The 230,686-nt window shown below is 60.1% G+C and carries 222 protein-coding genes and 2 tRNA genes (2 of these 224 only partly in view); 111 read left to right on the top strand and 113 right to left on the bottom strand.

Features of this window, described 5'->3' with window-relative positions; translation table 11 throughout:
- From JJ917_07600 to JJ917_07530, 15 genes are all read left to right on the top strand, one after another.
- Positions 1–193, top strand: partial view of a hypothetical protein gene (locus JJ917_07600; GenBank protein MBO6698676.1) — the 3' portion only. The gene continues 143 nt to the left of window position 1, outside the view; the window shows 193 of its 336 coding nt (coding positions 144–336); its start codon lies off the left edge, out of view; its stop codon occupies positions 191–193.
- Positions 194–210: 17 nt separating this feature from the next.
- Entirely contained in the window at positions 211–903 is a 693-nt protein-coding gene (locus JJ917_07595; protein ID MBO6698675.1) for a response regulator transcription factor, read from the top strand.
- A gap of 11 nt (positions 904–914) precedes the next feature.
- Positions 915–2,303, top strand: a complete 1,389-nt coding sequence (locus tag JJ917_07590) for a HAMP domain-containing histidine kinase (GenBank protein ID MBO6698674.1) — start codon at positions 915–917, stop codon at positions 2,301–2,303.
- Between the two features lie 68 nt (positions 2,304–2,371).
- Positions 2,372–2,905, top strand: coding sequence for a glycine zipper 2TM domain-containing protein (locus tag JJ917_07585; protein ID MBO6698673.1), 534 nt, complete (start codon positions 2,372–2,374; stop codon positions 2,903–2,905).
- 81 nt (positions 2,906–2,986) lie between these two features.
- Positions 2,987–4,420, top strand: coding sequence for a hypothetical protein (locus tag JJ917_07580; protein ID MBO6698672.1), 1,434 nt, complete (start codon positions 2,987–2,989; stop codon positions 4,418–4,420).
- Between the two features lie 150 nt (positions 4,421–4,570).
- Positions 4,571–5,713: a c-type cytochrome biogenesis protein CcmI gene (gene ccmI / locus JJ917_07575; GenBank protein MBO6698671.1), complete on the top strand. Its 1,143-nt coding sequence runs from the start codon at positions 4,571–4,573 to the stop codon at positions 5,711–5,713.
- Positions 5,714–5,839: 126 nt separating this feature from the next.
- On the top strand, positions 5,840–6,328 hold the full coding sequence (gene ccmE / locus JJ917_07570) for a cytochrome c maturation protein CcmE (GenBank protein ID MBO6698670.1): 489 nt from the start codon (positions 5,840–5,842) through the stop codon (positions 6,326–6,328).
- 24 nt (positions 6,329–6,352) lie between these two features.
- Entirely contained in the window at positions 6,353–8,356 is a 2,004-nt protein-coding gene (locus JJ917_07565; protein ID MBO6698669.1) for a heme lyase CcmF/NrfE family subunit, read from the top strand.
- Positions 8,353–8,823, top strand: a complete 471-nt coding sequence (locus tag JJ917_07560; protein ID MBO6698668.1) for a cytochrome c-type biogenesis protein CcmH — start codon at positions 8,353–8,355, stop codon at positions 8,821–8,823. Before JJ917_07565 ends, JJ917_07560 begins: the two co-directional genes overlap by 4 nt.
- 124 nt (positions 8,824–8,947) lie before the next feature.
- Complete coding sequence (locus tag JJ917_07555) at positions 8,948–10,201, top strand: OsmC family protein (GenBank protein MBO6698667.1); 1,254 nt, start codon at positions 8,948–8,950, stop codon at positions 10,199–10,201.
- 157 nt (positions 10,202–10,358) lie between these two features.
- Positions 10,359–11,960 carry a trypsin-like peptidase domain-containing protein gene (locus tag JJ917_07550; protein ID MBO6698666.1) on the top strand — a complete coding sequence of 534 codons (1,602 nt, stop codon included), beginning with the start codon at positions 10,359–10,361 and terminating at the stop codon, positions 11,958–11,960.
- Positions 11,961–12,160: 200 nt separating this feature from the next.
- On the top strand, positions 12,161–12,838 hold the full coding sequence (locus JJ917_07545) for a response regulator transcription factor (protein MBO6698665.1): 678 nt from the start codon (positions 12,161–12,163) through the stop codon (positions 12,836–12,838).
- Positions 12,816–14,219 (top strand): HAMP domain-containing histidine kinase, encoded by a 1,404-nt coding sequence (locus tag JJ917_07540; protein ID MBO6698664.1) that lies wholly within the window; start codon positions 12,816–12,818, stop codon positions 14,217–14,219. Before JJ917_07545 ends, JJ917_07540 begins: the two co-directional genes overlap by 23 nt.
- Complete coding sequence (locus tag JJ917_07535) at positions 14,216–17,044, top strand: bifunctional [glutamine synthetase] adenylyltransferase/[glutamine synthetase]-adenylyl-L-tyrosine phosphorylase (protein MBO6698663.1); 2,829 nt, start codon at positions 14,216–14,218, stop codon at positions 17,042–17,044. Before JJ917_07540 ends, JJ917_07535 begins: the two co-directional genes overlap by 4 nt.
- On the top strand, positions 17,041–17,577 hold the full coding sequence (locus JJ917_07530; GenBank protein MBO6698662.1) for a hypothetical protein: 537 nt from the start codon (positions 17,041–17,043) through the stop codon (positions 17,575–17,577). The genes JJ917_07535 and JJ917_07530 overlap by 4 nt, the downstream gene beginning before the upstream one ends.
- Here the strand turns inward: JJ917_07530 and JJ917_07525 are convergent.
- Together JJ917_07525 and pepN are read right to left on the bottom strand one after the other, a co-directional pair.
- Positions 17,574–20,042, bottom strand: coding sequence for a PAS domain-containing protein (locus JJ917_07525; GenBank protein MBO6698661.1), 2,469 nt, complete (start codon positions 20,040–20,042; stop codon positions 17,574–17,576). The genes JJ917_07530 and JJ917_07525 overlap by 4 nt on opposite strands.
- A 229-nt stretch (positions 20,043–20,271) precedes the next feature.
- Complete coding sequence (pepN, locus tag JJ917_07520) at positions 20,272–22,944, bottom strand: aminopeptidase N (protein ID MBO6698660.1); 2,673 nt, start codon at positions 22,942–22,944, stop codon at positions 20,272–20,274.
- Between the two features lie 188 nt (positions 22,945–23,132).
- On the opposite strand from pepN, the gene JJ917_07515 reads away from it, so the two are divergent.
- Positions 23,133–23,975 carry a sulfite exporter TauE/SafE family protein gene (locus JJ917_07515; GenBank protein MBO6698659.1) on the top strand — a complete coding sequence of 281 codons (843 nt, stop codon included), beginning with the start codon at positions 23,133–23,135 and terminating at the stop codon, positions 23,973–23,975.
- On the opposite strand, the gene JJ917_07510 is transcribed toward JJ917_07515, so the two are convergent.
- Genes JJ917_07510 through JJ917_07500 form a run of 3 tightly spaced genes read right to left on the bottom strand, consistent with a single transcriptional unit; the run spans position 23,972 to position 25,334 of the window.
- On the bottom strand, positions 23,972–24,241 hold the full coding sequence (locus JJ917_07510; GenBank protein MBO6698658.1) for a hypothetical protein: 270 nt from the start codon (positions 24,239–24,241) through the stop codon (positions 23,972–23,974). The two genes, JJ917_07515 and JJ917_07510, sit on opposite strands and share 4 nt — an antisense overlap.
- On the bottom strand, positions 24,241–24,480 hold the full coding sequence (locus tag JJ917_07505) for a DUF1289 domain-containing protein (GenBank protein MBO6698657.1): 240 nt from the start codon (positions 24,478–24,480) through the stop codon (positions 24,241–24,243). The genes JJ917_07510 and JJ917_07505 overlap by 1 nt, the downstream gene beginning before the upstream one ends.
- A 41-nt stretch (positions 24,481–24,521) precedes the next feature.
- On the bottom strand, positions 24,522–25,334 hold the full coding sequence (locus JJ917_07500; protein MBO6698656.1) for an adenosylcobinamide-GDP ribazoletransferase: 813 nt from the start codon (positions 25,332–25,334) through the stop codon (positions 24,522–24,524).
- Positions 25,335–25,439: 105 nt separating this feature from the next.
- On the opposite strand from JJ917_07500, the gene cobT reads away from it, so the two are divergent.
- Positions 25,440–26,486, top strand: coding sequence for a nicotinate-nucleotide--dimethylbenzimidazole phosphoribosyltransferase (gene cobT, locus JJ917_07495; protein ID MBO6698655.1), 1,047 nt, complete (start codon positions 25,440–25,442; stop codon positions 26,484–26,486).
- Here the strand turns inward: cobT and JJ917_07490 are convergent.
- A complete protein-coding gene (locus tag JJ917_07490; protein MBO6698654.1) occupies positions 26,483–28,006 on the bottom strand; it encodes a HAMP domain-containing histidine kinase in 1,524 nt (507 codons plus the stop codon). The genes cobT and JJ917_07490 overlap by 4 nt on opposite strands.
- Before the next feature lie 96 nt (positions 28,007–28,102).
- Between JJ917_07490 and JJ917_07485 the strand changes: the two genes are divergently transcribed.
- On the top strand, positions 28,103–28,741 hold the full coding sequence (locus tag JJ917_07485; GenBank protein MBO6698653.1) for a uracil-DNA glycosylase family protein: 639 nt from the start codon (positions 28,103–28,105) through the stop codon (positions 28,739–28,741).
- 69 nt (positions 28,742–28,810) lie between these two features.
- Positions 28,811–29,320, top strand: coding sequence for an Lrp/AsnC family transcriptional regulator (locus JJ917_07480; protein MBO6698652.1), 510 nt, complete (start codon positions 28,811–28,813; stop codon positions 29,318–29,320).
- 32 nt (positions 29,321–29,352) lie between these two features.
- Here JJ917_07480 and JJ917_07475 read toward each other — a convergent pair whose 3' ends face one another.
- From JJ917_07475 to JJ917_07460, 4 genes are all read right to left on the bottom strand, one after another.
- A complete protein-coding gene (locus tag JJ917_07475) occupies positions 29,353–30,219 on the bottom strand; it encodes an NAD(P)-dependent oxidoreductase (GenBank protein MBO6698651.1) in 867 nt (288 codons plus the stop codon).
- 159 nt (positions 30,220–30,378) lie between these two features.
- Positions 30,379–31,248 (bottom strand): ABC transporter permease, encoded by an 870-nt coding sequence (locus tag JJ917_07470; protein MBO6698650.1) that lies wholly within the window; start codon positions 31,246–31,248, stop codon positions 30,379–30,381.
- Positions 31,249–31,258: 10 nt separating this feature from the next.
- Positions 31,259–31,972, bottom strand: coding sequence for an ABC transporter permease (locus JJ917_07465; protein ID MBO6698649.1), 714 nt, complete (start codon positions 31,970–31,972; stop codon positions 31,259–31,261).
- A 96-nt stretch (positions 31,973–32,068) separates the two neighbouring features.
- Positions 32,069–32,845, bottom strand: coding sequence for an ABC transporter substrate-binding protein (locus JJ917_07460; protein MBO6698648.1), 777 nt, complete (start codon positions 32,843–32,845; stop codon positions 32,069–32,071).
- 405 nt (positions 32,846–33,250) lie between these two features.
- Here JJ917_07460 and JJ917_07455 point away from each other — a divergent pair, with 405 nt between their 5' ends.
- A complete protein-coding gene (locus JJ917_07455) occupies positions 33,251–34,426 on the top strand; it encodes an Mrp/NBP35 family ATP-binding protein (GenBank protein ID MBO6698647.1) in 1,176 nt (391 codons plus the stop codon).
- Here the strand turns inward: JJ917_07455 and JJ917_07450 are convergent.
- Entirely contained in the window at positions 34,423–35,631 is a 1,209-nt protein-coding gene (locus JJ917_07450; protein ID MBO6698646.1) for a multidrug effflux MFS transporter, read from the bottom strand. The two genes, JJ917_07455 and JJ917_07450, sit on opposite strands and share 4 nt — an antisense overlap.
- A 165-nt stretch (positions 35,632–35,796) precedes the next feature.
- Entirely contained in the window at positions 35,797–35,970 is a 174-nt protein-coding gene (locus tag JJ917_07445; GenBank protein MBO6698645.1) for a hypothetical protein, read from the bottom strand.
- 307 nt (positions 35,971–36,277) lie between these two features.
- Here JJ917_07445 and gcvA point away from each other — a divergent pair, with 307 nt between their 5' ends.
- Positions 36,278–37,192 carry a transcriptional regulator GcvA gene (gcvA, locus tag JJ917_07440; protein ID MBO6698644.1) on the top strand — a complete coding sequence of 305 codons (915 nt, stop codon included), beginning with the start codon at positions 36,278–36,280 and terminating at the stop codon, positions 37,190–37,192.
- On the opposite strand, the gene JJ917_07435 is transcribed toward gcvA, so the two are convergent.
- On the bottom strand, positions 37,177–38,070 hold the full coding sequence (locus tag JJ917_07435; protein MBO6698643.1) for a DMT family transporter: 894 nt from the start codon (positions 38,068–38,070) through the stop codon (positions 37,177–37,179). The genes gcvA and JJ917_07435 overlap by 16 nt on opposite strands.
- Before the next feature lie 110 nt (positions 38,071–38,180).
- Complete coding sequence (gene moaA, locus JJ917_07430) at positions 38,181–39,200, bottom strand: GTP 3',8-cyclase MoaA (GenBank protein ID MBO6698642.1); 1,020 nt, start codon at positions 39,198–39,200, stop codon at positions 38,181–38,183.
- Positions 39,201–39,278: 78 nt separating this feature from the next.
- Between moaA and JJ917_07425 the strand changes: the two genes are divergently transcribed.
- Genes JJ917_07425 through JJ917_07410 form a run of 4 tightly spaced genes read left to right on the top strand, consistent with a single transcriptional unit; the run spans position 39,279 to position 42,355 of the window.
- Positions 39,279–39,632 carry a DUF971 domain-containing protein gene (locus tag JJ917_07425; protein ID MBO6698641.1) on the top strand — a complete coding sequence of 118 codons (354 nt, stop codon included), beginning with the start codon at positions 39,279–39,281 and terminating at the stop codon, positions 39,630–39,632.
- 32 nt (positions 39,633–39,664) lie between these two features.
- On the top strand, positions 39,665–40,156 hold the full coding sequence (locus tag JJ917_07420) for a hypothetical protein (protein ID MBO6698640.1): 492 nt from the start codon (positions 39,665–39,667) through the stop codon (positions 40,154–40,156).
- Entirely contained in the window at positions 40,153–40,917 is a 765-nt protein-coding gene (otsB, locus tag JJ917_07415) for a trehalose-phosphatase (protein MBO6698639.1), read from the top strand. Before JJ917_07420 ends, otsB begins: the two co-directional genes overlap by 4 nt.
- A 49-nt stretch (positions 40,918–40,966) precedes the next feature.
- The gene (locus JJ917_07410) at positions 40,967–42,355 is read left to right on the top strand and encodes a trehalose-6-phosphate synthase (protein MBO6698638.1); all 1,389 of its coding nucleotides are present in this window, start codon (positions 40,967–40,969) and stop codon (positions 42,353–42,355) included.
- Positions 42,356–42,462: 107 nt separating this feature from the next.
- On the opposite strand, the gene JJ917_07405 is transcribed toward JJ917_07410, so the two are convergent.
- Positions 42,463–42,537: transfer RNA gene (locus JJ917_07405), tRNA-Val, on the bottom strand.
- Positions 42,538–42,577: 40 nt separating this feature from the next.
- A complete protein-coding gene (gene gph / locus JJ917_07400; protein ID MBO6698637.1) occupies positions 42,578–43,267 on the bottom strand; it encodes a phosphoglycolate phosphatase in 690 nt (229 codons plus the stop codon).
- Between the two features lie 134 nt (positions 43,268–43,401).
- Between gph and rpiA the strand changes: the two genes are divergently transcribed.
- The 3 genes from rpiA (at position 43,402) to gor (ending at position 46,328) form a co-directional block, all read left to right on the top strand.
- Positions 43,402–44,115, top strand: coding sequence for a ribose-5-phosphate isomerase RpiA (gene rpiA, locus JJ917_07395; protein MBO6698636.1), 714 nt, complete (start codon positions 43,402–43,404; stop codon positions 44,113–44,115).
- Positions 44,116–44,303: 188 nt separating this feature from the next.
- Positions 44,304–44,858 (top strand): DUF2059 domain-containing protein, encoded by a 555-nt coding sequence (locus JJ917_07390; protein MBO6698635.1) that lies wholly within the window; start codon positions 44,304–44,306, stop codon positions 44,856–44,858.
- Positions 44,859–44,897: 39 nt separating this feature from the next.
- Positions 44,898–46,328 (top strand): glutathione-disulfide reductase, encoded by a 1,431-nt coding sequence (gene gor / locus JJ917_07385; GenBank protein MBO6698634.1) that lies wholly within the window; start codon positions 44,898–44,900, stop codon positions 46,326–46,328.
- Between the two features lie 55 nt (positions 46,329–46,383).
- On the opposite strand, the gene JJ917_07380 is transcribed toward gor, so the two are convergent.
- The 3 genes from JJ917_07380 to JJ917_07370 form a co-directional block, all read right to left on the bottom strand.
- On the bottom strand, positions 46,384–48,576 hold the full coding sequence (locus tag JJ917_07380) for an efflux RND transporter permease subunit (protein MBO6698633.1): 2,193 nt from the start codon (positions 48,574–48,576) through the stop codon (positions 46,384–46,386).
- Between the two features lie 1,364 nt (positions 48,577–49,940).
- On the bottom strand, positions 49,941–51,092 hold the full coding sequence (locus JJ917_07375; GenBank protein ID MBO6698632.1) for an efflux RND transporter periplasmic adaptor subunit: 1,152 nt from the start codon (positions 51,090–51,092) through the stop codon (positions 49,941–49,943).
- Positions 51,093–51,151: 59 nt separating this feature from the next.
- Complete coding sequence (locus tag JJ917_07370; protein MBO6698631.1) at positions 51,152–51,727, bottom strand: PadR family transcriptional regulator; 576 nt, start codon at positions 51,725–51,727, stop codon at positions 51,152–51,154.
- Between the two features lie 281 nt (positions 51,728–52,008).
- Here JJ917_07370 and JJ917_07365 point away from each other — a divergent pair, with 281 nt between their 5' ends.
- Together JJ917_07365 and JJ917_07360 are read left to right on the top strand one after the other, a co-directional pair.
- Positions 52,009–53,160 carry a hypothetical protein gene (locus JJ917_07365; protein ID MBO6698630.1) on the top strand — a complete coding sequence of 384 codons (1,152 nt, stop codon included), beginning with the start codon at positions 52,009–52,011 and terminating at the stop codon, positions 53,158–53,160.
- 78 nt (positions 53,161–53,238) lie between these two features.
- Positions 53,239–53,312 (top strand) — tRNA-Gln (locus JJ917_07360).
- Between the two features lie 22 nt (positions 53,313–53,334).
- Here the strand turns inward: JJ917_07360 and JJ917_07355 are convergent.
- From JJ917_07355 to JJ917_07340, 4 genes are all read right to left on the bottom strand, one after another.
- Positions 53,335–54,786, bottom strand: a complete 1,452-nt coding sequence (locus JJ917_07355) for a 50S ribosome-binding GTPase (protein ID MBO6698629.1) — start codon at positions 54,784–54,786, stop codon at positions 53,335–53,337.
- Positions 54,786–55,736, bottom strand: coding sequence for a sulfate adenylyltransferase subunit CysD (gene cysD / locus JJ917_07350; GenBank protein ID MBO6698628.1), 951 nt, complete (start codon positions 55,734–55,736; stop codon positions 54,786–54,788). The genes JJ917_07355 and cysD overlap by 1 nt, the downstream gene beginning before the upstream one ends.
- Positions 55,729–56,484, bottom strand: a complete 756-nt coding sequence (locus tag JJ917_07345) for a phosphoadenylyl-sulfate reductase (protein MBO6698627.1) — start codon at positions 56,482–56,484, stop codon at positions 55,729–55,731. Before JJ917_07345 ends, cysD begins: the two co-directional genes overlap by 8 nt.
- 189 nt (positions 56,485–56,673) lie before the next feature.
- Complete coding sequence (locus JJ917_07340; GenBank protein ID MBO6698626.1) at positions 56,674–57,123, bottom strand: Lrp/AsnC family transcriptional regulator; 450 nt, start codon at positions 57,121–57,123, stop codon at positions 56,674–56,676.
- A 162-nt stretch (positions 57,124–57,285) separates the two neighbouring features.
- Here JJ917_07340 and cobA point away from each other — a divergent pair, with 162 nt between their 5' ends.
- The 6 genes from cobA to JJ917_07310 all read left to right on the top strand — a co-directional run bounded on the left by cobA (position 57,286) and on the right by JJ917_07310 (position 62,296).
- Positions 57,286–58,689, top strand: a complete 1,404-nt coding sequence (gene cobA / locus JJ917_07335; GenBank protein MBO6698625.1) for a uroporphyrinogen-III C-methyltransferase — start codon at positions 57,286–57,288, stop codon at positions 58,687–58,689.
- The gene (locus tag JJ917_07330) at positions 58,689–58,994 is read left to right on the top strand and encodes a DUF2849 domain-containing protein (protein ID MBO6698624.1); all 306 of its coding nucleotides are present in this window, start codon (positions 58,689–58,691) and stop codon (positions 58,992–58,994) included. Before cobA ends, JJ917_07330 begins: the two co-directional genes overlap by 1 nt.
- An 11-nt stretch (positions 58,995–59,005) precedes the next feature.
- On the top strand, positions 59,006–60,658 hold the full coding sequence (locus JJ917_07325; protein MBO6698623.1) for a nitrite/sulfite reductase: 1,653 nt from the start codon (positions 59,006–59,008) through the stop codon (positions 60,656–60,658).
- Positions 60,659–60,681: 23 nt separating this feature from the next.
- Positions 60,682–61,119, top strand: coding sequence for a DUF934 domain-containing protein (locus JJ917_07320; protein MBO6698622.1), 438 nt, complete (start codon positions 60,682–60,684; stop codon positions 61,117–61,119).
- Positions 61,119–61,880 carry a ferredoxin--NADP reductase gene (locus JJ917_07315; protein ID MBO6698621.1) on the top strand — a complete coding sequence of 254 codons (762 nt, stop codon included), beginning with the start codon at positions 61,119–61,121 and terminating at the stop codon, positions 61,878–61,880. The genes JJ917_07320 and JJ917_07315 overlap by 1 nt, the downstream gene beginning before the upstream one ends.
- Before the next feature lie 131 nt (positions 61,881–62,011).
- The gene (locus JJ917_07310) at positions 62,012–62,296 is read left to right on the top strand and encodes a hypothetical protein (GenBank protein MBO6698620.1); all 285 of its coding nucleotides are present in this window, start codon (positions 62,012–62,014) and stop codon (positions 62,294–62,296) included.
- 26 nt (positions 62,297–62,322) lie between these two features.
- Here JJ917_07310 and JJ917_07305 read toward each other — a convergent pair whose 3' ends face one another.
- From JJ917_07305 to JJ917_07265, 9 genes are all read right to left on the bottom strand, one after another.
- Complete coding sequence (locus tag JJ917_07305) at positions 62,323–63,333, bottom strand: DNA topoisomerase IB (GenBank protein ID MBO6698619.1); 1,011 nt, start codon at positions 63,331–63,333, stop codon at positions 62,323–62,325.
- A gap of 8 nt (positions 63,334–63,341) precedes the next feature.
- Positions 63,342–64,973: an acetolactate synthase large subunit gene (locus JJ917_07300; protein MBO6698618.1), complete on the bottom strand. Its 1,632-nt coding sequence runs from the start codon at positions 64,971–64,973 to the stop codon at positions 63,342–63,344.
- Positions 64,973–66,316 (bottom strand): NADP-specific glutamate dehydrogenase, encoded by a 1,344-nt coding sequence (gene gdhA / locus JJ917_07295; protein MBO6698617.1) that lies wholly within the window; start codon positions 66,314–66,316, stop codon positions 64,973–64,975. The genes JJ917_07300 and gdhA overlap by 1 nt, the downstream gene beginning before the upstream one ends.
- Before the next feature lie 53 nt (positions 66,317–66,369).
- Entirely contained in the window at positions 66,370–66,633 is a 264-nt protein-coding gene (locus JJ917_07290; GenBank protein MBO6698616.1) for a Rho termination factor, read from the bottom strand.
- Between the two features lie 52 nt (positions 66,634–66,685).
- Entirely contained in the window at positions 66,686–67,690 is a 1,005-nt protein-coding gene (locus tag JJ917_07285; protein MBO6698615.1) for a YihY/virulence factor BrkB family protein, read from the bottom strand.
- 59 nt (positions 67,691–67,749) lie between these two features.
- Positions 67,750–68,136 (bottom strand): response regulator, encoded by a 387-nt coding sequence (locus JJ917_07280; GenBank protein ID MBO6698614.1) that lies wholly within the window; start codon positions 68,134–68,136, stop codon positions 67,750–67,752.
- Between the two features lie 165 nt (positions 68,137–68,301).
- The gene (locus tag JJ917_07275) at positions 68,302–68,523 is read right to left on the bottom strand and encodes a DUF2945 domain-containing protein (protein MBO6698613.1); all 222 of its coding nucleotides are present in this window, start codon (positions 68,521–68,523) and stop codon (positions 68,302–68,304) included.
- A 28-nt stretch (positions 68,524–68,551) separates the two neighbouring features.
- The gene (locus JJ917_07270) at positions 68,552–69,289 is read right to left on the bottom strand and encodes a Crp/Fnr family transcriptional regulator (protein ID MBO6698612.1); all 738 of its coding nucleotides are present in this window, start codon (positions 69,287–69,289) and stop codon (positions 68,552–68,554) included.
- 42 nt (positions 69,290–69,331) lie between these two features.
- The gene (locus JJ917_07265; GenBank protein MBO6698611.1) at positions 69,332–70,051 is read right to left on the bottom strand and encodes an HAD-IA family hydrolase; all 720 of its coding nucleotides are present in this window, start codon (positions 70,049–70,051) and stop codon (positions 69,332–69,334) included.
- Between the two features lie 166 nt (positions 70,052–70,217).
- Between JJ917_07265 and JJ917_07260 the strand changes: the two genes are divergently transcribed.
- Positions 70,218–71,525 carry a DUF2254 domain-containing protein gene (locus JJ917_07260; GenBank protein ID MBO6698610.1) on the top strand — a complete coding sequence of 436 codons (1,308 nt, stop codon included), beginning with the start codon at positions 70,218–70,220 and terminating at the stop codon, positions 71,523–71,525.
- 5 nt (positions 71,526–71,530) lie between these two features.
- Here the strand turns inward: JJ917_07260 and JJ917_07255 are convergent, their stop codons facing one another.
- Entirely contained in the window at positions 71,531–72,010 is a 480-nt protein-coding gene (locus JJ917_07255) for a hypothetical protein (GenBank protein ID MBO6698609.1), read from the bottom strand.
- 171 nt (positions 72,011–72,181) lie between these two features.
- On the opposite strand from JJ917_07255, the gene JJ917_07250 reads away from it, so the two are divergent.
- From JJ917_07250 to JJ917_07225, 6 genes are all read left to right on the top strand, one after another.
- Positions 72,182–72,514, top strand: a complete 333-nt coding sequence (locus JJ917_07250; protein ID MBO6698608.1) for a hypothetical protein — start codon at positions 72,182–72,184, stop codon at positions 72,512–72,514.
- Between the two features lie 38 nt (positions 72,515–72,552).
- Complete coding sequence (locus JJ917_07245; GenBank protein MBO6698607.1) at positions 72,553–73,062, top strand: DNA starvation/stationary phase protection protein; 510 nt, start codon at positions 72,553–72,555, stop codon at positions 73,060–73,062.
- A 23-nt stretch (positions 73,063–73,085) separates the two neighbouring features.
- Positions 73,086–73,277: a PLDc N-terminal domain-containing protein gene (locus tag JJ917_07240; GenBank protein MBO6698606.1), complete on the top strand. Its 192-nt coding sequence runs from the start codon at positions 73,086–73,088 to the stop codon at positions 73,275–73,277.
- Between the two features lie 9 nt (positions 73,278–73,286).
- Complete coding sequence (locus tag JJ917_07235; GenBank protein ID MBO6698605.1) at positions 73,287–73,532, top strand: hypothetical protein; 246 nt, start codon at positions 73,287–73,289, stop codon at positions 73,530–73,532.
- A gap of 171 nt (positions 73,533–73,703) precedes the next feature.
- Positions 73,704–74,105 carry a DUF883 family protein gene (locus JJ917_07230; protein ID MBO6698604.1) on the top strand — a complete coding sequence of 134 codons (402 nt, stop codon included), beginning with the start codon at positions 73,704–73,706 and terminating at the stop codon, positions 74,103–74,105.
- Positions 74,105–74,557, top strand: a complete 453-nt coding sequence (locus JJ917_07225) for a hypothetical protein (GenBank protein ID MBO6698603.1) — start codon at positions 74,105–74,107, stop codon at positions 74,555–74,557. The genes JJ917_07230 and JJ917_07225 overlap by 1 nt, the downstream gene beginning before the upstream one ends.
- A 24-nt stretch (positions 74,558–74,581) precedes the next feature.
- Here the strand turns inward: JJ917_07225 and JJ917_07220 are convergent, their stop codons facing one another.
- On the bottom strand, positions 74,582–75,982 hold the full coding sequence (locus tag JJ917_07220; protein MBO6698602.1) for a hypothetical protein: 1,401 nt from the start codon (positions 75,980–75,982) through the stop codon (positions 74,582–74,584).
- A 188-nt stretch (positions 75,983–76,170) separates the two neighbouring features.
- Between JJ917_07220 and JJ917_07215 the strand changes: the two genes are divergently transcribed.
- Positions 76,171–76,371 carry a CsbD family protein gene (locus tag JJ917_07215; GenBank protein MBO6698601.1) on the top strand — a complete coding sequence of 67 codons (201 nt, stop codon included), beginning with the start codon at positions 76,171–76,173 and terminating at the stop codon, positions 76,369–76,371.
- A 234-nt stretch (positions 76,372–76,605) separates the two neighbouring features.
- Positions 76,606–77,481 (top strand): mechanosensitive ion channel family protein, encoded by an 876-nt coding sequence (locus JJ917_07210; protein MBO6698600.1) that lies wholly within the window; start codon positions 76,606–76,608, stop codon positions 77,479–77,481.
- 42 nt (positions 77,482–77,523) lie between these two features.
- On the opposite strand, the gene JJ917_07205 is transcribed toward JJ917_07210, so the two are convergent.
- The 3 genes from JJ917_07205 to JJ917_07195 all read right to left on the bottom strand — a co-directional run bounded on the left by JJ917_07205 (position 77,524) and on the right by JJ917_07195 (position 80,107).
- Positions 77,524–78,558 carry an AI-2E family transporter gene (locus tag JJ917_07205; GenBank protein ID MBO6698599.1) on the bottom strand — a complete coding sequence of 345 codons (1,035 nt, stop codon included), beginning with the start codon at positions 78,556–78,558 and terminating at the stop codon, positions 77,524–77,526.
- Positions 78,559–78,633: 75 nt separating this feature from the next.
- Positions 78,634–79,203 carry a pyridoxamine 5'-phosphate oxidase family protein gene (locus JJ917_07200; protein MBO6698598.1) on the bottom strand — a complete coding sequence of 190 codons (570 nt, stop codon included), beginning with the start codon at positions 79,201–79,203 and terminating at the stop codon, positions 78,634–78,636.
- 100 nt (positions 79,204–79,303) lie between these two features.
- A complete protein-coding gene (locus tag JJ917_07195) occupies positions 79,304–80,107 on the bottom strand; it encodes a response regulator (protein MBO6698597.1) in 804 nt (267 codons plus the stop codon).
- A 163-nt stretch (positions 80,108–80,270) separates the two neighbouring features.
- Between JJ917_07195 and JJ917_07190 the strand changes: the two genes are divergently transcribed.
- From JJ917_07190 to JJ917_07170, 5 genes are all read left to right on the top strand, one after another.
- Positions 80,271–80,528 carry a hypothetical protein gene (locus tag JJ917_07190; protein ID MBO6698596.1) on the top strand — a complete coding sequence of 86 codons (258 nt, stop codon included), beginning with the start codon at positions 80,271–80,273 and terminating at the stop codon, positions 80,526–80,528.
- Entirely contained in the window at positions 80,525–81,088 is a 564-nt protein-coding gene (locus JJ917_07185; protein ID MBO6698595.1) for a sigma-70 family RNA polymerase sigma factor, read from the top strand. The genes JJ917_07190 and JJ917_07185 overlap by 4 nt, the downstream gene beginning before the upstream one ends.
- Positions 81,089–81,102: 14 nt before the next feature.
- On the top strand, positions 81,103–81,405 hold the full coding sequence (locus JJ917_07180; GenBank protein ID MBO6698594.1) for a hypothetical protein: 303 nt from the start codon (positions 81,103–81,105) through the stop codon (positions 81,403–81,405).
- A gap of 50 nt (positions 81,406–81,455) precedes the next feature.
- A complete protein-coding gene (locus tag JJ917_07175; protein ID MBO6698593.1) occupies positions 81,456–83,045 on the top strand; it encodes a hypothetical protein in 1,590 nt (529 codons plus the stop codon).
- An 81-nt stretch (positions 83,046–83,126) separates the two neighbouring features.
- Positions 83,127–83,297 carry a DUF1328 domain-containing protein gene (locus tag JJ917_07170; GenBank protein ID MBO6698592.1) on the top strand — a complete coding sequence of 57 codons (171 nt, stop codon included), beginning with the start codon at positions 83,127–83,129 and terminating at the stop codon, positions 83,295–83,297.
- A gap of 75 nt (positions 83,298–83,372) precedes the next feature.
- On the opposite strand, the gene JJ917_07165 is transcribed toward JJ917_07170, so the two are convergent.
- From JJ917_07165 to JJ917_07125, 9 genes are all read right to left on the bottom strand, one after another.
- Positions 83,373–84,413 carry a dihydrodipicolinate synthase family protein gene (locus JJ917_07165; protein ID MBO6698591.1) on the bottom strand — a complete coding sequence of 347 codons (1,041 nt, stop codon included), beginning with the start codon at positions 84,411–84,413 and terminating at the stop codon, positions 83,373–83,375.
- 11 nt (positions 84,414–84,424) lie between these two features.
- Positions 84,425–85,078, bottom strand: a complete 654-nt coding sequence (locus tag JJ917_07160) for a TetR family transcriptional regulator (protein ID MBO6698590.1) — start codon at positions 85,076–85,078, stop codon at positions 84,425–84,427.
- A complete protein-coding gene (locus JJ917_07155) occupies positions 85,065–86,090 on the bottom strand; it encodes an NAD(P)-dependent oxidoreductase (GenBank protein MBO6698589.1) in 1,026 nt (341 codons plus the stop codon). Before JJ917_07155 ends, JJ917_07160 begins: the two co-directional genes overlap by 14 nt.
- A gap of 28 nt (positions 86,091–86,118) precedes the next feature.
- Entirely contained in the window at positions 86,119–87,588 is a 1,470-nt protein-coding gene (locus JJ917_07150) for a hypothetical protein (GenBank protein ID MBO6698588.1), read from the bottom strand.
- Positions 87,585–88,427: a sugar phosphate isomerase/epimerase gene (locus tag JJ917_07145; GenBank protein MBO6698587.1), complete on the bottom strand. Its 843-nt coding sequence runs from the start codon at positions 88,425–88,427 to the stop codon at positions 87,585–87,587. The genes JJ917_07150 and JJ917_07145 overlap by 4 nt, the downstream gene beginning before the upstream one ends.
- A gap of 3 nt (positions 88,428–88,430) precedes the next feature.
- The gene (locus tag JJ917_07140; protein MBO6698586.1) at positions 88,431–88,961 is read right to left on the bottom strand and encodes a tripartite tricarboxylate transporter TctB family protein; all 531 of its coding nucleotides are present in this window, start codon (positions 88,959–88,961) and stop codon (positions 88,431–88,433) included.
- A complete protein-coding gene (locus JJ917_07135; GenBank protein ID MBO6698585.1) occupies positions 88,958–90,010 on the bottom strand; it encodes a Gfo/Idh/MocA family oxidoreductase in 1,053 nt (350 codons plus the stop codon). The genes JJ917_07140 and JJ917_07135 overlap by 4 nt, the downstream gene beginning before the upstream one ends.
- Positions 90,007–91,533 carry a tripartite tricarboxylate transporter permease gene (locus JJ917_07130; protein ID MBO6698584.1) on the bottom strand — a complete coding sequence of 509 codons (1,527 nt, stop codon included), beginning with the start codon at positions 91,531–91,533 and terminating at the stop codon, positions 90,007–90,009. The genes JJ917_07135 and JJ917_07130 overlap by 4 nt, the downstream gene beginning before the upstream one ends.
- A 123-nt stretch (positions 91,534–91,656) precedes the next feature.
- A complete protein-coding gene (locus JJ917_07125; GenBank protein MBO6698583.1) occupies positions 91,657–92,667 on the bottom strand; it encodes a tripartite tricarboxylate transporter substrate binding protein in 1,011 nt (336 codons plus the stop codon).
- Positions 92,668–93,081: 414 nt separating this feature from the next.
- On the opposite strand from JJ917_07125, the gene JJ917_07120 reads away from it, so the two are divergent.
- The 7 genes from JJ917_07120 to urtE all read left to right on the top strand — a co-directional run bounded on the left by JJ917_07120 (position 93,082) and on the right by urtE (position 105,346).
- Complete coding sequence (locus JJ917_07120; protein ID MBO6698582.1) at positions 93,082–94,980, top strand: outer membrane protein assembly factor; 1,899 nt, start codon at positions 93,082–93,084, stop codon at positions 94,978–94,980.
- A complete protein-coding gene (locus tag JJ917_07115) occupies positions 94,980–98,903 on the top strand; it encodes a translocation/assembly module TamB domain-containing protein (GenBank protein ID MBO6698581.1) in 3,924 nt (1,307 codons plus the stop codon). The genes JJ917_07120 and JJ917_07115 overlap by 1 nt, the downstream gene beginning before the upstream one ends.
- A gap of 331 nt (positions 98,904–99,234) precedes the next feature.
- A complete protein-coding gene (gene urtA / locus JJ917_07110; GenBank protein MBO6698580.1) occupies positions 99,235–100,521 on the top strand; it encodes an urea ABC transporter substrate-binding protein in 1,287 nt (428 codons plus the stop codon).
- A gap of 77 nt (positions 100,522–100,598) precedes the next feature.
- Positions 100,599–102,599: an urea ABC transporter permease subunit UrtB gene (gene urtB, locus JJ917_07105; GenBank protein ID MBO6698579.1), complete on the top strand. Its 2,001-nt coding sequence runs from the start codon at positions 100,599–100,601 to the stop codon at positions 102,597–102,599.
- 76 nt (positions 102,600–102,675) lie between these two features.
- Positions 102,676–103,908 carry an urea ABC transporter permease subunit UrtC gene (gene urtC / locus JJ917_07100; GenBank protein ID MBO6698578.1) on the top strand — a complete coding sequence of 411 codons (1,233 nt, stop codon included), beginning with the start codon at positions 102,676–102,678 and terminating at the stop codon, positions 103,906–103,908.
- Entirely contained in the window at positions 103,905–104,645 is a 741-nt protein-coding gene (gene urtD, locus JJ917_07095) for an urea ABC transporter ATP-binding protein UrtD (protein ID MBO6698577.1), read from the top strand. Before urtC ends, urtD begins: the two co-directional genes overlap by 4 nt.
- 5 nt (positions 104,646–104,650) lie before the next feature.
- Complete coding sequence (gene urtE / locus JJ917_07090) at positions 104,651–105,346, top strand: urea ABC transporter ATP-binding subunit UrtE (protein MBO6698576.1); 696 nt, start codon at positions 104,651–104,653, stop codon at positions 105,344–105,346.
- 176 nt (positions 105,347–105,522) lie between these two features.
- Here the strand turns inward: urtE and JJ917_07085 are convergent, their stop codons facing one another.
- Both JJ917_07085 and katG read right to left on the bottom strand, forming a co-directional pair.
- Entirely contained in the window at positions 105,523–106,434 is a 912-nt protein-coding gene (locus tag JJ917_07085; protein MBO6698575.1) for a hypothetical protein, read from the bottom strand.
- 209 nt (positions 106,435–106,643) lie between these two features.
- Positions 106,644–108,821 (bottom strand): catalase/peroxidase HPI, encoded by a 2,178-nt coding sequence (gene katG, locus JJ917_07080; GenBank protein MBO6698574.1) that lies wholly within the window; start codon positions 108,819–108,821, stop codon positions 106,644–106,646.
- Between the two features lie 215 nt (positions 108,822–109,036).
- On the opposite strand from katG, the gene JJ917_07075 reads away from it, so the two are divergent.
- On the top strand, positions 109,037–109,942 hold the full coding sequence (locus JJ917_07075; GenBank protein ID MBO6698573.1) for a LysR family transcriptional regulator: 906 nt from the start codon (positions 109,037–109,039) through the stop codon (positions 109,940–109,942).
- Here the strand turns inward: JJ917_07075 and JJ917_07070 are convergent.
- Positions 109,939–111,192, bottom strand: coding sequence for an FAD-dependent oxidoreductase (locus JJ917_07070; protein ID MBO6698572.1), 1,254 nt, complete (start codon positions 111,190–111,192; stop codon positions 109,939–109,941). The genes JJ917_07075 and JJ917_07070 overlap by 4 nt on opposite strands.
- A 289-nt stretch (positions 111,193–111,481) precedes the next feature.
- Here JJ917_07070 and JJ917_07065 point away from each other — a divergent pair, with 289 nt between their 5' ends.
- The 5 genes from JJ917_07065 to JJ917_07045 all read left to right on the top strand — a co-directional run bounded on the left by JJ917_07065 (position 111,482) and on the right by JJ917_07045 (position 117,107).
- On the top strand, positions 111,482–112,717 hold the full coding sequence (locus JJ917_07065; protein ID MBO6698571.1) for a Ppx/GppA family phosphatase: 1,236 nt from the start codon (positions 111,482–111,484) through the stop codon (positions 112,715–112,717).
- Positions 112,718–112,725: 8 nt separating this feature from the next.
- Positions 112,726–113,418, top strand: coding sequence for an RlmE family RNA methyltransferase (locus JJ917_07060; GenBank protein MBO6698570.1), 693 nt, complete (start codon positions 112,726–112,728; stop codon positions 113,416–113,418).
- Positions 113,419–113,584: 166 nt separating this feature from the next.
- Positions 113,585–115,087 (top strand): IMP dehydrogenase, encoded by a 1,503-nt coding sequence (gene guaB / locus JJ917_07055; protein ID MBO6698569.1) that lies wholly within the window; start codon positions 113,585–113,587, stop codon positions 115,085–115,087.
- Positions 115,088–115,089: 2 nt separating this feature from the next.
- On the top strand, positions 115,090–116,469 hold the full coding sequence (locus JJ917_07050; protein MBO6698568.1) for an RsmB/NOP family class I SAM-dependent RNA methyltransferase: 1,380 nt from the start codon (positions 115,090–115,092) through the stop codon (positions 116,467–116,469).
- Entirely contained in the window at positions 116,466–117,107 is a 642-nt protein-coding gene (locus JJ917_07045) for a 5'-methylthioadenosine/S-adenosylhomocysteine nucleosidase (GenBank protein MBO6698567.1), read from the top strand. Before JJ917_07050 ends, JJ917_07045 begins: the two co-directional genes overlap by 4 nt.
- Here JJ917_07045 and JJ917_07040 read toward each other — a convergent pair.
- The gene (locus tag JJ917_07040; GenBank protein ID MBO6698566.1) at positions 117,104–117,427 is read right to left on the bottom strand and encodes a hypothetical protein; all 324 of its coding nucleotides are present in this window, start codon (positions 117,425–117,427) and stop codon (positions 117,104–117,106) included. The genes JJ917_07045 and JJ917_07040 overlap by 4 nt on opposite strands.
- 158 nt (positions 117,428–117,585) lie before the next feature.
- Between JJ917_07040 and JJ917_07035 the strand changes: the two genes are divergently transcribed.
- Positions 117,586–117,945 carry a winged helix-turn-helix transcriptional regulator gene (locus tag JJ917_07035; GenBank protein MBO6698565.1) on the top strand — a complete coding sequence of 120 codons (360 nt, stop codon included), beginning with the start codon at positions 117,586–117,588 and terminating at the stop codon, positions 117,943–117,945.
- 55 nt (positions 117,946–118,000) lie between these two features.
- Here the strand turns inward: JJ917_07035 and JJ917_07030 are convergent, their stop codons facing one another.
- Complete coding sequence (locus tag JJ917_07030; GenBank protein ID MBO6698564.1) at positions 118,001–119,149, bottom strand: lytic murein transglycosylase; 1,149 nt, start codon at positions 119,147–119,149, stop codon at positions 118,001–118,003.
- Positions 119,150–119,338: 189 nt separating this feature from the next.
- Here JJ917_07030 and JJ917_07025 point away from each other — a divergent pair, with 189 nt between their 5' ends.
- The 3 genes from JJ917_07025 (at position 119,339) to JJ917_07015 (ending at position 122,047) form a co-directional block, all read left to right on the top strand.
- Positions 119,339–119,797 (top strand): YaiI/YqxD family protein, encoded by a 459-nt coding sequence (locus tag JJ917_07025; GenBank protein MBO6698563.1) that lies wholly within the window; start codon positions 119,339–119,341, stop codon positions 119,795–119,797.
- Positions 119,798–119,902: 105 nt separating this feature from the next.
- Entirely contained in the window at positions 119,903–121,489 is a 1,587-nt protein-coding gene (guaA, locus tag JJ917_07020; GenBank protein MBO6698562.1) for a glutamine-hydrolyzing GMP synthase, read from the top strand.
- A 297-nt stretch (positions 121,490–121,786) separates the two neighbouring features.
- Positions 121,787–122,047 carry a hypothetical protein gene (locus JJ917_07015; GenBank protein ID MBO6698561.1) on the top strand — a complete coding sequence of 87 codons (261 nt, stop codon included), beginning with the start codon at positions 121,787–121,789 and terminating at the stop codon, positions 122,045–122,047.
- A 90-nt stretch (positions 122,048–122,137) separates the two neighbouring features.
- On the opposite strand, the gene JJ917_07010 is transcribed toward JJ917_07015, so the two are convergent.
- The 7 genes from JJ917_07010 to JJ917_06980 form a co-directional block, all read right to left on the bottom strand.
- The gene (locus tag JJ917_07010) at positions 122,138–123,604 is read right to left on the bottom strand and encodes a M81 family metallopeptidase (protein ID MBO6698560.1); all 1,467 of its coding nucleotides are present in this window, start codon (positions 123,602–123,604) and stop codon (positions 122,138–122,140) included.
- A 12-nt stretch (positions 123,605–123,616) separates the two neighbouring features.
- Positions 123,617–124,570 (bottom strand): ATP-binding cassette domain-containing protein, encoded by a 954-nt coding sequence (locus JJ917_07005; GenBank protein MBO6698559.1) that lies wholly within the window; start codon positions 124,568–124,570, stop codon positions 123,617–123,619.
- Positions 124,570–125,517, bottom strand: coding sequence for an ABC transporter ATP-binding protein (locus JJ917_07000; protein ID MBO6698558.1), 948 nt, complete (start codon positions 125,515–125,517; stop codon positions 124,570–124,572). The genes JJ917_07005 and JJ917_07000 overlap by 1 nt, the downstream gene beginning before the upstream one ends.
- Positions 125,518–125,519: 2 nt before the next feature.
- Positions 125,520–126,353 carry an ABC transporter permease gene (locus JJ917_06995; GenBank protein ID MBO6698557.1) on the bottom strand — a complete coding sequence of 278 codons (834 nt, stop codon included), beginning with the start codon at positions 126,351–126,353 and terminating at the stop codon, positions 125,520–125,522.
- Between the two features lie 68 nt (positions 126,354–126,421).
- Positions 126,422–127,348 carry an ABC transporter permease gene (locus JJ917_06990; protein ID MBO6698556.1) on the bottom strand — a complete coding sequence of 309 codons (927 nt, stop codon included), beginning with the start codon at positions 127,346–127,348 and terminating at the stop codon, positions 126,422–126,424.
- A gap of 75 nt (positions 127,349–127,423) precedes the next feature.
- Entirely contained in the window at positions 127,424–129,004 is a 1,581-nt protein-coding gene (locus JJ917_06985; GenBank protein ID MBO6698555.1) for an ABC transporter substrate-binding protein, read from the bottom strand.
- 31 nt (positions 129,005–129,035) lie between these two features.
- A complete protein-coding gene (locus JJ917_06980; protein ID MBO6698554.1) occupies positions 129,036–129,944 on the bottom strand; it encodes a MurR/RpiR family transcriptional regulator in 909 nt (302 codons plus the stop codon).
- A 151-nt stretch (positions 129,945–130,095) separates the two neighbouring features.
- On the opposite strand from JJ917_06980, the gene JJ917_06975 reads away from it, so the two are divergent.
- On the top strand, positions 130,096–131,211 hold the full coding sequence (locus JJ917_06975) for an FAD-binding oxidoreductase (GenBank protein MBO6698553.1): 1,116 nt from the start codon (positions 130,096–130,098) through the stop codon (positions 131,209–131,211).
- An 84-nt stretch (positions 131,212–131,295) separates the two neighbouring features.
- Here the strand turns inward: JJ917_06975 and JJ917_06970 are convergent, their stop codons facing one another.
- On the bottom strand, positions 131,296–132,219 hold the full coding sequence (locus JJ917_06970) for an ornithine cyclodeaminase (GenBank protein ID MBO6698552.1): 924 nt from the start codon (positions 132,217–132,219) through the stop codon (positions 131,296–131,298).
- Between the two features lie 538 nt (positions 132,220–132,757).
- Positions 132,758–133,633, bottom strand: coding sequence for a PAS domain-containing protein (locus tag JJ917_06965; protein MBO6698551.1), 876 nt, complete (start codon positions 133,631–133,633; stop codon positions 132,758–132,760).
- Between the two features lie 131 nt (positions 133,634–133,764).
- Here JJ917_06965 and JJ917_06960 point away from each other — a divergent pair, with 131 nt between their 5' ends.
- The 7 genes from JJ917_06960 to JJ917_06930 all read left to right on the top strand — a co-directional run bounded on the left by JJ917_06960 (position 133,765) and on the right by JJ917_06930 (position 140,905).
- Positions 133,765–134,664, top strand: coding sequence for a 3-keto-5-aminohexanoate cleavage protein (locus JJ917_06960; GenBank protein MBO6698550.1), 900 nt, complete (start codon positions 133,765–133,767; stop codon positions 134,662–134,664).
- Positions 134,665–134,701: 37 nt separating this feature from the next.
- A complete protein-coding gene (dctP, locus tag JJ917_06955; protein MBO6698549.1) occupies positions 134,702–135,706 on the top strand; it encodes a TRAP transporter substrate-binding protein DctP in 1,005 nt (334 codons plus the stop codon).
- A 63-nt stretch (positions 135,707–135,769) separates the two neighbouring features.
- Positions 135,770–136,267: a TRAP transporter small permease subunit gene (locus tag JJ917_06950; protein MBO6698548.1), complete on the top strand. Its 498-nt coding sequence runs from the start codon at positions 135,770–135,772 to the stop codon at positions 136,265–136,267.
- A complete protein-coding gene (locus tag JJ917_06945) occupies positions 136,267–137,589 on the top strand; it encodes a TRAP transporter large permease subunit (GenBank protein ID MBO6698547.1) in 1,323 nt (440 codons plus the stop codon). Before JJ917_06950 ends, JJ917_06945 begins: the two co-directional genes overlap by 1 nt.
- A gap of 89 nt (positions 137,590–137,678) precedes the next feature.
- Positions 137,679–139,619: a dehydrogenase E1 component subunit alpha/beta gene (locus JJ917_06940; GenBank protein MBO6698546.1), complete on the top strand. Its 1,941-nt coding sequence runs from the start codon at positions 137,679–137,681 to the stop codon at positions 139,617–139,619.
- Between the two features lie 3 nt (positions 139,620–139,622).
- Complete coding sequence (locus tag JJ917_06935; protein MBO6698545.1) at positions 139,623–140,027, top strand: RidA family protein; 405 nt, start codon at positions 139,623–139,625, stop codon at positions 140,025–140,027.
- Entirely contained in the window at positions 140,024–140,905 is an 882-nt protein-coding gene (locus tag JJ917_06930; GenBank protein MBO6698544.1) for a hypothetical protein, read from the top strand. Before JJ917_06935 ends, JJ917_06930 begins: the two co-directional genes overlap by 4 nt.
- 433 nt (positions 140,906–141,338) lie before the next feature.
- Here JJ917_06930 and leuD read toward each other — a convergent pair whose 3' ends face one another.
- The 5 genes from leuD to JJ917_06905 form a co-directional block, all read right to left on the bottom strand.
- A complete protein-coding gene (gene leuD / locus JJ917_06925; GenBank protein ID MBO6698543.1) occupies positions 141,339–141,950 on the bottom strand; it encodes a 3-isopropylmalate dehydratase small subunit in 612 nt (203 codons plus the stop codon).
- Complete coding sequence (gene leuC / locus JJ917_06920; GenBank protein MBO6698542.1) at positions 141,947–143,365, bottom strand: 3-isopropylmalate dehydratase large subunit; 1,419 nt, start codon at positions 143,363–143,365, stop codon at positions 141,947–141,949. Before leuC ends, leuD begins: the two co-directional genes overlap by 4 nt.
- Positions 143,362–143,832, bottom strand: coding sequence for a tripartite tricarboxylate transporter TctB family protein (locus JJ917_06915; GenBank protein MBO6698541.1), 471 nt, complete (start codon positions 143,830–143,832; stop codon positions 143,362–143,364). The genes leuC and JJ917_06915 overlap by 4 nt, the downstream gene beginning before the upstream one ends.
- Complete coding sequence (locus JJ917_06910; protein MBO6698540.1) at positions 143,825–145,324, bottom strand: tripartite tricarboxylate transporter permease; 1,500 nt, start codon at positions 145,322–145,324, stop codon at positions 143,825–143,827. The genes JJ917_06915 and JJ917_06910 overlap by 8 nt, the downstream gene beginning before the upstream one ends.
- A 63-nt stretch (positions 145,325–145,387) precedes the next feature.
- Complete coding sequence (locus tag JJ917_06905) at positions 145,388–146,353, bottom strand: tripartite tricarboxylate transporter substrate binding protein (GenBank protein ID MBO6698539.1); 966 nt, start codon at positions 146,351–146,353, stop codon at positions 145,388–145,390.
- A gap of 121 nt (positions 146,354–146,474) precedes the next feature.
- Here JJ917_06905 and JJ917_06900 point away from each other — a divergent pair, with 121 nt between their 5' ends.
- A complete protein-coding gene (locus JJ917_06900) occupies positions 146,475–147,470 on the top strand; it encodes an alpha/beta hydrolase (protein MBO6698538.1) in 996 nt (331 codons plus the stop codon).
- On the opposite strand, the gene JJ917_06895 is transcribed toward JJ917_06900, so the two are convergent.
- The 15 genes from JJ917_06895 to JJ917_06825 all read right to left on the bottom strand — a co-directional run bounded on the left by JJ917_06895 (position 147,443) and on the right by JJ917_06825 (position 161,324).
- Positions 147,443–148,384 (bottom strand): LysR family transcriptional regulator, encoded by a 942-nt coding sequence (locus JJ917_06895; protein ID MBO6698537.1) that lies wholly within the window; start codon positions 148,382–148,384, stop codon positions 147,443–147,445. The genes JJ917_06900 and JJ917_06895 overlap by 28 nt on opposite strands.
- Positions 148,385–148,726: 342 nt before the next feature.
- Entirely contained in the window at positions 148,727–149,575 is an 849-nt protein-coding gene (locus tag JJ917_06890; protein ID MBO6698536.1) for an amidohydrolase, read from the bottom strand.
- A gap of 30 nt (positions 149,576–149,605) precedes the next feature.
- The gene (locus JJ917_06885) at positions 149,606–150,343 is read right to left on the bottom strand and encodes an SDR family oxidoreductase (GenBank protein ID MBO6698535.1); all 738 of its coding nucleotides are present in this window, start codon (positions 150,341–150,343) and stop codon (positions 149,606–149,608) included.
- 27 nt (positions 150,344–150,370) lie between these two features.
- On the bottom strand, positions 150,371–151,564 hold the full coding sequence (locus tag JJ917_06880; GenBank protein MBO6698534.1) for a UxaA family hydrolase: 1,194 nt from the start codon (positions 151,562–151,564) through the stop codon (positions 150,371–150,373).
- Positions 151,561–151,887, bottom strand: coding sequence for a UxaA family hydrolase (locus JJ917_06875; GenBank protein MBO6698533.1), 327 nt, complete (start codon positions 151,885–151,887; stop codon positions 151,561–151,563). Before JJ917_06875 ends, JJ917_06880 begins: the two co-directional genes overlap by 4 nt.
- A gap of 10 nt (positions 151,888–151,897) precedes the next feature.
- Positions 151,898–153,010 carry a mandelate racemase gene (locus JJ917_06870; protein MBO6698532.1) on the bottom strand — a complete coding sequence of 371 codons (1,113 nt, stop codon included), beginning with the start codon at positions 153,008–153,010 and terminating at the stop codon, positions 151,898–151,900.
- A 3-nt stretch (positions 153,011–153,013) separates the two neighbouring features.
- On the bottom strand, positions 153,014–153,679 hold the full coding sequence (locus tag JJ917_06865; protein MBO6698531.1) for an RraA family protein: 666 nt from the start codon (positions 153,677–153,679) through the stop codon (positions 153,014–153,016).
- Positions 153,672–154,001, bottom strand: a complete 330-nt coding sequence (locus tag JJ917_06860) for an L-rhamnose mutarotase (GenBank protein ID MBO6698530.1) — start codon at positions 153,999–154,001, stop codon at positions 153,672–153,674. The genes JJ917_06865 and JJ917_06860 overlap by 8 nt, the downstream gene beginning before the upstream one ends.
- A gap of 47 nt (positions 154,002–154,048) precedes the next feature.
- Entirely contained in the window at positions 154,049–155,143 is a 1,095-nt protein-coding gene (ugpC, locus tag JJ917_06855) for a sn-glycerol-3-phosphate ABC transporter ATP-binding protein UgpC (protein ID MBO6698529.1), read from the bottom strand.
- Between the two features lie 4 nt (positions 155,144–155,147).
- Entirely contained in the window at positions 155,148–156,005 is an 858-nt protein-coding gene (locus tag JJ917_06850; protein MBO6698528.1) for a carbohydrate ABC transporter permease, read from the bottom strand.
- Entirely contained in the window at positions 156,002–156,841 is an 840-nt protein-coding gene (locus JJ917_06845; GenBank protein MBO6698527.1) for a sugar ABC transporter permease, read from the bottom strand. The genes JJ917_06850 and JJ917_06845 overlap by 4 nt, the downstream gene beginning before the upstream one ends.
- Positions 156,842–156,998: 157 nt before the next feature.
- Positions 156,999–158,273 carry an extracellular solute-binding protein gene (locus JJ917_06840; protein ID MBO6698526.1) on the bottom strand — a complete coding sequence of 425 codons (1,275 nt, stop codon included), beginning with the start codon at positions 158,271–158,273 and terminating at the stop codon, positions 156,999–157,001.
- A 123-nt stretch (positions 158,274–158,396) separates the two neighbouring features.
- Complete coding sequence (locus tag JJ917_06835; GenBank protein ID MBO6698525.1) at positions 158,397–159,608, bottom strand: CoA transferase; 1,212 nt, start codon at positions 159,606–159,608, stop codon at positions 158,397–158,399.
- Complete coding sequence (locus tag JJ917_06830; protein MBO6698524.1) at positions 159,605–160,741, bottom strand: extracellular solute-binding protein; 1,137 nt, start codon at positions 160,739–160,741, stop codon at positions 159,605–159,607. The genes JJ917_06835 and JJ917_06830 overlap by 4 nt, the downstream gene beginning before the upstream one ends.
- On the bottom strand, positions 160,734–161,324 hold the full coding sequence (locus JJ917_06825; GenBank protein MBO6698523.1) for a MaoC family dehydratase: 591 nt from the start codon (positions 161,322–161,324) through the stop codon (positions 160,734–160,736). Before JJ917_06825 ends, JJ917_06830 begins: the two co-directional genes overlap by 8 nt.
- Positions 161,325–161,468: 144 nt before the next feature.
- On the opposite strand from JJ917_06825, the gene JJ917_06820 reads away from it, so the two are divergent.
- Positions 161,469–161,921, top strand: coding sequence for a MaoC family dehydratase N-terminal domain-containing protein (locus tag JJ917_06820; protein MBO6698522.1), 453 nt, complete (start codon positions 161,469–161,471; stop codon positions 161,919–161,921).
- Positions 161,918–162,982 carry a Gfo/Idh/MocA family oxidoreductase gene (locus JJ917_06815; protein ID MBO6698521.1) on the top strand — a complete coding sequence of 355 codons (1,065 nt, stop codon included), beginning with the start codon at positions 161,918–161,920 and terminating at the stop codon, positions 162,980–162,982. The genes JJ917_06820 and JJ917_06815 overlap by 4 nt, the downstream gene beginning before the upstream one ends.
- On the opposite strand, the gene JJ917_06810 is transcribed toward JJ917_06815, so the two are convergent.
- A complete protein-coding gene (locus tag JJ917_06810) occupies positions 162,979–163,779 on the bottom strand; it encodes an IclR family transcriptional regulator (protein MBO6698520.1) in 801 nt (266 codons plus the stop codon). The genes JJ917_06815 and JJ917_06810 overlap by 4 nt on opposite strands.
- 140 nt (positions 163,780–163,919) lie before the next feature.
- Positions 163,920–165,377 carry an aldo/keto reductase gene (locus JJ917_06805; GenBank protein ID MBO6698519.1) on the bottom strand — a complete coding sequence of 486 codons (1,458 nt, stop codon included), beginning with the start codon at positions 165,375–165,377 and terminating at the stop codon, positions 163,920–163,922.
- A gap of 262 nt (positions 165,378–165,639) precedes the next feature.
- On the opposite strand from JJ917_06805, the gene JJ917_06800 reads away from it, so the two are divergent.
- Genes JJ917_06800 through JJ917_06765 form a run of 8 tightly spaced genes read left to right on the top strand, consistent with a single transcriptional unit; the run spans position 165,640 to position 172,458 of the window.
- Positions 165,640–166,014, top strand: a complete 375-nt coding sequence (locus JJ917_06800) for a TIGR04076 family protein (GenBank protein ID MBO6698518.1) — start codon at positions 165,640–165,642, stop codon at positions 166,012–166,014.
- A complete protein-coding gene (locus JJ917_06795) occupies positions 166,011–167,084 on the top strand; it encodes an aldo/keto reductase (GenBank protein MBO6698517.1) in 1,074 nt (357 codons plus the stop codon). The genes JJ917_06800 and JJ917_06795 overlap by 4 nt, the downstream gene beginning before the upstream one ends.
- 8 nt (positions 167,085–167,092) lie before the next feature.
- The gene (locus JJ917_06790; protein MBO6698516.1) at positions 167,093–167,848 is read left to right on the top strand and encodes an ABC transporter ATP-binding protein; all 756 of its coding nucleotides are present in this window, start codon (positions 167,093–167,095) and stop codon (positions 167,846–167,848) included.
- On the top strand, positions 167,845–168,564 hold the full coding sequence (locus JJ917_06785) for an ABC transporter ATP-binding protein (GenBank protein ID MBO6698515.1): 720 nt from the start codon (positions 167,845–167,847) through the stop codon (positions 168,562–168,564). The genes JJ917_06790 and JJ917_06785 overlap by 4 nt, the downstream gene beginning before the upstream one ends.
- Complete coding sequence (locus JJ917_06780; GenBank protein MBO6698514.1) at positions 168,564–169,478, top strand: branched-chain amino acid ABC transporter permease; 915 nt, start codon at positions 168,564–168,566, stop codon at positions 169,476–169,478. Before JJ917_06785 ends, JJ917_06780 begins: the two co-directional genes overlap by 1 nt.
- Complete coding sequence (locus tag JJ917_06775; GenBank protein MBO6698513.1) at positions 169,475–170,458, top strand: branched-chain amino acid ABC transporter permease; 984 nt, start codon at positions 169,475–169,477, stop codon at positions 170,456–170,458. Before JJ917_06780 ends, JJ917_06775 begins: the two co-directional genes overlap by 4 nt.
- 2 nt (positions 170,459–170,460) lie before the next feature.
- The gene (locus JJ917_06770) at positions 170,461–171,720 is read left to right on the top strand and encodes an ABC transporter substrate-binding protein (protein ID MBO6698512.1); all 1,260 of its coding nucleotides are present in this window, start codon (positions 170,461–170,463) and stop codon (positions 171,718–171,720) included.
- Positions 171,721–171,771: 51 nt separating this feature from the next.
- On the top strand, positions 171,772–172,458 hold the full coding sequence (locus JJ917_06765) for a DUF108 domain-containing protein (protein ID MBO6698511.1): 687 nt from the start codon (positions 171,772–171,774) through the stop codon (positions 172,456–172,458).
- 8 nt (positions 172,459–172,466) lie between these two features.
- Here the strand turns inward: JJ917_06765 and JJ917_06760 are convergent, their stop codons facing one another.
- The 9 genes from JJ917_06760 to JJ917_06720 form a co-directional block, all read right to left on the bottom strand.
- Positions 172,467–173,063 (bottom strand): ferric reductase, encoded by a 597-nt coding sequence (locus JJ917_06760; GenBank protein ID MBO6698510.1) that lies wholly within the window; start codon positions 173,061–173,063, stop codon positions 172,467–172,469.
- Positions 173,064–173,082: 19 nt separating this feature from the next.
- Complete coding sequence (locus JJ917_06755) at positions 173,083–173,571, bottom strand: twin-arginine translocation pathway signal (protein ID MBO6698509.1); 489 nt, start codon at positions 173,569–173,571, stop codon at positions 173,083–173,085.
- A gap of 140 nt (positions 173,572–173,711) precedes the next feature.
- A complete protein-coding gene (locus JJ917_06750; GenBank protein MBO6698508.1) occupies positions 173,712–174,293 on the bottom strand; it encodes a hypothetical protein in 582 nt (193 codons plus the stop codon).
- Positions 174,294–174,570: 277 nt separating this feature from the next.
- Positions 174,571–175,794 carry a YeeE/YedE family protein gene (locus JJ917_06745; protein ID MBO6698507.1) on the bottom strand — a complete coding sequence of 408 codons (1,224 nt, stop codon included), beginning with the start codon at positions 175,792–175,794 and terminating at the stop codon, positions 174,571–174,573.
- A 97-nt stretch (positions 175,795–175,891) separates the two neighbouring features.
- Positions 175,892–176,794: a sulfurtransferase gene (locus JJ917_06740; GenBank protein ID MBO6698506.1), complete on the bottom strand. Its 903-nt coding sequence runs from the start codon at positions 176,792–176,794 to the stop codon at positions 175,892–175,894.
- Positions 176,795–177,140: 346 nt separating this feature from the next.
- The gene (locus tag JJ917_06735) at positions 177,141–177,368 is read right to left on the bottom strand and encodes a hypothetical protein (GenBank protein MBO6698505.1); all 228 of its coding nucleotides are present in this window, start codon (positions 177,366–177,368) and stop codon (positions 177,141–177,143) included.
- Between the two features lie 77 nt (positions 177,369–177,445).
- Complete coding sequence (locus JJ917_06730) at positions 177,446–178,708, bottom strand: HAMP domain-containing histidine kinase (protein ID MBO6698504.1); 1,263 nt, start codon at positions 178,706–178,708, stop codon at positions 177,446–177,448.
- Between the two features lies 1 nt (position 178,709).
- On the bottom strand, positions 178,710–179,393 hold the full coding sequence (locus JJ917_06725; GenBank protein ID MBO6698503.1) for a response regulator transcription factor: 684 nt from the start codon (positions 179,391–179,393) through the stop codon (positions 178,710–178,712).
- A gap of 79 nt (positions 179,394–179,472) precedes the next feature.
- The gene (locus JJ917_06720; protein ID MBO6698502.1) at positions 179,473–179,808 is read right to left on the bottom strand and encodes a PepSY domain-containing protein; all 336 of its coding nucleotides are present in this window, start codon (positions 179,806–179,808) and stop codon (positions 179,473–179,475) included.
- A 419-nt stretch (positions 179,809–180,227) separates the two neighbouring features.
- On the opposite strand from JJ917_06720, the gene JJ917_06715 reads away from it, so the two are divergent.
- The 3 genes from JJ917_06715 (at position 180,228) to JJ917_06705 (ending at position 184,783) form a co-directional block, all read left to right on the top strand.
- Positions 180,228–182,228, top strand: coding sequence for a methyl-accepting chemotaxis protein (locus JJ917_06715; protein ID MBO6698501.1), 2,001 nt, complete (start codon positions 180,228–180,230; stop codon positions 182,226–182,228).
- Between the two features lie 186 nt (positions 182,229–182,414).
- Entirely contained in the window at positions 182,415–183,899 is a 1,485-nt protein-coding gene (locus JJ917_06710) for a SulP family inorganic anion transporter (GenBank protein ID MBO6698500.1), read from the top strand.
- 11 nt (positions 183,900–183,910) lie between these two features.
- Positions 183,911–184,783, top strand: a complete 873-nt coding sequence (locus tag JJ917_06705) for a universal stress protein (protein MBO6698499.1) — start codon at positions 183,911–183,913, stop codon at positions 184,781–184,783.
- On the opposite strand, the gene JJ917_06700 is transcribed toward JJ917_06705, so the two are convergent.
- Both JJ917_06700 and JJ917_06695 read right to left on the bottom strand, forming a co-directional pair.
- Entirely contained in the window at positions 184,780–185,109 is a 330-nt protein-coding gene (locus tag JJ917_06700; GenBank protein MBO6698498.1) for a TraR/DksA C4-type zinc finger protein, read from the bottom strand. The two genes, JJ917_06705 and JJ917_06700, sit on opposite strands and share 4 nt — an antisense overlap.
- A 2-nt stretch (positions 185,110–185,111) precedes the next feature.
- Positions 185,112–185,552, bottom strand: coding sequence for a L,D-transpeptidase (locus JJ917_06695; protein ID MBO6698497.1), 441 nt, complete (start codon positions 185,550–185,552; stop codon positions 185,112–185,114).
- A 163-nt stretch (positions 185,553–185,715) separates the two neighbouring features.
- Between JJ917_06695 and JJ917_06690 the strand changes: the two genes are divergently transcribed.
- The 5 genes from JJ917_06690 to der all read left to right on the top strand — a co-directional run bounded on the left by JJ917_06690 (position 185,716) and on the right by der (position 190,771).
- Positions 185,716–186,285 carry an NnrU family protein gene (locus JJ917_06690; GenBank protein ID MBO6698496.1) on the top strand — a complete coding sequence of 190 codons (570 nt, stop codon included), beginning with the start codon at positions 185,716–185,718 and terminating at the stop codon, positions 186,283–186,285.
- 36 nt (positions 186,286–186,321) lie between these two features.
- Positions 186,322–187,143 (top strand): 3-methyl-2-oxobutanoate hydroxymethyltransferase, encoded by an 822-nt coding sequence (panB, locus tag JJ917_06685; protein MBO6698495.1) that lies wholly within the window; start codon positions 186,322–186,324, stop codon positions 187,141–187,143.
- Positions 187,144–187,300: 157 nt separating this feature from the next.
- Positions 187,301–187,966 carry a tetratricopeptide repeat protein gene (locus JJ917_06680; protein ID MBO6698494.1) on the top strand — a complete coding sequence of 222 codons (666 nt, stop codon included), beginning with the start codon at positions 187,301–187,303 and terminating at the stop codon, positions 187,964–187,966.
- Between the two features lie 15 nt (positions 187,967–187,981).
- A complete protein-coding gene (locus tag JJ917_06675; protein ID MBO6698493.1) occupies positions 187,982–189,310 on the top strand; it encodes a PQQ-binding-like beta-propeller repeat protein in 1,329 nt (442 codons plus the stop codon).
- A 6-nt stretch (positions 189,311–189,316) separates the two neighbouring features.
- Complete coding sequence (gene der / locus JJ917_06670) at positions 189,317–190,771, top strand: ribosome biogenesis GTPase Der (GenBank protein MBO6698492.1); 1,455 nt, start codon at positions 189,317–189,319, stop codon at positions 190,769–190,771.
- Between the two features lie 3 nt (positions 190,772–190,774).
- On the opposite strand, the gene JJ917_06665 is transcribed toward der, so the two are convergent.
- The 9 genes from JJ917_06665 to rpsF all read right to left on the bottom strand — a co-directional run bounded on the left by JJ917_06665 (position 190,775) and on the right by rpsF (position 199,613).
- Positions 190,775–191,554, bottom strand: a complete 780-nt coding sequence (locus JJ917_06665) for an SDR family NAD(P)-dependent oxidoreductase (protein MBO6698491.1) — start codon at positions 191,552–191,554, stop codon at positions 190,775–190,777.
- A gap of 15 nt (positions 191,555–191,569) precedes the next feature.
- Positions 191,570–193,015 carry an amidophosphoribosyltransferase gene (locus JJ917_06660; GenBank protein MBO6698490.1) on the bottom strand — a complete coding sequence of 482 codons (1,446 nt, stop codon included), beginning with the start codon at positions 193,013–193,015 and terminating at the stop codon, positions 191,570–191,572.
- A gap of 86 nt (positions 193,016–193,101) precedes the next feature.
- Positions 193,102–193,653, bottom strand: a complete 552-nt coding sequence (locus JJ917_06655) for a CvpA family protein (GenBank protein ID MBO6698489.1) — start codon at positions 193,651–193,653, stop codon at positions 193,102–193,104.
- Positions 193,654–193,880: 227 nt separating this feature from the next.
- On the bottom strand, positions 193,881–195,299 hold the full coding sequence (gene radA, locus JJ917_06650) for a DNA repair protein RadA (GenBank protein MBO6698488.1): 1,419 nt from the start codon (positions 195,297–195,299) through the stop codon (positions 193,881–193,883).
- Between the two features lie 79 nt (positions 195,300–195,378).
- Entirely contained in the window at positions 195,379–196,494 is a 1,116-nt protein-coding gene (gene alr / locus JJ917_06645; protein MBO6698487.1) for an alanine racemase, read from the bottom strand.
- Complete coding sequence (locus tag JJ917_06640) at positions 196,475–197,959, bottom strand: replicative DNA helicase (protein MBO6698486.1); 1,485 nt, start codon at positions 197,957–197,959, stop codon at positions 196,475–196,477. The genes alr and JJ917_06640 overlap by 20 nt, the downstream gene beginning before the upstream one ends.
- Positions 197,960–198,093: 134 nt before the next feature.
- The gene (gene rplI, locus JJ917_06635) at positions 198,094–198,756 is read right to left on the bottom strand and encodes a 50S ribosomal protein L9 (protein ID MBO6698485.1); all 663 of its coding nucleotides are present in this window, start codon (positions 198,754–198,756) and stop codon (positions 198,094–198,096) included.
- A gap of 168 nt (positions 198,757–198,924) precedes the next feature.
- The gene (locus tag JJ917_06630) at positions 198,925–199,167 is read right to left on the bottom strand and encodes a 30S ribosomal protein S18 (GenBank protein MBO6698484.1); all 243 of its coding nucleotides are present in this window, start codon (positions 199,165–199,167) and stop codon (positions 198,925–198,927) included.
- On the bottom strand, positions 199,167–199,613 hold the full coding sequence (gene rpsF, locus JJ917_06625; protein MBO6698483.1) for a 30S ribosomal protein S6: 447 nt from the start codon (positions 199,611–199,613) through the stop codon (positions 199,167–199,169). Before rpsF ends, JJ917_06630 begins: the two co-directional genes overlap by 1 nt.
- A gap of 376 nt (positions 199,614–199,989) precedes the next feature.
- Between rpsF and fabD the strand changes: the two genes are divergently transcribed.
- The 7 genes from fabD to gmk all read left to right on the top strand — a co-directional run bounded on the left by fabD (position 199,990) and on the right by gmk (position 206,546).
- A complete protein-coding gene (gene fabD, locus JJ917_06620; protein ID MBO6698482.1) occupies positions 199,990–200,934 on the top strand; it encodes an ACP S-malonyltransferase in 945 nt (314 codons plus the stop codon).
- 23 nt (positions 200,935–200,957) lie between these two features.
- Positions 200,958–201,695, top strand: a complete 738-nt coding sequence (gene fabG / locus JJ917_06615; protein ID MBO6698481.1) for a 3-oxoacyl-[acyl-carrier-protein] reductase — start codon at positions 200,958–200,960, stop codon at positions 201,693–201,695.
- A gap of 223 nt (positions 201,696–201,918) precedes the next feature.
- On the top strand, positions 201,919–202,155 hold the full coding sequence (locus tag JJ917_06610; GenBank protein MBO6698480.1) for an acyl carrier protein: 237 nt from the start codon (positions 201,919–201,921) through the stop codon (positions 202,153–202,155).
- Between the two features lie 78 nt (positions 202,156–202,233).
- On the top strand, positions 202,234–203,505 hold the full coding sequence (gene fabF / locus JJ917_06605) for a beta-ketoacyl-ACP synthase II (GenBank protein ID MBO6698479.1): 1,272 nt from the start codon (positions 202,234–202,236) through the stop codon (positions 203,503–203,505).
- A gap of 250 nt (positions 203,506–203,755) precedes the next feature.
- Entirely contained in the window at positions 203,756–204,967 is a 1,212-nt protein-coding gene (gene mltG / locus JJ917_06600; GenBank protein MBO6698478.1) for an endolytic transglycosylase MltG, read from the top strand.
- Between the two features lie 8 nt (positions 204,968–204,975).
- Entirely contained in the window at positions 204,976–205,860 is an 885-nt protein-coding gene (locus JJ917_06595; GenBank protein MBO6698477.1) for a YicC family protein, read from the top strand.
- Between the two features lie 53 nt (positions 205,861–205,913).
- Positions 205,914–206,546, top strand: a complete 633-nt coding sequence (gene gmk, locus JJ917_06590) for a guanylate kinase (GenBank protein ID MBO6698476.1) — start codon at positions 205,914–205,916, stop codon at positions 206,544–206,546.
- On the opposite strand, the gene rsmA is transcribed toward gmk, so the two are convergent.
- The 6 genes from rsmA to lptF form a co-directional block, all read right to left on the bottom strand.
- Positions 206,535–207,410, bottom strand: a complete 876-nt coding sequence (gene rsmA, locus JJ917_06585) for a 16S rRNA (adenine(1518)-N(6)/adenine(1519)-N(6))-dimethyltransferase RsmA (protein ID MBO6698475.1) — start codon at positions 207,408–207,410, stop codon at positions 206,535–206,537. The two genes, gmk and rsmA, sit on opposite strands and share 12 nt — an antisense overlap.
- Entirely contained in the window at positions 207,407–208,444 is a 1,038-nt protein-coding gene (gene pdxA / locus JJ917_06580; protein ID MBO6698474.1) for a 4-hydroxythreonine-4-phosphate dehydrogenase PdxA, read from the bottom strand. Before pdxA ends, rsmA begins: the two co-directional genes overlap by 4 nt.
- A 12-nt stretch (positions 208,445–208,456) precedes the next feature.
- Positions 208,457–209,341 (bottom strand): peptidylprolyl isomerase, encoded by an 885-nt coding sequence (locus tag JJ917_06575; GenBank protein ID MBO6698473.1) that lies wholly within the window; start codon positions 209,339–209,341, stop codon positions 208,457–208,459.
- Positions 209,342–209,558: 217 nt separating this feature from the next.
- Complete coding sequence (locus JJ917_06570; protein MBO6698472.1) at positions 209,559–211,928, bottom strand: LPS-assembly protein LptD; 2,370 nt, start codon at positions 211,926–211,928, stop codon at positions 209,559–209,561.
- A 2-nt stretch (positions 211,929–211,930) separates the two neighbouring features.
- On the bottom strand, positions 211,931–213,019 hold the full coding sequence (gene lptG / locus JJ917_06565; protein ID MBO6698471.1) for an LPS export ABC transporter permease LptG: 1,089 nt from the start codon (positions 213,017–213,019) through the stop codon (positions 211,931–211,933).
- Between the two features lie 3 nt (positions 213,020–213,022).
- Positions 213,023–214,198 carry an LPS export ABC transporter permease LptF gene (gene lptF / locus JJ917_06560; protein MBO6698470.1) on the bottom strand — a complete coding sequence of 392 codons (1,176 nt, stop codon included), beginning with the start codon at positions 214,196–214,198 and terminating at the stop codon, positions 213,023–213,025.
- A 327-nt stretch (positions 214,199–214,525) separates the two neighbouring features.
- Between lptF and JJ917_06555 the strand changes: the two genes are divergently transcribed.
- The 3 genes from JJ917_06555 to JJ917_06545 all read left to right on the top strand — a co-directional run bounded on the left by JJ917_06555 (position 214,526) and on the right by JJ917_06545 (position 217,162).
- Positions 214,526–216,040, top strand: coding sequence for a leucyl aminopeptidase (locus tag JJ917_06555; protein ID MBO6698469.1), 1,515 nt, complete (start codon positions 214,526–214,528; stop codon positions 216,038–216,040).
- 9 nt (positions 216,041–216,049) lie between these two features.
- Complete coding sequence (locus JJ917_06550) at positions 216,050–216,511, top strand: DNA polymerase III subunit chi (protein ID MBO6698468.1); 462 nt, start codon at positions 216,050–216,052, stop codon at positions 216,509–216,511.
- A 114-nt stretch (positions 216,512–216,625) separates the two neighbouring features.
- Positions 216,626–217,162: a YbjN domain-containing protein gene (locus tag JJ917_06545; GenBank protein ID MBO6698467.1), complete on the top strand. Its 537-nt coding sequence runs from the start codon at positions 216,626–216,628 to the stop codon at positions 217,160–217,162.
- Positions 217,163–217,216: 54 nt separating this feature from the next.
- Here JJ917_06545 and JJ917_06540 read toward each other — a convergent pair whose 3' ends face one another.
- A complete protein-coding gene (locus tag JJ917_06540; GenBank protein MBO6698466.1) occupies positions 217,217–219,124 on the bottom strand; it encodes an ABC-F family ATP-binding cassette domain-containing protein in 1,908 nt (635 codons plus the stop codon).
- 74 nt (positions 219,125–219,198) lie between these two features.
- Here JJ917_06540 and JJ917_06535 point away from each other — a divergent pair, with 74 nt between their 5' ends.
- Together JJ917_06535 and ndk are read left to right on the top strand one after the other, a co-directional pair.
- Complete coding sequence (locus JJ917_06535; GenBank protein ID MBO6698465.1) at positions 219,199–219,885, top strand: glutathione S-transferase N-terminal domain-containing protein; 687 nt, start codon at positions 219,199–219,201, stop codon at positions 219,883–219,885.
- Positions 219,886–219,991: 106 nt separating this feature from the next.
- The gene (gene ndk, locus JJ917_06530) at positions 219,992–220,414 is read left to right on the top strand and encodes a nucleoside-diphosphate kinase (protein MBO6698464.1); all 423 of its coding nucleotides are present in this window, start codon (positions 219,992–219,994) and stop codon (positions 220,412–220,414) included.
- Positions 220,415–220,448: 34 nt separating this feature from the next.
- Here the strand turns inward: ndk and JJ917_06525 are convergent, their stop codons facing one another.
- On the bottom strand, positions 220,449–221,045 hold the full coding sequence (locus tag JJ917_06525; GenBank protein ID MBO6698463.1) for a hypothetical protein: 597 nt from the start codon (positions 221,043–221,045) through the stop codon (positions 220,449–220,451).
- A 276-nt stretch (positions 221,046–221,321) separates the two neighbouring features.
- On the opposite strand from JJ917_06525, the gene JJ917_06520 reads away from it, so the two are divergent.
- Positions 221,322–222,374: a YHYH protein gene (locus JJ917_06520; protein ID MBO6698462.1), complete on the top strand. Its 1,053-nt coding sequence runs from the start codon at positions 221,322–221,324 to the stop codon at positions 222,372–222,374.
- Here the strand turns inward: JJ917_06520 and JJ917_06515 are convergent.
- Positions 222,364–222,993, bottom strand: a complete 630-nt coding sequence (locus JJ917_06515; protein ID MBO6698461.1) for a phosphoribosylglycinamide formyltransferase — start codon at positions 222,991–222,993, stop codon at positions 222,364–222,366. The genes JJ917_06520 and JJ917_06515 overlap by 11 nt on opposite strands.
- Positions 222,990–224,045 (bottom strand): phosphoribosylformylglycinamidine cyclo-ligase, encoded by a 1,056-nt coding sequence (locus tag JJ917_06510; GenBank protein MBO6698460.1) that lies wholly within the window; start codon positions 224,043–224,045, stop codon positions 222,990–222,992. The genes JJ917_06515 and JJ917_06510 overlap by 4 nt, the downstream gene beginning before the upstream one ends.
- 144 nt (positions 224,046–224,189) lie before the next feature.
- Here JJ917_06510 and JJ917_06505 point away from each other — a divergent pair, with 144 nt between their 5' ends.
- Genes JJ917_06505 through JJ917_06490 form a run of 4 tightly spaced genes read left to right on the top strand, consistent with a single transcriptional unit; the run spans position 224,190 to position 229,863 of the window.
- The gene (locus tag JJ917_06505; protein MBO6698459.1) at positions 224,190–225,374 is read left to right on the top strand and encodes an AI-2E family transporter; all 1,185 of its coding nucleotides are present in this window, start codon (positions 224,190–224,192) and stop codon (positions 225,372–225,374) included.
- A 2-nt stretch (positions 225,375–225,376) separates the two neighbouring features.
- Positions 225,377–226,063, top strand: coding sequence for a hypothetical protein (locus tag JJ917_06500; GenBank protein ID MBO6698458.1), 687 nt, complete (start codon positions 225,377–225,379; stop codon positions 226,061–226,063).
- A 40-nt stretch (positions 226,064–226,103) separates the two neighbouring features.
- Complete coding sequence (locus JJ917_06495; GenBank protein MBO6698457.1) at positions 226,104–228,350, top strand: RNA degradosome polyphosphate kinase; 2,247 nt, start codon at positions 226,104–226,106, stop codon at positions 228,348–228,350.
- Positions 228,295–229,863, top strand: a complete 1,569-nt coding sequence (locus JJ917_06490) for a Ppx/GppA family phosphatase (GenBank protein MBO6698456.1) — start codon at positions 228,295–228,297, stop codon at positions 229,861–229,863. Before JJ917_06495 ends, JJ917_06490 begins: the two co-directional genes overlap by 56 nt.
- Before the next feature lie 6 nt (positions 229,864–229,869).
- Here JJ917_06490 and rnd read toward each other — a convergent pair whose 3' ends face one another.
- A protein-coding gene (gene rnd, locus JJ917_06485) for a ribonuclease D (GenBank protein MBO6698455.1) crosses the window boundary here: on the bottom strand, positions 229,870–230,686 show its 3' portion. The gene runs 344 nt beyond the window's last position; 817 of the gene's 1,161 nt are visible here — the last part of the coding sequence; its start codon lies off the right edge, out of view; the stop codon is at positions 229,870–229,872.

Here is a 230,686-nt window from a genome sequence, read left to right as displayed (position 1 = left end):
CTCCGGTGAAGTCGTGCGGCTGTCGGTGATTACGGCTGCTGCCCGTTCGGCGGGCTTTAACCAGATCGGGTCAGCAGCTGTCTGCGGATCGCCTGGCAATTATGTGTACAGCGTGGTCGCAAGCAACGCCTCTGGCAGTTCGGCTCGCCTGACCTTTGACGCGCGCAGCGGCGCGCTCTTGTCGCGACAATAAGAAATCAGGGGGGCGGCATGAGACTTCTGGTTGTTGAAGATGAACCCACGCTCAACGCGCAGCTGAAACAAGCGCTGGAAGAGGAAGGCTATGTCATCGACGTCGCGTTCGATGGCGAAGAAGCCTCCTTCCTCGGCGAAACCGAACCCTATGATCTGATTGTTCTCGACATCGGTCTGCCCCAAAAAGATGGCCTGACGGTCTTGGAAGACTGGCGCACCGACGGCGTTGCAACACCTGTCTTGATCCTGACGGCCCGCGACCGGTGGAGCGACAAGGTGAAGGGCATGGACGCCGGCGCCGATGACTATGTCGCCAAGCCCTTCCAGATGGAAGAAGTGCTGGCGCGTGTGCGGGCCATTCTGCGCCGCGCCGCGGGCCTGTCCTCCAATCAGCTATCCTGCGGCCCGATCACTTTGGATCTGAAAACCAACCGCGTCACCGACAATGGCATGCCCGTTCGCCTGACGGCTCAGGAATACCGCGTGCTTGCCTATATGCTCACCCAAGCTGGCAAGGTAATCTCGCGCACTGAACTTACCGAGCACATTTACGACCAGGATTTTGACCGCGATTCCAACACCATCGAGGTGTTTGTCGGCCGTCTGCGCAAAAAACTTTCGGTGAATATCATCGAGACCGTGCGCGGCATGGGCTATCGCATCCAGGATCCGTCTGCCGGTGCCGCCGAAGCGTCGGCCAAAGGCTAGGTTCAGCTTCCGTGGTCGCCTCATCTTCTCCTCCCACGCAGTCTTTGGCCGTCCGGCTTGGCGTCCTCGCTGCCGGTGGGTCGCTGGTCGCGCTCGTGCTCGCTGGCGCCGTCATGGCAACGTTGCAGCGCGCCGGAGCCGAGCGCGCGTTCGATGAACGCCTGTCCGTGTTTGTGACCCAGCTTTTTGCCGACTATGCCAACCGCGATGTCTTTGACGCGACCGCTCATTTTGCCAATCCGGCCTTCGGCCTGCCAGGGTCCGGCTGGTATTGGGTTGTGGGCGATCCGCAAACCGGCGAGCCGCGTTTTGCCTCCGCTTCGCTCTTTGATCCATTGCCGGCACCAGAGGCGCCGCCAGCGGGAGATGCCCGACCGGACGGGCCGATTAGCCGCCCGCTGGAGCTTAGCGGGCAACGCCTGCGCCTTGTTGATCGCCTTTATGAGTTTGAGGGCGAGGAAGTGCTGGTGCGCGTCACAGCGCCGGCCGACGGGCTTGATGCCGAGATTCGCAGCTTTCGCGTGGCCTTGGCGCTGACATTAAGTGCCATGTGGGTGGCGCTTTTGGGCCTGGCCTATTTGCAGGTGCGCATTGGCCTTCGCCCCTTGCAAACCTTGCAGAGCGCCGTTGCCGATGTGCGCGTTGCCAAAACCCGCGACGTGTCAGGAACCTTTCCGCGCGAGGTGAGCCCACTGGTCGATGAGCTGAACGCTTTGCTCAGCGCCAATGAGGCGATTGTTGAACGCGCGCGTCACCATGTCGGCAATCTCGCCCATGCGCTGAAAACGCCTCTGGCAGTCATTTTAAACAGTGCGCGCAGCAACCCTGACGCGGCCTCGATGGCGCGCATCAGCGCCGAAGCCCAGGCGATCGAAGATCGTGTGCGGCTTTATCTCGATCGTGCGCAACGCGCGGCAACGCAGGCAACGTCCGGCAAAGCGGTGCCGGTGCGGACTGTCGTCGAACCGTTGGTGCGCACGATGGCTAAGCTCAACCTCGATCAGGGCCTTTCCTTTGCGATCGACATTGACGCCTCGGTCCGCGTCCGTGCCGACCAGGGTGACTTGGAAGAAATGCTCGGCAATCTTTTGGAAAACGCCTGCCGCCATGCACAAAGCGCGGTGAAAGTCTCGGCTGAGCCCGTCACCGATCAACACCCAGCCTTGATGATTGCCGTCGATGATGATGGCACCGGACTTGATGTCGATGCGCGCGAGCGGGTGCTCAAACGCGGTGAACGGCTGGACGAGGCAAGCCCGGGATCAGGTCTTGGATTGTCCATCGTTAAAGAAATGGCGGAACTTTATGGCGGCGCGTTCGTTCTGTCAGATGGACCGCTCGGCGGCCTACGCGCTGCCATCATCCTACCGGCGGCTGCCCCAGTTCCGCCGGATTCGTAACGCTAGTCGCCGCGTGGCGCACGCGTATCTCTTACCCTGCACTAAAACCTAATCGGGAGAAGTCTCACATGACGAACATTTCAACCCACGGCGAGCAGGCCGTTACGGCGGGCGCCAACAAGCCTGCGCTGTCTCGCTCTTTGCGCAATGGCGCCTTTGCCTTGATGGCCTTGACCGCGCTTGCCGGTTGCCAGTCCTATGGCGGCCCACGCGAAGGCGTTGGCGCGCTTGGCGGCGCCGTTGCCGGTGGCGTTCTCGGCAGCCAGATCGGATCAGGTTCCGGTCAGGTTCTGGCCACGGTTGGTGGCGCCGTTCTTGGTGGCCTTTTGGGCGCTGAAATCGGTCGTCAGCTCGACGCCCAGGCGCAGCAGCGCTATTATCAGGCGCAATATCAAGCGCTGGAAACCGGTCGCCCCGGTGCACCTGTCGCCTGGCAATCGCCGACCGGACCGCGCGGTCAGGTCGTGCCTGGCCAGGCTTATCAGATCAACTCGCTGGTCTGCCGCGACTACACCCACACGGTCTACATTCAGGGCCAGCCAGAAGTGCTCACCGGCACCGCTTGCCGTCAGCCGGACGGCACTTGGCGTAACGTCGGCTAAGCCGGCAAAACAAGCGGGGCGCCAACCCGGCGTTAACCCTCTTTTGGCAGACTGGGATCGACTTGACGTTGTAAGGGTCCCATGTCTGCCACCACACGCATCGGCAGGCAGGAGTTAATCTCCCGCCTGCGCGAATACCTCGGTGAATTGAGCCCTGACTCGCACAGCACGCTGCTGCGATCCATTGATCGCTCACGCGCGCGTGGCGAGCATTCGCCCGTGCATGAAATCATCATGGATGCCTTGCGCGAGGTGATGGACGTCGAACCGGGCGTTGAACGCGCCCTTTCGGCCGAGCGCGCTTTCTTTATGCCTTTAGAGCCGGTGATGGGCTCCATCTCTCTCCCGGAAAAGCAAATCGGCGTCATTGATCGCGATTCGCTGCGCCCGATATGGATTTGGGTCACGCGTGATCTGGCACCCGGCCGCTGCGATGAGTCGCTTGCCGCTCTTCGCGCTGCCATCGTCGACGAAGACCCCAAAGCAATCGCCGATTACGCCGATCACTTTCAGCGCGAAGTCTGCAAACACGCCGAGGCGGTGATCGCCGAGAACGACAAGGCGCATGGATCGCTGAAGCGGCTCGAGGGTCAGCTTGGCAGCTCGCGTGTCTTGGCCGACCTTCATGATATCATTGCGTTTTTCACACAGCGCGAGGCGCTGGAAGCTTTCCTTGAAAAGCTGCCGCCCAAGTTGCCCGTTGGGCGCAGCGGCTTGTCGGCGCTCAACGATGCTTTGACGGTCTATAAGGACCGCCCGGCGTCCGACACGATCTATGCCTTTGCCGCCGTCATCGATCGGCTTGGATCGCCCAGCGATTTGGTGCGGTTCGCCGTCTTTTCTGCCGGCTCGAGCGACCCGGCCGTCATCCGCAGCACCATGGCGGGTGGCGCGGTTCAAATTGCACTGAGCGAAGCTATGCGAGAAATCGAACGCTTGCGCTTGGTGCTGGCGGGCGACCGAAACCTGGAAAAGGTAACCCGCAGCCTGCGACTTTATCACGAGCTGGTGTCGGTTATCGAACGCACACTGGACGAAGCGCCGACCGATCCTTGGCTGAAGCGCTTGGCCTCCGTGCGGGCACGCGCAAGTGAATTGTTGATCAAAGAGTTGGATCCGCTGCTTCACATGATCAAGCGCAGTGTCGGCGTGATGGAAGCCCGAGGCAAGGAAATCGTGCCGGACAAATCGAGCCTCGATGAAGCGGTCTTCGGGCTGACCCTCTTCATGGTCGCCCGCGAAAGCAGTGGGTCGCTGGCGATCAATTCGCTCATCAAGCGGATGGAAAAGAACATCGAAGATGCTCTCGAAAGCCAGGGCAAACAGGCCATCGATAGGTTGAGCAACGCCACCGACGAGAATTGGGACGCAGCCGAGGCGCGCTCAGCCGGCGCTGCCCGCCTGTTCGGCATTTACTTTGGCGGCGCCTATGGCGCGACGATGGTGCGCCGTCACGATGCGACGGTCGAAGCCCGCGCTCGCGACATCGAGATCAAGGCCCGTTTGGCCAGCTAACGCCGCCACCCCAGCGTGTGCGACATAGTGGCTTACGTAGCCCACCCACTGGACAAGTCGGCCGCCCAATCCTAGCCATGATCGACGGCCACGAGCGGCGTGAAAGCGGTTCGATTGGGCTGTCTTGGTCTGGGTGGTAAGGGTGCGTTCGTGCTGGTTTGGGTTGTCTTTGCCGTTCTGACGGCTGTTGCCGCCATTGCGGTTCTGCTGCCCTACGCCCGTGCTCGCAGCCATGCTGACGATCTGGTCGATGATCTCGGTGGCTCGGATGCCGAAGTCTACAAGGACCAGCTTGCTGAAATCGACAAGGACGTCGAACGTGGGGCCTTGAGCCCGGCTGAGGCCGATGCGGCGCGCCTGGAAATCTCGCGCCGACTGTTGAAGGCCAGCGATCTGCCCGATCAGCAGGAAACACAAGCCAGTCAGCCCTCGCGCTGGCGGCCTCGGCTTGTCTTGGCGACGGCATTCGCGATTGTCCCAGTCTCGGCGCTAGCCCTCTATTTCTGGTTTGGCGCACCGGGCGTTCCGGACAATCCGCTCGCCGAGCGCCTATCGGCCAATGTGGAAAACCAGGACGTGGCGATCCTCATCGCCCGCGTTGAAGGCGCGGTTCAAGACAACCCCGATGATGCCCGCGGCTGGGCGATTTTGGCGCCGATCTATGCGCGCCAAGGCCGGTTCTTTGATGCCCGTGGCGCCTACCAGCAACTGCTGCGCATCGAAGGTGAGGACCCGGTGCTGCTCACCGATCTGGGCGAGGTCATCGTTGTTGAAAACCAAGGACTGGTCACCGAAGAGGCGATGCAGCAGTTTTTGGCCGCGCTCGACTTGGAGCCGAGCTTCCCCAAAGCCCGCTACTACCGTGCGCTTGGTCTGGTCCAGGAAGGGCGTGTTGATCAAGCCCGCGGGATCCTGACGGCGCTGCGCAATGATGGCGGACCCGATGCCCCTTGGACGGCGAGCGTCGATGCTCTGCTGGCGGACATGGAAAGCGCGGTGCGTGTGCCTGCGCCAAATGCCGACGCTGCCGAGGCGATCCGTTCACTGCCGGAACAGGAGCGCCGTGCCGCTATTGAAGGCATGGTCGACGGTTTGGCGGCGCGCCTCTCCGATCAGCCCGATGATCTGGCCGGATGGAGCCAGTTAGTCCGCTCTTACGTAGCACTTGGCGAGCGCGCCGATGCCGAGCGCAGCCTTTGGACGGCGCTAGCCTTTTTCGAGGCCGACAATCCGGCGCGCCTGCGCTTGCTGACCATCGCCGAAGAGCTGCAACTTGAGACCACGCCACCCTGATGGTCGGCCGATCCGTGGCCATACTATGGGCATTTTGCCGCGCTTGATGCGCGTCTAAGCGGCCCCTTATAAACCGTGATAACGCTGGTCGAGACCTGACAAACTCGACACGACAAGGACTGTTCAATGACCCGCAAGGGCCAACGCTTTCTTCTTATTGGTGTTGCACTGAGCGTGCTGGCCGTCGCGACCGGCCTGGTGCTGTTCGCGATGCGCGACAGCATCGCATTTTTCTCCTCGCCCACCGATCTTTACTCCCAGCCGACCAGCGAAAGTCAGCGCATTCGCCTGGGCGGATTGGTCGCCGAAGGCACAGTCATTCGTGGCGTTGGCGACACGGTGCGCTTCGGCGTCACCGACACCAATGCGACCATCGAGGTGGCTTACACGGGCATCTTGCCTGACCTCTTTCGCGAGGGCCAAGGCGTCGTGACGGAGGGTTATTTGGCGCCCGATGGCATCTTCCGCGCGGACACGGTGCTCGCCCGTCATGACGAGAATTACATGCCCACCGAAGTCGCCGAAAGCCTGCGTGCCCAAGGCGTGTGGCAAGGTGACGGATCAGGTGATGCGCAGCATCCACCCGCCAATCCCCCGGCATTGAACGAATACTAGACGCATCAAGGAGCGCTCAGGCAGATGATCGTTGAGATAGGCCATTATGCCCTGGTGCTGGCGCTCGTGCTGGCGCTCGTTCAAAGCCTGATGCCGTTTTGGGGCGCACGCATCGGCGATGTTGGCTTGATGCGGATCGCCGATGTCACCGCACCGGCGCAATGCGGGTTTCTGGCGCTAAGCTTTGCCGCGCTTACCTACGCCTATGTCGTGTCCGACTTTTCGGTCGTGAACGTGGTGATGAACTCGCATTCGGAAAAGCCGTTGCTTTTCAAGATCACCGGCGTTTGGGGCAACCATGAAGGCTCGATGTTGCTCTGGGTGCTGATCCTGGCGATCTTCGGCGCCGGCATCGCTTTTTTCGGCGGCAATCTGCCCCGCACCTTGAAGGCCAATGTGCTGTCGGTTCAGGCCTGGGTGACGGTGGCGTTTCTACTGTTCATCGTGCTCACCTCGAACCCCTTTGAGCGCGTGTTGTCAGCGCCGGCCGAAGGCGAAGACCTCAACCCGATCCTGCAAGACATCGGCTTGGCGATCCATCCACCGTTGCTTTACCTCGGCTATGTCGGCCTCTCGATTTCCTTCTCCTTTGCTATCGCCGCCCTCATTGAAGGACGCCTGGATGCGGCGTGGGCTCGCTGGGTGCGCCCTTGGACCTTGGCCGCCTGGGTGTTCCTGACGCTTGGCATCTCCATGGGATCCTACTGGGCCTACTACGAGCTTGGCTGGGGCGGCTGGTGGTTCTGGGACCCGGTCGAAAACGCCTCCTTCATGCCCTGGCTTGCCGCCACCGCGCTGCTCCACTCGGCCATCGTGATGGAAAAGCGAGAGGCCCTGAAAGTCTGGACGGTGCTGCTCGCGATCATTGCGTTTTCGCTGTCGCTTCTTGGCACATTTTTGGTGCGCTCCGGCGTTCTGACCTCGGTGCACGCCTTTGCCACCGACCCCGAGCGCGGGCTTTTCATTCTCGCCATCCTGCTGGTCTTCATCGGCGGGGCTTTTGCCCTGTTTGCGCTGCGCGCCAGTGAACTACGCCAGGGCGGCATGTTCGCGCCGATCAGCCGAGAAGGCGCGTTGGTCGTCAACAACCTCTTCCTGTCGGTGGCCACGGCAACCGTGCTCCTCGGCACGCTCTACCCGCTGCTCTTAGAAGCGCTGACCGGCGACAAGATTTCTGTCGGCCCGCCCTTCTTCAACCTGACCTTCGGCCCGTTGATGATCCCGCTGCTGCTCGCGGTGCCGTTCGGCCCGGTCCTTGCGTGGAAGCGCGGCAATCTTGCCATGGCGTTGGAACGGCTCTGGTGGGCGGGGGCTGCTTCGTTGGTGGTTGTTGCCTCTATTTTCGCGTTGTTCGGCGTTGATGCCTGGATCAAGGCCATCGCAATCGGTGTCGCCGTCTGGCTGATGCTCGGCGCCATCGCCGATCCGCTGGGCCGTGTAAGGGCGTTCTCCTCGCCCATCGGCGACACCTTCCGCCGCCTGATCAATCTGCCGCGTTCAGCTTGGGGTACGACGGTCGCGCATTTCGGCGTTGGCGTCATGCTGCTTGGTATTGTTGGCGTTTCGGCGTTTGAAAGCGAAGAGATCACCACGCTGAACCCCGGCGAGAGCGCCTCGGTTGCAGGCTACGAGTTCACCTTTGAGGGTCTGCGCCCTAACACCGGTGAGAACTACACCGAAGTGATCGCGAGTTTCACAGCCCGTGAAGGCGGCACTGTCGTCGCCGTCATGGAGCCCTCACGCCGCGTCTATCCGGCGCGCAACTTCCCGACCACCGAAGCCGCGTTCCACACCGTCGATATGTTCTCGCAGCTTTACATCTCTCCTGGCGACCCGACGCAGGATGGCGGCATTGTCGTGCGCTTCTATCACAAGCCTCTGGTGACGCTGATCTGGATCGGCACGCTGATCATGTCGGCCGGTGGCGTTCTGTCGCTAATGGATCGCCGCTTGCGCGTTGGCGCACCGACACGCGCCAAAAAAGCCAAGCAACCAGCTATTCCTCAGGGCATGGAGCCGGCCGAATGATCCGGCTGGCGCTCGCCGCCCTGATGAGCCTGATACTGGCGCTGCCTGTGCAGGCCGTGCAGCCCGACGAGGTGCTAGACGACCCTGTGCTTGAAGCGCGGGCGCGTGACCTGTCGGCGGAAATCCGCTGTCTGGTTTGCCAAAACGAAAGCATCGATGCGAGCAACGCCCAATTGGCGCGCGACTTGCGGATCCTTGTGCGTGAACGCCTGGTAGCCGGTGACTCGGACCGAGAGGTGCTCGATTTTCTGGTCGCCCGCTACGGCGACTTCGTTCTGCTGCGCCCGCCGGTGAACCAGGCCACGGTTCTGCTCTGGTTCGGCCCGGCCTTGGTGCTCTTGATTGCTGGCACGGTGATTTTTCTGCGCACGCGAGGCCGCAAAACAACTGTTGCCGCCGCGCCCGCGGCCTTGAGCGCGGAGGAAAAAGCGCGCCTGGACGCGCTACTGAAGTCCGACCAGGACTAACGCACCCCCATTTTCCCCACACAGAGTGTTCACCCACCCGTGGCTTGCGCGTGAGCAAGGCTGCATGCGAGCGTGCGCCATCTTCTTGTTGCCTGTTCGGGCCGCTTTTCCAGGACGTTTGATTATGCCAGCCACCACCAGCCGCATCACCTTCACCGGTGCATCGGGCGCAGAACTTGCCGCCCGTTTCGACAAGCCCGCCGGCAAGCCGCGCGCGTGCGCGCTCTTCGCCCATTGCTTCACCTGCTCCAAGGACGTCTTCGCGGCCAAGCGCATTGCTTCAGAGCTTGCCGCGCACGGCATTGCGACCCTGCGGTTCGACTTCACCGGTCTTGGGCACTCCGATGGCGATTTCGCCTCCACCAACTTCTCTTCCAATGTCGGTGATCTGCTCAGCGCCGTGGAATGGATGCGCCAGAACGACCAGGCGCCATCGATCCTGATCGGCCATTCATTGGGCGGCGCGGCTGTGCTGTCGGCGGCGCCGGACATCCCCGAGGTCAAGGCCGTCGCCACCATCGGCGCCCCGGCCGACACCGCTCATGTGGTGCACAATTTCGAGGCCGATATTGAGGCCATTGAGCGTGACGGCAAGGCCGAAGTGAAACTGGCCGGTCGTACCTTCACCATCGAGAAACAGTTTCTGGAGGATGTCGCGAGCCAGAACATCTCCCAGCGCATCGGCGCTATGAAAAAGGCTTTGATGGTGTTCCACTCACCCGTCGATCAGACCGTCGGCATTGAGAACGCGGCCACCATCTACAATGCCGCCAAGCATCCCAAGAGCTTTGTTACGCTCGACGGCGCCGACCATCTGCTCACCAGCCACACCGACGCCGCCTATGTCGCGCAAATGATAGCCTCCTGGTCAGAGCGTTACATTCCAGCCGCCGAGCCGCAGGAATCGGTGTTTTCTGGAGAGGTTGCGACAGCCAAAATCTCCGTTGCCGAAACCGGTGCCGGCAAGTTTCAGGCCTCGGTACGCATGGGTGTCCACGGTATCTTGGCCGATGAGCCGGAAAGCTATGGCGGCATGGACACAGGGCCGGCGCCCTACGACATGTTGGGCGCTGCGCTGGGCGCTTGCACGACGATGACGCTGCGCATGTACGCCGACTTCAAGAACCTTGAGCTGCCGTTGGTCGCGGTCACCGTGGAGCATGACAAGGTGCACGCCAAAGACTGTGCCGATTGCGGCGAAGAGATTGAAGGCAAAGCCGGCAAGATCGACCGTTTCGAGCGCACCATCCATCTGGCCGGTGATGTTGCGCCTGATGTCAAAGCCAAACTCATTGAAATCGCTGATAAATGTCCGGTGCACAAAACGCTGACAAAAGGCGCAGCGGTCGTCACCAAATGCGCGAACGAGTTGGCCTGATCAGCAAGACTTTTTCGAACATTACAAAGGTTTAACCCGACCGACATGGTGCGGTAAGGCGCGCGACACCATTTTGCCAGTCATCGCTGGGGGCCATATCGGCCCACGCACCGGTCAGACGGTGCGACAATGACTGGCAAAAAGGAACATTGGCGACATGACCGATCCAAATCATCACTCGAACGGCGTTTTCCAGACCGAAGGCGAGGCGAAGCCGACAAGCGCAGCACCGCGCCGCGCCCGGTTGCTGAACCGCAAAACCACGCTGGCACTCTCCACCATTCTCGGCCTTGGCCTTTTGGTCCCGCTCGCTGGCACGGCCGTCGTGAGCACCGTGCAACAGGCCCGCGCCGCTGAAGCTGTCGTGCCTGACACTTTCGTTGCCCCGACCGGCTTTGAAGATCTGGTCGAAGCCGTCATGCCCGCGGTGGTGGCTGTACGCGTGGAAGCCCCGCAGCCGGTGGAAACCTCCAACCGGGACATTGACCGTCTGCCGGATGGCACGCCGTTCGACCGTTTTTTCCGTCGCTTCGGGCCGGAAGCTGAGGAGTTTTTCCGCCGCGGTCCAGGTGGTGGAGAAGGTCCGCGCAACCCACGCCGTGGCGGCGGTCAGGGCTCCGGCTTCTTCATTTCTGAGGACGGCTATCTGGTCACCAACAACCATGTGATCGAGGGGGCGGGCACCGTCCAGATCGTCATGGACAATGGCGACATTCTCGACGCGGAAGTGCTCGGCACCGACAGCCGCACCGATCTGGCGCTGCTGAAAGTCGAGGGCAATGACTTCACCTATGTGCGCCTGGCCGAAGAGCAGCCGCGCATCGGCGAAATCGTGCTCGCCATCGGTAACCCGTTTGGCCTTGGTGGGTCGGTTACGTCGGGCATCGTCTCGCAGCAAGGCCGCGATATCCAGCCTGGCCCGTATGATGAGTTCCTGCAGATCGATGCGGCCATCAACCGGGGTAACTCCGGCGGTCCAACCTTCAACATGCGCGGCGAAGTGGTCGGGGTGAACACCGCCATCTTCTCACCATCGGGCGGCAATGTCGGCATTGCCTTTGCTGTGCCGTCGACGGTGACCGCCGATGTGATCGGTGATCTCATCGAAAACGGCGCCGTGGCCCGTGGTTGGCTGGGTGTGAACATCCAATCGCTCACACCGGAACTCGCCGAAGGCATTGGCCGCGAGTCCACCGAAGGTGCGATCATCGTATCGGCCGCGTCGGGATCCCCAGCTGAAGATGCAGGCTTGCGGTCCGGCGACACCATCCTGTCGGTCAACGACGTGACCGTAGAGGGCCCGACGGAGCTTGCCCGCATCATCGGTGCGTTCGATCCGAATGAAACGGTGGAAATCCTGGTTTGGCGCGATGGCCGCGAGCAAACCGTCGATGTGCGCCTTGGCACGCTGCCGTCCGAACGTGAATTGGCCAGCCAGTTCCGCCAGCCGGACCTTGATCGCTCGCAGCCAAGCATTGTCGATCAGCTCGGCATGACGGTGGCGCCTGCCTCCTCGCTTGGGCTTGATGTCGATGGCCTCGCCGTCACCGACCTGGATCCCAACGGTGTGGCTGCCGAGCGCGATCTGCGCGAAGGCGACGTCATCGTTGAGGTTGCCGGCCAGCCGGTGAGCAGCATGCGCGATCTCACCTCCGGACTACGCGAAGCCGCCCGCAACGGCCAGGCGTCCGCCCTGGTGCGTGTGGAAGGCGAGAACGGAGCCTCGCGCTTCGTGGCCCTGCCAACCGACCGCGGCTAACGCCCTAACACCCATGCTGGCACCCCGGCTTCAGCCTGTCGCCCCCGCCGGGGTACCAGTCGCGCATGGCGGACACTTAGAGGAACCCTCTAGCTCCGCCGAGTGAACCGTCATGCGCACCCTTCTTCTCATGCGCTTGAGTCTGGCGCCAGGCCAGAATCGCGCTACCCTCCCATCCTCAAAACGCGAAAGGCTCGATCATGAAGGTTCTCATTATCGAAGACGATGTCGAGGCCGCCGCCTTCATCGTCAAAGGCTTTCGCGAAGCGGGCCACGCACCGAGCTACGCCGCTGACGGCGACACTGGCCTTGAGTATGCGCTGTCCGATGATTTCGATGTGATGGTCGTGGACCGCATGCTGCCCAAGCGCGACGGCTTATCGATCATTGCCGCCTTGCGCGAACAGGGCCGCCAAACGCCAGCGCTCATCCTTTCCGCCCTCGGCGAGGTGGACGACCGCGTGGCCGGTCTGCGCGCCGGTGGCGATGATTATCTGCCCAAACCCTATGCTTTTTCCGAGCTTTTGGCGCGCGCCGAAGTTCTCGCACGCCGGACCACGCCCGGCGAGGCCCAGACCACCTATCAGGTCGGCGATCTGGAGCTGGACCGTCTGTCGCACACCGTCAAACGCGGTGGCGAGGACATCCCGCTTCAGCCGCGCGAGTTTCGTCTGCTTGAGTTCTTGATGAAAAACGCCGGTCAGGTCGTAACCCGCACCATGCTTCTGGAAAAGGTCTGGGATTATCATTTCGACCCGCAGACCAACGTCATCGACGTGCACATATCCCGCCTGCGCTCAAAGATCGATAAGGGCCAGGATAAACCGCTGATCCAGACCGTGAGAGGGGCGGGCTATGTCCTCCGCGACACGGCTTAGGCCTTTCCGCACCACCGCCTTCAAGCTGGCTGCCGGCTATCTGGTTGTCTTCGGCCTCTTCGCCGGCGGATTGATTGGCTATCTGGTGTTCGAGACATCCTCGGTGCTGATCCGCGACGTCGACCAGCGCCTGACGGGCGACGCCCGCCGTCTGGGTCAGCATTACCAGCGCGCCGGGATCAATGGCTTGTTTGCTGCCATGCAGGATAGCGCCCAGCGCCCCGGCAACCGGCTCTATGCGTTGCTGACGCCTGATGGGCTCGAGGTCGTGAATTCGGTTGGCAGCCTGCCCGATGGCGTTTGGGATCAGACGGGCCTGGCGCGGTTTGCTTACAAACAGATCGGCCCCGATGGGCAGGAGCGCGACAGCCGCGCCATCGTGCGCATCATTGAACTACCGGATGGGTTTCGCGCTCTGATCGGCCTTGATATCGGCCAGTCCGACGTGATCCGCCAAGCCATTGGCCGCGCGGCCATCGTCTCGCTTGTGCTGCTCGCCGTGCTGGCTGCGCTCGGCTGGTTCTACGTCAACAAGCGTGTGCTGAAGCGCCTGGACGGCATCTCCCAATCCACCGCGCGGATCATGGATGGCCATCTATCGGAACGCATCGCGGTCACGGGCACCGGCGATGAGTTTGATCGTTTGGCCGAACAGCTCAACGTGATGCTCGCTCGTCTGGAACGCCTGATGAATGGGCTGAAAGAAGTCTCCGATAACATCGCCCACGACCTGCGCACACCGCTGACCCGCATGCGCAACCAGATGGAAGATGCCCTGCGTCAACCGCCCGACAACGCCACCGATCGTGCGGCGCTGGAAAATGCGCTGAGCGAGGCCGAACGGCTTATGGCGACGTTCCAGGCACTGCTCACCATCGCACGAGTCGAGGCCGGTGGGCGGCGTCACACGCTGGGCCAGGTCGATCTTGGTCAGGTCCTGACCGACGTCATGGAGCTGTATGAACCTGTGGCCGAGGATCAGGGCGTCACATTGACATTCAAACCTGCGCCGCTGGCCGTCATGGCAAACGTCAACCGCGAGCTGGTGGGTCTGGCCGCAGCGAACCTGGTCGACAACGCCTTGAAATATGGTGCGGGCGAGGGCGGGCGCATCGAACTTACGCTGGCCAAGGTTGGCGCCAACGCGCAACTGACCGTCACCGACAATGGACCGGGCATCCCAAATGGGGACCGTGACCGGGTGAAAGACCGATTTGTCCGCCTCGACAAGAGCCGTACCGCCGACGGCTCGGGCCTCGGCCTCGCGCTGGTTGAGGCAGTGGCGGCCTTTCACGACGGCACCCTCGAACTCGGCGATGCCGAGCCTGGCCTGAAAGCGACGCTGACCTTGCCACTTGGGGCGTCGGAGGTCCCGTCATGACCGCCACACTCAACGCTATCTTCAATGCCTCGCCCCATCTGCAAGAGCTGGCGGAAAAGGTGTACGGCACGACAGAGCTCGAAGCTTCGTCCTTGCCCGCGATGGGTGATGCGGTCGCTGGTGCTATTGCGACGCTTCAGGCTGAGCCACTGGAGGACGAAGCGGCAATCATGACGGCGCTGCGTCTGGCCAAACAACGCGCATCGCTCGCCATCGCGCTCGCCGACCGATTGGGCCAGTCCTCTGTGGATCAGACAACCCAAGCGCTTTCCGATTTTGCCGACGCCGCCATCGAACAAGCCGTGCGCGCATCCTTTGTCCTGGAGGGCAGGGGGGATCGCTGGCTCGGCACGCCTGACAAAATGGAAGGCTATTGCGTTCTCGGCATGGGTAAACTGGGCGGTGGTGAGCTGAACTATTCCAGCGATATCGATCTGATCATCTTGTTCGATCCTGCGGTTCTTGAGGCTCAAACCTCTGATCGCATTGAAGCCGGACCGTTTGCAGTCCGCGTCACGCGCAGGCTCGTCAGATTGCTCCAGGAACGCACCGGTGATGGCTATGTGTTCCGCACCGATCTGCGCCTGCGGCCCGACCCGTCTTCGACGCCGCTGGCCCTCTCGATTGATGGCGCGCTCAACTATTACGAAGCGCAAGGCCGCACCTGGGAACGCGCGGCCATGATCAAGGCGCGCTGCGTCGCTGGCGACCAGGCCTTGGGCGCTCGGTTCATGAAGGCCATCAAGCCGTTCATTTGGCGCCGCCATCTTGATTACGCCGCCATCGACGCCATCCGCTCGATCAAACGCCGCATCAACACCCATAAAGGTTTTGGCGCGATCACCGTGCCTGGTCATGACGTAAAACTTGGCCGTGGCGGCATCCGCGAAATCGAGTTTTTTGCTCAGACACAGCAGCTGATTGCCGGTGGTCGCAATCCCGCCCTGCGCATGATCCGCACCAAAGAGGCGCTCCAAGGCCTGGCTGATCTGCAATGGATTGAGCAACACGCTGCCGACACCTTGTGTACGGCCTACGACCAACTGCGTGACGTCGAGCACTGCATTCAGATGCTGCGCGACGAGCAGACCCATCGTTTGCCGCAGGACGACGATGACCGGGCCCATGTCGCCGCACTGATGGGCCAGGAGTTAAAGACGTTTGACGAGGACGTCCGCGCAACCTTTGAAGAGGTCCACGGGCAGTTTCAGGCTCTCTTCCCCGATGAACCCGACGAGGCCACGAGCTTCGACCCGTTCGAGGCTGAACTCACCGAAAAGCTCGCGCGCCACTTTGTTGCGCTAGGCTATGAGCAGCCCGACAATGTTCACCGGCTTCTGCAAGGATGGATGCGTGGCCGCATGAACGCAACGGCGACCAGCGCTGCGCGCGAACGTTTGCGCGCCCTCGGCCCCGATCTCCTGCGCACCTTTGGCCAGACCGACCGACCCGAAGCGGCGCTGCGTTCGCTTGACGGTTTCTTGCACGGCTTGCCGGCGGGTTTGCAGTTTTTTTCTATGCTGGAAAGCAATCCGGCGATCATGGGCCTGCTCGCGCGCATTATGGGCACCGCGCCGAAGCTCGCCGACGCTCTGGCGCACCGTCCAAGGCTGTTCGATGCCCTGCTTGATCCACGCTTTTTCGGCTCCTTGCCAAGCCGCGATTCCATCCGCGCCGACCTGGAACGGGCGATGGGCGAGGCGCCCTCCTACGAGGCCAAACTCAACGCCAGCCGCATCGTCGGTCAGGAGCAGCACTTCTTGATCGGCGTACGTTTGCTGTCGCAGACGCTGACCGCCGCCGAAGCCTCCGCCGCCTACACGGACTTGGCCGAAGAGACGGTGCTCGCACTGCTCGATTTGGCAGTGGAGGATGTGCGCGAAAAGCATGGAGTTTTCGAAGGTGCCTGCCTCAGCGTGCTTGGCATGGGTAAGCTTGGCAGCCGCGAACTGACGGCATCCTCCGACCTTGATCTGCTGCTGATCTACGATCTGCCTAATGGGCAGGCCGAAAGCGACGGGCCGCGCCCGGTGGCACCGTCGCAATATTACACCCGCGTGACCCAAAGGCTGATCGCCGCGCTCAGCGCGCCGACGGCCGAGGGTGTGCTGTATGAGCTTGATATGCGCTTGCGCCCTTCCGGCAAAGCCGGTCCGTTGGCCACCAACCTGACGGCGTTTGAGCGCTACCAGACCAGTTCGGCGCGCACCTGGGAACATATGGCGCTGACGCGCGCCCGCGCTTTTGGCCGCGATGAACAAGGCTGCGCCGCCATCCATGATGCCATCAAGCGTGTGCTCACTGCACCGTTCGACACCGACAAGGTGCGCGTCGACGTTGCCGATATGCGCGCCTTGCTCGACCGGGAAAAGCCGCCGAAGAGCGTCTTCGATCTGAAAACCGCGCCGGGTGGCATCATCGATGTGGAGTTCATTGCCCAGGGGATGCAGCTCTGCCACGCCAAGGACCATCCGGATATCTTGCGAACCTCGACGGCTGAGGCGCTTCAAGCCTTGCAAGATGCCAATCTTCTCAACGCTGATGATGGCGCGGCCTTGTCCGAAGCACACCGGCTTTACAGCACCCTTTCCCAAATTCTGCGGCTTTGTCTGGACGGCGTGTTCGATCCAGAGTCTGCCGCACCCAGTTTGCGTCGACTGGTCACCCAAGCTTGCGATTTGCCAAGCGTGGAGACCGTCAAGACGCATCTTGAGCACACACAGGCCGACATCCGATCTCGGTTCAACCGCCTGTTTGCTGCCACGGACGAAGAGCGTTCGTGTTCATCCCTCGGGGGCGACATTCTCGAAGGAAAAGACCAATGACCAATTTCAAAAAACTCTCCGTGCTCGCGCTCGCCGGCACGATGCTCGCCACCGGCCTGACGGTGAGCGCGATGGCCGATGACAACCGCTCCGGCGCGCATGAGCGTGAGCGTGGCGCTGCCAGCTTCCGCGCCGGCGAACGGTTCGCCCGCGCCGACACCAATGGTGATCGGATGATCTCACTGGAGGAGTTCCAGGCCGGTGCCACCGAGCGATTCACGGCGATGGACGCTGACGGCGATGGCCTGGTGACGCCAGCCGAGATGGTCGCCCAGCGCCAACAGCGCGCCGAAGACCGCGCAGCCGAACGCCTGGCGCGTATCGACACCAATGAAGACGGGGCTCTGTCTTTGGAAGAGATGACGGCTGCCAGCGAAGCGCGATTTGCTCGCATGGACCGCGATGATGATGGCAGCTTGGAGCCGCGCGAACTGCGCCGCGGTTTCCGCGGTGGCGATCGCGATGACCGTGACGGACGTCGTGGTCGCGTCGCTCCCGATGCCGATGGTGGCGTGATTGAGCAGTCGCTCTAAGCGGACTTTCGCTGCAAATTTGGTTCCACGGCGCCTTGTGCGCCGTGGATTGGCGCTGGGCGGTTACCGCGCCGGCCAAGCGAAGCCAGGCTCACCGGCTGCGCCGCGTCAAAGGCTTGGTCCAGCCGGCTCTCTTCCACGTCCAAATCGATCGTTTTGCCGTCTGGCGATCCGCTCGTTGGGTTCACCGGCAGCGAAATCCCCACCAACGTCCCCACATGCTCGCGCGAATTGATTCGCAGCGACCCATTGTGCAGATCGATCAGCTTGCGAGAGATCGCAAGACCGAGACCCGATCCCTCGCGCGGTCGGGTCATAGCGCTGTGCACCTGTTCGAAAGGCTCGGTAACCTTGTCCAGCTTGTCGCGGGGAATACCGATGCCGGTGTCGCGCACGCTGAGAAAAAGCTTGTCGCCCTTGCAGCGGGTCCGCACGACGATCTTGCCACCGCTGGGCGTAAACTTGACCGCATTGTTGAGCAGGTTGAGCAACACCTGTCGGATGGCGTTTGGATCGCAAACGGCCATCAGGTTCTCACCTAGATCGGTGGTGATGGTTACATTGGCCGTGTCCGCGTCCAGTTGCACCATGCGGATGCACTCATGGACGGCTGTCGCGAGATTTTCCCGGCGTGGCGAGATGGTAACCCGATCGGTATCGAGTTTGGCCATGTCGAGCACGTCGGAAATCACACCGAGCAGGAACTGGCCGCTGGTGTGGATGTCCTTGGCGTAGCCGGAATAGGTTCGGCTGCCCAGCGGACCGAGCATTTCAGACCGCATGAGTTCTGAAAAGCCGATGATGGCATTGAGCGGCGTGCGTAGCTCGTGGCTCATATTGGCCAAGAACTCCGATTTGGCCCGGCTGGCCGCTTCAGCACGCTTCTTCTCTTCATTGTAGCGTTCGGCAAGCGCAGCCATATCGCGGCGTGATCGGGTGAGGTCACCGATGGCGCCGATGAGCCGGGTTTCGGAATCAACCAGCGCCTGCTCTTTTTCTTTCAGCGCCGTGATGTCACTTCCAAGGAAAGCGAACCCGCCGTCATACGTGCTGCGCACCGTGACTTGGAACCAGCGATCATCCGGCAACCCGCAGATCAGTGGTTTTTCGATCGGCAGACCGTCTTCGTTGGTTTCATTGCTGAGGAGATGCGCCGCACAAAGCTCAAGATCAAAGGGGCAAAGCGTGTTGCCGTCATTGTCGCGCAGATCGCCGCTGCGCGACAGGGCATTGAAACGGTTGAAGCCGTCGTTGCTGGCGACCAGTGTGCCTTTACTGTCCCACAGCGCGAACGCATCGGAGACGGCCTCGATGGATTCGCGTAGATGGCGGTTGGCCTCGGTCGTCTTGCGTTCGAAACGTCGACGCTCGGTGATGTCGTTAGCGGCACCGATGAGGCGGAGTTTGGCGCCAGGTAGACGGATGACTTCGGCATGCAGATGGATCCAGCGCCACTGCCCGTTGGCATGCAGCAGGCGCACGGTTGCTTCCAGTTGGCCTTTGCGGGCTTTGCGTAGCGCGCGGGCTTTCAACGCCAGATCGGTATTGCTCGGGTGCAGGATGGCATCCAGATCGTCGATCGACAGGACATCACCGCTCGGCGCGTAGCCAAGCATGTTGAACATGGAATTCGACCAATCGATCTGGCCGGTCTCCAGGTCCCAATCCCAAAGACCGCTGCGCCCGCGATTGAGTGCGGTTTCCAGACGCAAATGCGCCGTCGTGAAGCGCTCAGTGGCGGTGACGGTCCGGTCGCTCTGCCAGATGAAGGAGTAGCCAAGAATGAGGATGACGAGGCTGATCCCGCCAAGCAGGGCCATCTCATCGACGAGTTCACGCAGCCAAGCTGCCTGGATGGGTTCGGGGTCGAGGAGGATGGAGGCTTGTGCGCTGCCTTGCGCGCCTTGGGCCTCGGCCCGCGCGTAGAGCAGCTTTTGCACGTTATCATCGTTGAGCGACGCCGAGGCGAAGTCAACGCCTGCTGGGAACGGCATCGACAGCGTTTCTTCGCCGAGTTGAAGGCGCGCTTCCAACGGCGTGCCAGTGCCATTGTGGATCGCTTGAACGGCGAGGTTGGTTGCGCTTTGGACCGTTGCCTCTTCAAGATTGCCAACATTGGCCGCGACCTGCGCGATCACCAGTGCCTGGGTGTCGAGCATGTTCTGCAACTGCGTGAAACGCTCGGTTCGCTCGGTCCAAAGCGCACTGATGCGCACAAGGAAAAGAACGATCAAAAAGGTGATGATGAGAAGCGACGTTAGATGCCGCAAACGCAGAGTAAGAGGCGAGGCTTCGGCGTTCGCGGGCAGGGTGGTTGCAAGGGACGCTGGCGTTGTTTCCAAAGGGCGAAAAGCGGAGCGTCTGGCGATGGGTGATTGAAGTGCGCTGGAAGGATCCGCCCCTGGGGGTTCTCCGGCAAAGGGCAAAGAACTGCCGTTTGCCGCGAGTGTTGTCGCTCGCGCCATGCTTATTCGCCTTCAAAGAAAATTTTTTACGCCGGAACGCGACTGACTTCCGAATCACTTCGATTTGAATCGTTGCGAATCAGCTTGTCTAGAGTCCGTGGCGCGCTGACCGGAAAAAATTACCGAAGTTTTAACGCCCGGCCGACGAACTGGCGCCAAACCTTTGTTTCCAGTTGCGAATCGTGACCGACTCTTCTCTCTGGATGAAGAATCCTGGGGTGGTGGCACGTTATCCGTCGAGGGTACGCTGCACGATGTCGGAAAGGTCGGGTGAGATGTTCGCCCTTTCTTGCAGGCTGGCTAGGGCTGCGCGGGCGTGACCCTGGCGGCTGTCTTCAATGGTGCGCCAGGTGCGAAACGCTGCGGCAAGGCGCGCGGCAAGTTGCGGGTTGAGGGCGTCCAACGCGCCAATACGATCTGCCATCAACCGGTAGCCGGACCCATCAGCGGCATGGAAGGCGGCCAGATTGGCGCTTGCGAAGGCACCGAGCAGGCTACGTACGCGATTGGGGTTCTCGCGATCATAAGAACGATGGTCTTCTAATGCGACAAGCGAGTCGGCCGTTCCCGTCATCGCCTGAACCGCGAACCATTTGTCCATGGTGAGCGGGTCGTCGTGAAACTCGTTGTCAAAGGCGGCAAGAGCCGGCCCAGCCAGAGCGCTGCTCCGCTGCAGCATCATACCTAGAATTCTGATGCGCATGGTCATCCCGCGAGCCGCAGCAAGCACATCAGTGAGAAGCCCATCAACGTCCGGACGATCACATTGCGCGATGTGATGAAGAATCGCGATCTTCAAGGCGCGCCGGGCGGCAGCCTCCGGTGCGATATCGCCATCATCCTCCAGACCCGCATCCTGCAAAGCGGTCAGCAATGAGGCGCCGTACGCGGCGCAAAAGTCACGCGAAAACCCTTTGCGCGCGGCCACCACACGATCCGGATCAATGGATTTTCCGATCGTGCGGGCAAGGTCTTGCGCGGAGGGCAGGGTGATGGCCGCCGCGCGTGTTGCTTGCCCGGAACCCTCGCGGATGGGCACGCTCAACGCCTTGGTGACCATGGCCTCGAACAGGGCCGCGTCGTCGCCGACGGGTTCACCAACGCCAAGTCGGTGGTAACGGCGCTGCAGGGCATCGCTGTAGAGCGACTGAAGGTGCGCCCAACTGCTGAAGGCATTGCTGTCCTTGCCAGCGAGGAACAGCCGGTCGCTCTCGTCTAGCCCTTCAACGGTGTGCAGCACCGGCGCCGAATAATCGCGGAAAAGCGATGGCCGGACGGTGCCTGATGGCAGACCACCCATCCGCACGTGACCTTCGGTCTCTTCGAGCAGGAACTGATCGCCGACCAAGCGCCCACCGGTTACGGCGACCTGATCGGGGTCCAGCGCAAGGTCCTCGCCGGCGTCATTGACAAGGGCCAGCCGGCAGGGGATGGGAAGCGGGATTTTGGTGGCCTGACCGGGCGTCGGCGCTGTTGCTTGGGTGAAGCGCAGTTCGGCAGTGGCCGAGCTTGGGTCAATCTCCCAGGACACATCGACCTTCGGAGTACCGGCCTGCGTGTACCAGTTTAAAAAGTCCGGCCACGCGCCGAGGTCACCGGCTTCGGCCTCCATGGCAACCAGAAAGTCTTCTAGCCGTACCGCTTGGCCGTCATAGGTCGCAAAATACCGATCCATGGCGGCACGAAAACGGTCTGGCCCGAGCCATGACGCGACCATGCGAACGATCTCCGCGCCCTTTTCGTAGACCGTTGCCGTGTAGAAATTGTTGATCTCGCGATAGGTGTCGGGCCGCACGGCATGGGCCAGCGGCCCACCATCCTCGGGAAACTGATGTGCCCATAGATCGCGCACATCGCGGATGCGCTTGATGGTGCGATCGTAGATGTCGCTGGTGTATTCCTGATCGCGGAACACCGTCAGCCCTTCTTTCAGGCAGAGCTGAAACCAGTCGCGACAGGTGACTCGATTGCCCGACCAATTGTGGAAATATTCATGGGCGATTATCGCGTCGATGCGCTCGTAATCCTCGTCCGTCGCCGTTTCAGGTGAGGCAAGAATGTACTTGTCGTTGAATATATTGAGACCTTTGTTCTCCATCGCGCCGAGATTGAAATCGGAGACGGCAACAATGTTGAAGACGTCGAGATCGTAAAGCCTGCCGAAACGTTCCTCATCCCACGTCATCGATCGTTTCAGGGCTTGCATAGCGAACGCGGCCCGGTCGGCCTTGCCAGGTTCCACATATATCGCAAGCGCGACATCGCGCCCGTCTCGCGTCGTGAACTGATCGCGCACGGCGTCTAGCTTTCCGCCAACGAGGGCGAAGAGGTAAGACGGCTTGGGGTGCGGGTCGTGCCAAGTGATGCTGTGCCACCCGTCCGCCAGATCCTTCGCTTCGCCAGGATTGCCATTCGAAAGCAGCACCGGGCAGGCTTCTTTGTCGGCCTCAAGGGTCACGGTATAGGTGGCCAACACATCGGGGCGGTCGAGAAACGGCACGATACGGCGGAAGCCCTCCGCCTCGCACTGGGTGCAGTAGACATTGTTGGTGAGGTAAAGGCCGCTCAGCGCGGTGTTGGTGGCCGGGTCCAAGGTGGTTGCGATCTCGACGCGGCTTCCCTCGCGAGCCGACAGCACGAAGGCCACCTCAGTTGCCGTCTGATCCGGTTCGATCTGGGCGCTGTTGACCTTGACCTCCACCGGACCCAGCGCATCGGCATGGAGCACCAGCCGGGCATGGGCCATCTGGTGATCAACCGCTGGGTTGGGGCGAACGTGATACGTCGCCTCGGCGCGAGTAGCCGGGCCGTCAAGGCGAACTGTCAGGTCCACATGGTCAATCAGAAAGGGTGGCGGGGTGTAGTCTGCCAACCGGATGGCAGGAGGGGTGTCGCTCTGCATTGCTCAGCACAAAGCATGGCGATGGTGGTGGCCACAAGCCGTAGTAACCCTGCCAATCAGGACGGGCCCAATGCTTGCCTCAGGCGCAGTCGCGGCGTAGGGAGGCGTCCTGTCCTCCCCGGATGACGGATTGTTACGGTCCGTCCCATCCTGCCCAACATGCTCTTTGAGAAAGGCTTGCCAAGCCGATGGATGCCTTTGCCGCCATTCCCATGGATCAAGCGCTCTTTCTTGCCGCTGCGCTTCTGATCGCTGGCGCCGTGACCGGCGTGCTGTCTGGCCTTTTTGGCGTTGGTGGCGGCGCGGTCATGGTACCGGTCTTGTTCGAAGTGTTTGGCTTTGCCGGCGTTGACGAGGCCGTTCGCGCCCCGCTGGCCATCGGCACCTCACTTGCGGTGATCATTCCGACTTCGATCCGGTCTTTCCGTGGCCACAAAGCGCGTGGCGCAGTCGACATGGACGTCTTGAAGGTGTGGGCAATACCCATTCTGCTCGGCGTAATCGTTGGCGCTTTGATCGCCCGCGTCGCTGAGCCATGGGTGTTTCTCTTGGTCTTTGCGGTCGTCTCCACGCTCAATGCCATCAAACTGCTGTTCGGCAAAGAAAGCTGGAAGCTTGGCAATGACCTGCCGGGACCTTGGCCAATGCGCGTCATCGGCTGGGTGATTGGGCTTCTGTCCTCGCTCATGGGCATTGGTGGCGGCGTCATGGCGAATATGGTCCAGACGCTTTATGCGCGGCCGATCCTCAACTCGATCGCGACTTCGTCCGGCGTCGGCGTCTTGATCTCTATCCCGGCAACCTTCGGCTACATCTATGCCGGTTGGCCACAAATGGATGTTGTGCCGCCATTCTCGCTCGGCTTCGTCTCGCTGATCGGCGTGGCCCTGTTGCTGCCGCTAACGGTGCTGACAGCGCCGATAGGCGTGAAGATTGCCCACGCGCTGCCCAAGCGCACGCTGGAGATATCGTTTGGCATCTTCCTGGTGGTGGTCGCCGCGCGCTTTATCGCAGCACTGCTAGGGTACTAGCCAGTGAAGCCCTGAAAGAGCCAGTAGCCGACCAGCAGCAAAACCAACAACCCGCCCCAAAGCAGGAGGGCGCGCAAGAGCGGCGCGACCGGTTGGCCGCGGGTGAAGACGCCGCCACCAAGGTAGACCAACAAGGCCAGCATTGCGGTCACCGCGGCAAGCTGTCCTGGCTCCACACCAAGCAACGTGCCGCTGTTGCCGCCAATGAGCAAAACAACAAGACCGGTGATCAGGATTCCAGCCGCGACCCAACCATAAACGGGCATCATTGGCCTCCGTCGTGATCGTCGATGCCGGCGGCGCGGCGCTGCGTTTTCAAATGCTTCATACGATCAGGCAGTAGCGCCATGACCTGCAGGCGCTGCGGATCGGTCAGCTTCGACCAACGGCCGATCTCATCCATGGTGCGTCCGCATCCAAGGCACAGGTCCAAGAGCGGGTCGATCCGGCAGATCTGGACACAGGGTGAAAGCGTTGAGCTTTGCTGAGCGGGGGGCGTCGCCATGGGAACTCGATAATCAACTGCGGTGGGCGGATTAGCATCCGCTAAACTATCACCGGAAGTGATATAGAAAAGATTAGGAGTGCCGCAAGGTCAGAAAGCTGTTGGTTCGCCCCCAAAACGTCGCCCGTCTGACCACCGATATGGCGTTTGGTGGCGCGCATAACGAGCGCCGTGACCAGGCCGACGCCAAGGATCGCGGTAAGGAGCATCCAAACGCCCGCTCGCGGACCTGCGGCAACCGTCAGCGCCATCAGCGATACCGCCAGTCCCAAGCCGAGCGAGAGCCCAGCCGCCTGACCGGACGGCCTGCCAAGCCGTGCCGCCGCCCCGTCGGGGCGCGCATGGGGCAACCGGCTTGCGACCCACATGCTCGCGGACCGGCTAGTGGTTTGGCTGGCAATGAGTGCTGCCAATCCCAGCGCTGGACTTGCCGCCACAATCGCCGCAAGGGCCGCCACGCGCGCGCCAACACTCAAGATCAGCGCAAGCACCCCATAAGTGCCGATCGCGGAGTCGCGCATGATTTCCAGCTTGCGGTCCCGGTCGCGGCCGCCACCAAACCCGTCCGCGCAATCGGCCAAACCATCCTCGTGCAATGCGCCTGTCACCAGGACCATAGCCGTCGTTGCGATTAGGGCGGCAAGCAGGGGCGTTACGCCAACGGTCACAGCCAGAATCGCGATCAGACCGCCCAGGCCGCCGACGACTACACCGCTTGTCGCAAAGGCCGGCGCAAAACGGTCCGCACTGACAATCGGGTCTTCGACCTCGCGCGCCAGTTCGGGCAGCGGAAGTCGCGTCGCAAAGCGCAGCGTGCGATAAAAATCGAAGACAAAATCGGCCAAAAAAGTCATGGCGAACCGGTACGCATCTGCGCCCGTGGCGACAAGGCCAATTGCGCGTTCTTGCTGCCCACGGTATGGCGCCGAGCAAACCCATTCCTGCGAGGACCCACCACCGTGCCCACCGCGACCGGCCTGCCTTTTGACGACATTCGCGCCTTGTTTGAACGCCTCACCCAACCTGATTTGGAAGCGCGTGGCCGCGCAGCCCTGCGCAATGCCAACCTTCTCAAACCGACCGGATCGCTCGGCGAGCTTGAGGAAATCGCGCTCTTCCTGGCCGGCTGGCAGGGCGTGGAAAAACCGCAGATCACCCGCCCAATCGTGGCGCTTTTTGCCGGCAATCACGGTGTCCACGCCCAGGGCGTATCGCGTTGGCCGATGGAAATCACGCAGACCATGGTCGACACGTTCATGCAGGGTGGCGCGGCGATCAATCAGCTTTGCGCGTTGCACGGTCTTGGTTTGAAGGTCTTCGATCTGGCACTCGACATGCCGGTCGCCGATTTTACCGAGGAACCGGCGATGGATGAAAAAGGCTGCGCTGCCACCATCGCTTTCGGGATGGAGGCCATCGCCGGCGGTGTCGATCTGGTGTGTCTCGGCGAAATGGGCATCGGCAACACGACCTCAGCCTCAGCGATCTACGCCGCTTTGTTCGGCGGCGATGTTGAAGACTGGGTGGGCGACGGCGCTGGGGCGGATGACGAGCAACGCGCGCGCAAGGTGGCGGCGATCGGCAAGGGCCTGGAGCTACATGCATCCCACCTCAATGATCCGCTGGAAGTTCTGCGCTGTATTAGTGGCCGCGAGATCGCCGCGATGACCGGGACCATAATCTCCGCCCGCGCCGAACGCATTCCCGTTGTCGTTGACGGCTTCGTCGCCAGCGCATCTGCCGCTGTGCTGCATGCCATCGATCCGGCGCTGCTCGACCATTGCCTGTTCGCCCACGTGTCAGCGGAAAAGGCTCACGCGAAGGCGCTCGACGCAATGGGGAAAAAACCGCTGCTTAATCTTGGCATGCGGCTAGGCGAGGGGACCGGCGCGGCACTTGCCGCCATGGTGGTGAAATCGGCCGCGGCCACCCATTCGGGCATGGCGACCTTCGCCGACATCGGGTTGCCAGAGGTGACGACGCTGCCCAAAGACTCCGAGAGTTAAGCCGCGCGCTCGTTGGACATGGCAGGGATCGCCTGCATGACGCGTTCGGCAGGGAAGATCGCGCGCACAAGCGTGCCTTCGCGCAGTTTCGAATGAAGCTCGAAGCGCCCGCCATGGGTCTTCATCAACGCCTGCACGATGGGAAGGCCAAGGCCGGTTCCTTGTTCGGCGTTTTTGATGGCAATCGAGCCCTGACCGAAGGATGAGAGCACGACTGGGATTTCATCCTCTGGAATGCCGGGGCCAGTATCGCGCACCTCGATCATCTGTCCGCCATCCTGGGTGGAGAGGACCCGCACCGTCACCTCGCCATTCAGCGGGGTAAATTTGATCGCATTGGACAGAAGGTTCAGCGTGATCTGACGAACCGCGCGCTCATCGGCCCACAGCTTCGGCATCCCTTCTTCATAGTTTTCATGAACGATGATGCTCTTGCTCTTGGCCTTCATCGCCAGCAGATGGGCTGCCTCCTCAACGGTGAACGCGATCTGCACGGCTTCTTCGTTCAATTCATGACGGCCGGCCTCAATGCGCGAGAGATCGAGAATCTCGTTGATCAGGTTGAGCAGATGCGCGCCGGATTCATGGATGTCGTTGGAGTATTCGCGGTACTGGTCATTTGGCAGCGGTCCAAGAACCTCGCCCTTCAGAACCTCGGAAAATCCAAGAATGGCATTGAGCGGCGTGCGCAACTCGTGACTCATCGTCGCCAAGAACCGCGATTTGGCCAGGTTCGCATCATCGGCGCGGCGCCGTGCTTCTTCGGCGATGCCGCGCTGCTGTTCCAACTCGGCGATCATGTCATCAGTCTGCGCGCGCGCCTCCAGGAGTGCGAGCGTCGTGCGGTGCATTTTCTGGGCGATGATCAAGAAGAACAACTGCACTCCCAGCGCGCCGATCGCCATGATGATGTTGATCGCGTCGCCGCGCACACCCAGCGAAATCGCGTAGCAAACAGCAATTGGCGTCGTCGCACAGGCGGCGGTGATCGGCAGATGGTGGTTCAACATCGCCGATGTCGCGATCACGACGATCAGGATGGAGAACATGAGCGGGTCCATCGACTCAAGGCCGGTCGGCAGCCCAACCAGATAGAGGCTGATGGGCAGCAGGCCCCAAACCACACCGCGTACCGTTTCGGCGATGGAGAAGTGACGGACCCAGCGCACGGGATCGATGCTGTCAGGGTCTTCGCGCCAGACTTTGCGCGCCAGCAGCGCTATGACCAATTGCACCAAAACGATCGACGCCGACCAGGTCGCCGCAATGGCAGTCGGCAGCACGAAGAAGGCGGCCGCACAAACGGCAAGTGCAAAGACAAGTTGGAAGGCAAATCCGCCCAAATGATTGCCGGCGAACAGCCGCACAATCTGTTGTTCGAAGGTCAGCGTTTGCCCGGTCGCCGAGTTCAGCCGCTCGCGCACACCACGCACAGCTGAGCGTGTATCGCGACGTCGATCAGCCCGCGCTCGGCTCTGCGCGAGGCTGGAAACACTGGTAGCTTGCAAGCGAGTCGACATCGGGCCTTGAATGCTGAGAGAAAGCTGGCGCGCAGCGTACAGCCCAAAGTCTGCCAAAAGAGTGAACAGAGCCTTGCCGATCAGAGTTAACCGGATATGAAAACCGCTGATTTGGATGGCCTGCTGGCAGAGGTCCGCGCCTGCCAACTGTGTCGTTTGGCGCCGCAAAAGCTGCCCGCTTTGCCGCACGATCCACGCCCGGTTCTTCAGCTCTCGCGCACCGCCCGCGTCCTTTTGGCTGGCCAAGCCCCTGGCGCACGTGTCCATGCCTCCGGGCGCCCCTTTACAGATCCGTCCGGCGACCGTTTGCGAGGTTGGCTCGGACTTGATGAGTTGACCTTCTACGACGCGAACCAGCTTGCCATTGTGCCGATGGGCTTTTGTTTTCCCGGTTATGATGCCAAGGGCAGCGATCTTCCGCCGCGACGTGAATGTCGACAGACGTGGCACGATCAGCTTTTTGCCAGCCGCCCGCCATTCGGTCTGACGTTGGTTATCGGTCGCTATGCGCGTGACTACCACTTGCCGGACCGCCGCCGGGAGAACCTGACGGCCACCATTCAAGCGCAGGCAGACGATTTAAACGCCGTAGAGCAGGCGCCAGTCATCGTCCTGCCTCACCCCTCCTGGCGCAACACAGGTTGGCTGAAGCGCAATCCCTGGTTTGAGGCCGAGTTGGTGCCGATCCTCAGGACGCGGATCGGCGAGGCGCTGGAAACACCCCCAGACGCATAGTCATTGCGCGATTGGTGTGCTAATGCCTCAACCAACGCAAATCAGTTCTCTCTGAATGGATTTCCTAAAATGAGTTCGCAAGACTTGGCGTTCGATGTGATCGACCGGCGCATCCTCGCGGCGCTTCAGGACGATACGACCTTATCGATGAATGAGATTGCCGCGCGGGTTGGGCTGTCGGCCACGCCGTGCTGGCGCCGCATCCAGAAACTGGAAGAGGCCGGCATCATCCGCAAGCGCGTCGCATTGCTCAACGGCCCGGCGATTGCGGCCGGCGTGTCGGTCTTCGTTTCGGTGCGCACCAACCAGCATACCGATGAATGGCTGAAGCGCTTTGCCGAAGTGGTAAGTGCCATGCCCGAGGTGGTCGAGTTCTATCGCTTATCGGGCGACATCGATTACCTGTTGAAGGTGGTTGTGCCGGACATTGGTGCCTATGACGCGTTTTACAAAAAGCTCGTCGCAAAGATCGACCTGTCTGACGTCTCCTCGTCTTTCGCGATGGAGGAGATCAAGTACACAACGGCCCTGCCGCTGGATTATATGAAGGTCGACAAACGTACGGCGACGAGTGTCTAGCGCTTCCTTAGGCCGGGATGACGCTCCAGCGGCTACGTCAACCGCTTGATCAAACTGGACGTATCCCAACGATTGCCGCCCATGCCTTGCACATCGGCGTAAAACTGATCGACCAGCGCGGTCACCGGTAGGGACGCACCATTGCGCTTGGCTTCATCAAGAAGGATGCCAAGGTCCTTGCGCATCCAATCCACCGCAAAGCCGTGGTCGAACGCATCCTCGTTCATAGTCTTCCAGCGGTTTTCCATCTGCCAGCTTTGCGCCGCGCCCTTGGAGATGACGCCAATGACCGCCTCCACATCAAGACCTGCCTTTTGCGCAAAGGCGATGGCTTCTGATAGGCCCTGCACTAGGCCGGCAATGCAGATCTGATTGACCATTTTGGTCAGTTGGCCTGAACCTATCGGCCCCATCAAACCCACCTGCTTGGAGTAGCAATCAATGGCCGGTTTGGCGCGGTCAAACACCGCTTGGTCACCGCCGCACATCACCGTCAGAGCGCCATTTTCCGCGCCGGCCTGACCGCCTGAAATCGGCGCATCGATAAACCTGAAGCCGTCCGCATCGGCCGCCGCACCAAGCTCACGGGCCACCTCAGCGGACGCGGTGGTGTGGTCGACAAAGATCGTATCGGCGCGCATCGATTGGAACGCGCCATCCGGGCCGGTCGTCACTGCGCGCAAATCATCATCATTGCCGACACAGGCGAACACCATGTCGCAGCCTTTGGCTGCTTCGGCCGGCGTGGGCGCCATTTGCCCGCCATACTGATCGACCCAGTTTTGCGCCTTGATGTCGGTGCGGTTGTAGACGGTGACGTCGTGGCCACCCTTGGCCGCCAGATGCCCGGCCATCGGGTAACCCATGACTCCCAATCCGATGAATGCAACATTTGCCATGATAGGCCCTCCGCCAAGTGTTTCGTTGGCTGTGGGCATAGGACGCTGCGCGCTATCTGACTAGAGCGCTTTGCGTTTGACAGTCATCGCAAGTTGCTGCCTCGACCCTTGGTCGAACGCGATTTGCGATAGATGGTCTCAGATGAAACGCAAAACGCCTTAGTGCGCGAGCGCCAAATGGCGGGTCAGGCGGCGCTCCAACCGATCCCACAACCGGCGCACGGCCTCAACCGCGATCAGATAAAGCAGCGCCGCCCAGAAAAAGGCCTGGAAGTTGAACGAGCGCGCATAGGCAAGGCTCGTTATGCCCATCAGATCGAGGACGGTGACGATCGAGGCGATAGCCGAGCCCTTGATCATCAGGATCAGTTCGTTGCCGAGCGGGCGCAGGGCGACGATGTAAGCTTGAGGCAACGTCACTTTGAAGAAGATAGGCCAGCGGCTCATGCCAAGCGCTTGCGCTGCCTCGGCCTGGCCAGCCGGTAGCGATTGAATGGCGCCACGCATGATCTCGGCCTGATACGCAGCCGTGTTGAGCGTAAAGGTCAGCACCGCCACATAGAAGGGCTCACGGAAAAACCACCAGATACCCGCCGCCTCGAAGGCTTCGTTGAATTGGCCTGCTCCATAGTAAAGCAGGAAAAGCTGCGCCAGAAGCGGCGTTCCGCGGAAGAACGTGATGTAGGCGCGCGCCGGTAGCGTCAGCCATTTGCGCTTTGAAAGCCTGGCGAGTGCAATCGGTAGCGACAGCAGCGCGCCAATGCCTACTGACAGAAGGACCAGTTGGAAGGTGACCAGGATGCCTTCCAGATAGCGGTCCCAATAGCGGTCAACGAGCCGCCAATTGATGCCGGGAATGATCCAGGCGGCCAACCCGATGATGATCGCCGCTAACACCAGCCTGTCGAAGGTTGCTTTCTTCAATCCAAACGGCCCGCTTGCCGGGGGTGCGCGGTGCGGCCGGGTGCGGGTGGTCGTTGGCGACACAGGCGTGGAAACCGTCTGGCTGGTGACCGTTTGATCCGTCATCGCGCGCCACTCATCGTGCCGCAAACCCCCGATTGGCGCGCCGCTCAAGCGCATTGGTGCCAACCGTGGAGATGAGGGTGAAGGCCAGATAAATCAGGCAGGCGATCAGATAGAAAAAGAACGGCTCCTTGGTCACGCCCACCGCCACCTGTGTTTGGCGCAGCAGATCGTTGAGTGCGATCACCGAGACCAGCGACGTGTCCTTGATGAGGACCAGCCACAGATTGCCAAGACCCGGCAGGGCAAGCCGCCAAAGCTGCGGCAGGGTGATCAGACGAAACGATTGGAAGGCGGTGAGGCCGAGCGAGCGTCCGGCTTCGCCCTGGCCTTTGGGAATGGCGCGGATCGCGCCAAGAAACACTTCAGAGGAAAATGCGCCAAACACGACGCCGAGTGCCACGACGCCAGCCGCAAAGCCGCTGATTTCGAACGATGATCCTGGCGCGATCATCTGCACGACCCGGTTCGCCAGCAGCTGGATCATGTTGTAGATGACGAACAGCGTCAGCAGCTCTGGCAGACCGCGAAACACCGTCGTGTAGGTGTTGCCGATTGCGCGAAGATAGGTGTTGCTGGATTCTTTGGCGAGCGCGATGGAAAGGCCAAGCAGTAGGCCGAAGGGCAGCGTTACGAGCGCCAGACGAATGGTCAGCCACGCTCCGGCGGCAAGCTCATCACCCCACCCGTCGGCCCCGAAGGCCAAAAGCCCAAACAGCTCACTCATGCACGCTCCTCTGCCCGGTCGCGCTTCGTTGGAAGCCAGCCTGGCAGATGGGCGCCGCGCGCCGGAGCGCGCAGCGCGTGGTTCCTATCGATCTGCTTAGTAGATCGAGAACGGGAAATACTGGTCGTTGATGTCCTGCCAGGTGCCGTTTTCGATGATGGCGGCCAGCGCGGCGTTCAAGCGCTCGCGCAGTTCATCATCTTCCTGGCGCAGAGCGATTCCGGCCCCAAAGCCGAAATACTCTGGATTGGAATAGGCATCGCCAACAAAAGTGCAGCATGTGCCGTCGTCGGTTTCCAGCCATTCGTAAAGCACGATGGAATCGGCAAGGATCAGATCGATGCGGCCTGCAGCCAGATCAAGATTGGCCTCATCCTGCGTTGGATAAAGGCGGATGTCTGACTCCGAGTAGACGTCTTCCAGGAAGTTGGCGTGGATCGTTGCCGACTGCGCACCGATGGTCATGCCGGCCAGAGCCTCGGGCGACGTGTCGGAGATATCCGATCCCTCGCGCATGATGAAGCGTGCCGGCGTTTGGTAATATTTATCGGTGAAATCAACGACTTCCATGCGCTCTTCGGTGATCGACATGGAGGCGATGATGGCGTCGTAACGATTGGCCAGGAGCGCTGGAATGATGCCATCCCAGTCCTGGGCAACGAACTCGCAGGTCACTTCCATCTCATCGCACAAAGCCTGCGCGATATCGATGTCGAAGCCTTTCAACTCGCCATTGGAATCCGTGAAGTTGAACGGTGGGTAGGCACCTTCGGTGCCGATGCGCACAACATCTTGCGCGTTCGCGGTGGCTGCGCCACCGGCGATTCCTAGCGTAGCGATCGCGGCGATGGCGATGCGATTGAATCCAGTCATATGAACTTTCCTAAAACTGTTCCCTGTCGGCTCTTACGGTCCCAGCGTCATGAAAATGCGCCGGGTTTTTGCAAGGCGGGCCTGAGAACACACCATTTGGGACGCGCGTGCAACGGGACAGCGCCTTGAAAGTGCCTCTTTTTCTGCGCCTGCACGTAAAAGCGGCATTTTGGTCGGGTGCTTGCCCGCCACGTGGCCAGCGTTGCGATACGGTGTCGTAACGGCAGTTCAGAAACCGTTTTAAACCGCTATGCAGACGTGTAATCTGATGATTGCGAGTTGGGGCAGTGTGGGAGCACGCATTCGGTGTGGAACAAGGTCAAATCGGTGTTTGGGGGCGGGACCCATAAGGACAGCGCGTCGAAAGGCTCGCGGTCTGATGCGCTCGCCCGTGCCATCGATCAGATCATCGATCCAAAATCCGGCATCGAGCTGTCCAAGACCGGCCTGCTGTCACCGCCCACCCTTAAGGATGGCCGCCTGTTCCTAACGCTTTCGGTTCCGCCCGATGACGTGGCGATCTACCAGCCCGTGCGCGATGCGTTGGAGGTCACGCTGACGTCCGTGCCCGAGGTGGAGCAGGCCTTTGTGGTGCTCAGCACCGAGGCGCCAGCGGAGCGTGTTGTGCCGCAATCCAGCGTCAAACCGACCGCGGCGCCAGCGCCAAGCAAAGCGCCAGACCCATCGGCCAAGTCGAGCGTGCCGCCGCCCAACCAGCGGCGCATTGGCGGCATCGATTTTTCCGGCATTGGCGCGATCATCGCCGTCGCCTCCGGCAAGGGTGGCGTCGGCAAATCGACCACCACTGCCAATCTCGCCATCGCGCTTTCGTCGCAGGGGCTGAACGTTGGCGTGCTTGACGCCGATGTTTATGGCCCATCGATCCCGAGACTGTTCGGCGTTTCCACGCCACCCAAGTTCGATGAAAGTAAACAGGCGACACCACCGGTTGGCCATGGCGTAAAAGTCATGTCGATGGGCTTTTTGATCGCCGAGGGCACGCCGATGGTGTGGCGCGCACCGATGGTCGTGTCAGCTCTGACACAGATGCTCTCCGATGTGGCCTGGGCGCCCAAAGATGAGCCGTTGGATGTGATGCTCATCGACATGCCGCCGGGTACGGGCGATACCCAGCTCACCATCTCCCAGCAGGTGCCGCTTGATGGTGCGGTGATCGTTTCCACGCCTCAGGATCTGGCGCTGATCGATGCCCGCAAGGGTGTTGCCATGTTTCAGAAGGTTGAGGTGCCGATCCTCGGGATCGTGGAAAACATGTCCACCTATATCTGCCCCAAATGCGGGCATGAGGCGCACATTTTTGGCCATGGCGGCGCGCGCGATGATGCGGCCAAGTTCGGTGTGCCATTCTTGGGCGAAATCCCGCTGCACATCGCGATTCGCGAAACGTCCGATGCCGGTACGCCCATTGGTGTGGCCGAACCCGACGGCACCCATGCAGCGGCCTACAACACGATCGCTGCCACGATCTGGCAGGATGTTGCCGCCCGAAAAGCGGGCAAACGCAAGCCGCCTGAGATTGTCATTGAGGATGAGCTGCGCCCGCTGCCAGCCACAGCCTAGATCGCCCGCCGCTCCAGCGCATTGGCCCACATTCCGGCCAGCAACGCCGCGATGGCAAAGGCGAGCATGATCAGAACAAACGGCCAGCCTCCCAGATGGATCACAGTGCCAACAATGACGGTCGCCATGGCGCCAACGAAGACCATCAATGACCCATTGATGCCCGATGCCGTGCCCGCCAACTCGGGGCGGACGGAAAGCGCGCCGGAAATGGTGTTTGGCATGACGAAACCGTTGGAAAACGAGGATAGGAACATGGGGCCGAACAAGGCGAGCGGGTGAATCACGCCGATAAAAAGCAGGCCCGCCATGATCACGATGGCAAGCAGCCCAAGAATATTGCCCACAGCGATCATGCGCGGCGGCCCGATCTGAGCTGCATAGCGTCCGGAAAGATAGTTCCCAGCAGCATAACCTGCCGCGATGATTGCGAAATAGAACCCGTAATCAACCGGATCTAAGCCATACTCACGCTGGGTGATCAGCGGCCCCCCGCCGATGAAGGTGAAGAACACGCCAGCGGCCAAAGCGCCAGTAAGCGAAAACGCCCAAAAGCCAGGTTCCTTCAGCAAGGTCATATGGCTGCGCGCCAACGCGCCAAACGATAGTGAGCGTTGGCGGTTGTGATGTGTTTCACGCAACGTCACCAACACGATCACAAGCAGACAGGCGCCGAGCAGTAGCAAAAGATCAAAGGATGCGCGCCAGCCATAAAGCCCATCCAACAGTCCGCCGATCGCAGGGCCACTCATTTGGGCGATTGCCATGCCCATCGTTACATAGCCGAGCAGGCTGGCCGCCTCGCTGCGGTCCGCCACGTCGCGCACGATCGCTCGACCGACAACCATGCCAACGCAGCCACCGATCGCTTGGAAACCGCGTGCGATGATCAATGCTTCAATGCTGGTCGCGAAGCGACAAAACAGGGTCGCGATCAAGAACAACACCAGTCCCCAAATCATCGTTGGCCGTCGCCCGAAACGGTCTGAGACAGGGCCGACGATGAGTTGGATAACCGCGACGGCAAAAAGGTAGACCGACAAGGTAAGCTGCACTTGCGCGTCGCTCGCCTGCAGATCGGCAGCCAAGCCTGGAAGAGACGGCAGATAGATGTGCATCGTCAGCGGGCTGATCGACACGATCAGCACCAACAAAAACGTGCTTGGCCGTTGCGCAAACGGAGTATCGGCGGTGGCGTTGGCCATGCCCGGATGTTGCTTTCAGAGTGTGATTTTCAAACAGCAAAATGGCGCCGCAGGGAGAGGTCTCCTGCGACGCCATGCGATGTTTCGATTGTAGAGCGACAAAGCCGTCGCGCCAAGGGGGGGATAGGACAGGAGCTAAGTCTGGGAGGGCCCTGGCTCGGGAGGTTAGGCGGGAAGGGCGCTCGGCGGCGGCCTGTCGGCCGGTTGATGGCGCTTGGCGTGAAGTCGCTTGAACGTCTTGGCCAAGGCACGGAAAAGGCCAATCCAGGCTTGCGAGCGCAGAGCGCGCCCTTCGGATAGTTTTTTCTGGATGTCGGGGAGGGAGGAGTAGACCAGCATCGGTTTCGCCTTTGGGTCGAGGGGTCTAGCCCTGCATCGAGAGGGCGTGGTGCTTAATCTCGGTGCAGCAGGGCGTGGAAGAAGTGTGCCCAAGCCTGCGAACGCGCTGTGTGAGCAGCGTCGATGTGCGAGCGGAGCGTTTTGCGCGATGTGATGTCCAACATGGGATGATCCTTTCGTGAGAAGAATTTGATGTGCTCGATTGCGTTGAACGATGTATGCGCCTTGTCAGCAGCGATCACAAACGGGTAGATTGCGACATCACATCAAAAAATTTGATCTGAATAGATCGAAGAAAAGGGCTTCCATGTCACGTCTTCCCACGCTCAACGGCTTGCAAGCCTTCGAGGCCACCGCCCGCCATATGAGTTTTGCCCTGGCGGCTGAGGAGCTGAATCTGACGCCGTCGGCTGTCTCCTATCAGGTGCGATCCTTGGAAGACCGATTAGGCATGGAGCTCTTTGCGCGCTTGAACCGCGCCATCGCGCTGACCGAGGCCGGCGAACTGCTTTATCCTGACATTCGCGAAGCGTTTGCCCGCATGCGGATCGCAGTGGATCGCCTGTCCGCCGATACGCCGGAAAACGTGCTCGTTGTCTCGACCGGTCCGTCCTTCGCAGCCAAATGGTTGTCGCCCCGGCTGTTCAGCTTCATGGACGAGCATCCGGAGATCGAAGTGCGCATTTCGGCCAGCCTGAAGCTTGTCGATTTCAACCGCGATGGCGTTGATGTCGGTGTTCGTTTTGGACCGGGAAACTATGCCGGCTTGGAGCAGTTCTTGCTGATGGGCGATGAGGTGACGGTGCTCGCCTCTCCAACCTTTTTAGAAACCCACCAGCTCAAGACGCCACAGGACATCGCCTCCCAACCGCTGATCATCGATGAATCGATGGCCTTCACCAAAGAGGCGCCGAACTGGCCTGAATGGTTCAAGCACGCTGGCGTGACCTATGAGGGTGAGGTGAGGGGGTTGCGCTTCAACCATGCCGATCACGCCATCGATGCGGCAGCGCGCGGCGTCGGCATTGCCTTGGCGCGAACCTCCCTGGCGCAAAGCGATATCGATAAGGGGCTTCTTGTCGAACCGTTCCCCAATCTGCGCCTGCAAACGCCTCTGGCATTCTACCTTGTGATGCCGCCAACAGCGCGGTTGAAGCCGAAGGTCGCCGCCTTTACGCAGTGGGTCCACCGCGAGCTTGATCTGCCTTACGAGGAAGAGTGAGTGGCGTCTTTGGATTGATTGATCTGCCGCTCACGCACGATCATGTAGATGCCGCTGGCCACCACGATTGTGAGGCCCACAATCATCGTGAGGTCGGGCCTGTTGCCGAACACGATGGCGTCGATGCCAAGCGCCCAAAGCACGATGGAATAGCGGAACGGTGAGGTCACCGAAACGTCACCGCTGCGCATCGCGACAGTGACGGCGAGATACCCCATGGTGAGAAAACAGGCCGACAAGCCGAGGAGCGCAAGGGCTTGCGGCGTCAGGATCACCCAGTCCTGGAAAAACGCTAGAATAAAGCCCATCACCATCACCGACGCGCTGGTGACAAGGTTGATCGACACCGCCGGCAGGCGTGGATCGATATAGCGCGTCGCCATATCGCGGATGACGAAAAAGATCACCGCCGCAACGGCCCAGAGGCTGGCAGGCATAAACCCATCGCCGCCCGGCTGAATGATCAAGAGCACGCCGGAAAAGCCAACCAGGATCATGAGCCACCGCCGCCAACCAACCTTTTCACCGAAGAACAACGCCGCGACGGCGACGATGACCAAAGGGATCGTCTGCAACACCGCATTGGCATTGGCGATAGGGATCGCGATGATTGCGTTGTAATAGAGTAAGGTGGCCATACACTCGCCGAACGCGCGCAGGCCAACCGCCTTGTCTTTAAACGTCGGCAAGGCCTTGTGGGCGCCGGTCGCGAACGCCATGGCGACCAAGATCGCGAGGATCGCAATCCCGCGTAGCGCAATCATTTGGCTGATCGGCAGGTCCTGCGAGGCGAGTTTGATGCAGCTGTCCGTGCCGATGAACCCGACCATTGCCAGGCAGGTCGCGATGATGCCGCGCGTGTTGGGGGTAAGGGTCATGGGATGGGTCGAAGCGAACGAAAGGCAACAGCTTCACGCTCGCCTCGTGGCTCAGTGGTGCGCCAATCGCGGCGCAAGTGCAAGGGCGCAGGCGACCGAGCGTGCCTCGATTATCCGCCTGTCATGCTCATATGGCGAGCAACCGCCGGGGCAGCGCCTGTGCGATCGATGATGAAATCATGGCCCTTGGGTTTGCGTCCGATGGCCTCATCAATGGCTGCGTGAAGCAAATCGTCGCCTTCTGAGGCCCGCAGAGGCGCGCGCAAATCGGCGGCATCGTCTTGGCCCAAACACATGTAGAGCGTGCCGGTGCAGGTGACGCGCACCCGGTTACAGCTTTCGCAGAAATTGTGCGTGAGCGGCGTGATGAACCCAAGCCGTCCGCCGGTTTCTTCAACGCGAACATAGCGTGCTGGCCCACCGGTCTGATCGGGCAGGTCGGTCAGCGTGAAGGCGCTCTCAAGGCTTAGGCGCACTTCGGACAGCGGCAGATATTGGTCGGTGCGGTCGCCATCGATATCGCCGAGCGGCATGGTTTCAATGAGAGTGAGATCCATGTCCCGTTGATGCGCGAACGCCAGCATGGCGGTGATTTCGTCCTCGTTGAACCCGCGCAAGGCAACCGCGTTGAGCTTGACCTTCAGGCCCGCGTCCTGCGCTGCCGCGATGCCATCCATGACCTTGGCGTAATCGCCCCAGCGCGTGATGGCCTTGAACTTGTCGGCGTCCAGCGTGTCCAGCGACACATTCACGCGCCGCACACCGTGGCGGTACAGCGCCTGCGCGTGCTGGCGAAGCTGCGAGCCATTGGTGGTGAGCGTGAGTTCTTCCAACGCACCAGTTTTCAAGTGACGCGACAGGCTTTCAATCAGGCTCATCAAGTTCTTGCGCACCAGCGGTTCGCCGCCCGTCAGGCGCAGCTTTTTGACGCCTCGGTCGACAAACGCTGAACACAGCCGGTCCAGCTCTTCCAGCGTCAAAAGGTCCCGCTTGGGCAAGAACGTCATGTCCTCTGCCATGCAGTAAACGCAGCGGAAATCGCAGCGATCGGTGACTGAAACGCGCAGATAGCTGATCGTGCGACCAAATGGGTCAATGAGAGGGGGCTGTGCTGTGGTAAGACTGTCCATGGATCCAATCCTAAGCCGCGCTGCCGCTCTGTAAAGCGGATTTGGCGTTCACGATGTCACAGACAGTTGCGGGGAGCCATGACCGAGCGCAAGCCAAACCGCTGGCCGACGGAATTACGGCTAAAAGCTGGAAAGAAAACTCTACAAGTCAGCTTTGACGACGGGTTGCAGGCCGATCTGCCGGCCGAGCTCTTGCGGGTCTATTCGCCCTCCGCCGAGGTGCAAGGCCATGGGTCCGGGCCAAAGATGCTGGTGCTTGGCAAGGAGAATGTGACCATTCGGTCCATTGAGCGCGTCGGCAGCTATGCGGTGCGGCTGGTTTTTGACGATGGCCATGACACGGGCTTTTACACGTGGGCGTATCTTGAAGAGTTCGCGCAAACGGTGGATCAGAAGCGCGCTGAGTACGACAAAGACAAGGCCGCCGCCTAAGAAAACCGGCCAAACGCACTGCGGAAACCCCTATGCGCATCACGACTCACGGAAATGACTTGCTTGTTACCGATCAGGCGCTCGGCTTCGGGGCTTTCCTGCTGACATTCGGCGTGATTTTTCTCGCAGCAGCGGTGGGCCGCGTCGTCGATGGTAATCTGGTGTCCGGCGCGACCGCGTTTTATGCGCTCGCCGGGCTTTGGTTAGTCAAGCTAGGGTTCGACCGGCTGGTCGCCACGCAATTGATCATCGACATGGATCGAAAGCTCGTTATCGCCAAACGCTGGAGCGTTGTCGGTACCAACGTTCAGCGAATCCCGTTCGATGCCGTGCAGGGCTTCTCCATCGAGCCGACTGGGCAGGACACACGCACCGAGCTGATGATTGAAACGAGCCGGGGGCCGGTTCCAGCATCCGGGGGTGCCAAGGGCGTGCGCCAAGCTTGGGAAGAGGTGGTTGCCGCCGTCGAGACCCATATGGGACGTCGCGGCTCGACCACACAGACGGCGGACAATGCCGAATGAGCCAAGATGCAGTCGAAAGAGTCGCCGACGCCATTCAGTCCCTTGGCAAGCCCGCCCTTTGCCTCGATTTCGACGGCACGCTGGTTGAGATCGCGCCAAGGCCCGAAGCGATCAGCGTCGCCGAGGAACTTCCAGGACTACTCGCAGAGTTGCACAGCAAGCTTGATAGGCGCCTCGCGATCATAACCGGCCGCGCCCATGCCGACCTCTCGACATACCTGGATGTCACCGCCTTTCCAGTCGCCTCAAGCCACGGGGCCGAGTTCTCACCGGCGGGCAGCAGCAAGGTTCAGTCCTTGATCGATGGCGCCGACCTTGATCCGCTTCGCCCGCCTTTGGCCGATGCAATCAAGGCGCTGGATGGCGTCTATCTGGAAGACAAGGGAACCGCCATTGCCGTTCACACTCGGCCCAATCCCGAGACCCATGACGGTCTGATCGAGACGTTGAGCCGCGTGGCCGATGATCATGAGGGCGTCCATGTCGCGGGCGGCAAAGGCATTGTCGAGGTTCGCCTGGCAACCGAGAACAAGGGCACCGCGGTTGCGCGCCTAGCCGAGTTGGACGAATGGGCCGGTGCGAAACCTGTCATGATCGGCGATGATACCACCGACAATGACGGCATGGAGGTGGCCAAACGCCTTGGCGGGTTGGGTGTGCAAGTCGGCGACGGCCCGGATGGAACCAAGCTCAGTCATGCGACGTTGACCCTAGGTTCCGTCCAACAAGCCCACTCCCTGTTGCGCCGCCTCATCGATTGATGGGCGGCTGCGAGAACTAGCCATTTTAAATCCGAAGGATTTGCGTTGCATGCCAGATACCAGCCGCCGCCTCGTCGTTGTCTCCAACCGGGTTGGCCCGTTGGTGAGCGGTGGCAAAGCCGGCGGCTTGGCGGTCGCCATGGCCGATGCTCTGAAAGAACGCGGCGGGCTTTGGTTTGGCTGGTCGGGAAACCTCTCAGCCTCAGGAACCTGGGGGCCGATCAACCGAGATGTGCACGACCAAGGCGCGTCGGCGATCACGCTCGCAACCCTTGACATGACCGAGGAAGACTTCGCCCAGTTTTATGAGGGCTATGCCAACCGCGTCCTCTGGCCGCTGCTGCACTATCGCACTGACCTTATCGACTATGATCCCAAGGACGAGGATGGCTACAAGCGCGTCAATCAGCGCTTTGCAACGCGCCTTGCCGCGATGGTCGAGCCGGACGATCTGATCTGGGTGCAGGATTATCATTATCTGACCTTCGCCCAGCAATTACGCATGGCCGAAGTGCCCAACCGGATCGGCTTTTTCCTTCACATTCCGTTTCCTCCGCCCGATGTTTTCAACGTGTTGCCCGGTGCGCCGGACATGCTGCGCGCGCTGCTCGCCTATGACGTGCTTGGCTTTCAGACCCAGGGCGATGCGGAGAACATGATCGCACTGATGGTCGCCGAAGGGGGCAAGCGCATCGGGCCGACGACCGTCGACGTCATGGGTCGCGAGCTCACGGTCAAAGCCTTCCCGATTGCTATCGATGCGGAAAGCTTCGCCGACCTGGCCTCCTCGCAAGAGGCGGAGATCGCGCAAGCGCGCACCGAACATCTTCTCAATGGGCGTCAGCAGATTATCGGCGTTGACCGGATCGACTATTCCAAAGGGCTGCCGGAGCGATTCAAGGGCTTCAAGAAACTACTGGAGGACTATCCGGAAAACTCTGGCCGGGTGTCATTTCTGCAGATTGCGCCTCCGTCCCGTGGCACGCTCGATGCCTATGCCCGCATCCGTGAGGAGTTGGAGCAGATTTCCGGCCATGTGAATGGGCGCTTTGGAGACATTGATTGGGTGCCGATCCGTTTCACGACCCGTGGCCAAACTCGCAGCGCGCTTGCGGGGCTTTATCGCGCCAGCCGTGTTGGGTTGGTGACGCCATTACGCGATGGCATGAATTTGGTGGCCAAGGAATACATCGCCGCGCAGGACCCTGTTGATCCAGGCGTTCTGGTGCTCTCGCAGTTCGCCGGGGCAGCGGAGCAAATGACGCAGGCTGTGACCGTCAATCCCTATTCCGATGGCGATGTCGCTGAGGGCATCCAGACCGCGCTGCGGATGGAAAAGTCCGAACGGCTGGACCGCTATCAAGCCTTGATGGACATGTTGGTTGAGCACGATGTGAACGCCTGGCGCCGGACCTACCTGGAGGCCTTGGAAGGCTGATACGGCGTTACGAAGCTGATGGTCAGCATTGCGCGGTCGAAACCGGCCGTGCCGGTTTCAGAGCCAAAGAAAATCCGGCATGCCCGGCATTCGAGTGTAACGAAGAATGGTGGGCATGACTGGGATTGAACCAGTGACCCCTCGCGTGTGAAGCGAGTGCTCTCCCGCTGAGCTACACGCCCGTCAACGGAGCGCGGGATATAGCCAGCGCCCCGATCACCGTCAAGCAGCTTTCGCGGGCACCAGCTGCTCAGCCAGGCCGGGTAGTTCATCAAAGCCGGAAATGATCGCCGTTGGGTTCAGCGTGGCGATCGGCTCATTGCTGTAGCCAAAAGAAACCGCGACCACAGGCACGCCAGCATCTTGCGCGGCCCGAACATCTGGCGCGGAGTCGCCGATCATCAGGATGCGCGCCTCGCCGGCGCCAGCAGCGTCAGCGGTTTTCAGGATATGCTGGCCCGACGGCTTGCGTTCAGCAAAGGTGTCGCCGCCACAGATGGCCTTGAACCGGTGCGTCAGGCTCATTTCCGCAAGGAGCTGCCGTGCGAGGCTCTCGCGTTTGTTGGTGCAGATCGAAAACTGCCACCCATCGGCCTCCATGGTGTCCATGGCGGCCAAAACATGGGGAAAAAGAACGGTGCATTCAGCGATATGGTCGGCATAGTGGGAGACAAAGCGCTCGGTGAGGTCGACGGCTTTTTGGTCGTCTAGCTCAATCCCGTGCGCCCGATGCGCGCGCTCGATCAACACCCGAGCGCCATGGCCAACAAAGGCCCGGGCGGTAGTGAAATCAGCGCTTGGCAAACCCTCTTCTTCCAACACGCGGTTGAGCGCGGCCACCAAATCTGGAGCGGTGTCTGCCAGCGTCCCATCAAGATCGAAGATGCACAGGCGTGCGGGAGCATTCATCATTTTTCCTCATCGGATTGCGAAGGTCTTGGGTGACGGGCCGACGAACGGCGTGATAAGCGAGGTCGCCCAAAAACCAGACGGTCGGGACCTCCGCCTCAAACCATAAGGATGCTCGCCGCGCAATGGACCACGCCATGGAACAGGATACTCTCAAACGCGAAGTCGGTCGGGCTGCAGCTACACAGGTGGATGAAGGCATGGTGCTCGGTCTTGGCACCGGGTCAACCGCCGAGGCGTTTTTGCATGCCTTGGCCGATCGGGTTACGGACGGCTTGACCGTTCGCGGAGTGCCGACGTCGCAGCGCACAGCCTCATTATGTGAATCGTTGGGCATCGCACTCACCGACTTGGACCGCGATCCCGTGCTCGATCTGGCGATTGATGGCGCCGACGAGATCGATCCAGAGCTGAACCTCATCAAAGGCGGCGGGGGCGCGCTTTTGCGCGAGAAGATCGTCGCGGCGGCCGCCAACGACATGTTGGTGATCGCCGATGGCACCAAGCTCGTTGATACGCTCGGACAGTTCCCTTTGCCGATCGAGATCATACCCTTTGGCGCCACGGCTACGCTGCGCGCGATCAGTGCGGTATACGCGTCCTTCGGCCTGCCACAAGACGGTGAGATCCGCCGTAATCTTGCCACATCGCAGGCCGACAGCGCGCCCTTCGAAACCGATGGCGGCCATTGGATCGTCGACTGTCGCCTGCAGGCGATTGATGATGTCCCGGGGCTTGATTCAGCGCTTCGCGCGATACCGGGCGTGGTCGAAACCGGCCTGTTCATTGGTATGGCGAGTCAGGCCCTGATCGCCCGGAATGGCCAAGTGGACCTCATCAAACGCCAGTAATGTAGGACAGATGTTGATCGCTTGAGCCCTGCGTCATGGGCTTGCCCGCCACGTCTGAACGTCCTATCGCGTGACTCGTGGTGGGTATTGTCCGATCCGTGCCGACTGAAATCAGGCACGCGGATGTTGATGGAAACCTTCGGCGCGCCTGGCCGCGCCACAGATGCAAAGCCTAAGGAAGGCCTCGAATGAAACACGTTTTCTCAAGCACCCAAGCCCAGCTGCGCAGCGTCGCTAAAGCCGGATTGGTTGTTCTCGCTTTGGCAGGCGTCAGTTCCTCGGCCATGCTGACCGCGACACCCGTTCTGGCGCAGGATGAGCAACCGAGCGAAGAGCACATTCGCCTCGGCGCTCGCTACGCTGAACTTTCTGGCGCCAACCAGCTCTACATCAACGCCCTCAACGCTCAGCGTCGCGATATCATCCGCGCGCTGGCAAGCACCAACCCCGACATTGGCCCGACGATCACCGAAGTGACAGACATGGCCTATCTGGAGATGGCGGAGTCGACCGGTCCTCTGTTTGAGAACATTGCGGAAATCTATGCCCGCCAATATCCAATGGAAGATCTCCAAGTGATCGTCGACTTCTTCCAAAGCGATGTCGGCCAGCGTTTCCTAGAAACGCGTCGCGTCGCTGACCAGGAAGCCTTTGAGGCCACAATCGCCTGGGGCGATACGATCAGTGTCGATTTCCTCGCCCGCGTTCGCGCCCTGTTGGCCGAGCGCGGCATCGAGATGTAGGCTCAACGCCAACCGACTCAATAAAAAGAAAACTTTGCCATGACAGACCCCGCCTTCGACTACGACCTCTTCGTGATAGGCGGGGGGTCCGGCGGCGTGCGCGCTGCACGCATTGCCTCGCTGCATGGCGCCCGCGTCGCGCTGGCCGAGGAGTACCGCTACGGCGGCACCTGTGTCATTCGCGGCTGCGTGCCCAAAAAAATTCTAGTCTACGCGTCACATTTCCCGGAGGTCTTTGAAGACGCCCGTGGTTTTGGCTGGTCGGTCGGCGAGTCGGGCTTCGATTGGGCGGCGTTGATCGCCCACAAAGACACCGAGATTGATCGTCTGGACGACATCTACAAGACCAATCTGGAAAAGGCCGGCGTGACGCTCTTCAAGTCACGCGCCGTCATCGACGGGCCTCAGGCCGTGCGCTTGATTCCAGATGACAAAGTGATCACCGCTAAGAGGATATTGATCGCCACTGGCGCGACGCCGTTCATCGACACCGATCTTCCCGGCCATGAACATGTGATCACCTCCAACGAGGCCTTCCATCTGGAAAAACTGCCGGAGAGCATTGTCATTGCGGGGGCAGGCTACATCGCGGTGGAGTTCGCGGGCATTTTCAATGGGCTCGGTGTCGATACAACCGTGATCTATCGGCGCGGCAATATCCTGCGCGGGTTCGATGAGGATTTGCGCTGCCACCTGCGTGATGAGATGGAGAAAAAAGGCATCAAGTTTGTCTTTGATGATGTCTTCACGCGCATCACCAAGACCGAAGACGGCAAACTCTGCGGTCACACCTCGGTGGGCGAGGATCTGATTGCCGATCAGATCATGTTCGCGATTGGCCGCTCGGCCAATACAACGGGCCTTGGCCTGGAAAACGCGGGCATCGAGGTGCGCCGCAACGGTTCAATTCCGGTTTCGGCCGACAGTCAGACATCGTGCCCGAGCATCTATGCGGTGGGCGATGTGACCAATCGGGCCAATCTAACGCCGGTGGCCATCCGCGAGGGCCACGCTTTTGCTGACAGCGTGTTTGGCAACAACCCACGCACTGTCGATCATTCGCTCATCCCGACGGCCGTTTTCTCCCAACCGGAGCTGGGCACCATCGGCATGACCGAAGAGCAGGCTAAGGACGCCTGCAACAACATCGACATCTACAAGACCGAGTTTCGCGCCATGAAGCACGCCTTTCCGGGCCGCGATGAACGTATGCTGATGAAGATTATCGTCGATGCCGACAACGACAAGGTGCTTGGCGTGCACATCTGTGGCGACGGGTCGGGCGAACTGATCCAGGCCATTGGCATCGCGGTGACTATGGGTGCGACCAAGGCCGATTTTGACAACACGATTGCTGTCCACCCGACGGCCGCCGAGGAACTGGTCACCATGCGTACACCAGCCGTGCGTATCCGCGCGCCGGATCATCCTGACAACATGCTGGATGTGGGTCTGACCCCGCGCGGCTGACGCGAAACGCCATCACCAATGCAAAGGGCCGCCCGATTGGGGCGGCCCTTTTCGTTTATTCTGCAGCCTGAGGCAACGGCACCATGCCGGGCCGTCGATCATCATTGGCCGGGCCATCACTGTCCGGTTTGGATGGTTTGGCAGCCGGTGCCTGCACGTCCCGGCCATAGGCGCGCGCAACAGCACGGTAGGGCGCAACATTGCCAACGAGCCAACGGTCCCAAGCCGCGAAGCTCGACGCCCAGACGGTCGGCAGGCACAGCATCACCGGCACAATCACCAGGGTCAGTACGGTGGAGAAGGCAAGGCCGGAAATGACGGCCGTCGCCAATTGCACCCACCAGATCGAGGTTATCGACCCAACCTGAATGACGCGATCAAAGAAGTTCAAATTGATCTGTAGCGCCATCGGAATGAGACCAGCGATGGTCGTGATCGTCGTCAACAAGATCGGGCGCACGCGTTGCGCAGCAGCCTTCAACGCGGCCTCAATCGTTTCCAAGCCATCGTGCCGGAAGCGGTTGAACGTATCCATCAACACGATGGCGTTGTTCACCACGATCCCCGCCAGCGCCAGAATACCGGTCCCGGTCATGATGATCGAGAAGGCCTGCCCCGTCACCGCCATGCCAAGCAGCACACCGAACACCGCCAGAACCACCGTCGCAAGCGTCAGGATGGTTTGGTAGAACGAGTTGAACTGCGTCAGCAGGATGATGAACATCAGGAACAGCGAGCCACCCATGGCCTGCATGAGGAAGGCCCCCGATTCCTGTTGCTCCTCATCGGCGCCGCGGAAACGGTAAGACACCGTGTCCGGTAAGGGATCGGCTGCATCGATCCAAGCTTGGATCTCCGCCACCTTCTCATTGTAGTCCACGCCCTCGGCAGCATTGGCCTTGACGTTCATCGCATAGGCACCGTCGATTCGAGTGATCGAGGCCACGCGTGGCGCAGCTTCCCTGCGGACAAAGTTCGACAGAGGAACCTGACCGTGCGCGGTTTCCAAGCGCAGATCGTCGAGCTGTTCCAGTGTGCGCTGACCTTCCGGCAAACGAACGCGAATTTCGACCTCTTCGTCGGTGTCGTCAGGACGGTAGGTGTCGATCAGAACGCCCGTGGTGACGAGTTGCACCATCGGACCGACTTGCGCGATGGACGCACCGAAGCGACCCGCCTCTTCGCGATCGATGGCGATCTGCCATTCGATGCCGGGCAGCGGCGTGTCGTCTTCCAGATCGATAAGGCCGTCGACAGTGTCGACATAGGCGCGCACCGCACGAGTGGTCGCGAGCAGCGTGTCATAGTCGGAGCTACGCAGCTCCAACGTGACATCCTTACCCGTCGGTGGACCGCCCTCGATCTCGCGGATCTCGGTGCGAATGCCGGCAAGGTCAGCGGTCAGCGTGTTGATCTCCTCAAAGATTTCAGCAGCTGACCGGCGGTTGGAATAGTCCGCCAGTTCGATCTGGATTTGACCGATCATGTCCGGGGGCACATCGGTGAGACCCAAGGCGTCACCGCCGCCGCCACCGCCGCCGCCGACAGGCTGGGTCGTGGTCATCAGTGTTTGAATGCCGTTAACGCCCAAAACGCGGTCTTCGACCTCGATCACCAGGTCACGTGTCTCATCGGCGGAAAGGTTGCCGCGTGCTGAGATCAAGAGAATCGCGATGTCGGGTTCCTCATCCACGAAGAACTCAACGCCATTGTTGGCCGCCAGAAACGCTTGAAAGCTGAAGAACGCCATCGCGATCACGCAGCCAATGGCAACCATGTTGCCGACCTTGTTGGTCGCAAAGCTGGCCAAGGTGCGAACGTAAACGCCGGTGGGCCCCTTGATCTTGTCCATGTCGAAATGTTCGGCAGCCGAAAGCTTGGCAGCTTCCAACCGACGCGTTTCACCGGCCACCGCGGCGCGGCGCTGTTGCCAACGCACGACCGGCGCAAGAAGGCTGCGCAAGGGAACAAACACGACGAGCGCGACAACGACGGCAAGCGCCATCAGCGCCGGCGGCATTCCGGCGCTCATGTCGAGCCCAAGAAGCCCGCCAATCACGCCCTGTCCGACCGCCATGGCGCCAAAACCGATACCCAGCGCCAATGCGCTGGAGACAATCCCAAGCGCATGGCGACCCATCCAATGAGACGCCTCGCCGACCAGACCGCCGGTCACCGGCAAGAACACCATCGCGGTCAGCAACGCCGCCGACAAAACGATGATCACCATAATCGGCAGATAGCTCATGAACTCGCCAGGAACGCCCGGCCAGAGCAGCATGGGCAGGAAGGCGGCAAGTGTCGTGGCGGTCGATGAAACGATCGGCCAGAACATCAGTTTGGCAGCGCGGATGTAAGCCTCACGCGGCTCGAGCCCTTCAGCAACCTTGCGGTCGGCATACTCCACCACAACGATCGCCCCATCGACCAGCAGGCCGACCGTGAGCACGAGGCCGAACATGACCATCATGTTCACCGTCAGGCCGGTAGTAGAAAGAATGAGAAAGCCAAGCATGAATGAGGTCGGGATCGCCAAACCCACAAGCAGCGCCGATTTCAGGCCGAGCGCAAACAACACCACGATCATCACCAGCAGAATGGCGGTCATGATCGAGGATTGCAGAGAGCCCTGAACCTCGTCGATGAAGCTCGACTGGTCGACGAGAAAGTCGACATGCACCTGTTCCGGCCAATCGGTTGTCACGCGGTCAACGACCTCGCGCACAGCGACATTGTTCTCGATGATGTTGGTGCCAAGCCGCTTGATCACTTCCACCGCGATCGCCGGTTCACCATTGACGCGGGTGTAGGACACTGGGTCCTGGAACGTGCGGCGGATCTCCGCCACATCGCCCAGCAGAACCTGGCCGTCATTGTTTTCACGCAGCGAAATGGAGAACAGATCGTCGGCGTTCTCGATCAGGCCTGGGACCTTGACGTTGAAGCGGCCGCCACCGGTATCAAACACACCAGCGGGGACCAGCGCATTGTTGAGCTGAAGGGCATTGATCAATTGCGTCTGCGTGATGCCATAGGCCTCTAGACGCGCCAGATCGATTGTTACCTCAAGCAGTTCCTCGCGGTGACCGACAAGGTTCACCTCAAGAATGGTGTCGATGTTTTCGAGCTCATCGCGCAACGAGCGCGCCAGCCCGTATAGCGTGCGCTCCGGTACGTCGCCGGACAGGGCAACAACGATTGTCGGCACCAGCGAAAAGTTGGTTTCAAAAATCTGCGCTTCGTCCGCCTCGGCGGGCATCTCGGCCTGTGCGCGGCTCACGCGGTCACGGACATCGGCCATCGCCTCGTCCTTGTCGAAGGCGATGTCGAACTCAAGCACGACGCCGGCATGGCCTTCGGACGCAATGGCGGTGATTTCTTCAAGACCATCAAGGCCCTGCAATTGGGTTTCCAGTGGACGCACGAGCAGTCGTTCGGCGTCCTCTGGCGACACGCCGTTCTGGTTCACCGAGACGTAGAACACCGGCACATCAATGTCCGGGTTCGCCTCTTTCGGGATGGCGATGTAGCTGAGCACGCCGGCGGCGATGATGACCAGCATCAGCGTGACCACGGTGCGCGGTCGACGCAGCGCCATTTCAAGCATGGCGATCATTGGGCAACTCCCTGAGCGCTAGAACTGGGCGCTTGCGAGGTTTGAAGAATGCCGTCTTCGACCATCGTCACGGCGACTTCTTGGCCGGGCTCGACAAAATCCTGACCGACAACGATCACACGCACATCACCATCCAGGCCGGAGACCCAGACGCCATCGCGCTCATCACCGAGGATGATCACCGGATTGAAGGCAACGATGTTGTTATCATCAAGCGTGTGCACGCCGACCGTTCCGGTATCATCCAGACCAAGCACCGAGAGCGGCACCTTGTGGCCGCGCACAGGCGGCAGATCGACAGCGGCTTCAGCGGTCACACCACCGCGAAGGGACCCATCCGGATTGGGAATATCGATGTCGACGCGAAAAGTCCGCGTTTCGGTGTCGGCGACGGCCGCAATGAAGCTGACTTCACCATCGGCCTCTTCGCCGGTGACCAGTTCAACGCTGGCCGGCATGCCCACCGACAGAGCGCCAATGTCGCGCTCCGAAACCTGGCCGGTGATCACCAGCGGATCAACATCCAAAAGCGTCGCGCAAAGCGCGCCTGGCGCCAGCTGGGTGCCGACATCGGCGAGCGGCAACTGCACCAAGCCATCGACTGGCGCGGTCACAATCGTGCGCTCAAGATCAAGTTCGGCCTGTTCCAATGCCGCCTGCGCTCCATCAAACGCGGCCTGCAGCGTAGGCACGCGGTTCTGCGCGCCAAACCCATTGCTTGCCAGCTCTTGGGCGGCGTTCAGATCAACTTCGGTCTGTGCGACGGCGGCACGTGCCTGCGTCACAGCGGCCCGGCGCGCGGCTTCATCCAGGCGGCAAAGCAGGTCTCCAGCGGCAACCTGATCGCCTTCGTTGACCGCAACTTCAACAACCCGCCCGCCAGTTTCAGCTGACACCATCACGCTGGCATCGGCCTGCGTACGGCCGCGCATGATCAAGGAATTGGGGCGATCCTGAATGGAAAACGCGCGCGCCCGAACCGAAAACATATCCGGGTCGTCAGCGGCGGTGGCCGTGGCGCGCACCGGTGCCTCGGGGTCGATTGGTCCCTGACCGGACAGCATCGTTGTGCCGCCCAGCATGTAAAATCCGACACCGGCCGTCAGGCCGATGGCAAGCACGTGGGAAAACTTGATTGGAAAAGCCATGGTTGTTTGCTTCGTCAGTTCGTCATCAAATAGGTGCCGCTAGCGGCGCTCGGGGGGAGTCATTCAGCCGCAGTCGGCAAATCGTCGGTTGCGGCTTGTTTGTGGGGTGCATTGCGCGCCGCTTCCGCGCTGTCAGCTAGGATGCGTTCACGATTAGCGTGCAGCCAATCCAATTGGGTTTTCATGCAGGCCGTGCCGTAATCCGCCAGCCAATTGTTTTCGGGCAGATCGCTCTTCATGTCGTCCAGCTTTCGAAGCTCGTCCTCAACCTGGCTGATGTGCACGGTCAACGCGCGCTCCATATCGCCGACGTCGAGAAGATCAGCGCACATTCCGATCAGCAGAAACTCCGAGCGAAACACGTCCGGCGTGGGGCTTTCGCGCAGATTTTCGCGCAGCTCCGCCCGCCCATGCTCGTTGATCGCATAGACCTTCCGGGCCGGCTTTCCGTCTTGCTGTTCCAGGCGACAGGTCACCAGGCCTTCATCTTCAAGCTTAGCCAGCGCCGGGTAGATCGAGCCGAAGCTCGCATCCACGAAATAGGCGTATTTGCCTTCCGTAGAGAGCTTTCGGATTTCGTAACCGGTGGCTTCCTGGTGATGCAGAATAGCGAGACAGAGAGTGCGGACGTTCATCATGGGTTCCTTATGCCGAACGGGCATATATCAATTATGAATATGCTCGTCCAGTATGAACTCGCTCGATACGTCTCACCTCACGTTACGGATCATCACGGTTCCGTGAATAAGGCGCGCTCGGAGCCTTGTCTGGCCAGGCATCCCTTCCCTTAGGTAGGTCCTCAGGCTTGAAACCTCAGGCTGTGAAGCCTTGAGTAAGGAAAAGCGGCGATAGTGCCCGCCGTGTTAATCCACGCGTGGACGCATCCCATGGGGTAGGGATGCCGATGGAGTGAGGGATGGTGGTGCGAACCTTAGGCAACAGGCAGCGCTTTGCTCTGCCGATGATACTGGCCTTAAGTTTGGTGATGGTGCCGGTTGCGGCAATGGCGAACGAAGCCGACGCAGACGGCGGCGAAGAATCGGCCAACCAACAGGACCCGCAAGCGCTCTATGAACTCGGCATGCAGGCCGAGTGGAGCGGCGATTATGAGCGTGCGCGCCAATTGCATGCCGAGGCTGCAGAAGGCGGCATTGCCCGCGCGCATTACCAGCTTGGCTTTTTGCTGCTCGACGGCCTGGGCGGCGAACGCGACGTCGATGCGGCCCGCTTCCATCTGCGCGCCGCCGCCGATGATGGCATCACGCTGGCGCTGGTGCCGTACATGTATTCCTATGATGATCAGGATGATCCGCTGCTCAATCCCGACGCGGTGATCGCTGCCCATGCGCTATTGGAGCTTGCCCTGCGTGACCTCGGCATGGCCGGAGACACGATCGCGTTCTGGAGCCCGCCCATGCGCCGCCAGGTGCAGGTGTTTTTGCAGGAAGCCGGTTACTATCGCGGCGCGATCGACGGTCTGATCGGTCAAGGTTCGCTGAATGCGTTACGCCGTTTCTCCCGCCAGCGGGCACCTTTGCCGGAGTTACCGGCCCAAGGGTTTGCGCGCATGACAATGACCGAGAACGGCGTCACCGTGGATGATCGCCGCCCGTTCGCCTGGTCGGATGTGGACGATCTGGTCGACGCCCGCTCGGCCTTTTCCGGTGCATTGGTGGAAGAAACCCAGGAAGGCCATTGGCGCATTGGTGTTGATGACGCCTCGATGATCGACTGGCCGCAGACCGACGACGAAACCCTGTTCTTCCAACTTCCGGGCAAGCCGCAAAACACCGATTTGCGTTTCGGTATGCAGGCCGATGCTGTGCATGAAGACGATCTCGGCCAATGCGCGCTGCGTTCGAGCGAAGATACCCCAATGCCGCGCTATATTCGCCGCTGCGAAACGCGCGTCACCGGAGTTCATTTGGTCTTTCAGGCCGACAATGGCCCATTCGATGATCTGGAAACGGCGCTTACCGGCCCGGCGGTGCCCTATGGTGAGCGATTGGTCGCGATCGAACTCTCGCCACCGCCAACGCTGCGCCTTGCCGAAAGTCAGAGCGAGTAGGCAAGCCGATAAGCAAGGCGCATGAAAAGCGCCTTGAACTTGCCCGGTGGGGGTGCTATCCGCCCGGCTCCTGTGCTTTGGGGAATAGGTTAACGGTAGACCCACGGACTCTGACTCCGTTAGTCCTGGTTCGAATCCAGGTTCCCCAGCCAGTTTTTTCGACACTTCGGCCCTTTACACCCTCTCGACCAGCTCGACCAGCTCGACCTCGTGCAACCGGTCAGCCAAGAGCTCGTGGCCCATGACAAGGCTGGCCAGGTCACGCGGCAGATTGAGCGTCACGCGATCGTTCTCCGGGATTGATTGCTGCTTGGACGCTGGCGCCAGATCGGTCACCATACCACCGGCGACGGTGTTCAACGTATCCGGGTCGATTAGGACAAACGATCCGGTCGCCCTGTTGTCGGCGTAGCGATCAAAAAACGTGTCTTCCTCAAAGCTAAGCTGCACAGTGGCAATCGCGTTTTGACGCAATGGCCCAGCCTGGTTCCACGTCAGATCGTGCAAGTTGAGCTCCTTCTGCGGTAGGAGCCGCGCGCGTTGACGGCGACTGCCGGATTTCAGCCAATAGCGTTTGGCCGGATCAAGGCTCTGCGCGGTAAGCACCACCAATTTCGCCGACACCGATCGCAAGCCAGACGGCGCGGCTTGGCCCCCGGCGATCATGTCGCCGCGCGCAATATCAATCTGACGATCAAGCACCAGTGTCACCGCATCACCGGTTCGCGCCACCGCTTTGTCGCCGTCAAATGTCACGATGCGGGATATTGTGGCCGGTAGTCCTTGCGGCGCGACGGTCACCGGGTCGCCGACGGCGATGATGCCGCCAGTGACCGTGCCTTGATAGCCACGAAAGCTTTCATCGGGCCGGCTGACGCGCTGCACCGACAGCCGAAAATCACCGGCCTCATCATTGCGAGTCTCGGCGGTTTCCAGTGCATCGAGCAGCGTTGGACCGCTGTACCAGGGCATGCGCGCGGTGCCGGGAATCGTAACATTCTCGCCTTGCGGCGCAGATGTCGGGATCACCGTGATCGTGTTCAGAGGCAGATCGGCAACAAACGCGCGAAACGCCTCGTCAATCGCCTGGAAAGCGGCGCGGTCATAGTCCACCAAGTCCATTTTGTTGACCACCAGAACAACCTGTCGGATGCCCATCAGCGAGACGATCATGGTGTGGCGGCGTGTCTGTTCCTGCAGGCCGGCGCGGGCGTCCACCAGAATGATGGCAAGGTCTGCCGTCGAGGCGCCGGTGGCCATATTGCCCGTGTACTGCTCATGGCCCGGCGTGTCGGCCACGATGTAGGATCGGTTGGCGGTGGAGAAATAGCTATAGGCGACATCGATGGTGATGCCCTGCTCACGCTCTGCCTGAAGGCCGTCGAGCAGCAGCGAAAAATCCGGCAGGTTCAGCCCGTCATTGTCGTTGGAACTCGCCTGCGTACCTTTTCTGTAAAGCCCGGCCACATGGTCGGACATCACCATCTTGGTGTCCCAGAGCAAGCGGCCAATGAGCGTGGATTTGCCATCATCGACATTGCCGCAAGTGATGAAGCGCAGCGGCCGCGCCTTGGCTGAGCTCACCGAAGAGGCGGCGTGCGGCGCCTGTTGGACAGCAGCGGTCATCAGAAATAGCCCTCGCGTTTTTTCTTTTCCATGGATGCGGCCTGATCCTTGTCGATCGCCCGGCCATTGCGCTCCGACACCGTGGCGCTTTGGACCTCTTCGATGATGGCATCGAGCGTGGTGGCGTCGGACCGGATGGCGGCGGTCAGGGGAAAACAGCCGAGAGTGCGAAACCGTACATTCAGCGTCTGAACCTGTTCACCCGGCAGCAGCTCCAGCCGTTCATCCTCAGCCAGCATCAGCATGCCGTCACGCTGCACCACAGGGCGCGGCTTGGCGAAATAGAGCGGCACAATTGGGATAGCTTCGGCTTGGATGTAGCGCCAGATGTCGAGTTCCGTCCAATTGGACAGCGGAAACACGCGGATGCTTTCGCCTTGGCGGATCATGCCATTGTAGATCGACCAAAGCTCTGGGCGCTGGCTGCGCGGATCCCAGGTGTGGTTGGGCGTGCGGAAGGAATAGACCCGCTCTTTGGCGCGCGAGGCTTCCTCATCACGCCGAGCGCCGCCGAAGGCTGCATCAAACTTGCCAGCATCCAGCGCAATGCGCAGCGCCTCGGTCTTCATGATGTCGGTGTAGCGCGAGGAGCCGTAGGTGAAGGGTGTGATGTTCTCAGCGGTGCCACGTGGGTTGGTGTAAACCATCAGGTCCAGATTGTGCTCCTGCGCAACCTGATCGCGGAAGGCGAGCATCTGGGTGAACTTCCAGCCGGTATCGATGTGGAGCAGCGGGAAGGGCACCTTGCCCGGATAGAAAGCTTTGCGCGCGAGGTGCAGCAAGACGGAGGAATCCTTGCCCACTGAATAGAGCATCACGGGCCGTTCGAACTCGGCGGCAACTTCGCGAAAGATATGGATCGCCTCATTTTCCAGCGCCTCTAGCGTGGGGTCGAGGCGTCTTTCGGCTGGCCGGGGCGAGGGGTCAGGCCGGGAGGATGGGTCAGGCATTGGCAGTGTCCAACTGTGAGGGGGATTGATGGGCCGAATTGGGCTTTTCCAGGTGCAGGCCACACTCCTGGCGACTGTCCTTCTCCCACCACCAGCGGCCAGCGCGCTCCGGCTCGCCGGGTTTGATCGCCCGTGTGCAGGGCTCGCAGCCAATGGACGGATAGCCGCGCGCGTGCAGCGGGTTGGTGGGAATGGCGTGCGCGGCGATTAGCGCGTTGAGACGCTCGCTCGTGACATCAGCCAGTGGATTGAGCTTGATAAGACCGCGCGCATCGTCCCACGCGGCAAACGGGATGGCACTGCGACTATCCGACTGATCTCGCCTCAGGCCAGTGATCCAAGCATCGGCCCCAGCCAGCGCCTGGCCAAGCGGCACCACCTTGCGGACATGGCAGCAGGCCTTGCGCGCTTCGATGCTGTCATAGAACCCGTTGAGGCCGTAGCGTTCGACATAGGCTTTGACGTCGGATGGCTTGGGCTCGAACCGTTTGATGCTCAGGCGGTAGCGCTGTTCCGTTGTAGCCAGAAGCTCCAGGGTCTCTGGAAACAGCCGCCCAGTCTGCAGTGTCACGACTTCGACGCCTCGCCCAGCGTCGGCGATGAGCGAAGTGATCAGTTGGTCTTCCAACCCCAGGCTTGTCGTGAACACCGGCCGATCAAAACGCACGGCGATCATGGCGATGCGCGCCGAAAGTGGTGCCTTGGCAAGCGCCACGTTCAATTCATTGGCTAAGTGGGGGAGCGACATCGACGGGTCCTTTTGATGGTCCCGAAACGATGCGTGAGGGCGGCGTCAGAGGAAAGAAACAGGCTTGCGATGTAAGCCGTTGCAGGGAAACGCTTGTCGGTGTAGGTAGATTTTCACGCCACATTTTGAAGAATCGTGAAACCAGATTGCTTAGCCAGTTGCTCAAACGGTATGAAACGCAATATCACTCTATACCTGCATCTGGGTGGTCGACTTCAGCGTTTCCATTGAGAGGCTTGAGGTCACTGCGAAAAGCCGCACGCGCGCGACCAGCCTCTTATAAAAAGCGTCGAACGCGCGCGTATCCGGGACCCGCACTTTCAAAAGGTAGTCGATCTCACCGGCAAGCCGATGGGCCTCCTGAATTTCCGGCATATCCTGGACGGCGTCGCTGAAGCGCTCCAGCCACCCTTCTTCGTGCTGATCAGTCTTCACCGCGATGAAGAACACTTCCGTCTGCCCCACCTTTTCCGGGTCGAGCAGCGCCACCTCCTTGGCGATCACCCCGGCGTCTTTCAGCTTCTTGATCCGCGCCCATACCGGCGACTTAGATGACCCCACAGTATCCGCGATTTTTTCCACCGAAAGCGAGGCGTCGTTCTGCACAACCCGCAAAATCCTGCGATCAAGTTCATCCATTGAAAGAATTTCCTGTATCTTTGCGCAAGCGTCGAACAGATTCCATTGATACGATTATTGTCGACGAAAAACGTCTTATTTTCTCCCGCATATTGGCAATAACGCGGGAAAAAGTCCATTCTGACGACTGGATTTGTTACCGACCACGCCAGGACGACCCGCATGCGCGCGTTCCCGATTTTTCTTCAGGCTGAGGGCCGCACTATCATCGTCTTTGGCGGGGGTGCCGAAGCGGCCGCCAAGCTGCGCTTGGTCGTCAAGACCGAGGCGCATGTCCTCGTGGTGGCGCCGGAGCTCGTCACCGGCGAGATCGATTTGGGCGATGCTGAATGGGTGCAGACTGACCCGCTGGACTTTGCTTTCCCCGACAACACCGCGCTTGCCTATGCCGCGACGGGCGACGAAGCGTTGGACGCGCAGATTGCGGACCATGCCCGCGCCAACCATGTTCTCGTCTGCGCCGCTGACCAGCCGGACGTTTCCGATTTCATCACGCCCGCCATTGTCGACCGCGATCCTGTCGTGATCGCCATCGGCACCGAGGGTACGGCGCCGGTGCTGGCCCGCATGATCAAAGCGCAGATTGAAGCAGCACTGCCCCAGGGCCTGGGCGCCCTAGCCAAGCTCGCCAATGGCTTTCGCGACCGAGTCGCTGACGCCATCGCGCCGGGCAGCGGTCGCCGGCAGTTCTGGCGCACTTTCTTCAAGGGTGCGCTGCAGGGTCGCCTGGATGTTGAAACTGCAAGCAAGCGCGCTGAGGCGCTTCTCTCCGGGCAAAACGATGTGCAGACCCGTGAGGGGTTCGTCAGCTTCGTCGGAGCCGGACCAGGCGGTCAGGATCTGATGACCTTGCGCGCCCGGAAACTGCTCGATGAAGCTGACGTTGTCCTTTTCGACGCGTTGGTCGCCCCGGAGATCTTAGAACTTGCCCGCCGCGAAGCGCTGATGGTCAATGTAGGCAAGCGTTGCGGCAAGCATTCTCTGAAACAGCATGAGATTTGCGATCTCATCACACAACACGCCGGCGAGGGCCACCATGTGGTCCGCCTGAAAGGTGGCGATCCGGCGATCTTTGGCCGTCTTGCCGAAGAATTGGATGCCGTGAGCCGCGCCGGGCTTGCCTTCGAGGTCGTGCCCGGCGTTACCGCCGCCGCCGCCGCCAGCGCATCTGCCGCCGCACCGCTCACTGAGCGCGGTCATGCCCAGGAATTGCGGGTGATCACCGCGCACGGCGCTGATGGTGATGCCGACGTCGATTGGGCATCGCTTGCCCGCAGCGACAGCGCGATCGCCGTCTATATGGGCAAGCGCGCAGCTGCCGATGTGCAGCGCCAGCTTATCCTCAACGGCCGCGCTCCATCGACGCCGGTTGTGTTGGTGGAAAATGCCGGGCGCAGTGACGAACGCATCCATTCAACGAGCCTCGGAGCGCTCGCGAACACCGCCAAAACCACCGGCAAAGGTGCGCCGCTGATGATGTTGATCGGTGTCGTCTCTCGCCGAGCCGCCGCGCAGCGAACTTACTTGCAAGACCAGCCCACCAGTTCAGACCGAAAGGCCGCATGATGGCATCGCCCAAAACCAAGGACGCCCCCCGCATCCTCACCGCCAACGCGCTGCTGTCCGGCCGCACCGTCTATTGGAATGGAACAGCCTGGTGCCGCTCGGCCGACGAGGCACTTCGCGCGACCACGTCGCAAGAGATCGCTGAGCTGGAAGCGCGCGGCGCAGCCGAAGAGATGGTCAACATGGTGGTCGGTGCTTACCTCGTGCCGGTTTCCGAAGGCGGCACCATCGAACCCTTGGAACTGCGTGAACGCCGCCGCATCAGCGGCCCAAGCATTGGCTTGCCCGGCGCGGCTACGGCCTGAGGACTTCTATAATGTACACTTATGATGCCCATGATCAGGCGCTTGTTGACGCGCGTGCGCACGAATTTCGTGACCAGGTGGCGCGCCGCCTAGCTGGCCAGCTAACCGAGGACGAATTTAAGCCGCTGCGCCTGCAAAACGGCCTCTATCTGCAGCTGCACGCCTATATGCTGCGGGTCGCGATCCCCTATGGCGTTTTGTCGTCCGACCAGTTGCGCATGCTCGGGCATCTGGCCGACCGCTACGACCGCGGTTATGGCCATTTCACGACGCGTCATAACATCCAATACAACTGGACGAAGCTGGAAGATGTCGCCGACATGCTCGACCTTCTGGCCTCGGTCCAGATGCATGCCGTTCAGACCTCTGGCAATTGCATCCGTAATGTCACCACCGATGCCTATGCCGGTGTCGCCGCAGATGAGTATGTCGACCCCCGCCCGGTCTCGGAATTGCTGCGCCAATGGTCGACGCTGCATCCCGAGTTCGCGTTTTTGCCGCGCAAGTTCAAAATCGCCGTAACCGGCGCTGCCGAAGACCGCGCGGCGATGAAATTCCACGATATCGGTATCGCCGTGAAAGCAGGTGAGGGCGGCGACCCGCTGTTTGATATCTGGGTCGGCGGAGGGCAGGGCCGCACGCCGCGCGTTGCGGTGCTGTTTGAAGAGAATGTGTCGCTCGACGATCTGCTCCCAACGCTCGACGCGATGCTGCGAGTCTACAATCTGCACGGCCGCCGCGACAACAAGTACAAAGCCCGCATCAAGATCCTGGTCGCCGAGATGGGACTGGACGCCTACCGCGCCGAGGTTATCGCCGACATGGCAGCCCGTGACCGCGCCACCTTCGCTGATGCGCCGGCTGAATATGCGCGCATCGCCGCGCAGTTTGCTGAGGCGAGGCAACCGGCGCTCACGCCTGTCTTGGTGACCCGAGACGATCCAGGTTTTTCCGCGTGGCTCGATGAAAACGTCATGGCCCATCGGGTTGATGGCTACGCCGCCGTCACGATCTCGCTGAAAGCTGAAGGTGCCATTCCTGGCGATGCCACTGGCGAGCAGATGAAAGCGATCGCTGATTTGGCCGAGCGCCATTCCGCCTCAGAAATCCGCGTCACCCATCGCCAGAACCTGGTGCTGCCATGGGTGCCACAATCGGAGCTGCGCGCCGTCTACGAGGCTCTGGTGAAACTCGGCCTCGCCGAAGCGAATATTGGTCTGGCAAGCGACATCATCTCCTGTCCGGGCCTTGATTATTGTGCACTGGCGACCGCGCGCTCGATCCCAGTTGCACAACGTCTGTCGCAGGAGTTGCGGGCCCGTGAGAAGCGCGAAGATTTGCGCGGTATCACGGTGAACATTTCCGGCTGCATTAACGCTTGTGGTCACCATCACGCTGCCACCATCGGCATTTTGGGGCTGAACCGCGCCGAGCAGGAGAACTACCAGATCACGCTCGCCGGCCGCGCTGATGAGGGCGCGCAGGTCGGCACGATCCTTGGGCCAGGCTTCGATGCCGAAGCCCTGCCGGGCGCGATCCATCGCATTCTCGATACGTTCCAGGCCTTGCGTCAGAACGGCGAAAGTCTGGCCGATGTCTATGCCCGCGTTGGCAAAGACCCTTTCAAAGCCGCTGCCTACGAGCAGCTCGACCGCGCCGCTTAAAGCTTCAGAGATTGGATGGCCCCATGTGGATTTTCCACGCCAACGGAACCTTGGCGCAGATCGCCGATGCCCCCGCCGCGATCACGCTCGACCCGGAGGTCGCCGACAATGACGCGGTGCCCGCTGGCACGAACCAGCCGATAGCCATTAGCTTCAAAAGCTTCGCCGATGGGCGAGGGTTTTCGCTGGCGCGGCGCCTACGCGAAGCTCATGGTCCGTCCGTAACTCTCATCGCCACAGGCCATGTTTTGCCAGATCAGGCCCGACACGCCTTTCAGAGCGGATTCGATCAGATTTTGATCTCGGACAAGGAAATGGAGCGGTTTGGACGCCAAGCATGGGATGCTGCATTGCAAAATGCAGTCGGAACACTCTATCTCGGCGAAGCGTCCGGTGGTGGCATCTGGGCGCGACGTCACGCAGAAGCACCAAACGGCACGACACAGGCAGGCGCACGCTAATGCATCACGAAAAAGTCCTGGAAACGCACCACTACACCGACCGGCTGTTCTCGTTCAAAACAACGCGTCCGGCGTCCTTCCGCTTTCGCTCCGGCGAGTTCGCGATGCTGGGCCTCGAAGTCGACGGCAAGCCGCTGCTGCGCGCTTACTCCGTTGCCAGCCCAAGCTGGGACGACACGCTGGAGTTTTTCTCCATCAAGGTGCCCGGTGGCCCTCTGACTTCGCGTCTGCAGAACGTCAAAGAGGGTGATGAGATCATCCTCAACAAAAAGCCAACCGGCACGCTGGTGCTCGATGCTCTACGCCCGGGCAAAAATCTCTACCTGGTCTCCACCGGCACGGGCATCGCGCCTTTTGCCAGCCTGATCCGCGACCCGGAGACCTATGAGAAATTTGATCGCGTGATCCTCACCCATTCCTGCCGCACGGTGGCCGAGTTGGCCTATGGCTTCGATCTCATGAAGGCCATCGAAGAGGATGAGATGCTCAGCGAGATCGTCGATGGCAAGCTGACCCATTTCACCTCGGTGACCCGCGAAGACCACACGCATGTGGGTCGCATCACCAAGCTGATCGACGATGGCACACTGTTCGACACCGTTGGCGAGAAGCCTTGGGACCCGGAGACGGATCGCGTCATGATTTGCGGTTCCACCGCCATGACCAACGACGTGCGCGGTGCCAGTGAGCGCCATGGCTTGGCCGAGGGCTCCAACGCCCGCCCCGGTGACTATGTCATCGAAAAGGCCTTCGTCGGCTAAATCGCCTTTCTGAATTTTATTCGCCTACGCTGGGAACCATCTCAGTCGCTCTTCGTTTGCTGTTCGATAGACAATGGTTCGGGTGCCTCTTCTTCAATTGGGGCCTCGAACACAGCATAAGGAGAGATGATATGAGCAATGGTAAATTAATCGGTGCTGTTTTGGGCGTTGCAGCGCTTGCAGTTGTTGCCTACGGCGCGTTCTATTTTGTCGACGTTGAACAGACCCAGGAAGCGCGCATGCCGACCGTGGATGTTGAAGTCGAAGGTGGCCAGGCCCCTGAATTCGACGTTGAAACCGGCAGCGTTGACATCGGAACAAACACCCAGACGGTTGAAGTCCCTGATATCGAGGTGACAACCTCTGAGACGGAAGTGACGCTTCCGACCCTGGAAGTCGAGCCGGCACAGAACTAAGACTTCCCCGCTGACAAAATAAGCCGCTAGCCTTTGGGCTGGCGGCTTTTTTCAGGTTTGAGCAAGGCCAGCAGAGCGGCGTCCGCACGTGAGACAAAGGGTGCGGCTCGCGAAACCTGCCAGGTCGATCGCCGATCGGCTGCCAGTTCGGAGTCAAACAAGGCCGGATGGATGTAGCTGTTGCGCGCCACGGTCGGCGTGTTGCCAAGGCGGTCGGCGGCAGCTTGGCTCATCGCCTTGATGGTGGCGCCGCCGTTCTGTTGCTCGATATTGAGAGCCGCGGCGCTCGCATGCCAAAGCCGAAAACTCTTCGCCGTGAACGGATTAAGCCGCAGGCTTGCATCATCTGGATCGAGTGCGTGATCAGCGAGCCATTGACTGACATGACGCGGGCGCACCTTACGCCGGCCCTGGGGTGTGGAAACGGCAAACACATCCTCGTGGCCACGTGCGTTGCGTGCCTTCAAATGGTTGAGCAAATCAGGCTGGCGCAGGCGGACGAAACGCTCTTTTCCGCCCTTGGCGGTGAAGTGCAGGCTTGCGTGGGTCTCTGCCAGATCGACATGCTTGCCCTGCAGGCTGACCGCGCCGACCGTGCCATTGGCCTGTCGATTAGCACGTGATCCGACGCGCAGCGCCCCTTCATCGATGGCGAGGATACAGGCCGCCACCGAGCGTTCAAAGGCGTCGGTTTCAGGATTGCGTAAGGCGGCCACCGCGCTACGGCGGACGACTGGAAGTATGGCGCCAAAGGCCCAAAGCCCGTCGAACTTGTCGGTTTCGCGTTTTTCGCGGAACCAGGCCGCGTAAATCATCTGCTCTTTGCCTGACCCATCGACCGCCATTGCCTGAACCTTGCAGCGGCCGGAGACAGCGAAGAAAACCGGATTCCAGGCTGGCGGCACGGCAAGCGCATCAAGGCGCGCGACCAGTTTCTGTTCGGCCACCACGTCGCCGCGCTCGCTCCAGACATAGAGCACGGTCTTGTTTTTGATCTGCCGACGGATTGGAAAGCGCGTTGGATCGACGACAAGCATGGCGATGATCAGGCGTTGGGGCTGACGCTCGCCGAATAATCGATCGGCAGTGTGATCAGTTGTGGCGTGATGTCTCGTCGCGTGCGGGCAAGGGCTGATTGCAGGTCGGCCAGGGTTTCCACCCCGCGATGGCCCCAGCCGAAAGCCTTCGCCAGCGACGGCCAATCGGGCGACCCGAAGGACAAATCCGTGTGCTCGCCGCGGTCTGCATCCTGCTTCTTTTCGATCAACCCATAGCCGCCATCGACCCAAACCAGCACTGTCATGGCGACACCGAGCCGCGCTGCCGTTTCCATCTCCTGCACATTCATCAGAAAATCGCCATCGCCGCAGATCGCCAAGGTGCGGCCACCGCTCCGAAGCTCTGCCGCCGCGATGGCGCCGGGCAATGCCAGGCCCATGCCGGCAAGCCCGTTGGGGATGATCACCTGTCCGGGCGATTTGGCGGCCAACAACCGGGCGATGAACATTTTGTGCGTGCCGACGCCGGAAAGCACGACATCATCGGGCCGCAGATCGTCTTCAATCGCGCGCAAAACATGGGCTGGCAGGAGCGGTGCGGTCTCACCACCTTCGATCGTGGATCCGCGATCATCGCGCATCGCCTCGCGTGCGCGGACCATTGGTTTGGAAAGCGCCCATTTTTTGCCGTCCAACGCTTCGCTGAGCGCCTCCAATGTCTCGCCAAGCCTTCCTCGCAGAACGCCCTGGTTGGGCCAGCCGGCATCAGGATCGGGCGTTTGTTCGGCGATCGCCAGAACGGTGCGCTCCTTTTCGCCCGATAGCGTCTTGGGGCCGATTTCAACTGGATCGAGGCCCAGCGCGAGAACACAATCGCTGGCCGCCAGGGCCTGATCGACATGATCCTCAAAAGGCTGGCCCATGCTGAAGAGCATCAGCTCATCGCGCGGCTCCAGCAGTCCCTTGCCCATGAAGCTTGTGGCGAGCGGCAGATGATGCGCTTTGCAAAATGCTGCGACATCGCGCGCTGCACCGGCGCGAATTACCTCGGCACCTGCAACAACCAGCGGGATTTCCGCCGCGCGCAACGTCTTGGCCAGTTGCTGAACCGCGTCGTCGGTGGCTGGATCAACCTGGATGGATTTCAGCGCGATTGGGCTACCGTCGACAGGTTGTGCCGCAACATCCTCCGGCAGGCTGATGTGGACAGCGCCCGGCTTGGCAGAGTGCGCGATATGCACAGCATCCGCCACGGTTTGAGGGATATCGCTGCCCGCCGCGACAGTGCGGGTGAATAGCGTGACGGGTGCCATCAGTGCATCAAGATCGACCACCTGATGACTTTCGGAAAGGTTCAGGCGGTCGCGACTTGCTTGCCCGGTGATCGCCACCAGCGGGACATGGTCGAGCGTTGCATCGGCGAGCCCTGTGACCAGGTTGGTGGCGCCCGGGCCAAGCGTCGCTAGACAGCCGGCGGCACGTCCGGTCAACCGGCCATAGACCGACGCCATAAAGGCCGCGCCTTGCTCGTGGCGGGTTAGCACGAAGCGGATCGATGAGGCGTCAAGCGCCATCATCAGATCGGTGTTTTCTTCGCCGGGTATGCCGTAGATCACCTCGATGCCAGCGGCTTCCAGGCATTCGACAAGCAGGTCCGCGCCGTTTTGCTCGCCGGTCATCAGACGACACCATAGGCGGTGAGGGCACGGGCGACGCGGCGATAGCCGGCAACATTAGCGCCACGGCGATAGTTGATTTTGCCGTCCGAGCGTCCCTCATCGGCGATGGTGTCATGGATGCGCCGCATGATCATTTTCAGATCCTCATCGACCTCTTCGGCTGTGGAAAAGCGGCGATGAGCATCCTGGCTCATCTCAAGGCCGGAAATCGCAACGCCACCGGCATTGGCCGCTTTGCCCGGCGCATAAAGGACATCGGCGGCATCAACTTTGGCGGCGGCACCGGCCGTAAGCGGCATGTTTGCGCCTTCAGCGATGACCTTGGCGCCGGCATCAAGCGCAGCCTCAGCACCTTGCGCATCCATTTCGTTTTGGGTTGCGCAGGGCAGCACAATATCCGCCTCTTCGCCCCAGGGCAGGGCGCCTTCTTTGAATGTGAGGCCGAGAGGCTTCGGTGGATCGGAAACATCGCCCCCGGCAGCCTTCTGCGCGCGCACCCAATCAACAGCCTCCTGCGACAGGCCGTTTTCGGCGAGCAGCGTACCGGAGGTATCCGACAGGGTGATCACCTTGGCGCCGACCTCAATGGCTTTTTGCGCGGCATGGGTCGCCACATTGCCTTTGCCGGAGATCGCAACGCGCTTGCCGTCAATACTGTCGTCATGGGCGTGGAGCATGGTCTGCACGAAATAGATCAGGCCAAATCCGGTTGCCTGCACGCGCATCGCGCTGCCGCCAAAGGACTGGCCTTTACCGGTGAGCGCGCCGTGGAACTGACCGAAATGACGTTTGTAGGCGCCGAACAGATAGCCGATTTCGCGCGTGCCGACATTGATGTCGCCAGCCGGAACATCCCGGTCCGGACCGATATGGTGTGCCAACTCGGCCATGAAGGCTTGGCAAAACCGCATGATTTCGCGCTCGCTTCGCCCGCGCGGGTCGAGATCGGCGCCACCTTTCCCGCCACCAAGCGGCAGGCCGGTGAGCGCGTTTTTGAAAACCTGCTCAAAGCCGAGAAATTTCAGGATCGACGGACTAACGGTTGGGTGAAAGCGGATGCCGCCCTTGTAAGGACCGATGGCATTGCTGGTTTGCACGCGCCAGCCACGATTGATCTGCACCTCGCCTTCATCATCCTCCCAGACGACCCGGAAGGCGATGATCCTGTCCGGTTCGCTTAGCCGCTCCAAGACGCGAGCCTTGGCGAAATCGCTATGGGCTTTCTCGACCGTCAGGACATCGCCAGCGACCTCTTCGACCGCTTGCAAAAAGGCGTTTTGACCTTCATTGCGCGCGGTCACGCGTTCCATGAAGTCGTCAACAAGGGCTTGGCGCGCTGTCATCAGCCGCTCCTTTGGACTGTCTTGGGTAGATAGAATTCAGGGGCGTGGGCGCTCTAGTAGTCGCGCAAGGCGTCGATCAGTTCATCTTTGGACATGTCCCAACGACCCTCAATGTCGAGTTCCGTCGCACGTTCCACCAGTTCGTCCGTCGTCCACTGCTCATAGGGTGGCGCCTTGCCTCCCTTTTTCGATGGTGACTGATTGTCGCTGGCCTGCGCATTGGCGATGCGGGCCGCCTTCTCCTTGGATGCACCATCTTTGCGCAGCGCTTCATAGGTTTCATCATCTTTGATCGATGGTCCGTGATCTTTGGTCATGGGATGTCCTGTCAAAATGAAAAGTGGGAACGATGGTTCGATCGGCGTTCGGTTAGCCAAACGACTCGCCAAGTTCGTCGGCTTTGGTCGCCCCGCGCTCACCCATGGGCCGCGGCTCGCCGATGGTCGAATCGATGCGCGTTTGCGCCTCGATCTCGGCGTTGACTGCGGCACCGAGCAACACGACAAAGGCCGAGATCCAGAGCCAGAGCAGAAGGATGACCACGCCGGTCAGTGAGCCAAAACTTTGGTTGAAGTTGCCGAAATTGGCGACGAAGACGGCAAAGCCGATTGAGCTAACAAGCCAAACCAATGCGCCCGCCACCGATCCTATGGACAGCCATTGCCAGCGCGCTTGGCGGCGCGAGGGCCCGAAGCGGAAGAGCACGGCGAGCGCGATCAGAACGAACAGGATGAGCAGCGACCAGCCGGCGATCGAAACGCCTATTTCAACCAGGCTGTCCAATTGCAACAAGGAGAGTGTGACCGGCAGCAAAGCCGCCATGACGAAGCCGATCAACACGCCGACGATCAAAAGAACGGTGAGCCCGATCTTGAGCGCTGTCAGGTGCAAGAAACCGCGCTTCTCACGCTCATCATACACAATGTTCAGGCCGCCTATCATGCTGCCAACGCCCTTGGTCGCCGACCAAATGGCGAAACCCAAACCAAAAATCGCGAGCAGCCCCAAATCGTCTGAACTCGCGTTGGCGACCGATTGCGCTTGATCGGTGAGGATCGTGCGCGCGTCTTCGGGCATCAGTTGCACAACGTCGGCCAACTGGTCGGCGATGCGTTCAGGATCAAGGAACATGATGCCGCCCAACGCCACCAGCGCGGTGATGCCGGGTAAGAGGGCCAGCAGCACAAAAAAGGCTATGCCCGCGGCGATCAACGTCAGGTTTTCATCCCCGATCTTCGTCCATACCCGATAGCCAACGTCCTGCCATCCGCGAAGGGGAATGCCGGTCGGCATACGCGCATCGCGGCCGCGCGCCGGAGCATGCGGATCAGAGTTCGGATGATCGCCTGGGGCTTCAGCCGACACGGGCATCATGGGCACCTAAGGTTGTTACGATGAGCCCTTAACGCGCAAGTGGTTGCCTGGTTCCAGCATCATGTTTCACGAAGTTGAAACAACAGCGCGTTGATGGCTGCCATCAAGTCCTCTGGCTGGAAGGGCTTGACCACAATGGGCGTTTCTTTCAGCGCCTGCTGCAGGCTTAACTTCTCGGCAAAGCCGCTCACGAACAAAAAAGGGATGCCAAGCTCCTGCATGCGCAAGGCCAGATTTTCGGTGGTATCCGACCCCAGCGTGAAGTCGAGAACCGCCAAATCGATCGTTTCTGTCAAATGATGATCGGCGTCTTCAAGGGTCGTCGCCAGCCGAACCTTTTCGATCCCGTGCGCGAGCAGGATATCCTCGATATCCATTGCGATCATGGGGTTGTCTTCGACCAACAAAGCCGTGATTGATCGTGTCGTCTCGCCCTGGTGTTCCAATGCACATCCTCTTTCGAACCACAGGCCCTCCATACCGGTTTCCTCGGTAATTCCGCGGATGCTTGGAAGCACGATGAACACCGCCTCGCGATAACCTATGTTATGCGAGGCGGCGGAAAGATCAGAAATGAGTGATGGATCTACGGGTGGGCGGCAGGCTCGCAGTTAGGATGGTGCGCTGAGCTCACTATGGCTCTTAAGAACTTGGTCGCCGTCCTCCTGCTCAATCAGATAAGCCGGATCGTCGGAAGAAGCATTGCGGGTTACCTCGGTGCCTTTGATCGTCTTGGTCACATCGGATGTGTAGATCTCGACGACCTTGCCCGTGCCGGTACCTTGGCCCCAGTTCCATTCAACGCTGGTGCCTTCGCTGTACGATTTGGCCATTGGTTATGCCCTTTTCTGTTCTGCGGACCTAGATAAACCGGCGCTTTTCCTGGAGCGGAGGAACTTCGCGCGCTGCATATTCCAGCCCCTCCTTGTCGAGGATGCGCAGGATCGGTCGATTCCAGGCCAGGAGTTGTTCTTTTTCCATCTGTTTGAGCGTTCGACTGACATGCACGCTGGTCAGCCCAAGCGCGTCGGCCAGGTGCACCTGATTGAACGGCGTTTCCATCGATTGGTTGCCGGCAAGACCCACCTGCTGAGCGCGCGCGTAAAGCTGCAGCACCATGTAGGCGATCCGCTCCTTGGCGGACCGCTGGCCAAGGGAAACCAGATTGCCGTCGAGCAACTGCTCTTCGCGCGCCGCCATCCAGGTCATCGAAAAGGAGAGGTCGGGATAGTTGGAAAACACTTCCCAGAGCCGCTCACGGTCGAAGACACACAGCGTTGTCTCGGTCATCGAGGTGACCGTATGCTCCATTTCGCCAAGCACTGACATTTGCAGGCCGATGAAGTCGCCGGGCAGCGCGAAGTTCAGCACCTGACGGCGGCCATCATCTAAGCTTTTATGGCGAAACGCCCAGCCGCGCAGCACGGTATAAAGGTGCGGACTGCGCGCCCCTTCCAGCAAGATGTTGGTACCGGCGTCCAAACGCAGTTCGCCGATCTTGAACCGCTCGATGAACCGCAGCTCATCGGCCTTGAAATCCTGAAAGTTCGAATTGGCGCGAAACGGGCAATTGGCGCATGCGGTGCGCGCCGGACTGATGGGCCGCGAGGTGTTGTAGTCGGGAACGGTGGCTTCCAAGGTTCATGCCGCCTTCTGGTTAAGTTGATCGGCATGCCAGATTTGCAACGCAGTGATGGCGTTCGGGCCGATGCCGAGCGTTTCAAGGCTGGCGATTTGCCCCTCGACAGATGACCAATCATCGCCTTCGGTGAGGGCGCCCGGCGTGAAGAGCACCGGAATGCCGGCTGCCATCGCCGCGCGACCGCTGGCGACCGTGTCTTCGATGGCAACGCATTCGGTTGGCTCTAAATCCAATTGGGATAGGGCAAACCGATAGATCTCAGGATCCGGCTTGGCGTTCTTGGCGTCCGTGCCGCTTAAAATGAGATCGAACTGGGCTGCGTTGACGCCGACCGCCCCTTCGATCACTGCATCGACCACGCGCCGGTCGGTGCCTGAAGCAAAGCCAACCGCCAACCCCGCCTGGCCGGCCTGCTCCAGCAAATTGACCACGCCGGGGCGGGCTTCGACTCCGGCCCGCAAGGTCGATAAAAACAGCGACGTCTTTTTATTGTAGATCGCATCGACAAGCCCATCGTCGGCATCGACATTGGCATTGGCCAAAGCCTCGGCGATGCGGCGGCGGCCGCCTGGTTGCTGCAACAATCGTTGATAGGTGTCTTGATCCCAGAACAGGTCCACATCGAACTGGCGAAAAGCGGTGTTGAACGCCTCGCGTTGGCGCTCTGATGTTTCGACAACGGCGCCGATCGAACCAAACAATAGGGCACGTAAGGTCATGAAGGCCTCCTTGGTCATGTGAGTATCTAAGGGGCTGAACGCGCGCGTCCATGTTTCGTTCAATTGCGATCAAAAAGCTTGCAACGGCCGGCGGTTCTGCACGTAAGGTTGCCAAGGGTGGCTGCGTGCGTTTTCAGTTGGCCCGATTGCCAAGGAACTGAAAATTATGCCGCTGCACCTCTTCAAAACCTTGATCCGAGGGTATCTTTTTTGGCCGCTGGTGATGGTCGCGCTGGCGATGGTGCTGGCTGCAATTGCGGCCAACGGTGATGATCATCTGGCCGGTCAGGATGAGATCGCTGATGCCCTCAACGTCTTGCGGCTGAGCAATGATGATGCGCGCGCTGTTCTCTCGACCGTCGCGTCCGCGGCGATCACGGTCCTCAGCCTTGTCTACTCCATGACCCTGGTCGTGTTCACGCTGGCCGCCAGCGCGCTCGGCAACCGCATCATTCGTACTTTCGGTGACAACCGGCTTGGCCAAATCACGGCAGGTCTTCTGGCTGGCACTTTCATCTTTGCGCTGGCCACGCTTTATCTCGCCCCACCCGACCGGCCGCCGCTGATCTCGACCGCCGTGGCTGTCGTTTTGGCGATCGTGTCGGTCATCCTGTTGATCGCCTTCGTCAACAATGTTTCCCACCGCATCCAGATCGACAATGAACTGGCCCGTATCCAGCGCCTGCTCAGCCAATCAATCATCGATATGGCCGAGCGTCTCAATCGCAGCGCTTCAGCTGAAGGCCACCGCGCCGCAGAGGATGCCGTTCCGCATGCACTGAAATGGCGTGCGCCGAAAACCGGCTACATCACAGCGCTGGAATTCGAAAAGCTGACCGTTGCGATGAAACGGACCGACGCAATCTTGATCTTGCACGCCAAGGCCGGCGACTTCGTGCTCGAGGGGGATCAGTTGGCGACAGTGCGCGCGGCCGAAGATGCAAGCATGGCGGCAACCCTTCTCGGCACCAAGGCCCATCGGTTCGTTGACATCCGCGATGCGCGCGCGCCTGAAGGCGACGTCAAGTTCAATGTGCATCTGATTGTCGAGATCGCACTCCGCGCCCTGTCGCCCGGGATCAACGACGCCTACACGGCGGTTGCGGCCATCGATCAACTGTCGGCGTCCATCGTCACGCTCATGCAAACGACCACGGCGCAGGCCCGTCTGCGCGATGAAGACGGTTACGTTCGCGTCGTTGCCGACCTTTTGTCGGTGCGTGACATCATTGGGTCGGCAATCCATCCGATCCGACGTGCTGCTGCAGACAATGTGCTGGTGATGATCGCTCTGGCGCGGGCGTTGAAACGTCTGGCCGACCATTCCAATGTCGCTCATGGCCCACTGCTGCGCAAGCATATCCGGCTTTGCGTCAACTCCGCGCAGGATTGTCTCAGCGAGCGAGCGGACCGCGACGAAGTTGCCGAACTATTATGGGCAGCGTGGCGGGCAACCAAGCGGCTGCCCGCCTAACCGGTCTATTCGACACGAACAACGCCGAAATCGTTCAGGCCTTCAACCAGCTCCCGCCCTTCGCCGGCCACCGGGCTACGGCACGCCGTCTCGAAGCTACCAGATTCCAGCGTCGCGATGGTCAGCGTGCGCTCTTGGCCTGGGCCAAGCAGGAACCCATCCTGCATCTCGGCGACTGCGCCGGGCGCCATATCATTGCCCTCCAACACCATCTGCTCGATCAGCAATGGGTCAAGATTGATGACTGTCGAATTGATGCTGTTGTTGATCAGATGGAGCTCGACCACCGAGTTGCTTGGCAGGATCAGCGGGTCGGGCTCGCAGGTCACGGGGCTATGGTCGACGACTGCCAGCTCGACCGGCGCGATGCCTTCGATTGGCGTGCTGGACTGTGCAAGGGCCGGCGCGGCGAGGGCAGTCGATGCCAATGCAAGTGTCGCGGTCAATCGCGTTGCAATGGATGCCGAAGTCGCAAGCGTGGACATGTAAGTCTCCTTCAGAAGCGGTGTGAGGTGACCGCTTAACGTCAGATCTCTGCGATGGTTCCGACGAGACTGTCCACGCTCCCGCCGGCCGCTTTTTGTCCAACCAACTTTTTTGGAACGATCCGATGAAGCCCGCGTTTGCCGCTCGACCTACCAACATAGGAGGACGAGATGACTGGTTCATCGACGACAACAATGCCCATGAGCTCAACGAACATGGCCCGCCGCAACAACCCCCAACCGCAAAATGGTGGGACCCGGACCTCAGTGAGAGCCAGCGGCACTGTCACCAAAGACGGTGAGGACGCGCGCCAGGGCGAACGTAGCAGCCGCATGATCTATGTGCTGACCGCCAGCGTCTTGTTGCTTCTGATTGTCTACGCCCTGATCGGAGTATTCTCCGACACCGTTCTGGTCACTGACTTGAGCGCGCCAACTGCTGGCGATGCCGCCGTGCCTGGCCCGTCTGAAGCCCAGGAAACAATCATCACCGATCGCCAGTAGGTGAGCACCAATTCATTCTTCTCTGAAAGGAGACACCCATGACACTGTCTGTTTTGAAACCAGCACCTGAAACGTCGACGGCCAAGAACGGCATTGCCGACGACGCACGCCAGCAGATCGCCGAAAAACTGTCGTCAATTTTGGTCGACAATTATGTGCTGACGCTGAAATCGCATCTATATCATTGGAACATTGTGGGACCGACCTTCAAATCGATCCATGACCTGACCGAAGAGCATTACGAGGACCTGTTCCAGGCTTCGGACGACCTAGCCGAACGAGTTCGTGCCCTGGGTCACGTCGTTCCAGTCGGCGAGCACAGCCTTGAACTGTCGCTGACCGCTGCCTCACCTGGCACAGACTTGCCATCGGCAGAGACCATGATTTCCGATCTTGTCGATCAGCACGATTTGATCGCTGCTTCGATGCGCGACGTCGCTGAATTTGCCGGAGAGCACAAAGATCTGGTGACCGAGGACCTACTGACCGGCCGGATCGCCTTTCACGAAAAAGCCGCGTGGATGCTCCGCGCCATGCTTGGCCAATAAGCCAAGAGCCATAGGAGAGAAACATGATTGAAGTTGGCGGCCTGTTCGGCCTTTTCCTGCTCATCGGCGTGGTCTACGCCATCGTCAAAACCATCGGCTCGAGCGCCTCGACCGGGTCGAAGGTGCTTTGGATCCTGGCGCTGCTCCTGCTGCCGCTGATCGGCCTTCTTCTTTGGTTCTTCCTGGGGCCAAAGGCGAGCCGCAGCCTGGCCTAGGGGATCCTCATGGGACAATCCAAACCTATTGATCCGGCGGTCTCGATGGACGATCCGAGGTCAGTGTTCGAGACGCCAGACGCCGTCCTGGAAAGCGCACTGAGCGCCGATGAAAAATACGCCATCTTGACCAAGTGGAAAGAGGACGAGGAAGCCTTAGCCCGCGCTGCGTCCGAAGGCATGGCCGGCGGCGAGAACAGCATGGTTCGCCGCGTTGAAAAGGCTATCGATCAGATCGAACGCGAACGCCGCTAGCCTCTCATAGCTCCTAAGCAAACGCGCCTCTCACTGGAGGGGCGCGTTTTTGTTCGCGCGTTGCTGGAACCCTTCGCGCTGACATGCGTTGGGCACCCGAATGGCCGATCGCCATCCACCCGCGTGCTTCCAAATGCACCGGACACGAAATCACCAACGAGGAGGATTAGTATGGCTACCGCTACGCAAACCAAATCCACCACCAAATCGACCAACGGCCGCACCGCGGCCAAAGACCTTGTGGACCCAAAACTCATGTCAGACTTCGACGATCAATTAACCTCGCTGCGCGCGGACATCTCCGACCTGACCAAAACGGTCAAAGCGCTCGCCGACGATAGCAGTCGCCGCGCGCAAGACCGCGCAACCGAGATTGCCAGGGATGGCGCCGACAAGCTTCGCGAAACCGCTGAAACCGCGCGCGAACAGGCGCAGATTGCTGGCGATGATGCCTATGCCGCCGGCCGTGCTGCCGCGGCCCAAGTGCAGTCCAACGTTTCTCAGAATCCGTTTGCCGCCCTGGCCATCGCCGCGGGCATCGGATTCCTGGCCGGTGCACTGGCGAAACGCTGATGCTTGGGCTGATCCAAATGCTGATTGACCGCGAGGCGAAGCCCTTTGCCTACGCGGCCGCCGAGGCTGTCACCAAGCCGACGAAAAAAGCATTCGGTCGCGCGCTTTGGGCGGCTGGATTCACGCTCGGCGCGCTCGTTCTGGCCATTGCTGCCATTGGCGTTGGCACGGTGGCTCTGACCGCTCTGGCGCTCGATCTACTGCCAAGTGCGCAGATCGTATTGGGATGGTCATCGGGCGCACTGATTGTCGTGGCGGCGGTTTTGGCCCTTGTCGGTGTGGCAATCGCGAAAGCCATCTCGCCAAAGACGCTGGCGCGCGAAGGCCATCATGCCTTTCTGAATGAACGTCATCGCCAGGAGCGAGCCGCTGGCCCGGGTGCAACCGCACGCGATCCGGTTTCCAGCAGTTATGCGTTTGCGCGTGGCTTTTCCGACGGTCTCAAATACTGATCACATGAGCCGGGCGGCTGCTTCTCAATAGAAGCATTCGCCCGGCATTGTTATGGAGCATTTCAAACCGGCCGGGTCGAAATCCAGGTCGGTTTTTGCGTTCAGTGCCATCGCGATGGCCCGCTGCAAATAGCTGGTGCCAAAGCCAGTCTCATCCGGCGGCGAAACGTCCGGCCCGCCGGTTTCCGTCCACCGAAACACCACGTCCTCGCCCGCTTGCTCCCACACCGCCTCTACCGTTCCGCCATCGACGGAGAGCGCGCCGTATTTCAGCGCGTTGGAGACGAGCTCGTGCAGCGCCATGCCGAAATGCTGCGCGGCATCGCTGGTGAGCGTCAGTGGTGGTCCCTCGATCCGGAACGAGCCTTCGCGCGTCGAACCCGCCTGGCGTGCGTTGCGCTCAACGAGCTCGGCCATATCCGCGCCGCGCCAGTTTGAGCGCACAAGCAGATCGTGGCTTTGCGACATGGCCGACAGACGGGCGGCGAAGCTGTTCACGAAGGCTTCCTTGGTCGGCGCCTTGGCAGCGGTGCGCCGCGCCGTTGCCTGAATGACGGCGAGCAAGTTCTTCGTGCGATGGGTGATCTCGCGCATGGCGAGCCGCATCGCATCCTCGTGCTTTTTCAGATCCGACAAATCGATCGCTGTGCCGATAAGGCCGATAACCTCGCCGCGCGCCGAATAGCGCGGTTCCAGCTCCACATCGTAGCTCACCGTCCCACCGTTTTGGTCCGGAACATCGATACGGCCTGACCATTCATTGCCGGCAAGTGCGGTGTTGCGTTTGAGATCAACCAGGTCGCCGCCGGTTTCGCCAAACAGCTCCAGATCGCTTTTTCCAAGCGGCGTTTCCTCGAAGAAATCCGGCGGATTGGCCATGAAGGTGTAGCGCAGGTCGAGATCCTGTTCGAAGACCGTCACTTTTGATCCGTGAAGCGCCCGCCGAAGCCGTGTGTTCGCTTCGGTTAGATTGCGCCCATAGGCTTCGATTTGGATGGCCTGCATTCGGCTCGCGGTGATGTCAGCGACCGACAAATGAAAGCGCTTGTCTGGGCCATCGCCCGAGACGCCGGCGCGCAGTTTCAGATGGATGGGATTGCGGTTCGTATCGGCCAGCGTGTGTTCCAGGCTAGCCTCGCGGCCTTCACTGCTCTGCGCCCGGTGGGTGACGATCTGGGTGATAGGCAACAGTCCTTCCGGCCACACCTCTTTGATCGATCGGCCGATCGCTTCGCGATCGCTGACAACGGCATCGGGCATGTCCGGCAAAAGCGCGAAACGTTCGGCTGCAAAGCCAATGTTGCGCGCTTCTGAGATCGTGCCGGCCTCATCGAATGTCAGCAGGCATGTCGCGCTGTCGATCAGGGACTGCAGCAGGACGCGATCGTGCGTATCGTTTTCCATTGCGTAGGGATCGCTGTCCATCATCGCGCCTAAGTCTATTGCATCGGTATTCCCTTACGCTGAACCGGCGCCCTCGTTCCATATCCTTCAGAAAACAAAAGGACGTCTTTGACTGGCTTTGCGGAACGCAATGCGCCGTCCCGCGTTGGTCCACCAGATGCGCAACTCTGCGTATCGCAAGTTCAACACGAGTCGAGGAGGTTCAGAAAATGAACTGGGACCAGATCAAAGGTAAGTGGACGGAGTTTCAGGGCGCGGCCAAAGAAAAATGGGGCGAACTGACAGATGATGATTGGGCCGAGATCGACGGCCAGCGCGAGAAACTCGCAGGCAAGCTGCAAGCCAAATACGGCAAGACCAAAGAGCAGGCCGAGCGCGAAATCGATGAGATGGCGCACCGCTTCAATTAAAGCGTTCGCGACGATCCGATCGACCGGCTGATGTTCCAATCGGACACGCCCAAACCAGAAAAGCCCCGCTACGGCGCGTCCGTAGCGGGGCTGGCTTGCGTTGTGGTCAGTTTTATCGCCTTCGCTTTTTGAAGCGCGAGCACTGACGCCGGCGCCTCTAGCCATTTCGAGTTCAGCGCTCTCTGGCCCATTCTCGGCCACCTTCGGCGCCACTTTTCCCAACAGGATTGACCCATGGAAGACCTTGATCTTGAGGCCGTTGACGCAGACGTGTCGACGGCGGTTGAAACCGTCACGAATATGCTCAACGGCCTGATCGGCCTGCTGCCTTTGATCGTCATCGCCCTTCTGGTGTTGACGGTCTTTTACGTTGTAGCGCGGTTTGTGCGCTTTGGCGTGCAGCGTGTTGTGGGCCGCAAAGCAAACAAACATTCACTCGGCGTGGCGCTTGGCCGTCTGGCCTTTATCGCGATGGTTTTCGCTGGCGGGCTTGTCGCCATTTCGATCATCGCTCCGAGCATTGGCGCGGCGGAGCTTTTTCAATTGCTTGGCGTCGGCTCCGTTGCCATTGGCTTCGCCTTTCGCGACATCTTGCAGAATTTTCTTGCCGGCATTCTCATCCTCATCCGACAACCGTTCACCGAAGGCGACTGGATCCGCTACGAGGATTTTGAGGGGATCGTGGAAGAGATTTCCACCCGGTCGACCAAGATCAGCACCTTTGACAAACGCATGATCATCATCCCGAACGGCGAGATCTTCACAAACGCGGTGATGGTCATGACTGCCCAGCCCTATCTGCGCCGGGAGTATGATTTTGGCGTCGGCTATGACACCGATATCGATGAGGCGATCTCAACTATTCTCGATGCGGTCAAGGGTACTGAAAACGTGCTTGCCGACCCTGCGCCCGACGCCGGCCTTGTCGATCTGGCAGGTTCGTCGATCAATATTCGGGCACGGTGGTGGACCGATACAATGAAGTCCTATTCAACCAACTACGCGGTGATGAAAAACGTCAAAGAGGCACTTGACGCCAAGGGGATCGATATCCCGTTTCCCATTCGCACCCTGCAGTTTGACGAACCGCTACCGCTTGAAAGAGCCTAGTCAAACAAACCCCGGACGGCGCACCGTCCGGGGTTTTTTGTTCTAGACCGGTCTCAGACGGGGCGCCGGCTCTGTCAGCACGGTGTGCTTTAAAACTGATTGCGCGATGAGAAGCAGAGGCACAGCGAGCACCGCGCCGGCGATGCCCCAAAGGCCGAACAACAACACCAGCGCTATGATCAGCACCGCTGGTTCCAGTTTGACCTGGCTACCAACGATGGCAGGCGTGAGGAAGTTCGCTTCCATCGCGTTGAGGCTGAAGAAGGCGAGAGCAGGCAACAAAGCCTGGCCCGGTTCATCAAAGGTTACCAGACCGGCCCCAATTAACAGGATGATGAGCACACTTGGCCCGAGATAGGGTGCATAGTTGAGTGCGAACGCCAGTACGCCCCAGAGCAACGGGTTGGGCAGGCCTAATGCCCACATCGCCAGAGCCGTCCCGATGCCAAGCACCGCGTTGATGGCCGTCACTGTGATCAGATAGGTGCTGACCTGCTGCTCGGCGTCACGAAAGACATGGGCCGCTCGCAACCGCGTTCCCCGCGCCATGCAAAGGCGCAAAATCCCTGCGCGCAGGCGCATCCGGCTTTCCAAGAAAAAGAACAAGAGCGCGACGAAGACCACCAATTGGCCGAAAAAAACCGGCGTTTGCATGGCTACCAGACCGACGCCATTGCTGAAAATCGCGCTCAGCTGACCGCTCGACTCAACGGGATCGACGCCCATGGCTTCTTCCATCGCCTCGCCCGCCGATTGCAAGCGCCAGGTTAAGTCGCGGATCTCATCCAGCAGCGATTGCAATGCATTTCCGATACGCGGCAAATCGTTAGCCCAACTGGCGAACGATCCAGCGGTTAGCGCGACAAGACTGACAACGATAGCGATCAAGCTGACGACTTGCATGCCCGCGGCGACCCCACCCGGCAATCCCTTGGCCACCAAACGACCTTGAATCGGACCCATGATTAGGGCTGCGACCAGGGCGGCAACAACCGGCACGATATAGCCGGCGCCAAAATAAAGAACAGGAAGCAGTGCGCACCCAGCGACGATCGCTAGCAGCGTCCGAGAACCCATCAGGCCAGGTCGTTGACGGCCAGACGGTGCAACCTGTGACGGGCGAAGGGGAGCAAGGGAGCGCACAGTCTTGACCTAGTAGCCGCCAGTGAAAGCCATCGGTTCGGGCTTCGACTGGCTGTCACGTGCGAAGGAAACCTTCGCATTGTCGCCAACATTAACCTTGCGGCCTTCAGCAGCGGCACGGGCCATTTTGAAGCCGACAACGATGGGGTTGGGATCGCCGTCCCAAAACTCCGCCTCGTTCACCTCGACGCACAGAAGAATGATGCTGGGGTCTTCCGGGCCGTCGGGAAACCAAGCTTGGGCCGCCACCGACCAGAGATCGCGCTTGCGCGCCAGATCGTGCTCGACGCTTGCCTTGCCGCTGATCGAAACAAAATGCTGCTTGGACGGATCGGAAAAGGTGACGCAGACCCTTGGGTTCGCCTTGATCTCATCATCCTTCAGCCCGTTCTTGTGGGCGAGAAACCAAATGCGTTGCTCGTCGCGGCGCGGGTAGCCGGCCATTGGGCGCGCCCGCAACGGAGTAGGCCGCTCAGTCGCTATCTTGGTCACAAGCATAAAAGTATTGTGGTCGCCGAGCAGGTTCCACAGACGATCCTGCGCGTTTTCCCGAGGCGACCATCGATCGAACAATGACATATTGAACCTCATTTTAACGGTTATCCAACTGTCACAACGGGATCGCACGCCGATCGTTCCAAACGGCGTCGAAACCGGTTCGATCATGCTTAGCGAATCCTTAAAACGCCAACTCTAGTGGCGCCGTCGAGCGGAAGAACAGCGCCTGTGACACAGCCGCGCGGACCATGTCCGGATCATAGGGTTTGGTGATCAGGAAGGTCGGCTCCGGGCGCTCACCGGTCAGCAGGCGCTCGGGGAAAGAGGTGATGAAAATTACAGGCACATCGACATCGGCGAGGATCGATTTCACCGCATCGATGCCCGAAGACCCGTCCGCAAGTTGAATGTCGGCAAGCACCAGATCAGGCGTGTTGGCCCCTGCCGCCGCGATGGCCTGGCTTGCCGTGGTGGCCTGACCGCTGACCGCATGGCCAAGGTCTTCGACGATCTCGGCTAGGTCCATGGAAATGAGTGGCTCGTCTTCGATGATCAAAACATCGGCTTTGACGCTGTCAGTGATCTCGCTTATCGCCCGCTCGACCAGCAAGGCCACATCCATCGGCGTGCGGTCCATGATGACAGCCACATGGTCTTCGGAAAACTGCTCCAAGGATTTCAGAAGCAATGCCTGACGGTTTTCCGGTGCCATCCGCTCCAGCCGTTCCTGGGCGGTACGCTCAAACAGCGAGGCATCATCACCCTCTGCGGTTGGTGTGGACGAGGACGACCAGAGCGCATGGAACACGCGATAAAGTGCAACGCGGGGCGGCAGGTCGCCGTCAAACAAAGAACGGTCGGCGATCAAGGCCTCCAAGCAAGCGCGCACATAAGCATCGCCGGACTTTTGCGACCCAGTCAATGCTCGGGCGTACCGGCGCAGAAAGGGCAGGTGAGGGCGAATGGCTTCGCTGATCTTCGACATTGGGAGCTCCTGGCTTAAGGCAAGGCGTTTCGCTGCGACGGCGAAAGCGACATTATGTACCCAAATATGCCTGGTTACGGATATGGTTCCATTGTTTCCAAATTTTTTTGGAACTTTTTGTTTTTACCTGCGTTGAGCGTCCACCAAGGAAGGATAATTGAGCATGTCTGGAGACCAGCCGCGCCCTGAGTCCAAACCAAGTGAAACACACGAAAGCGATGATGAGGCCGACGTGAAAATTGATGGACAAAACGACGATTGGGTCGCGACAAGCTTAAAGCAGCTGTATCGGTCGACCGTGGAAGAAGGCATTCCTGACGACATGCTGGCGTTGCTCGACGCGCTGGACGACGAGGAAGACAATGCCGACCAGGATGGGCCACGCGATGGCGAAGCTTCCGACGAGGGGGTTTCCCGATGAGCGCTGCGGTCAAAAAGCAATTCATCGATGCCATCCCGGCTTTGCGGGCGTTCGCGCGCTCGCTTTGCGGCAATGCGGTGCGCGCCGACGATCTGGTCCAGGAAGCCTTGGCCAAGGCGCTGACCAAGATCGATTCCTTCCAAGAGGGGTCCAACGCGCAAGCTTGGCTGATCACTATCCTGCGCAACCAATATTTCTCTGAAGGCCGCAAGCGTCGCCGTGAGGTTGAAGATGGCGATGGCCATTTTGCCGCCACGCTTGTCACGCCTGGCCGCCAGCAGGACAATCTGGAAGTCAAAGACCTCATGTCCGCGTTGCAAATGATCGCCGATGAAAAGCGCGAGGCGCTGCTCCTGGTTACCGCCAGCGGTTACTCCTATGAAGAGGCCGCCGAGATCATGGATACCAAACCCGGCACTGTGAAAAGCCGGGTGTCGCGTGCGCGCGCTGAACTTGAAGAGCTAATGAATGGCTCGCACGAGCTCTCCGGTTCACCAAGCGTCCAGGCCCAATCGGCGCGCGAAATCTCCGACGCTTTCGATCGCGGAGCGGCTGCTTGAAAGGGTGAGGGCCAGTGAGCACCAAACCTCCGAAAAAAGTTGCCGAGGCCGCTGAAAAAGGTCTTGAGTTGCGTGCGAAGTTCGACCGTGGCGGCACCGATGTGGGTGTGGCCCGGGCGCGCGATTTGAAAAACCGGCGGCCCTGCTCGGATGAAACCATCGACCGAATGGTCAGCTATTTTGCCCGCCACGAGGTGGACAAACAGGCGGACGATTTCGGCAATGATGAAAACCCAAGTGCGGGGTACATCGCCTGGCTGTTGTGGGGCGGCGATGAGGGTCGCGCTTGGGCTGAAGACATCCAGTCGCAGCGCTAGGCAACAATAGGAGTGGTCGGACTGCCGAAAAAGGTGTCACAACGCCTGTCATGACAGTTCAACCGCTCATCGAAGCCGCGCGCGCTTACCCCGCCATGGAACGCCTGGTGCTTGGCGCCAAAGACTGCGTCTGGCTGGCATTTCGCATCTTTGATCCACAGACCCGGTTGCACAGCGAGGAAGCGCGCTCTCTGGGTCTGGAATGCTGGGCTGACATGGCCAGGTGGTCGTGCGCGCAAGGCGTGGAGTGGCGCATCCGGATCACCGATTTTGACGCCATTGGTGCGACCGATCTGCACGGACTTAGTCACCGCTCAGTCCAAGAGTTCCGTGAGGCCGCGCCGAAGAACTTGCAGGCGGTGGCCGCCCTGCATCCCCATGAATTGGGAAGCCTGCCGCGACTTGGCTTTTGGTGGCCGGCGCGCCATCGCGTGGCCTCCAAAATACACGCCATGAAGGCCGACGGCATGAGCCGTGAGGCGATCGCAGCGCGCTATCCTGGTCTGACCGACCGGTTGGTGGACAAAGGACCGGGCGATCCAGAAATCCGCCGTTGGCCCCCCTTCAGCCTGCACCCGATCGTCCACCACGAAAAGCTTATGATCGTCGATCGCGATCGCATGATCCTTGGCGGTTTGGACGTCAACGAACGACGGTTTGACGATTTGGACCATGACCAGCCGGCCGACCAGACCTGGCATGATGTGTCAGTCTTGATCGAAGACGAGCCCAACACGGTGCATGAGGCGACCCGTCATTTTGCCAATCTGTGGAACGATGTGCTCGGCACCCAGGATCACGACCAGGACCTGACCCCCGTCGAGAACCCAGTCGATCGCGAGGCGCATTCCGATACCGGGGAGGGAAAGCTAACTTTCATCCGCACCCTGTCCGCCAAGCGCGCCGGACCGATTGCGATCAGCCCGGAAGAGACAATCAAAGAGATCGAAGATGCTCATCTGGCGCTCATCGCTAACGCGCAAAGTCTGATCTATCTGGAAACCCAATATCTGCGCTCGCTCATCATAGCCGACGCGCTGCGCGCTAGGGCGCGTGAGAACCCTGATTTACGTTTGATCGCGCTCTTGCCGGCGGCGCCCGATGACGTCGCGTTTGAGAACAACACCGGGCCGGATGCGAAACACGGTACCTGGCTTCAGGCACGCGCCGTGGACAAGATTCTGGAGGGCTTTGGTGATCGCGCGCTGTTTCTAAGCCTTGTTGGCGCCAAGGCACCCGCCGACCCACCGGACAAGCCTGAGGATGGCGGACCCGATTTTGCCCATGTGGCACGGCAACCCATCATTTATGTCCATGCAAAGGTGATGATCGTTGATGGCCATTCAGCGATCGTTTCGTCCGCCAATCTCAACGGTCGTAGCATGCGCTGGGACACCGAAAGCGGCGTCGTGTGGCGTGACGCCGAACCCGTTTGCGCCTTTCAAGATGCGCTCTGGAAAGACCATTTCAAAACTCTGGAGCCGCCGCGTTTCCAGGCCGATTACGTCGCTGATGAGGTTTTTCGGCGTTTTCAAGCTGCCGCCGCGCCCGAGGCCGACACGTTTCTGATCGCGTATCCGCACCATCGTGCGAAACGCTTCGCCGCCTCGAAGTTTTATGTGCCGAACAATATGGTTTGATCGAATTTTCGCATCCTGACTGCAACCATCTATTGCGGAGAACGTTCTCCAGATACCCAAACGGATGAAAAGGAGAACGTCATGCTTGGTTGGGCACTCGCATTTCTGGTTATCGCAATTATTGCTGCTGTTCTTGGCTTTGGCGGCATCGCCGGCGCCGCAGCGTCGATTGCGCAGATCATTTTTGTCGTCGCGCTGGTTCTGCTGGCCGTCTCGGCCATCATGCACTTCGTCCGTGGGCGAAGCGTCTAGCTGCTTACAGCTTTACCGCGTGAAGATATCGAAGGAGGGTTCGCTCGCGAGCCCTCCTTTTTTGTGCCTTTGCCATCAAGGCGTTAGCCACTTCTCCAGATTTTCAGTCACGAATGCATCATCATTGAGCTCCGGGTAGTCCCGGTAAATGCGCTCGATCTCGTCCATCTGACCCGGCCCGAGCGTTTCGTCCGGGTTGAGACACCAGATTCCAGGCAGCAGGCCTTGGCGACGCAGCACTTCGTGGATGGCCGCGATGCAACCGGCAAAATCGTTGCGCACGTCGAAGAGCACACCGTTGGAGTCCGTCACACGGGCATCGAGGCCAAGCCATTCGCTGGTACTGCGACCCGCTTGATTGGTGTGGATTTCGTCTAGCAGTTCCACGGCGCGTTTGGTCCACACCGCCCAGTGGCCAAGCAGCCCGCCCTTGATGCGCACTTTCACCGCCTGCCCGTCGCGAGGGATGGCGAACTCGGTCAGCAGATCAGCGACGATGTGATCATCATTGCCGGTGTAAAGCGTGATCCGCTCCTCGGCGCGCGCATCCACCACTGCCCGAACCACATCGAGCGTCTTGTAGCGGTTGAACGGCGCAATCTTGATCGCGACAACATTTTCGATCTCGGCAAACCGCCGCCAGAACTCATAACGCAGCGTTTGGCCGCCGACGGCGGGTTGGAGATAAAACCCGACCAGCGGCATCACCCGAGCTACCGCTTCGCAATGGGCGATGAGTTCATCTTCGCTGGCCTCTTTCAGTGCTGCGAGGCTCAAAAGCACCGCATGATAGCCGAGGTCGCGCGCAAGTTCTGCCTCCTCCACCGCCTGGTCCGTTTTGCCGATGGCCCCGGCAACCATAAACGGCTCGTTTGGATGGGCATTTGCCTCCTCGGCGGCCAGTTCCAGCACCGGGCGCAGCAGGCCATGGTCGCGAATTTCGAACTGGGTCGTGTGCACACCCACTGCAAGCCCTATAGAACCGGCATCCAAATAATAGCGCGACAACGCGCGTTGATGGCATTCGCTGAGTTGCCGATTGGCGTCCAGCGCCAGTGGATGAGCCGGAATGACGCCACCACGTCGAAGTTTGTCCCAAGCTGTGCTGTTGATCATGGCTGGCTCCGTCAAGTCACACGCGAAGTGCGCAGATAGCCAAGCACGACCTCGACGATGTGCGCGCGCCGCAGGGCAAAACACGCCTTGGCGTCAGGCAGGTCGAAGATCACCGACAGCGTGGCGCGGTTGGAGGTGAAGAAATAGGCCAAGCTTGCGATCGTGATGTAAAGCTGTACCGGATCGACCCCATTGCGGAAATCGCCGCTCGCCACTCCAGCCTGCAAGATGGTTGCAATGGTATCGACCAGCGGTGTGTTGAGTTGCCGAGCTTCATCCGACGCCTTCAGATGTTCCGCGCCGTGCATGTTTTCGTCATTGATCAGTTTGATGAAGCTTGGATTGTCGCGCACATAATCGAACGAAAACTCAACCAGCTTTTGCATTGCGGCCATAGGTTGAAGATCATCAAGCTCAAGCTTCTGTTCGGCAGCACGGATCTTGGCGTAGGTCTGTTCCAAGACGGCGGTAAACAGATCGTCCTTGCTGGCAAAATAGTGATAGAGCAGCGCCTGGTTGCAGCCGGCCAGATCAGCGATTGCCGCCATCCGCGTGCCCTCCAGCCCTCTGGTCGCGAAGACCGTCTCGGCGGCATCCAAGATGCGCTGGCGGCTCTTGGCCGCGTTGCGCGTTGCGGGAGCGTCTCGAACCTCAGTAAGCGCCATCGCGCACCTCAAAATGGGTTGGTTTGCCAAGCGTTTTGCCGCCGCGCTGCAGCCAGTCGGCCACCCAGCCGATCATGGTTTCGGTCGAAACACCGGGTTCGCCGTAAAGCTCTTGCTGCTTGGTCGTGTCGACGATCCAGGCTTGCGACTGTTCCTCGCCGGCAAAGATCGGTTCCTTGCCAAAATGTTTGCCGAACGCATGCGCCATCGCGCGCACGCTTTCCACTTTCGGCCCGGAAAGATTGAGTGGAACGGCCGGATTGTCGGCCAAAGCCAAGGTGCGCAAGGCGATATCATTGGCATCGCGCTGCCAGATGATGTTGCAGTGTCCGCTATCGACCTGAACCGGCTCGCCTGCCAGCACGGAGCGACCGATATCGTGCAGCACGCCATAACGCAGATCGATGGCGTAGGAGAGGCGCAGCAGCGAGACCTTGGTGCCGTATACATTGGCGAAGTGTTCAAACAAGCGCTCGCGGCCGATGCAGGAATTGGCATATTCGCCAGGCGGCGTTAGCGGATCGCCCTCTTTTGCGCCGGGGTCGGTCACATCGGCGAATGCGTAGACGCAGGCTGTTGAAAAGACCGCAATTCGCGAGTCTTTGAAAGCTTGCGCGACGATTGCAGGAACATGAACATTCATCGCCCAGGTCAGCGGTTGGTTGCCCTCAGATCCGAATTTGCGCCCGGCCATGAAGACGACATTGGTGGTTTTTTCCAACCCGTTGACAGCCGTCTCGTTGAGCAGGTCGCAGGCCACCGTTTCAATGCCCTGAGACTCAAGCTCCGATCGCACTTTGGGGTCGGAAAACCGTGCAACGCCGATAACCCGTTTGCTCGGCGCGGCGCGCTTCGCCATCCGCGCCAAGGTAGGCCCCATTTTGCCGCCAACACCCAAAATGGTGATGTCGCCATCAAGCCCGGCCAGCGTTTCGGCAAGCGCATCGCTCGGCGTGGACAGCATGTTATCGAGCATGGCCTCATCGGCAATGGCGGTTGGGTGGGGAGTCATGATCGTCTCCTTGATTGAGCATCGCGCCTCATGAGCCGGCCTCCGAAAGGCCAAGACTGTTGAAGTCCCACGCATCGGCCGGCGTCATGGCGTTGATGTCTGGCACACACATCGTTCCAAACCCTGGCCCGTTCGCCGTGTGGGCCGACAACGCGCCCGATTGCGTGCGCAGCCGCACCGCTTCGCCGTCGCGTTGATAAAGATCTGGGTGTGCCTCCAAAGCGGTGTCAGCTTCGCGCTCGGTCAGATGGCTAAGGCCGGCGAAGTAATGGTGGGCGTTGCGCTCACCATGGGCGATGCCAAGGGCTGCAATCAGCGCAAGATCGGCATTGATGGAAAGAACGGGCATGCAGGTCAGATCTTCGGCGGACTGGAAATAGGTGCCGGGACCTGCCGCTTGGTTGTGGTGTTCGGCGAGCATAGCATTGAGCAGCGAGCGGAAAACGCCCTTGCAGTTTTTGTGGCTAACGCCGCGATAACCAAGCGTGATGGCCTCGTGGAAAGCCGTCGTCTTGCCATCGGCTTCATCGATCAAAAGCGGCACCCCAATGGCATCGAACGCTGCCTGATCAGGCGGGTTTTCAAAGGTCGTGCGGCGGTCGAGCGGCTGCTCGATGAACAACGCATCATCGAGCATCTTAGAGACTACAGATGAGGATCGCAGGCGGCTTGTGAAGTCGGCGAAGTCAGCAAGGCTTTGAAACTGCTCATTGCCATCGAGCGTGAAGGCGATGCGCCGCCCCGTGTTGGCCATGACGGCGCCGATCTGTTCCAGGCGCGCGCAATCGGCGTCCACGTCGCCGCCGAGTTTGATCTTCAAATAAGAAAGCTGGTCGTGCGCCAGATAGTCTTCCAGCGTTTCCGGCAAACCGTCACTGGGGCGATTGTCCGGGTCAAGGTCGGCTGCCGTGATTGGATCGACCATGCCGACCGTGTGTCGTAGCGCTACCTCGTCAAGCGGTGCCGTCGGCATTGCATCAGCGACGGTCATGCTGCCCAGTTCAGGAAAAATCGCGGCCGGCTGAAACCCCAGTGACGATCCCCGCAGCAGGTCGAATGTGGTTAGCCCGTGCGCCCGCGCCACCCCATCCATCATCGCTCGTTCAACCATCGCCACACCGAACGAGGCGCCGAGATCGTTGAAGCCTACGCTGAGGGCGTGGGCGTGCACGGCCTTATCCAGGGCCCGCCAATGATCGAAAATGGTGCCGTTACCGAGTTGCGTGGCGGCATCCACCGCGGCGTTCAGCGTATCGAGCAGGTCATGGATGTTGTCGCGCGGCGTTTTCTCCGGCCGCTTGTCGAACCATTTGTAGGCGAGCAGCTCCGAGGCGTAGCCGGTGACCACTTGCCCATCCACCAGCATCTCAAGCGCCAGCGTCGAGCTGGCGATCGCTTCGATGGTCACAGCGCCAAAGCGAAACGGCATGCGCGCTTTGGCATTGGTGATGCCGATGCGCCCTTTCAGCGCTTTGACGTTGGCCGCTGATCCGCTCATGGCGTGCACTCGTGCAGCGCTTCGCAGAGGCCTTCGACATAGCCGGCGGCAAGCGCCGCAGCGGCGGGGCCATCGGGGTGGTAGTCGAAGGGCTCGATACCGATCAGGCCGTCGTAACCATGGTTGGCGAGCACCCGAACGATCGGCATGAAGCAATGCTCGCCTTGGCCGGGGCCACGCCGATTGGACTCATTGAAATGCACATGCCGGATCATGCCGCTTGGCAGCTCTCGATCGAGGATTTTGGCCGGTGACTTGCTTTCTCCGCCCCAGGCCGCCGACGTATCGAGCATGGTCGCCAAGCCCTTGGACCCGGATCGAGTTACCAGGTCCTTTGCCTGCGCCACCGTGTTGACGAAATCGGTCAGCGCAGGTGCCAGCGGTTCCAGACAATAGGTGATGCCTGCTGCGTGCGCCGCATCGCCAGCTGCCGTCAGATGACCAAGGGCCACCTCCTCAGCGGCTTCCAGGCTTCCGGCGTGATGGATCGGTCGTTGGTCAGGCGATCCGTGAACCAGGACTTTGCCACCGAGATCGTGACACAGCTCGACAAGGCCGAGCATGTGATCGCGTGTCTTCGACTGAACCGCTTTGTCTGTGCTGGTCAAAGAGATGCCATCGGGCACGTTCATGAGCCAGTGCAGTCCGGTGATGATGATGCCGTGATCGGCGGCGTGGCCTCGCAGGCGTTGCCGCTCGCTCTTTGGCAGCTTGCAGGGATCATCAGACAGCGTGAACGGTGCAACCTCCAGACCGACATAACCGAGACCAGCCGCAAGCCGGCATTGCTCGGCGAAGTCGAGCTCCCGGATCACTTCGTTACAGAGCGTCAGTTGCATGGGCTATCCCGGCAGTTGAATGAGGAAGATTTCGGAAAACACCGCCCAGATCACCAGGCTCGCGACCAAGGCGAGAACGGCGGCGCCGATGATTGTTTTGGCAAGCGATGAGCGGCGATCTTCGCGCATCAGTTCAACGCCAACCGTGAAGGCGAAAATGAAGGCGGCGGTCGCCGGCACAAAGGGCAGTTTGCCAAACAGCGCGAAGCCGTAAACGAGCAGCGCACCCAGCGTGAACAGCGTGCGCCGAATGGCCTGTGGCGACCAGCTGGTGATCGAGAGCCGTCCGTCACTGCTTTGGCGGCGGGCGCCGCGCACCGTCAGAATGAGCCCCAGGACCAGAATGATCGCGCCGAGCAGGCCTGGCGCGATGCCCGGCACCGTCAACGGATCAGCGGAGCGATGTTCAAAACGCGGCATGGCGAGCGCGCCGATCAGAATGGCTGACCCAAGGGCTGTCACGACCAGGCCGAGGACCATGTCGGTGCGGTGCGACGGGGCGTCTGCAGTTGGAGTCGGGTTTGGCTCGCTCATACCGCAATCCTATCAATCGGGACGAAACGGGTGGCGGCAATCTCGCGGGCTGTCGGGATCGCGGCGAGCACCCGCGCGATCTCCAGGGCGCCGTCATGCAGGGACACGAGAGGCGGTTCTTTGCCATCAATGGCGGCGAGAAAGCGTTGGGCACTGGCGGCAAGCAGATGGTCCGGCGTCGCACCGGGAAACACCTCGCTCCAAGAACGCGAGGGCACGACCTCAATCGTCGTTTCAGTTTGGTCGAACCGGACGGCCTGGAAGGTCAACCGGTTGGCGTTGAAATCTAGCGTCAGGCACCCGCGATCGCCGACCAGTTTCAGCACCTTGTCGGTCATGGCGCCGGGAACGAAGGCGTCGATGCCATCGCCGGGCATCAGCATGCCAAGCGACAGCCGTCCGCAAATGCCATTGGCGTGCTGAGTGCAAAGCATCATATCATCGGCGCATTGAGGCGAGGGCAGTGTGACCGCATGGGCCCCCACCCGCGTGATGCTGGCGCCTGCGAACAGCTGCATCAGATCCAAAAAATGCACGCCGTCATTTTCTTCCAGGCCGACGGCGAGATGCCGCCGTTTCCAGCCGCAGAACCGACCTTCCATCAGCGCAAGATGGCCAATTTCTCCGGCCTCCAGCACCTCAAGGGCTCGCATCGTCATGGGGTGGGCCCGCAGCACCAGATTGACTTGCACCACGCATCCGCTGCGCGAGCGCGCTTCGACCAAAGCGTGCGCTTCCTCAAGCGTCGCAACGGCAGGCTTTTCCAATAGGACCGGTTTGCCGGCGGCAAGTGCCTGTTCGGCGAGCGCAAGATGGGTGTCCGGCGGTGTGACGATGGCGACGCAATCGGCACGCGCCAACAGGTCGTCCATGCCGGCGGCAATATCGGCGGCGTCGACTCCGGCTTCCTTGGCCCGTCCACGCGCGTCCTCACTCGGGTCGCACACAATCACGCGGGCCCCGAGCCGCGACCAGGCGGCGTGGTGGCGGGCCCCAAAGGCGCCATACCCGCACAGAAGAACCGTTGTCATGGCCGCTGGCGCACTCATTCACTCACTCTCTTTGATCGGTTGAACAGCTGTTGATGGGCGCTGGCGATCGCGCGTCGAACCCCGGGCAAAGCAAGCAGGATGGAGAGCAGGACCAGCCCTGCGATCACCGCGCTGATGGGCCGGGTGACGAAGTCGAGCGGATCGCCTTGGCTGAGCGCAAGGCTGCGGCGCAGGTTGGAATCCAGGATTGGTCCGAGCACGACGCCCAGGATCATCGGCGCGACAGGAAAGCCCGTCTCGCGCATCAGGAAGCCCAGAATGCCGAAGCAGATCATCACGCCCACATCAAAGGGACGCGAGGCGATGGCAAACGCGCCGACCACGCAGAGCACGAAGATGACGCCCATCAGCCATTCACGCCGCACTTTGAGGATCATCAGCAAAGGCCGCGTCATCAAAAGACCGAGAACCAGCATTGCAAGGCTGGCCCAGAAAACCATGGCGACGATGGAGTAGAAAAAATCGGGTTGCGTGATCATGATCAGCGGGCCTGGGCGAAGCCCATGGATCACCATCGCGGCCAGCAGCACGGCAGCGGGCGCTGAGCCCGGAATGGCCAAGGTCAGAACTGGCACAAACGCGCCTGGCACGGCGGCATTGTTGCCGGTTTCGGCCGCCAGCAACCCTTCCACCGAGCCTTTGCCGATCTTTTCAGGGGTCTTCGAGGCGCGCCGCGCGGCGGCCAATGACACCCAGGCGCCCATATCTTCGCCGACACCGGGAACGACTCCCATAAACGTGCCGATCAGGCCGGAGCGCATCCAGGTCTTGGTGTATTTGGTGAACGCAAAGAAGGACGCACGCGAGGTGCGCGCCACATGCTCCACCATCTCGCTGGCCCGGTTGCGCATCACCGAAAGCACTTCAGCGCAACCAAACGCGCCGACCAGCACCGGCAGCAGGCCAAGCCCGCCTTCCAAATCCTGCCAGCCATAGGTGTAGCGCGAATAGGCGTGGATGCTTTCCTGGCCAACCATCGCGACCGCCAGGCCAAAGAACCCAGCGATCCAGCCTTTCAGCGGGTCGCCCATGGCGGTCAGCTGGCCGCAGATCACGATGCCGAAAATGGCGAGCCAGAAGAACTCAAAGCTGGTGAACTCCAGCGCGAACTCAGCAAGCAGCGGCGCAATCATCGCCAAGCCAATCATGCCAACCACGGTGCCCAGAAACGAGCCGATGGTGGCGATCACCATTGCATCGCCCGCCTTGCCCTGAACGGCCAATTGGTGGCCGTCGAGTGCCGTGGCTGCGTTGGCGGGTGTTCCAGGAATGTTGAGCAGAATGGCCGAGCGGCTGCCGCCATAAATCGCGCCGATATAGACGCAAACGAGCACCAGGATCGCCACATCCTGCGCCATGGTGAAGGTGAGGGTGGCCACCAGCGCGACGCCGAGCGTCGCCGTCAGCCCCGGGATCATGCCGACTACGATGCCCAGGAACGTTGCACCGAAGACGTAAAGCATTTGGGGCGATGCCCCGATTGCCAGGGCAGCCGACAAGAACTGGCTGACACCGTCCATGGCGCGCGCATTACTCCGTCAAAAAAATAGGGGCGGTTGGTCGAGCCCACGCAACACGTCGCCGCTCGAAAGAGCGGCCCGGCATCGCGCGAAACGAGCCGGGCCGCCAAGTTTGGTCAGGGATTAGGGGCGCGGAATGCCGAAGTCTTCCGGGCTGTTTTCAGCGGTGCCGCCATCATATTGCTGCCAGGCATTGATGCTGAGCATCGGCATCGCCGCTTCCTGGGCTGCGTCACCGTAGGACGGGTCAAACAGCGCGCCGCGTTCTGCCGCGAATGCCTGCATCGCCTCAGAACTCATGATGGTGTTTTCCCAAACGGCATCCATCGTATCGAGCACATCCTGCGGAGCGTCGGCGGGGATCCAAATGCCAAAATAATTGTTGGCGCTTTGAACATCGGGAAGCCATTCAGTGACTGGCGGCACGGTGCCGTAGCCATCAAGTTCCAGCGGCGAGGACGCGATCACCGCCAGTGGGCGCAGTCGTTCGGCGCGGATCATGTCCACCTGTTCTGTGGCGGTTTGCGAGGTGAAGTCGGTCTCGCCTGCCACCGTCGCGATCACCGCTGGATTGCCGCCTTCATAGACAATCTGGCGGTAGTTGATCTCAGCGGCTCCTTCGATCGCGCCCATGGCGATGGCACCGGCCGACGTCAGGCCGGCGGTGGCAACCGTGAGTGGCTCGTCAGAGGTTTGCAGCGCTTCCAGCAACTGGCCAAAGTCTTCGATGTCGCTGTCAGCTGGGACCGAGATCAAGCCAGGGTTGGCCACATGCAGGTAAAGCCGCCAGTCGGGCAGCGTTGCGTCGAGCATGCCAAGAACCGGATAGGCGCCAAGGTCTGCCGCCGCGCCAGCGGCCCACATCATACCGTCATGGGGCGCATCCCAAACCGAACGCGTACCGACGGAACCGGACGCACCAGGCTGGTTGATGATCACCACGTTTTGCCCAAGCGCTTCGGTGAGTTCACCGGCCAGCACGCGGGTCACCGTGTCGGTGGAACCGCCAGCCGACCAGGGCACGACGATGGAAACAGGTCCATCCGGTTGCCATTCAGCTTGGGCGACAGGCGCGCTGACAACCATGGCGGACACGGCCGCGACGGCACCTAAAAAACGGTATGTTGTGTTCATGACGTTCCCCTTTTTCTAACTAAGTGGTTAGTTAATTAGCGAGGATGTTCGAGGTGTAGGTTCCTGTCAATGGACAGAAAGCGCGAAGCATCGAACAGCCTCTGCTGCCTGCCCGAATGGCAGGAAGGTCACAGCGGCGTTCTTCTTGCCGTTTCGTGACGCCAAGTGATTGGGAACGATGCGTAAAGGTTGTAAGTTGATACTGGTGCGATAAAGCCAGGAGCGCGCTTTCGGCTTGTGCTTTCACCTGCGCAAAAGCTGATTCAGATGGGCATATGCGCAGGGATTGGCGCCAGATCGGCGTGTTTAGGGACGAGAAGTCATTCAGTTGGGTCAGACACCTTTATCGTGAACGCGTATAGGCGGCTTGTTCGCACCCCTTTCTCTAAGATCGGCCTCGTCTGGTCGCTTGCAATGCTCCTAGGCGCGATCCCGCTGGTCTCGGCCGGGCAGGCCCAGGCGTTTGAGCTGTTTGGCGTGCAGCTGTTCGGTGCTGCCGATGACGAGGATGCCGCCGAGTTCAGCATTGGTGTGCCGCTGCCCTATGAGGTCGAAGTCACAATCGCTGCTGATGTATCCGGCGAGGCTGACCTCGATGAGAATGCATTGCGCTCGGCCTCAGCCCTTTGGCGTGGCCGCGACGACCCAGCCCTCGGGTCTTCAGGTCTGCTCGCCGACGCCCGTGGCGATTATCGCCGCATTTTGGGTGCGCTCTACGCGCAAGGCCATTATGGCGGCACCATCTCGATCCGTGTGAACGGCCAGGAAGCGGCGACCATCGAGCCCGATGCTGATTTGAGCGCCCCGGCCATGGTGGCGATCCGTGTCGATCCCGGTCCGCTCTACCGATTTGGCAATCTGCAGATCGTCAACGCTGCACCGGCGACCTCCGATCCGCGCGATGAAGTGCCGACTCTCTTGGAAATCGGGTTCGTTCCGGGCGCGCCCGCCCGATCCGGCGTGATCCGCCAGGCCGAGCAAGCCGCGATTCAAGCCTGGCGTGAGCAGGGACATGCTCTGGCCGAACGCGGCGATCGCTCCGTTGAAGCCGATCACCGCACGCGCACCGTCGATGTCGTGCTCACCTTGGCGCCCGATGGCCGCGCGACCTATGGCGCGCTGACGGTAGAAGGCGCGGAGCGGATGGACCCTGAGTTCATCGCTTACATGGCCGATCTGCCGCCAGGCCAAGAGTATGACCCCGATGACATCGACGAAGCCAATGCCCGGCTCACGGCGCTTGAAGTATTCCGCTCTGTGCGCATCGAGCAGGCCGCAGCTTTAGCGACCGATGGCAGCCTGCCGCAGACCATCTTCGTGCAGGAAATGCCGCTGCGCCGCATCGGTGCCGGCGGCAGCGTTTCCTCCGTCGATGGCCTCGGCCTGGAAGCCTATTGGCTGCATCGCAACCTGTTTGGCCGGGCCGAAAGATTGCGGCTCGATGGGCGCATCTCGGGCATCAACAGCGCCGACCCGGAAGACTTCACCTATCGCTTGGGCGCGGCTTTCACCAAGCCTGGCGTCATCACGCCCGATACGCGCCTGATCGCCGCCTTGGAGGCCGAGCGCGAAGTTCTGGAAGCCTACGACCGAACGTCGATCTCTGGCGAACTGGGGCTGGAACACCCATTCACGCCAGAACTCACCGGACGTTTCGCCATCGAAGGCCGCCACGCCCACTTCGACGATGCGGTTTTTGGCCAGCGCGAGTTCACCAGTGCGGGCTTCGAAGCGCGCTTGACCTATGACAGTCGCGACATGCCGACGGACGCCACGTCCGGCTTCTTCATGGAAGGGGCGGTTGAGCCGTTCTACGAGTTTTCGCGCGGCAATCCTGGCGTGGTGGTGTCGGCCGAAGGTCGCGCCTATCAATCCTTGGGCTTCGATGACCGTTTGGTCTTGGCGGGCCGATTGAAAGTTGCTTCGCTTGTCGGCCCGTCGATTGCCGATACGGCACCGGATCGGCTGTTCCTGGCGGGCGGTGGTGGATCGGTGCGTGGCTATGAGTACCGCAATATCGGCGTCACCCAGCCAGGCGGGCAGATCACCGCCGGGCGGTTCCTGATGGAAGGATCGGCCGAGTTGCGCGCCCGGGTCACCGACACACTTGGCGTGGTGGCCTTTGCTGATTTCGGTCACGTTGCCGACGACAGCCTGTCGGACTTCGATGAAGACATTCGCGTCGGCGTTGGCGGCGGCATCCGCTATCTGACGCCGCTTGGCCCCATCCGCCTCGACGTCGCAACCCCGCTCGATCCTCGCGCCGGTGATCCGGATGTCGCCGTCTATCTCGGCATAGGGCAGGCGTTCTGATGGCCCGCCGCCTCTCCCTTTTCGCGGTTCTTGCGGTGCTGGCGCTCAGCGCTGCTTTCCTCGCTTTGCCGGTGCGCGGGCAGAACGATGAGGCGCAGGAGCGCTCGCGCTTTCTGACCTTTGTCGAGGAGCAACTCTCTGCGCCCGGTCGCGAGATCCGCATCACCGGCATCGATGGCGCGCTGTCCTCCAATGCCTCTATTGCTGAGATCACCATCGCCGACGAGGAGGGCGTTTGGCTGCGGCTCACCGATGCGCAAATCGTTTGGGATCGCTCGGCGCTTTTCCGCGCCCGCCTCGATATTGAAAGCCTGTCGGCGGAAACCATCGACTGGCCGCGCATGCCGCTTCCGCAGGATCGCCCGCCATCGCCGGAAGCCACGGCCCTTGAACTGCCCGACCTGCCGGTTGCGGTGAACATTGATCGCTTGGCCATCGGTGAAGCATCGCTCGGCGAACCCCTGTTTGGCCTGGCCGCGACCCTGACAGGCGAGGGTAGCATCGCGCTGGCCGATGGATCGCTCGACACCAGCTTTGATGTCACCCGCCTGGATGGCCCGGGCGGTTCGCTCACCCTGGCGGCGGCGTATGAGGAGCGATCGACCGAACTGACGCTTGATTTTCAACTGCAAGAGCCGGCCGATGGGGTTGTTGCCAACCTGCTCAATCTGGAAGGCCGCCCACCGGTGGACCTGTCGCTGACCGGCAATGGTCCGCTGGATGATCTCACCGTTGATCTGGCACTCAACACAGATGCCGGTCGCGTGCTTGGCGGTGGGCTGCGGTTGCAAGAGGTTGACGGTGGCCGGTCGTTCAACGCCGATCTGAGTGGCCCGATTTCGGCACTCATTGCGCCTGCTTATCGCGGCTTCTTCGGGGCTGATTCTACCCTTGTGGCAAGCGGCACACTGCCAAGCGAGGGCGGCTTCCAGCTGGATCGGTTGGACCTGGAAAGCGGCACACTCAGCCTCCAAGCGTCGGCGGCAACCGCACCGGATGGGTTTCTGACGGCCCTCGACCTGAATGCCAGCTTCGCCGCTGAAACTGGCGCCAGCGTTCTGTTGCCTGTGCCCGGCGAAGCGACCCGCGCCCGCGCCGGTGCGCTGGAGGTGGCTTATGGCGGAAACAATGGCGACTGGCAGGCGGCGTTCGGGCTTGATGACCTAAGCACCGACGCGTTGGGCATCGAAACGGTGCGGTTTGATCTCAACGGCCAGAGCGCCAACCTCGCCGATGCCGCGCGTCGTGCGCTCTCGTTCCAAGGCTCCGGCGAGGCCACTGGCTTTTCGGCCGCTGACACGGCGCTGGTTGAGGCATTGGGCCGCCAGATCGCCCTCCGCCTTGCTGGTGATTGGCAGGCGGGCAACCCTGTCGCGCTTGATGGGCTGCGCGTCGATGGCGATGCGTTCACTCTGGCCGCCAATGGTGCAATCGATACGGGCGTCTTTGACGGACAGATAGTTTTGGATGCCCGCACGCTTGCGCCGTTCAGTGGGTTGGCGGCGCGCGATCTCGGCGGCGCGATGCAATTGGTCGCACAAGGCACGCTGAATGCCCTGACCGGCGGCTTCGATCTTGATCTGGATGGCACCGGCAACGCGTTGCAGGTCGGCGATGATGTGGCTGACCGCCTGCTGGCTGGGCAAACACGGATCACAGGCGGGCTGAAACGCGATGCCGACGGTACCGAGGCCCGCGAGCTTCGCATCCGTAACAACCAGCTCGCATTGCGCCTCGACGGCATGCTTTCTTCGACCGCCGCTGATCTGGTTCTTCAGGCAGAGCTGGATGATCTGCGCCAAATCAATCCTGGCGCATCCGGTGCTGCCAATTTGAATGCCACGGTGGAAGGCGAGAGCGGTCCCTATGCGCTTAGCGCTACGCTCGCTGTACCAGCTGGCCGTGTCTATGAGCAGGCCCTGCGGGAAGCCACCATCACGCTGTCCGGTCTGCTGGACGAGGAAATTTTCTCAGGATCGCTCACGGGCACCGGCCAGTTCGGCAGCGCCCCTATCGATCTGAGTGCCGAGCTTGTCGCTGGGCCGGAGGAGCGCCAGGTCACCGGCCTGCGCCTCGATACCCAGGGCGCAACGCTCACGGGAGACGTGCGCCAGACGGTCGAAACCGGCTTGCTCAACGGCGCGCTGGCGCTCAACGCCACCAACATCCGCACGCTTGCGTTGCTGGCCCTGCAGGATGCCAGTGGCGCGGTGAACGCCGATGTCACATTGCAACCGGCCGCCGACGGGCAAGCCGTCGCGCTGACCGGTTCTGCCAGCGACGCCGCGTTTGGCGACGCGCGCCTTGGCGCTGCCCGCTTTGACGTTGCTGTGCGCGATGCGTTCGGAACGCCCGAGATCACCGGCACACTGAATGGGCAACGCTTGCGCGCAGGAGAGATTGCTGTCGCCAGTTTGCAAGCCACCAGTCAGGCGTCCGGCGCCTTCACGGTAGCGGCTGACGGTATCTCCGCGCCGCAACTGCGCGCTGCTGGCCTGTCGTCAGCCCAGCTTCGCGCCAACGGACGCTACGCCAGCAATGTCATCGAGCTTGCCAGCGCAACCTTGAACGCAGGCCAAGGCATCGAAGCCACCGCCAGCGGGCGCATCCCGCTATCGGGCAGCGGGCTCAATGTCGATGTCCGTGGCTCCCTTCCGCTGGGCTTTGCCGAACGCTTTGCCACCGACCGAGGTACGCAGCTTTCCGGTGTCGGCACGGTCAACGCCACCGCGCGCGGATCGCTCGCCGATCCGCAGATCACCGGCTCCATCGCCGTGTCCGGCGGTCAGGTGGTGGACCCATCGACGGGCATCCGCCTGACAGACGTCACCCTTGCCGCGCGCCTCGATGGCCAGCGAGCGGTGATTGAACGCGCCTCAGCGCAGGTGCGGGGCGGCGGCGCGATCAACGCGTCAGGCACCGTTGGCTTGGGCGACGGTCTGCCCGCCGATCTGCGCATTGGCCTCAACGGCGTGCGTTATGCCGATGGCACGCTGATCGTCACCACCTTCGATGGCGACCTCACCATCTCTGGGCCCTTGGCGCGTGCACCGCAGCTGGCGGGCACCATCAATGTGCGAGAAACCGAGATCCAGATTCCGAGCAGCTTCGATTCAACGGCTGGCCTGATCGACGTGGAGCACATCGCACCATCCGATCGCGTGCGCGCCACCTTCGAGCGTGCCAGAGGGGCCGATAGTGGCGGCGCCAATCGCCAAAGCAGCGTCGCTCTTGGCCTCAATGTTTTGGTCAGCGCCCCCAACCAGATCTATGTTCGCGGGCGCGGCGTCAACGCCGAGCTGGGCGGCCAGGTGCGCCTCACCGGCACCACCAACAACGTCCAGCCAGTCGGAGCCTTTGAGCTTTTGCGCGGACGGTTCGACATTCTCGGCCAGCGCATCGCGCTGGGCGAAGGCTCGATCACCCTGGTGGGTGATATGGACGCTTTCCTCAACATTGTTGCGCGCACCACTGGCGATGCCATCTCCGTGGTTATCGCCGTGCGCGGGCGCATCTCCGACCCGACGCTGACGCTGTCCTCCGAACCGGAACTACCGCAGGATGAGGTGTTGGCGCGCTTGATCTTTGACCGCGGCCTCAACGAGCTGTCCCCGCTGCAAATCGCGCAGCTGGCTCTGGCGGCCAACGAGCTGGCCGGCAACGCGCAAGGGTCAGTGCTCGGCAGCTTGCGCGACGGACTGGGTCTGTCCGACCTCGACGTGGTCACCGACGATGAGGGCAATCCAGCGGTCCGGGCCACCCAATATGTCCAGGAAAACGTCTATGTCGGCGTTGAGGCGAGCACGGCAGGTCAGGCCCGCACGACCATCAATCTGGACATCACCGAGGATCTGACGGCCCGTGGCTCGGTCGGCTCGGACGGAGAATCCTCGCTCGGTATCTTCTTCGAGCGCGACTACTAGCGTCCGGGTTAGGCCGCCGAACTGCCGTTACGGCGCATTCCAGACGTTTTTCAACCGCTGCACACAATTTCCTCGTTTGCATCTTTTCGTGCCATCGGGCGCGTGATGGATGGCGTTCGGCCTGTTTATTGTGCAGCGCCGCAAACTGGACGCGCGTCAAAATGATGAAAAATTCATCACTGGTCAAAACCTAGCCAAACTACGTATTTGCAACCAGAGGGACCCCTTTGCTTAGCTCCACGCGTTCGCTCGTCTGGCGCCTCTTTTTGGCGGTGCAGCAGGCAGTCGCAAGAGCTTTAGGAGTCTCCCCTCGATGTCTAAGAAATCTTTCATGATGACGCGCCGTGGCGCGCTTGGCCTGATGGCCACAACGGCGCTGCCCTTCACGCCCTTGCGTGCCTTGGCGCAGGGCGAGCCGATCAAGATCGGCATTCTGCACTCGCTATCCGGCACGATGGCGATCTCCGAAACAACACTGAAAGACACCATGTTGATGCTCATCGAGCAGCAGAATGCCGCTGGTGGCGTGCTTGGCCGTCCGCTGGAAGCGGTGGTCGTCGATCCGGCGTCCGATTGGCCGCTCTTCGCTGAAAAAGCCCGCGAGCTGATCTCTGTCGAAGGCTGCGATGTGATGTTCGGCTGCTGGACCTCGGTTAGCCGTAAATCGGTGCTGCCAGTGATCGAAGAGCTGAACGGCCTTCTCTTTTATCCGGTGCAATATGAGGGCGAGGAAAGCTCCAAAAACGTCTTCTACACCGGCGCCGCGCCGAACCAGCAGGCGATCCCCGCGACCGACTACTTCCTGGAAGAGTTGGGCGTTGAGAAGTTTGCGCTGCTCGGCACGGACTATGTTTATCCGCGCACGACCAACAACATCCTTGAATCCTACTTGCAGTCGAAGGGCATCGCGGCCGAAGACATCTTCGTCAACTACACGCCGTTTGGTCACTCCGACTGGTCGTCGATCGTTGCAGACGTTGTGGCGCTCGGCGCTGACGGTCAGAAGGTTGGCGTCATCTCCACCATTAATGGCGATGCCAATATCGGCTTCTACCGCGAGCTGGCCGCCGCCGGCATTTCCGCCGACGACATTCCGGTCGTTGCCTTCTCGGTGGGTGAGGAAGAGCTTTCCGGTCTCGACACCTCCAACCTTGTTGGCCACCTGGCCGCTTGGAACTATTTCCAGTCTGCCGATGCACCGATCAATGAAGAGTTCGTTGCCGCCTGGAAGGCCTTTGCTGGCGAAGACCGCGTGACCAACGATCCGATGGAAGCCCATTACATCGGCTTCAACATGTGGGTGCAGGCGGTTGAGCAGGCCGGTACCACCGACGTCGATGCCGTGCGCGATGCCATGTATGGCCAGACGGTGCCGAACCTCACCGGCGGGACCGCAGAAATGCTGCCCAACCATCACCTCACCAAGCCGGTGCTGATCGGAGAAATTCGTGACGATGGTCAGTTCGACATCATCTCGCAGACCGAAGAAGTGCCCGGCGATGCCTGGACCGACTTCCTTCCGGAATCAGCTGTGCTAACCGCTGATTGGCCGGGTCTCGGCTGCGGCATGTACAATACTGAGACCGCCACCTGCGTGCAGATTGAATCGAACTACTAACCACTTGGTTCTCTTCTAATCCTGTGGGCGGGGAGGGCACAGCTCTCCCCGCTCATCGCGTGAGGCACCCCATTTCAATGCTCCATTCTGCCCGCTTCCGCGCGTTGTTGATCATCGCCACACTGATCTCCGCGACCCTTCTGATCGCAAGCCCGGTCCTTTCGCAGGACACGCGCGCTCCGGACCTGGGGCCGGTCCAAACGATCCTGCAAGACAACCGCGAACTGATCGAGGAAAGCTCCCGCCGCACCATCGGTCCCGCGATTGATGCGCTTGGCGGCAGCGGATTGGATCGCGCGCCCGATTTTCTTTCCGCTTGGCAAGCACGCTCGGTCTATCAGCGGGACGCCGATGGCCTGTTTTTCATTGGCCAAGAGATCGACGGCACCGACCAGGCTGTCGACCCTGATACTGGCGAGACTGTCGAAGAGATCACGCGCGACACCTTTTCCCAACTGCGCCCCAATGGCGGCGTGCGCTCCATGATCGGCGCGGCTTTGGTGCAGTTCCAGCTGTCCGACCCCAATCCAGCAACCCGTCGCGAAGCACTGGCCGCCATCGCGCGCGACGCCGAGGAATCCCATTTGGGTGCACTTCGTGCGTCGCTTGATGGCGAAGAGGATGCGGACATCCTGGCCGCTAAGCAGCGGTTGGAGCGCATCCTCGCCATCGCTTACGAAGAGAGCGAAGCGCTGCGCATTGCCGCCATTGAAAGCTTTGCCGGTGATATCGGCCTTGATGTGCGCGCCGCCTTGAACCCGCTGATTTCCACGCGCACTGAAGTCACCGCTGCGCATGAGCCACCCGCCACGCGCAATGTGGCGCGCGTGTTGGAGCCAGGTTCAGAGGACCTGTCGCGCGAACACGCCTATGCCCAGCTTGTTGCCGCGCGTCTGGCCCCAGCCATGGTTTCCCAAGACGACATACGCGCGGCGCTAATCGACAACATCACGGATGGCGAGGTCGCGGGCGTCCCAGTCGAAACCTTGGATACGCAGGAGGCACGGCTTGCCGCCTACCTGACGCTGGCTGCTGCGGGCACGGTGCCCACCACACCGACAGAGGCTGAAATCGACGCGGCGCTCGATGCCCACACCTTCTTTGAAAGCTACGCCGAGCGCTCGTCTGCCGTCACTGATGCGGCCAACGCCACGCTGCAATCCATCGAGATCAATCTGATGGCGAACCAGGCGCTTGATTTCTCGCTCGATGCGCTGTCGCTCGGCTCGATCTACTTTTTGGCCGCCATCGGCCTTGCCATCACCTTCGGCGTTATGGGCGTCATCAACATGGCCCATGGTGAGTTCATCATGATGGGCGCCTACACCGGCTATGTGGTGCAGCTTTTCGTGCCGGACCTGACGCTCTCTATCCTCATCGCGCTGCCTTTGGCCTTCGCCGTCACGTTCGGGGCAGGGGTGGCGATGGAACGGCTGATTATCCGTTGGCTCTACCACCGTCCGCTGGAAACGCTGCTGGCCACGTTCGGCATATCGATCGCGCTTCAGCAGCTCGCAAAGAACATCTTCGGCACCCAGGCCCGCCCGTTCACCGCGCCGGACTGGTTGGATGGCGCGCTGGTCATCAACGATGTGGTGGCGATCAGCTACATCCGCATCGCGATCTTCGTGCTGGCGCTGGTCTTTCTCGCCATCTTCCTCTTCGTCATGAACAAGACCCGTCTGGGCCTGGAGGTGCGCGCGGTCACCCAGAACCCGAAAATGGCAGCCTCCATGGGCATCAACCCCGACAAGATCAACATGCTGACCTTCGGCTTTGGCTCGGGCATCGCCGGCATTGCCGGTGTCGCCATCGGACTGTTCGGCCAGGTCACCACCGAGATGGGCCAGCAATACATCGTGCAGAGCTTCATGACCGTGGTGGTCGGCGGTGTCGGCAGTGTCTGGGGCACGCTGGCGGGAGCGGGCATGATCGGTGGCTTGCAGAAGTTCATCGAGTTCCTCAACCCCTCCAACACGCTTGCCGCGCAGACCTACATGATCCTCTTCATCATCCTGTTCATCCAGTTCCGGCCCCGCGGCATCGTCGCGCTCAAAGGCCGCGCGGCGGAGATGTGATCATGCGGTTGTTCGGGACGAACAGAGCGGGGAGAGAATGCATGCGGTCGTTCCGCAGGAACGGAGCCAAGTGAAAATGCAACGCACCTTCCTCGTCAAAAACCCATCGGTGATGATCTTCATCGCCCTGTTGGCGCTCTTCACCATTGCCGTGACTCTGCTTTCTGAAGGTCTCGGCACGGGTTTCGTTTCCACCGCGATGGTGAAGACGCTCGGCATGACGCTTTGCTTCTGCCTGATCGCCATCGCCATGGATCTGGTCTGGGGCTATTGTGGCATCCTCTCGCTCGGCCACTTCGCCTTCTTCGGCCTTGGCGGCTACATGATCGGCATGTGGCTGATGTACGCCCGCACCGAGGATATCGTGATCGCCTCGCTTGCTGGTGCCGAGCTTCCGCCCACAGACCAGGAGATTGTCGACGCCATCGGCACACAGATTTTCGGGGTGGTGGGTAGCTCCGAGTTTCCCTGGGTCTGGGCGTTTGCCGACAGCCTGCTCATCCAGCTGATCCTGGTGGTCGCCGTGCCCGGACTGTTGGCGCTGGTGTTCGGTTGGCTGGCCTTTCGCTCCCGCGTGACCGGCGTCTACCTCTCCATCCTCACCCAGGCGATGACGCTGGCGCTGGCGCTCTACCTCTTCCAGAACGATTCCGGTCTGCGCGGCAACAACGGTCTGTCAGGCCTGCAAAACATTCCGGGCATGGCCGACACGCCGCAATCGATCCTATCTGTCTGGTTCCTCTGGGCGTCGGCCGTGGCGCTTGGGCTCGCCTACATGTTCGCCGCTTGGGTGGTGTCGGGCAAATTCGGCTCGGTCATTCGCGGCATCCGCGATGATGAGGCGCGGGTGCGGTTCCTGGGTTATCCGGTGGAGGCTTACAAGCTCTTCGTGTTCACCGTGACCGCCGTGATGGCGGGCATTGCCGGCGCGCTTTATTATCCGCAAGCTGGCATCATCAACCCGGCGGAAGTCGCGCCGATCGCGTCGATTTATCTGGCGGTTTGGGTGGCGATTGGCGGACGCGGCCGGCTCTATGGCGCGGTCATCGGCGCGGCCTTTGTTTCGCTTTTGAGCACCTGGTTCACCGGTGGGCGCGTGCCGAATGTCGATCTCGGCTTCTACACCATTGAGTGGGTGAGCTGGTGGCAGGTGGCGCTCGGCCTCTCCTTCGTGCTGGTGACGCTCTTTGCGCCCAAAGGCGTTGGCGGGCTGTTTGACCTCTTCATCAACCGCAAAACACCCGACCGCCATGGCGCGGACCTTGGCCCGGATACCGGCTCGCTGCGCGAGAAGGAGGCGGAGGTTTGAGCACTTTGCTGGAGGTTTCGGGCGTCTCCGTTTCCTTTGATGGTTTCAAGGCCATCAACAATCTGTCGTTCAACATTGGGGCGGCAGAGCTACGCGCGATCATCGGGCCGAACGGCGCGGGCAAGACCACCTTTATGGACATCGTCACCGGCAAGACGCGGCCCGATGAGGGCCAGGTGCTTTGGGGCGAGACCAGCACCTCGCTTCTGCGCTTATCGGAAAGCCAGATCGCCCGTGCCGGTGTCGGCAGGAAGTTTCAACGCCCCACGGTGTTTGAAGACCAATCGGTGGAAGACAATTTGCTGCTGGCGCTGAAGAAAAACCGCTCGCCCTTTGGCGTTCTGGCTTTCAAGAAAAGCGCTGAGGATGCAGATGCCATTACAAAACTGGCCGAGGAAATCGGCCTGGGTGACCAGCTCACCCGCAAGGCTGGGGAACTGTCGCACGGGCAGAAGCAGTGGCTGGAAATCGGCATGCTGCTGGCGCAAGACCCACAACTGCTCTTGGTCGATGAACCGGCCGCCGGCATGACACTGGCTGAGCGCGAGCACACCACCGATATCCTGAAGAAGGCTGCTGAGACGCGCGCTGTGGTGGTCGTCGAGCACGATATGGAGTTTGTCCGGCGCTTGAATTGCAAGGTGACGGTACTGCACGAAGGCTCGGTGCTCGCCGAAGGCTCACTCGATCACGTCACCCAAAACCAAGACGTCATCGACGTCTATCTGGGGAGATAAACGCTATGCTGAAGGTTGAAGGTCTAACCTTGCATTATGGCGGTTCGCAGATCCTCTACGGTGTCGATCTTGAAGCGCAGGCCGGTCAGGTCACCTGCGTCATGGGCACCAACGGCGTCGGTAAAACGAGCCTGCTCAAAGCCATGGCGGGGGTGCATCCGGCCTCCGGTGGCACGATCACACTCGACGGCAAGGTGCTCGGTAAAATGAGCGCGCATGGGCGCGCGCAGCATGGCATTGGCTATGTGCCGCAGGGGCGGATGATCTTTCCGCTGCTCACTGTGCGCGAAAACCTTGAAACCGGCTATGCCTGCCTGCCCAAATCCGAGCACATGGTGCCGGACGAAATCTATGAGCTCTTCCCGGTGCTGCAGGAGATGCGCGGTAGGCGCGGCGGCGATCTCTCTGGCGGCCAGCAGCAGCAATTGGCCATCGCCCGTGCGATGATCCTCAAGCCCAAAGTGCTGCTGCTCGACGAGCCGACCGAGGGCATCCAACCCAACATCATTCAGCAGATCGGACGCGTGATCGACTATCTGCGCGACCAGGGCACCATGGCGATTGTGCTGGTGGAACAGTATTTCGACTTCGCCTACGCCCGCGCGGATCGGTTCACGGTTTTGCAGCGCGGGTCCGTCATCGCGGCGGGGAATAAGGCGGAGCTTGCCGAGAGCCAGTTGAGAGACGCGGTTAGTGTTTAGACAGTGGTATATCGGAGCATAGTTGTCTGGCCAATACGTTGTCTTATTTAGAAGAAGTTCTGTCAGCAAAAAACCTCATTTCTACCATTTAGAAAGTTCATCGTAATGTACATGAACAGAGGTTCGTTTTCAAAAATTCGCCATAGAGGGTGTTGAAAATAGTCTTACTCTACAACTTAACTGATTATAGACGCATCTCGTGCGCAACCCTGCTCGACGGCTTCTGAGAATAGTTCAGATAACTGGGATAGACCGATGTTCATTATGAACTCACTATGATCATTCGATCCAAAGCCCATACTTTTTGCTTGGATCAATAAGTAGTCTTCTGCCGCTCGAGCTGCGACGGTGGTATCGAAATCCCATACCTGATGCATCGACCACAGCATCTCTCCCTGCGAAGGCCTTCTGTATCTATTTAGGTCGGCCAATCGATCATCGGATTTCCCGGATCCCACCTTGAAGGTCATGCCCTTGTCATCGGCAATGACAGCAACATAAAGCTGGTTCCCGGGTTGAATATGCGAGCCCGCCCGAGGTCCTTCTTTCTGACGCCATGGTCGGCGCAATGAAGTCAAAAAGGGTTGTGGGTTAGAATCCTCGCCTTCGACTTGCTGGTTCACACGTAGACGAAGAAAGCGCCGTATCTCATCGGATCGCATCGGATGGATTGTGGCGGCTCCCTGGATCCCGATCGAAGCATGATCTGGAACCAGAGCATCGTTTGCTTCCTGATCTATAACTGTCCAAGTGCGAGACACAGTAATTCCAAACGGCCAACGGAAACGTCCGTCTTTTCGGAAATGCTCGGGCCGAGTTCTATTGACGCGCAGCGGTTGAACAAGCACTGGCTCTGGAGGATCGGCAATTTCAACGGCTCCAGCTACTCGACCGCGTATCATTGAGTCGGCCTCGGTCGCATCGCTCGTCAGATAGACAACTATGTCGCCTGGTAGAATATCAGCCAAAACACTATCGCGGGTGCTCTCATGATTGAAGGCGAGGGCATCATGGGCGGGAACATCGGGTGCGCCCCATACCTTGGTCCAGAAAAAGCGTCGATCCATCACGGGCTGTTGTATCGCCATCAAATTCTCCTAGGAGAAAGGCCTACGAACATTCTTGGCGTTGTTCAGTTCAACGATCTATTGCGAACAATACATACCCGAAATGTTTTGAAAAGTATGGAAGTAAACAGTAACGCTTTTTGACCCTGAACACGGTGCGGTTGACGCCCAACAAAAAAACGCCGCGGTTTCCCGCGGCGCTCTTCTATTCACTTAACTAATCCAACCGATTACGCAGCAAGATCAAACCGGTCGGCGTTCATCACCTTGGTCCATGCGGCGACGAAGTCGTGCACGAACTTCTCGGCATTGTCGTCCTGCGCGTAGACCTCGGCATAGGATCGCAGGATGGAGTTCGACCCGAACACCAGGTCCGCGCTTGTGGCAGTCCATTTGACAACGCCAGAGGCGCGATTGCGGATTTCGTAGGTGCCGTCCTCAAGCGGGTGCCAGCAGTTGTCCATGTCCGTCAAATTGACGAAGAAGTCCGTCGTCAGCTGACCTTCACGGTCGGTGAACACACCGTGCTTGGACCCGCCATGGTTGACGCCGAGACCACGCATGCCGCCGAGCAGTACCGTCATCTCATGGGCGGTCAGGCCCAAAAGCTGCGCTCGGTCGAGCATCATTTCTTCCGGGCTCGCGGCGTAGCGCTCTTTCTCAAAGTTGCGGAACCCATCGGCGAGCGGCTCCAGCACATCGAAGGAGTCCGCGTCGGTCTGCGCCTCTGTGGCATCGCCGCGACCCGGCGCGAACGGCACCGACACATCATGACCAGCCGCCTTGATGGCCTGCTCCACGCCGAGATTGCCGGCGAGCACAATGACATCGGCGATCGAGGCGCCGGTCTCAGCGGCGATCGGTTCCAGCACGCCGAGCACCTTGGCAAGGCGCTGCGGCTCGTTGGCGTCCCAGTCCTTCTGCGGCGCAAGGCGAATGCGCGCGCCATTGGCGCCGCCGCGCTTATCGGACCCACGGAAAGTGCGGGCCGAATCCCAGGCGGTGGCGATCATCTCAGCAGAGGTCAGGCCGCTGGCTGCGATCTTCGCCTTCACTGCATCCACATCGTAGCTTGTGGAACCTGCAGGGATCGGATCCTGCCAGATCAGATCTTCCGCGGGCACATCCGGGCCGAGATAGTTCACCTTCGGGCCCATATCGCGGTGGGTCAGCTTGAACCAGGCGCGGCCAAAGGTGTCGGCGAAATACTCGGGGTCCGCTTTGAACTTCTGGCAGATCGCGTTGTAGATCGGGTCGACCTTCATCGCCATGTCGGCGTCGGTCATCATCGGGTTGATGCGCTTGGACGGGTCCGACGGGTCGAGCGGCTTCATCTCCTCCGGCATATCAACCGGCTCCCACTGGTTGGCGCCGGCGGGCGATTTGGCGAGCGCCCACTCATAGCCGAACAGATAGTCGAAATAGCCCATGTCCCACTGGGTCGGGTGCTGCGTCCAGGCGCCTTCAATGCCCGACGTAAAAGCGTTAGACGCCTTGCCGCCATGGCCGGGATTGGCCCAGCCAAAGCCCTGCGTCTCATAGCCGGCGGCTTCCGGCTCAACACCGATATTCTCAACGTCGCCGCGTCCATGCGCCTTGCCGACCGTATGGCCGCCGCAGGTGAGCGCCGCTGTCTCTTCATCGTTCATCGCCATGCGGGCGAAGGTCTCGCGCACATGCAGCGCGGTGCGTGCCGGGTCCGGATTGCCGTTGACGCCCTCCGGGTTCACATAGATGAGGCCCATGTGCACGGCGGCCAGCGGGTTATCCAGCGTAGACGGATCGTCGAGATCTTCGTAGCGGTTCTCACTCGGCGCGAGCCACTCCTTCTCTGCGCCCCAATTGACGTCGGTTTCCGGTCCCCAAATGTCTTCACGGCCAAAACCGAAGCCGAAGGTCTTCAGGCCCATCGATTCATAGGCCATGTTGCCGGCCAGAATGATGAGGTCGGCCCAGGAGAGCGCGTTGCCGTATTTCTTCTTCACCGGCCACAGTAGACGGCGGGCCTTGTCAAGGCTGGCATTGTCCGGCCAGGAGTTGAGCGGCGCAAAGCGGATGTTGCCGGAGCCGGCGCCGCCACGGCCATCGCCCATGCGGTAGGAGCCGGCGGAGTGCCAGGCGAGGCGGATCATCAGGCCGCCATAATGGCCCCAATCGGCCGGCCACCAGGGCTGATCATCGGTCATCAGCGCTTTGACGTCGGCTTTGACAGCTTCGAAATCCAAGCCCTTCACCGCCTCGCGATGATTGTAGTCCGGATCCATCGGATTGGTGCGCGCGCCGCGTTGGTGCAGAATGTCGAGATTGAGCGCATCCGGCCACCATTTGGTCACTGGCGTGCCGATGGCGGTGTTACCGCCGTGCATAACGGGGCAGCGGTTAAGGTCTGAAAGGACGGCGTCGTCCATGGCTCTCTCCGATCTTGGTCAATAAATCTGTGTCCGCGTCGTGGCGCCGCCAAAAAACATGGTCTGGCGACACGATAATGTCATCCTGCAACGCGTCGCGCAGCTGCCATTGAGCAGCGTCAATCATGACTCGGCGCGCATCGCATGACCGTCTCTAGCAAGTCTTTACGATCAGAAGAAGTTGAATTTTCTGATTGTGGCGATAAGACAGGCTTATGAACAGCCTGACGCTAAAGCAGCTGCGCTATGTCGAGGCGCTCGCCCGTCACGGCCATTTTGGTCGGGCGGCGGAGGCGAGCGCGATCTCTCAGCCGGCCTTGTCCATGCAGATCAAGGAGTTGGAGGAAGGCCTCGGCGAAAAGCTGTTCGAGCGCAGCGCCCGGGAGGTGCGGCTCACCGGCTTTGGCGAGGCGTTTGTGGTCCGCGCCCGGTCCATTTTGCGCGCCGTCGACGAGTTGGGCGATCTCGCCCGTGCCTCGCGCGATGAGCTGTCGGGCCGGTTGCGCATCGGCGTCATTCCGACCATTGCGCCTTACCTGCTGCCGACGCTCATCGGCAATCTCGCCACAAGCCATGCCGGTCTCGACATTCATGTCCGCGAGACGATGACGCCGCGCCTCATTCAGGAGCTTGGGGAGGGGCGCATCGACACCGCCATCGTCGCGCTGCCGGTCTCGGAGAGTTCCTTCACCGAAGTCGCGCTGTTCGAAGAGGACTTTCTGCTCGTCCGCCCGCGCGACCAGGCGGATGCGCCGGTGCCAAGTGCCGAGGCGCTGCGCCATCAGCGGCTTCTCCTCTTGGAAGAGGGGCACTGCTTTCGTGATCAGGCGCTTTCTTTCTGCAACATCCAATCCATGCTGCCGCGCGACGGTCTCGATGGTTCTTCGCTCGCCACGCTGGTGCAGATGGTCGGCGCGGGCATCGGCGTGACGTTGATCCCGGCTATGGCGGTTTCCGTCGAAACTCGGTCTGCTCCGGTCTGCGTCGCACACTTCCCCGACCCGCAGCCGACCCGCACCATCGGCATGATCTGGCGCAAGACCAGCCCGCTGGCCGAACGGCTGCGCCAGGTGGCCGACGTTGTGCAACGCTCTGCCGAGGACCGAAAAGCCGCCGCTTAGATCGAGATCGGCACCAGGGCCGCCAAAGTGTCTTCGTCGAGCGGGCGATCCGTCCCAACCGTCTTGCGCGCCACGACAAAATCGTGCGGTGCGTTGATGGCCTCGACCGCCACCGGATCTTCGCCGCGCATGTGATAGACGGCGAACGACCCCGATGCCGGATCGCCCTTGATGAAGCTTGCGCAATCGCTGGTCGGTACGCCGACCACCTGCAGCTTGGCGTCATACTGGTCCGACCAGAACCAGGGCACGGCGCTGTGCTGATCGTCCTCGCCGAGGATCGCTGCCGCCACCACTTTGCCCTGATCGATGGCGCTCTGCACGCTTTCGAACCGCACCCGTTCGGCGAACCCCGAATGCACATGCTGCGCGCAATCGCCGGCGGCGAACACATCCGGATCGTTGGTCCGGCCCCGGGCATCGGCGAGGATGCCGTCCTCGACATCCAAACCCGCGTCACGCGCCAGATCATCGTTCGGGATCACGCCAATGCCGGCCACAACGATGTCAAAGGGCAACTCCGCCCCGGATTCGCAGGCTAGCGCGCGGAAACTCGGATCTTCGCCGAGCCCGGCCACCGTGTCGGCCAGTTGAAAGCGCACGCCGTGCGCAACGTGCAGGTTTTGGAAATGCACCGAGATGGTCGGCGAGGCGGTGCGCTGCATCGCCCGCGCGGCTTGATCGACCACGGCAACTTCGGCGCCCAACTGCCGTGCGCTTGCCGCGACCTCCAGGCCGATGTAGCCGGCCCCAATCACGGCGACATGCACACCAGGCCTTAGCTTGGGTTGCAAAGCATGGGCATCGTCCAGCGTGCGCAGCGTGAAGATCGCATCCTCCGGCACGCCCATTACCGGCGGCAGGGTTCGCGCGCGGGCGCCGGTCGCCAGCACCAAATGGCCGTAGCCGATCACCGACCCATCATCCAAGGTCACCTGTTTGGCGGCGCGATCGATTGAAACCGCCCGTACGCCCCGCCGTTCTTCAATCTTTTGTGCCGCGTAAAAGGCCTCCGGTCGGTACCAGAGCGTTGCCTCATTGAGCCCCTCTTTCAGCGCCGCCTTGGAAAGCGGCGGACGGTGATAGGGCGGATAGGGCTCATCGCCCACCAGCACAATCGACCCGTCAAACCGCTTCTGGCGCAGGCTGGACGCCACCTGGAAGCCCGCTTGACCGGAACCGATGATCACGACATCGGCAATCCCGGTCGGTTGCTCCGGCGCGCGCGTAGAGGGGGCAGTGTCAGACATGGTGGGGGCCTTGGCAGAGAGGGGGGAGCCGATGAGGTAGCACGACCAGCAGGCCAAACAAGAGGCACGCCAGTCGCACACCCGCCTCGGTTGCCACAATCGCCATCCATCCCTAATGTGACGAGCAAGTGACACGGGGCATCCGGCCAGGCTTGGCCGGTAGTGTGACCCCGAAGAAAGCAAGCAAGCGGGCCTGCGGCCAACCGAAAAGCCGTATCACCCGCCGGGCAGGTGTAACGTGGACGAGAGTGGACCGAAAAGCGGGCCGCCTGCAGAAGCAGGCACCCGCATGGATGGCAATTCAGACGTCAAACCGGCGACCGATGCTTCATCTCATCGCCCTTTGCTGCCATCAGTGGCGCACACGCAGGCTGCCGAGCCGCGTGGCGACCATGCCAAACGGCCTCACGCACGACACGAACGCCCACCCCACGAAAGATCTGCATCGGATCGACCGGCCTATGCCGCGCTGGATCTGGGCACCAACAATTGCCGCTTGCTGATCGCTGAGCCGACACGCTCCGGCTTTCGCGTCGTCGATAGTTTCTCCCGTATCGTGCGCCTCGGCGCAGGCCTAACGCGCAATGGCGCACTGAGCCTGGAAGCCATGGACAAGGCGGTCGAGGGCCTGCGCATCTGCCGCACCAAGATGGATGCGCGCAATGTCGTGCGTCGCCGCCTGATCGCCACCGAAGCCTGCCGTCAGGCCGCCAATGGCGAGGCCTTCATTGATCGGGTGGAGAAGGAAACCGGCCTAACGTTGGAAATCGCCGACCGCCGAACCGAAGCGCGTTTGGCTGTGTCGGGCTGCGCCACGCTGGTGGAGCGTGAAGCCGATGGCGTGATTCTCTTCGATATCGGTGGCGGTTCCACCGAACTGGCCTTCCTTGATTTTCGCAGCGGCAAACCGCGCTTCCACGCCCATATGCACCGTTTTATACGCGCTTGGACCTCACTGCCCGTGGGCGTGGTGACCTTGGCCGAAAGCTTTGGCGGCGTATATGTCGACCGGCCGATCTTTGAGCTGATGGTCGCCGAAGTGCGCCAGATGATTTCGCGTTTTGCTGCGCGAGAAATGATGTCGCAATGCGTGCAGGGCGGCAAAGTGCACCTCCTCGGCACCTCTGGCACCGTGACGACGCTAGCCGGCGTACATCTAGGCCTTGAGCGCTATGATCGCCGACGCGTCGATGGCACCTGGATGGGCGCCGATGAAGTGACGGCCATGACCGACCGATTGATCGACATGACGTTTGATGAGCGCGTCGCTAACCCCTGCATCGGGGCCGACCGGGCCGATTTGGTGCTCGCCGGCTGTGCTATTTTCGAGGCGATCCGCCGAGAATGGCCATGCGGCCGGTTGCGTGTTGCCGACCGCGGTTTGCGCGAGGGTATGCTGGTCGAGCTGATGGCGCAGGACGGCGTCTGGCGCCGCGATCGCAACAACCCCAGAGGCGCCAATGGTCGGCGTGGTCGGTATCGCGGCAAGCGGCCACATGGCCAGCGCGCTCCCGCCCAAGGCTAAGTCGTCACATGGTCAAGTCCACCAATCCCCGTGGTGACCTTCACGTAAAGGTCAAGACCGCGAAGAAACGTACCAACGCGTCGGCCCGCTGGCTGGAGCGGCAGCTGAACGATCCTTATGTGGCCGAAGCCAAACGCCAGGGCTGGCGCTCGCGCGCTGCCTTCAAGCTCATCGAAATCGACGACAAGCACAAATTGCTGAAGCGCGGCACGACCGTGATCGATCTGGGCGCCGCGCCCGGCGGCTGGGCGCAAGTGGCGGCCAAACGGGTCGGCTCCATGGAAGAGGATCCGATCATTGTCGGTATCGACAAGCTGCCCATGGACCCGATCCCCGGCGTGATTTTGCTGGAGGACGATTTCACCGACGATGATGCGCCCGACAAGGTGATGGCGGCGATGAAGGGCCGCCCGGTCAATCTGGTTCTGTCGGATATGGCCGCCGAAACCACCGGTCACCGCAAGACCGACCATCTGCGCACCACCTATTTGTTCGAGCTGGCGGCAGACTTCGCCTATCGCAACCTCGCACCAGGCGGGGCGTTTCTGTCCAAGGTGTTTCGTGGGGGTACTGAGGGCGATGCCCTGCGCGACCTGAAAGCCGCGTTTGAGAGCGTGCAGCACGTCAAACCACCCGCCAGTCGCAAAGAAAGCCCCGAGCTTTACGTTCTCGCCAAAGGGTTTAAGCAAAGCCCGTATTGATTTTTGAGGCTTCCTTCCTGTGCTCGTCACAGGAATCCATTCCGAGGAAGTTGAGCAGGCCTCGCCCCCGCTTGACCCTCCACCATCGCGTGGTAAGGGTCGTCACCGGCGCGCGACTCGGCTCGTTTTGCCGGTTTTGCTATAGAAAACCGGATGGACGAAACCCATGGCGCACCTCGTTGAGCCGCTGCATGGCGGCACCGCTTTAACCTTCGATGATGTGCTGCTGCTGCCCGGCCACAGCCAGGTGCTGCCTGGGGAGGCCAACGTCACCACGCGGCTAACGCGCGAACTGTCCCTCAACATCCCGATCATTTCCTCGGCGATGGACACCGTCACCGAAGCGCGGCTCGCCATCGCCATGGCGCAGGCCGGCGGCATTGGAACCATCCACCGCAATCTCGATCCGGAAACGCAGGCCGAGCAGGTGCGACAGGTGAAAAAGTTTGAGTCCGGCATGGTGGTCAACCCCATCACCATCGGTCCGGATGCGACGCTCGCCGATGCGCTGGCGCTGATGAAGCATCACCGCATTTCCGGCATTCCTGTCACCGAAGGCGGTGGGACCGGTGGTCCGGGGGGAGGGCGTTTGGTGGGCATTCTCACCAACCGAGACGTCCGCTTTGCCTCCGATCCGGATCAAAAAGTCTATGAACTGATGACGCGCGACAACCTTGTCACCGTCCGCGAGAGCGTGAGTCAGGACGAAGCCAAGCGCCTGCTGCACCAAAACCGGATTGAAAAACTGCTGGTCGTCGACGATGCCGACCAGTGCGTTGGCCTCATCACGGTCAAGGACATGGAAAAGAGCCAGCTTCATCCCCACGCGGCGAAAGATGAGCAGGGTCGGCTCCGTGTTGCCGCCGCTACAACGGTCGGCGAGGATGGCTACGAGCGCACGCAGCGCCTGGTGGAGGCCGGTGTGGATGTGATCGTCGTGGACACCGCCCACGGCCATTCGCAGCGCGTGCTGAACGCTGTGGAACAGGTGAAAAAACAAACCAACCATGTTCAGATCATCGCCGGCAATGTCGCCACCCGCGAAGGGGTGCGGGCGCTGATTGATGCCGGCGCGGACGCCGTGAAAGTCGGTATTGGTCCAGGCTCGATCTGCACCACCCGTGTCGTGGCGGGCGTCGGTGTGCCCCAGCTATCAGCCGTCATGGAAGCCGCCGATGAGGCTTCGAAAGACGATGTGCCGGTGATCGCCGATGGCGGGGTGAAATCTTCCGGCGACATCGCCAAGGCACTGGCGGCGGGGGCGAGCTGCGTGATGGTCGGCTCGCTTCTGGCGGGCACCGAGGAAAGCCCTGGCGAGGTCTATCTGCACAAGGGCCGGTCTTACAAAGCCTATCGCGGCATGGGCTCTGTCGGCGCCATGGCGCGCGGCTCGGCGGACCGTTATTTCCAGGCCGAAGTCACGAACGAACTGAAATTGGTGCCGGAAGGCATTGAAGGCCAGGTTGCCTACAAAGGTCCGGTCGATGGTGTGTTGCATCAGCTGACCGGCGGTGTGCGGGCTGCGATGGGCTATGTCGGTGGGGCGACCTTGCCGGAATTTCGCGACAATGCCCGGTTCGTTCGGATCACTGGCGCGGGCCTGCGCGAAAGCCATGCCCATGACGTGCAGATCACCCGCGAAAGCCCCAACTACAACACAGGCCTCTAACGATGCGGCTGCCCGGCCGATTGGCTGCCGCCATGGAGGTGCTGGAGACGCTGGAGGCCCAGCGTCGCCCCGTCGCGCAGGTGCTCAAAGACTGGGGCAACGCCCATCGTTTTGCGGGGTCCGGAGATCGCGCCGCGATCGGCAATTTGGTGCATGACGCATTGCGTCATCGACGGTCTTTGGCGGCGACAATGGATGACGACTCGCCCCGTGCGGCCATTTTGGCCGCGGTAGTGATCTTGCCTGGCTATCTCGACGGTGACCTGCCCGATTTTGAGGGTGATCCACACGCACCCGCGCCTCTGTCTGACAAAGAGCGCACGGCGCTCCAAACATCGCGACTAAGCCCGATTGTTCCAGACGAAACACCGGGGATATCTGGTCTTAGTCCGGACTATTCTGCCGTTCGTCGCGACGATACGCCGGCTAACAGTCCCGATTGGCTGACACCCTCTTTCGAGCGCGTTTTCGGCGATGATTGGGTGCGCCAAGTGGGTGCGATGGCGGCCCGCGCGCCAATCGATCTGCGGCTCAACCCGTTCACCTCCAAACCGGAACGGGCCGAAAAAGCGCTCGCCCGCCACAAGACGGAGCGCGACCCAAAGTTCCCACTGTTACGGCGCATCCCAGCCACGAATGGCTTTCAGCGCGCGCCGCACATCACCTCCGATGAAGCCTTTCAGAAGGGCTGGATCGAGGTGCAGGATGCCGGGTCCCAGCTTGCTGCCGAGTTGGCCGTCGCAGGCATCAAACCGCGCACCATGCTTGATCTTTGCGCCGGAGCAGGGGGTAAGGCGCTGGCGCTATCGGTGTTCATGGGAGGCAAAGGACAAGTCTTCGCCCACGACATTGATCGCCGCCGGATGAAAGATATCTGGCCACGGATCAAACGGGCCAAAGCCCATAATATTCAAGTGGTTGACCCCGATGCGCTGGCAACGCACGAAATCGCCTCCCAAGGCGTTGATTGCGTTGTCGTGGATGCGCCCTGCACCGGCACGGGCACCTGGCGCCGCCATCCCGACACCAAATGGAGGCTGTCGGAAACGGCGCTCGCCACACGCATAGAAGAGCAGAACACCGTGCTCAACCAGGCTGCATCCTTCGTCAAACCTGGTGGACGGCTTGCCTACATCACCTGTTCGTTGCTCGCCGAAGAAAATGAGGATCAGCTGGTCGCGTTCTTGAGCGATCATCCTGATTTCAAAGCGGAAAATGCTGAGACGATGATCGCGTCGCTGGGCCGGGATGATGTGCCAGCCACTCTGCCGTCCATCGCGACCGATGGTTTTGCGACAGGCGCTCTTGGACTACGCTTGACACCCGCAACATCTCAAACCGACGGGTTTTTCATCGCTTGCCTGACACGAGGTCCCGCATGACCGCCACGCCAACACCGATACTGACTTGGGGTAACACCCGTATCCTCTTCGCCATGGCGACCGACCAGGAGTATGGGGTGGAGCTGCAAAAACGCCTGCCGCCACTCATTGTCGGCGTCGGTCCAGTGGAGGCTGCGCTCGGCATCGGCGCGGCACTCGCGACCGTCAATCCTCTGCCCGATCTCGTGGTTTCGCTTGGCTCAGCCGGATCGGCCAAGCTGGAACAGGGCAGCGTCCATGAGATCAGCGCAGTCAGCTACCGCGACATGGACGCAAGCCCGTTGGGGTTTGAGAAAGGCGTGACGCCCTTCCTCGATCAGCCGGCAACGATCCCAGTGCAACCCATCATTGACGGGGTGCCAAACGCCACGCTGTCCACCGGCGCGAACATCGTGTCAGGCGCCGTCTATGACACAATCGATGCCGATTTGGTGGACATGGAAAGCTTCGCGATCGTGCGCGCCTGCCAGACCTTTGGCGTGGAGTTTTGTGGTCTGCGCGGCGTGTCGGACGGAGCCGAGGAACTGCGCCATTTTGGCGATTGGGCCGACTATCTGCACATCGTTGACGAGAAGCTCGCCCATGCGCTCGACCTCTTGAAAGACCAGCTCGAAGCCGGGGCCAACAAGGTCCATTAGCCGGTGGGCAGGCTTTCTGCATTGCCGAAAACGATGCGTGTGATCGGGCCAAGGTCTTTGCCTTCGCCGTCGACATAGCCAATGCGGCCCGGCGTGTAACTCAATCGCCAGTCGCCGGATGGGCCATCAACCCAATCGACATGATAGCCGCTGTCGGTAAGGCGCCAGGTGCCGGAAAACGAGGCGCCATCGGGCAACACCATATGCGCAGCCGATGCATTCTCATAGTAAATCACAGCCTCTTGGGGGGCGCCGATATCGACATAGTGGGTTGATCCGACCATGATCACGGCCATCGTCGTTTGTGTCAGGAAATCCATCGCATTTCTCCGTTCCATTGAGTTAGTCAATAATATTGACTATATGGATCGTATGGAGATCGCCAAGAAAGTCAAGTTAGTTGACTAAAAAAGAACCCACAACGCTGCCCGGGCATCTCGGCATCCGGTTACACCGGGCCTACGACGCTTGGCTGCAAATGTTCGTGGGGGAGATGAATGCCGCTGGCCATGACTGGTTCACGCAGGCGCGGGCCACCTTGATCGGCCACATTCCCCGTCAGGGCTGCCGTCAATCGGACCTGCTCAACACAACCGGATGGACCAAGCAGGCGCTGCAGCAGATGCTCGATGGCCTGGAACGGCAAGGGGTTTTGCAGCGCAGCGTCGATCCGCAGGACAAGCGTGGTCGGTTGGTCGAACTGACCGATAAAGGCCACAGCGCGTTGGCAGACGCCGACCGGATCAAAGGCGAGCTGACGTCGGCCTTCGAGCAGCGTTTGGGCAAAGACAGATTGGCAGAGCTAGAGGCCTTGCTCGATGCCATGGTCGAGCTCTGACAGCGCGCAATCCTATCATGGCCTGAACGTCGTCAGATGGTCGTGCAAAAACTCGTCAGGAACGCAGGCGGCGCAGCAGGTCCAGTGACGGGTCGCCGGTAACGGGGAGGCCCTGGCTGCGCTGATAGGCGCTGATGGCCGCCCTAGAATTGGTGCCGATCACGCCATCAACGCCGTCGGTATCAAAGCCTAAAGCGGTCAACCGTTCTTGCAGTTCTTTGCGGTCGTCTTTCGTCAGCCCGTTGGCATCCGGTGGAAACGGCGTTTGCAGCGGCCCGCCACCAGCAATCCGGTCGGCGAGGTGCCCGACCCCAATCGCATAGGAGTTGGAGTTGTTGTAGCGTTTGATGACGTTGAAATTGCTCGTGACAGCAAAGCGCGGGCCGCCGGCCTGTGGCTGGATGATATCCCCACCGCCGCCGCTTCCCGTCACCTCACGACCCCAGGGGGTGCCAGGCGTCCAGCCATTCTGTTGCAGATAGGCGGCGGCAGATGCCAGCGCATCGCTGGGGTCGTCGGACCAGATGTCGCGGCGGCCGTCGCCAGTGAAATCAACGGCATAGGCCTCATAGGACGTTGGAATGAATTGGGTGTGCCCCATGGCGCCCGCCCAACTGCCGGTCAACAACGGTGCTGGAATGTCGCCATTCTCGATGATCCGCAGCGCGGCCATAAGCTGTCGCTCAAAAAACCGTCCGCGACGGCCATCAAAGGCCAATGTCGAGGTGGACGAGATCACGGGGATGTTGCCGCGCCGATCGCCATAGGAGCTCTCAAGGCCCCAGATGGCAGTGATGATTTCCGCATCCACTCCGTAGGTCGCTTCCAAGCGTTGCAGCTTGCTGCGGTGGGTTTGGAAAGCGGCGCGTCCATTGCGCACGCGCTCGTCGGAGGCGGCAATCGCCAGATAATCCTCAAGGGTGCGGGTGAACTCGGTCTGGTTACGATCTCGACTGACGACGCCAGGCAGAAAGCCGGCATTGGCGAAACCTGCCTCCAACGTTGCCTCGCTGATGCCTTGGCTTCGCGCGCGTGCCCGGAAGGCGGTTACCCAGGCATCGTAGGCTGCGTTGGGCGTTGGCCGTAGGTCGTTGGCCAACTCGGTGCTGGCATAGCTGTAGGCGTCAATAAGACCGCCGCTGGCGCAGCCGGCAAGAGCGGTGGTTAGCAGTCCAAGGCCTACGGTGCGACGTGTCAAAGTCATGGTCTATCCTGCTGATCTTGGCTGATGGCGCTTTGAGAATCCGTGTGTCATCGCTAAACATTGCTTTTGCGCCAATAGGCTTAACGAAAATACACCATTTCGGCAGCTTTTGCGCCTCGCACGGTGCAAAATCCGGGGTTTGCGGTGTTTTGGACACGGCGTGCGCCCTCAATACTTGGATACTGCACATTGACCACCTTTTACGTCGACGCCGATGCCTGCCCCGTCAAAGATGAGGTGGAGCGCGTAGCAACGCGACTAGGCATACCGGTGGTCCTTGTCTGCAATGGCGGCATACGGCCACCACGGAATCCGCTTGTCTCGCTTCAAATCGTCGCCGAAGGACCCGATGTGGCCGATCAATGGATCGCTGCCGAGTGTGGTTCGGGCGATGTCGTGATCACCGGCGACGTCCCGCTGGCGGACCGGTGCGTCAAGGCCGGCGCCCAGGTTCTGCAGCATGACGGGCAAGAGCTGAACACAGCCAATATTGGCGAACGCTTGGCGACGCGCGACCTGATGCAGGACATTCGCGCTGCCAACCCTTTTCAGCAAGGCGGCGGGAGGCCGTTCTCCAAGGCCGATCGCTCACGGTTCCTGCAAGCTCTGGATAAGGCAGCGCGGCTTGCCCTGAAGAGCAAAGCGTAGCCGGAGTCTTGAGTGCTTGCCGGGCGTTTGCATGGGTCTCAACTCCTCCACCGCTAATTCCGCGCGAGGATTGATCGTGTCGCAACGCGGCTCTAAAGCTTGGCGATGCAAAACACCCCCCAAAACGATGTGCCCCAGGCGCAGGACCACGCGACGGTTCTTATCGTCGATTTCGGCAGTCAGGTGACCCAGCTGATCGCCCGCCGCATCCGCGAAGCGGGTGTCTATTCTGAAATCGTTCCCTTCCAATCTGCCGATGCTGCCATTGACCGTCTCAATCCTGTTGCGGTGATCCTGTCGGGAGGCCCGGCATCGACAAGCGATATCGGCAGCCCGAGGGCGCCGCAACGTGTGTTTGATCTTGGCGTGCCGGTGCTTGGCATTTGCTATGGCCAGATGGCGATGTGCATTCAAAATGGCGGCAAAGCCGAAGGGTCCGACCACCGCGAGTTCGGCAGGGCCTTTGTTGAAGTGCACAAGGCCTCGCCGCTATTCGACGGCGTTTGGGACGTCGGCACCCGGCACGAGGTGTGGATGAGCCATGGCGATCGTGTGATCGACTTGCCCGACGGATTCGACGTGTTGGCGACGTCGCCCGGCGCCCCGTTCGCCGCCTATTCCGATGAAGAGCGCCAATTCTACGGCGTGATGTTTCATCCCGAAGTGGTGCACACGCCCGATGGCGCGAAGCTGCTTGCCAACTTTGTGCATAAGATCACTGGCGTTGAGGGCGATTGGTCAATGGGGGCGTTTCGTGACGAAGCGATCCGCCGTATCCGCGAGCAGGTAGGCGACAAACGCGTGATCTGCGGCCTGTCGGGCGGTGTGGATTCTTCCGTGGCAGCCGTTCTGATTCACGAGGCGATCGGCGAGCAGCTCACCTGCATTTTCGTCGATCACGGCCTGATGCGCCTCAATGAGGCAGACGAAGTGGTCGGCATGTTCCGCGGCCAGTACAACATTCCTCTGGTGCATGTGGATGCCAGCGATCTTTTCATCGGTGAGCTGGAAGGCGTTTCCGACCCCGAGGAGAAACGCAAAATCATTGGCCGCCTCTTCATCGAGACGTTTGAGGCCGAAGCCAAGAAACTGGGCGGCGCAGACTTCCTCGCCCAAGGCACGCTCTATCCGGATGTGATTGAAAGCGTGTCCTTCACCGGCGGCCCATCGGTCACCATCAAGAGCCACCATAACGTCGGCGGGTTGCCCGAGCGCATGAACATGGGCCTCGTCGAGCCCTTGCGTGAATTGTTCAAGGATGAGGTCCGCAAGCTTGGCCGCGAACTTGGCTTGCCGGAAAGCTTCGTTGGCCGGCACCCTTTTCCGGGGCCGGGCCTCGCCATTCGCTGCCCAGGCGGCATCACCCCTGAGAAGCTGGATATCCTGCGCAAAGCCGATGCGATTTATCTGGAAGAAATCCGCAACGCCGGACTTTACGACGCCATCTGGCAAGCCTTTGCGGTGCTCTTACCGGTGCAAACCGTCGGCGTGATGGGCGATGGCCGGACCTATGATTTCGTACTTGCCCTGCGCGCCGTAACCTCCGTCGATGGCATGACGGCGGACTTTTATCACTACGACATGCAGTTTCTGGCCAACACCGCCACCCGCATCATCAACGAGGTAAAGGGCGTCAACCGCGTGGTCTATGATGTAACCAGCAAACCGCCCGGCACCATCGAATGGGAATAGGGTCGGCGTTCCTAATTTAATGCCGTGATTTAATTAGAGTTTCCAAAAAAGCACACGATGATGCGATCATCAACGTCTCTTGTGTCATCTAAAGATCGTCCATTTGTATGCCGAATGGCTCACACATTCGACAACAAGCCTGGAGTTAGGGTTAGGGGAGATCCGGCCCGTCCAAGCCCACTCTGGTTTGCCCAATCGGATCTAAGTTTCCAGAACAGACAATAAAGACCTAGCCAACCACGCGACGGTTTTTTCAAAGGCAAGAGTGTTCGCGGTGCTGCTCAGCTGGATTGGTGTTTGTCTGATCGTGACGGCTTTGGCCGCAATTTGTCGGGGCGTAGTGTGTCGTGGCGATCTACGTTGATTAAACTTGCGAGGTTCGAAAATGGCGGCAAAGTGGTCTTTGAACCCCACCAGGCCGCCATTATTCGCGACGGGCGGGTTTGCTCAGAGACGACTTTCATCACACGCATTGAAGAAGATGTCAGGCAGCTCTCCACGTTGACCGCAAAGTGGAAAAAACTATCCAAGAAAGACATAGCGACAATCTGCTTCTAAGACGCGTCGTTTGTTTGTTATCAGGGCTGGATGCAAACCGGTCGACCCATGTGAGGTCCTGTTCCGAGCAACGTGCGCCGTCAGGCCCGGCTAAAGCGGAAAAGTTGGCCGGGGCACGTTCTTATATGGAAGGGCAGCATAATTGGTCGTGCACAAGGCGCCGCTGTCGCAGACGATGATCCGTCCGGCGATCGGCGCGAATGCGGCGCGGAAATGCTGCATTGATTTCAGCGCAACAACACGGGCCTTGACCGGATCGATGCCGAAGGTCTGGAATTGGGCAAGATCCAAGATTTGGTGGGCGATGCTAACGATCAGGATATCGATACCTTGAACGCGCAACACCGCGCTGGTGCCGAAACTGCGCTCTAGGCCGCCGAGCATCGGGCCGTTACCGATCACACGCCCGTTGCCCGACCACATCACCGTGCCGGTGAGTTCTAGCGGACCGCCGCCGAAACCTGGTGCCGTCTTGCCGCCAACCGACAGCGTTGATGTCTCGCCCACCGGAACGGCCTGGAGCATCTCTGCTGCCTCGGCGTCGGTCATCGGGCCGTAGCATGTGTCGGATACACTGGCGTCCAGAAGCGCGGCCAGCAATGATGTGCCATCGCCATAGGCGCCAGAACCTGGATTGTCGGCATAGTCAGCGATCACCAATGGTCCGGCCGCACCGTCCCATCCGCGCGCGATAGCAGCAGCGTCTTCGACGCTGAGATAGCTGTTCAAGGCCTCGTGGCGCTTCTCCCAGATGTCATCGGCGATCTCTTCGATGATCGCTTGATGCGGCGTTGCTTCGCCCTCGCAGGTGATAAGGACCGTCGGCCCGACTTCAGCGATATCGGCGCAGGGAAACGCGCCATTGATGCTGATGGCGTAAACGCCTTTGCGCATCTCGTAGGCCCGGGCGAGCGCCTGGCGGTCGATCATCGGTCCAATATCGGTGCGCCCACCATTGGCCTCCTCAAGCATGGGCCGGTGGGCGCGCAGCGTTTTTGGTTTTATGTCGCCAAGCATGGTGCGTTGGAGAAGTTCCGCCGCGCGTCGTCCTGTGGAACGAAGATCAACATGCGGATAGGTCGTGTAGGACACCAAGATTTGAGCCAGCGCACACATCGCTGCAGTGACGTTCGCATGAGGGTCCAGTGTGACGGCGATGGGCAAATCGGCCCCAACAAGGGCACGCAAGCGATGCAGGATTTCGCCCTCTCCATCCTCGCAGAAGTCGGTGACCATGGCGCCGTGCAACATGAGAAAAACACCGTCCCACGTCCCTTGAGCGGCATCGGTTAACGGCGTTACCAAGGCGTCAAAAGCGTCGCGTGTGACCCGTCCGCCAGGTCCGGCCGCAGCGCTGATGGTGTGGGTAACATCCCAACCATGATCCCCGGCGGCATCGAGCATGCCTGCGAGCACGGTGTTCTTGGCACCTCGCGCTGCAATGGCCGCCTTGCCATCGAGCAGACAATGGTCGCGGAAGCTTTGCAAGGTGGTTGGGCGGATGTTGAAGGTGTTGGTTTCGTGAGAAATTTCAGCGCTGAGAACCTTGAAGCTCAAAGACCGTTTCCTTCAAATCGGATGGTGGCAGGCGACCGCGTGGCCACCGTTGGCCGCCAGTGCAGGGGTTTCAGACCGGCAGATGTCGGTGGCGTGGGGGCAACGGTCAGCGAAGGCGCAGCCAGGCGGCAGATCGAAGGGGCTGGGCACTTCGCCTTCCAGCGGCGCAATCAGACGTCGCTTTTTCGGATCGGGCTCGAACGTCGAATCCATCAGCGTCTTTGTGTAGGGATGGCGCGCCGGCGCATCGGTGTCGGGCAAGGCTTCAACGACACGGCCGAGATACATGACCATGATCTCGTCGCAGAAATATTTCACCAAGCTCAAATCATGGCTGATGAACAGATAGGTGAGGCCGAATTCGTCGCGCAGTTTTTCAAGCAGGCCGATGATTTGCGCCTGGACCGACACGTCCAGCGAAGCGGTGGGTTCATCGAGTACCAGTAGGGATGGCCGCAGCGCGAGCGCCCGCGCGATCCCGACGCGTTGCTTCTGGCCGCCGGAAATCTGGTGCGGAAAGCTGCTGGCAAGACCAGGATTTAGCCCGACCATGTCGAGCAAGGTTGCGACTTCCTCTTCAACTGTAGCTTCGGGTTTGCGTCCTTGCACCTCGAACGGCTCGATCACGGCCCGCGCGACGGTGTAACGCGGATCGATCGCTGAATAGGGGTCCTGAAACACCATCTGCATGTCGGCACGCAGCGCGCGCATGTCCGCCGCCGGTTTGGCCAACAGGTCGGCGCCTTCATACAAGACCGCCCCGCTGCTTGGCTCGATCAACCGCAAGATCAGGCGTGCCAAGGTCGACTTGCCGCAGCCACTTTCGCCCACCACGCCGACGACCCGACCCTTGGGCAAATCAAACGACACGCCGTTGACCGCGTGCATGGAGCGCGCCTTTTTGAACGGCCCACCTGGGCTGGTAAACCGTTTGGAGAGATCGCGCACTTCCAAGAGATTGGCCATCAGGCAGTTCCTGCGAAATGGCAGGCCGCTGCACTCTGGTCATGGCCTACGAAGGCAGGCAGCGTCGTTGAGCAAATGTCCTGCGCGCGGGGGCAGCGCGGATGGAACGGGCAGCCATCCGGATAATTCTGGACTGTTGGCACGGTGCCAGGAATACCTTCAAGCTTGGTGTTTTCGTCCAGTCCACGGGGAATGCAGCCGATGAGCGCCTGGGTGTAAGGGTGCCGAGGCGCATCGAAGATGGCTTCCACGGGACCATGCTCGATGGCACGACCGGCATACATCACCACCACCTTGTCGCAGGTCTGGGCGACCACGCTCATATCGTGGGTGATCAGAACCAGTGCCAGATCGCGGTCTTTGACCAGATCATCAAGCAGTCGGATGATCTGCGCTTGCACCGTGACATCGAGCGCCGTTGTTGGCTCATCGGCGATCAGCACGTCGGGATCAGCCGCCAGCGCCATGGCAATCACAATGCGCTGTTTCATGCCGCCGGACATTTGATGCGGATAGCGCTCGCAAATGAGCGCCGGCTCGGGAATACGCAGCGTGCCAAGGATGTCGACCGTGCGCTCGCGTGCCTTTTGCGGGCTCATCGCCAGGTGCAGGATCGCAACCGCATCGACCTGCGGGCCGATTTTTTTCAGCGGGTCCAGCGATGTCATAGGGTTCTGGGTGATAAGCCCGATCCGCCCGCCACGCAGCTTTCGGTAGGCTTTCTCAGGCAGCTCGGTCAGCTCCTGGCCATCAAAGGCAATGCTGCCTGCGGTGATTCGCCCGCCTTGCAGCGGCAGAAGACCCATGACCGACATGGCCGTCAGACTCTTGCCCGAACCACTTTCGCCAACGATCCCGAGCGTCTCGCCGCGTTCGATGGAAAAGCTCACCCCGGAGAGCGGCTGTATCGGTCCGAAGGCAACGCTGAGATCGCGCACCTGCAACATGCTCAGGCCCCTCTCAACCGGTCGCGAATATCGAGCGCACGGATGAGTTCATCGCCGAACAAGTTCACCGCGATCACTGTAACTGCCACGACCACGCCAGGAAATATGATCACCCAAGAGCTCAAGAACAGCTGCGCGGTGCCCGACGACATCATGCCGCCCCAGCTTGGCGTGGGTGGTTGGGCACCGAGACCGAAGAAGCCGAGGGTTGCTTCCAAAACGATGCCGTCGCCGATGGCGAGCATACCCACCACAATGACCGGCGCGATGGCGTTGGGCATCAGATGGCGCAGCAGAACATGATGCGGCTTGGCGCCCAGATTGATGGTTGCCTCGATGAAGGTCTCGCGTTTCAGCCGAACGATCTGGGCCCGCGTCAGCCGGGTGAACTGCGCCAGATAGGCAATCGCGATGGCGAAGGTTGTGGACGTCAGGCCAGGGCCGATGATGGCGACAAAGATCAGCGCGATCAGAATATCGGGGAAGGACCAGGTGAGGTCGACAACCGTCATCACCACGCGTTCAAACAGGCCACCAGAATAGCCTGCTGCCGCGCCCAAAATCATGCCGGCGGTGATCGAGATGCCGATGGCGGTGGCGCTGACCGACAGTGAGGTACGCGCGCCGTAGATCACGCGGCTGAGCACATCGCGTCCAAATTCGTCAGTGCCCAGCAAGTGCGGCCATGCCGGCGGCTGGTTGGCGTTCATCAGGTTCTGTGCGGCGAAATCAAAGGGCGCGATCCAAGGCGCGAAGACCGCCGTCAGAACGAGCAGGATGATAAAGCCGCCGGAAATCTTGCCGATCCAGGACGAGAACGCCCGGCCGATGCTCATCCGCGCAAAGGCTTCATAAGAGCGCATGGCCATCGTCGCGAAAGCGCTTCGCGGCGCAGTGGTGGGGGTCATGATTTTGCCTCTCGTACGCGGGGGTCCATGGCAGCCTGCGCCACGTCGCCGATGAGTGTTCCGATCATGACCGCAAGGGCAAGCATCAGCAGGCAGCCCTGGACAACCGGATAGTCGCGCTGGCCAAGGGCGCGAATGAGCAGGGAGCCGAGGCCGGGGCGCGCGAAGACGAATTCAACCGTAACGGCACCTCCCAATATCCAACCGATGCGCAGCGCCAGAATGGTCACGACCGGCAATAGCGCATGCGGCATCAGATGGCCGAAAAGAATGGTCTTGGCCGATAGACCTTTGGCGTGCAGCAGCATCACGAAGTCTTCGCGGCGCGCATCCATCAGGGCGACGCGGGTGATGCGGGCCACCAGCGCCACACCACCAAAGCCGATGGTCAAGACGGGCAAGACCAGAGCTTGCCATCCGCCAGCTCCGGACACTGGAAACCAGCGCAAATTGACGGCGAAAAACAGGATCAGCAGCAGCGCCAGCCAAAAGCCCGGAACGGTTGAGCCGAGAAGAATGAAGCCGCGCACGAAGCGTTCGAGAATGGGGTTACGGACAACCGCTGAGATCGTGCCCAACGTCATGCCGACAATGGTGGAAAAAGCGAAGGCTAGCCCGCCAAGCACAAGGCTGTAGGGCAGGTTCTGACCGATCAGATCGGCAACCGGGCGGCGCAGCACGATCGCCTGGCCGAAGTCGCCCTGAAACATGTTTCCGATCCAGGTGATGTACTGGATGAAGAGGTTCCGATCGAGGCCGTAGAGCGCCACCAGAGCCGCCCGATCTTCCTCCGAGGAGCCGATGCGCAACAGATTGTCGATCGGATCGCCGGGCAACAGATGGACGATCATGAAGATCACGATGGAGATCGCGATGGAGACCGGAATGAGCATGAGCAGACGTTGAAACGTGTATCGCAGCAGCATTCACCGGCCTCTCGCTTGGTGGTGTGGGGTCTCCGGAGGTAGACCCCGGAGACCCAGTCGGCGTGTGCCGGACTATTCGACGACGCGAATGTCCTGCACCGTCTGCGAGCGGAAGCGGGTGCCGCGGATCGGCGTAGGGACGCTGACGGTCGTCGCGTTGAACGCGATGTTCTGCGTAGGTTGGTAGATCGGCACGAACAGGTGCTGGCTGAGCACGTACTCATGGTAGGCGCGGAAGTTCGCGATCCGCTCATCGAACGTGGCGCTTTCCGTCATCGCCACATCGTTGAGCCTTTGGCCTTCTTCGTCTTCCCACATGGAAACGTTGGGATAGCCAAGGCGCGTGCCGCTGAAGAACCAGTCCAGAATGTCTGAATTGTTCCAGTCGTAGGCCCGCACAGCCAATTGGTGTGCGTTGCGGCGATATTCATCGCGAATGGTGGAGCCATCAAAAACCGTGATCTCTGCTTCCATGCCGATCTGCGCCAGTTGCGCTTGCACGACTTGGGTCAGCCGCGTGAACTCGGTGCTGTTGGCAGTGAACAGATCCACCGATAGCCGCTCGCCGTCTTTTTCCCGCACCCCATCATCGCCAAGCGCCCAGCCAGCGTCGTCAAGCAGCGCCGCCGCTCGATCAAGGTCAGGATAGACGTTGAGATCGTCATTGACCTCCGCCTCGGGAAGCGAAGAGATCAAGAAGTTGTGCGCCGGTGCGCCGACGCCATTGTAGACCGCCGCGACGATGGCCGGTTGGTCGATGGCAAGGGTTGTCGCCTCGCGCACCCGGATATCATCGAATGGCGGCGCTGTGACGTTGATCGGCATGTAGCTGATGCCGGTGCCGGGCATCTGGATCACTTCGACACTGGCTTCGGCTTCAAGGATCTGTAGAAAATCGGTGGGTACGCCGAGCAGGATGTCGATGCCGCCGGTGCGTAGCTCAAGAAAAGCGGTGGATTGATCGGGGATTTCGCGGAATGTCACCTGGGCAAGGTGGGCCGGCCCAGTGTTCTCGGAAAGGTCCGAGCCCCACTGATAGTCGTCATGGCGCACGAGCACCGTTTCCAGGCCTATCTGAAAACTGTCCAGGCGGAACGGGCCGGTGCCGACGGCGCCAGTGACACCGAAATCTTCGCCCATCTCATCGTAGGCAGCCTGGCCTGGAATGCCCATGAAAGAGCTTGCCAGATTGTAGAGAAGGTTGGGTTCCGGTCGCGCCATCACAAAGCGGACGGTCAGGTCATCGACAACCTCCACCGACTCGATGGCCTCCACTAGAAACGCGTTCTCGGTGCCAGCAAAATCAGGAATCCAGTCGGCAACCGTCTGCGCATTGAAGGGGCTGCCATCATGGAAGGTGACGCCCGCATGCAGCTTGAAGGTCCAGGTCATGCCGTCAGCCGACTCATCCCAGGAGGTTGCCAAATGCGGGTGGAACGACTGATCGGCGTCCTGCTCGACCAGACGGTCGTAAATGAGCGAGGTCGCCGAGTTCAGATTGTTGGCGGTGATCGGATTGTAGGATGTGGCGCCAAGCTCACCAGCGGCAAAGGCAATGGTGACGTCTTGGGCAAGGGCAGGCGCTGTAAAGAGGAGACCGGCCGCTACGATAGCCGATCCTGTTAGAAGCTGAGTCTTGGTCGAATATCGCATAGGAAACATCCTTGTTGTGAAAACAGGCAGGTCAGATCTTGGGTGGGCTCTCCGGTCGCGTTGAACCAGCTTTAGAGGCAGGGCTCCCAACATGGCCGGTGAACCGGCCATAAAGGCCGGCAATCTTGTCCATCCGCGCCTCGACGTCGGGGCCAAGCGCCATGAAAACGCCGTTGACCAACAGGTTGGCGAGGCTCGCCATCTGAGCGGTTGAATCCCAGAAGAGGTTGAAGGAGGTCGGGACGACGAAAATTTCGTCGGCCACATCATGGGCCCAGTCGCAGTAGGGGTCGGTGATCAGGGTGACGTGGATGCCGGCGGCATTGGCTTCTTCTGCCAACAGGCGGGCATGGCGGGAGTAACGGCGCGCTTCGAAGATCACCAGCGCAGCATCCTGACCGTCCATCGCCAAGACTTCGGCGAAATTGCCGCTGGCCATATCCAGAAGTTGCACCCGGTCGCGCAGATATTGCAGCTGATTGACGAAAATCTGCGCCATGCCGCGTTCGGTCTGGAACCCCACGGCATAAACCGCGTCTGCTTTGGCAAGGCGTTGAACGACTGCATCGAACGCCGCGCTGTGAGCGATCTCGTAGACCGCAACCAAAGCGGCCATCTCAAGTTCCAGGCCCCGCGAAAGCTGGTCTTCACCGGCCTGGGCGCGGGCACGCAAATCGCGCAGGCGATCGCCGATCAGCCACGGCTGATCGCCCATATCGTTCTTCAACGTGTTCTTCAGATCCTTGAAACCGTCATAGCCAATGGCGCGGCAAAAACGGCCGACTGTCGGTTCGCTCACGCCCACTTTTTCAGCCAGGCTTGCAGCGGTTTCAAAAGGCAATGTGCGCGGTTCAGCCAGCATGAAGTTTGCGATCGCACGATCTGCCTTGGAGGCAGATGACAGCGCCTCGGATAGGCGATCGTGCAAGGGCTTGGCCATGAGAGGAACCTCGTCAGTTGCCCTTACGGTGAAATAAAACTTTCAACATGTCAAAGTTTTTATTTTTCTTGCATTGATGGAATTTTAGGCGCTTCACTGAACCGGCCTGCTCCATGCCGGGGTCGCGCCTACCAAAAAGGCCGTGCCAGTGATCTATGATTTCCTCGTGATCGGGGGCGGCATTTCCGGTGCATCAGCCGCCTACGAACTGGCGTCGCATGGCAGTGTGTTGCTGCTGGAGGCCGAGAAGAGCGCCGGTTATCACAGCACGGGACGATCGGCGGCGTTGTTCACGCGCAACTATGGTGGACCGGTGGTGCGCCGAATCAATGCAGCCAGCGCACCGTTCTTCAAGGACCCGCCAGATGGCTTCTGTGACGCGCCTCTGCTGACGCCCCGAGGCTCTCTGACGGTTGCTGCGCCCGGCGATGAGCAAGCCTTGCAGCCCCTGCTGGCAGCCTCCGAGCCTGGCGAAGAGGTGGTGCGTGTGAGCGTCCAAGACGTTCTTGAACGTGTCCCCTTCCTGCGACCGGAGCGAGTTGCTGATGCGGTATTTGAGGCCAATGTGACAGACATTGATGTCGCCGGACTGCATCAAGGCTATCTGAAAGGGCTAAGAGCGCGCGGTGGTGTGGTCATGACAGGGCAGCGTGTCGGCGCTTCTGATCGCACTGCCGACAGTTGGACCGTCATAACAGCGACGGAGAGTTTTCAGGCCAAGTCCGTTATCAACGCCGCTGGAGCTTGGGCGGACCAGATCGGCCGGTTGGCCGGCGCCATCCCGATAGGATTGGTTGCCAAGCGACGCACGGCGATCATCATCGACGCGCCCGATGGCACCGATATTCCCGCATTACCTGCGGTCGATTTTGCCGGCTCGGACATCTACCTGAAGCCCGACGCTGGCAAGCTGATGGCCTCACCAGGGGATGCGACGCCGACCGAACCGCAAGATGTGCAGCCCGATGAAATGGACATTGCTATTCTGGCTGACTGGTTGCAGCGCGAAACGCTGATCCCAGTGAAACGTATTCCCCACAGTTGGGCTGGCTTGCGCAATTTCGTTGCCGATGAGGCGCCAGTGGTTGGTTTCGACCAGAAATTAGACGGCTTCTTCTGGCTCGCCGGACAGGGCGGCTACGGCATCATGATGGCACCAGCCCTCGCGCAACTTACCGCTCAGCTATGTATATCAGGGCAGTCGTCGCCTGGCCGATCGATCTCTGGCCTCAATGCCAATGACCTCTCCCCCAAGCGGCTTACCTGAACAGCGGCTAGCCTGCATCTGTGGGCAAGCTTCTGTTGCCCTTCCTCGCCGATACAGCTGCTCATACACATTGCCGAAGGCCGTTTAATCGGCGGACTGCAAGATCCGCTTGGCGGTCATCAAGTCCAGATGGGCTCCGCCACCATTTTTGAAGACCGTGATTTCGTCTTCCGTGTCTCGCCCAAAGCTACCAGCAACCAGTCCATATAGGTCCGCCAAGACGGCGTCTCGCGCGATGGCACCCTCAGCCAGCGGGATCATCAATTCACCGATATGATCGAGCGTGGTCTCAAAACTATCGACGAAGAGGCGACCCTTTTGCAGCAACTCATTGTCGGCCTCGCGCATGTCCTTTTTGAACGCGCCGATAAGATCGACATGCGTGCCATCGCCGACCCACTCGCCCAGCAAAATCGGTTCCTTTGCCATGGTGGCGGTCGAGATGATGTTGGCGCGCGTGCATGCGGCCGGTAGGTCCGTAACGGCGGACACGGGCAATCCGTCCTTGGCCAGTTTCTCTGCGAGACTTTTGGCTTTTCCCGGCGTTCGGTTCCAGATTTCGATGCGGCGAAGGCTTGGGAAAGTCTGTGAAAAAGCGTGAGCCAGACTCTCGGCAACGACACCCGCGCCTAGAATGAGGTAAGACGCGCTGTCGCGCCGCGCGAGAAGCTTGGCGCCGAGCGCCGAGTCGCCTGCTGTCTTCCATTCGGTCACCAAGTCGCTGTCGAGAATGGCCTCAAGCGCGCCAGTGGTATCATCAAAGACCAACATGCCACCTTGCACGGTCGGCAAGCCAGCCGCCACGTTGTTGGCCATCACTGATACGGATTTGACGCCGAACCCAAGACCGTCGATCCAAGCGGCACGGCTAAGCAAAGCGTCCGGGCCACGCGACAGAAGCTGATCACCGATTTCCGCCTGTCGCTTTTGGTGGCCTTCGAAGAGCGCGTCGATAATGTCCGCCCAGCGCAGTTTGTCGGCAACCGTTTCCCGCGTCACGATTTTCATAGGGCCTGTGTCCTTGCTGGAATCATCCGCAAGAAACACGCGGAAAAAAGCACGCTTAGCATAGCGATTGGCGGGGCGATTGTTTTCTAGCTGCCTGGGGCGGTTTTCCGCTCGCCAAAAGGCTGGCGAACCAGGACGCCCGGATGCTCAACAGACAAAACATCCAAATGGTGAAACTTCATTGGTAGCGGCAAAACGCTACAGTCTGTGTTGCCTGCTCGCGCTAACTCCGCCGTCGTCTGATCACAACCACCTATCAGGCAATGTTGAAAATTGTTGTCTGTTCCATCAGCCCCGTCGGTCCATCGCTTTCCGAGGCAACGTCGGCTTTCTTTTGCGATCAATGCGAATGTCCGCTCCTAGCGATGAGGCGGTCACAAGCCAACTGCTCGCTTAAGTCCTTGCGAAATCGGGATTCACACACGACCGCTCATTGGGGGCAATGGCTTGCCACTTGGGCTAGTGATCGAAGTTTCAGACCTCAATCGACTAACCGAGCTAATTGAACTCTTCCACCGTGACGGCGAACAACACTTTCTCACCGCAGAGATCCGTTCCACATCTGGGCTGCATGCGTGCGATTTCGTGCTGCCAATCGCTTCAGTATCGCTGAAATGTGAAGCTTTACAGTTCCGATCGTAATCCCCAGCTCCCCGGCGATCTGTTGGTTGGAGTATCCTTCGCTCATGACGGCCAAGACCTGCCGTTGTTTGGCCGTTAGTTGTTTCAGCCTAAACCTTTCATTGTGACCAGGCTGGTCGCCGGCGGGCACATGTCGTGCCGCAGGCTCTTCTTTTTCAACGAGGTCTCGTGCGGCCGACAGGGAACGTTTGAAATCGTCAAAACGGGCGTTTAGTTCAACCGCTGCACTCAAAGATGAGGGCAGCGCTTTTATCGCGCGTTCAAGGTCATGAAGCCTCTCCGACACATCGAGTGCCGCTATTTGCGAAAAGCGCGTTTCCGACGTCTCGCTCGCACGCACCTGCGATAAGGCCTTTTGTAGGGCGTCCACAGCTTGGCGGCGATCTGTGACATCCAGCGCAACGCCGTCCCATATGACTGTCCCGTCATCAAGCCTGCGAGGGCTGCCAATGGAGCGCACCCAGCGGTAGCCTCCGCCCGGCGCCTTCACGCGAACTTCCTCATCAAGCTGGCTCAGTTCTGCAGCGGATGCTTCAAGCGCATCAATGAAGATCATGCGGTCTTCGGGATGCAGCCAACTGTGATCCACTGCCTGGGCGTTCATCAGCATGTCTGGGTCCAGGCCAAGGCCCTCTCGTATGCCATCGCTTACATAACTGTAGCGGTATTTGCCGTCGGGCGTTCGCACACGCTGCATGGTGTGACCTGCGACGGCAGCGCTGAGAAGATCGGCAATGTTAGGTTGGACAAGGGACTCTGTCGTCGAATTCATATATCCTAAGATATATGTTCTCGCGCATTTTGCAAGAAAGATATATCCTAAGGCTAGATTTATGCGATCTGTTGCGCCATCGTTAGGCGAGGCAGCCCGAAAGAGGCGGCACGTACGAATGGGAGCTGGCGGTGAGCAAGATCATCATTGAGGCGCGGGTGAACGAGCTTGCGACACGTCGCGGAAACCCGCATGTGCCTTTCCTGCCCAAAGAAATCATTGCCGATGCAAAGGCTTGCTATGGTGAGGGCGCGGCCATTGTGCACTTTCACGGTCGCAAGGCGGATGGAGCACCCGACCATGATCCTAACTTCTATTTGGAGACCAATGCCGGTATCCGCGCCCAGTCCGGCATCCTGATCCATCCCACGCTTGGCTATGTGGCCAACGACACCGATGCCAAAGGGCGTTTTGCTGCCATCGAGCAGATGATGAAGTCGGCCGACACCGCGCCGGACTTCGCGCCAATGGATGTCGGCAGCGTCAATGTGGACTGGTGGAATCCCGAAGAAGGCAAATATGACACCACCGAACTCATCTATAAGAATTCAACCAGTACGCTGATGTATTTTGCCGAGCGAATTCGGCACTACAACCTGACACCATACCTTGTCAGCTGGAATGTGGGCTTCACCCGGCAGATCGAACAGTTCCTGAAAATGGGTGTGCTCGAAGCGCCAGCCTATGTGTGCTTTTGCATGACCGATGAGATCATCTTTGCCGGGCATCCAGGCACGGAGGCTGGCCTCGACGCCCACACCGCATTCCTGCCGAAAGGCTTCGACTGCGTTTGGACGGCGGTTTCCTACAAGGGCAACTTGTTCACGCTGACTGACAAGGTTATCCGCGAGGGTGGCCATATCTCCATCGGGCTTGGTGACTATCACTACATGGATGGTGAGCGACACCTGACCAATGCCGAGGTCATCGCCAAGGTGGTTGCCCAGGCGCGCGCACTGGGTCGCGAACCGGCCACCGTCGAAGAGACCCGACAAATCCTCAACATGAAAACACCACGCATCGCGGCGTAACCGTGAGCACTCAACCATCGTCAGGGAGGACGACCACATGACTTTGAAATCCATGCTCGCCGGCACTGCGCTGGCTTCCATTGCCTGGGCGCCAGTGGCTGCCGAAGACTTCCAAATGCAAACATTCTTGAGCGCAACCGCGGCCACGACCGTTGCCTTTGAAGAAATGGCCGCCGAACTGGCCGAAACGACGGACGGCGAGATCAACATAACGGTCCTGCCGGGCGGAGCTGTTGTTGGTGCTGCCGAAACGATTGAAGCCATTCAGAACGGCATTCTTGATGGCCAATACACCGCACCCAGCTATTTCGCAGGGAGCGACCCAGCGATGGGTGTTTTGGGTGATACGATTGGTGCCTATCCTGATAGCGCAACGCGAGACCGCTGGTTCACTGAGGGTGGCGGGCTGGAGCTGGCACGCGCGCTATATGAGCAGTACGACCTCTACTTCATCTGCCCGATCTATTGGCCTTCCGAGCAAATTCCTTCCACCGTTCCCATCAACACGGTGGCCGACTTTGAGGGCCTTTCCATGCGTGCGCCGGGCGGTCTTGCCTCTGATCTTCTTAGCCGCGCTGGTGCATCACTGGTCACCATGGGCGTTGGCGAAAGCGTAACGGCTATGGAAACCGGTGTGCTTGATGCAACGGACCTTGCCAATGTCGCGCTCAACGTGGCGCTGGGCATGCATAATCAGGCAAAATATTCTGTTCTGGCACGCCATTCTATGGCTGTGACCGAGATGAGCGTGTCGCTGCAGAAGTGGAACGGTCTTTCTGCCGATAGTCAGCAAGCCTTTGAAGATGCCTGCAACAGTATGTCGGCGCGACTGAGCAGTGAGTTGCCTGACGCTGATGCAGCCGCGCAGGAACAGGCAGCCAACGAGCTTGATGTAACGTTCCTTGAGTTTGGCGAAGAAGAAGCGGCGATCTTCCGCGCGCTGACACAGGAAGTGTGGGCCGATTGGGGCAGCCGCAGCCCGAACGCCCAGGCTATCGTTTACAGCCATCAAGCGTTTTTGAGCGAGCTCGGCCTCAACTGATGGTGCTGTGCGCGGGGTCGCTTCGCCTCCCGGGCGACCCGGCGCGTCATTGGAAAGCGCCTCATGGTGTTTCTTAGCCAGTTTGCCAAGTGGCTTGGCCGCACAGCGTCGTGGTGCTTTGGAGCCATCATCCTGGTGATGGTTTACGAAGTCGTCGCACGCTACGGCTTTGGCGCCCCCACAGCGTGGGCGCACGAGGTCTCCGTTATGCTGGCCGGCTTTGCGTTCATCTTCGGCGGTGCCTACTGCATGGCCGAGGGAACGCACATGCGTATCTCGGTCTTGGTCGAAAACCGTCCAACGCTCGAACGTCTCTCGCACTGGCTCAGCGTGGCTGCCGGGCTCTCCTATCTCAGCGGGCTTGCCTACGCCTCCTGGCGCATGGCCGACCGCGCCATCTGGCGCTTCGCGTTGGATGGCACATGGACGCCGGAACGCACGGGCAGCAGCTTCAACGCGCCTGTCCCAGCGTTTCTCAAGGGCATGTTGTTCGTGGGCGCGGTTCTCTTCCTCGTTGTTCTGGTCAATGAGGCGCTGAAACGCCGCTCGAGCGCCCCCTGATGGATATCGGGACGCTCACCCTTCTCATTTTGGCCAGTATGGCGACGCTGCTCATGCTGGGCGTGCCTCTGGCCTTTGTTTCCGGCTCCATCGCTGTGGTGCTGGCGGTTACGCAGTTCGGCCTCAACTCGTTGTTCATTGTGGGCAGCCGTACGGTTGATTTCATCGACAGCTTCGCTCTGATTGCCGTGCCGATGTTCGTCATCATGGCGAGCTTCATGGAGAAGTCCGGCGTTGCGCGGGATCTCTACCGTGCGCTGCACGTCTGGGCGGGTTCGCTGCGTGGTGGTATCGGCGTGGTTACAATCTTTGTCGCCGTCATCCTCGGCGCGACGACCGGCATCATTGGCGGCGAGATCGTGCTGCTTGGTCTTATCGCGTTGCCCCAGATGCTGCGCCTTGGCTATGACAAGAAGCTGGCCATTGGGATCGTCACGGCGGGTGGCTCGCTCGGCACGATGATCCCGCCTTCAATCATTCTGATCTTTTACGGCCTCACCGCTGAAGTGAACATCTCGCAGTTGTTTCTGGCAACGCTGCTTCCCGGCCTGATGCTCGCCAGCTTCTATGTGATCTATGTGCTCATCCGCTGTGGACTAAACCCGGCCATGGGCCCGGCTTTAAGCGTTGAAGAACAGGCCATGCCGCTCCGCGAGAAGTTGGCCCTGTTCAAGGGTGTTGCGCTGCCGGTCGCGGTGGCCGGTGGTGTGTTGGTCTCTATCTATGCTGGCCTTGCGTCCATCACCGAGAGCGCGGCGCTTGGTGCGTTTGGTTCCGGTTTAGCTGCATGGGTACGCGGGACGCTGACGCTGGACATGATCCGAGAGGTCTTCATCCAAGCGATGCGCACTTGCGGCATGGTCTTCTGGCTGGTCTTTGGCACCAATGCCCTCATCGGCGTCTACAACCTGATGGGCGGGATCGATTTCGCAAGCGAGATGCTCTCAGGCATTTCAGAGAACCCCACGATTATCCTGGCGGTCATGGTGGGGGTCTTCGTCCTGCTTGGGTTTTTCATCGACTGGATCGGCATCCTGTTCCTCACAATGCCGATCTTCCTGCCGGTGCTGAGCACGCTTGGCTACGATCCGCTCTGGTTTGGAATCGTCTTCAACCTCTCCATGCAGATCGCCTACCTCACACCGCCCTTTGGACCAGCCTGCTTCTACCTTAAGGGCGCAGCACCCGAGGGCGTTACCTTGCAGGATATTTTTGCTGCGCAGTGGCCCTTTATCGGATTGCAGGTTTTGGCGCTGCTCATCGTGCTTGTTTGGCCGGACCTTTCGCTCTGGCTGCCACGTCTTGTCTATGGGGGTGGCTGATGGCTGACGTGTCCATCCTCGCCGATCTTGCCGGCAACACGACAAGCAACCGCATGACGTTCGAAGAGCAGTATGTGGCTCTGCGCCTGATGCTGCGCATCCGCCAGTTTGAGGTGCGTGCCAAGGAGCTGTTTCTTGACGGCGTCATCAAGGGCACAGCGCACTCCAGCGTTGGTCAAGAAGCTATTGCTGCCGGTGCATGTGCTGTTCTGGAACCGGAGGACTTCCTGCTCACCCATCATCGTGGGCACGGGCACACGCTTGCCAAGGGCGCGGACATGGGCCGCATGTTTGCAGAACTGATGGGCAAGCAGGCGGGCTATTGCGCTGGAATTGGCGGCTCGATGCACATCGCCGATGTGGAGCGGAACATACTGGGCGCCAATGGTATTATTGGCGCGGGAATGGGCCTTGGCACCGGGGCGGCTCTTGCCGCCAAACTGGATGGCCAGGGTCAAATCGGCATCAGCTTTTTCGGCGATGGCGCGGCCAATGAAGGTATCTTCCACGAGGCGATGAACCTGGCGGCCATCTGGAAGTTGCCGCTAATCTTCTTTTGCGAGAACAATCAATACGGCCTGTCAACGCCGACGGAGATGGTCACCGCTGGGCCCTCAATAGCTGCTCGGGGCAATGCCTACGGCGTGCCCAACACTCGAGTGGATGGCAACGATGTCGGTGCGGTGCGCCAGGCGATGGAACAAGCTGCACTGCGCGCACGCGATGGTGAGGGACCAACGCTCATTGAGGCGCTCACATACCGCTGGGATGACCATTCCATGCGCGCCAACCTGCCGGCCTATCGTACGTCCGATGAGGAGGATGCCTGGCGCAGTCAGGATCCCATCATTCGATTGCGCGATCGTCTGATTCAGCAGAAGCAGCTCGATCAGGAGCGATATGATGAGACGCTCTCAAGCACCCACGTCGAAGTGGAGGCCGCGATTGACTGGGCCGCAGCACAGGCTGAGCCGTCGCTTGAAGACGCCGCCGAACTTGTCAGCGTTCCAAGCATGGCAGCGCTATCGGTTTTGCCGGCGCCAGGGGAACGCAAGCTTACCTACAAGGAGGCGATCAACGAAGCCTTCCACCTGGAGATGGCGCACGATGAAGGCGTGATCCTGCTCGGGGAAGACATCGGCCACATCGGGGGTATTTTTGGGCTGACGGTCGGTCTGATAGATGCTTTCGGGCCGGAGCGCGTGCGCGACACGCCAATCTCTGAAGGCGCAATTGCAACGTGTGGTGTTGGAGCAGCCCTGCAAGGCAAGCGCGTTATTGTCGAAGCGCAGCTTTGGGATTTTGTGACCCTAATGATGGATGCGATCATCAATCAGGCAGCCAAGGCGCGCTTCATGCTCGGCGGCAAAGCCAAGGTGCCTATCGTGTTCCGTGGCCCACAGGGCGGCGGCATCCGGCTCGCCGCACAGCACAGCCAGTCGCTGGAGATGCTTTTTGCCAACATCCCTGGCCTAGAGGTCTATGCGCCCGCCTCTGCCTATGACGCAAAAGGCTTGATGGCTTCGGCTATCCGCTCGGATGGTCCGGTCGTGTTTTTAGAACACAAATTGCTCTATCTCGGCGCCGAACAAGCGGTGCCTGAAGAACGCTACCTGATTGAACCGGGCAAAGCGCGCATCGTGCGTGAGGGAACCGACTGCACCGTCATCGCCACGCTGGCCATGGTCGAGCGAGCCCTGCAAGCGGCCGACCGCATGGCCACTAAAGGCGTGAGTGTGGAGGTGATTGACCCGCGCACCATCAAGCCGCTCGACACCGAAACGATCATCGCAAGCGTTCAAAAAACAAACCGCGCCGTTGTCGTGCATGAGGCCCCAACCTTTGGCGGCTTTGGCGGCGAAATTGCAGCGACGATCCAGCACCAAGCGTTTGACTGGCTCGATGCTCCAGTAGAGCGCGTCGGCGCGCCAGATATGCCGGTTCCCTACAATGATCGGCTGGAGCGCGCGTTCATGCCCGACACCAAGCGCATCATCGAATCCATCCAAACCGCCTGTTACATGAGGTGATTTATGGCAACTCGGAAAGTCATCATCCCGCCGGGGATGGAAAACATTTACGACTCCTACCACTACGCGCCGGCGATCCAAGTGGGCGACACGCTTTACCTGTCAGGCCAAGTGGGGCGCGACGAAAACCTGAATGTCGTTGAGGGCATTGAGGAGCAGTACGCCCAAGCCTTTGAGAATGTCGGCAAAGTGCTGGATGCCGCCAGTGCAACGTTCGACGATGTGGTTGAGCTTGAAACTTGGTTTGCCGAAGACATGGGCAACCTTAAAATCTTCATGGCTGTGAAGGATCGCTACTTCACCAACCGCTACCCAACGTGGACGGGCTTTGCGGTGAAGGGCTTCTCGATGCCAGGCATCATCGTCGAGATCAAATGCAAAGCGGTGTTGGGACTGGCAGACGAATGAGGCGTGACCTTCAGGCACTTCTGGCATCCGATGAGACAAGCCTGGGCACCTGGACGCAGATCGCCGCGCCCGAGCTTGTCGATATCATTGGCCTGAATGGATTTAGCTTCACCATCATCGATTGCGAGCATGGCATCTTTGGTATGGAGACGGCGGAGAACCTGGCGCGTGCCACTGATGCCAATGATATCGCCTGCGCGGTGCGCGTTCCCACCAACGATCCTGTGACCATCATGAAGGCGCTGGACGCCGGCATTCGTCATATCGTGGTGCCCAATCTTGAGACGGCCGAGGGCGCGGCGCTGGCCGTTGCGGCGACCCGCTTTGGCCCGCACGGGCTGCGCGGTGCTTGCCCCTGTTGCCGCTCCGGCGGCCACTTCATCCGCAACTGGGAAGCCTATGTAGCGCAGGAAGAAGCGCGCGTTGGGATCATCGGCTTGGTCGAAACGCAGGCCGGTTACGACAACATCGAAGCGATCTGCGCAACCGCCGGATTGCGCGCACTAATGTTTGGGCCCTTCGACTTATCTGTTTCCATGGGCCACAACGGCAACTGGCGACATCCCGATGTTCTGAACGCCGTGGAGGCCATGGTCCGATGCGCTGGCGACGCTGGCATCCCGGTCGTCATGCCGGTTTTTTCCCCCGATCCGGGCGAGTGCAAAGAGCTCATGGCGCGATGGCAAGCGGTCGGCGTGAGCACCTTTGTTATCGGCTCGGACAAGATCTTGATCGCGAACGCTTTCGATCAATGGAGCCAGGTCTTAGCGGGCAGAAATAGTTCGAAGTACCCTGGCAGCACTTTTGCGTCAGAGGGACTGAAGTGGTGGAACGGTACTCAGGTCTCGTTGGCTTTGTCTGGACTGACGATTTGTTAAGCCCTGTATTTTTCAATGCTTTGCCACGTGACCGTTGCGTCCGCTGCGGGGATGCTACGAGCGAAACAAATCGGATGTTCGCGGTGACGAGGGTCGAAAACTGACACTCAAATGGTGTCGATATTGCCGACTTTATGAGTGTAGCAACAATCATCTGTGCTTGATCAATCCAAAGGTCTCGAGACGTTAGTGCAAACGGCGTGGCATTTGAACTGATCACGAGAGTATGAATCGCAAAATTTATAGTTATTTCAACAAGCTAACCATTTGACGGAATGTGGCTCTCGCAGCTTGGAAAACCTGCGAAAACTCAACTTCTTAGACGCTCAAGAATTGATAGAGTGGGAGTAGGGAACGTGTCGTTCGTCATCCCCCCCCAGGTGTTTGAGTTCGACCACGTTGTGTGAGCTGATAGCCCGGCTGTTCAGAAGGTTTATTGGCCCCAGAGCCAGTTTTGCGCGTTGCGCTGCTCAGACTCGAAGTCTTTGATTTCATCGGACAAGGCAAGCGTTTGGCCCACATGATCGACGCCGGTCATCAGGTTGCGTTTGCGCGCCTCGCCAATCTTGAAGGTAATCGGATCAAGGCTCGGAATTTCAATCGTTTGGTTCGGCAGATTGATCGTGAGCGTCGCATCCTCGGGGTTGGCGACACGATCCAAAAGCGTCGCCACCTCGTTTTCTGGCAAGGTGATCGCCAACAGGCCATTCATCTCGCAATTGCCAAAAAAGATGCCTGCAATTGTGGGTGCGATGATCGCGCGAATGCCAAGCTGCATCAGGCCCCAGACGGCGTATTCCCGGCTCGAGCCACAGCCGAAATTGTCGCCGCACACGAGAATTTCCGCGCCAACATAAGGCGGTTGGTTGAGAATGAACTCAGGGTTTGGCTGACCATTTGTGAAGCGCAGATCGTGAAACGCGCCTTCGGCGAGCCCCTTCCGGTCGATCCGTTTCAGGAACTGTTTGGGCATGATAACATCGGTGTCGATGTTGGGCTGCGGCAGCGGCGCGGCAATGGCGGTGAGCCTGGTGAATGGAGTCATGATGCGCTCCGATCCATGGCCCGAACGTCGGCCAGATAACCAGTCACAGCTGCGGCAGCGACCATCTCCGGGCTCATCAGATGGGTGCGCGCGCCCTTGCCCTGTCGGCCTTCAAAGTTGCGGTTGGTCGAACTTGCGCAGCGTTCGCCATTCGCAGCGACATCATCGTTCATGGCAAGACACATGGAACAGCCCGATCCGCGCCATTCAAAACCTGCCTCAAGAAACACCTGATCCAATCCATCCGCTTCAGCGGCAGCACGCACCTGCTTGGAGCCTGGCACAACGATCGCCGTAACCTGCGGCGCCACGGTTCGGCCTTTGATGATGGTTGCAGCGCGGCGCAGGTCTTCAATGCGGGAGTTCGTACACGAGCCGATGAACGCCCGGTCGATGGGAATCTCCGTCAGCGGCGTGCCCGGATTGAGGCCCATATAGGCTAAGGCGCGTTCGTCGGCTGGCGACTGTGGTGAGGGGACGGAGCCGGATATAGGCTGAGCTTGATCGGGTGACGTCCCCCAGGTGACCAGCGGCGCAATGGCCGTGGCGTCCAGGGCGACTTCGCGTGCAAAGGCCGCATCAGGATCGCTTTTCAATGTGCGCCAGTAGGCGAGGGCACTGGTCCAGGCGTCACCCTTTGGTGCGCGATCACGACCCTCAAGATAGGCGAAAACCTGATCGTCAGGCGCGATCAATGCGGCTCGCGCTCCAGCCTCCACAGCCATGTTGCAGATCGTCATTCGACCGGCCATGTCGAGCGCGGTAATCACCTCTCCCGCAAACTCAACGGCAAAGCCGGAGGCACCTGCTGCACCAACTTCAGCGATGAAGGCCATCACGATATCTTTGGCGGTACAGCCCGGTCCGAGGGCGCCGTTGATGGTGACGCGCATCGGCTTGAGCACCGAATAGGCAAGTGTTTGGGTGGCCAACACATGCTCGATCTCCGATGTGCCGATGCCGAACCCAAGCGCTCCAAACGCGCCATACGTGGTGGTGTGGCTATCGCCGCAGGCGATCACCATGCCAGGCCATGCCATGCCATTTTCTGGCACGACGATGTGTTCGATGCCCTGCCGCGGATCGAACAGGTCAAACAGCTCAATATCATGACGCTCACAATTTGCGCTGAGCGTTTGGATTTGCAGTCGACCGCCCTCATCCTGAATGTCCTCAACGCGAGCCACAGGGCGCGTTGGATTGACATGATCAACGACGGCGAGGTGGGCGTCCGGTCGCCATACCTCACGGTCTGCCGCATGCAAACCAGCGAAGGCCTGCGGCGAGGTGTACTCATTCATGATGTGAAAATCGACGTAGAGCAGCACCGTTTCATCATCGATGCGACGCACAGTGTTTTGGGCAACAAGCTTTTCGTACAGAGTGAGCGACTTGGCACTAGAAGACGGGATCATGGCAGGTTGACCTTTAGGAACTGGCCGAAAACCAGAGCAATAAGCATGACAAGGGTGATAAGTCCGGCCGCTTGGATCAAAAGCCCACGGCGTGTGCGCTGCTCCTGCTCGGCAACAAGGCTTACGAGCAACGCTCCAGCGATAGAAACCGGGACGAAGCCGACCACTGGAAGAAACACCGCCCAGCCAATAAGGACCGCAAGAAGCAGGAGAGGACGTGCGACTGTCCCAACCGCGAAGACCGGTGCGGGTTGCCAGATGAACGCTCGCGTGGCCAGTGCGATGGAGCCCAGCAACAAACCCATACTCGCCAACGTTGGGAACACACGACCCATGACCGACATGGCATTTGCCTCCCACATCGCATAGGCTCCAAGCGCGAATAGAACGAGCGCTGGCAGCATGTCGCGATGACGCAATCGTGCTGCCGCTCCATCCGAAGCAGCACTAGATAGTTCATCAGACATGGCGCGTCTCCTTGCGGGCGGCGCGTCTGTCCGACCAGATCGGCCATAGCAGCGTGAGAAGCGTGAAGAAGATGATTGCCAGCGAGATCGGGCGGCCAAAATATTGCCCCCACAGATCGCCAGATGCTGTGCCGATCAGCCAGGCTTGCACAAAACCCTGTTCCGCGATCGGTCCGAGAATCAGGCCGAGCACGATGGGCGAAGGCTCGAAGCCATGACGTAGCGCCACCCACGCGAAACCGCCGAGAATGACCATCATCAGTACGTGCATTACGTTTTGCTCAACGGCGAACGATCCAATGACGATGAGAACGCCAATGGCCGGCGCCAGCGCGGATTTCGGAATGGACGAGATCGCGTGATAGGCGGAACGGCCAATAACGAGGCCGGTTGGGATCATCAGCACCGTGGCAATCAACAATCCGAAGACAAATGTGAACACCAAATCGGCTTGCTCGGTGAAGAGCTGGGGCCCAACGCGAATGCCCTGAACGAGCAGCGCACCCAAAATCACCGCATCTGGCGGTGTGCCCGGAATGCCCAGCACAAGGGTTGGCACGAACCCACCGCCGACCGTTGCCGAGTTGGCGGATTCCGAAGCGATAACCCCGTCAGGTGCGCCCTTGCCAAAGTCTTTGCGGTGTTTGGATGTGCGCCGCGCCTCCGAATAGGCAACCAGCCCTGCCACCGCACCACCAGCGGCGGGAAGGATGCCGACCACTGTTCCGACCACGGATGACCGGACCAGATTGAACTTGCCGCGCCACAAATGCCCCAAGGCTTCGGGTATGCGTGTGCCGCGTCCACGTTCGGCACGCTCAATATGCGGATCGCTGTTGCCAACCATATTGAGAAGCACCGGCACGCAGTAGATGCCAATAAGCGCCGGGATGATGTGGATGCCGCCCAATAAGGCTGGTTCGCCGAAGGTGTAGCGCACATCGCCGCCGATGACGGCCGACCCCACGGTTGACAGGCCAAGGCCAATAAACCCGCCAATGATGCCTTTCAGTGTCGCGCCGCGAGACAAAACCGCAATCAGCGACAGGCCAAAGATCGCCAACCAGAAGTATTCCACCGGCCCAAAGCTCAGTGCGATGGTGGCCAAGGGCGGCGCGACAATCAGGAGTGCTAGCGCACCGACAATGCCGCCAAAGGCCGATGCAAAACAGGAGATGGTGACAGCCAAATCACCGTCGCCGCGCTTGGCCATCGGAAAGCCATCCAGCGACGTGGCGATGGCGGCTGGCGTGCCGGGCGTGTTGACCAAAATGGCGGCATAGGCGCCGCCATAAATGGCCCCCGTATAGACCGCACCCAGCGCGATGAGCCCCGACGCCGGGTCCATGGTGAAGGTGAACGGCACAAGCACCGCCACGGCCATGGTGGCTGAGAGGCCGGGCAGCGCACCGATCAGTGTACCAAGTACGACGCCAACAAACGCGAGCACAAGATTGAACGGCGTCAGCGCCGAGAGGACGGCTTCGAGCATGAAAACCTCGGAAAAAGAGTGCGCCTGGCGGGATCGTCAACCGCCAGGCGCAAGGCAGAGACGCTAGGCGCCGCGCAAAAGCTCGATGGCCGATGCGTAGGCAGTTTTGCGCTCTTCGAGGAAGGCTGGGACCTCCGTAAGGGGGATATCCGCCAGCACATAACCGGCCTCGATCATCTGCTGCTGGAAGGCGGGGGTGGCGTTGATTTCGCCTATGATGTCTGACAGGCGCTGCTTAATGTCCTCGGGCGTTCCGGCCGGTACAGCCACACCGCGATAAGCCCCGCCGACATGGTCGATGCCCAGTTCTTTGAAGGTGGGCACATCGGGCATGGCGGCCACACGCTCCTCGGTGGCCACGGCAAGGGTGCGCACCTGGTCACCGGCATTGATGCTTTGGGTGGTATAACTCATGCCTCCGCCAATCTGGCCACCCAGCACTGCCGCCATCGCAGGTGCCGATCCGCCAAAGGGCACATAGGTGACGCGGCTGTCGGTTAGCTGGCCGAAGATGGTGGCCGCCAGATGGTTGGCGGTGTTGGTGCCTGAACCGCCAAGGGTCAAAGCGCCCGGATTGGCGGCCGCGAAGTCGATCAGATCCTGCAGCGATTGATAAGGGCTGTCGGCCCGCACGATCACCGCGTCTGGCGTGTAGTGGAAGAAGTAGACATTGTTGATCTGATCGATCTGATAGCCAACATCACGCAAGGCCGGTTGCAGGATGGTGTGCGGTACGATCGTGTTCATGATCGTATGGCCATCGGACTCCAAACCATTGAGCTGCGCCCAGGCCGTGGCACCGCCCGCGCCTGGGCGGGAACTGATGACGACGCTTTGCCCAGCAATTTCCTCCATGAACGGCTGCTGGAAGCGCGCGGTAACGTCGCTTTCGCCGCCGGGATTAAAGGGAATAACGTAGGTTATTGGCCGTGATGGAAAGGATTGAGCGCGCAGAATGCCAGGGGCAGCCAGCGTGACGGCACTGCCGGCCAACAGGCTTTGCGCAAAGGATCGACGTGTAAGTTTCATGGTTTTCCTCCCGTTGTTTCCCTGCAAGGCTAAGGGCACCGAGGCGGATGGATTGAGCGGAAACTATTGTGCAATTTTTTGATATAAATGGCCGCAGTGCGCGTGTGAGATGACCGGTGTGATGACCGTGACGGGACCCAGCGCCATGATTGACCCTGTTCGCATCCTCAGCGATGCGCCTTATGCCGAGACGTTCTTTGATGGGTTCGACGAAAAGCTCCTGTCGATTGATGGGTCGGAGGTTTTTATCCGCATTGGCGGCAGTGGACCGGCGATTCTGCTGTTGCACGGCTACCCGCAAACCTCGGCGATGTGGCACAAGATCGCCCCAGTTTTGGCGGAGCGCTACACGGTGGTTTGTGCCGATTTGCGCGGCTATGGACGCTCAGCCAAACCGACCAGCGATGCGCATCACAATGCCTACTCAAAACGGGCTATGGCGACGGATCTGGTCGGTGCGATGAATTCACTAGGGCATGAGCGTTTTTTGATCGGCGCCCATGATCGCGGGGCTCGCGTTGCCCACCGTTTGGCTGCCGACCATCCTGACAAGGTTTTGGGCCTTGCAACGCTCGACATTGCGCCGACCCGTGAGATGTATGCTGACGCGACCTCCGCCTTTGCCGCCGCCTATTGGCATTGGTACTGGCTGATCCAACCAAGCCCGATGCCGGAACAGATGATCGGTGCCGATCCCGACTATTTTTGGTGCAAGAAATGCTGTTCAGGTTCGGCTGGTGCGCTCCCCTTCGATCGGCAAGCGCTTAATGAGTATCTGGCGGCGTTTCGTGATCCGGCGGTGATCCACGCAAGCTGTGAGGATTATCGCGCCGCCTATGGCGTCGATATCGCGCATGACGACGACGACCCTCAACCTTTGCCGATGCCTGTTCTGGCACTCTGGGGCGATAAGGGGGCCATCGAAGCACACTTCAATTGCCTGTCGCTTTGGCGCAAGCGGGCCAGTGATGTACGTGGGCGCAGCCTGCCGGGGGGTCACTATCTGGCTGAAGAGTGTCCCGGAGCGGTGCTGGCCGAGTGGCTGCCCTTTTTCAATCAGATTGTCGACGCTGGCGCAGAGCCGGCGCCTCAATTGGAAGCCGCAAACCGCGCTTGAATCCGTGCGGACTCTTCGCGTGTGAGATGAAGAAAGGCACGCAAGGTTTCACCATCATCGCTTTGGCGCCAGGCAACCCCAAACTTGAGGGGTTCAATAGCGCTATCATAGCGGAGGAAGGTGACGCCTTTCACCGGCGTTTGCGTGGTCCATTCCGGAACCAGGCCTGCACCAACACCCTGCGCAACGAGCGCCAATAGCGTTGATTTCTCCAATACCTCCAACTCGATGTCCGGTTGGACATTGGCGGCCTCAAAGCTTTGTAAAACCATAGCCGACAGCAAGGGGCGGGCGTGACGCGCATAGGTGATCAGCTTGGTGTCTTGCAAATCCGGCGCCGAAAGTGAGCTGCGTTCAGCAAGCGGCGACGAGGCGGGCAAGGCGACAAATACATCCTCCTCGAACAGCGTCTCCCAGTTGACGCCCTCTAGCGTTGTGGGCGGGCGAAAGAAGGCGACATCAATCCGGTGGCTGAGCAGTTCTTGAACCTGCTGTTTGGACGCCGATACTTCCGTCAGGGGCAAGCGAATCTCCGGAAAACGCTTTCGAAACCGGTCCATCACGGGTGGCAGAAACCAAACAAGGGCGGCGTCTATCCCACCCAAGCGCAAGCGATTGAGGCCTTCCGATGCTGCAATGCTCGCCCGCTCCACGCCTGTGTTGAGCCGTTCAATCACAGCCCGGGCTTCATCGAGAAACACCGCACCGGCCTGAGTCAGGCTGACATGGCGTGTCGTGCGAAAGAGCAGTGGGAAGCCGAGCTCCTCCTCAAGGCTGCGCACCTGGGACGACAGGGCCGTCTGGGCCATGCCGAGCCGCTCCGCTGCCCTGCGAAAATGCAGCTCTTCAGCGACTGCAATGAAGGATTTCAGTTGGCGCAAATCCATAAGGTGCAACTGTGCACCCTGCACCATGATCTGTGAACCGGCCTTCCGGCCCTTTTGGGGTTGAGAGCGACTGGGGTCGATCGCCAAGATGGATTTCGCTATCGCGCGTTAGTCTGGCTTCTGAAGCAGGGCCAGCGCGGCCTTAAGGATGGCATCGACACGATGTTTGGCATTCTTGCTTGCTAAACAGAAGAACTCAGCGACCTCGCGTGCCGACGACGAAACGTCAGACCCGTTCGAACAGTACTCAGCTGACAGCCTATACAAAGGAGCAACACAGTCTCGTTCGATCGCGGCCAGCTTCTCCTTCAATGTGCAGGTCGTCCTTGCCAGGACCTAAAAAAGCAACGAACCTAGGCGTGAGCGGTGCTAAGCTTCCTTCAGATAAACCCGCTGTGCATTGGCTGATCCGATCGCCTTTGCCTCGTCGGGTGACAACGACGCCAGGATTTCCTGTGTGATGCTGAGCCAGCACGGCAGATCGCTGGTCATGTTGACCACCGGCCAGTCGCTACCCCATACCATACGGTTCGGGCCAAAGGCCTCAAGCACATGGTCCACAAAGGGTCGGATGCTCTCCAAATTGGCGGCGTCGGGATTGCAGTAGGACAAGATGCCCGACAGCTTGCAGTTCACGTTTGGCATCTCGGCCAGCGCACTCATGTCGGCGCGCCACGGGTCCAACCCACCACCGGCAATATCAGGCACACCGCAATGGTCGAGCACAAGCGTTGTGTTGTCACAGACTTTTGCGAGCTCACGCGCGATGGGCAATTGGCGCGCCAGAAAGCACATGTCGAACACTTTGCCCGCCGCACCAATCTTGCGCACGTTGGTCCGGAACGTGTTTGATTGCGACATCGCGTCATCCACCACGTGGAGGATACGGCGGAAGCCAACAATGCCCAGTTCACTGGCCTTTTCGAGCTCCGCATCAAATCCGTCATCGCTTTCCGGGCGGATGGTGGCGATGAGCCCGGCAATGCCGCTGCCCGGCTGCTTGGCAATGGCTGCAATGAAGGGCGCTTCCTCGCTCCAGCGCTCATCATCCACCGCTGCTTCCATGAACAGCGTGCCGTTAACGCCATGGCCGGCCGTCAGGCTCTTGTAATCCTCCAGCGTGAAGGACTGTCCTGCCAAGGCAGGGATCCCTGAGGTCCAGCCATAGGGTAGGTCGTCGGCGTAGACCAAATGTTGGTGCGTATCGATGAGCGGTATCATGGCGTTCTCCCTTGGTTTTTCGCGCTGTCAGATGTTGGACCAGCCGCCGTCGATCACATGGGCGACGCCGGTCGTGTAGGCGGACTCATCGCTCGCCAAATAGACGACCAGGGCGGCGATCTCCTCGGCCTTGCCGATGCGGCCGATGGGTTGGCGTGCCACAAAGGCCTTGCGCGCCGCTTCATAGTCGCCAGTTGCTTCCAGGCGCTCATGGAGCGACGGGCTTTCCACGGTCCCTGGGCAGATCGCGTTGCAGCGAATGCCTTTCGCGACAAAATCTGCCGCCACGGCTTTGGTCATCCCGACCACGCCAGCTTTTGTGGCGCCATAAACAAACCGACCGGGTGCCGCGATTACTGAGGATGCCACCGACGCCATGTTGATGATCGACCCACCGCCGTTCTCCAACATGCCGGGCAAGAAGGCGCGCAGCATGCGGTACATGGCCGTCATATTGAGATCGAGAGAGAACGCCCATTGATCTTCATCGCAATCCAGGATCGTGCCTGCCGCGACGAACCCGGCGCAGTTGAACAGAACGTCGGTGCGACCGGCGTCGCGGGCTGCCTGCATAACGGCGTCAGGATCGCGCACATCCAGTATTTGCGTTTGCAAGCCCTGGTCGGTCAGTTCCGCCAGAGCGTCCCGGTTGATGTCGGTTGCAACCACATGTGCGCCTTCGGCCTGCATCGCCAGCGCGGATGCCCGGCCGATGCCTTGCCCTGCAGCGGTCACGAAACAGCGTTTGCCGTTTAGTCTTCCCATGGATGGTCCTTCTTGGATTGTTGCGGTTCAAACCGGCAGGCACGATGGCCCGATGGGTTCAAAGCTCTTGTAGGTGAGAATGAATTCGGTGTGTCCGAGGTCTTCGGATTTGGTCGGTTCACCGTCGGCAACGCGGATGGTCAGGTCGAAGATCTCTCGCCCCACTGTTTCCAGCGTGGCTTCGCCAGAGATCACGCGGCCGGCATTGATGTCCATGTCCTCTTCCAGACGCTCATACATTTGCGGGTTGGCAGCAATCTTGATGACCGGTGCGAGCGCAGACCCGACCACCGAACCGCGCCCAGTGACGAACAAGGTTATCAGGGCGCCAGAGGCCATCATCTCGACGATTTCAGCATTGTCGGAAATATTCGGGAAGCCAAACCGGACCTCCCCATCGGGAACCACGTCCATAAGATAGAGGCCACCGCGCGGCGGGATGTCACCAGGTTTGATGAGACCTGATATCTGGGACTGACCGGATTTGGCATAGGCGCCCAGCGACTTTTCTTCGATGGTGGTGAGCCCACCATCGGCGTTTCCGGCTGCAAAACTTCCAAAGCCAAGGGTCGCATAGTAGCGGGCGGCCTTATCAACCGCCGCGCGCAGTTCCTGTCCGAGTTCCGGCGTGGCGGCGCGTGACACCATAATGTCCTCGCAGCCGATCAACTCACCGGTTTCTTCAAAGATACAGATCGCGCCCTGCGCCACGAATTGATCAAAAGCGAGTCCCACCGCCGGGTTGCCGGAAATGCCCGATGTGCCATCGGAGCCGCCGCACACCGTGCCGATCACCAGTTCCGATACGTCCATCGGCACGCGCTGGTCGCCTGCCAGCACTTCAATAGCTTCGACAACAAAGGCACGGCCTTGGGCGATGGTGGACCGTGTGCCGCCGTCGCGCTGGATCACAATTGTCGCCACCTTCCTGCCGCTGTCTTTGATCACCTTTTCCAGCTGATGCCGGTTGAAGCTTTCGCAGCCCAATGACACCAACAGCACGGCTCCCACGTTGGGATGCGTGCACAGTCGCTCCATCATCGACTGGGCATACGGGTTGGGAAAACAGCCGGGAAAGCCAACGACATGCGCATCCTCCGGTGTGGGCGCTACGATCTGGCGTGCCACGTGGTGAGCGCATTCCACCAGATAGGCCACGGCCACCAGGTTGCGGATGCCTTTGCGCCCATCGCTTCGCAGATATCCGGTGAGTTGCGTCATGCGTTTGCTCCCAGATCTGATTGGTTGTCGGCAAGCGCATACGTCGGCGTGTAGTCGCTTTTCAGGTTGTGAAGATGCACATGGTCGCCCACCGCGATGGCCTGCGTCGTTGAACCAATCGGCGCACCGTATTTGATCACTTTCTCGTTCGGCTTGATCGCTTTGGCGGCCAGCTTGTGGCCCATGCCGACACGGCTCACCACGGTCACCGGCTGACCATCGACCATGATCCTCTCGCCAGCCTCGATGGCAGCGCGCAGCACGTAGACCGTGTCGCCAGGAGCCAACATCAGCAAGCGTGGGTCGGTGTCTGGCTGGGTCATGGGGGCCGCGCTACAGCCGTTCAAAGGTCGTGTTGTCGATGAAATCCCAGTCCAGCTCGATGCCAAGACCGATGCCCTCGGGCATGGTCGCAATACCATCCTTGATGGGCAGAGGTTCTTTGAGGCCGAAATCAAACTTTTCCATTGGCCAAAGCAGCTCGAAATAGCTGGAGTTGGCGACGGCGCCATTGAGATGCAGGTTCACCAGCTCCAGCGGATGCAAAATCGTGGTGTGCAACTCGCAATTGGCGTGGAACGCTTCGGCAAGCCGCGCGGTTTTCAGACTGCCAGTGATGCCGCCGGTCCAGCTGGGGTCGGCACGCACCACGTCGACCACGCGCGTCGCCAGACACTCGGCGATGGAATAAGGGTGCTTGGCAAGAACTTCCGTCCCAACCACAGGGATATCCAGCACCCGGGTGAGCTCGCGCAGTGCGCCGAACGCTTCATCGGGCAGGGGTTCCTCAAGCCAAAGAAACCCCAGCTTCTCGCATTCCCGGCCAAAGCGAATGGCCTCCTCCAGCGTGTAGGGTTGCACTGGATCGGCCATCAGCGTGAAATCATCGCCAACGGCGGCTCGTACGGCGCGATGGATCTCTATGTCCTCATCCACGCTGCGCCCGGGAGGGTGCGTTTTGTAGGCCTTCATACCAGCCTTTTTGACGGCCAGAGCCTCGGCGACGTAAGCGTCAGCGTCGGGTAGCACGAGCGAAGAGCAATAGACCGGCACTTGGCTGCGCGCGCCACCAATGTAGCGCCACAAAGCTTGCTGCGCGGCCTGGGCGCCTAGGAGCCATAGGCAGCAATCCACCGGGCCATAGGTGTAGATTGGCAAATGGTGCCACCAGCGGTCGGCAGTGCGCCAATCCTGCCAGGCTTTCTCGCGATCGAGCGCGTTGCGGCCAACAAAAAAGTCACGCAACGATGCGGCGGCCAAATGGCCTGCGCCCAAGGCTGATCGGCCGGCGAAACCGAACATCGAAGCCGAAGAGCCATCCTCACAGGTCAGCGTGTAGACCAGAAATTCCATGCCCGGCTTGGCCTGCGCATCGCGGCCTTCGTGGCCCTCCATGAGCGATCCGTCATAGTGACAACACCGCACGTCAAACTCGGTGATCTTCATCGCTCAAAACTTTCCGTGTTTCAGATAGGCGTCCTGCGGATCCATGCCCTCCAGGATCGCTTTTCGCACCAGGCTCTCCGTCGCCATGGCCTGCACCGAAGCATCGATCACCTCATCAATGATTGCCGCCGGTATGCGCACCATGCCGTCGCGGTCGCCGTGCAGCCAATCGCCGGGCTCGATGCGCGTCTCGCCGATCGTGATGGGAACGTCGGTGGCGGTCGGCAGCCACATGCCGACAATGTCGCGCGGCGTATTGTGGGTACCCCAGCAGGGAAAACCAAGATTCAGGATGAAGTTGGTGTCACGTAGCGCGCCATCCACGACGCAGCCCAGCACACCTTTTTTGTGCAGCGTCTCCGCCGAGAGCTCACCCATCTGCGCGATCTGATGCGTGTTGGGCTGGCAGCACCAAATGTGGCCGGCCTTTGCTTTAGAGAGCAGCCCCGTCCACGCCAGAAGCGTGTCGTGCGCATCAGCGCTTTCGTCGAGCCGCCCTTCAATGGTGAAGGCAGGCCCGGTCAGGGTGCGCTCTGGTTGCAGGGGACGCAGGGCTGGCGGCAGGGTGAAGTTGCGCAGACCCATGCCGCGCATCACATCGTGCACCACGGCGGTGTAGCAGGCTGTTAGCTTGGCGATGCGTGGGTCAGCTTGTGCAGCGTCAGTCATGATGGAATACCTCTTCCATCATCGCCCACCATTCGCCCTCTTCTCTGGTTTCCAGGGGCGCCTGACAGGGCATACACACATCCCACCATTCTTGCGTGCGCGGGTCGGCCGCCATCTTTGCGGCGTCGGCTTCAAAGTCAGTGCCGGTGTACTCCCAGTAGCCAAAAAGCAGGTTCTCCGGCTCGCGCAGAAAAATGGAATAGTTGGTGATGTTGCACTTGGAGATCATGTCCAGGATGTCCGGCCATGTGTCGGCGTGCAGGCGTTTGTAGTCGGCGATGCGGTCTGGTTTGATCCCGATCACCATGCCCATGCGCTGCATTGCATTGCCTCCCTTGGTCCCCGTTACAGCGGCTTTGGTTGCCGCGCTTAGTGTGGCCGCACCGAGCGCCCGGTTTGCGCATCGAACAGATGCAGTTTGTCCAGCGCGACGCGGAACGGCAGCGTCTCACCCTCTTTGATGTCGCGTGGATCGAACATTTTTCCCTGCACCTCCTGACCGGCCAGCCGCGTGTAGATCAGCGTTTCGGTGCCCAACAGTTCGGCCAGTTCCACGGTTAGAGAGAGGTCAGCCATCTCCGAGCTTTCATGGATGCCGTGGCCGACGGGCGTCATGTCATCTGGCCGGATGCCCAGCGTGACGAGTTGGCCATCTGAGACAAATTCGACCAGCCGTGTCGGCACCGGAAGGCTCGTCCCGTCTTCCAGCAGAATGGCCCCATTTTTCACCGTGGCGGGGATCAGGTTCATGGGCGGTGAGCCGATAAAACTTGCCACGAACGTGTTCACCGGATGGTTGAACACATCCATTGGCGTGCCGACCTGCTCTATGTGACCGTCCTTCATGATGACGATCCGGTCGGCGAGCGTCATGGCTTCCACCTGATCATGGGTGACGTAGACCACGGTGGTTTTCACCTTGTGATGCAGCTTCTTGATTTCGGTGCGCATCTGCACGCGCAGCTTGGCATCAAGATTGGAGAGCGGCTCATCGAACAGGAACGCCTGTGGGTTGCGCACGATGGCCCGGCCCATGGCCACCCGTTGGCGTTGACCGCCAGAAAGTTCCGCCGGGATACGATCGAGAAGTTCTGAGATGCTGAGAATTTCAGCGGCTTCCTGCACGCGCTGTTCAACCAGTTTGGGCTCCTGTCCGGCGATCTTCAGCCCAAATCCGAGATTGTCGCGCACATTCATGTGCGGGTAGAGCGCGTAATTTTGGAACACCATGGAGATGTTGCGCTTGCGCGGCGGCAGGTCGTTGACCAGCTGATCACCGATGAAAATGTCGCCGTCAGTGATGTCCTCAAGGCCGGCAATCATGCGCAGCGTGGTGGACTTGCCGCAGCCTGATGGCCCTACCAGCACCACAAACTCGTTGTGATCGATCTCCAGATTGATGCCGTGCACCACCTGCGTTTTGCCGTAGGCTTTGACCACGTTTTTGATCGAGATAGCCGACACGGCTTTATCCTTTCACGCCGCCGAACGTCAGTCCGGCGATCAGGTGTTTTTGCACCAGGAAGGTGAGGAGCAGCGCTGGTACGATGATGATGACGGCCATGGCGCACATGCCTGCCCAGTCGATGGTGAATTGCGCGGTGAAGTCCATCAGACCCACCGGCAGTGTCTTGGAATCGGTTGAACGGGTGAGTTGGCTTGCCAGCGCGAACTCATTCCAGCTGGTCAGAAAGGCGAACACGCCCGCAGCGGCAATGCCCGATCGCGCCAACGGAAACTCGATCTTCCAGAATGCTTGCCAGCGGGTGCATCCATCGACCTGCGCCGCCTCAGACAGCGACATGGGGATCTGGCGGAAGAACCCGTCGATCAGCCAAATCGTGAAAGGCACGTTGAGCGACACGTAGACAATGATGATACCCATCTGGGTATCGATCAGGCCCAGCCTCGACCACAGCATGAAGACCGGCAGGGAGAGAGCGATGCCAGGCACTGCGCGGAACAGCATCAGCCCCAGGAACACCGAGTTTTTGAAGCGAAAACGGAAACGAGCAAAGGCGTAACCGCCCGCCATGCCGATGATCAGCGCGATCACGGTGGAAGTCGATGCGATGACCAGCGAGTTCCAGAAGTAGCTCAGAACTGGGATCGCCACCTGATCCTCGCCGAAGCCGAATATCTTGGCGAAATTGTTCAGCGTCGGGTTCTGCGGCACCCAGATTGGCGGTTTGGCCAGGATCTCGCGGTTGGGGCGGAACGCCGACAGCACAACCCAAAGGCCAGGCACGCACATGATCACCATCAGGATGAAGGTGACGAACCACAGTCCTGCGGCCTTTAGCTGCTTTTTCAGCGCTCGGTTCATTCTGCACCGCCCATATAGCGGCGGGCCGCCACCAGCTTGGTGAAGAAGTAGTAGGTGAACAGCACCGATAGGATGGTCGAGATGTAGGCCATCGCATTGGCCTGTCCCATGCGCGCGTTCTCATAGCCAGTGCGGGCGATCATGGTCCAAAGCAGTTCGGTCCGGCCGGCCGGTCCACCATCGGTCATCACGGCCACAATGTCGTAGGCGCGGGCCACATCCAGCGAACGGATGGTCATGGCGATAAAGGCGAACGGCATGATGAAGGGCAGGGTGATGTGGCGGAACACCTGCCAAGGGTTGCAGCCATCCACCTTGGCAGCCTCCAAGGGGTCGCGCGGCATGGCGAACAAGCCAGCCAGAAGCAGGATCGCAAACACAGACGTGCTCATCCACACTTCAGCAAAGATGATCGAGAACATGGCCAAGCGGCCATCAACCAGCCAAGGGATGGCCTGCTCGGCGAGGCCAAGCGACTGCAGGGCATTGTTCAGAATGCCGATATTGTCGTTGAAGATGAACTTGAACTGAAAGCCCACCAAGATGGGCGAGAACATCATCGGGAACATCATGATGGTGCGCAGGGTGCGCTGGCCCCATGTGATCTTGTTGATGAGTAGCGCGATGCCCAGTCCCAGAAGGAATTCCAAATTGATGGCGATTGCCAGAAACAGGATCGTGCGGCCAAAGGCTGCCCAGAAGTCTTCATCGCCAAACAGCCGGATGTAGTTTCGCAAGCCAATGAAGACCTCGATGGTTTCAGGCCGTGTCAAACGATAGGGCGTGAGCGACGTCCACAAAGAAAACACTAGCGGCATCGCCACCACGAACAGCATCACGAAGATGGCTGGCGAGAGCAGCAGTACCGGCGTCAGCCGTGTTTGGTGGAGGCGCAAAAAGCGGAGCAAGGGCAAGACTCAAGGTGATGGGGAAGGAGGCTGGCGCGCCGGAGAAGCGCGCCAGCCAGCAGGTCTGCAAGCAGGCCTTGAAGGCTTACCGGTAGCCGGCATCTTCCATGACGATCAGCGCCTCTTCAGCCGCATCATCCAAGGCCTCTTGAGGAGTCTTGTCGCCCACCATCGCTGCTTGCAGCTCTGGCCAAAGCACGTTGGAAACCTCAATCCACTCCGGGATCAGTGGCGGCGTGAAGGCGTCTTCGGACATGGATTGACGGAAGGTCGAGAACACCTCGACCATGAAGTCGTTCCCGTCCGCTTCGAACTCGGCCAACACGTCATCCCAAACTGCAGTTCGGGTTGGCAAAATGCCATTGCGTGCTTCCACCATCTGGCGATCATGATCGGTCAGGAAGCGTACGAACGAGGCGGCGGCTTCATGGTTGTCGCAGGTCTCCGTAATCGAAAACGAGTGAGACCCAGACCAGCCTGTACGCAGACCGGATGAACCCATGGGCGCCCGCACCAGACCAACGTCGCCAGCCACTTGGCTGTTTTCTGGATCGTTGAAGAAGGCCGACCAGCCACCCCAATCCAGATTGAGGGCAACCGTACCAGAGGCAAAACCAAGCCCCGTATCGTCCCACAGATAGTTGGGAACACCGACCGGTACGGCACCGGCTTCGTAGAGGTTCACGAACCATTCAAGCGCGCGCACGCCGGCTTCGGAGTTGAAGGTCGGCTCCCAATCATCGCTGAACAATTGACCGCCTTCGGCGACCAACATCTCATAGAAGCGGCCCGTGACGGCCTCATCCTTGCCGACAAACTGGGTGCCGAAAAAGTCTGGCGGATTGGCGAAGAACATCGCCTGGTCAGAGACTTGCTGCCAGGTTTCGGGCGGGGCGAGCTCATACCCGTACTCATCCATAAATGCTGATTGATTGTCAGCATTCTCAAACAGTGAGCGTTGGTAAAACAGGTTGGAGACGTCGGAGTGCCGCGGCAACTGCACCAGTCGGCCACCGACTGTCGAGTGCTCCAGCACCAGCGGCACAAACCCCGCCAGTACATCTTCAGAGATATGGTCGCGCAGATCGACATAGATATTGCCATATTGCGGGGCAAAGCTGGTGTGGTTGGAGCCGACGCACCAATCCAGTGTGCCAGCGGCAATGTCCTGCTTGATCTCACGGTCGAGCTCGAAGTGGTTTTTGCGCGAGAGGATCTCCACCGTCGCGCCGGTCATCTCTTCCCACTGCGCAATCTCAGCATAGAGCGGCTCATACTGTGCGCCACCAATGAGCTTCACCCGCAGCGTGTAGCCGTCAAACGAGCCGTAATCGCTGGCTTGCAGCGCGGTGCTGGCCATCAAGGCTGTGACAAGTGTTGCTGCCCCAAGCAGGACGGTTTTCCCTTTCACTGATCTTGGCATTGTCTTCCTCCCTAAAGGTTCGGCCGGTTGTTTTGGTTTGTGGGTAGCGGCGTGTCGCATTCATTGCCCACCCTGTTGTGCGAGGCTCCCCGCCGGCCTGATGTCGGGGAGCAGATTGGAAAAGACCGCATCGCTGTGCTCGCCAAGCATCGGCGCGGCGCGGTGTGATTTTAAGGTCTGGCCATCAATGCGAATGGGGGGACGCAGGGCGTTGAGTGTGACGTCATCGCTGCGGCGAATGAGCTGATGAAAGTCAAGGCTCTTGAAGGCTTCGCCTTCGAGCATGCTCGGCCAGTCCAGCACTTCAGAGCACCAAATGTCAGCGGGCTGAAGAATGGCCAGCCAGTCGCCGGTCGACCGCTGCTTCACCGCTTCAGCGATAATGGCCTTGATTGCGTCGCGCTGCGCCATCATCGCCTTGGGATCATCGTAATAGTCGGCGAGCCCTTCGATCTGCATCAATTCGGCCAGTCTTCGCAGAGATGGCGTCATGGCAATTGCGAGGAACCCGTCGCTGGTCTCGTAAACGCCATAGGGTGCGCCCAAATAGGCATGGGCACCGTTGATGGCGCTGCGGTTCGGTGATCGGTTGCCATCGTTCAGATAGGTCGTGAGCACTTCGAACTGCATGTCGATCATGGCTTCGAGCAAGGATGTATCCACCCGCGCGCCGCGGCCATGGATTCCCCGGCCAACAAGGGCAGCAAGAATGCCCTCGCATAAAGCGTGCCCGGCCAGCATGTCGGCCACGGCCAGACCCATGGGCATGGGTGGGTCGCCAGCACTCCCGGTCAGCCACAACAGGCCTGATCGTGCTTGGGCCAGAAGGTCTTGGCCCGGCAACTGCTTCCACGGCCCCTCTTCGCCATAGCCGGAGATGGAACCGTAAATGATGCGCGGATTGATGGCTTTGACGTCGTCATAGCCAAAGCCCTGGCGTTCAATCACGCCGGGCCGGAAGTTCTGCACCATCACATCGGCGCCTGCGATCAGGTCGAACAGCTTGGCGCGGTCGTCCTCGTCTTTGAGGTCAGCGGTGATGGATTCCTTGTTGCGGTTGATCGCGTGGAACAGTGAGTTGTCGCCGGCTATGTCCACGTCGGAGATGTAAAGGTGCCGGCACAGATCACCTGTTCCGGGGCGCTCCACCTTGATGACGCGCGCTCCCAGATCGGCCAACTTCAGGGTGCAGAAAGGGCCGGACAAAAACTGGCTGAAGTCCAGAACCGTCAGCCCGTGGAGTGGACGCTCAACGTTCGGGAGATCTTTCATGACCGGCTCTCCTGATAGGCGCGTTGTAGGTCATCAAGGGTTGCCTGCACGGAGGCCTGTTTGCGCAGAAAAGCGTGGACGATGTGCCCGGCATTCTCCTGAAAACCCATGTATCCGTCATAGCGTGGCCGCAGGTAAGCGGATTCCAGGGTCTGCCGCGTGTTGGTGAAGAAGTTTCGAGTTGCCGCGTTGCAGGCGTCATCTTCCCATGCAACGGCATTTCCAGGTTGTCCGCCAGCAGCAAAAAACAACCCTTTTTGGCAGTCGGCGCTGGCGATCCAGAACGCATAATCGGCAGCGACATCGCGGTGTCGGGAGGATGCTGAAACCGCGATGCCGGTGCCGCCTATCACGGTTCCGCGCGGGCCGTTGTCACCAACGCCCGGCGCATCCGCGAAGGTCAGCGGAAAAGGGCAGTACCCGTCTCGGCTGTAATTTGTGTAGCCGTACCCAAAGGGCGAATAGGCGGGCCCATCCTCACTGCGCCCCATCCACTCATAGATACCGATCGGGTCCAGCGTCAGGCATCGCGGATCAACAAGGGCGGTGATCTCCGCCATTTGCTCCAGCACCTGGGTGCCGTGCGGGCTGGCGATGAACGTATCATCTTCAGCCAGCGCAAAGCCCTGGTTCTGTGCCAGACCCATGAAGGTCATCAGCGCGTTGATTTCCAGCAGCGCAAAGCCAACCTCGCCCGTGCGGGCCAGCGCGACCACGTCCTCCCAACGGGTTGGAGCGCTCTCCAACTTTTCCGCGCGAAAAGCGGCAACCGGGGTAGCGGCATCGATGGCCAACGCCCATTGGCGTCCGTCGAACTCATAAGAGCGATGGGAAACACCCACCGATTGCCCGGCGAGTTCTACCAGCTCACTGTTGCGCCCGATCCCATCGAGCGCCAGTAGCAGACCATTGCGGGCCACTTCGCCAACATGGGGATGGTCGATGACCATCAGGTCGTAGGAACCGGCCATTTCGTCGATCGGCCGGTCGGCGAACGCCTGAAGCGAACGCTTTTCCCAGCTGATTGTTACGCCAAGGTGGTCGCGAGCAAACTGTTCCGACGTTGCCACCATGGGGTCGTAGCCGCGGCTGTGATCCCAGGTCATGCCTTTCAGGTGAATGGCCTCAGGCATCAGTGTCCGCCTGCATGGCTTTCTTGGCCTTCTTTTCAGCGAGGACTTGGTCAGCCTCGGCCATGAAGGGCGCCGGATCCCGATAAAGCGCCGTCATCAAGTGCTCACAGTAGAGCACCTGCTCGCCTTCGCCTTTGAAAACGGAATAGCTGACCCGGATCTTGCCCATCTCATGGTTGTGGATCTTCTTTTCCAGGTTCTCACGGATCGTGTAGATCGTGTCGCCGATGAACACCGGCGCAATGAAGCGCAGCCGATCATAGCCGTAGGAAAAAGAGTTCAGGCAGTTGGTGGCGGCCAAACCGAGCCCATAGGAAAACACCATCGCCCCGGCGACCAGCCGCTTGCCAAACACGCCTTCCTCGGCCGCAAAGCGCTCGTCGGAGACGTAGGGGTGGTGATCCATGACCAGCGAGTTGAACAGCATCGACTCGCCCTCGGAGATCGTCCGGCGGATGGAGCGGATCACATCGCCGACCGTAAAGTCTTCAAAATACCAATCCTCGGAATTCCAGACAGGGATCTTGCCGTGCTCCTCGGGAAGCCCCGGCAGTCCACGCGCATGTTGTCCGATGTCGGCCATGTATCCTCCCGCTGCGCGATGTCTTGATGCTCGCCGCAAGCTATTTTCAGATACAAAAAACTGTTTTATATGTGAATGTCAACGCAGCCTACGCAGGTTGCTGAAAAAAGAATGGGTAAGGCGACCCGATGGAGGCGCGAGACAATGGAAGTTGAACAGTTCTTTGAGGACTATGCCGTGGGGGACGAGCGCAGGACCACCGGGCGCACAATCACCGAGACCGATATCGTGGTGCATGCTGGCCACTCAGGCGATTTCTTCCCGCACCACATGGATGAAGAATGGTGCAAGACGCAGCCGTTCGGCGCCCGTATCGCGCACGGAACGATGACATTTGCCATTGGTGTTGGACTGACCGCCACGCAGATCAACCCGCGAGCCTTCACCTATGGCTATGAGCGGCTCCGCTTTCCAAAGCCCGTCTATATCGGTGACACGATCCATACCGTCGTGACCATCGGCCGGAAGGAGGACGATCCCAAACGGCCTGGCTTCGGACGCGTGGTCGAGATCACAGAAACCAAGAAACAGGACGGATCGACAGTGATGTATTGCGAGCACGTCTTGTTGGTAGAGCGCAGGGAGGACGCACAATGACAACGACGCTGAAACAGAGCTGGCCTGCGCCTTCCAATCCAAAGCCAATCGTTTTCGTCGGCGCCGGTGGCATCATTCGCGACGCGCACATTCCGGCCTACCGTCAGGCAGGATTGCCGATTGCTGGGGTCGTCGACACCGATGCCACACGGGCGCAATCGCTTCAGACTGACTTCGACCTGCCTGCAGTTTTCGACACGCTTGAAGAAGCCGTCGGCACCTATGGCACTGATGCCGTCTATGACATTGCCACGCCCCCGCACGTAATCACCGACATCTTGCCCAGCCTGCCCGATGGGGCGGCGGTGCTGATCCAAAAACCCATGGGCGCTGACCAGAAACAGGCGCGTGCCATCCGCCAGATCTGCCGCGACAAGGGGCTCAAGGCAGCCGTCAATTTTCAGCTTCGCTTCTCACCGATGATGATGGCAGTCGCCGACGCGGTGGGCCAGGGGATGCTCGGAGAGTTGCTGGAGATTGAAGTGCACCTCAACATCTTCACGCCGTGGCACCTGTTCCCGTTTCTCATTCCGATGGAACGGGTCGAGATCGCGGTGCACTCGATCCACTACCTGGATACAATTCGCGCCATAGCGGGCAATCCCAGAGGCGTCTTTGCGCGGTCCATGGGCGATCCTCGCGCCGCCGATTTCAAACAAACCCGCACGTCGGTGATATTGGACTTTGGCGACGCCCTGCGTGGGGTGATGAGCATCAACCACAACCATCCCCATGGCCGAAAATTCCAAGATGCCTGGTTCCGCTTTGAAGGCACCGAAGGCGCCATGAAGGTCAAACTTGGTGTGTGCTACGACTACCCAAATGGTGAGCCGGACGAGCTTTGGCTTTGTCGGAAGGGTGGCGAGTGGGAGCAAATCCCGCTGGAGGGCGCCTGGTTCATCGATGCGTTCATGGGCACAATGCGTAACGTCCAACGCTTCGATGCCGGTGAAGATGACATGCTCTATGCCAGCGTGGAGGACGCCTACCAAACAATGGCGTTGGTGGAGGCGTGTTTTACGTCCATGGCCAAACCTGCCGAGCCACTGGTCTTGGACTAGATTGGATTCTCAGCAACGCCGTGCGCAATGCCGCCACCCAGATTGCGGGTGATATGAGCTGTCGCTTCGAACAGTGCCGAGCAGCACGTGTCAAACCCTATCGGGTCTTGATGGCGCTGCAAGTGCGGGATCGTGAGGGCAGCCACGGCTTGCCCGGTATGGTCCATGATCGGCGCAGCGATATTGGTGACCCCGCTAAGCACGAAGCTCTCGGTGATCTCGTGACCGCGGGCTCGAATGCTCGCCAGTTCTTGACGCATGATGTCGGCCGTCTTGTCCTCTGGTAGCGGGACACGTGCCAGAAAATCCTCAACTTGGTTGTCAGGCATAAAAGCCAGAATGACCCGGCTGGAGGAGGCCCGCCAAAGGTCGATGCGTGCGCCCAGCCTGATGGAAAGGTTGTTGTTGCCTGGTGCATCGACTTGCCCGATCACCAACAGCGCATCATTGCTGACGACACCCAGATGCACACTCTGGTTGATGGTGCGCGCCAGCTGCCGCATCTGGGGCGCGCTGATAGAGGTCAGCCTTTTGATCATCGGCGTGCGATGCGCAACCTCAAACAACAACGTGGTCAAAAGATAGCGGTCGGTGTCGGGATCGGGTGCCACATAACCGCGCTCAGTGAGCACGACCAGCATCCGAAAGATCTCACTGACCGACCGGCCCAAGGCATTGGCAATCTCAGATTGCGTTAGGCCAGTTTCTTGCTGCGAAAGCAGTTCAAGAATATCCAACCCCTTCTCCAGGGCTGGCGCCGAATAGGGCTTGCGCTTGGTTTCACTTTGGTTCGTCAAGATGACGATCTCTCAAACACGTCACGGAAGGCTTTGCCTCCTATTGCGTTGGTGTGGCCGCAGGGCAAGACTTTTCGATTGCACCACTGCCACAACGTGCCCAGCCTAAAAACTCACTGACGCGGTGTTTTCTGCCGCCTTCAGCCCCGCTCGATGATCGCTTCCGCGTCGATCTCAACCCGGTGATCGCCGATCAGTCCGGCAACGCGATAAAGCGTGTTGGCGGGTTTGATGTCACCAAAGACCCGGCCATGGGCGCGGGCGATGGCCTCAACATCGGCTTCATCGGTGATGTAGATGCGCGTGCGCGCGATGTCCTCAACACGTCCGCCCAATGACGTGACGGCCGCGATGATCCGATCAAGGATGTAGGTTGTTTGGGCGCCAGCATCCTGCGGCGCGACGGCGCGATCAACACCGGCGACAGCCGTCGTGCCGGACACCAGGACTCGATCGCCGATCCGTTGCGCACGGCAATAGCCCGCCACATCTTCCCAGTAAGAGCCAGTGAGCACGCGCGTGCCCTCACCAACGGCCGGTTGCGGCTCAAAGGGCGATGGCAGCGCATCAAGATGGTGAGAGAGGTCGCCTGACGCAGTGAGGAACGGCGGCTTGCGGTACTCATCACCACAATCGCCAGGGATAGGCGTGGTCTCGTCAAAGGCGGCGTCAAGCGTCGCGCGATCCTCATCATCCAGCTGAAAGGCAAAAAGGCGCAAATTGTCCTCAGTATGGACCGCTTCACCAAGGCGGGCACCAATAACTACGCCGGCCACGCGATGCTGCTCCAAGACCCAGCGGGTGGCGACATTGGAGAGTGAAACCCTGTGCTTCTCCGCGATGTTAGCGGCTGCCTGCAGAACCGATTGAAACGCCTCCCATCCGCCAGCCGTGCGAAGGAAGCGGTGATACTTCATCTTCGACCAATCGGCGATATCTTGCGGTTCTGGCTGGCCAAGCCATTTCTGCGATAGGAAGCCACCGTTAAGGGTGCCATAGGCGAGCAACCAGGCACCGTGCCGCTCGCACACGGCCGCTAGATCACCGGCTGCCCGTCGATCAATGAGGGAGAAGCTCACCTGGTTGGTCAGTAGGGGCACACCATCGGAGAGGGCCAGGTTGAAATGCGCCGCGTCGAAATTCGTGACACCCAGTTCGGCGATGAGCCCTTCTTCGCGCAGGCGCGCCAGTTCGTGCAACGCGTCCAGCCACTGCGGATGTTCAAAGCTCCACCAGTGGAACTGCAACAGATCAACCTGGTCGACTCCCAAGCGTTGCAACCGCTCTTCGACACCGGCGCGCACGATCTCCGGCGTCATTGGGCCGGGGGCAGGGCACCATTTGGTGAAAGCCAAGGGACGCGGGGTTCGGCCGCGGGCGAGTAGCCGTCCGGTGATGATCTCCGCGCTGCCGTAATGGTCGGCCATGTCGAACGTGTCGAACCCATGGTCGGCATAGGCTGACAGCCAATCGGCCGCGGTTTCCGGGTCGATCACTGTTCCATCTTTTTCGATATCGGCCACTTGCCATAGGCCAGTCAGAGCCCGGGAGATGTCGAGTTTGTCCGAGAGTTTCAGGCGTTCAGGCGTGTTGGTCATGCGAGGGCAATCCGAGAGCAGGAGCGATGGGCAGGGGCGTAGGGGTTGACCGTCAGGCGTTACAGACAGCCTTTGGTCGCCGGACGGGATAGGCGTTTGCGCGCCGTGTTTCTGAAGTCAGACAGGCGACCGTTGGCGCAGATGGGGGTTCGCTTGACACGGTCACCTCTTCTTTGTGACTAGCTATCCCATAACGTAAAATGGACGGCAACACTGAGCGGCCGTACAGCAGATTGAACGCGGTCCGCGAGAAGGTTGACGCATGGAGAAGGATGGGCAACGGGGCTATTGGCTCTATGACCTTCGCGTCGATACCGTTCTCGATGGTCGTACGCCGGTGTGCCGCCATATCGAAGGCGAGTCGTTCCAGGTGATCGGCGAAAACCTGGTTTTTGATCAGCCGCACAAGGTTTCCATGTATGCGCTGGCGGCCCTGCTGCCATTGCTGCCCGCCAAACAACGCATCACCGATGATGATGATTGGATGAGCACCGACGCGGAGATTGCCTGTCCCGACCCTCATTGCGGCGGGCGCTTTCGTGTGATCCGCGAGGGCAAACGATGGTTCAGCCACGCTGAGACCACCGGTCTGCCCGATCAACGCAGCACGCCCTATTGGCAGGATCGCGACGCATGACCACCGAAACTGCTCTGTTGCGACCCGGTCATCAAATCTCACGTGTGATCAAAGGCGGCTGGCAACTGGCCGGCGACCATGGCGAAGTCCGGCCCGATCAGGCCATCGCCGACATGGAGGCATTTCTCGACGCCGGCATAACGACCTTCGACTGCGCCGATATCTACACCGGCGTTGAGGAAATGATCGGCACATTTATCGCCGATGTGCGCCATCGCCGCGGGTCGCAAGTCGCTGATCAAGTCATGGTGCACACCAAGCTGGTGCCTGATCTTGGCCGTCTGGCTGACATCCGCCCCGATGAAGTTGAAGCGATTGTTGACCGGTCTTTGCAGCGCTTGCAGATCGAGCGCATTCCGCTTGTGCAGTTCTTCTGGTGGGACATGCGTGTTGGAAATGCGGTCGAGGCGCTCGACGTGCTGAAGAGCTGCCAACAGAAGGGCAAGATTGCCAACCTGGGCACCACAAATTGGGACACCCCGGTCATGGATCGGTTCTGTGACGCCGGCTTTGACGTGGTGTCGGCGCAGGTTCAGTATTCTCTGCTCGATCGCCGACCTGCTGGCGCCTTCAGCACGTGGGGTGCCAGGCGCGAGGTGCAAATTCTCGCCTATGGCACCTTGGCCGGTGGTTTCTTGACCGAGGCCTGGTTCGGTAAGCCCGATCCGGAGTTTGCTTTTGAGAACCGTAGCCTTGTGAAGTACCGATTGATCATCGATGAGTTCGGCTCCTGGGATCTGTTCCAAGAGTTGCTTGCCGCATTGAAAGCGATCGGCGACAAGCACGGCGTTTCCCTGTCTACGGTCGCGACACGCTGGGTTCTCGACCAGCCACAAGTCGCCGCCGCGATCGTCGGCGCGCGCTATGCCCGGCACCTGCCCAAGACGCTGGAAGTCTTCGACCTCGGGCTGGATAATGAGGACAGGCAACATATCGACGCACTTTTGGCCCAGTCGAATGGCCCAGGCGGTCCGGTCTACGGCTTGGAGGGCGACCGGACCAGTCGCCATGGCCGGATCATGAAGTACAATCTGAACACCAATCCGACCGAGAAGGTTCATGGCGCGTGAGTGACGCCGTGCTGTCTCTGCAAGGTTTGACCCGCGATTTCGGACCATTTCGCGCGGTTGATGACGTCTCGCTGGACATCCGCCGCGGAAGCGTCACTGGTTTGATTGGCCCCAATGGTGCTGGCAAAACGACCCTGTTTAACATGGTCGCTGGTAGCCTGAAGCCAAGCAGCGGTTCAGTCAGGCTCAACGGTCAGGATGTGACGGGCAGGCCGTCGGACGCGCTGTTTGCCTTGGGTCTTGCGCGCACGTTCCAGATCCCGCGCCCGTTCAGGCGGATGAGCGTTCTGGACAATCTGCTGCTGGCGCCGCCGGCCCAGCTTGGCGAAACCGTGCCCGGGACTTTGTTCCGCCGCGCCCATGTCGCTGTGCAGGAGCAGGCTCTTCGCGACAAGGCTCACGAAATCCTCGATTTCGTCACGCTGTCCCACCTCGCCGACCACCCCGCTGGAAAGATTTCCGGCGGCCAGATGAAGCTCTTGGAGCTTGGCCGCACCCTGATGGGCGATCCGGAAGTGATCCTGCTGGATGAGCCAGCTGCTGGGGTCAATCCAACCCTTACCAACATCCTGATTGACCGCATCGAAGATCTCAATCGAAGGGGCATGACCTTCGTCGTGATTGAGCACGATATGGATTTCGTCATGCGCCATTGCGATCCGGTGATCGCGCTGGCCGAGGGCAAGGTGATCTTCCAAGGGACGGCAGCCGAAGCGCAAGTGAACGCAGAGTTGCTCGACGCCTATCTGGGGGCACCTGCGTGACCACTCTTCGTGTTGAAGCCCTTGAGGCCGGTTACGTGCGCGATCTGCCCATTCTGTTCGGCATAGACCTGGTGGCCGAACAGGGAAAGCTCACCACCATTATCGGCCCCAATGGCGCAGGCAAATCGACGCTCATCAAGGCGGTTGCAGGTTTGGTTCCGGTGAGCGGCGGGCGGGTTTTTTTGGGTGACACGGACATTACTGGCCTGCGCCCCGACCTGATGGGTGTCCACGGGCTGGCCTATGTGCCGCAGACCGACAACATCTTCCGCCATCTTTCCATTCGCGAGAATTTGGCGCTGGTGCTACGCCGAGCGAAGGATCGCGCCAGTCGCATGGGCGAGCTTTTTGATCTGTTCCCGGCGCTCAAAGTAAAACAATCTGAACCAGCGGGGGCCTTGTCGGGCGGCCAGCGGCAGATGTTGGCTATCGCCATGGCGCTTGTCAACCGGCCAACTATGATGCTGCTCGACGAACCTTCCGCCGGTTTATCGCCCAAGATTGCCACCGAGGTTCTGGACCTGGTGCGCGATCTGACCAACCAGGGCGTCACGGTGCTGCTGGTCGAGCAAAACGTGAAGCAGGCGCTGCGCGTCGCCGACCATTGCTACATCCTGGCCGAGGGGAAGAACCAGATCGACGGGCCAGCGGCGGGCATCGCCTCCGATCCGGTGGTCGGAGAGATTTATCTCGGCGGCAAACGGATGAGCGCCTGATGATCCAAAGCCTCCTCGACGGCGTGCTGACCGGCGCAATCATATCCTTAGGTGCGATCGGGTTGACCCTGATCATGCACATGCTGCGCTTTGCCAATTTTTCCTATTCGGAGTTGCTGGCCATCGGCGCCTACTCTGCATTGGTGTTCGACACGCTGTTTTCAACGCTGGTGCCGGTGCTGGACAATGCGTTCGCGCCGCTAACTCTCTCTGGCGCGTTGGCGCTAGCCATGGTGATCGCCATGGTGCTCACTGGCCTTTCGGCCTTGATCATCGACCGGCTTGTGTTCCGGCGCATCCGCCAGAATGCTGACCCACTCTCCATGGTCTTTGCCAGTTTCGGCGTCGCCCTGGTGATCCGCAATGTCATCATCCTGATCTTCGGCCACCACGCGCAGCTCTATTCCCAGGAGATCGCGCGCGCGCATGTTCTGAGCTTCGATCCGCTGATCCTGATCAAGCCCGACCAGGTTTTTGTTCTCGCGCTGGCGCTCGTTCTGATGTTTGCGCTCCACCTTATTCTGACGCGCACGACATTTGGTTTTGCGATCCGGGCCGTCGCCGAAAACCCGACCTTGGCGCAGGTTGCTGGCGTCCGGCTCTCAACGGTGATCGCGGCGGTTTGGATCATCGCCGGCAGCCTTTCGGCGGCGGCAGGGACACTGTACGCCCTAACCAATCAGCTCAACCCAATGATTGGCCACGTCTTCCTCTTACCGGTCTTTGCCGCGACCATCGTCGGCGGCATCGGGAGCGTCTATGGCGCCGTGCTCGGCGGTTTCATCGTCGGGATTGCATCAGGTTTGGCGCTGATGCTGCTGCCAGCTGGCTATGCCCCGGCCATGCCGTTCTTGATCATTCTGGCAGTGCTGATCCTGCGCCCGCAAGGACTGTTTGGGGAGGACAACCGATGATCGGTCTGGTCTCTTACCTCGCGTTCTTCCTGACCATGGCCGGGATCATGGCAATCGTCACCCTCGGCTTGAACCTGCAATGGGGCTACACCGGACTGTTCAACGGCGGCGTGGTCGCGTTCTTCGGCGCAGGCGCCTACGGCACCATGATCCTGGGCAGCAGCCCGGAACCTGGTCAGTTCGGTGGCTTTGAGCTGCCTTATCTGGTGGCGCTTCTGGGCGGCATTCTGCTGGCGGCGGCGCTGGCTTGGGTGGTCGGATTGCTCACGCTGCGGCTCAAGCACGATTACCTGGCCATATCGACATTCGGGGTCGCCGTTGCGCTGGAGTCGGTCGCGCGCAACGCGCAATGGCTGACTGGCGGCGCGCGTGGGATGCGCGGATTTCCAAGACCATTCGAAGATCTAATCCAGGATACCTTTCTTTATGGCCTCGTCTTCCTACTGGTCGTTCTGATCGTCCTCGGCCTGGTGTGGTGGGGCATCGAGAGGCTGGTCCGCTCGCCCTTCGGTCGCGCCCTGCGCGCGATCCGCGAGGATGAAGTCGCGGCAAGGGCCCTTGGCAAGAACCCGGCGCGGCTGCGGCTTTGGTCGCTGGTGATCGGTTCGGCTATCATGGGCGCGGGCGGCGGGCTCTATGTTTCCTACACCGCGTTCATCAGCCCACAGGATTTGTTGCCAGTGCTGACCTTCCAGGTCTGGGCGATGCTGATCGTCGGCGGCGCGGGCAACAATCGCGGTGCGGTGCTCGGCGCTGGCCTAATCTGGGCGGTCTGGACCGTTAGCGGATTTTTCTTGACCCGCCTCATGCCGGACTCGTTGCAGCTTGACGCAGGGTCCATCCAGTACATTCTCATTGGCACTTTGATCGTGACCATGCTTCTTTGGCGGCCCCAAGGACTGTTGCCGGAGCGCATATCCGAAACTCTAACCACGACGGCCAGCAAGGCCGCACTCAAAACCAAGCAGGAGACAGGTTGATCATGAAACGAACGATACTCGGGCTCGTAGGCGCCGCAGCGCTTGCCCTCGGTCTGCAGGCCGCCCCGGCCCAGGCGCAAGATTGCACCATCGATGTCGGCACCCTTTACCCAACCTCGGTCGACTGGGGTCGCCCCATTGCCGAAACCGCCCTTTGGGTCGGCGACATGATCAATGAGGCTGGTGGTGTCGATGGTTGCACGGTCAACATGATCCTGCGCGACGATCAAAATGACAGCCGCGTGGGCGTCGATGCGGCCCGCGCATTGGTCGACTTGGACCAGGTGCAACTGCTGATCGGCACGGTGTCGTCCGGCATTTCGATTCCAATCCTGACGTCCGTCACCGCACCGGCCGGCGTGATGCAGATGTCGTGCTGTTCGTCCTCGACGCGGCTGACGGAAATCGCCGCTTCTGGCGAGGCCCGAGGCTTGTGGTTCCGTACCTTTGCCACAGCCGATGTTCAGGCAGCCGTGGCAGCAATGCTGGCACAAGAAGCCGGGATTGAAGACATCACAGTCGTGTTCAAGAACGATGATTGGGGCCAGGATATCGGCCGCATCGCCGCTGAGGCTTTCGAGGCGGTGGGCATCACGGTCCATGCCTCGATTGCCATCAACGATGCGCAGCCGAGTTACCGGGCCGAGGCGACCCAAGCCCTGCGCGACCAACCAGAAGCCCTCTACCTGGCGCTCTATCCAACTGAAGGCATCTCCTTTGTTCGCGAGTGGATCGGTCTCGGTGGTACAAATGTGATGATCGGCGCTAACTCGCTGAAATCCGACGATTTCCGCAGCGCCGTCGGGCTCGACAATCTGGGCGAGTTCATTGGCACGGACACCTCAAGCCCGCGCGTGCCGAGCGCCGATGCGTTCGTCGAGGCCTACACCGCCAATTTCGGTGGCGCGCCGAGCGGTCCAGGATTGGCCAACAGCTTTGATGCAGCAGCTATTGCATTGCTCGCCTATCATGCTGCCGGTCAGGACGCGACCGGTGAGCAGATTGCGGCCAAGGTCGCAAGCGTGACTGACCCTGATGGCGAGGTGATCCCTGCCACCGTGGAAGGGTTTGCACGGGCGATGGAAGTACTCTCCGAAGGTGGAACCGTGTCCTACCAAGGCGCGACCGGCGCGGTCACATTTGATGCCAACGGCAATGTGTCGGCTCCGGCCGTGTCCTGGGTCTTTGCCGAAGCCGGCCCGACCGAGCAGGACTACATCACGCTGGAAGAAGTCGCATCGTTCATGGCGTCGATGAACTAACGACAAACCGTTCCCGGCCTCCTCTATGGGGCCGGGAACACCATACAAGCTGTGTCATCCAATTCACCCATCACCGTCACCTTGATTGGGCGCGGCCGGATCGGCAGCGAAGTCGCAGATGGGCTGCGGGCGTTACCTGAATATCGGCTGGTCGCTGTTCTCGGGCGCGATGCGGACGACCTGCCGCCAGCGCAACTCACTATCGATGCAGCCGGTCCTAATGCGTTGCGGGAGCATGGGGCACAGGCTCTCCAGAACGGTGATCTATGGACGGCCGGAGCAGTGGCGCTGGCTGATCCAGCCATGCGTACCAAGCTTGAGGGCATGGCGCGGGACAACGACCATGAACTGCGCCTCTTCACCGCGTGGATCGCAGGGCCGGCCCTCTGCCCGCCGGATGTTCCTGCCCGGCTCTTCATCCGCCAATCGGCACCACAATTGGCAGACGAACCCGGCCTGATCTTCCGGGGAAAACTCGCCGACGCCGTTCGTCGCTATCCGGACATTTTGAATGCCGCGACAGCAGCGGCGATCACCGGTCCTGGGATTGAAGCGACACGAGTCACTCTGGTATCGACGTCGGATGGTGGCCCACACAGGATCACCGCGCGGTTCGAAATGCCCGGCCAGACCATCCGTACAGATGTCCGCTTTGACCAGCTGACGCCGCACCCCGTCGCTGCCGCTATCCTTACTGCCCTTGCGCGCAGGACCAATCCCATCCGAATGGGGCCGTAACGCCCCTCTTATCGGCCGATCCTACGCCTAGACGCGGCAATGGCGTAAAGTCCAGCAAGCACAACAAGGCCGCAGAGAAAGATCTTCGAGATGCTTTCCATCGCGCCTTCAATCAGCAGGGCATGCGCCACTGTTCCGGCAATGACCGTCGTTGTCAGGGTCAAATGACCGAGGCGCCATGTCTTCCATCGAAGTCGCCATCGCCTGCGAACAAAGGCCAGAAGCGCTGCGGCAAAAACCGCCCACATGGCAATGACGCCCCAAAGGGAAAAGGGTGTTGGCGAGACCAGAAGTAGCGCGTCGATGACATCGGGAGGGCTTGTCAGCCATAACCCGCTAACATGCACAATGACCGCGCCGACGAGCACGCCACCGAGCACCGGGTGGACGCGCCGACCTTGCTGTCCTGAAAGGCCTGGTAAGACGCCCACGATCAAGAGCGGCTGAAGCAACAGGATGCAAAGCCCGCCAATCCCTGCGAACCCAGCTGCGATGTAGATTGGCTCGCGCCAGGCGAGCAGCGGGCTGAAAGCCGCAGCCGTTACGGGTATGCCAATGGCGAGCGCCAATCCCGACCAAATGAGCAGCGAGCGGATCACGTCAATTCAGTCGTGTCGCGCCCAGTTAGGCTGGTTGCAAAACGAAGTGCGCCTGAAGACTGGTGTCACTGGCGCTGGGCATGACCGGACGAAGAAAGACCGTTTCGAAGTCCCCGCTATCATAGGCAAGATGGCCATGCGGTTGACCGAAGGCTGGCACGATTTGCGGCATTTCCAAACGGAATTCGCCGTTTGCGTCGGTGAGCGTTGCGCCATGGCTGTGTGGATCGCGCTCATGGCCCTCAGTGGTGTGCGCCCAGATTTGAATACGCTGTCCCGCCAGTGGCGCTCCATCTCCCGCGCGGCGCACGGTTCCGGTCATCCAAAACCCGCCATTACCAATGCGATCGACGATTGGTGCGCCCGGACGGTAATTGTTCGAGCCGCCGCGCATGGAAGAGGTCGGAGCCACGCCCTGTGCCTGCGCCGGGACGACAATCCTGGAAAGTCCAACAGTTGCGAGCGCCGCGCCAGCGCTAAGAAGTGTGCGTCGAGAAAGATGGTCTTTGGTCAAGATCACGCTCCGTTTGTGCAGACGTTTGCTTATGCTGTGCACATGGCCTTTGAGGATCAACAGGTATGGGGCACGAATGTGTCGCATCCTACCTTTCCGCGGACGTGATTTGAACTCACGCCTTGGTGAGCGCCGCTTCGTCAGCAGTCAAAACGCCATTCTGACGTGACTTCCAGCGCGTGATCTCCGCGCGGGTCACCGTGCTCGGGCGTATGCTCTGCAATCACTGCATCACGCTCCCTGATGAGCTCAGTGATTTTCGGTTCATAAGCGGTGACGACCGCCGTCAACCAGCGGTTCACCAGATAGTTGGGCTGCGGCATGTGAACATCGAACCGCGACAGCAAGGCGATGGTCGGCTCGGCCTCCAACCAGTCGTCGCCAACGACCCAGTGATTGACGGTGAAAAGTCTGAGGGGTCGGCCATGGGCATCCACGCCAATCGCGATGAGGTGATGGTTCGGCCCCTCCGGTCCATCGGGCCGCACGAAGGTGTGGAAGTGCCCGTGCTCGTCCACATCGGTCGATGGGCTGTGACTATGGTAAAACCATTGCGCGCCGGACGACGGATCATAGACCTCGCCGACGGGGTACTTGGTCCAGCTTTCGGGCTGGGCGATGCCGCGCAAGGTCTCGGTCAGAACCGATGCGCCGCCCTTGGCAAGAACCTGTTCGCAAAAAACGATCTCCTGCCGGGCAATAGCGCGTGGGTCACCTGTCATGGCCTTTGCAAAGGCGGCGGAGGCGGTGGCGCCAACGTCGGTTCCTCTTGTCTGGCCAAGGGCGGTGGTGGCGGCGCTGCTAATGCCTGTGGCGCGCCGACAGCACAGGGTGCTGCTACCGCCGCACCGACCGCACAGGGTGCCGTGCCGGCAGAGGCTGGAGTTGCCGTTGCCACCGGCGCGCGTTCGGGCACGCCGTTGCTTGCATGATCAAGCGCAACCGCGCCCGTGGTCATGGCAAGGGCTGCGGCGAAAAGGGCGGTGTTGCGGGTGCCACTCATGATGTCTTGAACCCATCAAGACCGAACAGAGGTCGGGCAAACACGCCGAGTGTTGACCCGGCAAAGGCGGCGGCGAACCACAACCATCCGTGGACGCTGCCCGACGCGATGCCGGAGAAAAGCGCGCCGATGTTGCAGCCAAAGCTGAGGCGGGCGCCATAGCCCATCAACAAGCCGCCAATCGCGGCTGCCGCAAAGGAAGCAAGCGGGACAACGGCTTTAGGCGCGAACTTGCCGGCAAGCGCTGCGCCAAGCGCCGCGCCAAGAACAAGGCCGAAATTCATCACCGATACAGTGTCAGCGAGCACCGAGCTTTGCAGCGCCTCAGCCTGCGCTGGCCACGTCCAAAACTCCCAACTTGCAACCGGGATTCCAACCGTGTCGGCGATCTTTGCGCCCCATAAGCCGAATCCATAGGTGATCGACCAGGGATGGCCGGCGATGAGCAGCGTCGCGACATTGAGAAGCGCCAAAACCAGGCCGGCGCCAACGAGCGGCCAGGGCCCCTTGAGTACCCACGCCCAACCTGGTCGGCGCGGGCCGAGATCGACTTCCAGCTTGCCGTGCGCGCGGCGCTCGACCGCAATCGTGACCAGCGCGACGAGGCCGAGCCCTACAAGAGAAAGGACGATGGCGAGCGGCAATCCTAGCGACGTGCTGAGGCTGATCGGCGGCAGAGAGGCTTGGTCGAGCCACCAGGGCAAATGGGCCGTCCCGATGACAGCGCCGACGATGAAAAAGATCAGCGTCACGAGCATGCGCGAAGAACCGCCACCCACTGTGAACAGCGTGCCCGAGCCACATCCGCCACCAAGTTGCATGCCGAAACCGAAGATCGCGGCGCCAACAAGAACAGAGATTCCAACGGGCGCAATGGCACCGACAAGCGGCTGTGCGCCGATACTACCCGCCGAGAGCAAGGGCATCATCGCCACCCCGGCAACGGCAATCATCAGCATCTGGGCCCGGATACCGCGCCCGCGCTTTTCGACGACCATATACCGCCAGGCGCCGGTGAAACCGAACGATCCAAAATAGAGCGCGGCACCGAGGCCGCCGCCGATTAAAAACAGGCTCGCCTGGCGTAGGTCGACGAGCAACCAGATTGCCGCAAACCCAGCGGCCAGGAATGCGCTCGCGATGGTCGCAGGGCTGCGGTCGATGGCCACGTCGGGCAAAAGTGAAGCGGTCGCTTGTGTGGGGGGAACAGTCTGCAACATGGATCAGGACTCAATGCTACCGGGAGGTATCCGTCAAACAGCAAAGTGGTGCCGGACGGTCTTGCCCGGCACCACCGAAGAGCGTGAACTCAAACGCTTAGTTGATGCGGGGCGGATCAAGCGGGCGCGCGGGGTCCTGCGTCCATTCCGCCATTGAGCCGTCATACATCGCCGTCTGGTCGTTACCGAGCACTTCGGACAGACCAAACCAAGCAACCGATGCCCAGTGGCCGGTATTGCAGAACGTGATGTTCGCATCGCCGGAGCCAACGCCCACCGCAGCGACAAGCGCTTCAACGGTTTCCGGTTCGGCAAAGCTGGCAAAATCGCTGGAATAGAACGCGTGGTGCGGCAGGTTCACCGATCCGGGGATCGTTCCAGGAGCCGCCGCCACTGGGCTTTTGGATTCGCCGCGGAATTGTTCTTCGGGTCGACCATCGATCAGAATGACCTCGCTGTCGATCGCAGCAAGCACCTCATCGGTGGTGGCCAGCAGGTCTTGGTTGAGGTTCACCTCAAACGATGCCGCCTCAGCGACTGCCGGTTCAGCGACCCGCGCGCCGCCGATCACATCATATTGGCGCCAACCACCATCCAGAATGGAAACTTGATCGTGGCCGAGATAACGAAAAGTCCAGTAGACGCGCGTTGCTGAGCCAAATTCGGTGGAATCGGTACCCCAGGGCACGATCACCACGTGATCATCATTGTCGATGCCAAGGCTCTCGATCAGAGCCGTGATGTCTTCAATCGGCGGCAGGGCGCCTGGCACGCCATTAAGCTCTGTTCGCCATCCGGCCGTGCCATAGGGTGCTGAAACGGCGTGGGCGATGTAAGGCGCGTCGCCAAGATCAGTGTTTTCGACATTGGCGCGGATATCGAGGATGACGACATCATCCTGCGCTGCGTGGTCGACCACCCAATCGGCAGTCACCAAGGGGCCTGCGCCGTCGATGGCAAGAGCGGGGGATACGGTGGCGGCAAGGGCCGCAAGTGTCAGGGAGAGACGGTTCACGAGAACAATTCCTTTACAATCAACGCCTTTCGGCAATCGGCGCGAAGCGCCAGCTGATGCGTGCGAAGGTAAAGGAGTGCCCAAATTGGAGCGAGGCAGCCAAACCTAGGGCAATCACGTAATCGTGGAACAGTCTCGCGAGAATGGTGTCATTCTTGGAATGATTTTTTCTCTGCCGCCGCTTGACATCGGTCTATCGGATTGTCGTGCTAACCAGAACCCCAAAGGTCGATGCCCGTGACGTACAGGGGCAAGGCTGACCCACGGCAAAACTCCCGAGGGTGTTCCCCCCGGGAGTTCGATCACGTCCTCAGGATATCTTGACGTAAGATCAAGCAACCGAGCGTTCCTCAGCAAACACGTCCGTTTCTTGATCGGCAGAATTCTCCTGCGCGTAAGCAAGGAAGGGCGAGGCCAGAAACGCTAGCGCTGCTGCCGCCAGTGCGACCATGGCCAAAAAGGCCAGCGCGGTTAGGCCTAGTCCGGCCATGGCACATCCGACAACGAGGACGATGACACCGGCGGTGGCGGATGTGATTTTGGTAAGAAGGGATTTCATTGGGGTGGTCTCCATATCAAGTTTGTTTCGACATCCTTGATATGGAGCCGGGGTTTTACGCCCGCCTGACCGCCGCCTTACAGTTCTGTAAACTTCAGCGTAACGCACAGTCCTTGGGGGGTGTTTTCCGACAAAGCAAGCTCTGCACCATGGCGGTCGGCGACAGCGCGCACCAGGGCGAGGCCCAAGCCTGTACCGTCGCTTTGGCGCGCTGCATCGACCTGCACCATCGGCTTAATGATGTCGTCGTAAAGAGCGGGGTCCACGCCGGTGCCATTGTCGACAACGCCAATATCCCGCCCGCTGGCAAACAGTGTGATGTCCGTGCCGCCATGGACGATCGCGTTTTGGATGAGATTAGCCAGCGCTTGCACCAGCATTTTCCGGTCGGCGTCTACCGTTGCGGCGAGATCGGTTGCGACCGTTAGCTGCTTGCCGCTGTCTTCAACCACCGGGCCGAACGTGTCGGCGAGTTCCTTGGCAAGGGTCGCAAGATCGACCGGCTCGAATCCATCGGTTCCGTGTTTCGCCTCGATCCGCGCAACCCTCATGATGGTGTCGAATATGCCGGACAGGCGCGCAGCTTCTTCCAAAGCGTCGTTGCGTTCAGCGCCCTCGGACAGCATCTCCAACCGCGCTCGCAACCGGGCCAGCGGCGTTCGCAGATCATGCGCCAAGCTGGCACTAAGGTGGCGCGTCTGAGCGACCAATCGCTCCAACTCGCCGGCAGTGGTGTCGAGTTGCCGCGCCAGGTCATCAAGATCGTCACTGGAACGTTCAACGCCGGTGCGCGCTTGCAGATCGCCGGCGGCCAAGCGATGAAGCGTACCGTTGATCCGTACCAGGCGGCGTTGAACCAGCAGCCCCGCGCCAAGCCCGATGGCGAGGACGAAGACCAGCACCACGGCCGCCGTGGTCCAAAGCGCGCCACCAAGCAAATCCAGCGCATCCTCGCTGTCATCCAGCGGCAGAGCAATCAGGATTGGTTCGTCATCGTCATCCTCGGCGATCATCACCCGCCAGGTTTCCGATCGGCGAAAATCCTGTTCGAGGGTCACCGTGCCGCCGCCGCGCGCTGCTATTTGAGTGAACGGCGCGGGCAGGCCGCCCAACTCGTCAAGCGGGCGGATCAGGACGGAAGAACCGCTGGGCGCATCATCGTCCGAAACCGACGCGGCAAGCTCGAGCAGTGTTGTGTCGATCCGGCGCAGCACGGCATCGCGCCCGAACCACATTGCCAAGACGATGGCGATCACCATGCCGACAGCAAAGACCAACGAAAGCAGGCCAGTGAGCCGCAAAGTTGACGATCGCAAGAGCCATCGCGGCTGCTTTGTCACCTTACCGACCGAAGACATAACCTTCGCCCCGCCGTGTTCGTATGAAGTCCTCGTCGAATGGTTTGTCGATCTTGGCGCGCAGCCGACTGATATGGGTTTCCACCACGCTTGTTGTCGGGTCAAAGCTCATGTCCCAGACCTGTTCCAAAAGCATGGTGCGCGTCACGAGCCGGCCAGGACGCCGCATGAAATATTCCAACAGTTTGAACTCTTTGGCCATCAGTTCAATGGGCTGCCCATGCCGTTCGCATCGCCGGGCAAGGAGATCGAGCTTAAGGTCGCCATAGCGCAAAACCGTTGGTTCGGCATTGCCTTCGCCGGTTGCTTCCCGACGGCGTCCAAGGGCGTTGACGCGGGCAGAAAGCTCCGCAAACGCAAACGGCTTGGTCAGATAATCATCGCCGCCGGCGTCAAAGCCTTCAACCCGCGAGTCCACTTCGCCAAGCGCAGTCAAAAAAAGGGCAGGAGTCGTGTTCTTCGATGCGCGCAGGGATTTCAGCACGGCCAGACCATCAAGGCCGGGAACCATGCGGTCGAGGATCAGAAGTTCATACTCCTGTCCCATCGCCGCGAGCAGCGCCTCTTTGCCGTCGCTGAAATGGTCGACGACATGACCTTCTTCGCGCAAGCCGTTTGTGACCCACGGTCCAAGATCTCGATCATCTTCCAAAAGCAGGATGCGCATGTCACTCGCCAGACATTGATAGGTTTAGGGAGGGCTGCCGGCCTGGCAGCCCTCCCGATATTGAGGCATTGGTGCACCGTTAGGCGTCGTCGTCCTCGTCGTCATCATCATAGTCGTCGTCGAGGTCATCTTCGACTTCGATTTCCAGGACGGCGCCGGTTTGCGCATCGATTTCGACTTCCATCTCGACACCGTCGGCCGTCAGGATTTCGATTTCGTACACTTGCATGCCGTCCTCGCGTTCCAGTTCGGTTTCCTGAACGTCCCCGGGAACTTCGGCAAGGGCAATCTCGATGGCTTGCGCCTCGCTCAGTCCCGGCGCTTCGGTGGCCGATTGCGCCGCAACGACGCCAGCGGTTCCCGCAGTTGCCAGCAAGCCAGCCAGAATTCCGCCAGTGATCAGTTTCGTGTTCATGTCTTTACTCCATCTTTGGTTTGCGAAAGACACCGCGTCTTTCGATGAGCAGAAGATGGAGGGCGCACTTTGCGGCCACCTGCGCTGAAGCTTACAAGTGTGTAAGGTTGTGACAGCAAACGAACGCACTGCGTTTTCCTGCTGATTCCGGAGCATCCAGAGCCCGCTTAGTCGCGGTGATGATCGGCTTAATCCACTTGCACTTAAAGGTGGCGAATGGCCCGATTACCGTTCGAATTCGGGTGCAGAGTTCATGACTCAGATCGCTGAAAAATTCATTAAAACAAAAGCTTAGAGGGTTTGTACAAAAAAGATCCTGTCGCCGTACAAACACGTACGCAGCGTAAGTTTCAGTCTTCGTTAATGGTAACGGGCGCTTCTTGGAAAAAATTCGGGGGAATTTTTCTAAGGGGGAAACCATGCGCTTATCCATTCAAAACAAACTCTTTTTGGGCTTCGGTGCCGTGCTTGCGCTCGTCGCTTGTTTGGCAGGCTTCAGCTTCGTCAACAGCCAATCATCCAATGATTCCTTTCTTCAATACCGCACCAATGGCCGGGCCTCTGTTGGCTTTGCCGAAATAGCCTTGGCCATCACGCACGCGCGTCTGGCGGTCATGAAGTTCCGTACCGTTGACGATCCGCAGACTCTGGTCACCGTGCAGGATGAGATGGCCAAGCTGAATGACTATGGCCAAGGTCTCTTGGACATCGGTGTGACGAGCGAACAGGCAGAGATTCTCGATCAGATCATGGCCGATGGCAGAGACTATGCCGCCGGCTTCGAGCAGGCCATCGCACTGCAGCAGCAACGCCATGAGGAGTTCAACACCCACCTTTCGCCGACCGGTATCGCCATTCGCCAAGCGCTCACCGACGTGATGGAAAGTGCCTACCGCGATCAGGACCCAGATGCCGCGTTTTTCACCGGCCGGGCGCAGCAAAGCCTCATGCTCGGACGGTTTTACGTGCAGGAATATCTGCTCTCTAACGATGAGGAAGCCAAGCAACGCGCGGGACAGGAACTGGCGGCTACGCGCGATCAGTTGCAAGAGGTGTTGCTTGAGCTGCAAAATCCGCGCCGCCGCGCGCTCATTCAAGAGGCTCAAGCTGGTCTTGATGCCTATGAACAATCGTTCGCTCGCATCTCCAGCATCATTCAGGCACGCAACGCCATTTATGCCGAGCAGCTTGATGTTGTTGGCCCGCGCATCGACAATGCCGCAGTTGAGGCTGAACATGCCCAGGTTTCCGTTCAGAACGATCTCGGACCGGTTCTCACCGAGCGCTTCAGCCGTAACATGACGGTTACCGCCATTGTCGGTGCAGCCATCGTGCTTGCCGGCGCAGTCATCGCCTTTTTCATGTCGCGCAGCCTTTCGGGCGCAATCTCGTCCATGACGTCGGCCATGCGTCAGTTGGCTGACGACAATCTGGAGGTCGAGGTTCCCGGCCGCGAGCGGTCCGACGAGATCGGCGACATGGGGCAGGCGGTGCAGGTTTTCAAAGACAATATGATCGAAGGCAGAGACTTGCGTGCCTCTCAGGCCGAGGAGCAGGCCGACAAGGAACGCCGCCAAGCGGTGGTGTTGGAAGCCGTGGAGCAGTTCGAGGCAGCGGCCACCCAGTCGATCGGCAAGGTCACTCAGTCGGCAAGTCAAATGCAGCAATCGGCTCAGTCGCTGTCAGCGCTTGCCGAGGACACGTCGAGCAAATCGACGACGGTCGCCAGCTCCTCCGAAGAGGCAACGTCCAATGTGCAGACGGTTGCCAGTGCCGCTGAAGAGCTGTCTGCTTCCATTGCTGAGATCAGCCGCCAAGTGAACGAGTCGGCAGAGATGTCCCGCTCCGCCGTTGAGCAGGCGAAAGATACCGGTGATCAGGTCAACTCGCTGGTGCAGGCCGCACAGAAGATCGGCGAAGTCGTCAGCCTGATCCAGGACATTGCCGAGCAAACCAACCTGTTGGCCCTGAACGCCACCATCGAGGCCGCTCGCGCCGGCGAAGCGGGTCGCGGCTTTGCCGTCGTCGCCTCGGAGGTGAAGGGACTTGCCGAACAAACCAGCCGCGCCACCGATCAGATTTCAGGTTTGATCACGGACATTCAGTCGTCCACGGAGGCCTCGGTGACGTCGATCGAAGCCATCTCAGAGAAGATCAAGTCCATGGACACAATCGCCACCGCCATTGCGTCGTCAGTGGACGAGCAGGGCGCAGCAACGCAGGAGATCGCCTCCAACGTTCAACAGGCGGCAATGGGAACGCAGAGCGTGTCCTCGACGATCTCCGGCGTCAGCCAGGCGACGCAACAGACCGGCGCTGCGGCTACACAGGTGCTCGGCGGATCGACCGAACTCGCCAAAGAGGCCGAGGACCTGAAGGTCAATATCGACACATTCTTGAGGACGATCCAGGCGGCCTAACCTACTGGGCTTGAGAAACTTCACAATCGGCGCCGTGAGCCATCGCGGCGCCGATTTGCGTTCACGTCCTGTCTCCCATGCGCGCAGAGCCCTCGCCACGCGGAGATTGATCTGCTAGCAGGCCGCGATACCTTCATTGTTTCCCCCCAATCGTGACGGCGTGAGCAGGCGCCGGTCAGGACCCAGATGCTTTCCCTCACAACGCTGCGGCGCGAGTGGTTGTCCAACCCGCGCGGCGACATTCTTGCGGGCATTGTCGTTGCCCTCGCGCTGATCCCCGAAGCGATCGGCTTTTCCATCATTGCTGGCGTTGATCCGAAAGTGGGCCTCTACGCCTCCTTTTCGATCGCCGTCATTTGCGCGCTAACAGGCGGTCGGCCAGGCATGATCTCAGCCGCCACCGCCGCGATCGCCGTTCTGGTGGTGCCGTTGGTGCGCGACCATGGCGTGGAGTACCTGTTTGCCGCCACGATCCTAATGGGCATTTTGCAGGTGATTGCCGGTTTCCTGCGGCTCGATCTGCTCATGCAATTTGTCTCGCGCTCGGTGGTGACCGGTTTCGTCAACGCGCTGGCGATCCTCATCTTCATCGCCCAGATACCGCAACTGGTAGACGTGACCTGGCTGACCTACCCGATGGTGGCCGGTGGTTTGGCGATCATCTATCTGTTCCCCTACCTCACCAAAGCGATCCCATCGCCCCTGGTGGCGATCGTCGTGCTGACCGCCTTGGCGCTGGCGCTCGGCTGGGAGGTGAACACGGTGGGCGACATGGGTCAGCTGCCCGATGCGTTCCCGCATTTCTTCATTCCCAACGTGCCGTTCACCTGGGAAACGCTGCAAATCATCTTCCCGTTTTCGCTGACCATGGCGGCCGTTGGCCTGCTTGAATCCATGATGACGGCGCAGATCGTTGACGATCTTACCGACACCCCGTCCGACAAAGCGCAAGAATCCAAGGCGCAGGGCCTGGCGAACTTCGTCACCGGTTTCTTCGGCGGCATGGGTGGTTGCGCGATGATCGGCCAGTCGGTGATCAACGTGAAATCCGGCGGCTCGACCCGTCTTTCCACGTTCGTGGCCGGTACATTCTTGTTGTTCCTGATCGTGGTCCTTGGCCCATTCGTCAGCCAAATCCCAATGCCCTCGCTGGTCGCCGTCATGATCATGGTTTCCATCGGTACCTTCTCCTGGAAGTCGATCCGCGATTTGCGCACGCACCCGTGGCAGTCATCCGTTGTCATGGTGGTGACGGTGGTCGTCGTGGTCTGGACGCACGACCTGGCACAGGGCGTTGCCGCTGGCGTGATCCTGTCCGGGCTCTTCTTTGCGTCGAAGGTGAGGGGACTTTTCAACGTCACCTCGACCCTTTCGAGCGATGAGCGCACGCGCACCTACTACGTTTCCGGCGAGGTGTTCTTCGCGTCCACCGAACGTTTCGCCGACGCCTTCGACTTCAAGGAAGTTCTTGATCGTGTGGTCATCGATGTCTCGAAAGCCCATTTTTGGGACATTTCAGCCGTTGGCATTCTCGACAAAGCGATACTCAAATTCCGCCGCGAGGGCGCGAGCGTTGACGTGATCGGTCTCAATGAAAAGAGCGCGATGATGGTCCAACGCTTTGGCGAACACGACAAAGAAGGCGCCGATTCCGCCGCGCCCGGCCACTAAGGATCCCATTCATGAAACACATTCTGGCGTGCATTGACGCTTCCCCTTATGCGGCGCGGGTCTGCAATCTGGCGGCCTGGTCGGCCAAGCGGCTGGATGCCAGCGTCGAACTGCTGCATGCCATCCAGCGCACCAACGCTGCCGCCTCCCGCAAGGATTTGTCAGGGGCAATAGGATTGGGCGTGAAATCCTCGCTTCTGGAAGAGCTGACCCGCCTTGATGAAGCCGAAGGCAAGTTAGCCATCGAGCGTGGGCGGGTGCTGTTGGAAAGCGCGAAGGACCATGTCGAAGGCCTCGGTGTCACCGACATCGAGCTCACCCACCGCCATGGCGGTATCGTCGAGACCATCACCGAGCGCGAAGCCGACGCTGACCTCATCGTGATCGGCAAGCGCGGCGGATCAGCGGATTTCGCCAAGGGCCATATTGGTTCCAAGGTTGAGCGCGTCGTGCGCGCCAGCCACAAGCCTGTGGTCGTCGCGTCGAGCCGTGGGCCTGATCTGGCGACCAGCAATCCGACCAAAATCCTCGTCGCTTTCGATGGCGGTGGTGCCTCGACGGCGGCGCTCACCTTTGCGGCAATGTCAGTGCTTTTCGCAGACCTGCCGTTGGAGGTTGTGATCGCTGGCGGCGATGACGCCCGCCACCGCAAACTGGTCGAGCAGGCCACGGCCTTACTCGCATCGCATGAGCGGGCAGGCGAGGTCATTCGCAGGGATGGCGCACCGGAAACGGTGATCGGCGAGACTATGAAAGCCAACCCCGATGGGTTTTTGGTCATGGGCGCTTATGGCCACTCGCCGCTGCGCACCCTGATTGTCGGTTCAACCACCACGGCCATGATCCGCACAGTCCACGCACCAGTGCTACTGGTTAGGCCCTAACCCTCGCGGGCACATTGGCAGGTGATGCAAAGGCTGGCCGTAGGGTCGGCGTCTAGGCGCTTTGGTGCAATGGGCTCATCACAGTTGGTGCAATAGCCATAGTCGCCATCATCAAGGCGGCGTAAAGCAGCATCGATTTTGACGATTTGTGCCTTGCGTGCACGTTCGCTCGCTGCGGCCATATTCTGCCCGGCCATGGCATCCATGCGTGAGAGGCGCCCGACCGATTGCTGGTCCAGCGCTACGGGCGCACGATCCTCGGCCGTAGCTTCGCTCTCGGCAAGCAACGTTTCACGCAGAGCTATCAGCCGTGCGCGAACGTCCATGTCTACTGCGTGATTTGAATGCGCGTGCGGTGTGGTCCGTAATCTTGAACCAGCGCAAACAATGCGCGCGCATTGTCTGGGTGCAGGCGGATGCACCCATGCGAGGCGCGGCTGCCGAGACGGCCAATCGCGCTGGTCGCGTGGAAAGCATATCCACCCTGAAAGAAGATTGCATGGGGCATCGGCGCATTGTTGTAGGTGCGCGAGCGCCACATTGTGTGCATGCGCAACGGCCGCCATGTGCCGGTCGGGGTGGAATAGCCCTGCCGACCGGAGGAGATATTCCATTCGTGCAGCACTTCGCCATCGACGATCACTTGCATGCGCTGTTCGGACAGATCGACTTTGGCGATCACCGAGGCCTGTGCCTGCGGGAGCGCAAAAAGGCTGGCCACGCCAAAGGCCATCACGGTCATCAGAACTCGAGAGAACATCACACACATCTCCACAATCGCCGCACGCGGAACTCTTGCTGCTAGCAAGGCATAATGCAACACAAGCGTGGACGTTGGGTAAACCCGAGCTTTGCATCGCGCGCCGTGATGGCTGTCACAATCGCGTGCGTTGATGCGTGCGGGCAACAATTAGAGGCAAGGAGAGGCCTGGATGGTCGCGTTTTTCGGCGGATTGATCGTCTTTCTTGGCGTGCACTCAGCACGCATTTTCGCTTTCGACACCCGCAACCGCCTTGTAGCGTCCTACGGCGAGGGCGCTTGGAAGGGCATCTACACGCTGGTTTCGCTGGTTTCGTTTGTGGCCATCATCTACGGCTACCAAGATGCCAAGGCGGGGCTCGGCTTCGTTTGGGCGCCGCCCGTATGGGCGCGTCACATCGCGGTCGTGCTGATGCTTCCGGCGCTGATTTTTCTTGTCGCTGCCTATGTTCCCTCAAAGCTGAAAGCCCGGCTGAAACATCCAATGCTGGTTGCGATCAAAGTCTGGGCGCTGGCGCATTTGCTCGCCAATGGCCTCGGGGTGCACTTGGTTCTGTTTGGGTCATTCCTCGTCTGGGCGATTGTTGACCGCATCTCGGTGAAGCGTCGCGGCGAGCCCGATCCGGTTGCACCCTCAGGCTGGACAGGCGACATCATTGCCGTGTTGGTTGGGACGGGTGCCTGGGTCTTCCTGCTTCTATGGGGTCATCAATGGCTGTTCGGCGTCGCCCCAATCGGCTAAGAGCCTGCGACCCGTCTTCCAAATCGAGCTTTCCTGATGTCTGTTCAGTCTGCCAAGCGCCGTATTACGGCGGTCGATATCGCTAAGCGCAAGAACGGCGATCCGGTCGTCGCGCTCACCGCTTACCACGCCCACACCGCTTCGATTCTCGATGAACACGTTGATTTCATTCTGGTCGGCGATTCGCTGGGCATGGTGATGCACGGCATGGAATCGACGGTGCCGGTGACCCTCGACATGATGATCGTGCAGGGGCTGGCGGTGATGCGCGGGTCCAAACAGGCGCTGGTCGTTGTCGATATGCCGTTCGGCTCCTATGAGGCGAGCAAAGAAGAGGCGTTCCATTCGGCTAGCCGCGTGATGAAGGAAACCGGCGCCGGCGCCATCAAGATGGAAGGCGGCGAGCATATGGCCGAAACGGTGGAGTTTCTGGTCCGCCGTGGCATCCCGGTGATGGGCCATATCGGCCTGACGCCGCAGGCAATCAACACGATGGGCGGCTTCCGCGTTCAGGGCAAATCAGAGGAAAACCAGGCGCAGACCGAGCGCGACGCCTGGGCGATCTCCGATGCTGGCGCCTTTGCCATGGTGATTGAAGGCACTGTCGAGCCGGTGGCACGTAAGATCACCGAGGAAATCCCAACCGTCACCATCGGCATCGGCGCATCGCCGGCCTGCGACGGACAAATCTTGGTGCTTGAGGACATGCTCGGCCTCAATGATTGGACGCCGAAATTCGTCCAAAAATTTGGATCGATCCGCGAACACATCCAAGAGGCTGTCACCAATTATGCCGATGCGGTGCGCGACCGATCTTTTCCCGGGCCTGACCATGTTTATGCCCGAAAGCAGAAATAGCGCCGTCACCAGTCATTCCTACGCCTTAAAAGCGTAACCATGTCGCCACACTGCGCTCTGCGGTCTGTCCAGCCAGATTGCAGTGCTGCGCTTTGAACATTATGGTCCGGCGCACGTTTCTAGCCGCCCGCCTATTAGAAGGTCCAACGCCCACTTCATGACCGATATTTTCAGTGAAATCGAAGAAGACATCCGCAAGGACCGCGCCAAGCGGATGTGGGACCGCTTCGGCAAATACGTCATTGGCGGTGCCATTGTTTTGGTGCTCGGCGTGGCCGCCTGGCGAGGCTACGATGCCTATACGACCTCGCAGGCGGCATCGGCCGGTGACAATTTCCTGGATGCCATCGCGCTGGTTGAACAGGACCCGCAAGCTGGGCTTGAAGCTTTCGATGCGATCGCCGCTGACGGCCCCGGTGGCTATGCAGCCCTGGCGCGATTTCGCGCTGCCAGCACCTTGGCGCAGGACGAGAATTACCAAGGCGCCATCGCCGGTTTCCAGGCACTCGTGGATGATGGCGGCATTGACCCGCTGGTGCGCGATGTCGCGCGCATCCGCTTGGGCTATTTGCTTCTGGACCATGGTGCTGCCGCCGACATCGAAGGACTGCTGTTGCCACTATCGGAAGACACCAACCCCTTCTCCCATTCGGCCCGGGAAATTCGCGCCTTTGCGGCCATGAAAGCCGGCAATCGCGAGCAAGCGCTGGCGCTCTTTTTGGAATTGGTTGGTGATTTCGCCAGCCCCGAACCGGTGCGCTCGCGCGCCCGTGTCGCGCTCGATGTGCTGGCCAGCGATGGCACCAGCGCGGTCGGAAGCTAACGAGGATTAAAGTTCATGCGTCCCTTCCTCAAACCTCTCACGCTTGCCCTTTGCGTCGGCCCAATGCTCGCCGGCTGCGCCGGTAGCATTGGCGATACGTTCGACGGTCTGAACCCGTTCAATCGTGAGGATCCGCCGATCCCCGGTGAACGCCGCGCCGTGGGTAGCGCTGCCGACCCAGTTCTGGCAGTCACCAACACCGCCGTCTCGATCCCTGGCCCATCAGGCGCGATTGATTGGCCACAGCCAGGTGGCAATGCAGCCAACAATCCGGGGCATGTTTCCCTGTCAGGCGCCCAAACCTGGAGCGCGCAGGCGGGAATCGTGTCGGGCCGTCGTCAGGTGCGCATGGCCGCACTACCGGTGGTCGCGGGCGGACGGGCCTATGTCTACGATCCGAATGGCAATGTGACGGCGGTTGCCATGTCTGGCGGCGGTCAGAGCTGGCGCCGCGATCTGCGACCGGAAGGCGAAGATGGCCAAGTCGGAGCAGGAGGCGTCGCGTTTGGCGCGGGCCGCGTGTTTGCCGCCACTGGTTTCGGCCAGCTTTTTGCGCTGGATGCCAATTCTGGCCAGACGGCCTGGGCCATTGACCTTGATACCCCAGCGCTATCGGCCCCGACCTTTGCCGGCGACCAGGTCTATGTGATCACTCAATCCAACACGCTGCTTGCGCTGTCTGCGACCGACGGGACGGAGCGCTGGCGCTTCCGCGGCGTGCCCGCGACGGCTGGCTTGCTCGGCTCTGGCACACCGGCGGTGTCCGGCAACACAGTCATCGTGCCCTACTCCTCCGGTGAAATTGTCGCGCTGAATGCCAGCGATGGCGAACCGCGTTGGGCTGACGCCGTTGTCACAGGCGCGCGCTATCAGGCGCTGTCGGGCTTACGCGATCTTGTGGCGAGCCCCGTGATTGCAAGCGGCTCGGTGATTGCCACCGGCGTTGGCGGACGGACGATTTCGGTTGGCCTGGATTCCGGCAACCGCCAGTGGGAAACCAATGTAGGTTCGGTGCACACGCCCATCGTGGCCGGAGACGTCATCTTCCTCATCGACCTGGAAGGCCGTCTGATGGCGCTTTCGCGTTCCACCGGCGACATCCAGTGGGCAACTCGCCTGCCTGGTGGTACCGGCGAAGGCCAGGAAAAATGGGCAGGTCCTGCGCTTGCCGACAACGTGCTGTTCCTGGCGTCGAGCGATGGCAATGTGCTGCGGGTCAACCCATCGACAGGCGAGGTACTTGGCTCGACCAGCGTCAATGAGGACATCTTCCTGCGGCCGATCGCGGCTGGTGGACGCATGCTGGCGTTGGCTGCCGACGGCACGCTGCTCGCCCTGAACTGACCGCTTATGGCCACCGCTTTTTCAACCCCGCCAGTTGTTGCAATTGTCGGGCGGCCGAATGTTGGCAAATCGACGCTGTTTAACCGGCTAGTCGGCAAGCGCCTGGCGCTGGTCGATGACACGCCTGGCGTGACCCGTGATCGCCGCGAGGGCGATGCCAAGCTTGGCGATTTGGCGTTCACTCTGGTCGATACAGCCGGCCTTGAGGAGGCGGACGCCAACTCGCTTGAGGGCCGCATGCGCGCCCAAACCGAACGCGCGATTGATGAGGCCGATGTCTGTCTGTTCATCATCGACGCGCGCGCAGGCCTCACGCCGACTGACTCGGAGTTTGCCACGCTGATGCGCCGCTTTGGCAATAAGACGATCCTGGTCGCCAATAAGGTGGAAGGCCGCAAGGGCATGGATGGCCTTTACGAGGCCTATGAACTCGGGCTTGGCGAGCCGGTGGCCATCTCTGCCGAGCATGGCGAAGGCATGGCCGATCTGTTTCAGGCGTTGGATGAACACTTCACGCGCCTGGCCGAGAACGCCGCAGCCAGCCCACAAACGGCGGACGATTTCGTCGAACCAGTGTGGGACCCGGACGACGAAGATGCGCCCGATATCATTGAGGCAGCACCACGAACGCATCCGCTGCAGGTTGCCATTGTCGGTCGCCCCAATGCCGGTAAATCCACGTTGGTGAACAGGTTGCTGGGCGATGATCGCTTGCTGACCGGCCCAGAAGCGGGCATCACCCGCGACACGATTTCCGTCGACTGGGTGTTTCAAGGACGGCCCTTCAAGCTGTTTGACACGGCTGGGATGCGCCGTAAGGCCAAGGTCCAGGAGAAGCTGGAAAAGCTATCCGTGGCCGATGCGCTGCACGCCATCCAGTTCGCCGAGTGCGTGGTCATTTTGATGGACGCCGAGCACCCGTTTGAAAAACAGGATCTGCAAATCGCCGACCTCGTCGCCCGCGAGGGCAGGGCGCTGGTGTTTGGTCTCAACAAATGGGACCTCGTCAAACACAAGGGCTCTTTCCTCAAGGAGTGCGAGGAAGAATTGGCCCGCCTGCTGCCGCAGGTGCGTGGCGCGCCACTGGTCCCGCTGTCAGGGTTGACCGGAAAGGGTACCGAAGCGCTGATGCAGGCCGTGCTGAAGATGGACGATGTGTGGAACACGCGTATCTCAACCGCGGCACTCAACCGTTGGCTGACCGCCGCGCTGCAACAGCATCCGCCGCCGGCCGTTGCAGGACGACGACTGAAGTTGCGCTACATGACGCAAGCCAAGGCTCGCCCGCCCACCTTCGCGGTGTTCTGTTCGCGGCCTGATGCTTTGCCCGGTAGCTACACACGTTACCTGGTCAATGGCCTGCGCGACACGTTCAATTTGCCGGGTGTGCCGCTTCGGGTGTTGATGCGCAAGGGCAGCAACCCCTATGAGGCCAAGGCAAAGAAGCGCAAAATTCACTAGCGATTAGGCGGGGTCAGTCGCCTTCTTCAAGCCGTCAGCGCGGCCGTGGAACAGCTGGCCGGTCTCAGCAAAATCGGGGCTGGTGAGTTCCAGGATTGGCCCGATCACATCATCTGGCATCGGCAGCGCCGTCTGGTCCTCACCCGGCACGGCTTTACCGCGCAGTGCCGTGCGCACAGGCCCAGGGTCGAAAAGGTTGACGCGAACCGGCGTGTTGATCATCTCGGCCGCATAGGTGCGCACCATGGAATCCAGCGCCGCCTTGCTGGCCGCATAGCCACCCCAAAAAGGCTTGGCGGCCTGACCGGCAGTGCAGGTTAAAAACACCGCACGCCCGGAGTCGGACTGGCGAAGCAGCGGGTCCATGGAGCGGATGAGGCGATAATTGGCGGTCACATTGACGGCCATCAGCGTCTCAAAATCTTTCGGCTTCAAATGGCCAAGCGGTGTGATAACGCCGATGACAGCCGCATTGCCGATCACAACATCGACCCGGCCAAAACGCTCGTAAAGCGCTAGGCCCATCCGGTCGATGGCATTCTCGTCCTTCAGGTCGAGCGGCACGAGTGTGGCCGAGCCGCCAGCGGCCTTGATCTCATCGTCCAACTCCTCCAGCCCGCCGGTCGTGCGCGCCACAGCCACCACATGGGCGCCGGTGGCCCCAAAGGCTTTGGCAGTCGCATAACCGATGCCGCGCGAGGCGCCGGTGACAACGACCACGCGCGCATCGGAGGAGCCGGGCTTAATAGCCGGTTGGGCATCATCATTGGCAGGTTGATTCATGAATGTACCTGGTTGTCAGTCGGCTTCGACAAGCCGCAAGCGGTTCGCCGTTTTTTCGGTACGGTCGGTGAGCGGCGTCGGGTAGTCGCCGGTGAAACAGGCATCGCAGAATTGCGGCGCATCGCCGTTGCGGCGGGCTTCGCCGAGCGCGCGGTAAAGCCCGTCGATGGTGAGAAACCCAAGGCTATCGACACCGATGGATTGGGCGATTTGATCGACGGTCTGGCTGGAGGCGATGAGCTGCTCGCGCTCAGGCGTATCGACGCCGTAATAGCAAGCGTCGCGGGTGGGCGGGCTTGCCACGCGCATATGCACCTCGCGCGCCCCGGCCTCGCGGACCATCTGGACGATCTTTTTCGATGTCGTGCCGCGCACGATGGAATCATCCACCAGAACGACCCGCTTGCCTTCCAGAAGCAGCCGATTGGGGTTGAGCTTCAGCTTCACACCCATATGGCGTATGGCATCGGTCGGCTCGATGAAGGTCCGACCGACATAATGGTTGCGTACAATGCCAAGGTCGAACGGAATGCCCGACGCTTCGGCAAACCCGATCGCCGCTGGCGTGCCGGAGTCAGGTACTGGGATCACCAGATCAACGTCAGCTGGTGCCTCGCGGGAAAGCTCTGCGCCGATCTGCTTGCGCACGGCATAGACATTGCGTCCCTCGACCATCGAATCGGGCCGTGCAAAATAGACATATTCGAAGACGCAGAACCGTGATGGTTTGGGATCAAACGGTCGGAAGCTTTCGACCCCGGTCTTGGTGATCACCACCATCTCACCCGGCTCAATATCGCGCACGAAATCTGCGCCAATGATGTCCAGAGCGCAGGTCTCCGAGGCAAGCACCGGCGCATCGTCGATCATGCCGAGAACAAGCGGGCGCACACCAAGAGGGTCGCGCACGCCGATCAGTTTCTTTTCGGTCAGCGCGATCAGCGAATAGGCGCCTTCGACCTTGTGCAGCGCGTCGGTGAGCCGCGCGACAATGTTGGATTCCTTGCTGGTTGCGATCAAATGAATGATCGGCTCGGTGTCGGACGTTGATTGGAATATCGACCCGCCCTGGCGCAGCTGAATTTGCAGCTTGTGCGCATTGGTCAGATTGCCGTTATGTGCAACCGCAAAACCGCCACCGGCAAACTCGGCAAACAGCGGCTGCACGTTGCGTAATCCCGCGCCACCGGCGGTTGAATAACGCACATGACCAATCGTTCGATCGCCTTTCAAACGGCCCAGAACATCTGGCTTGGAAAAGCGATCGCCGACTAAGCCGATATGGCGTTCTGAAAAAAATTGCCGCCCATCGAACGAGACGATGCCGGCCGCCTCTTGCCCGCGATGCTGAAGGGCATGCAGGCCGAGGGCAGTCAGGGCTGCTGCATCGGTATGCCCGAACACGCCGAAGATGCCGCACTCATCATGAAAGTGATCGTCATGCGCAGTGTAGGCGACCATGGGTCAGGACCTTTCAGCGAAGGCGTCGCAGCCGGTGCGGCAATAAGAAATGCGAGCAATTTGGTGCCGACGCACCTCTATACGCCTTACGTTCCAGTGCTTGGAACGGCCGTTTCATCTTCGTCGTCATTGCCGCGAATGCGGTCGATGATCTGCCCTTCTGGGTCATCTGGCAAGATGGCCAGCAGTTCGGCCCCCAACTCATCCAGGAACGGCTTGGAGCGCGAGTCGGCCACCCATTGTGGGGCGTTTTCGGGAATGAAAAAGTTGAAGAACAGCGCCGCGATCACGAACAGGAGCACCGCGCGGGCCGCGCCGTAAAGAAATCCGAGCGTGCGATCGAGCGGGCCGATGGCAGAATCAGCCACCGCGTCGGAAAGTTTCATCGTCAGATAGGATACGATGATCAGAATAAGGAAGAAGATGATGCCAATGACGGCGGCTGTCGCGAACACATCCTCGGTGATGTACTGTTTGGCGAAGGGCAGCAAGCTCGGATAGAGGAAGTAAGCACCAGCTGCAGCGGCGACCCAGGACCCGATCGACAGAATTTCACGAAGGAAACCACGCATCATCGCCAGGACGGCTGACAGCAACACGACAATCAGAACGATCCCATCAAGAATGGTGAGCGTCATAAACAAGGGCCTCTTGAACGATGGTCGCGGCAGGTCGGGGGGCGCAACCCGGCGCACAACATCGTCGGTGGTCCGACGCGCCAATGCGCTGGCAAGCAGCCGAACCGTCTTTTTCACGATCAGGCGCAGGGTTCAAGTGCAAGAGCGACACAGACCTGTCACAATCGATGACGCAGGCTGGGGCGCATGCAAATTGTGCACTCCGACCAACAAAAAAGGCGCCGCCGTTATTCCGCGGCCTGTTGATGCGGTTGGCCCGTGCTCGCCGCAGCGGCGGCCAAATCAGCAACCAGCGATTCAAGCCGCGTATGGGCATTGAGGCGCAGGCCAGTTTTCGCGTCGCGCTCTTTAGCAAGCGGCGCCGTTATCGCCTCTTCAAAGCCGAGTCTCGCTGCTTCTTTCATCCGCAAGACGGCTTGTGGGGCAGAGCGCACAGCTCCTGATAAACCGATCTCGCCAAAATAGACTTGCTTGGCGGGAAGCGAGAGGCCTGTGAGCGAGGCAACAAGGGCGGCAGCCACAGCAAGGTCCGCGGCAGGCTCGCTGAGGCGCAGACCGCCGGCGACGGCCAGATACACATCATGGCCGGAAAAGCGGACACCGCACCGCGCTTCCAGCACGGCCAACACCATCGCCAGCCTGTTGGAATCCCAGCCGACCACGGCGCGCCGTGGCGTGCCGAGCGATGAGGGCGCGACCAACGCCTGGATTTCCACCAAAATCGGCCGCGTGCCTTCCAACCCGGCAAACACCACCGAGCCGGGTGTTTCCACCAGCCGGTCACCAAGAAAGAGCTCTGATGGGTTCTGCACCTCTTGCAGGCCGGAGCCCGTCATCTCGAAAACGCCGATCTCATCGGTCGCCCCAAAGCGGTTTTTTACCCCGCGCAGCACGCGGAAGTGATGGGTGCGATCACCTTCGAAGTAGAGCACCGCATCGACCATGTGCTCCACGACCCTCGGACCGGCGATCTGTCCGTCTTTGGTGACATGGCCGACCAGAATGACGCTCGCGCCGGTGCGTTTGGCATAACGGATCACTTGCTGGGCGCAGGCACGCACCTGCGTCACAGTGCCCGGCGCGCTGTCAACGCCCGCGCTCCACAGCGTCTGGATGGAATCAAGCACCACCAGATCAGGCTGCGGTCCGTCCTCAAGCGTCGCCAGAATGTCTTCCAGGTTGGTTTCAGACGCGATGGCGACCGGCGCCTGGGAAACGCCGAGGCGCTCAGCCCGCAAGCGCACCTGCCCAAGCGCTTCCTCACCAGAAATGTAAATCACGCGCGCATTTTTCTGCGCGAGCGCTGCCGTGACTTGCATGAGCAAGGTTGACTTGCCGATTCCTGGATCACCGCCGACGAGAAGCGCTGACCCGCGCACGAATCCGCCGCCGGTCACCCTGTCGAGCTCCGTGATTCCAGAGGCGAGTCGCGGCAAAGGTTCTTCGACATGATCGAGTGAGGAAAGCCCGACGACCCGGCCCTTTACGGCTGACCCTTTCGCCGGTCCGCCAAGCGCACCGCCGCCACCGGATGCACTTTCTTCCACCAGCGAGTTCCATGCGCCGCAGCCATCGCACTTACCGATCCAGCGGGGGTGCTCGGTGCCGCAATTCTGGCAGATGAAGGAGGATCGACGCTTGGCCATGCGCACTCTTTTTTCAGCGATTGACGTGTTTCGCTCTTATCCTAATGATGAGAACAAAACAAGATCAAACGGTTACCGGTCAACCACCCAGATAAGTGCGAGCATAACGCAGACCCAGCCCAGTGAGTACCTCATAGCCGATGGTGTTCGCCCACTTGGCGACCACATCAACCGTGATCTGGGAATTTATCAGTTCAATGAACATGCCGGCGCGAACACCATCAAAATGCGACTCGGTAATGTCGGCGGCCATCAGGTCCATAGATACGCGGCCAAGCAGCGGGGCAGGGTGGTCATTGATCGAAACGTGTGCGTCGGGGTCGTTGCCGACAAGCCGGTGATAGCCATCTGCATAGCCGACACCCAGGATCGCGATACGGCTGTCGCGGTCGAGCTTTTTGGTGGCGCCATACCCAACGACGTCTCCCGCCTTGGCGGGACGTATCTGCATGACACGCGCTTCCAACCTTATCACCGAGTGCAGATCCACCGATGAAGGAACAACCGATTGGCCGCCATAGAGTGCGATGCCAGGGCGCGCGAGGTCATGACGAAAGCGTTCGCCCTGTATCGTGCCGGCAGAATTTGCCAGCGATCCAGCAAGGTCGGGAAAAAGAGAACGGACCTCATTGAAGTTGGCGATCTGCAAATCGTTGAGAGCGTGATCGGGTTCGTCCGCGCACGCCAAATGGCTCATGACATGCGTAAGGTTCAGCCGGGCCAGCAAACCGTTGTCAGCCGCCAGCGCGACGGCTTCATCCATGGTTATCCCAAGTCGCGTCATGCCTGTATCGACGTGCAGGGCGGCTTGATGGTCACCGCCTAGAGCAGCCCACTCATGGACCTCATCCATCGTGTTGAGCACTGGGCGCACCTTCTGGCTGGCAAAGTCAGCCGCACCGGTTGGCGTCACTCCGCCCAGGCAATAGATCGAGGCCTCAGGAAGGTAGCCACGCAGCTCAAAAGCTTCTTGCGGCAAAGCAACGAAGAACGTCTTGCAACCAGCTTTCCACAGAGCCTGCGAAACCGGCTCCAGACCGATCCCATAGGCATTGCCCTTCACCACGCCAGCGCACTCACCAGGCGCTGCTAGCTGGGCAAGCGTTCTCCAGTTCTGAACTAGGGCACCGAGATTGACAGTTAGTCGTCCACCGCTGTGGTCCGTCTGATCGAGATCAGTAGTGATCGGGGACATGGTCGTCTTCGACATAATCACCAAAGCGGGTCAGTTCCGCCTCGAAAGTCAGTTTGGCAGTGCCTGTCGGGCCGTGCCGCTGCTTGCCGATGATCACCTCGGCAAGACCATGCACACGGTCCATCTCTTCCTGCCAGGCAAGATGCTCTTCGGTGTTCGGCTTCGGCTCTTTGTTCTGCAGATAATACTCCTCGCGATAGACGAAAAGCACGACGTCGGCGTCCTGCTCGATCGAGCCAGACTCCCTAAGATCGGAGAGTTGCGGGCGCTTGTCTTCACGCGCTTCAACCTGTCTGGAAAGCTGCGATAGAGCCAGAATCGGAACATCCAGTTCTTTGGCTAAAGCCTTGAGACCAGTGGTGATTTCGGTGATCTCTTGAACCCGATTTTCGCTCGATCGACGCGAGGACCCTGTCAGCAATTGCAGATAATCCAGAATCAGAACATCAAGTCCCTTTTGGCGTTTCAGCCTCCGCGCGCGCGCTGCCAACTGGCCAACCGTGAGGCCGCCAGTCTGGTCGATATAAAGCGGGATGGAATGCATTTCCTGGCTTGCCATCACCACCTGTTCGAACTCATTGGCTTTGATATCGCCACGGCGAATGCGCGATGAGGAGACCCCCGACTGCTCGGCCAGAATACGCGTTGCGAGCTGTTCCGACGACATCTCCAGCGAGAAGAAGCCGACGATCCCACCGGTCTCGGTTTCGATCTCATTGTTGGCGCCGACGCCGCCGCGCCAATGCTTGGCGATATTGTAGGCGATGTTGGTGGCAAGAGAGGTTTTGCCCATCGCTGGACGCCCGGCGAGGATGATGAGATCGGAGCGCTGCAGCCCGCCCATGCGGCCATCGAGATTGCGAAAATAGCTTGGTAGACCCGATAGCTGGCCGTCGCGCTGGTAGGCGGCGGTCGCCATGTGGATGGCTTGCTCAAGCGCGTTGTCGAAACCGACAAAGCCTTGCTCGGCGCGGCCTTTTTCAGCGAGCGAAAAGAGTTGTTTTTCCGCCGTTTCGATCTGCTGTCCGGCGGACGTATCAACGGTCGCATCATAGGCAACATTGACCATGTCCTCGCCGATGCCGATCAGCATCCGGCGCAGGGCAAGCTCATAGACCATGCCGGCATAATCAACGACGTTGATGATGCTGGTCGCGTCGGCGTGCAGCCGCAGCAGATAGGCCGGCACGCTCATCTCACCGATGGTTTCATCGGCGGTGAAATAGGTCTTTACAGTGATCGGCGTCGCCACCTTGCCGCCGCGAATGAGCTCGGAGATCGTGGCGAAGATTTTCTGGTGCGGTGCCAGATAAAAGTGGTGCGGCTCTAGGAAATCAACGACGCGATAGAACGCCTCATTGTTCACCAAGATGGCGCCCAGCAAACCCGCCTCGGCTTCGGCGTTGTGCGGCGCCGAGCGCAGCGCTTCTGCGCCTTTCGTTGCCAAAGGGGCAAGGTCGTTCATGGGGGCCTCATTGTGGTCAGAGGCGCACCATAACCGAGTCTTGAGCGCTTGTGTGCGCGCCTTGCCCAAATGATAAAAAAAACGCCGGGCAGGAGCCCGGCGCTTCAATAGGTGTGGATTGATGTGAACAAGCCTTATTCAGCTTTGTCAGTTTCCTCATCACCTTCAGTCTCGGAAGCCTCGTCGGCAGAACCTTCATCGTCACTGCCGAGTGCCAACTCATCATCATCGGGCGCGACCTCGAAGATGTCTTCGGCGTCCGGGGCGTCCTCGTCCACCTCTTCCTCAAACTCAAAGCCGTCATAATCCTGCACGGTGAGATCTTCACCAGCGGCCTGGCGCTCGGCCTCATCTTCGGAGCGCGCAACGTTCATCGTCACAGTCACTTCCACTTCCGGGTGCAACTGAACGATCACCGGGTGCAGACCAATCGATTTGATCGGACGCTCCAGGCGAACCTGCCCACGCGAAACGCTGACGCCGTCAGCGGTCGCCGCTTCGGCGATATCACGGGCTGCCACGGAGCCGTAAAGCTGACCGGTTTCACCGGCGGAGCGGATGATGATGTAGGTTGCGCCGTCAAGCGTGCTTGCCACGCCTTCGGCCTCAGACTTGCGCTCAAGGTTGCGCGCTTCAAGCTGCGCACGCTCGGCTTCGAACTTGGCAAGGTTGGCTTTGTTGGCGCGCAGCGCTTTGCCCTGCGGCAACAGAAAGTTGCGGGCGTACCCGTCTTTGACTTTGACCGTCTCGCCCATCTGGCCGAGTTTGGCGACGCGTTCCAGGAGAATGACGTCCATCGATTAGATCCTTTGTTGCGGATCGCGATGGAACAGCGTTGGCGTGATTGGCGCCGGTGCAGGGTGTCTTCGCCCTGGCATGCTGTCCCGCGATCCAAAAGTGTTGGGGCGGTTAGGCACGGCGAAGCCCATCAGACCTCGCCGAACCAGCATTGGTTTTGGTGTCGCTTACTTCACGACGTAGGGCAGAAGGCCCAGAAAGCGTGCGCGTTTGATAGCCTTGGCCAGTTCGCGTTGCTTCTTCGCCGAAACGGCGGTGATACGGGACGGAACGATTTTGCCGCGCTCCGAAATGTAGCGCTGCATCAGGCGTACATCCTTGTAATCGATCTTCGGCGCATTGTCGCCGGAGAACGGGCAGGTCTTACGACGGCGGAAAAAAGGGCGACGAGCGCCAGCTGCTGCGGCCATTATGCGTCTCCTTCTGCGGCAGGTTTGGTTTCGGCAGGCTTGTCACCGTCATCGCGGCGCGGGCGACGCTCGCCACGATCACCACCACGGTCGCCGCCGCGTCCGCCGCGACGGTCGTCACGGTCGGATTTGCGCATCATTGCCGACGGGCCTTCTTCGAACGCGTCGATGCGAATGGTCATGAAGCGCAGAACATCTTCATTGATGCCCATCTGACGTTCCATTTCGCTGACGGCATCCGACGGAGCGTCGATGTTCATCAGCGTGTAATGCGCCTTGCGGTTCTTTTTGATGCGAAAAGAGAGGCTTTTCATGCCCCAATATTCGGTTTTGGCGACGGAGCCGCCCATTTCTGAAATCAGCCCGGAATACTGTTCCACAAGAGCGTCGACCTGTTGCTGCGACACATCCTGGCGGGCGAGGAACACATGTTCATAAAGTGCCATTGGTTTTCCTCATTTAGGATCATCCGGCGCAAAGCCTCTTCAAACCAGTGATCCATCCCAATCGGGAGAGGAGCTTGGCAAGAAAAGTTCGAGAGCGGGAACACGGGAAGCCGATGGCTCTTCCACCATCTGCCAGCTTGCGCTGACCTTCCGTTCAACCCCCGGCCGGAGCCTTTCATCGTGAAAGACCGGCGGGACATACGCCAGTTTGCGAAGCGAGACAAGAGACTCTGAGAGACATCAAACTTCGCGAGGCATGGGCCACCGGGTGACACGGGCCACCACATCTGCTGCCGACATCTTGACCTCCAGGCGCTAAGCGGCCAAACCGTGCGGCTCAACCCATTATACCTTCATCGTGCGAGGACCATCTTCCATGGCGACAGCCTTTCTTTTCCCCGGTCAGGGCAGTCAAGCCGTTGGCATGGGCAAGGCATTGGCCGACGGGTTTGCCGAGGCGAGGGCGGTTTTTCAGGATGTGGACGCGGCGCTCGGCCAGGATCTTTCCACCCTGATGTTCGAGGGTCCTGAGGATCAGTTGACCCTGACGGCCAACACCCAACCGGCGCTGATGGCGGTTTCACTGGCTGCAACCAAGGCTCTTGCCTCAAAAGGCGTGACCGTTGCCAAGCATGCTGATTTTCTGGCCGGTCATTCGCTTGGCGAGTACTCCGCGCTCGCCGCTGGTGGCGCCTTTGATATTCCAACCGCCGCCAAACTGTTGCGCGCGCGTGGTGATGCCATGCAATCCGCGGTTCCCGTGGGCGAAGGCGCTATGGCGGCCGTTCTCAACCTGGATCTGGCTGCTGTTGAAGAGATCGCCGCAAAGGCCGCAGAAGGCGATGTTTGCGAAGCGGCCAATGACAACGCACCAGGCCAAGTTGTGATCTCCGGCAGCAAGGCTGCTGTTGAGCGCGCCATCGAGCTTGCCAAAGAAGCTGGCGCCCGCCGAGCGATCCTGCTGCCAGTGTCCGCCCCCTTCCATTGCGCTCTGATGGCGCCCGCCGCCGATGTCATGCGCGGTGCGCTAGCAAGCGCTTCCATTCAGGAACCATCCAAGCCGGTTATCGCCAACGTGCTGGCAAGCCCGATCACGCAGCCTGACGCGATACGCGCTCGATTGGTTGAGCAGGTGACAGGTCGGGTGCGCTGGCGCGAAAGCGTGGAATGGATGGCGGCCAACGGCGTCGACACCTTCATTGAAATCGGTGCTGGCAAGGCGCTTTCAGGTATGATCAAGCGCATGGTTGATGGCGCGACCGTTATGAATGTCGCCACACCGGATGATGTTGATCGCGTCGCCGATCATCTCGCGCGCTAGCAACAACGCCTATGGGGAAGAACATGTTTTCATTGGAAGGGCGCACAGCTCTGGTCACCGGCGCATCAGGCGGCATTGGCGGGGAAATCGCCAAGGCGCTGGTCGCTGCGGGCGCCAAAACCGTTATCACCGGTACACGCGAAGCGGTGCTGGCCGAAAAGGCCACCGTGCTTGGCGATTTGGCCATCCCGATGACGGCCAATCTGTCCGACAATGACGATGTCGAGAGCATGATCGCCCGCGCTGAGGAGGCCGCCGGCCCTATCGATGTTCTGGTCAACAATGCCGGCATTACCCGTGACCAGCTTTTCATGCGCATGAAGGATGAAGACTGGGATGCCGTCATTCAGGTCAATCTGACGGCAGCCTTCAAGCTTTCGCGTGCCGCTATCAAGGGCATGATGAAGCGCCGGTTCGGTCGCATCGTGCAGATCACATCGGTGGTCGGCACCATGGGCAATCCGGGGCAGGGCAATTATGTGGCCGCCAAAGCCGGCCTCACAGGCATGTCCAAGGCGCTGGCTCAGGAAGTTGCGACGCGCGGGATCACCGTCAACTGCGTTGCGCCGGGCTTCATCGAAACCCCGATGACCGACGTGCTGAACGATGCACAGCGTACGTCAATCCTGGCCAAGGTTCCCGCAGGCCGGCTTGGAACACCGGCTGAAGTTGCTGGCGCTGTTGTCTATCTGGCCAGCGATGAAGCTGGCTACATCACCGGACAGACACTCCATGTGAACGGTGGCATGGCTATGATCTAATGCGGCTGGCGCGCCCAAGGGCACGCCATCCAAACTCACAATTATCTCACCTTGCAAACCGGCATACCCTGGCTCTGACTTGCTGAACGGCATCAAGGTTGATAAGGGGCCGCCAAGCGTTCTGCCGCGAAACGCATAGCGCCGCGAGCAAAACACCAAAACCTACGTGCCTTGGGCGTTCCTGCCTGGTGCGTCAAAGTCCACATCATGAAAGGATGTACCCATGAGCGATGTCGCTGAACGCGTGAAGAAAATTGTTGTCGAGCACCTCGGCGTCGAAGCCGACAAGGTAGAAGAAAAAGCATCGTTCATCGATGACCTTGGCGCCGACAGCCTCGACACCGTTGAACTGGTGATGGCGTTTGAAGAAGAGTTCAACGTCGAAATCCCCGACGACATGGCCGAGACCATCCTCACCGTTGGCGATGCGGTGAAGTTCCTGGAAGGCGCTTCGAAGTAAGCCAGCCTTGCCGCGCCGGTCGCTTCGGCGCCTGACGCAGGACCCTTTGACGATGGATGCAGGATTGCGCGCATGACAATGACCAAGCTTCGGCGTGTTGTGATCACCGGGCTTGGCATGGTCACGCCTTTGGGCGCGGACACCAAGACCACCTGGGATCGCCTCATTGACGGCCAATCCGGCGCAGGGCGACCGGAAGGGTTCGAGGTGGATGATCTGGCATGCCAGATCGCCTGCCAGATTCCACGCGGCGACGGATCAAACGGCACGTTCAATCCCGATAACGTCATGGTGCCCAAAGAGCAGCGCAAGGTCGATGATTTCATCGTTTATGCGATGGCCGCATCGGACGAGGCACTGGCCGATGCCAACTGGCATCCCGAGAGCTATGAGGATCAGACCCGCACCGGCGTTCTCATCGGTTCAGGCATCGGTGGACTGAACGGCATCGCCGAAGGCACTATGACGATGCACGAGAAGGGGCCTCGTCGTCTTAGCCCGTTCTTCATTCCAGGGCGTTTGATCAACCTTGCCGGTGGCTATGTGTCGATCAAACACGGCCTGAAGGGTCCCAACCACGCCGTGGTGACGGCCTGTTCGACGGGGGCTCATGCCATCGGTGACGCCGCCCGTCTTGTCGCGCTGGATGACGCCGATGTGATGGTAGCCGGCGGCACGGAATCGCCGCTTGGGCGCATTGCTCTGGCTGGCTTTGCCGCCTGTAAGGCATTGTCGACGGCTTTCAACGATACGCCGGAAAAAGGCTCACGTCCTTATGACAAGGACCGAGATGGTTTTGTCATGGGCGAGGGCGCAGGCATCGTCGTGCTCGAAGAATTGGAGCATGCCAAAGCGCGTGGTGCGACGATTTACGCTGAAGTGATCGGCTATGGCCTGTCGGGCGACGCCTACCACATCACCGCACCCTCCATGGATGGTGACGGCGCGTTCCGCTGCATGACAGCGGCGTTGAAACGCGCCGATATCGCCCCCTCAGAGCTTGACTATGTCAACGCCCACGGTACATCCACGCCACTCGGCGATGAGATCGAGCTGGGCGCCGTCGAACGTCTCATGGGTGACGCTGTGTCCGGTCTCACCATGTCCTCGACCAAATCCGCCATCGGGCATTTGCTGGGTGCTGCTGGTGCGGTGGAGGCCATTTTCACCACGCTGGCGATCAAGAACGGTGTCGCACCGCCGACCCTCAACCTTGATAATCCGTCAGTTGAAACGCCGATCGATTTGGTGCCGCACACGGCGAAGAAAAAGCCGATCCGAACCGCGCTTTCCAACTCCTTCGGGTTCGGTGGCACCAACGCATCGCTGGTCCTGCGGGCGGTCGATTAAGGCGAAAGCTTGGGTGGCCGACGATTGCGGTTGCCTGTGGATTGGGTGTGGACAAACTGTGGATAACCGGTGGCGGATTGATGGACAAAGATGCCATCGCTCGCTGGGTTGCCAACCAACGGGTTCCCTTGGAATCGCCACAATATGCCGCTTTTGACGGCTGCCTGGCGAGGGTCCGCAAACACTCGTTGGATCAAGTGTGGTGGCAGAAGATGACGATGGAAACGACAGCCAGTCAAAGAGCGATGCCATGAACGAGACACCCAACAACAACGCGTCTGACGCAACGCGGCTTGGCGAGACCCCGCGTAGCGCGGCGCAGGCGATCAAACCCGAAGAGGTCGCCGCACCGAGTGCTAAGCACGCCAAGCGTGCCCGTTCGCCCTTCGTGGTGCTTCTGAACGGTCTGTTCTCGTTGGCCCTGCTCGGCGTCGTCGTGCTCGGTGCGCTGGCCTATTTCGCCAATGTGCAATTCAACGCCGACGGGCCGCATGCCACTGACCGCAACATCACCGTGGAACGCGGCATGGCGACCCGTGAAATCGCCAGCATGCTGGAATCGCGCGGTGTGATTTCCAACGAACACATCTTTACCGCCGGCGTGCTTGCCCGCCAGGCCCGCGCGCGCCTTCAGGCCGGTGAATACGCAATCGACGCCCACGCCTCGATGGCCAGCATTCTCGACATGATGGTCGAGGGCCGCACGGTCGTTTATTCGGTCACGTTCCCGGAAGGGTGGACGAGCTTACAGATGGTCAATCGTCTGAACGCCACCGACTTCCTGACCGGAGAGATTACCGAGATTCCGCCCGAAGGATCGCTGCTCCCCAACACTTATGCGTTCAATCGCGATGCGACCCGCCAAAGCGTCCTTGACCGCATGATGGCAGCTCAGGAAGCCGCTATCGCAGACATCTGGGAAAGACGCGTTAGCGATCTGCCGATCGAATCGCCGGAAGAACTGGTAACGCTGGCCTCGATCGTCGAAAAGGAAACCGCCCGCGCCGATGAGCGCACGCGGGTTGCCGGTGTTTTCATCAATCGTCTGGAACAGGGCATGCGCATCCAGTCCGACCCGACGATCCTCTACGGAATTTATGGTGGTGAAGCCTGGACGGAGCCTCGTCCGATCTATCGCAGTCAATTGCGCGACGACAGCAACCCTTACAACACCTACACCATTCCCGCGCTGCCGCCGGGGCCGATCGCTAACCCTGGACGGGCCTCCTTGGAGGCTGTAGCCAACCCATCTCGCACTGATGATTTGTTCTTCGTGGCCGATGGCACGGGCGGGCACGCCTTTGCCGAGACCTATGAAGAGCACAACCGAAACGTTGCCCGCTGGCGGGAAATCGAGCGTGAGCGCGAAGCAGCGAGGGAAGCTGCCGAAGCCGAGGCGGCTGAAGAGGCCGAACGCGATGCGGCAGACGATGAAGCCGAAGCACCGGCAGCCGAGCAGTAGCATCCGCCATGCCACTCACCTCAATGACGGGGTTCGCGCGCTCTGAAGCGAGCCATGGGGCACTGTCGATCTTGATCGAAGCACGCTGCGTGAATGGCCGTTCCAGCGATATCAAGCTCCGATTGCCTAATGGCTTCGATCATCTCGACAAGCCTATCCGTGCGCTGTTTCAGAAGTTCGTCCGACGTGGCAATGCCAATGTGACGGTTAACCTGCAGCGCGAGGGAGATCGGCGCCCGCGTATCAACGCTGAGACGTTGGACGGCCTGCGCGCAGCTTTGGTCGAACGCGCCACCGCATGGGGCGACCCGCCACCACAGCTTGCCGATTTGCTGACGCTTCCCGGTGTTGTGGAGATGGTCGATCCTGCTGCGTCCGACGATGACGATGAGGCGAGAGACGAGGCCATACTAGCCGCCGCCTCTGATTGCGCCGCGAGCTTAAGCGAGTCCCGTGAGGCTGAGGGCAGGGCCATGCTCTCTGTATTGGAGCAACTCGTTGGCGAGATCGATCAGGAAGTCAGAGCGCTCGCCCAGCACCCTGATGCGCGTGGTGATCATTTGATGGCCCGCCTGCAGTCGCAGGTGGACCGTCTGCTGTCCGAAACAAGCCAGTTGGACCTCCAACGCCTCCATCAGGAGGTTGCGGTGCTCGCCACCAAGGCCGACATTGAGGAGGAGCTTGCCCGGCTGCGCGCTCACATTGATGCGGCGCATTCACTTCTTGCCGCCAAGGAGCCGGTGGGTCGCAAGCTTGATTTCCTTGCACAGGAATTTAACCGGGAAGCCAATACAATCTGTTCCAAGGCTTCATCGATCACCGTTACCCAGCATGGGCTAGCTTTGAAAGCGCTGATCGATCAGATCAAGGAGCAGGTTCAAAACGTTGAGTGACCGGCGCGCGAATTTGCTAGCAAAGTTGAGACGACTGACCGGAAGGGGCAAGCATGAGCAGCAAGCGCGGATACATTCTGGTTCTTTCCTCACCGTCGGGCGCAGGCAAGTCGACTCTGGCGCGACAGCTTCTGCAGGACGAGGGCCTGCCGACGCCGAAGCTCTCAGTTTCGGTCACCACGCGGCAAAGGCGGCCATCTGAGATCGATGGTACGCATTACCATTTCATCGATGAAGTGTCGTTTCTGCAGCGCCGCGACCAGGGTGCGCTGTTGGAATGGGCAGAGGTGCACGGCAATTTTTATGGAACGCCGCGAGAGCCGGTCGAGCGTGCCCTAAGCCAAGGGCACATCATGCTCTTCGACATTGATTGGCAGGGGACAGAGCAGGTGCGCGCGGCGATGCCGGACGACACCGTGACGGTCTTTGTCCTACCGCCGAGCTTTGAGGAGTTGCGCGCCCGCATTACGCGCCGCGCCGAAGATAAGCCTGATGTGATCGAGAAGCGCTTGGAAAATGCGCGCGATGAAATGACCCACTGGCGCGACTACGATTATGTCATCACAAACACCGATCTGGGCGAAGCCTATGAGCAGCTCCGGGCGATTTATCTGGCCGAAATGGTGCGGCGGACCCGCCAGCCGGGTCTGGATGATTTCGTTGGTGGCCTGATCTCAGCCGACTAGATCGCGAAAGGTCCGCGCGAGGGCTGCAAAAGTCTCGATCGACAGTGTTTCAGCGCGCTCTGTGCCGTGAAGGCCGACGGATGTAATCAGCTCGGCCAAGCTTTGCTGATCAAGGCCGAGGCTTCTCAACGATTGCCGCACCATTTTGCGTCGTTGACCAAAGGCTGCTGCCGCAACCCGTTCCAAATCAGACCCAAGGCAAGGCAGAGGCTCGGCACGCGGACGAAGATGCACCACGCTTGAGGTCACCTTGGGCGGTGGGACAAAGGCCGATGGCGGCACATAAAACATCAGATGAGTCTGACATCGCCAGTTGGCGAGCACGCCCAGGCGACCATAGTGCTTGTCGTTGGCTTGCGCCACGATGCGTTCGGCGACTTCACGTTGAAACATCAGAGTCAGTCCGGCGAACCACGGTGGCCAAGGTTCGCTGAGCAACCAGCGCACCAAAAGCGGCGTGCCGACATTGTAGGGCAAATTGGCGATGATCTGCGCTGGGCCGTCCAACGGTTCGATGTGGCCTGTGAGATCGACTTTCGTGGCGTCGCCATAGATCACCTGCAAGCGACCATCGCTGGCCTTTGTGAGACGATCGAGGATCGGTCGGAAGCGCTCATCGCGTTCAACGGCGATAACGCGTTTTGCTCCTTCCAGCAGCAGCGCACGGGTTAGGCCGCCGGGTCCTGGCCCCACCTCCACGACGGTCCCATTGCCGAGCGGCAAGCCGGATCGAGCGATCTTGCGCGTGAGGTTGAGGTCAAAGAGGAAGTTCTGCCCCAGCGACTTCTTGGCACCGAGGCGGGAACCGCCGGGGCCAAGGCTTTCCACCTCCGCGCGGACGCTGGGAAGCGTTTCGAGGTTCACGCGGATTCTCGGGCGCGCTCGGCCATTCGCGCAGCCAGCCTGATAGCGGCAACCATGCTCGCCGGTGAAGCTTTGCCGGTACCAGCCAACTCAAGCGCGGTCCCATGGTCTGGTGAGGTGCGGATGAACGGCAGTCCCAGCGTGACATTCACGGTGTTGTGGAAGTCCAGCGCTTTGACCGGAATGAGCGCTTGGTCGTGATACATGCAGAGCGCCGCATCGAAGGCCTGACGCGCTTCAGGATGGAACATCGTGTCCGCCGGCAAGGGCCCGATAGCCTTGAAACCCATTTGGCCGAGCTGGGTGATGGCCGGAGCGATGATCGCATCGTCTTCCTTGCCCAAGGAACCCTGTTCCCCGGCATGGGGGTTGAGCCCGGCGATGGCCAAACGCGGCGTGTCTATATCGAAGCGTTGCTTAAGGTCTCGGGCCACCACCCCGCCGACGTCGACGATGCGTTGAGTCGTCAAGGACCTGGCAACCTCACTCAAAGGGATATGCACCGTCACCGGAACGGTGCGCAGTTCAGGTCCAGCCAGCATCATGACAGCCAATGGGTTGGATTCTGGCCAGTGTTCATGCGCGTAAGCTTCAAGAAATTCGGTGTGGCCAGGGAATGCAAAACCGGTAGCGTAGAGATTGGCTTTGTGGATTGGTGCGGTTACGAGCCCTGAACAGCGTCCGAGTCGAACAGCGTCGAGGGCGGCGCAAAGAGCGGAAACCGTAACGTCTCCCGTGCCCTCATCCAAGCGACCCGGACTGTCTACAACCCGGCCAACATCGACAACGGCAAGCCCTTTACGTTGATCTTCATGAAGGTCAACCATGCTGGCCAGGACGGAGATTGCAACGTCAAGTCCAAGGCGCTCAGCCCGGCGTTCCAATAGAACCGGATCCCCAAAAACGACGAGCTGTAGCGCTTCAGGGTCGCCTTGAAGGCATGCTTGCGCCTGAAGAATGATATCTGGCCCTACCCCGGCCGGTTCGCCCATGGATATGGCCAGCGGACGCCCACCCCGGGGTGCATCAGGCATTGGCGGGCACGATCAATTATTGGGACGCAAAATGGTCGCCGATGCGCGCAGATCACGCAGATAGCCACGCGAAAGCAACAGCCCTTCCTCATTGCGCAGTTCGCTTTCCACATCGCGACGCGCTTCAGCGTCGGACTGCACATTCCGCTTGTTGCAGACAGCGAACATCACCACGCCTTCAGCGGAGTCTTCCGGTGGTGTGAGGCGACCTACAGCTGTTTCCTGAAGGAGCTCATCAAGTGCTGGCGACAAATCGGAAGAAAAGCGGCGCACTTCATTTTGAACGACGACGCCGTTGAGTTGTCCGGCGGACGATATGCCAGATGCACAAGACTCGAACCGAGATCGAAAGGCTGCCGCCTCACGGCGGCGCTGTTCGCGCGTGTTGGAGCCCGCCCCTTCCGGAACAACGAACACAACCTCACGCAATGTGTACTCCGTCGTCGTCAGCTCAGAGGCAGCTTCGTCGCTAGAGCGATCATCAAGCGCGGCAAGCACATCTTGTTCATCGACCCGTACGGTCGCCTGAAAGCGTGCACGAATAACCTGATCCCAGAGGATTTGCGCCTCAATACTATCGCGAAGGGTCGCCAAATCGACACCGCGTTGGCTGAGTGCCTGACCGAGTTGCGACACTGATAGGCCCGATCGTGAGGCGATCGTCTGTAGGGCTTGGTCGAGTTCGGCTTGGGTGACGGAAATACCAAGCCGTCGTGCTTCTGCGCGTTGCAAGGCTTCGTCAATCAACTCGTCCTCAGCGCGCGAACTTGGTCCACCTTGAAGTCGCAGCAGAGCAGCCCTGGCGTTGATGTCGTAGTTGCTGATAGGCACGTCATTAACAAGGATGGCGGTGTAGACAGACTGCGCTACAGCCGGTGCGCTAATTTGCTCTATCAATGTTGGGGATGCCAGACCTATCGCGCAACAAACTAAGAGCGCGCGACATCCGCGCCGCCGCAGCGCGTGCCGTTTAATTGATCTTTGTTCTGAAATCGCACCCATCATTCGAAGGTCCTCTTTACACAACTGCCGTCACGTTTTGCCGTGTTACGACAATGATCTCTATTGAGCTGCGCGTGCCTGCCAATTGTGCCGAAATTCAGCCCGTGACGTCCTACTGCGTTCCGAACACGCTGTTGAACTGTTCGTTGTTAAGCACCTCTGTTTCGAAGGCGCCAATGGTCCGCAGCGAAACGTTCAACATGACCCGGCTATCCGAGACGCCATCATTCCCATCCGGTGACGTATAGGTATAATTCAGCCCAACGCCCAAGCAGTCGCAGACATATTGGATCCCTGCGCCGTATCCGAGGATATGGCTCCGCTCCAGATCGTACTGGACGCTGCCGGCCACGCGCCAACTGCTATTGACTTGCAATGAAGCCGAGCCAGAAATCTGATGCTGATCGTCATTGATGCCGCGGTTGGGTTGCGCGGCCAAATAGGCGTAGGTGGCCGCGCCGGCCACGCGACCGTGCGAGGCTGATGCCAATAGCTCACCACGCTCTAAGTCAAAATCGTCTTCGTCAAACCGCCCAGATGCGGTTAGAGAAAGGCGATTTTGAAGGCGGGCCGTCAGCATGGCAACATAATCGGACTGATCTGTTTCAAGCCCACTGTCCTCACCATTGGGCGTGAGGATATTTGCGCCGGTTTGCGACCAAGCATATGGATTTTCGCCGGCCAGGTGGAAGGATTGCCCGACGATTGCACTTAGGGACAAGCCGTTATCGAACGTACCGGTGTACCGCACGCCAACATTGGCGCGTGTTCCGCCTTCCATCTGATCAAAGCCGGAGTACTTGTCCCAATCGAACAAGTTTGACGCGTCAAAGACCAGGCTTTGTGAGTCTTCAATCGGCACCTCGCCAACATGGCCAGCGTCTGGGCGCACGATGAACTGCGCGACTGGCTCCACAACATGGCTACTTCCTGGAGCCGTGATTAGGAAAGGCCAACGCCATTCTAGACCGGCCGACGCCATACCGCGAGCGAAAGAGTTTTCGCCATCGACGAACACGACGTTGGCCTCGCTACCAAGATTGTAGCCGATCACATCGCCACGAAACCCGACCTGCGGTGTGAACACCTGACCCAATGGCCCGATGAACTCACGGCGCCAAGAGACATCCAAAGTCGCGCGGCTCATTTGGCCATCAAGGCCCTCGTACACATTGGTTGCACCGGTCGGCCTGGTTATAGGATCAACGAAGGCATCTTCGCGGACCGTCGTCGTCAGGTTGGCTAGAACCTGCAATTCGCCACCAACATGATCGGGCGTGAAGCGGCGATCATAGTCGACCACAGGTAAAGTCCAGGGCTGGTTCTGATCGCCTTCTGTTATCGTCGCAACCTGGATGCGCTCAACGCGTGCGTCAAAATAGCTACGGTCGTGGAGACCGGTCAGGTAGATGTCCGAGATAACCTGGCTCGCGCCCTCGGTTTCAATCGAGTAATCGCGGAAATAGCGACGATCGGACTGCAGGTAGAGGTTCCAGCCGAAATCCCAACGGTCATTCAGAGAAAAGGCACCATTGCTTGCAATGCCGCCACGCCAGTCCTGATCGCCAGGCTGATTGTTGAACACGTCGTCATCCAGCTGGGCGGCGCCAGAAACGCGGACGCTGTAGCCACCATTTTCGAGCCGCTGGCGCCATTCCGCTTCAAGGTGAAATGCCTGACCTGAGAAGAATGTGGGGGTCACCGTCAGATCATAACTGGGATCAAGCGCAAAATAGTAGGGTGTTGAAATGGCAAAACCTAAATCGCCGTCAAGCACATACTCGGGACGAAGGAAGCCGCTCTTGCGTTCAACGGTTGGGTCGGTGTGGGCAAAGAATGGCAGCCAGACGATCGGTATGCCGAAGAAGTCCAACCGCACATTGCGATAATAGACCATCTGGTCTTCTTCATCGTACGTGATCGTGTCGGCATGGAACATCCAAGCGCGGGGTCGGTCGGGGTTTTCTGGGCAGGCCTCACAGGCCGTGTAGGTTCCCTGGTCGAACTCAGTCTCTGAACCATCGCGGCGGGTGGCGTTACGGGCGGTGAAAAAGCCACGTTCGGGCGTCTCAACACTTAGTGCATCGACAAAACCATCGGCCAGCGTGTCACTGAGATCAGCCGATGTTGCACGAATGATATTGCCGCTCGGTTCGACCAAGATCACGTTTCCGCGCGCCAGCACACGACCTTGGGCGCGATCGTACACAACCTCGTCGGCATCAACCGTGTAGCCGTCGTAAAAGATCGTCACATTGCCTAGGGCGGTGACGGTATTTACGCCTTCATTGTAAAGGAGTTCGTCTGCTTCAAGGAACATCTGCGCATCGGGGTTGGCTTGGTCGAAGCCTGGTGTGACTTGCGCGAGCGCAACACCGCTAACGCCAAGCCCGGTGCCCACGCCAGTGACCACAAGGGATCCGGCAACCGCCAGCATAGTGCCTAAGCGCAGAACGCGAGAGGAAGAGCGCAACCCAGCCAAGCCTAGCCATCCTCCAGATGCAGCAAGGCCGTTATGCCGAAAAGACCAGCGGCGATCGGCGGCACCCATGCCGCAAGAACTGGATTGACCAATCCAGCACCCCCTAAGTCGCCAGCGATTTCGTTGACCACAAACACGATAAATCCAGCACTCAATCCGGCCACCACAAGCTTTGTCGTTCCCCCATGCCGAGAGAACCGCAAAGACACGGTTGCGGCCACCAATACCATGGCCATAAGCAGCATGGGCCGTGCGAGCAAGGCCTGAAATTGGAATCTGTAGCGATCGGAAGCGATGCCCGCCTGCTGTGCCTTATTTGCAAGGTCGGGAAGGTGCCAAATTGGTACAGAAGTGGGCGGTGTGAACCGTCCTAGGACGTCATCGGCCGTCAGTGGCGTGGCAAGCGAGAAAACCTCGATGGCACGCGATTCTCCCAACGTGTCGGTCATCGTCACATCGGTCATGTTCCACGCGCCGTTGCGCAGTACAGCGCGGTCGGCGTCTACCCGCTGGTTGAAGTCACCGTATTCGTCAAACAGCATCGCACTGACTTGGTTCAACGTTTGACCGGCATCGGTTGCCGAAGCCGCTCGGACCAAAGTCACGATCTCGCCGGTTGACTGGCGGAACCAGATTTCCCGTTCCGGATCGACATTTGTGGTGCTGCCGGCAAATCGCTCAGCCAAAATGGCGTCTGACCGCACCTTGAGGCTGGCTGAAAACGGATTGTAGAGCCACGACGCGGCTAAGCCTACCATCGCGGCCACAACGATAAGAGGGACAAGAAATTGCCAAGCAGAAAGTCCCGATGCGCGGGCGATGATTAGCTCTGACCGCCGCGAAAGGGCGACCAGCGTCATCAACGCTCCAATCAGCACTGCAAAGGGCACCAACTGCTCAGCAAGCGACGGCAGGCGCATAGCAGAAATCGCTAAAATCGCTTGAAAGGGGATTTCCAAGTCGGCGCCGCGCCGCGTGAGCTCCATAACGTCGACCATCAGCATCAAGGCAAATGCGCCCAAAAACACAAAGCCAACGTGCTTGGAAAACGCCAAGGCGAGATAGCGGTTAAGGGAGGCAGACAATCGCATGAGCTACTCCGCCGCCTGGGGCAGCGCCTTAGCTTTCCCCATCAGCGGAGATCGCTGCGCAATCGACACAAAATCGATGCGCCGGGAAATCGCGAGCCATCCCAGAACCACCACGGCCAGTGGGATCAGATATAGAAGGGGCCAGGAGAAATGCGCCGATGGAATGATGCTTGAAGCACCAAATTGTGCGCCAAGGACCACAGCGCCTCCACCAATCGCAGCCAGAACCCGTTTGGCCCGACCCGCCCGTCCCGAGTGGGGCGTTCCAAGTGCCAGAGCTATGATCATTGCGAAAGCAAAGGGATAAAAGGGTAGAGCGATGCGGTTGTGCAGTTCGGCCAAAAACCGCCCGCGTTGGCTGACAAAAAAAGCATCATCCTCGTCGGGATTTAACAAGTAGGCCGTGGATCGTTCTGACGGCTTTAGATAGCCGGGGGCGGTGGCGCGATCTGTAAAACTCAGATCGATGGAATAGCTGTCGAAATATAGGAAGGCTGTGTTGACCCGGCCCGACGTCGAAACCGTTCGCCGCTGGATGACACCATCATCGACGGAGAGAAACGCTCCCTGTTCGCCACGCACGACCGTGCCTCTCTGGGCGAAGTAAATTGTTTCGTGCGGATAGTCGCGCGTGTCGGCAATCATGATGTCCGTCAGGATGCCGCCAGGTTCGCGCGCCCGCATGTGAAAGGTCAGACCTTCCTGGAGCGATGAAAACGCGCCTTCGCGAACCACAGTAGCAAGCAGGTCAGCCCGCACATCGCTGATCAAAAACCGCCAAGCCTTCTGCGCTGGCGGCGCAATCAAATGCCCGAGCACCGCAACCAAGAGGCTGACAACCAACGCGGCAGCCATGACAGGGCGCAGCAAACCCATCGGGCTTCCGCCGGAGGCGTTAACCACAACGATTTCGCTCTCAGCACTCAACCGATTCAGCGTCATCAACAGCGCCAAGAAAAAGGCGATAGGCGCCACGACGCTTAGCATCTGCGGCATGTTCAAAACTGTGAGCACGGCAAAAGTCGCAAGCGCCGCGCCCTGGTTGGTGACGACGTCTAGCTCCTGCAAGGCGACCACGCACACGATCACCGCCGTCATGGCGATGAGCATGCCGACAAAGGTCAGCACCACCTGACGAAACAGATAGCGGTCAAACAGGCTGACACGATTGAACGTCAAACGTTGATCACTCCCTGCGCCTGAGCTGACAACAGATCGTTTCCTGCCGCCTCGCCATGCGCCCAACTGTCAAACAGAACTGCCTGACAGCTCCATCAATCCCCAACCTTCATTGCCACCTACAATGGCTAAAGTTCGACCAAGAAAATGGGTTAAGCCTTTGTAAACAAGATCGTCGGCGATGCCCAGCCACCACTTGATCATCCGCGTGGGCAGCGCTCAAACGCTGGAGCGGCGCTTGCCAAATCGCGCGCCATGCGCCACCTCAGAACCCAACGATTGCGCGTCCGGCCGGGCGCAGCACCCCCGATGTCTTATGAGGATTCAATGCCTGAGCTTTCTTTCACCTTCGCCGCGCATGACGCCAAGTCGGATTTTCCTGACCTTCCCAAAGGTCCCCTAGTTGTTTTTGCAACCAGCGCTGATTCTCTTGCTGGCACCGCCGCGCAAATCGATTCAGCTGGCGATGGCGCGTTGTCGGCTGGGGCGAAGGCATCGGGGTTCAAGGCCGGTTGGGGCGAAACGGTCAGCCTCTACGCCGTGCCGAGTGCGCCTGTTGATCAGGTGGTCCTGACGGGTGCGAATCCAGACAAGGCCAAAGACCCTGAGCCACATCTAATGTTCGGGGGAAAACTGGCATCAGCGCTGTCCAAGGCTAGCGCTGCGACAATCGTCTTTGATGATATGGCGGCTGACGAAGCCGCATCAGTCTTGGCCGGGTTGAGACTGGGAGCCTATCGTTTCGACCGTTATAAAAGCCGTCCAGAAAAGGATGACGACAACGGCGATGAAGAAACGCCTCCCCAATCATTGGCCGTCACCGTGCTCGCCTCTGACCCATCAGCGTTGGAAGCCGCCTTCCAACAGGCCGATGCGATTGCCTCGGGTACCATTCTCGCGCGCGACCTCGTCAACGAACCGCCAAACGTCCTTGGACCCGTTGAGTTTGCTGGCGTGGCGGAAGCGCTTGATGAGCTTGGTATTGGTGTCACAGTCCTCGACGATGCCGCGATGGAAGACCTCGGCATGGGCGCGCTGCTTGGCGTGGCTCAAGGCTCGGAAAAACCGGCACGTCTTGCGATCATGGAGTGGAAGGGCGGGTCCAACGACAAACCTGTTGCCGTTGTCGGCAAGGGTGTCGTCTTCGATACGGGCGGAATTTCCATCAAACCGTCCGCCGGCATGGAGGACATGAAGGGCGATATGGGCGGCGCGGCTTGCGTCGTAGGACTCATGCATACGCTGGCCGCCCGCAAAGCCAAGGTAAATGCTGTCGGCGTCATCGGGCTGGTTGAGAATATGCCTGACGGCAAGGCGCAGCGCCCAGGCGACATCGTGACATCGATGGCCGGCAAGACCATCGAGATCATCAACACCGATGCCGAAGGGCGCTTGGTCTTGGCTGACGCGCTGCATTACACGCGCACGACCTACGAGCCTAAGGTCATGATCAATCTGGCCACCCTCACCGGGGCGATCCTTGTTGCGCTTGGCCAGGAACACGCAGGCCTCTTCTCCAATGATGATGATCTGGCGACTGATCTTCACGAAGCCGGTCAGCGCACCGGCGAGAAAGTCTGGCGTCTGCCGATTGGGCCAGCCTATGACAAGATGATCAATTCGCGGTTCGCTGACATGAAGAACACCGGCGGTCGGTTTGCCGGTTCGATCACCGCAGCGCAGTTCCTCGCACGTTTCGTCGGTGACACCCCCTGGGCCCATCTGGATGTTGCGGGCACGGCCATGTCGGCGCCGAAGTCGGCGATCAATCAGTCCTTTGGATCAGGTTTTGGTGTGCGGTTACTCAACGACTACATCCGCGCTGTCCACGAAGAGACCTGATGACGATCCATGGCTGATGTTGCATTTTACCATCTGCAGACCGTCAGCCTGGAAACCGCTTTGCCGCAGCTCCTGGCCAAATGCTTGGAGCGAGACTGGCGGGTAGTCGTCGAAGTCGGAGAGCCATCGCGGCTCAAGGATCTGGACGATCATCTTTGGACGTACAACGAGGCTAGCTTTTTGCCACACGCGGGCGAAGGAGCGACGGATCCACAGCGCCATCCAATCTGGCTGTCGGCGACGTCGGACAACCCAAATGGTGCTGCGGTTCGGTTTTTCGTCGAAGGCGCCTTGCCAAGCGCAGATCATGATTTGAGCGCCTATCAGCGCGCTATTTTGATGTTCGACGGGACAAAACCCGACTCTGTTCAAGCGGCGCGCGGTGTCTGGAAGAGGTTGCACGACGACGATCACACGCTGTCATATTGGCGCCAATCAGAGACCGGCGCTTGGCAGCGGGCCGACCAATAATCGGTTGAACTGAGGACAACGGGAATCTCAGGTTTGACCTTGCGCCTTTTGCCATGCAGATTTTGTCAAACGGCGTCATAGAACGCTGGCTGGCTTGGCAGAGGGAGAGTGGCCATGGCAACGCAAGCGCACAGATTTCATTTTTCAGCGGTTACCGCCGCCTCGGCGATTGCAGTCGCGGCGACGTTCGGTCTGCCTTCGGCGGCCCTGGCCCAAAAAGGCCCGCAACCGGCTGCCGCCTGCACCGGACCTGGCCCATCGGGCATGGTGTTTGCCGTTCTCGATGAACTCTGCCCTGTCGTTGCAGAAATCGGAACCGCTCGACTTGAACGAGACAGCAATGGCGAGCGCTACATCGCAGCGACGGTCAACAACATCAACTTCGCAGTGGATGTTTACAATTGCGAGCCCGACTGCGCGGACCTGTCCTTCACCGCATCTTTTGAAATGGATGGCCTGACCATCGATCAAATGAACGAATGGAACTCCAGCCGTAGATTCGGCAAAGCCTATATCCGCAACGATGGCGACGCAGTTATCCAGATCGCGATCAACACCCGCCACGGCATCTCCCTGGAAACCTTCCGCGATGATCTGGTCTGGTGGGAAACGGTTCTCGACGACTATGTCGAGTTCATCGGCTTTCGATGACCAACGAGGTCAATTGGTCGTTTCGTAGGATCGAAATGACGGCCGCGGCAACTGCTAGACCTGTTCGCCAGCCTCTTCGAGCGCCGCGTTGAGGTCCAGCCAACGGGCTTCCCAACTGTCGAGCGCTTCAGCGCCTTTGGCCCGCCGCGCAGCGAGTTTTGCACCCTTTTGCGGGTTCATCGCGTAAAGCTTGGGGTTGGCGAGATCCTTGTCGATTTTCGCCAGTTCAGCCCGGATTGTCGCTAGCCGTGATTCTGCCTCAGCCACCTGCTTTTTCAGAAGTGAAACATTGCCGGGTCGCACAGGCTTGGCAGATGGCTGGGGCGCAACCGGTTCAGCCTTGCCAAAGCTCTTCTTGGGCGTAGATGTTTTGCTGCCTCGCTGCTTGCCGCCATCGACACCGCGCAGTATCGCTTGCCGATAGGCTGATAGATCATCCTCATAAGGTTTGACCGTTCCATCGCCTACCACCCAAAGCCGGTCAGCCGTAGCCTCGATGAGGTGGCGATCATGACTGATGATGATGACAGCGCCGTCATAATCCGACAGCGCCTCGACCAGCGCTTCACGGCTTTCCATGTCCAAATGGTTTGTCGGCTCATCGAGGATCAGAATGTCTGAGCCATCAAACGTAATGAGCCCGAGCAGCAGCCTAGCGCGCTCGCCGCCCGAAAGCTGTCCGGCAGGCGTGTCCATCCGGAGCCGATCGAACCCCATTTGGGCCGCGCGGCCGCGCACCTTGGCTTCGCCCGCCTCGGGCATACGCTTACGCACCGTGTCGACCGGCGATTCTTTAGGGTTCAAATCATCCAACTGATGCTGGGTGAAGAAGGCGACCTTCATCTTGCCTGGAAAGGTCAGGTCGCCGGCCTGACGGGTGAGGCGTCCGGCAATCATCTTAGCAAACGTCGATTTGCCGTTGCCGTTTTGGCCAAGCAGCGCAATACGATCATCTGGGTCGATGCGGAACGTCATCCTCGACAGGATGGCCTTGTCTAGTTCATAGCCAACCGCCAAATCGCGCCCATTGATGAGCGGTGGCGATTTTGGTTTTTCTGGTCCTTTGAAATGAAACGGTGCCACGCGCTCTTCCATGCGCAGCGCCATCGGTTCCATTTTCTCCAGCATTTTTAGCCGCGATTGCGCCTGCTTGGCCTTGGTCGCCTTGGCGCGGAAGCGGTCGACAAAGGATTGCATATGCGCGCGCCGAGCAGCCTGTTTGGCCTGTGCTTTTTCTTCAACCGCAAGCTGGATACGACGTTGCTTGTCGAACGTGTCGAACGGGCCGCCATAGAGCTGGAGCCGCCGCTGATCGAGATGGAGTGTTTGACTGACCGCGCTGTTGAGCAAATCCCGGTCATGCGAGATGACCATCAACGTGTGCGGATAACGCGCCAGATAGGTTTCCAGCCATAATGCGCCTTCCAGATCAAGATAGTTGGTGGGCTCGTCGAGCAGCAAAAGGTCAGGTGCCGAAAAAAGCACGGCTGCCAAAGCCACACGCATGCGCCAGCCGCCAGAGAAGTCCGATGCCGGTCGTTGCTGCGCTTGGTGATCGAATCCCAAACCTTGGAGAATCCGTGCCGCGCGCGACTCAGCGGAGTGCGCGTCAATGTCGGCCAAGCGTAGTTGGATGTCGCTGATGCGCGTCGGATCGGTTGCTGTCTCCGCCTCGGCAAAAAGTGCGGCGCGCTCGGTGTCGGCCGCCAGAACGATCTCCAGCAACGCTTGAGGCCCAGCAGGCACCTCCTGATCGACGCCGCCGAGACGCATGCGCGATGGCAGACGGATTTCACCGCTTTCCGGCGCGATCTCACCGCGGATCAGCTTGAACAGCGTGGTTTTGCCCGATCCGTTCCGGCCGACGAATCCGACTTTCGATCCGCGCTGAATGGTTGCAGACGCGTCATCGAACAAAAGCCGGTCGCCCAGCCGGTAGGTGAGATTGGAAATTTCTAGCATGGCGCCGGGCTAGCATTGCGCCGTCGGCTGGTCTAGCGGCATATCGACCACACACATGCACAAACGGGGATGCGATGCGGATACTCTATGAGCTTTGTGGCGCCGAACCGGACCGGTTGTTTTCAGCCTACTCCTGGCGAGCGCGCCTGACGCTCGGTTTCAAAGAGTTGGACTTTGAAAACCGACCAACCCCGTTCACCCAAATCCCCAAGGCACTGGACTGCATCCATAAAACCGTACCGGTCTTGATCGACGGCGAGACAACGATCACCGAGAGCTTTGCCATATGCGCTTACCTTGAAGACACCTACCCGGAGAGCGCATCCATTTTTGGAGGTGATGGTGGCAAGGAAAACGCCGCGCTGATCGACAATCTGATCGTCACCGGACTCTACCCCACGATAAGCCGGATGATCATTCTCGATATTCACAACCATCTGGCGCGCGAAGATGCCGCCTATTTCCGTCAAAGCCGCGAAAAACGCTTCGGCATGTCGCTGGAAGACGTACAGCGCGGCCGGGACAAGGAGCGGCAGAAGTTCGCGACCTTCCTGAAACCCTACCGCCGCCGTTTGGAAGAAACGCCCTATCTGGGTGGCGAACGCCTGCTTTATGCGGACATTGCGCTGGCGGCCTCGTTCTGCTGGGCCAAAGCCACATCATCCTATGACACAATGAACGGCGATGACCTGCTGCACGACTGGTTCAATCGGGTGCTTGACGCCTGCAACCAAACTGCGGCGCTGAAACTCGCCGCTTGAAGCCGCGGCGGCCCCGGTCTATATCGCGCCACACCGGGCGCGCAGCACATTGGCTGACGCGCCCGCTTCCCATTCTGTTTCCCCATTTAACGATAGGATCGCCGCAATGGCCATCGAACGCACCTTTTCCATGATCAAGCCGGACGCCACGCGCCGCAACCTGACCGGCCAGATCACCGCCAAACTCGAAGCTGCCGGATTGCGCGTCGTCGCTTCTAAGCGCGTGTGGATGAGCCGCAAGGATGCTGAGGGCTTTTATGCCGTGCACCGCGAACGCCCGTTCTTTGACGAGTTGGTTGATTTCATGTCGTCCGCACCGACGGTCGTTCAGGTTCTGGAAGGTGAAGACGCCATCGCTCGCAACCGCGAAGTGATGGGCGCCACCAACCCGGCTGAAGCCGAAGAAGGCACCATCCGGAAAGAGTTCGCCGAGTCGATCGGGGAGAACTCTGTTCACGGCTCGGACGCACCCGAAACCGCCGCTGAAGAGATCGCCTACTGGTTCTCCGAGCTGGAAATTGTTGGCTAACAACTAGCCGATGCAAGCATTTAAAGGGGCGGTTTCACGTATCCGGTGGCCGCCCTTTTTGCGTCTTTGAACGCCAAGAAACTATTAACTTTGGAGGCGCCATCAGTGTTCTAGATTTGTAGCTAGTGATAAATTGATCGCTCACAACCTGTGCATCATCTCGCAGTTGGATCGCGGCTTCGTAGGATTTCGCGCGGTCGAGCAGCCAGCCTCCTCGTTGATACATGTCCTTAGTGATTGTTCGCCACGGATCTAGGTCTCGGTCACGTATAGCAGGACCTCTTCCCACACCAGCAGCGTAGTCGTCGAAGTGCTCAATCATGTCGCGAATAGCCTTCAAGCCATTCTGGCCGTTGTGGTCGAAGGCCACATCAAATGATGCCAATGCCTTGTCAGCATCCTCCTTAACCGTCGGGAGTTTGCTAAGGGTCTTCACCGTCGTTCGGTAAAGCCAAAGACGGATGATGAAGTTTTCCCAGAGGTATTCGACCTCAAAGCAAAGATCGTCATCATCAAGCGAGTCATCCAAGGCACGCCAGGACATAACTAGCATGTTCCATGAATGCGTATGTCTTGGTTTGTAAAAATCCCAAAGCCGACCTTTGATTTCCCAATTCGATTTGTCGGTCAACTCGCCGTTCCCTCTTTGCCCAATTTATCAAACACGCATGACGGTGACCGTCAATTTAGGCTCTAAGCAGCTCCTCTTATCCTCACCTTTAAGCGCGGCTGCCTTCGCCAACCCAAGCATCTCCACACTCAAACCTGTCCAAAATGTCATGACGCACTTGTAACGGACAGACCGAGAACATGACGCACCCTTAACTGGTGCATGGCCCGCGTCTCGCTCACCTTCACAGCGTGCTCACGAACCCGTGAGCGATCCGTTGAAGAAGGGCCGAACGCCATGACCGATACCCACCCCAAAAACGACCTGCTCAAACGCCTTGGTATGGCATCCATGGTCGCCGTGCTGCTCGCGACCACTGCATTACCAAGCAATGGTTTTGCCCACGGCACCCACGATGAAGAGGTTGCAGCCACCGGCCAAGCGCTTGTGGAAGAGGACACAAATTGGCTGGACGAGATTTTGGAGGAATTGCTGCTTGGTTCCGTCGAAGCGGCGGCCAACATCTCGATCTCATCCAATGGCGCAGTGCGCACCATTGTTGCCGACGGCTTGCCGGACCATGCGCCTGGCCAGTTCCCCAATGCCAACAATCCCAACAGCATTTCCACCCAGAGCTACCGCTTTGATATGCCGACCAATCCAAGCACCGGCGGTTCGCCAACCAGCGCCGACCGTTACGTCTTTGGCGTGGCGCTCAATGGCGTGATCTTCGACCCAGCAACAGCGGAATTTTGGAACAATGACCGTTCTTCGGGCTGGAACTACGAAGCCTTTGGACCGCAGACCCGCTCGCTTGGTCTGGATGCCAGCAACGCCCATGTGCAGCCCAACGGCGCCTACCACTATCACGGCATCCCTGATGGCCTTTACGACCGATTGGCGAGCGCCGGGGCGCCAACACTCATTGGCTATGCCGCCGATGGTTTCCCGATTTACGGGCCGCTTAGCTATGCCGACTCAGATGACCCCTCATCCGGCCTTGAGGAGATGACATCAAGTTATGCGCTGCGCTCTGGCACGCGTTCATCAGGGCCAGGCGGAGCGTATGATGGCACATTCACCGCCGACTGGGAGTATGTGCCAGGCTCGGGCACGCTCGATGCCTGCAATGGCCGCTTTGGGGTCACGCCGGAATATCCCGATGGCACCTACTACTATGTGATCACCGACGAATTTCCGTTTGTGCCGCGCTGCTTTGCCGGAACGCCCGACGACAGCTTTTCCAAGCAGAACGCGCGTTCTGGTTCGGCCCAACAGCCGCGCCGTCGCCCTGGTGGGGAAGGGGGCGGTTTGCGCCGGCCACCGCGCGCGCATCCCCCTATTCGATAGGGCGAACTCCAAACACCCGCTCGGCTTTAACGGTCCAACCGCCCTCCAATCCCCGGATCATCTCAGCCAGCGCGTGCGGGTAGAGCGCGTGTTCCGCCGCCAGGACGCGTTCTGCCAAAGTGTCGGGATCATCATCATCCAGAACCGGTACAGATTTCTGGGCGATGATGGGCCCGGCATCCATGTCTGGCCGTACGAAATGCACCGTGCAGCCATGCAATTTCACCCCGGCATCGAGCGCGCGTTGATGGGTGTTGAGCCCTTTAAAAGAGGGCAGGAGCGAGGGGTGGATGTTGATCAGACGGTCGTGCCATTTTCCAATAAACCAGGGCGTCAGCAGCCGCATGAACCCGGCCAGACACACCACTTCAACGTTCGCTTTTTCAAGCTCGGCGTGAATCGCCCGCTCAAACGCTTCACGATCTTTCTTGAAGGCTTTGTGGTCAACGACAGCCGTGGCGATGCGTTGGTCCGAGGCCCACGCGAGGCCTGCCGCCTCAGGTTGATTGGAAACGACCAAGGCGATTTCCGCAGGATAGTCTGGTTCATTCGCGGCGCGTACCAGGGCCTGCATGTTGGAGCCGCGCCCGGAAATCAGTATTGCCACGAGCCGTTTCATAGAGGCAGCTGCTTCTCGATGATCACCGGCTCGCCGGTCCGCGACGTCACCGCGCCGAGGGTTAGAACGCTTTCGCCCATCTCGGAGAGTTTCACAGCAACGGCGCTGGCATCCTCTGCTGCCACGATCACAACCATCCCGACGCCACAGTTGAACGTGGCGAGCATGTCGTGCGCCGAAAGCTTGGCCGTGTCGGCGGCCCAGGCCATTTCCGGTGGAACGGTTACCCCGGAGAGATCCAGGAAAACAGCCAGATCGTCAGGCAAAACGCGTGGGATGTTTTCTAGCAGCCCGCCACCGGTGATGTGCGCCAAACCTTTGATGGCACCTGTCGCCTTTTGGGCAGCGAGCAGGCTTTTCACGTAGATTCTGGTCGGCGTCAGCAGAACCTCACCCAGGGTACGTGCAGGATCGAAGGGTGCCGGAGCGCCATACGGCAAACCTGCCTCTGCAACGATCTTGCGAATGAGAGAATATCCGTTGGAGTGGAACCCAGACGACGTAAGCCCAAGCACCACATCACCTTCGACAAGGGTCTTGCGCGGCAGGATTTCATCACGCTCCACCGCGCCGACACTGAAGCCTGCCAAGTCATAGTCTTTGTTGGCATAGAGCGACGGCATCTCTGCCGTTTCTCCGCCGATCAGCGCGGAACCAGCGAGCTTACACCCTTCAGCAATGCCCCCCACGACGCTTGCCGCCATATCAACATCGAGCGCACCAGAGGCGAAATAATCAAGGAAAAACAGTGGCTCAGCGCCTTGCACGACCAGATCGTTCACACACATGGCCACCAAATCGATGCCGACCGTGTCATGAACTCCAGAGTCGATGGCAATTTTCACCTTGGTGCCGACGCCATCATTCGCCGCCACCAACACCGGGTCGCGAAAACCGCAGGCCGCTAGGTCGAACAGGCCACCAAACCCGCCCAGATCGGCGTCTGCGCCTGGGCGTCGCGTTGAGTGAACGGCCGGCTTGATCCGCTCCACCAACGCCGCGCCGGCATCGGTATCGACGCCGGCTTGCTTGTAGGCTTCTGACCCGCTCATGCTGCATCCTCATGTCGTATCGGCTTTGCGTGCCGGATTCCTGATCGCAAAACAAGCACGGCGCGTCTGGAACCTGTGGGCCAGAGGCCTTATGTCTGAGGCCGACTTCACCAAATCAAGCAACGATGCGAGCGCGCACCCTTCATGACACTTCAACGGCAAGCGATTTTTTGGGCTCTCGCGGCAGCGGCGCTGATTGCATTCATTTATGTTTTTTCCAGCGTTCTGCTGCCCTTCGTTGCCGGCATGGCGATCGCCTATCTGCTTGATCCGGCAGCTGATTGGTTTGAGCGGCGGGGTTTTTCACGGCTCTGGGCAACGCTCTCGATCACTGCACTGGCGATCATAATCGTCGTTATTGGCCTGTTGCTTCTGGTGCCGCTGCTCGTGGAACAGATGATCGGGCTCGTGGAGGCATTGCGTCCCTACATCCCGGAAACACTGCGGACAATTTTCGGGCTGGCGGACGAGGACTTCCGCGCCATCAACGCGATCATGGCGCCGGCAAGCGAAGAAGATGTCGCGGCCCGTCAGGCGCTTTTTCCCTCCGCGATGACATTTGACGCAATCCTCACCTGGCTCGGCACCCTCAACCTTGACCTCATCCGCGAGTTTATTGAGGCAAATGCGGGCACGATGGCAGCGCTGGCGAGCCGCGTGCTTGACCAAGGCGCGGCGGTCGTCGGCGTGCTGTCGACGCTGGTCATCACGCCCATCGTCGCCGTCTATATGCTTTACGATTGGGACAATCTGGTCGCCCGCATCGATGCGCTCCTACCGCGCGACCATGCCGATACCATTCGCGACCTTGCCAAAAAGATCGATCATGTGATGGCCGGATTCATCCGCGGTCAATTCATCTTGGCGCTCATTCTCGGCACGTTTTACGCCACTGCGCTAACATTGGTCGGGCTCAATTTCGGCCTGTTGATTGGCCTTGGCGCCGGCCTGCTGAGCTTTATTCCCTATATCGGCTCGCTTGTCGGCTTTGGCACATCAGTTGGCGTCGCATTGGTGCAGTTTTGGTCCGAACCTTGGTGGATTGTCGCTGTGGCGGGCATCTTCTTCTTCGGCCAGTTCGTGGAAGGTAATTTCCTTCAGCCGAAGATCGTCGGTGATGCGGTCGGGCTTCACCCGGTGGTTCTGTTCTTCGCCATGCTGGCCTTCGGGTCGCTGTACGGGTTCTTGGGTCTGCTCATCGCTGTTCCCGTTGCTGCCTCGCTGGGCGTGCTGACCCGGTTTGGTGTTTCGCGTTACAAGAAGAGCATCTTCTATAAGGGCACCAACGGCAATAGCGCAGTGACATCGACCGGCTCCGACGAGAGTTAGCGATGTCCAATGCTGGTCAACTCGTCCTTGATATCGTCCCGCCACCCTCCTTCGCGGCGGAAGACTTTATCGTGGGCATTGCCAATGAGAATGCGCGTGGCCTCATCGACACCCTTGCCTGGCCGACGCCAGTGGGTGTGCTGACCGGCGAAACGGGGTCCGGCAAAACGCATCTGGCCCATCTGTTTGCGGATCGGTTTGCCGATCCGCACTGGTTCGACGGCGCATCGCCACTTGGGCTTACCGCCGAAAGCGCTGTTCTGATCGATGGGCTGGAAACATGGACCTCCAAGCCAGCCAGTGAGTGGAACGAGGACGCCCTTTTTCATACATTGGAGGCAGCGCGCGCTGCTCAGGTCCCGGCGCTCATCACCATCCAGGAAGAGCCCGAACAGCTTACGTTGAAACGCCCCGACACCCTGTCGCGTTTGCGCGCCGGCATCCGTGCCACCGTCGCCCCGCCCGACGATGCGCTGTTTCAGGCCATAGCCATCAAGCTCTTCACCGACCGCCAGTTGATGGTCGATCCGGCGATTGCTGATTATCTTTTGCAGCGCATGGAACGATCTTATGCCAATCTGTCCAAACTGATTGCGTTGATTGATGAGCGGTCGTTGGCCGCAGGGCGATCGATTACCAAACCGCTCGCACGAGAGGTTCTGGCTGCCTACGAACTGTCACAGAGCTGAAGTACGCCTTCAGAGCGCCGCTTCATTTACAGGACACTTAATGACCGACACCGCCAATTCGCAGACTGCCGAAGCTGAGAGCCCCGTTTCAGGGAGCGTTCTGAGCGCCTACGACGACACGCCGATCTACGATCATTTGATGGCCTCACCGGAGCGCTTCATCAACCGCGAACTGTCCTGGCTCGGCTTCAACCGGCGGGTGCTCGAAGAGGCCGACAACACCCACCACCCGCTGCTGGAACGCCTGCGCTTCCTCTCTATTTCGGCGAATAATCTCGATGAATTCTTCATGGTGCGCGTCGCGGGCCTGGTGGGTCAGGTGAATGAGCACATCACCAATCGGTCCGACGATGGGCTGACACCGGCGGAGCAGCTGCAGGCCATCGGTGAAGAAGTCGCTGATCTTGCGCGCCATCAGCAGAACTCGTTCAACGGCCTTCGCGCCGAACTTTCCGATGTCGGCATAACCATCGTTAAGCCGGAGGATTTGGACCCGCGCGAGCGCGATTGGCTCGACGGCTACTTTTTAAGCCACGTCTTCCCTGTATTGACCCCGCTTGCCGTCGATCCGGCTCATCCGTTTCCATTCATTCCCAATCTGGGCTTTTCCATCGCTCTTCAGTTGGAAAAGGAGCGCGAAAGCCAAACCAAAACCACCAGCGCCAATGTTTCCATGACGGCGCTTATCCGCGTGCCCTTGAAGATTGCACGCTTTGTGGAATTGCCGCGCTTTGAGGATTCCGGCTCCGGCCATCGCACCATTATGCTCGAGCAGGTGGTGCGCATGTTCATCGCGCGGCTGTTCCCAGGCTACAAGGTTACCGGCACAGGCGCGTTCCGAGTCATCCGCGATTCTGACCTGGAAATCGAAGAAGAAGCCGAGGATTTGGTGCGGCTTTTTGAAAGCGCCTTGAAGCGCCGCCGCCGTGGCTCGGTAATCCGGCTGGAGATCGAGGCGACGACACCGGATTCCCTGCTCAATCTGGTTGCCAGCGAACTGGAAGTCGACAACGCAGCCGTGTTCAAGGTCGAAGGTGCTCTTGCGCTCAACGACCTATCTGAACTGGTCGATATCGACCGCGATGATTTGAAGTTCGTGCCCTATACACCGCGCTTCCCCGAGCGCATTCGCGAGCATGGCGGCGACAGCTTTGCTGCCATCCGTCAAAAGGATTTGGTGGTTCACCACCCCTATGAAAGCTTCGATGCGGTGGTGCAGTTCCTGCGGCAGGCGGCCTCCGACCCAGACGTCGTGGCGATCAAGCAAACGCTTTACCGCACATCCAACAATTCACCGATCGTGCGCGCGCTGATTGAGGCGGCTGAAGCCGGCAAGTCGGTGACGGCACTCGTGGAACTGAAGGCCCGGTTCGATGAAGAGGCCAACATCCGCTGGGCCCGCGACCTGGAGCGCGCCGGCGTGCAGGTCGTCTTTGGTTTTTTGGAGCTGAAGACCCACGCCAAACTGTCATTGGTGGTCCGGCGCGAGGCCGGCAATCTGATGAGTTTTTGTCATATCGGCACCGGCAATTATCATCCGATCACGGCGAAGATCTACACCGACCTGTCCTTCTTCACCGCCGACCAGGTGATCGCGCGTGACGTGGCGCGCATCTTCAATTTCATCACCGGCTATGCCGAGCCGGCAGAGCTTGATCGGATGGTGGTTTCGCCAACGCGCATGCGCCAGCGTTTGCTTGACCACATCCGCGCCGAAATCGATCACGCGCGGGCGGGACGTCCAGCGGCGATCTGGATGAAGATGAATTCGCTTGTGGACGCACAACTCATCGACGCGCTTTACGAGGCCAGCCAGGCCGACGTGAAGGTAAACCTGATCATTCGCGGCATTTGTTGTCTGCGTCCTGGTGTGCCCGGCCTTTCAGAAAACATCGAGGTTAAATCCATTGTCGGCCGGTTCCTGGAACATTCTCGCATCGTCTGTTTTGGCAATGGTGCCGGTCTGCCGAGCGAAGAGGCGATCATCTATATGGGGTCCGCCGATTTAATGCCTCGCAATCTGGATCGACGCGTCGAAGCAATGGTGCCCATCCACAACGAAACCGTCCATGCGCAGATCCTCGACCAAATCATGGTTGCAAGTTTGAAAGACAACCAGCAAAGCTGGGAACTGTTGGCCGACGGACGTCACAAGCGGGTTACCCCTGCGCCCGGCGAAGAACCGTTCAACGCGCACCGCTATTTTATGACCAATCCGAGTCTGTCGGGCCGTGGAAAATCTCTTCAAGCGAACCAACCGCGTTTTTTCACGCGCCGCGCCCCCTGAACGCTATTCGGGCCAAGGGCGTCTTGAGGGCTATGGCCCGATCGCCGTTATCGATATTGGCTCCAACTCAGTTCGCCTTGTCGCCTATGAGCGTCTCTCACGCGCGCTGACACCGCTCTACAATGAAAAAGTGTTGTGTGGTCTTGGCCGGGGTTTGGCCAAGACTGGTCAACTGTCGGACGATTCTGTGCAGTTGACGCTGGCAACGCTTGCCCGATTTCGGCATCTCGCGGACCAGATGCGCATCAAGACACTGCGCGTGATTGCGACGGCCGCCGTGCGCGAGGCGAGCAATGGCGATGCTTTTTTGCAGAACGCCGAACGCATTCTCTCCGCGCCGCTGACCATTCTCTCTGGCGATGAGGAGGCGCGAGCGGCTGCGCTAGGTGTTCAATCGGGTTTCTTCAAGCCCAACGGTATCGTCGGCGATCTTGGCGGCGGCAGCTTGGAACTTATCGAGGTGAAGCCTGGCTTTATCGGGGAGGGGGTTTCCCACAAGCTTGGCGTCATTCGCATGCAGGAAGAGTCCGAGAGCGACGCCAAACGCGCCTACAAAATCGCGCTTGGACGCCTGGAAGGTGACGACACGGCCAAGAGCCTGGCCGGTCGCACGCTCTATCTGGTCGGGGGAACATGGCGCAATCTTGCCAAGCTCCATATGGAGATCACCGATTATCCGCTGTCGGTGATGCATGGCTACGCCATTGAAGCCGACCTGTTTGCCGCCTTTTGCCAGGATGTGGCGCGCGGCAAATATGAAGATCATGGGGCGATGCGGGCTGTCTCACGCAGCCGCAAAACACTTCTGCCTTACGGTGCCGCCGTCCTACGCGCGCTCTTTGAGGTTGGAAAACCGGCTGAGGTGGTGCTCTCAGCGCTAGGGGTGCGGGAAGGTTTGCTGTTTGACGAACTGTCCGACAGCGAAAAGCAGCAGGATCCGCTCCTCGACGCGGCTTTTGAGTTGGCGATCCTGCGCTCTCGCTCACCCGAGCATGCGCGCGAACTGGCTGATTGGACCGGCGCCGCTTTTGAAGAACTTGGCATCGAGGAAACCGAGAACGAGGCGCGACTGCGCAAGGCCGCGAGCCTACTCGCCGACATTGGCTGGCGCGCCCATCCAGATTATCGCGGCATTCAGAGCCACAACATCATCGCTCATGCAGCGTTCAGCGGCATTGATCATGCCGGCCGACTCTACCTAGCCATGGCCAACTACTACCGCCATCAGGGTCTGTCGGATGATGGGCTGAACGGTGAAGTGTCAGCGATCCTATCCGATCGTTTGGCCGAAAGAGCGCACCTGTTGGGTGCTTTGTTCCGCGTTGCCTACGCGCTTACGGCGTCCATGGCCGGGGTCCTGCCGGAAACGCGCTTGGATACGTCGGAAAAGGGCAGGCTTAGCCTCTATCTGCCCAACCATCTGTCCGGGTTGCAGGGTGAACGGTTGAGCAAACGGCTGAATGCACTCGCCAAACTGACTGGCCGACAAGAAGCAGTGGTAGCCGTGCGCTAGGCCCGACTAGTCCTCGTCCTGCATCGGAACAAGAACCGCGCGTTTGCCGCGCACACCGAGCGCCATTTCACCGGACCGAATTTTCAGCGCCATGTCGCCGAAGAGATCGCGCCGCCAGCCCTGCATAGCTTTGACCTTGGCATCGCCATGAATGGCAATCGTGTCCAGATCATCGGCATTGGCAATGATGCGCGGTGCGACGCCTTCGCGTTCGGCTACGAGCTTCAGCGCCACTTTGAGCAGTTCGGCAATCGCCGGCGCGCTCTCTGGATTACGTTTTGATTTTGGAAGTTTGGGCAGTTCGTCGATGGAAAGGGCCGACACGGCCTGCAGCGCTTCGACCAAACCGCGCGCGAAGGGTTGTTTCTCAAATCCACGAGGTACGGCACGCAATCGCCCAAGCGCCTCCACCGAAAGTGGTCGCTGTTGCGCCAACTCGTAGATGGCGTCGTCCTTCAAGATACGCCGTCGCGGCACATCGCGGTCCTGTGCCACCTCCTCGCGCCATTTGGCGACGGCTTTCAGGGCTGCAAATTCAATCGGCTTGCGCGCCCGCAGCTTCAACCGCTCCCAGGCCTTGTCTGGGTCGACCGAGTAGGTCTCAGGTGCGAGCAGCGTCGCCATCTCTTCAGCGACCCAGCTCGCGCGATCCTTGTTTTCCAGAATGTCTGCAAGATGCTGATAGACATCACGCAAATGCGTCACATCGGCTGCCGCATAGGCCAATTGCGCATCATTCAGCGGGCGTCGCGACCAGTCGGTGAACCTGTGGCTCTTATCGATGCTCACGCCCACTGTTTGACGGACAATCTGATCGTAGCCC

It is taken from the genome of Hyphomicrobiales bacterium (genome assembly GCA_017642935.1).
Classification (GTDB): Bacteria; Pseudomonadota; Alphaproteobacteria; order Rhizobiales; family MH13; genus MH13.
This window is presented reverse-complemented; position numbering and strand designations above follow the sequence as displayed.

Coding starts and splice junctions, on each gene's coding strand:
- JJ917_06680 (MBO6698494.1), top strand. CDS start 187,301: ATGACCGATATTTTCAGTGAAATCGAAGAAGACATCCGCAAGGACCGC.
- JJ917_06700 (MBO6698498.1), bottom strand. CDS start 185,109: ATGGACGTTCGCGCACGGCTGATAGCTCTGCGTGAAACGTTGCTTGCC.
- lptG (MBO6698471.1), bottom strand. CDS start 213,019: ATGCGATTGTCTGCCTCCCTTAACCGCTATCTCGCCTTGGCGTTTTCC.
- JJ917_07530 (MBO6698662.1), top strand. CDS start 17,041: ATGACCAATTTCAAAAAACTCTCCGTGCTCGCGCTCGCCGGCACGATG.
- JJ917_07195 (MBO6698597.1), bottom strand. CDS start 80,107: ATGTCGAAGATCAGCGAAGCCATTCGCCCTCACCTGCCCTTTCTGCGC.
- JJ917_06930 (MBO6698544.1), top strand. CDS start 140,024: ATGAGGCGTGACCTTCAGGCACTTCTGGCATCCGATGAGACAAGCCTG.
- JJ917_06610 (MBO6698480.1), top strand. CDS start 201,919: ATGAGCGATGTCGCTGAACGCGTGAAGAAAATTGTTGTCGAGCACCTC.
- leuC (MBO6698542.1), bottom strand. CDS start 143,365: ATGATCCCGTCTTCTAGTGCCAAGTCGCTCACTCTGTACGAAAAGCTT.
- panB (MBO6698495.1), top strand. CDS start 186,322: ATGTCTGTTCAGTCTGCCAAGCGCCGTATTACGGCGGTCGATATCGCT.
- JJ917_06750 (MBO6698508.1), bottom strand. CDS start 174,293: ATGACAGGTGACCCACGCGCTATTGCCCGGCAGGAGATCGTTTTTTGC.
- JJ917_07540 (MBO6698664.1), top strand. CDS start 12,816: ATGTCCTCCGCGACACGGCTTAGGCCTTTCCGCACCACCGCCTTCAAG.
- JJ917_07265 (MBO6698611.1), bottom strand. CDS start 70,051: ATGACCTTACGTGCCCTATTGTTTGGTTCGATCGGCGCCGTTGTCGAA.
- JJ917_07410 (MBO6698638.1), top strand. CDS start 40,967: ATGCCAGATACCAGCCGCCGCCTCGTCGTTGTCTCCAACCGGGTTGGC.
- JJ917_06865 (MBO6698531.1), bottom strand. CDS start 153,679: ATGACTGACGCTGCACAAGCTGACCCACGCATCGCCAAGCTAACAGCC.
- JJ917_06950 (MBO6698548.1), top strand. CDS start 135,770: ATGGTGTTTCTTAGCCAGTTTGCCAAGTGGCTTGGCCGCACAGCGTCG.
- JJ917_06500 (MBO6698458.1), top strand. CDS start 225,377: ATGTCCAATGCTGGTCAACTCGTCCTTGATATCGTCCCGCCACCCTCC.
- leuD (MBO6698543.1), bottom strand. CDS start 141,950: ATGACTCCATTCACCAGGCTCACCGCCATTGCCGCGCCGCTGCCGCAG.
- JJ917_07215 (MBO6698601.1), top strand. CDS start 76,171: ATGAACTGGGACCAGATCAAAGGTAAGTGGACGGAGTTTCAGGGCGCG.
- JJ917_07595 (MBO6698675.1), top strand. CDS start 211: ATGAGACTTCTGGTTGTTGAAGATGAACCCACGCTCAACGCGCAGCTG.
- JJ917_07555 (MBO6698667.1), top strand. CDS start 8,948: ATGCCAGCCACCACCAGCCGCATCACCTTCACCGGTGCATCGGGCGCA.
- JJ917_06710 (MBO6698500.1), top strand. CDS start 182,415: ATGCTTTCCCTCACAACGCTGCGGCGCGAGTGGTTGTCCAACCCGCGC.
- JJ917_07565 (MBO6698669.1), top strand. CDS start 6,353: ATGATCGTTGAGATAGGCCATTATGCCCTGGTGCTGGCGCTCGTGCTG.
- der (MBO6698492.1), top strand. CDS start 189,317: ATGGCCACCGCTTTTTCAACCCCGCCAGTTGTTGCAATTGTCGGGCGG.
- cobA (MBO6698625.1), top strand. CDS start 57,286: ATGCGCGCGTTCCCGATTTTTCTTCAGGCTGAGGGCCGCACTATCATC.
- JJ917_06915 (MBO6698541.1), bottom strand. CDS start 143,832: ATGTCTGATGAACTATCTAGTGCTGCTTCGGATGGAGCGGCAGCACGA.
- JJ917_06555 (MBO6698469.1), top strand. CDS start 214,526: ATGCCTGAGCTTTCTTTCACCTTCGCCGCGCATGACGCCAAGTCGGAT.
- JJ917_07230 (MBO6698604.1), top strand. CDS start 73,704: ATGGCTACCGCTACGCAAACCAAATCCACCACCAAATCGACCAACGGC.
- urtA (MBO6698580.1), top strand. CDS start 99,235: ATGATGACGCGCCGTGGCGCGCTTGGCCTGATGGCCACAACGGCGCTG.
- urtB (MBO6698579.1), top strand. CDS start 100,599: ATGCTCCATTCTGCCCGCTTCCGCGCGTTGTTGATCATCGCCACACTG.
- JJ917_07260 (MBO6698610.1), top strand. CDS start 70,218: ATGCCGCTGCACCTCTTCAAAACCTTGATCCGAGGGTATCTTTTTTGG.
- gmk (MBO6698476.1), top strand. CDS start 205,914: ATGAGCAGCAAGCGCGGATACATTCTGGTTCTTTCCTCACCGTCGGGC.
- cysD (MBO6698628.1), bottom strand. CDS start 55,736: ATGCCTGACCCATCCTCCCGGCCTGACCCCTCGCCCCGGCCAGCCGAA.
- urtC (MBO6698578.1), top strand. CDS start 102,676: ATGCAACGCACCTTCCTCGTCAAAAACCCATCGGTGATGATCTTCATC.
- JJ917_07275 (MBO6698613.1), bottom strand. CDS start 68,523: ATGGCCAAATCGTACAGCGAAGGCACCAGCGTTGAATGGAACTGGGGC.
- JJ917_07150 (MBO6698588.1), bottom strand. CDS start 87,588: ATGAGCGGATCAGCGGCCAACGTCAAAGCGCTGAAAGGGCGCATCGGC.
- JJ917_07380 (MBO6698633.1), bottom strand. CDS start 48,576: ATGAGCTATCTGCCGATTATGGTGATCATCGTTTTGTCGGCGGCGTTG.
- JJ917_06640 (MBO6698486.1), bottom strand. CDS start 197,959: ATGAACGACCTTGCCCCTTTGGCAACGAAAGGCGCAGAAGCGCTGCGC.
- JJ917_07210 (MBO6698600.1), top strand. CDS start 76,606: ATGGAAGACCTTGATCTTGAGGCCGTTGACGCAGACGTGTCGACGGCG.
- JJ917_06505 (MBO6698459.1), top strand. CDS start 224,190: ATGACACTTCAACGGCAAGCGATTTTTTGGGCTCTCGCGGCAGCGGCG.
- JJ917_07525 (MBO6698661.1), bottom strand. CDS start 20,042: ATGGCGCGAGCGACAACACTCGCGGCAAACGGCAGTTCTTTGCCCTTT.
- JJ917_07510 (MBO6698658.1), bottom strand. CDS start 24,241: ATGCCCGTTTATGGTTGGGTCGCGGCTGGAATCCTGATCACCGGTCTT.
- JJ917_07365 (MBO6698630.1), top strand. CDS start 52,009: ATGGTGGTGCGAACCTTAGGCAACAGGCAGCGCTTTGCTCTGCCGATG.
- JJ917_07485 (MBO6698653.1), top strand. CDS start 28,103: ATGAAAACCGCTGATTTGGATGGCCTGCTGGCAGAGGTCCGCGCCTGC.
- dctP (MBO6698549.1), top strand. CDS start 134,702: ATGACTTTGAAATCCATGCTCGCCGGCACTGCGCTGGCTTCCATTGCC.
- JJ917_07325 (MBO6698623.1), top strand. CDS start 59,006: ATGTACACTTATGATGCCCATGATCAGGCGCTTGTTGACGCGCGTGCG.
- radA (MBO6698488.1), bottom strand. CDS start 195,299: ATGGCCAAGCGTCGATCCTCCTTCATCTGCCAGAATTGCGGCACCGAG.
- JJ917_07050 (MBO6698568.1), top strand. CDS start 115,090: ATGCGGCTGCCCGGCCGATTGGCTGCCGCCATGGAGGTGCTGGAGACG.
- JJ917_07115 (MBO6698581.1), top strand. CDS start 94,980: ATGGCCCGCCGCCTCTCCCTTTTCGCGGTTCTTGCGGTGCTGGCGCTC.
- JJ917_07505 (MBO6698657.1), bottom strand. CDS start 24,480: ATGGCGACGCCCCCCGCTCAGCAAAGCTCAACGCTTTCACCCTGTGTC.
- JJ917_06885 (MBO6698535.1), bottom strand. CDS start 150,343: ATGGGAAGACTAAACGGCAAACGCTGTTTCGTGACCGCTGCAGGGCAA.
- JJ917_06875 (MBO6698533.1), bottom strand. CDS start 151,887: ATGACCCAGCCAGACACCGACCCACGCTTGCTGATGTTGGCTCCTGGC.
- JJ917_06735 (MBO6698505.1), bottom strand. CDS start 177,368: ATGAAATCCCTTCTTACCAAAATCACATCCGCCACCGCCGGTGTCATC.
- JJ917_06840 (MBO6698526.1), bottom strand. CDS start 158,273: ATGGCCAGCACCGCGCTGCAAGCCAGCGATTACGGCTCGTTTGACGGC.
- rpsF (MBO6698483.1), bottom strand. CDS start 199,613: ATGGCACTTTATGAACATGTGTTCCTCGCCCGCCAGGATGTGTCGCAG.
- JJ917_07420 (MBO6698640.1), top strand. CDS start 39,665: ATGCGCATCACGACTCACGGAAATGACTTGCTTGTTACCGATCAGGCG.
- guaB (MBO6698569.1), top strand. CDS start 113,585: ATGGCGCACCTCGTTGAGCCGCTGCATGGCGGCACCGCTTTAACCTTC.
- JJ917_06540 (MBO6698466.1), bottom strand. CDS start 219,124: ATGCTAGAAATTTCCAATCTCACCTACCGGCTGGGCGACCGGCTTTTG.
- JJ917_07190 (MBO6698596.1), top strand. CDS start 80,271: ATGTCTGGAGACCAGCCGCGCCCTGAGTCCAAACCAAGTGAAACACAC.
- JJ917_06550 (MBO6698468.1), top strand. CDS start 216,050: ATGGCTGATGTTGCATTTTACCATCTGCAGACCGTCAGCCTGGAAACC.
- JJ917_07310 (MBO6698620.1), top strand. CDS start 62,012: ATGAGCAATGGTAAATTAATCGGTGCTGTTTTGGGCGTTGCAGCGCTT.
- JJ917_06800 (MBO6698518.1), top strand. CDS start 165,640: ATGGAGAAGGATGGGCAACGGGGCTATTGGCTCTATGACCTTCGCGTC.
- JJ917_06870 (MBO6698532.1), bottom strand. CDS start 153,010: ATGAAGATCACCGAGTTTGACGTGCGGTGTTGTCACTATGACGGATCG.
- JJ917_07155 (MBO6698589.1), bottom strand. CDS start 86,090: ATGACTCCCCACCCAACCGCCATTGCCGATGAGGCCATGCTCGATAAC.
- JJ917_07285 (MBO6698615.1), bottom strand. CDS start 67,690: ATGATGCCCGTGTCGGCTGAAGCCCCAGGCGATCATCCGAACTCTGAT.
- JJ917_07035 (MBO6698565.1), top strand. CDS start 117,586: ATGTTCGTGGGGGAGATGAATGCCGCTGGCCATGACTGGTTCACGCAG.
- JJ917_06905 (MBO6698539.1), bottom strand. CDS start 146,353: ATGAAACTTACACGTCGATCCTTTGCGCAAAGCCTGTTGGCCGGCAGT.
- pepN (MBO6698660.1), bottom strand. CDS start 22,944: ATGCAGAGCGACACCCCTCCTGCCATCCGGTTGGCAGACTACACCCCG.
- JJ917_07490 (MBO6698654.1), bottom strand. CDS start 28,006: ATGTCGACTCGCTTGCAAGCTACCAGTGTTTCCAGCCTCGCGCAGAGC.
- JJ917_06970 (MBO6698552.1), bottom strand. CDS start 132,219: ATGAAAATCGTGACGCGGGAAACGGTTGCCGACAAACTGCGCTGGGCG.
- JJ917_07185 (MBO6698595.1), top strand. CDS start 80,525: ATGAGCGCTGCGGTCAAAAAGCAATTCATCGATGCCATCCCGGCTTTG.
- JJ917_06495 (MBO6698457.1), top strand. CDS start 226,104: ATGACCGACACCGCCAATTCGCAGACTGCCGAAGCTGAGAGCCCCGTT.
- JJ917_06725 (MBO6698503.1), bottom strand. CDS start 179,393: ATGCGCATCCTGCTTTTGGAAGATGATCGAGATCTTGGACCGTGGGTC.
- JJ917_07290 (MBO6698616.1), bottom strand. CDS start 66,633: ATGACCAAAGATCACGGACCATCGATCAAAGATGATGAAACCTATGAA.
- JJ917_07235 (MBO6698605.1), top strand. CDS start 73,287: ATGGGACAATCCAAACCTATTGATCCGGCGGTCTCGATGGACGATCCG.
- JJ917_06545 (MBO6698467.1), top strand. CDS start 216,626: ATGGCAACGCAAGCGCACAGATTTCATTTTTCAGCGGTTACCGCCGCC.
- JJ917_07375 (MBO6698632.1), bottom strand. CDS start 51,092: ATGGCTTTTCCAATCAAGTTTTCCCACGTGCTTGCCATCGGCCTGACG.
- JJ917_06880 (MBO6698534.1), bottom strand. CDS start 151,564: ATGACGCAACTCACCGGATATCTGCGAAGCGATGGGCGCAAAGGCATC.
- JJ917_06780 (MBO6698514.1), top strand. CDS start 168,564: ATGATCCAAAGCCTCCTCGACGGCGTGCTGACCGGCGCAATCATATCC.
- JJ917_07355 (MBO6698629.1), bottom strand. CDS start 54,786: ATGACCGCTGCTGTCCAACAGGCGCCGCACGCCGCCTCTTCGGTGAGC.
- katG (MBO6698574.1), bottom strand. CDS start 108,821: ATGGACGACGCCGTCCTTTCAGACCTTAACCGCTGCCCCGTTATGCAC.
- JJ917_07065 (MBO6698571.1), top strand. CDS start 111,482: ATGGATGGCAATTCAGACGTCAAACCGGCGACCGATGCTTCATCTCAT.
- gor (MBO6698634.1), top strand. CDS start 44,898: ATGACAGACCCCGCCTTCGACTACGACCTCTTCGTGATAGGCGGGGGG.
- JJ917_06675 (MBO6698493.1), top strand. CDS start 187,982: ATGCGTCCCTTCCTCAAACCTCTCACGCTTGCCCTTTGCGTCGGCCCA.
- JJ917_07130 (MBO6698584.1), bottom strand. CDS start 91,533: ATGGACGGTGTCAGCCAGTTCTTGTCGGCTGCCCTGGCAATCGGGGCA.
- JJ917_07500 (MBO6698656.1), bottom strand. CDS start 25,334: ATGACTTTTTTGGCCGATTTTGTCTTCGATTTTTATCGCACGCTGCGC.
- JJ917_06935 (MBO6698545.1), top strand. CDS start 139,623: ATGGCAACTCGGAAAGTCATCATCCCGCCGGGGATGGAAAACATTTAC.
- JJ917_07300 (MBO6698618.1), bottom strand. CDS start 64,973: ATGACCGGCGAGCAAAACGGCGCGGACCTGCTTGTCGAATGCCTGGAA.
- JJ917_06720 (MBO6698502.1), bottom strand. CDS start 179,808: ATGAACACGAAACTGATCACTGGCGGAATTCTGGCTGGCTTGCTGGCA.
- JJ917_07060 (MBO6698570.1), top strand. CDS start 112,726: ATGGTCAAGTCCACCAATCCCCGTGGTGACCTTCACGTAAAGGTCAAG.
- JJ917_07170 (MBO6698592.1), top strand. CDS start 83,127: ATGCTTGGTTGGGCACTCGCATTTCTGGTTATCGCAATTATTGCTGCT.
- JJ917_06805 (MBO6698519.1), bottom strand. CDS start 165,377: ATGACCAACACGCCTGAACGCCTGAAACTCTCGGACAAACTCGACATC.
- otsB (MBO6698639.1), top strand. CDS start 40,153: ATGAGCCAAGATGCAGTCGAAAGAGTCGCCGACGCCATTCAGTCCCTT.
- fabD (MBO6698482.1), top strand. CDS start 199,990: ATGGCGACAGCCTTTCTTTTCCCCGGTCAGGGCAGTCAAGCCGTTGGC.
- JJ917_07175 (MBO6698593.1), top strand. CDS start 81,456: ATGACAGTTCAACCGCTCATCGAAGCCGCGCGCGCTTACCCCGCCATG.
- JJ917_06745 (MBO6698507.1), bottom strand. CDS start 175,794: ATGTTGCAGACTGTTCCCCCCACACAAGCGACCGCTTCACTTTTGCCC.
- JJ917_07560 (MBO6698668.1), top strand. CDS start 8,353: ATGATCCGGCTGGCGCTCGCCGCCCTGATGAGCCTGATACTGGCGCTG.
- JJ917_06520 (MBO6698462.1), top strand. CDS start 221,322: ATGACCGATACCCACCCCAAAAACGACCTGCTCAAACGCCTTGGTATG.
- JJ917_06595 (MBO6698477.1), top strand. CDS start 204,976: ATGCCACTCACCTCAATGACGGGGTTCGCGCGCTCTGAAGCGAGCCAT.
- pdxA (MBO6698474.1), bottom strand. CDS start 208,444: ATGCCTGATGCACCCCGGGGTGGGCGTCCGCTGGCCATATCCATGGGC.
- JJ917_07075 (MBO6698573.1), top strand. CDS start 109,037: ATGAACAGCCTGACGCTAAAGCAGCTGCGCTATGTCGAGGCGCTCGCC.
- JJ917_06820 (MBO6698522.1), top strand. CDS start 161,469: ATGGAAGTTGAACAGTTCTTTGAGGACTATGCCGTGGGGGACGAGCGC.
- JJ917_06945 (MBO6698547.1), top strand. CDS start 136,267: ATGGATATCGGGACGCTCACCCTTCTCATTTTGGCCAGTATGGCGACG.
- JJ917_06515 (MBO6698461.1), bottom strand. CDS start 222,993: ATGAAACGGCTCGTGGCAATACTGATTTCCGGGCGCGGCTCCAACATG.
- JJ917_07125 (MBO6698583.1), bottom strand. CDS start 92,667: ATGAACACAACATACCGTTTTTTAGGTGCCGTCGCGGCCGTGTCCGCC.
- JJ917_06660 (MBO6698490.1), bottom strand. CDS start 193,015: ATGGTCGCCTACACTGCGCATGACGATCACTTTCATGATGAGTGCGGC.
- JJ917_07085 (MBO6698575.1), bottom strand. CDS start 106,434: ATGGCGATACAACAGCCCGTGATGGATCGACGCTTTTTCTGGACCAAG.
- JJ917_06995 (MBO6698557.1), bottom strand. CDS start 126,353: ATGAGCATCGGCCGGGCGTTCTCGTCCTGGATCGGCAAGATTTCCGGC.
- JJ917_07425 (MBO6698641.1), top strand. CDS start 39,279: ATGACCGAGCGCAAGCCAAACCGCTGGCCGACGGAATTACGGCTAAAA.
- JJ917_07480 (MBO6698652.1), top strand. CDS start 28,811: ATGAGTTCGCAAGACTTGGCGTTCGATGTGATCGACCGGCGCATCCTC.
- gcvA (MBO6698644.1), top strand. CDS start 36,278: ATGTCACGTCTTCCCACGCTCAACGGCTTGCAAGCCTTCGAGGCCACC.
- JJ917_07070 (MBO6698572.1), bottom strand. CDS start 111,192: ATGTCTGACACTGCCCCCTCTACGCGCGCGCCGGAGCAACCGACCGGG.
- JJ917_06965 (MBO6698551.1), bottom strand. CDS start 133,633: ATGAATTCGACGACAGAGTCCCTTGTCCAACCTAACATTGCCGATCTT.
- JJ917_07000 (MBO6698558.1), bottom strand. CDS start 125,517: ATGTTGCAGGTGCGCGATCTCAGCGTTGCCTTCGGACCGATACAGCCG.
- JJ917_06715 (MBO6698501.1), top strand. CDS start 180,228: ATGCGCTTATCCATTCAAAACAAACTCTTTTTGGGCTTCGGTGCCGTG.
- JJ917_06940 (MBO6698546.1), top strand. CDS start 137,679: ATGCTGCGCATCCGCCAGTTTGAGGTGCGTGCCAAGGAGCTGTTTCTT.
- fabG (MBO6698481.1), top strand. CDS start 200,958: ATGTTTTCATTGGAAGGGCGCACAGCTCTGGTCACCGGCGCATCAGGC.
- JJ917_06845 (MBO6698527.1), bottom strand. CDS start 156,841: ATGCTGTTCGTGGTGGCGATGCCGCTAGTGTTTTCTTTGTGGACGTCG.
- JJ917_06850 (MBO6698528.1), bottom strand. CDS start 156,005: ATGAACCGAGCGCTGAAAAAGCAGCTAAAGGCCGCAGGACTGTGGTTC.
- ccmE (MBO6698670.1), top strand. CDS start 5,840: ATGACCCGCAAGGGCCAACGCTTTCTTCTTATTGGTGTTGCACTGAGC.
- JJ917_07140 (MBO6698586.1), bottom strand. CDS start 88,961: ATGAGCGAGCCAAACCCGACTCCAACTGCAGACGCCCCGTCGCACCGC.
- gdhA (MBO6698617.1), bottom strand. CDS start 66,316: ATGACAGCGCGCCAAGCCCTTGTTGACGACTTCATGGAACGCGTGACC.
- JJ917_07240 (MBO6698606.1), top strand. CDS start 73,086: ATGATTGAAGTTGGCGGCCTGTTCGGCCTTTTCCTGCTCATCGGCGTG.
- JJ917_06860 (MBO6698530.1), bottom strand. CDS start 154,001: ATGCAGCGCATGGGCATGGTGATCGGGATCAAACCAGACCGCATCGCC.
- JJ917_06830 (MBO6698524.1), bottom strand. CDS start 160,741: ATGCCTGAGGCCATTCACCTGAAAGGCATGACCTGGGATCACAGCCGC.
- JJ917_07225 (MBO6698603.1), top strand. CDS start 74,105: ATGCTTGGGCTGATCCAAATGCTGATTGACCGCGAGGCGAAGCCCTTT.
- mltG (MBO6698478.1), top strand. CDS start 203,756: ATGAACGAGACACCCAACAACAACGCGTCTGACGCAACGCGGCTTGGC.
- JJ917_06510 (MBO6698460.1), bottom strand. CDS start 224,045: ATGAGCGGGTCAGAAGCCTACAAGCAAGCCGGCGTCGATACCGATGCC.
- rpiA (MBO6698636.1), top strand. CDS start 43,402: ATGGAACAGGATACTCTCAAACGCGAAGTCGGTCGGGCTGCAGCTACA.
- JJ917_07145 (MBO6698587.1), bottom strand. CDS start 88,427: ATGCAACTGACGCTCTGTAACGAAGTGATCCGGGAGCTCGACTTCGCC.
- moaA (MBO6698642.1), bottom strand. CDS start 39,200: ATGGACAGTCTTACCACAGCACAGCCCCCTCTCATTGACCCATTTGGT.
- JJ917_07250 (MBO6698608.1), top strand. CDS start 72,182: ATGACTGGTTCATCGACGACAACAATGCCCATGAGCTCAACGAACATG.
- JJ917_07345 (MBO6698627.1), bottom strand. CDS start 56,484: ATGTCGCTCCCCCACTTAGCCAATGAATTGAACGTGGCGCTTGCCAAG.
- JJ917_06690 (MBO6698496.1), top strand. CDS start 185,716: ATGGTCGCGTTTTTCGGCGGATTGATCGTCTTTCTTGGCGTGCACTCA.
- JJ917_07315 (MBO6698621.1), top strand. CDS start 61,119: ATGCATCACGAAAAAGTCCTGGAAACGCACCACTACACCGACCGGCTG.
- JJ917_06825 (MBO6698523.1), bottom strand. CDS start 161,324: ATGGCCGACATCGGACAACATGCGCGTGGACTGCCGGGGCTTCCCGAG.
- rplI (MBO6698485.1), bottom strand. CDS start 198,756: ATGGACGTCATTCTCCTGGAACGCGTCGCCAAACTCGGCCAGATGGGC.
- JJ917_06835 (MBO6698525.1), bottom strand. CDS start 159,608: ATGAAAGATCTCCCGAACGTTGAGCGTCCACTCCACGGGCTGACGGTT.
- JJ917_06775 (MBO6698513.1), top strand. CDS start 169,475: ATGATCGGTCTGGTCTCTTACCTCGCGTTCTTCCTGACCATGGCCGGG.
- JJ917_07160 (MBO6698590.1), bottom strand. CDS start 85,078: ATGGCGCTTACTGAGGTTCGAGACGCTCCCGCAACGCGCAACGCGGCC.
- JJ917_07245 (MBO6698607.1), top strand. CDS start 72,553: ATGACACTGTCTGTTTTGAAACCAGCACCTGAAACGTCGACGGCCAAG.
- JJ917_07330 (MBO6698624.1), top strand. CDS start 58,689: ATGGCATCGCCCAAAACCAAGGACGCCCCCCGCATCCTCACCGCCAAC.
- JJ917_07445 (MBO6698645.1), bottom strand. CDS start 35,970: ATGCTGGTCTACTCCTCCCTCCCCGACATCCAGAAAAAACTATCCGAA.
- JJ917_07040 (MBO6698566.1), bottom strand. CDS start 117,427: ATGGATTTCCTGACACAAACGACGATGGCCGTGATCATGGTCGGATCA.
- JJ917_07370 (MBO6698631.1), bottom strand. CDS start 51,727: ATGAACGTCCGCACTCTCTGTCTCGCTATTCTGCATCACCAGGAAGCC.
- JJ917_07470 (MBO6698650.1), bottom strand. CDS start 31,248: ATGACGGATCAAACGGTCACCAGCCAGACGGTTTCCACGCCTGTGTCG.
- JJ917_07545 (MBO6698665.1), top strand. CDS start 12,161: ATGAAGGTTCTCATTATCGAAGACGATGTCGAGGCCGCCGCCTTCATC.
- JJ917_06630 (MBO6698484.1), bottom strand. CDS start 199,167: ATGGCCGCAGCAGCTGGCGCTCGTCGCCCTTTTTTCCGCCGTCGTAAG.
- JJ917_07030 (MBO6698564.1), bottom strand. CDS start 119,149: ATGACTTTGACACGTCGCACCGTAGGCCTTGGACTGCTAACCACCGCT.
- JJ917_07200 (MBO6698598.1), bottom strand. CDS start 79,203: ATGTCATTGTTCGATCGATGGTCGCCTCGGGAAAACGCGCAGGATCGT.
- JJ917_07205 (MBO6698599.1), bottom strand. CDS start 78,558: ATGGGTTCTCGGACGCTGCTAGCGATCGTCGCTGGGTGCGCACTGCTT.
- JJ917_06770 (MBO6698512.1), top strand. CDS start 170,461: ATGAAACGAACGATACTCGGGCTCGTAGGCGCCGCAGCGCTTGCCCTC.
- ndk (MBO6698464.1), top strand. CDS start 219,992: ATGGCCATCGAACGCACCTTTTCCATGATCAAGCCGGACGCCACGCGC.
- JJ917_07585 (MBO6698673.1), top strand. CDS start 2,372: ATGACGAACATTTCAACCCACGGCGAGCAGGCCGTTACGGCGGGCGCC.
- JJ917_06655 (MBO6698489.1), bottom strand. CDS start 193,653: ATGACGCTCACCATTCTTGATGGGATCGTTCTGATTGTCGTGTTGCTG.
- JJ917_07465 (MBO6698649.1), bottom strand. CDS start 31,972: ATGAGTGAGCTGTTTGGGCTTTTGGCCTTCGGGGCCGACGGGTGGGGT.
- JJ917_06910 (MBO6698540.1), bottom strand. CDS start 145,324: ATGCTCGAAGCCGTCCTCTCGGCGCTGACGCCGTTCAATCTTGTGCTC.
- JJ917_06705 (MBO6698499.1), top strand. CDS start 183,911: ATGAAACACATTCTGGCGTGCATTGACGCTTCCCCTTATGCGGCGCGG.
- JJ917_07580 (MBO6698672.1), top strand. CDS start 2,987: ATGTCTGCCACCACACGCATCGGCAGGCAGGAGTTAATCTCCCGCCTG.
- JJ917_07045 (MBO6698567.1), top strand. CDS start 116,466: ATGACCGCCACGCCAACACCGATACTGACTTGGGGTAACACCCGTATC.
- JJ917_07460 (MBO6698648.1), bottom strand. CDS start 32,845: ATGACTGGATTCAATCGCATCGCCATCGCCGCGATCGCTACGCTAGGA.
- JJ917_07165 (MBO6698591.1), bottom strand. CDS start 84,413: ATGATCAACAGCACAGCTTGGGACAAACTTCGACGTGGTGGCGTCATT.
- JJ917_06665 (MBO6698491.1), bottom strand. CDS start 191,554: ATGAATCAACCTGCCAATGATGATGCCCAACCGGCTATTAAGCCCGGC.
- JJ917_07515 (MBO6698659.1), top strand. CDS start 23,133: ATGGATGCCTTTGCCGCCATTCCCATGGATCAAGCGCTCTTTCTTGCC.
- JJ917_07320 (MBO6698622.1), top strand. CDS start 60,682: ATGTGGATTTTCCACGCCAACGGAACCTTGGCGCAGATCGCCGATGCC.
- alr (MBO6698487.1), bottom strand. CDS start 196,494: ATGTCCCCGATCACTACTGATCTCGATCAGACGGACCACAGCGGTGGA.
- JJ917_06985 (MBO6698555.1), bottom strand. CDS start 129,004: ATGCGATATTCGACCAAGACTCAGCTTCTAACAGGATCGGCTATCGTA.
- JJ917_07220 (MBO6698602.1), bottom strand. CDS start 75,982: ATGGACAGCGATCCCTACGCAATGGAAAACGATACGCACGATCGCGTC.
- guaA (MBO6698562.1), top strand. CDS start 119,903: ATGCAAAACACCCCCCAAAACGATGTGCCCCAGGCGCAGGACCACGCG.
- JJ917_07435 (MBO6698643.1), bottom strand. CDS start 38,070: ATGACCCTTACCCCCAACACGCGCGGCATCATCGCGACCTGCCTGGCA.
- JJ917_06900 (MBO6698538.1), top strand. CDS start 146,475: ATGACCGTGACGGGACCCAGCGCCATGATTGACCCTGTTCGCATCCTC.
- JJ917_07005 (MBO6698559.1), bottom strand. CDS start 124,570: ATGGCCAATCTCTTGGAAGTGCGCGATCTCTCCAAACGGTTTACCAGC.
- JJ917_07535 (MBO6698663.1), top strand. CDS start 14,216: ATGACCGCCACACTCAACGCTATCTTCAATGCCTCGCCCCATCTGCAA.
- JJ917_06695 (MBO6698497.1), bottom strand. CDS start 185,552: ATGTGTGTGATGTTCTCTCGAGTTCTGATGACCGTGATGGCCTTTGGC.
- JJ917_07255 (MBO6698609.1), bottom strand. CDS start 72,010: ATGTCCACGCTTGCGACTTCGGCATCCATTGCAACGCGATTGACCGCG.
- urtE (MBO6698576.1), top strand. CDS start 104,651: ATGCTGAAGGTTGAAGGTCTAACCTTGCATTATGGCGGTTCGCAGATC.
- JJ917_06980 (MBO6698554.1), bottom strand. CDS start 129,944: ATGGCCAAGCCCTTGCACGATCGCCTATCCGAGGCGCTGTCATCTGCC.
- JJ917_07450 (MBO6698646.1), bottom strand. CDS start 35,631: ATGGCCAACGCCACCGCCGATACTCCGTTTGCGCAACGGCCAAGCACG.
- fabF (MBO6698479.1), top strand. CDS start 202,234: ATGACCAAGCTTCGGCGTGTTGTGATCACCGGGCTTGGCATGGTCACG.
- JJ917_07305 (MBO6698619.1), bottom strand. CDS start 63,333: ATGCTTGTCGTCGATCCAACGCGCTTTCCAATCCGTCGGCAGATCAAA.
- JJ917_06815 (MBO6698521.1), top strand. CDS start 161,918: ATGACAACGACGCTGAAACAGAGCTGGCCTGCGCCTTCCAATCCAAAG.
- JJ917_07390 (MBO6698635.1), top strand. CDS start 44,304: ATGAAACACGTTTTCTCAAGCACCCAAGCCCAGCTGCGCAGCGTCGCT.
- JJ917_06895 (MBO6698537.1), bottom strand. CDS start 148,384: ATGGTGCAGGGTGCACAGTTGCACCTTATGGATTTGCGCCAACTGAAA.
- JJ917_07135 (MBO6698585.1), bottom strand. CDS start 90,010: ATGAGTGCGCCAGCGGCCATGACAACGGTTCTTCTGTGCGGGTATGGC.
- JJ917_06535 (MBO6698465.1), top strand. CDS start 219,199: ATGCGGATACTCTATGAGCTTTGTGGCGCCGAACCGGACCGGTTGTTT.
- JJ917_06795 (MBO6698517.1), top strand. CDS start 166,011: ATGACCACCGAAACTGCTCTGTTGCGACCCGGTCATCAAATCTCACGT.
- JJ917_07475 (MBO6698651.1), bottom strand. CDS start 30,219: ATGGCAAATGTTGCATTCATCGGATTGGGAGTCATGGGTTACCCGATG.
- JJ917_07120 (MBO6698582.1), top strand. CDS start 93,082: ATGCTCCTAGGCGCGATCCCGCTGGTCTCGGCCGGGCAGGCCCAGGCG.
- gph (MBO6698637.1), bottom strand. CDS start 43,267: ATGATGAATGCTCCCGCACGCCTGTGCATCTTCGATCTTGATGGGACG.
- JJ917_07340 (MBO6698626.1), bottom strand. CDS start 57,123: ATGGATGAACTTGATCGCAGGATTTTGCGGGTTGTGCAGAACGACGCC.
- JJ917_07550 (MBO6698666.1), top strand. CDS start 10,359: ATGACCGATCCAAATCATCACTCGAACGGCGTTTTCCAGACCGAAGGC.